Source organism: Caulobacter sp. Root343 (assembly GCF_001425745.1).
Classification (GTDB): Bacteria; Pseudomonadota; Alphaproteobacteria; order Caulobacterales; family Caulobacteraceae; genus Caulobacter.
Window position 1 is genome coordinate 778,166 of record NZ_LMDF01000006.1, and the last position, 227,418, is coordinate 1,005,583.

The following is a 227,418-nucleotide window of genomic DNA, read 5'->3' on the forward strand; positions in this document are numbered from 1 at the left end:
GCTTCATCGAGGTCTACGGCGCCTGGATCGACCAGTTCGGGATCGACGGCTTCCGGATCGACACCGCCCGCCATGTGAACCCCGAGTTCTGGCAGGCCTTCGTCCCGGCCATGCTGGCGCGCGCCAAGGCCAAGGGCGTCCCGAACTTCCACATCTTCGGCGAGGTGTTCGACCCCGACGTCGCCGCCCTGGCGCGCCACACCCGTGTCGACAAGCTGCCGGCGGTGCTGGACTTCGCCTTCCAGTCGGCGGCCACCGACGTGGCCATCGGTCGGACCGGGACCGATCGGCTGGCCACCGTCTTCGCCGGCGATGCGGTCTATGAGGGAGGCGAGGCGACCGCGCGCCAGCTGCCGACCTTCCTGAGCAATCACGACATGGGCCGGTTCGGCTGGTTCGTGCTGAAGGCCAAGCCGGGGATCGGCGATGACGAACTGCTGGCCCGCGTCACCCTGGCCAACGCCCTGATGCTGACCGCGCGCGGCGCGCCGACGATCTATTACGGCGACGAGCAGGGCTTCACCGGCGACGGCGACTATGCCGACAGCCGCGAGGACATGTTCGCGAGCCAGGTCGCCAGCTACAACGACAACCGCCTGGTCGGTTCCAGCGCCAAGGGACCGGTGTCGGCGTTCAGGACCGACAGCGTGCTCTATGGCCGCATCGCCGCGCTGGCGAAGATCCGCCGCGCGACGCCCGCCCTGCGCGACGGCCGGCAGGTGGTCCGCTACGCCGGCGACAAGCCGGGCCTGCTGGCCTTCTCGCGTCTTCTGAACCAGACCGAGGTGTTGGCCGTCTTCAATACGAGCGACAAGCCGATCAAGGCCCAGGTTCCGGTCCAGGCCGGTTCCGTCGCGTGGCGAGCCCTGCGCGGCGCCTGCGCCGCGACGGCCAGCGCGCCCGGCAGCTATACCGTCGAGCTGGCGCCGCTCGACTACATGATTTGCGTTTCCGAGGGACGATAGTGACCGTTGAAGTTCTTGTTCGCCCCGGTGCGGAGATGTCGATGAACGCCGAATGGTGGCGCGGCGCCGTGATCTACCAGGTCTATCCGCGCAGCTTCGCCGACTCGAACGGCGACGGCGTCGGCGACCTGCCGGGGGTCACGGCCCATCTCGATCACATCGCCTCGCTGGGCGTCGACGGCGTGTGGCTGTCGCCGTTCTTCACCTCGCCGATGAAGGACTTCGGCTACGACGTCTCGGACTATCGCGACGTCGATCCGATCTTCGGAACCCTGGCCGACTTCGACGCCCTGATCGCCAAGGCCCACGCCCTGGACCTCAAGATCATCATCGATCTCGTCTTCTCGCACACCTCGGACGAGCACCCGTGGTTCGCCGAGAGCCGCCAGGACCGGACCAACGCCAAGGCCGACTGGTTCGTCTGGGCCGACGCCAAGCCCGACGGCAGTCCGCCCAGCAACTGGCAGTCGGTGTTCGGCGGCCCGGCCTGGACCTGGGACGCCCGCCGCGGCCAGTACTACATGCACAACTTCCTGGCCTCGCAGCCGCAGCTGAACCTGCATAATCCGGCGGTGCAGGAAGCCCTGCTGGCGGTCACCCAGTTCTGGATCGACAAGGGCGTGGACGGCTTTCGGTTCGACGCCATCAACTTCTCGATGCACGACCCGAAGTTCACCGACAATCCGCCGCTGCCGCCGGGCGGCAAGCGCACGCGGCCGTTCGACTTCCAGGACAAGATCCACAACCAGAGCCACGCCGACATTCCGAAGTTCCTCAGCCGGCTGCGGGCGCTGACCGATGCGAACGGCGGCCGGTTCTCGGTGGCCGAGGTCGGCGGCGATCATGCCGACCGCGAGATGAAGCTGTTCACGGCGGGCGACGACCGGCTGAACAGCGCCTATGGCTTCCTCTATCTCTACGCCGACAAGCTGACCGGCGACATGATCCCCCGGGGCGCGGCCATGTGGCCGGGCGAGGACGGGGAGGGCTGGCCCTCCTGGACCTTCTCGAACCATGACGCTCCGCGCGCGGTGTCGCGCTGGGCCGAGGGGCGCGACCGCAAGGCCTTCGCCGAGATGTGCCTGCTGCTGCTGATGGGGCTGCGCGGCAATGTCTTCGTCTACCAGGGCGAGGAACTGGGCCTGCCTCAGGCCAATGTCCCGTTCGAACGTCTGCAGGATCCCGAGGCCATCGCCAACTGGCCCCAGACCCTGGGCCGCGACGGAGCCCGCACGCCGATGCCGTGGATGTCGGGCGTGCTGAACGCCGGGTTCTCGGCCGTCGAGCCGTGGCTGCCGGTCGATCCCGAGCACCTGCCGCTGGCGGTGGACGCCCAGGAGGCGGATCCGTCCTCGACCCTGCATGTCGCGCGGCGGCTGATCGGTCTGCGCCGCACCTATCCGGCGCTGCGCACCGGCGCGATCAGCTTCATCGACACCAACAGCCCGCTGCTGATCTTCCAGCGCGGCGAGGGGACGGAGGCGCTGCTGCTGGCCTTCAACCTGGGGCACGAGACGGTGACGTGGTCCCTGCCGGACGGCTGGGCGATGGTCGACGGCGTGAACCTCGCCGCCGACGGCGAGATGCCGCCGTGCGCCGGGCTGGTGGCGCGGCGGGCCTGACTTAGCTCGTCCGGGCTGTCGGATGGCGACCGCTGCGCTGGGGCAGGATGAGGATCAGCGCGATCATGGCGCCCGCCAGAACAGCCGAGGCGACCGGACGGCTCAGCGCCAGGCCGCCATGGTCTAGAGGTTTGTCGAGGAAGTCGCCGACCGCGGCGCCCAGCGGGCGGGTCAGTATGAAGGCCGCCCAGAACAGCAAGACCTTGCTGGCCTTAGTCCAGAGATGCAGCACCGCGACCAGGGCCAGCAGGCCCGCGAAGATGATGGCCGCCCCGACATAGCCGAGGTTGGCTGTGTCGGCGGTCCAGTCGCCCAGCGCCGTGCCGAGGGTTTGGGAAAAGGTGATGGTCAACCAGTAGAATAGCTCGGCCTTGCGCGAATGGATGTCGTCCGCATCGATCCTGCCTAGCGCCAGCCGCCAGCCCGCGAGCGAGGCGAGTACGCTCGCCAACAGCATCAGAGACCCGCCCGCATAGCCGATCCCGAGCGAGCGCGTGGCGAAGTCGGCCATGGTCGTGCCGGCGGTGGTCGAGGCTACGATCGTCGCCCAGTAGAGGAACGGATGAAAGCGCCGCGCCCGGACTTGCCCGCCCGCGAACGCCAGGAGGATCGCTAGGAAGATCGCGGAACTGACCAGATAGCCCAGGTTCAACGTCATGCTCAGCGTATCGCCGCCGGTCTCGCCCAGCGTCGTGGCCAGCACCTTGATGACCCAGAAGCCCAGAGTGACGGCGGGGACCTTGCTGGCCGCTGTCCGCGGTTTACCGTCGCGCATCAGGCGTTCGCGTCCTCGTTCGTTCCGAGGTTAGGCGTTGCGACGGGCGTTGGTCCAGTGGCCCTCGCGCTAGGGTCGCGGTCGGCGCAAGGCCGTCTCAGCCCCCGCAACTCTCGCGGATGATCAGGTCCGTCGGGACGCGCTCGGACCGGCTGGCGCGTTCGCCGCTGTCGAGCAGCTTGGACACCATCAGCCGGCCGGCCTTGTTGGTGTCCTGGGCGATGGTGCTGAGCGCCGGGCTGGCGTAGCGGCTGAACGGCACGTTGTCGAAGCCCATCACCGAGACGTCGCCCGGCACCGACAGGCCCGCGTGCTTCAAGGCCCGCATGGCCCCCAGCGCGATCAGGTCCGAGGCCGCGACGACGCCGTCGAACTTCACGTCGTGGTGGATCAGCGAGTCGACGGCGGCCTCGGCCGACTCGACCTCGAAGTGGGCCGGCACGATCAGCTCGGGATCGACGCCCAGCTTGGCGTGCTCGAGCGCGTCGAGGTAGCCGCGATGGCGCTGCATCGCCTCAGGCGCCTCGGTGTCGCCCAGGAACACGATACGCCGGCGGCCCAGGCGCTGCAGGTGCAGGGTGGCGCGGCGGCCGCCCATCACGTTGTCCGAGCCGACCGAGCAATAGTTCTGGTCCGGCAGCTGGGCGCCCCAGACCACGAAGCGGTTCTCGGTCTCGGCCAGGCGGTTGAAGGCCGCGTGCAGCGAGCTCTGGCCCAGGAAGATCACGCCCTCGGCCCGGCTGGTGGTCATGGCCGCCGACAGGTCCTCGAAATTGGTCGGGGCGATGTGGCTGAGGATCACGTCGCAGCCGCGTTCCCGAGCGGCCTCGCCGACCCCGGCCAGCAGCTCCAGGAAGAACGGGTCCGACATGCTGCTGCCGCGGCCTTGCGGACGGGGGGTGACGATGGCGATCGTCGCCTCGGCCCCGATCGGGCCGGCGGGCATGTAGCGGCGGAACGGGTAGTCCATCTCGCGCGCCAGCTTCCAGATCAGCTGTTTGGTGCGCTTGTTGACGGCCGGGCTGTCGTTGAGGGCCCGCGAGGCGGTCGAGATCGAAACCCCCGCCAGCTTGGCCAGGTCCTCCAGTCGCGTCGCCCCCTTGGTCACCTGACGTCCGTCCCTAATGCAAAGATTTCTGCAAACTTTTTCAGTCGCCCATAAGGCGCCGTTCGAGCGGGTTTGCAAGCGCGGTGGCGGAAATCCGGTCGTGCAAACTCTTGCAAACTATCCAGCGCTTTTGTCCAGACCGATCAGGCCGATGAGGTCGAAGGTGTTGAGTTTTCGACCAACATATCCAATCAAACATGGATTTATCGTTGCGCGTCTTGATGGCGCGTGCGCAAATGCCCGCCAAGTCAGTCTATGAAAAAACTTGCGAACCAGCTGGAGTAACCGGCGGTCGGAGCGGGGCGGAGGATCGATGGCCAGGCAGAGGCTCAAGTTCCTGCAGATCTGGAACATGTGCTTTGGCTTCTTCGGAATCCAGATCGGTTTCGGCCTGCAGAACGCCAACACCAGCCGCATCTTCCAGACCCTGGGCGTCGACGTGAACCACCTGGCGATCCTGTGGATCGCCGCGCCGGCCACGGGCCTGCTGGTCCAGCCGATCATTGGTCATCTCAGCGACAAGACCTGGGGACGCCTCGGCCGCCGCCGGCCGTACTTCTTCTGGGGCGCGATCCTGACCACCCTGGCCCTGCTGGTCATGCCCAACTCGCCCAGCCTATGGGTGGCGGCCGCGGCGCTGTGGATCATGGACGCCTCGATCAACATCACCATGGAGCCGTTCCGGGCCTTCGTCGGCGACAACCTGCCCGACGAGCAGCGCGCCACCGGCTACGCCATGCAGAGCTTCTTCATCGGCCTGGGCGCGGTGCTGGCCTCGGCCCTGCCGTGGATGCTGACCAACTGGTTCCACGTCGCCAACACCGCCCCGGCCGGCCAGATCCCCGACGCGGTGCGGATCGCCTTCTACGCCGGCGGCGCGGGCCTGCTGCTGGCGGTGCTATGGACCGTCTTCACCACGAAGGAATACAGCCCCGACCAGCTGGACGCCTTCGAGACCGCCGAGCGGGCCGAGAGCCGCTTCCAGCCGCACGAGGAGCCCGAGCCCTCGGTCAACGCCTATTTCGGCCTCGCCGCCGGCGGCCTGCTGGGCGGCGCGGCCCTGGCCCTGATCGTCTGGCGCGCGGCGCTGGAGAAGGAGCTCTACGTCCTGGCCGGCCTGCTGGCCGTGTTCGGCGCGATGGGCGTCGTCGGCGTGCGGCTCAAGCGTCGAGGCCAGACCCGCAACGGCTTCTCCGAGGTGCTGGAGGACTTCTTCCGCATGCCGCGCACCATGCGCCAGCTGGCGGTGGTGCAGTTCTTCTCGTGGTTCGGCCTGTTCGCCATGTGGATCTACACCACCCCGGCGGTGGCGGCGGTCCACTTCCACGCCGTCGACGCGACGTCCAAGGCCTACAATACCGGCGCGGACTGGGTGGGCGTGCTGTTCGCCGTCTACAACGGTGTCGCGGCCCTGGCGGCGCTGGTCATTCCGCTGATGGTCCAGGCGACGAACCGCCGGGTCAGCCACGCCGCCTGCCTCCTGCTCGGAGCGGTGGGCCTGCTGTCGTTCCTGTTGATCCGCGAGCCCGGCCTGCTGTGGATCGGCATGATCGGCGTCGGCTTCGCCTGGAGCTCGATCCTGTCGGCCCCGTACTCGATCCTGGCCGGAGCCCTGCCGGCGCGGAAGATGGGCGTCTACATGGGCATCTTCAACTTCTTCATCGTCATCCCGCAGCTGTTGGCCGCGACGGTGCTGGGTCTGCTGCTGAAGAGCTTCTTCGGCGGCCAGGCGATCTGGGCCCTGGTCCTGGGCGCGGCCTCGTTCGCGATCGCCGCCGCCGCCGCGACCTTCGTCGTCGAGGACACCGACACGCAGTCGCGCTCTGGCGAACCGACCTGAACCCTTTTCCGTTTTTCCTTCCAGCCTGACGAGTCCTCGCCATGCGCAGCCTGAAACTTCTCGCCCTGGCCTCGGCCGCCGCTCTCGCCGCGAGCACAGCCCACGCGGCGCCCGCCACGACCTGGGCCTACTCCGCCAAGACCGGCGTGGGCGCCTCGTACGAGGCCTATGTCGACGGCGCCTACAAGGCCGGCGGTAGAACTGGGCCGGTGTCCAAGGTCTGGTTCTCGATCGCCGACGGCGTGCTGACCGAGACCATGTACGGCCTGATCCACGAGGCCCAGATCAAGCAGATGCGCATCGCCGTCCAGACCGCCTTGGGCCTGGCGGTCGAGGGCGCGGACACGACCGCCAAGACCGAATATCTGCACGTCGACGCCGCTGGCCGGCCGCTGTCGCCGGCCTACAAGATCACCACCACCGACAAGCAGGGCCGCTTCGTCATCGAGAAGCGGATCTTCACCGATCCCGACCGTAACGCCCTGTTCGTGCGGGTGACCGTCAAGGCGCTGAAGGGCCCGGTGACCCCGACCCTGGTGCTGGAGCCGCACATGGCCAACACCGGCGGCGGCGATACGGGCGCGGCCTCGGCCGCGGCCCTGACCGCCTACGAGGGCAAGGCGTTCCTGAGCCTGAAGGGGACCAAGCCCTTCGCCAAGGCCGGCGCCAGCGCGCTGAAGGACGGCGACGCCCTGGCGGCGCTCAAGGCGACCACCACCTCCGCCAAGGGCGCGATCGTCCTGACCGGCCAACTGCCGGCCGTGGCCAAGGAAGCGACCTTCGACTTCGCGATCGGCTTCGGCCCCGACGCCAAGGCCGCCGACGCGACGGCCGCCGCTTCGCTGAAGACCGGCTATGCCGAGGTGCTGGCCCGCTACAACGGCGAGGGCGCGCGGGTCGGCTGGGAGGATTACCTGGCCTCGCTGTCCGAGCTGCCGCGCCTGCGCGAGGCCTCCGAGAACGGCGGCAAGCTGGTCCAGGCCAGCGCCCTGATGCTGAAGGTCCAGGAGGACCGCACCCACGCCGGCGCCCTGATCGCCTCGCTGTCGAACCCGTGGGGCGACACGGTGGACGCCACCCAGTCCTCGACCGGTTACAAGGCCGTCTGGCCGCGCGACTTCTACCAGTGCGCCATGGCCCTGGCGGCGCTGGGCGACAAGCAGACGCCGCTGGCCGCGTTCCACTACCTGCCGACGGTGCAGGTCGGAGCCAAGACACTAGGCAACAAGGGCGACGGCGGCTGGTTCTTGCAGAAGTCGCACGTGGACGGCACGCCCGAATGGGTCGGAGTCCAGCTGGACCAGACGGCGATGCCGATCATGCTGGGCTGGAAGCTATGGAAGCTGGGCTGGCTGCCCGACGCCGAGCTGAAGGCCTATTACGCCAGGATGCTGAAGCCCGCCGCCGACTTCCTGGTCAAGGGCGGCAAGGTGAACCTGGGCTGGAACACCAGCACGATCACGCCGCCGTTCACTCAGCAGGAGCGCTGGGAAGAGCAGGGCGGCTATTCGCCCTCGACGACCGCCGCCGTGATCGCCGGCCTGGTCGTCGCCGGGGACATCGCCGAGGCCGCCGGAGACAAGGTCTCGGCTGAGCTCTATCGCAAGACCGCCGACGACTATTCCGGCAAGGTCGAGGCGCGCATGGTCACGACCAAGGGATCGTTCGGCGACGGCCACTACTATCTGCGCCTCAACAGCGACCAGGACCCGGACAACAAGAGCAAGGTCGAGGAGCGCAACGGCCAGCAGGCCGCGCCGGAAGACCGGATCCTGGACGCCGGGTTCCTGGAGCTGGTCCGCTATGGCGTGCGCCGCGCCGACGACCCGGCCATCGTGGCGACCCTGCCCAAATTGGACGACGAGTCGATGGAGGACCTCTACCGCGTCCGCTACGGCTTCAAGTTCCCGGGCGTCGAGGGGACCTTCCCCGGCTGGCGGCGCTACGGCGTCGACGGCTATGGCGAGGACACCAAGACTGGGGCCAACTATGGCGAAGGCAATCAGATGCGTCCGGGCCAGCGCGGCCGGGTGTGGCCGATCTTCACCGGCGAGCGTGGCCACTACGAACTGGCGCTGGCTGGTCTGAAGGGCAAGCCGGACGCGGCGGCGCTGAAGACGATCCGCGACACCTATGTCCGGGCCATGGAGCTGTTCGCCAACGAGGGCCTGCTGATCCCCGAACAGGTCTGGGACGGCGTCGGCGCCGACAGCCCCCACGGCTACACGCGGGGCGAAGGCACCGACTCCGCCACCCCGCTAGCCTGGAGCCACGCCGAATACGTCAAGCTGCTACGCTCGGTCAGCGACGGCCTGGTCTGGGATAGCTACGCCCCGGTGAAGGCGCGGTTCGCGCGATAGGGCGGGGGCGTGGTTAGGGATCGCACCCGACCGGGAGATCCGCTCACGACCCTGAGCGGACATTGAGGTGCAGGCTAATCTGCGTCTCTGAGCCTACAGTTTCAGCCCGGATATTTGCGGTTCGCGCATCCAGAGCCGACCTGTCAATGCCACTTACTTTGTTTTAGCTCTTCGGCGAATCCGGTTTAGGCAGCAGGAAACGGTTACGTTGATCCTTAGTGTTGCCGAGGAGAGTTGCGAAGGTTTCCGCCAACTCAGTGTCAGTAAAAGCTTCTGTTTTGTCACGGGCGAAGCCCGCGAGGAGCGATTGCCAGTCAGCCGTGCTCCGGTAGAACAGCGCTTCAAATAGGCGTTCATCCATTAGGCCGAGGCGTTTTATCGATGCCAGCTCAGCGAAAATGTGCTCAACGCTGCCAATAGCCTCTTCGGTTCTGCGGTCAGAAAGTAATGCAGTCATCTGGAGTGGCTCGTCACCAATACGATTCTCGCGGGCGGCTTTGATTGCCCTGAACGCATCGACGCGGTATTCGCGATACTCTTTGCTGATCCAGATCTTCCAGATATCTAAAGTGACTGAACTGCGATTGTGATTTAGTGTCCGGTAGACGGCGAACGCCGACAGAATGCACGCCAAGCCGGCGAAGACGGCGGAGAATGTGTCGCCCAAGATGCAATTCCTTCGAACAGCGTTCGATGAGAACATTGTTAGGCAAGCGTCACAATGCAAGGCGGATTTAGATCATTCCGCCGAAACACCAGTTTCTCAACGCTCCGCTAGCTCAACGGCGGCCCTTCAGGCAAGCGCCCCCAGGGCCGCACTAAGTACTACTTTCCACCCAAAGCAGCCCATCACAGTGGCCGCTGCTTGCCAAACTCCGCCGCGGCCCTCTCGCTTCCGCCGCGCGGCGCGCTATATCCCGCTCATGGCCGAAGCGTTCAACGACATCACCCTCTCCGCCGACAAGGCGACCCGCTATGCCGAGGTCGCCGACGAGATCGCGTCCGTGCTGGACGGCGAGCCCAATGTCACGGCCCGCATGGCCACCGTGGCCTCGATGCTGGCCAACAGCTTCGACCACTATTTCTGGACCGGCTTCTACGTCGTCGATCCCGCGAAAGAGCGCGAGCTGGTGGTCGGGCCTTACCAAGGGTCGCTGGGCTGCCTGCGCATCGCCTACGGGCGCGGGGTCTGCGGCGCGGCGGCGGCGGCCGGTGAGACCCAGCTTGTCCCCGACGTGCACGCCTTCCCCGGCCACATCGCCTGCGACAGCCGCTCGGCGAGCGAGATCGTCGTGCCGGTCTTCGGGCCGGACGGGGCGCTGATCGCGGTGTTCGACGTCGATTCCGACAAGCCCGCCGCGTTCGACGCGGTCGACCAGCTGTGGCTGGAAAAGATCCTCAGCGCGACCTTCGGCTAGCCTCCAATCTGGCCTGCCGATTGCAGGTCGCGGTCCATCTTTCCCTAACCCGCCCCGGAGTAGGACAGGTGGACATGCTGGACGTCGAGACCCTTCATCCGAGCCTGCTGAGCGCCGCCGACGTGGCGCTGTGGCGGAGCCTGGCCGCGTCCCAGGTGGGGTTCGCCAACCCGCTAATGGGGCCGGACTTCGCTCAAGCCGTTGGAAAGGTTCGTGAAGACGCACGCGTCGCGGTGGTCCGTCGCGGGGGCGAGACGCTCGGCTTCCTGGCCTATCACCGCCGGCCGGGCGGTTTGGCGCGGCCGATCGGCTCGCCGCTGTCCGACTACCATGGCCTGGTCAGCCGTCCCGATGCGGGACTGAAGGCGGACGACGTCCTGCGCGCCGCCGGCGTCAGCGTGTTCCGCTACACCGGCCTGATCGACCCGCACGGCGTGTTCCCGGCCGCGCCGGAGAGCGACCGCACCGCCTATCTGATCGATCTGACGGGCACGAGCGCCGAGGCCTATCTCGAGGCGGTCCGGGTCGAGAGCCCGAAGAAGATCAAGAACTACCGCCGCCTGGATCACAAGCTGGACCGCGAGGCCGGACCGCTGCGCCTGGTGGCCGGCGACACGTCGCGCGAGGCCTTCAATCAGCTGATCGACTGGAAGCGCGAGCAGTTGGCCCGCACCGGCGGCCACGACTTCCTGCGCGCCGACTGGACCCGCGAGCTGATGGCCGACCTGTTCGTCCAGCGCGACGGCGAGCTGCGCGGCCTGATGATCAACCTCTATGCTGGCGACACCCTGGTCAGCGGTCATTTCGGGATCCGCCAGGGCGCGGTCTATCACCCGTGGATCGCCTCGACGAACCCCGCGCACGCCGCCTGGTCGCCGGGCCAGATCTTCTTCCTGCGGGCCATCGCCGCCATGCCGGAGCTGGGCCTGACCCGCTACGACCTGGGTCCCGGCCACGACCACTACAAGCGCGCGTACGGCCTCAACACCGCGACGATCGGCGAGGGGGCCGCGACGGCCGCCAGCATCGGCGGTCGCATGGCGCACTCGATGGAAAGCGTCTGGAGCCTGGCCGGCGCCCATGGCGCGGGTCCGGTCGGCCAGCTGCGCCGCCGCATGGACGCCATCGCCAGCACCGAACTGACCATGAGCGGCCGCGTGCGCGACTTCGTCGAGGCCGTGGCCTCGCGGGCGCACCGCCGCCAGGGAGACCATCCGGAGGCCTGATGGCGCGCGTGACGATCATGATCCCGACCCAACGACGTCCGCACGGCCTGGCCGTCGCGGCGCGTTCGGTGTTCGGCCAGACCGGCGTCGACTTCGCCGAACTGGAGCTGGTCATCGTCGACAACGACCAGGTCCCGTCCGCCAAGCCGGTCGCCGACGACCTGGCCAAGGCCGCGCCGTTCCCGGTGATCTATGTCAACGAGAAGCGCCCCGGCGTCGCCTTCGCGCGCAACGCCGGGATGGCCCGCGCCTCGGGCGAGCTGATCGCCTTCCTGGACGACGACGAGGAGGCGCCCGCCGGCTGGCTGGCCGCCCTGATCGCCGCCCGCGACCGCTTCGACGCCGATGTGGTGTTCGGTCCGGTGAAGGCCCGCGCCCCGGCCGACATCGTCGATCACCGCGACTATCTGGAGCGCTTCTTCTCGCGCGAAGGCCCGGCCGAGGCGACCATCCTCGACCGCCACTACGGCTGCGGCGACAGCCTGATCCGCCGGGCGGCCCTGCCGGACCCGGTCGCGCCGTTCTCGGCCGAGCGCAACCACATCGGCGGCGAGGACGACATGCTGTTCGGCCACATGGGCGCGGCCGGCGCGCGCTTCGCCTGGGACCCGGCGGCCTGGGTCTGGGAAGATCCCGTGCCCTCGCGCCTGAACCTCTCCTACACCATCGCCCGCGCCTTCGCTTACGGCCAGGGGCCGACCGCGCACTGCGCCGCCGCGGCGCCGCGCGACACGCTCGGCGTCGTCCGCTGGATGCTGATCGGCCTGGGGCAGGTCGCCGTGTTCGGCCTGGTCGCCGGCTTCAAATGGCTGACCCGGGCCGGCGACCGCGCCGAGTGGCTGGACCGCGCCGCGCGCGGCCTCGGCAAGACCTTCTGGTGGGGGCCCTTCAAGATCCAATTCTACGGGAGGACCGCGTGAGCGTGATCACCGACTGGACGGCGGACAAGGCCAAGGCCTTCGGCCGCGAGAACCTGATGTTCAAGCACGCCCTGCACGAGCGGCCGATGTTCGACGACGAGGGCCTGGCGCGGCTGCTGGACCTGTATCCCCGCGACAAGCTGGGCGTCTTCACCATGGGCGAGGATCCCAAGGCCTGGACGACCTGGCGCAAGGGCTCGGCCGGCAATCTCACGGGCGATCAGCTGCTGGAGGCGGCCAAGACCGGCCGCATCTGGCTGAACCTGCGCCAGACCAACGACCACGTGCCCGAATACGCCGCGCTCAGCGACGAGATCTTCGCCGACAAGGAGGCTCACGTCCCGGGCCTGAAGACCTTCAAGCGCGACGTCGGCATGCTGATCAGCAGCGCCAACGCCCAGGTCTTCTACCATCTCGACGTGCCGCTGGTGTCGCTGTGGCAGATCCGCGGCGAGAAGAAGGTCTGGGTCTATCCGGTGGCCGATCCCTATGTCGGCGACCTGGCCCTGGAGAAGATCGTGCTGCGCGAGACCGCCGAGCAGTTCGCCTTCGAGCCCGCGTGGGACGCCGGGGCCCAGGCCGTCGACCTGACGCCCGGGAACATGGTCACCTGGAAGCAGAACGCCCCGCACCGGATCGAGAACGGCCCGATGCTGAACGTCTCGATCTCGATCGAATTCATGACGCCGCCGGCCCTGATGCGGGCCAACGTGATCTACGCCAATGGCGTGCTGCGTCGTCGCCTGGGCGCCAAGCCGCGCATCCAGGACGGCTTCGGGCCCACGGCCCTGGGCAAGCTTGCCGTGGCGCGGGGGGCGAAGGCTCTGGGCTTGCAGACCCCGCACGTGCGCCACCTGCCGGTGACGTTCGGCCTGGACGCCAGCCGGCCCGGGGTGCTGATCGAGAGCGCCTAGTTAGAACCCCTCTCCCTTGCGGGGAGGGGCAGGGGTGGGGGTGTCTGCGTGAGCGTCGACGCACACGGAGCCGGCGCCCCCATCCCCAACCCCTTCCCCGCGAGGGGGAAGGGGCTTTCCACGCTTGCCCGCCGGCCCACTTTCCCCCACTGCTTAGGCGATGAGTAAAGCGGTCACGATCGAATTAGGGGAGGGCGCCGAGCACGACGCCCGGGCTTTGCGCGACGCGTTCGGGTGCTTCACGACCGGCGTGACGGTGATCACCACGGTCTGCGAGGACGGCCGCAAGGTCGGGCTGACCGCCAATTCCTTCACCTCGGTGTCGCTGGACCCGCCGCTGGCCCTGGTCTGCGTCGACTTGAAGTCGGCCAGCTTGCCGGCCCTGGACGCCGCCGGGCGCTTCGCCGTCAACGTCCTGCACGCCGAGCACCAGCAGCTGGCCCGCCAGTTCGTGCAGAAGGACACCGACCGCTTCGCCGGCATCGACACCGAGACCTGGCGCACCGGCGTGCCGATCCTGCCCGGCTGCATGGCCAATTTCGAGTGCGAGACCCACCACGTCTTCGACGCCGGCGACCACCGGGTCTATGTCGGGCGGGTGGTCAAGCTGCGCTACGACCCCGATCATGAGCCGCTGGTCTATCTGCAGGGCCGGTTCCGCCGGGTGCATGTCGACGCCGACTGAGCTTGGCAGAATTTCGCGCGATACGGCGTGAACCTTGGATGCTATTGACGCGCAAAACAGCGTTAGGGAGCGCATCATGCGAGACATCGCCCATTTCGTGAACGGTCAGACCCTGGCCGGATCCCCAATCGAGAAGGGCGGCCGCTTCGGCGACGTCTTCAATCCCAACACCGGCGAGATCCAGGCCCGCGTGGCGCTGGCCACCGACGCCGAGCTGGACGCCGCCGTTCAGGCCGCCGCCAAGGCCCAGATCGGCTGGGCCGCCACCAATCCGCAGCGCCGCGCCCGCGTGATATTCGAGTTCAAGCGCCTGATCGAGCGCGACATGAACGCCCTGGCCGAGATCCTGTCGTCCGAGCACGGCAAGGTCATCGCCGACAGCAAGGGCGACATCCAGCGCGGCCTGGAAGTCATCGAGTTCGCCTGCGGCATCCCTCATGTCCTCAAGGGCGAATACACCGAGGGCGCCGGTCCGGGCATCGACGTCTATTCGATGCGCCAGCCGCTGGGCGTCTGCGCGGGCATCACCCCGTTCAACTTCCCGGCCATGATCCCGATGTGGATGTTCGGCATCAGCATCGCCGTCGGCAACACCTTCATCCTCAAGCCGTCGGAGAAGGATCCAACCGTGCCGGTCAAGCTGGCCGAGCTGATGATGGAAGCCGGCGCCCCCGCCGGGGTGCTGAACGTGGTCCATGGCGACAAGAGCGCCGTCGACGCCATCCTGGCCCACCCGGACATCAAGGCGGTCAGTTTCGTCGGCAGCTCCGACATCGCCCACTACGTCTACCAGACCGGCACGGCGCACGGGAAACGCGTCCAGGCCATGGGCGGCGCCAAGAACCACGGCATCGTCCTGCCTGACGCCGACCTCGACCAGGTGGTGAAGGACCTGTCGGGCGCGGCCTTCGGCTCGGCCGGTGAGCGCTGCATGGCCCTGCCGGTGGTCGTGCCGGTCGGCAAGGCCACCGCCGATGAGTTGCGCGAGCGGATGGTCGCCGAGATCGGCAGCCTGAAGGTCGGCATCTCCACCGACGCAGACGCTCATTACGGGCCGGTAGTCAGCGCCGCCCACCGCGCCAAGATCGCCGACTACATCCGCATCGGCCAGGAAGAGGGCGCTGAACTGGTCGTCGACGGCCGCGACTTCAGCCTGCAAGGCTATGAGAAGGGCTTCTTCATCGGCCCGTCGCTGTTCGACGGCGTCAAGAAGGGCATGAGGACCTACCAGGAAGAGATCTTCGGCCCGGTGCTGCAGATGGTCCGCGCCGAGAGCTTCGAGGAGGCCATGGCCCTGCCGTCCGAGCACCAGTACGGCAACGGCGTCGCCATCTTCACCCGCAACGGCCGGGCGGCGCGCGAGTTCGCGGCGCGGGTCAATGTCGGCATGGTCGGCATCAACGTGCCGATCCCGGTGCCGGTGGCCTATCACACCTTCGGCGGCTGGAAGCGCTCGGCGTTCGGCGACACCAACCAGCACGGCGTCGAGGGCGTGAAGTTCTACACCAAGGTCAAGACGGTGACTGCCCGCTGGCCGGAAGGCGACGTGGGCGACAGCAGCTTCGTCATCCCGACGATGAAGTAGGGTCGGGGGAGGCAGTGAGGTTGTTGAGAGGCCTTATCGTCTCAAACCGCCTCCTTTCCCGTGTCATCCCGGAAGCCTCGCAGAGGCTGTCCGGGACCCAGGGGCCAAGCGCAGTGCTGTGGTCCCTGGGTCCCGGCTCTCCGCTGCGCTTCGGCCGGGATGACACGTGATGGTGAGTTTGGGTTCGTACTGATCCTGAGGAAACGGTGATGAGCGATCTGGTTCGACGATCCTTCCTGTCCATCGCCGCCGCCGGGGTCCTGGCTGGTGTCGCGCGCGCCCAGACTAGGGCCGAACTCGCCGCGGTCGGCCAGTACGGCGACAAGGCCGCGCCGCTGACGGTGTTCGAGAAGGACGGCGCCCTGTTCATCGACGGGGCCGGGCTGTCGTCCGCGCGGCTGACGCCGACCGGCGGGGGCCGCTACGCGATCGCCGGCGGCGGCGAGCTGGTCCTGGAGACGGGCGCGGTGCGCCTGAACGGCACGCCGCTGGCCTGGCGCGATTTCGGAGCCGAGACCCAGGACGCCATCCACAAGGCCGTCCGCGCCGATCCGGTCGCTCTACGCCAGCGGGCCCTGGCCGCCGCGCCGCCGATGGACACCGAGGCGCACGTGCCGGCCGACCTCGTCGACCTGACGACCATCGACCCGCGCATCAAGCTCGACATCCGCTATGCCGGATCGAACAACTTTATGGGCATCCCGCTGTACGAGCGCGCGGCCGCCTACATGCAACGGCCGGCCGCCGAAGTCGTGGGCCGGGCCCAGAAGGCGTTGGCGCAGAAGGGCTACGGCCTGCTGATCCACGACGCCTATCGGCCGTGGTTCGTGACCTGGATGTTCTGGGAGGCGACCCCGCCCGAGGACCACGCCTTCGTCGCCGACCCGGCCAAGGGCTCGCGCCACAACCGCGGCTGCGCGGTGGACCTGACGCTGTACGACCTCAAGACCGGCAAGCCCGTCGAGATGCCCAGCCGCTACGACGAGTTCTCGGGCCGCGCCTATGCCGACTTCGTCGGTGGCACGACCCAGCAGCGGGCGCTGCGGGCGATCCTGCGCCAGGCGATGGAGGCCGAAGGCTTCGCCGTCTACACCGAGGAATGGTGGCACTTCGACTACAAGGACTGGCGCCACTACGGGATCGGGACGCGGACGTTCACGGAGCTGGCTGCTCGAAGCTGATCACCGCCCAGCCGTAGGACCGGATCCGCCAGCCGCCGTCTTCGCGCACCTGGACGAAGGTCCAGCCGCCCAGTTCCCTGAACGGCCGGCCGTCGCGGACGCCGATCCAGTGGGTGGGCAGGGTGAAGTGGACGACATCGTCGGTCAGGCCGAAATCCTGTGGCGGCCCGAACGCGTGGCGCAGGTCGGCGATGGCCCGGACGTGCTGGGTCATCAGTTCGCGCCACCGGGCGAGGCCGCCCTGGCCGGTGAAGACGTGCGGCGGGAAGTTCTCGAGGATGGTGACGTCGCCGGTCGAGAACACGCCGTCGAGGCGGCGCGTGTCGGCCGTTTCGAGGAAGCGGGCCAGCGCCTCGGGCGCGGCCATCATCGCGGCGTCGGGGGCGGTCATGGGGAAGCTCCTTTGAAGCCTCCCTATCTTGTCATCCCGGAAGCGCGAAGCGCTATCCGGGACCGCCGGACGCGCAGGTGTTTGCCGCGGTCCCGGCTCTCCGTTTCGCTACAGCCGGGATGACAGCAGGGATTCGAGGGTCAGCGCATCCCGCGTCGCCGCGCCGAACTTGGTGTTGTCGAACACGCACCAGGCTTCCGCCGTCTTGGCCTCGTCTGCCAGCCGGTTCGCCAGGACCCGCAACGCCTCGGGCTCATAGCCGCTCTCGTACATCACTGGCGAACCATGCCAGCGGCGGTAGGTCAGGCCACGCCAGCCGCCAGGCTCGGCCGCCGCCGGGACGACCGCCGGATCGGCGGCGACGCGGGCGATCTGGAAGTCGGCCAGCCGCTTGTCGGGCGCGGCTTCGAACCAGCTCGCATGACGCGGCTCCAGGACGGTCGGCGTGTCGGTGCGTTCGCGCCAGGTCTTCAGAAACGCCTCCACGATCGCCGGATCGAACCGCAGGCTCGGCGGCAACTGGATCAACAGCGGTCCGCGCTTGTCGCCCAGGCCGCCGGTCTCGTCGAGAAACCGCGCCAGCAGGTCGTCGACCTCGACCAGCCGCCGCTCATGGGTGATCGCTTGTGGAACCTTCACCGCGAATCGGAAGTTCGCCGGGGTGGTCGCGGCCCAGCGTTCGTAGGTCTTGCGCTGGTGCGGACGGTAGAAGGACGAGTTGATCTCGACACAGTCGAATCGCGCCGCGTAGCGCTCCAATCCCGTGCCCTCGGTCGGGAAGTCGAGGTCTCGCGGGAAGCTCCAGCCGGCCGTGCCGATGCGGATGGTCATGCGGGATCAGCGCCTGGGCCGAGGTTCCGTTTCAAAGGGGTGTAACCCCTCACCCTCCCACGCTTCGCGCGGGCCCGCCCTCTCCCTATGGGAGAGGGGAATTGGCGCGCGGCCGCCAGGCCAGCACGTCGGCGCTGTGGCCGACGCCGGCCTTGGCGCAGATCGCCTTGACCGGGCAAGCCCCGCACTTGGGGCCCTCGTGCGGGCACAGCATCTGGCCCAGGCCGCGCTTCATCAGCCAGTGCAGCTCGAACAGGTCGTCGGCGGTCCAAGTGTCCGGCGCCAGGTCCATCAGGGTGTGGTAGGTCTGGGTCGCGTCGCCGGCCCCGACCAGTCCGATCCGTTTGGCGACGCGGTGGACGTGGGTGTCGACCACTAGGGCGCGCATCGCCAGATCGCTGAAGTTCAGCACGCAGGCGGCGACCTTGGCCCCGACGCCGGGCAGGGCCTGCAGCTCCCAGCGCGCCTGGTCGACCTCGAGGCCCTTCAGGTGGCTCAGCGACAGCCAGCCGACCTTGTCCTCGATCATCCGCAGGGCGGTGGTCAGGTGGCGGGCCTTGTCGCCGGGAAAGGTGACGTCGTCGATGATCCGGGCCACCGCCGCGACCGGGGCGCGGGCCAGGTCTTCCCAGGCCTTGAACTCGGAGCGCAGGCGCAGGAAGGCGTTCCACGAGACCGCGTCCAGGGTGCGGCCGCTGATCGACGACTTCACCAGCTGCGAGATCGGATCCATCCGCGCCACCGGCCGCTGCGGGCCGAACTCGCAGAGCAGGGCGTCGCGGACGTTCTCCAGCGGCGACCGCGCCAGGCCTAGGGACAGCTGCATGAGGACTCGCCGTGCAAGAACATAATGGGAACATTATGTGGCGCGACTGGAATTGTCCACAGTCCTAAAAGCCTGTCATCCCGGGCGTAGCGCAGCGGAGACCCGGGACCGCGGCAAGCGCCGGCGTTTCCGGCGGTCCCGGCTCGGCGCGCTTCGCGCTTGGCCGGGATGACAGTTTTATCGCCGGTAGCGTCCCCAGAGCGCCGTCACGCGGCGGCGCAGGCGCTGGAAGGCCACGCGGACCGGGGTCGGCGCGGGGTGCGGCGCGGGGCGTTCTTCCGGCAGCTCGATCCCGGCGAAGCGGGCGATCAGGTCGCGCAGGTCCGGCTCCTGGACGGCGAGGGCGGCCTCGACCGGCGTCATCCAGTCCAGGGTGCGCTGGCCCTTCTCGGGCCAGGTGGCGTGCTCGCCGGTGACCTGCATCGGGAAGACGTCGACCTTCACCAGGCGAGCCGCGCCGCTCTTCAGCTTCTTGAGATATTCGTATTCGCCGATCGGGCGTTCGGAGATCACCCCGTCCAGCCCGGCTTCCTCATAGGCTTCCTGGGCGGCGGCGGCGAAGTCGGTCTTGTCCTTCATCGGCCAGCCCTTGGGGATCACCCAGCGGCGGGTCTCGCGCGAGGAGACCAGCAGGATGCGCAAGGTCTCGCCCTCGCCCCGCCAGGGCAGGGCGGCGACCTGGCGGCGCTTGCCGCCGGACTTGCGTCCCTCCTGCTTTGCCCCCGTATCGGTCACTTCATCCAGAATCCCAGGTAGTAGAACACGGCCGCCGTCAGAGCCGCCGCCGGCAGGGTGACGATCCAGGCGATGACGATGTCCTTGGCCACGCCCCAGCGCACCGCCGAGACTCGGCGCGAGGCGCCGACGCCGACAATAGCGCCCGTGATCGTGTGAGTCGTCGAGACCGGAATGCCAAGGTGGGTGAAGAAGAACAGGGTGATGGCCCCGCCGGTCTCGGCGCAGAAGCCCTGCATCGGGGTCAGGCGGGTGATCTTGCTGCCCATCGTGTGCACAATGCGCCAACCGCCGAACAGGGTTCCCAGGCCCATGGCCGTCTGGCAGGCGATGATCACCCAGAACGGAATGTGGCCGGCCTTGTCGGTGGCGCCATGGGCGAACAGCAGGGCGGCGATGATGCCCATGGTCTTCTGGGCGTCGTTGCCGCCGTGGCCGAGGCTGTAGAGCGCCGCCGAGGCGAACTGCAGCTTGCGGAACACCCGGTCGGCGAAGAACGGCGAGCTCTTCACGAAGGTCCAGGAGACCACCAGCACCAGCAGCAGGGCGAGGAGGAAGCCCAGGGTGGGGGAGACGACGATCGCCGCGGCGGTGTTGCGCAGACCCACCCATTGAATCGCGCCGAGGCCGCCGACCTTGGCGATCGCCGCGCCGACCAGGCCGCCGATCAGGGCGTGCGAGCTGGACGAGGGGATCCCGGCCCACCAGGTCAGCAGGTTCCAGGTGATCGCTCCGCCCAGCGCGCCGAAGATCAGGCGGTCGCTGATCACGTGCGGGTCGACGATGCCCGAGCCCACCATCTTGGCCACGCTGGTGCCGAAGAACAGGAAGGCGATGAAGTTGAAGAACGCCGCCCACAGCACCGCCCAGCGGGCGGACAGCACTCTCGTGGAAACGATCGTGGCGATCGAGTTGGCGGCGTCGTGCAGGCCGTTCAGGAAGTCGAACGCCAGGGCGACGACGACCAGGAAGACCAGGATCAGGAGCGTGGCGTCCACGGGCTCAGACCTGCTCGACGACGATGCCGCTGATGCGGTTGGCCACGTCCTCGAAGCGGTCGACGACCTTTTCGAGGTGGCTGTAGATGTCGACCCCGACGATGAAGGCCATCGGATCACCGGTCCGATGGGCCATGAACAGGTCCTTGCGGCCCTGGTCGTACATCTGGTCGGCCTGCTCCTCGATCTGGGTGATCTTCACCGCGATCTCGCTGAGCTTGCCGGCGTTGACGCGCATCTTCGGCAGCAGGCCCACGGCCTCCTCGGTCAGCTTGGCCGCCTCGACGATGATGCGGGTCATCTCGCGCATGTGCGGCTCGAAGGTCTTGACCTCGAACAGGCTGACGACCTTGGCGGTCTTGCGCATCTGGTCGATGGCGTCGTCCAGCGAGGTGGTCAGGTCCTGGATGTCGCTGCGGTCGAACGGGATGATGAAGCTGCGGCGCACGGCGACCATCACCTGGCGGGTGACCTCGTCAGCCTCCTCCTCATGCTGGTAGACGCGGGCGCTGGCGGCCTCGACGGCGTCGCCGCCGGCCGTCATGTCGTGCAGGGCCTCGGCCCCGGCGACCAGGGTCCGCGCGTGGGCGCAGAACAGCTCGAAGAACGCGTCTTCCTTCGGCATGACCGCCTTGAACAAGCCCAGCATCGTGCTTCTTTCCCTCGTGCGAAGCGGTTGGTTTTCGCCTCGATACGCGAGGCGGCAAATCCGTGCGGAACGGCGTTCATCCGTGAACGGACCGCCGCGCGGCGCACCGGAACCACGGAAGGATTTGGTCGTCAAATCCTATCTGTGAAACTTGTGTGACAGTCCTCGCGTGAACGGCGGCGTTGAGGCAGGATCGCCGCAACCTAGAGGAACGGGAGTTGCGTCATGGCGTTCACGCTCACCATCAATGGAGAAACGCGGACAGCGGACGTCGAGGGCGACACGCCGCTGCTGTGGGTGCTGCGCGACACGCTGGGCCTGGTCGGCGCCAAGTACGGCTGCGGGGCGGCCCTGTGCGGCGCCTGCACGGTCCACCTGGACGGCGCGCCGGTCCGGGCTTGCGTTACGCCGGTCAGCCGCGTGGGCAAGAAGGCCGTGACCACGATCGAGGGCGTCGGCAAGACTCCGGTCGGGGCCAAGGTCCAGGAAGCCTGGAAGGCCATCGACGTGCCCCAGTGCGGCTACTGCCAGGCCGGCCAGATCATGTCGGCCACGGCTCTGCTGACCGCCACGCCCAAGCCCACCGACGCGCAGATCGACGCGGCCATGAACGGCAACCTGTGCCGCTGCGCCACCTACATCCGCATCAAGAAGGCGATCAAGGTCGCCGCCGGCGTCAAGGCGGAGGCCTGATCATGACCGATCTGCTCGACAAGCCCTCGCGCCGCCTGTTCCTGCAAGCCGGCGCGGCCGCCGGCGGCGGGCTGCTGCTGTCGTTCAACCTGCCGGGCGCGGCGCGGGCGGCGGGCGCGCCTTCGGGGCCGGCCTTGAACGCCTTCGTCCGTATCGCCCCGGACGGGATCGTCACCATCGCCGCCAAGCGGCCCGAGATCGGCCAAGGCATCAAGACCTCGTTGCCGATGATGATCGCCGAGGAGCTGGACGTCGACTGGGCCAAGGTCCGCATCGAACAGGCCCCGGTCGACGCCAAGGTCTATGGCGAGCAGTCGGCCGGCGGCTCGACCTCGACCCCCGACGAGTGGGAGCCGACCCGCCAGGTTGGCGCCGTGGGTCGCGCCATGCTGATCCAGGCCGCCGCCCAGCGCTGGAACGTCCCGGCCGCGGGCCTGATCACCGAGCCCGGCGTCGTCGTCGACCCGGCCGGCAAGCGCCGCATCGCCTATGGCGAGCTGGTCGAGGCCGCCGCCAAGCTGACGCCGCCCGATCCCCAGACCGTGCCGCTGAAGGATCCCAAGGCCTACCGCATCGTCGGCAAGCCGCACGGCCAGTTCGACAACGCCGCCATCGTGACCGGCCAGCCGCTGTTCGGCATCGACGTGCGCCTGCCGGGCATGCTGTACGCCACCTTCCTGAAGGCCCCGGTGTTCGCGGCCAAGGTGGCCAAGGTCGACCTGGCCCCGGCCAAGGCCGTCAAGGGCGTGCGCGACGCCTTCATCGTCGAGGGCGGGACGGCGCTGGAAGGCCTGCTGCCCGGCGTGGCGGTGGTGGCCGACAGCTGGTGGGCGGCGCGCAAGGGCCGCAACGCCCTGGAGGTGACCTGGGCCGAGCACCCGACCTCGGCTCAGAGCACGGCCGGCTTCGCCGCCCAGGCCGCCGAGCTCGCGAAGCAGCCGCCGCAACGCACCCTGCGCAAGGACGGCGACGTCGACGCGGCCCTGAAGGGCGCGGCCAAGCGCGTTCAAGCTTCGTACGACTACCCGTTCATTGCCCACGCCACCCTGGAGCCGCAGAACTGCACGGCGTCGTTCAAGGACGGCAAGGTCGAGATCTGGGCCCCGGCCCAGAACCCGGAGGACGGCCGCGAGCTGGTCGCCAAGACGCTGGGCATCAGCCAGGACGACATCACCATCCACTTCACCCGCAGCGGCGGCGGCTTCGGCCGGCGGCTGATGAACGACTTCATGGCCGAGGCGGCGTGGATCTCCAAGGCGGTCGGCGCGCCGATCAAGCTGGTCTGGACCCGCGAGGACGACATCCAGCACGACTTCTTCCGCCCGGCCGGCTGGCACCATTTGAGCGCCGGCCTCGACGACAAGGGCGAGCTGGTCGCCTGGCGCGACCACTTCATCAGCTTTGGCGGCGAAAAGACGTTCGTCCGGGCCGGCAACATCAGCGGCAATCAGTTCCCCGCTCGCGCCGTGGCCAACTACGCCATGGACGTCTCGACCATGCCGCTGGGCGCGCCCACGGGCTGGCTGCGCGCGCCGGGCAACAACGCCATCGGCTGGGTGATGCAGAGCTTCACCGACGAACTGGCCCTGGCGGCCGGCGAGGACCCGGTCGCCTTCCGCCGCCGCCTGCTGGGCGAGCCACGCCTGCTGGGCGAACCGGGCAAGGGCGACAGCTTCCACACCGGCCGCATGCGCGGGGTGCTGGACCGCGTCGCCGAGATGTCCGGCTGGGGCCGCCAGGTTCCGAAGGGGACCGGCCTGGGCGTGGCCTGCCACTACAGCCACCAGGGCTATGTGGCGGTGGTGGTCGAGGCCTCGGTGGGCGAGGGCGGGGCTCCCAAGGTCCACAAGGCCTGGGCCGCGGTCGACGTCGGCCGCCAGATCGTCAATCCCAGCGGGGCCGAGCAGCAGGTGCAGGGCTCGGTGCTGGACGCCATCGGCGCGACCCTGCGCCAGAAGATCACCATCGAGAACGGGGCGGTGGTCGAGAGCAATTTCGGCGACTTCCCGCTGCTGCGCATGGCCGAGGCACCGCCCGTCGAGGTGGCCTTCGTGCTGTCGGACAACAAGCCGACGGGCCTGGGCGAGCCGGCCTATCCGCCGACGCCGCCAGCGCTGTGCAACGCGCTTTTCGCCGCCACCGGCAAGCGCCTCCGCACCCTGCCGATCGGCGACCAACTGGCTTGATTTCGAGACGCCGTGCTAGGAGCGTTGCAACCGCTCCTAGCAAGGTCTTCCGATGTCCCCCGTCCCGTCGCACGTCACCGTCGTCAGCCACCCGCTCGTCCAGCACAAGCTGACCAAGATGCGGGACAAGACGACCTCGACGAAGACCTTCCGCGCCCTGATGCGCGAGGTGGCGACCCTGATCTGCTACGAGATCACCCGCGACCTGCCGATGGACCCCGTCCAGATCGAGACGCCGGTCGCCCCGACCACGGCCTACGAGATCGCCGGCAAGAAGCTGGTCTTCGCCCCGATCCTGCGCGCGGGCCTGGGCATGTGCGAGGGCATGCTGGACCTGGTGCCCTCGGCCCGCGTGGCCCACATCGGCCTCTATCGCGACCACGCCACGCTGGAAGCGGTCGAATATTACTTCAAGGCCCCGGAAGACATCGCCGGCCGCCTGGTCATCGTCGTCGACCCGATGCTGGCCACCGGCCACTCGGCCATCGCCGCCATCTCGCGCCTGAAGGCGGCCGGCGTCACCAACCTGCGCTTCGTCTGCCTGCTGGCCGCCCAACCTGGCGTCGAGGCGCTACAGGCGGCCCACCCGGACGTGCCGATCTGGACGGCGGCGGTCGACGCCGAGCTGAACGCGCACGGCTACATCGTGCCGGGCCTGGGCGACGCGGGGGATCGGACGTTCGGGACGCGGTGAGGGGGACTTGGGGGTGGAGGGCGGATCTATCGCCTGGCGATGAAGCCCGCATCGGTGACGGCAGTAGTCGCGCCAAGGGACAGCATGACCTGTGCCAATTCCTCCGTTAGCCGAACCCCGACAAAGCCGATCTCTGTCCACGAAGGGTGATGAAGGTCGACGTCTTCAAACAGAGCCAACGCATCTTCATCGCCTGGTTCGTCGAGGGGCGCATTGAACAGTGTGACCTCAGGGCCGGAACCAGCTTCAGCCCAGACGCGCGTCGCTAGAGAACGGTTTTCCGGCGACTCTACCAACCAAGCCGCGTCACCGAGATTGGGATTTTCCCGACTACCGTAGGCGGCTTCGAAGATGGTCAGAATTCGCATAACCCAAAAATCTCATCTCACGCCTTGATCTGCAACGGGTCGAGAGCCGACCTCCCGGGTCGGGTGCGATCCTTAAATCTCTTGGAGGCTGCAGCGTGCAGGGCTGATCAGGTCAGTCCGCCGACACCGCCTCCGGCGGCCGCGCGCGGCGACGCGAAGCGTCGTCCTTGAGTGACCTGATCAGCCCTGCGATCGTCTCGCCGTGAGATGTAAAGAGGGCGGCGCCAAAACCCCTCTCTCATGCAGAGAGGGAGGGGCCCGCCGCATAGCGGTGGGAGGGTGAGAGGGTAGGCGAAGCCCCTGGACGATCTTGGCGCTGTTGCGAGGGATGTGCCGGCACGCCGGCTGAGGGTGCAACCACTCACCCTCCCACGCTTCGCGTGGGCCCCTCCCTCTCTCTCAGAGAGAGGGATTCACGGGGATTGGACGCGCTGTATCCCCGGTATTCGCGAGATCGAAATCAGCGATTTCAACGCCTTCTCACTTTTACGCGCCTCTGAATGATCTGCGTTCAGAACCGCTGCACAATCAATCCCGTCCCCGTCGCAAGGGGAGGGCGCTTGGATCCGGCCCGAAGCGGCGACGGGGATAGGCTGAGCGGGGTCGCCGTTAGGTCCCCGGCTGGCTCGTCAGGCCACGTGGCTTACTCTTTAGGAGCGCACGTGGATGACGGACTTGTCGGGACAAGGCCGAGCGGCGAAACGACAGGGCGGTGATCGTACAAGCCGCCTATCGTGGATCGCCGAGCTGGAGACGGAATAGCCGATCCAGTTGGTCCACGCCCGTCCGGGGGTAGCGGAGGCCCGAGCAGATAACGCTCACGCCCGCCGTCCTCACGGCAGAGAACAGCCTGGCGGAGCGGTAAGCGAGCCGAAACGCATACAAACACTCACGGTCATCCGGGTTCGCCCGGCCGCTCCGTCGCCTCCCCACCAAACTTCAGCGGTAAACCGCGTGAAGCCGATGTCACTTGCCCCCACCTGGCCGCTTCGCGGCCGTCCGCCCCCGGAGGGGGCGGAAGGTTGGCGCGACGCCTTCTTCCCCCTCCGGGGGAGGAGCGCCGCAGGCGCGGAGGGGGCAAGTACGGGGATTGAGCACGCTGTATCCCCGGCGTTCNTGGCCGCTTCGCGGCCGTCCGCCCCCGGAGGGGGCGGAAGGTTGGCGCGACGCCTTCTTCCCCCTCCGGGGGAGGAGCGCCGCAGGCGCGGAGGGGGCAAGTGACCAAACCCCACCGCGACCCATCGTCCCAGATTCACGATTAACCGGGATTCACCACGCCTCGCGACCCCGCCTTAACCATCCCGCCTCATCCTGTATTGAAATGGGATTGGAGGGGCGGATGGCCCAGCACGTGGAAACCCTGGTGATCGGCGCCGGTCCGGCCGGCCTGACGACCGCCTATACGCTGGCCAAGGCCGGGCGCGGCGTGACCGTGCTGGAGATGGACTCCTCCTACGTCGGCGGCATCAGCCGCACGGTGGACTACAAGGGCTTCAAGTTCGACATCGGCGGCCACCGCTTCTTCTCGAAGAGCCAGGAGATCGTCGACCTCTGGAACGAGATACTGCCCGACGACTTCATCGACCGCCCGCGCCTGTCGCGGATCTATTATCGCGAGAAGTTCTACGCCTATCCGCTGAAGGCCTTCGAGGCCCTGGCCAACCTGGGCGTCCTGACGGCGGCCAAGTGCATGGCCTCGTTCGGCTGGGCCAAGTTCCGCCCGATCGCCGCGCCGACCACCTTCCACGAATGGGTCCGCAACCAGTTCGGCGAGAAGCTGTTCTCGATCTTCTTCAAGACCTACACCGAGAAGGTGTGGGGCATGAGCTGCGACGAGATCTCGGCCGACTGGGCCAGCCAGCGCATCAAGGGCCTGGACCTGGCCGCCGCCATCGTCGACGGCGTCAAGCGCTCGCTGGGCGTCAAGGCCAAGACGGGGGCCAAGGCGACAGGGGAGGGCGCGCCCAAGACCCTGATCGAGAGCTTCCGCTATCCCCGCAAGGGGCCCGGCATGATGTGGGAGGCCTGCGCCGCCAAGATCACCGCCCTGGGCGGCGAGGTCCGCCTGGGCCGCAAGGTCGACGGCCTGCACTACGACAAGCTGGCCAAGATCTGGACGGTTTCGGTCTCCGGCGCCGACGGCAAGAAAGAGATCTACACGGCCAACGACGTCGTCTCCTCGGCCCCGATCCGCGAGCTGATGCAGGCGGTTTCGCCCACCCCGATCAGCGTCTTCCACGCCGGCGAGCTGATGTATCGCGACTTCATCACCGTGGTGCTGATCGGCAAGCCGCAGAAGGAGCTGCCGGACAACTGGATCTATATCCACGACCCGTCGGTGAAGGTCGGCCGGGTGCAGAACTTCCGCTCGTGGTCGCCGGAAATGATCCCGGACGGCGTCTCGACCTGCCTGGGTCTGGAATATTTCTGCTTCGAGGGCGACGGCCTGTGGACCAGCTCGGACGAGGACCTGGTCGCCCAGGCCAAGCGCGAGATCGGCAAGATCGGCCTGATGGAGCCGGCCGACGTCTACGACGCCTGCGTGGTGCGCCAGCACAAGGCCTATCCGGTCTATGACGACGCCTATGCCGAGCACATCAAGATGATCCGCCTGGACCTGAAGATGCACTTCCCGGGCCTGCACCTGGTCGGCCGCAACGGCATGCACAAGTACAACAACCAGGACCACGCCATGATGACCGGCCTGCTGACGGCCGAGAACATCATCGCCGGCGAGACCCTCCACGACGTCTGGGAGGTCAACGAGGACGCCGAGTACGGCGAAGCCGGCGTCTCCGGGGCCCGCGAGGCCCTGCGCAGCGAACGCGCCGTGCCCAAGAAGGTCGCCGCCTAGGATGGGCCTTGGTCTCCAGCTCCGGCGGCGGCTTCCCGAAGGCTTGCGGGAACTGGCGCTCTACGGCCTGGCCAGCGCCCTGGCGCTGGGCGTCGACTGGGGCCTGCTGCTGCTGCTGACCAAGCTCGGGGTGAACTACCTGGTCGCCTCCGGCGCCGGCTTCACCAGCGGGATCGGCGTGACCTATGTCCTGTCGGTCTCGATGGTGTTCCGCCATCGCCCGGTCGCCGACCGTCGGCGCGAGTTCGTGGGCTTTCTCGGGGTCGGCCTGGCGGGCCTGATCCTGACCCAGGGCCTGATGGCGCTTTGGGTCGAGGCGCTGCATTGGACGCCCGGCCTGGCCAAGATCCCGACCGCGGGCGTCGTCTTCCTGTTCAACTTCACCGTCCGCCGAGCGCTGCTGTTCCGCGCGCCCCGCGTCGACGCCGCCCGGCCGTGAGCCTGGCCGACCGCGTCTCCTCGTGGGCCAAGGGAGCCTGGCCGGGGCTGTTGGCGGCCTTCGGCCTCTTCCTGTTGAGCCGCGCCTATCCGGGCGTCTATCACGACGGCCGCCTCTATGTGGCGGCCGCCCTGGCCAAGCTGGATCCGTCCGGCGTGGGCAAGGACCTGATGTTCGTCCACGACGGCCAGTTCGGCTTCAGTCTCTACACGCCGATGCTGGCGCAGCTGATCCGCCTGCTGGGGATATCGGGCGGGACGATGGCGATCGTGGCCCTGACCCTGGTCCTCTGGTTCGCGGCGGCGGCGCTGATGGTCGAGCGCTTCCTGGCCGATCGGCCAGCGGGCTTGCGCTGGGCGGCCCTGGTCTTCGTGGCCACGCTGCCCTCGCTGTACGGCCCGTTGAACGTCATCGGTTTCGCCGAGCCCTATGCGACGCCACGCGGTCTGGTCGAGGCCGCGGGCCTCGCGGGCATGGCGGCCTATCTGTCGGGGCGGCGCTTCCTGGGCCTCGGCGCCTGCGCCCTCGGCATGCTGTTCCACCCGATCATGGGGCTGTGTTCGGCCGCGGCGATCGCGCTGGCGCTCTGTCTCGAGGACCGGCGCTGGCTCTGGGCAGGCCTGGCCGGCGTCGGCGCCATCACCCTGGCTGGCCTCGCCCATCTGCCCGTCGCCGATCGCATCGTCACGGTCATGGACCCGGCCTGGCGCGCGGTGGTCGAGACCCGCAGCCCGATCCTGTTCACCTCCCTCTGGCCGATCGAGGCCTGGAGCCGTTTGGCGGTTCAGGCCTGCACCCTGGCGGCGGGTGCTTTCCTGCTCGAGGGCAGGGCTCGGCGTCTGGCGCTCGGGGCGCTTGTCGCCGGCCTGCTCGGCGTGGCCGTCGTCGCCGTCCTGGGTGACCGGCTGTCGCTGCTGCTGTTCCTGCAGGTTCAAAGCTGGCGGACGCTCCAGCCACTGGCGGTGTTGGCCCTGGCCTGCCTCGCTCCGCTCTGCGCCGAACTTCCCCGCCGCGGTCCTTCGGGCCTTATCGCCCTGGCCTTGCTGGGGCTCGGTTGGATGTTCCGCGACCTGGGCGCGGCGGGCCTGCTGACCGCGCCTGTCGGCCTGCTCTTCGTGGCGGTGGGCGGCGCGATGCGTTTCAGTCATCCGAAGCTGTTTTCCGGGTTGGCGGCCGGTCTCCTGGCGGTGGCGGCCGGCCTCTGCGTCCAGCTGTACGTCGCCGGCCTGGTCCACAAGCTCGGGCGAATCGACGCCTACAGCCAGACAATCGTCTGGTTCAGTGACTTGCCGGGACTGCTGATCGCCTCGGTTCTCGGCGTCTGGCTCGCCAGGGCCTGGTCTCCGCCGCCGATCGCGATCCGTCTCGCCGGGGCCGCCGTCGTCGTTTTGCTGGCGGCCGCGCTCTGGGACGATCGGAGCGCCTTCGTCCGCTTTCGCGACAGGGGGCCGGATCCGGCCCTGGTCGCCCTGACCGCGGCGCGATCGGGGCCGGTGCTTTGGCTCGGCGGCGATGTCGAACCCTGGGTGCTGATGGGCCGCTCCAGCTGGTCCGCGAAGGTGCAGGGGGCTGGCGTGGTGTTCTCGCGACCTCTCGCCCTCGAGATCCGGGATCGCGCCAGGCGTCTCACCGAGGCCGGCTTGGTGGGCCAGGACTTCGAGCGGCCGCTCACCGTCCCCGCGCGGCGCCCGCCTTCGCCGGAACGTAAGCGGGTCGAGGCGTTCTGCGCCGCGTCGGACGCGCCGGCATGGATCATCTGGCCCCGCTGGAGCGACGCGCCGCCGCCGGAGTCCGCGCTCGCGGCCCACGACTGGACGCCCGGCGCGCCGTTTGTGAATGACTTGCTTGAGCTGGACGCGAAACGCGCCCCCCGGGCTGACCGCTATGCCGTCATTCCGTGCGCGGGCGAATGATCCGGCTGGTCGGCGGTCTTGCGCGCCGTCAGGCGGTTGGCGCTCCAGCAGACGAAGTGCACGAAGGCGTCAGCCAGGCCGACCATCGCCGCCAGCACGAAGAAGCTCGAAATCATTAGGATCGCCAGAACCGACATGATGGCCTCCTGCCGTTCCATTTAGCGGCGTGACGGAATTTCGGTTCCCCTGGCAGCGCTTCCAAAAACCGAAAAGCCATCTAAATGGTTGACAACGTTGTCACGCTTCCGGTGAATGGCGCGTCCGCGCAAAGACGGATTCCACGAATATCGTCACTAGGGAGTGGTGCAGTGATTGCGGTGTTGAAGTTCAATTTCGGGGGTGTCGCCCAATGACCGACGCCGCGATCGCCAAGGCCGCGCCCAAGAGCGGGGGCGTCAAGCTCGCCATCGTCTATGTGACGTGCCTGTTCTTCATCTGGGCGCTGGTCACCAACCTGCTGGACCCGCTGCTGAAGACCATGAAGACGGTCTTCACCCTGACCCCGGTGGAAGCCAACCTGACCGGCTTCGCCTTCTTTATCGCCTACGGCGTCATGTCGATGCCCTCGGCGGCGTTCCTGTCGAAGTTCGGCTACGCCAAATCGGTGATGGTCGGCCTGGGCGGCATCGTCGTCGGCTGCTTCATCGCCATCGCCGCGGCCAAGCTGCACACCTTCGCCCTGGTGCTGACCGCCCTGTTCGTGATGGCCTCGGGCATCACCCTGCTGCAGGTGGCCGCCAACCCGCTGATCGCCTCGATGGGCCGGCCCGAGGACAGCTCGTTCCGCCTGAACCTGTCGCAGTCGTTCAACTCGCTGGGCGCGGCCTGCGGCCTGTGGTTCGGCGCCAATTTCCTGCTCAAGGGCGAGATCTTCCAGAAGGGGATCACGATCACCGAGCCGATGCGTGAGCAGGCCCTGGGCTTCGTCTCAAACGTCTATTTCGTGATCGGTCTGGGCCTGGCCCTGTTCATCCTGGCCATCTTCTTCGTGCGCCAGCGGATCACCGACGCCGCGCCGAAGACCGGCCACTTCGTCAACCCGCTGACGGCTCTGTCGTCCAAATGGGCCAATCTCGGCTCGATCGGTATCTTCCTTTACGTCGGCGCCGAGGTGGCGATCTCGCTGAACCTGCTGCTGTTCATCGAGCAGGCGCACATCCTCAACATCCCGGCCGAGCAGGCCGGTAAGATGACCACCTTCTACATGGTCTTCGCCATGATCGGCCGCTTTGGCGGCTCGGCCTTGCTGAAGTCGTTCAAGGACTACGCCCTGCTGACCTTCGTGGCCCTGGGCGCGATCGCGCTCAGCCTAGTCGTGATCCTCACCAAGGACATGGTCCCCAGCGCCCATGCCGGCGAGGTGAGCCTGCTGCTGGCCACGGTTCCGGTGACGACCGGTCTGATCCCGGCCTTCGCGGCCCTGCTGATCGGCCTATTCAACTCGATCATGTTCCCGACCATCTTCACCCTGACCCTGCAGCGCTCGTCGGCCCCGGCCTCGGCGACCTCGGGCCTGCTGTGCATGGCCATCGTCGGCGGCGCCTTCCTGCCGCTGATCTTCGGCAAGATCGAGGAGATGACCGGCTCCAAGTCGCTGGCCTTCGCCGCGCCGCTGATCTGCTACCTCTACGTCCTGTGGTTCTCGATCGCGGCCAAGAAGGCCCCGACCCACGAGATCGAGGAAGGCGTGGCCAGCGGTCACTGACCGAACACCCACTCGCACCTGCAAGCGCGCCCCGGGAAGTCCATCTTCCCGGGGTTCTTTTTTGATCTCAGTGGGCGTCGGGCGGAGGAGGGGCCGCGCCCGCCAGGGGCGGCGGCTTGCAGAACGGCGCCATGACCAGGGCCGCCAGGAACAGCACGGCCATGATGCGGAAGACGTCGTTGAAGGCCAGGGTCAGGGCCTCGCGGCCGACCACCCGGGCCAGCTCGCCCTGCATGACCAGCGCGGCCTGGGCGGCGTCGGGCGTACGCTCGGCGATGCGGGCGGCCAGGGTTCCCAGCGCGTCGGTTCCCGAGCGGCCGGCCTCGCCCAGCGCCTCGCCGAACCGGGCCACGTGGATCCGGGCGTTGTCGCCCAGCCAGGTGTTGACGACCGCGATGCCGATCGCGCCGCCCAGATTGCGCATCAGGTTGAACAGGCCCGAAGCGTAGCGCAGCTCGGCCGCCTCGAAACCGCCCAGGGCCAGGGTCACGCTGGGCACGATGCACAGCATGATCGCGAAGCCCCGCAGCGCCTGCGGGCCCAGCAGCGCCATGAAGCCCCACTCGCTGGTCATGTGCGAGGTCAGCCACAGCGCCGCGGCGAACAGGGTCAGGCCGATGCTGACGGTGATCCGGGCGTCCACCCGCGTGGACAGCCGCGCGGCGATCACGGTCGACAGGATCTGGGCGATGCCCGTGACCACAACCGTCGTGCCGATCTCCAGGCTGTCATAGCCGCGCACCCGGCCCAGGAAGATCGGGATCAGATAGGTCGAAGAATAGAGGCCGAAGCCGATCACCAGGTTGAACAGGCAGGCGAAGGCGAAGGTCGGCTTGCGGAACGGCGACAGCTTGACGATCGGTCCGCCTGATCGGAGCGAGCGCTCGATGAACAGGCCCAGCGCCACCAGGGTCACCCAGGCGGCGATGGCGATGCCGTCGTCCTCGAACCACTGCCGGCGCGGACCTTCCTCCAGCACGTATTCCAGTCCGCCCAGCAGCACGGCCATCGCGGCCAGGTGCGAATAGTCGATGGTCTTCAGCATGGAGAGCTTGGGCCGATCGACCTTGATCACGTTGATCGCCAGTAGCGTAACCAGAGCCCCTGGAACGATGTTGATGTAGAAGATCGAGCGCCAGCCGATGGCTTCGGTCAGCCAGCCGCCGACCGTCGGGCCCAGGGTCGGGGCCAGCACCGAGACCATGCCGAGGATCGCCGGGATCATCGCCCGCTGCGGGCCCGAGAACATGGCGAAGCCGGTGGCGAACACGGTCGGCACCATGGCCCCGCCGGTGAAGCCTTGCAGCACCCGGAACAGGATCATCGAGTTGATGTCCCAGGCCATGCCGCACAGGGCCGACGAGATCGTGAACAGCCCGGCCGACAGAGCGAACAGCCACCGGGTCGACAGCGCCTGGGCCAGGAAGGCGGCGAACGGGATCATCACCAGCTCGGCCATCAGATAGCCGGTCTGCACCCAGCTGATCTCGTCCGGTCCGGCCGACAGGCCCGCCTGCACGCTGTTCAGCGAGGCGGCGACGATCTGGATGTCGATCAAGGCCATGAACTGCCCGAACGCCATCACCGCGAAGATCAGGAACTTGGTCGGGGTGGGCAGGGCGCCCGGATCGATCGGCTTGGCGGCGTCGCTCATGGTCTGATCCCAGGGAGCGCCCCTTGAAAGTATGACGCCTATCATATTATATGCGTCATATAATCGAGGCCGCAAGATGCGTTACGACAACGAGCACAAGGCGCGCACCCGCCAGAAGGTGCTGGACGAGGCCGCCAAGGCCATCCGCGAGGAAGGGCCGCACCGCCTGGGCGTGGCCGGGGTCATGGCCCGCGCGGGCCTGACGCACGGGGGCTTCTACGCCCACTTTCCGTCGAAGGAGGCCTTCGTCGCCGACGCGATCGCCCACATGTTCGAAGGCGGGCCTACGGCCATGCTGGAAAAGGTGAAGGGCCAGCCGCCGCGCGAAGCCTTGACCGGCTACATCGACTTCTACCTGTCAGCTCGGCACCGGGACTCGCGGACAGGCGGATGTCCGTTGCCCTATCTGGCCGTCGACGCGCCTCGTCTCTCCGAACCGTCCCGCCAGCGCTACGCCAAGGGCGTGGCCCATCTGACGGGCATCATCGCCACGCACCTCTCGGCCCTTGGCCGCGACCACCCCGAGGACGAGGCCAGCTCGACCCTGGCCGAGCTGGTCGGGGCCGTGACCCTGGCCCGGGCCGAGCCCGATCCGGACCGTTCCAACGCCATTCTCGAACGCTCGCGCGCGCACCTGAAACGCCGCCTCGGCCTGGAGGCCGCCCAATGACCGACGCCACCTTCGAAGACGCCTCGGGCGTCGCGACCAAGCAGACCGTGAAGGCCCGCAAGGCCCCGTTCTCGCGCAAGACGGTGCTGGCCGTGGGCGGCGCGCTCGTCGTGGCGGCCGGCGGCGCGGCGCTGATCGCCATGCCCAAGGGCTCGGTCTCGACCGACGCGGCCTATGTCCAAGCCGACAGCTCCAGCGTCGCGCCCAAGGTGCGCGGCCTCGTGGCCCAGGTGCTGGTCGGACACAACCAGACGGTCAAGCGCGGCGACGCCCTGGTCCGCATCGATCCCGAGGAGTTCGACGCCCGCGTCGCTTCGGCCGAGGCCGACATCGCCAATGCCGAGGCCGCCGCCGCCAGCGCCCGCGCGGCCTTGATCTCGCTGGACGCCGAACAGCGCCTTGCGGGCTCGAACATCCGCGCCGCCCAGACCGCGATCGCCGCCGCCGACGCCGAGAACGTCCGCGCCCAGGCCGACCGCAAGCGCTATGAGGACCTCGCCGACAGCGGGGCGGTGGCGCGGCGCGATGTCGAACGCTTTCGCGCCGCCGCCGTTGGCGCCCAGTCGGCCGCCGATCGCAGCCGCGCCCAGCTGTCCGTCAGCCAGGACGAGGCCGCCGTCACGGGCGCCAAGCGCGCCACCCTGTCGGCCAACCTCGCCCAGGCCCAGGCCGCCGTGGCGCGCGCCCGCGCCGCCTTGATCCTGGCCCGCCAGGACCAGAACCATACCGTCATCGTCTCGCCGATCGATGGCGTGGTCGGCGATCGCCAGGCCGAGCCTGGCGACTACGTCCAGCCCGGCACGCGGCTGATGACCATCGTACCGATCAAGGCGCTCTACGTGACCGCCAACTTCAAGGAGACTCAGGTCGAGCGGATGCTCCCGGGGCAGGAAGCGACGATCAAGGTCGACGCCCTGGGCGGCAAGACGCTGAAGGGTCACGTCGAGAGCTTCGCTCCGGGCTCGGGTTCGCAGTTCTCGCTGCTGCCGTTCGAGCCGGGCACGGGCAACTTCACCAAGATCGTTCAGCGCGTGCCGGTCCGCATCCGCATCGATCCCGGCCAAGCCGAGGTCGCTCGGCTGCGGCCGGGACTGTCGACCACGGTGAAGGTGCGGCTGGAGGACTAGGTCTTCCGGCTCCGCGGACTGGCGCCGGTCCAGCGCTTGAAGGCCCGGGAGAAGGCGCTGGTTTCGGAGAAGCCGACCAGATAGGCGGTCTCGTTGACCGATAGGCGCTCGAGATAGGTCTCGGCCATCTTGTGACGCAGGGCGTTCAGCACGCGGTCGAAGCTGGCTCCTTCGGCGCGCAGGCGGCGATAGAGCGTCTGGCGGCTGAGGCCCAGCGCCTTGGCGATGTCGTCCATGGCCAGTTCGCCGGTGTGGAGCCGCGGGATCAGCAAGGCCTCGACCCGGCCGCGCGTGGTCTTCGTGGCTTCCAGGCTCTTGAGCAGCGCGTCGGCGTGGCCGTTGAACATGCCGAACGCGTAGCGGTTGGGACGATGGATCTCGAGCGCCAGCCACGCCTCCTCGATACGCAACGCGTTCCAGGCCGCGCCGAAGGTCACCGGCGCCCGCAGGATCCGCTCGTACTCGGCGGCGTGGGCGGGGCGCGACCGGGTCAGATGCACGGCGCGGACGAAGGCGAAGTCCGGATAGTGGCGGGCCATTTCGCAGACGAACCGGCCCAGCGCCGCCTCGACCAATTCGGGGAAGTCCTCGGCGTTCGAGCAGCGGTCCTCCAGCCACAGCTCGCCGTCACGGCGCGCCAGCTGGAAGCGCGGACCGTCGGAGACGCCGTCGACCTCGACCACCAGCCGCGAGAAGCGGTTCAACTGCTTCAGCGCCCCGCCCATGGTGTCGGCCGACTGGCAGATCAGGCCGACGATCGACATCTGTTCGAAGCGGGTGGCCTCTGGGAACTTCAGGGCCAGGGCCGGCTCGCCGGTCATCGCCTGGCCAGCTCGGTAGAGCGCCTTGTAGGCCGCCAGCGGCACACGGGCGTCCTGGTCGGCGAAGTCGACCGGGCGGACGCCGGTCCGCGCCAGCAGGGCGTCCCGATCCGCGCCCAGCGACACGGCGAACGCCAGCAGGGCGCTGAAGAACCCGCCCGATACGGTCGCCTGGGTCCGCACGCTCTCGCCGGGGCCGCTTTCGTGGGGGACGCTCGCCATGGGCCGAGCGGTAGCAGGGTGATCGCCAGGGTCAAGTTCATGGCGCTGCGCGTCATGGCTCCGGCCGGCGTTGATCCCTAGCCTGGCTCCGAGGGATGCTTGTCGGGACGGGATTTGCGTATGAAGTCGACCGCCGCCAAGGCGCTGAGCCTTTCGGCCGCCGCCTGGTTCGTCGCCCTGGTCGGAGGGCTCTGGGCTTTCGGGATCTATATCGTCGGCCTCTACGGCGTGGGCGCGGCGACCGGGAACTGGGAGCGCTGGAACGCCGTGCTGCCCAGCGGCCACGGCTATACGCGCGGCGACACGGCGGGGAACCTGGCGCTGGGCGTCCACCTGCTGATGGCGGTGTTCGTCACCTTCGCCGGCGCGATGCAGTTGGTTCCGGCGCTGCGAGCGAAAGCGCCGGCCTATCATCGCTGGAACGGGCGGATCTTCATCGCGGTGGCCTTCGCTATCGCCGGGTCAGGCCTCTACATCGCCTTGACGCGGGGTGCGGTGGCCGGGGTCTACATGGCGGTCGGCAATACGCTGAACGCCGTGCTGCTGATGACCTGCGCGGGTTTGGCGCTGAAGTTCGCCGTGAAGCGGCGGTTCGACCTTCACAGGCGCTGGGCGCTGCGGGCCTTCGTTCTGATGTTGGGCGTCTTCTTCTATCGCCTGGGCATGATGCTGTGGTTTGTCGCCAATCGAGGCCCTGTCGGCCACACCGACGCCTTCGACGGCCCGTTCGACATCTTCCTGGCCTTCGCCCACGTCCTGCTGCCCCTGGCCGTGCTGGAGCTCTATCTGCTGGCGCGAGACAAGGGCGGGGTCCTCGCCAAGTGGGCCATGGCCGGCGGGATGACGGTGGCCACCCTGGCGACGGCGGCGGGCGGGTTGCTGGCGGCGATCGGTCTGTGGTTGCCGCGTCTTTAGGCAGATCAGTTTTCCTGAAGGAGCCTGTGGAAAAACCTCGCTCGTAAATCCCACCGCGCGGCACGACATTGACGCCTTGAGTTGCCAAGGAACGAACATGGCCGCCGCCCAAGCTAAAAGCAGCCGCTTCATCAGCGGGTTCGGGATCCAGGTCCTGGCCGCCATGGTCGTGGGCCTGGGCCTCGGCTTGCTGGCGCGCAACCTGGGACCGGCGGAAGGGCAGGCGGGCTACGTCCTGGCCGAGACCCTGCACCAGGTCGGGGCGATCTTCATCCAACTGCTGCGCACCCTGGTGCCGCCGCTGGTGTTCACGGCCATCGTCGCCAGCATCGCCAATATCGCCCAGATGCAGAACGCCGCCCGCCTGGTCTGGCGGACCCTGTTCTGGTTCGCGGTCACGGCCCTGATCGCGGTGCTGATCGGCATCGCCCTGGGCTTGATCCTGCAGCCGGGCCTGCATACGTCGGTCGCCGCCGCGGCCGCCAAGGCGCCCAAGACCCATGGCTCGTGGCTGGACTTCCTGACCGGCCTGGTGCCCGGCAACATCCTGGGCCTGGCCGCCTCGACCAAGATCTCGGACGCCGGCGCGGCCACGACCTCGCTGTCGTTCAACGTCCTGCAGATCGTGGTGATCTCGCTGGTCGCCGGCGTCGCGGCCCTGAAGGTCGGCGAGGCGGGCGAGGCCTTCCTGAAGTTCAACGCCTCGGCCCTGGCCATCGTGCGCAAGGTGCTGTGGTGGGTGATCCGCCTGACGCCGATCGGCACCATCGGCCTGTTCGGCAACGCCGTGGCCCAATATGGCTGGACCACCCTAGGCCAGCTCGGGGCCTTCACCGGCGCGATCTATCTCGGCCTGGCCCTGGTGCTGCTGGTCGTCTACCCGACGATCCTGGCGCTGAACGGCCTGAATCCGGTGAAGTTCTTCCAGGGCGCCTGGCCCGCGATCCAGCTGGGCTTCGTGTCGCGCTCGTCGGTCGGCACCCTGCCGGTGACCGAGGCGGTGACCGAGACCAGCCTGGGCGTGCCGCGCGCCTATGCCGCCTTCGCCGTGCCGTTCGGTGCGACCACCAAGATGGACGGCTGCGCGGCCATCTATCCGGCGATCTCGGCGATCTTCGTGGCCCAGTTCTTCGGCGTGCACCTGGGCGTGTCGGACTATTTCCTGATCGTCTTCGTCTCGGTGATCGGTTCGGCCGCCACGGCGGGCCTGACCGGCGCGACAGTGATGTTGACCCTGACCTTGTCGACCTTGGGCCTGCCGCTGGAAGGCGCGGGGCTGCTGCTGGCCATCGACCCGATCCTGGACATGGGCCGCACGGCCGTGAACGTCGCCGGCCAGGCCCTGGTCCCGACCATCGTGTCCAAGCGCGAAGGCATACTGGACCTCGACATCTACAACGCCGCTCGCGTTCCGGCCGAGGCGACCCTGCACGCGGCCGAATAGGCGAGCGCGGTTGCGCCCCCAAGTTGGTTGCAAGAGGGCCCTTTAGCGGCGATTTTGCCCGCTTGGTGAAGCGTCCCCGGGGGATTCCATGACTTTGAAGACGGCGAACGGCGCCCCCGTGGGGGCGAGCCGGCGCGGCTTCCTGTCCGGCGCGGCGGCCTTGGCGGGCCTGGCTGTCGCGACCCCGCGCGCCTTCGCTCGAGCCTCCAATCGCGTCGAGGCCCTGCTGGCCCAGATGACGATCGAGGAGAAGGCCGGCCAGCTGTCGTGCTTCGCCGACATGATCCGGCCGCCGATCGGCGACATGAACCCGCTGGTCAACATCCGCAACGCCCAGACCCTGACCGCCGAGGTCAAGGCCGGGCGGATCGGGGTGCTGATGAACGGCGTCGGGGCCCAGGCCGCCTACGACACCCAGAAGGCCGCGGTCGAAGGCTCGCGCCTGAAAATCCCGCTGCTGTTCGCCGCCGACGTGATCCACGGCTTCCGCACCGTGTTCCCGATCCCTCTGGCCGAGGCCGCCAGTTTCGATCCGCACCTGGCCGAGCGCACCGCCCGGGCGGCGGCCGTCGAGGCCACGGCCACGGGCTTGCACTGGACCTTCGCGCCGATGGTCGACGTCGCCCGCGATCAGCGCTGGGGCCGCGTGGCCGAGGGCTCGGGCGAGGACGTCTTCCTGGGGGCGGTGATGGCCGCCGCCCGCGTGCGCGGCTTCCAGGGCAAGGACCTGAAGGCCGACGACAGCATGCTCGCCACGCCCAAGCACTTCGCCGCCTACGGCGCGGTGACGGCGGGGCTGGAATACAATTCCGTCGAGCTGTCGGAAGCGACCCTGCGCGAGGTGCACCTGCCGCCGTTCCAGGCCGCCTTTGCGGCGGGGGCCCTGACCGTGATGTCGGCCTTCAACGACGTGAACGGCGTGCCCGCCACCGCCAACAAGCGCCTGCTGACCGACCTGCTGCGCGGGGAGTGGGGTTTCAAGGGCGTGGTCATCTCGGACTACACCGCCGACCAGGAGCTGGTGGCCCACGGCTTCGCCGCCGACGACCGTGACGCCGCGCGCCTGGCCATCCTGGCCGGCGTCGACATCAGCATGCAGAGCGGCGTCTACATTCGCTATCTGCCGGAACTGGTCGCCTCGGGCGCGGTGCCGATGGCGACCGTCGACGCCGCCGTGCGGCGGGTGCTGTCGCTGAAGGAGGCGATCGGCCTGTTCGACAATCCCTATCGCTCGCTCGATCCCAAGGCCGAGGCTGCACACACCGCCACGCCGGCGATGCGGGCGCTCAGTCGGGAAGCCGGCGGTCGGTCGATCGTGCTGCTGAAGAACGACCGCGCCCTGCTGCCTTTGCCCAAGGCGGGCAAGCGCCTGGCGCTGATCGGCCCCTTCGCGGACGATCGCGAGAATGTACTGGGCGCTTGGGGCGGCTTCTTCGCCGACCGGCGGCTGAACGTCGACCTGGCCACGGGGCTGCGGGCCCAGATGGCCGACCCGAACAGCCTGATCGTCGAGCGCGGTTGCGAGGTCGAGACCACCATCGCCGGTGGCTTCGAGCGGGCCGTGGCCGCGGCGCAGGCCGCCGATATCGTCCTGCTGGCGATCGGCGAGAGCCAGGACATGACCGGCGAGGCCAAGTCGCGCACCGACATCCGCATCCCCGCCGTGCAACAGCGCCTGGCCGAGGCGATCGCCGCCACCGGCAAGTCCGTCGTCGTCCTGCTGCGCCACGGCCGCGCCATCGCCCTGGAAGGCGTGGTGCGCGACGCGCCTGCGATCCTGGCCACCTGGTTCCTGGGCAGCGAGATGGGCAACGCCGTGGCCGACGTGCTGTTCGGGGCGGTGAACCCGTCGGGCCGCCTGCCGGTCAGCTTCCCGATCGACAGCGGTCAGGAGCCGTTCTTCTACAATGGCCGCACCACGGGGCGTCCGGCGCCCGCGGATCCGAACGGCCAGGAGTACAAGGCGCGCTGGCGCTCGATCCGCAACGACGCCCTATATCCGTTCGGCTTCGGTCTGACCTACGCCAGCTTCGCGGTCTCGGACGTGAAGCTCAGCACCGCGCGTCTGGCTTGGAATGACACGCTGCACGTCACCGCCAAGGTGCGCAACGTCGGTCAGGTTCACGGCGAGCACGTGGTCCAGCTGTATATCCGCGATCGTGTGGCCAGCCGCACGCGGCCCGTGCGCGAGCTGAAGGGCTTCCAGCGGGTGTCCCTGGCTCCGGGGGCCGAGCGCGAAGTCAGGTTCGAGCTGAAGCGCGAGCACCTGATGTTCGTCGGCGACAATGACTACTGGCTCGCCGAACCGGGCGTTTTCGACGTCTGGATCGCCAATTCCTCGGTCGATGGCCTGGGCGCGAGCTTCGAGCTGCTGGCGGCGGGGCAGGGCTGAAGCCGAATCGATCCGTTAGGAAATTGGTCTTGAATGTGGCGGGCGCGGCTTTTCGTCGCACTTGGACTGGTCGTCGGAAAGCAAAATACGGCAATATCGGAACAGTGAACGGATGATCCAGGTCCAGGCCAGGCCCTTGTCTTGCAAGGCTTTGTTGCAATTCTAGGCGTCAAAATCGGCTCGACTCGGGGCTTGGTCGCTCGCAAGAGTAGCGCTGCGTCCGCATGTCTCGTTGAAAGGTCTTGGAAAGGAAATAAGGTTACGCCGATCAGGCCGTAGTGCGGCTTGTTGTCGGGACGCTTGAGTTGGGGGGCGTCTCCAGATTGCTATGTGACGCGCTCGGGGGCGTGTCCACCCAGCAAGGATGGATGCATGTCGATCTCGAGCCTTTCCGCCGCCCAGATCTCGAGCCTCACGGTCACCGCGATCCAAGGCCTGTCGACGACGGACATCCAGTCCCTCAGCGGGACCCAGGTCGCCGCGATCAGCGCAACCGGGATTGGCGCGCTCGCCGACACCCAGGTCGCCGCGCTCAGCACGACACAGGTCAAGGCGCTCACCGCCACCCAGATCCCGAAGTTCGCCACTTCGGTGACCTTCGACGTCACCCAGCTGACCCAGCTCTCGACCCAGCAGGTCTCGGCCCTGACCTCGACCCAGCTGGCCTCGCTCGACGTCTCCCACATCGCCGTCCTCAGCTCGACGCAGATCGGCGCGCTGTCGGCCACGAATTTCTCGGGCTTCGACGCCACCCAGGTCGGGCAGCTGAACGAGACCCAGATCAAGGGCCTCACCGCCAGCCAGGTGAAGGGTCTGTCGACCACCGACATCGGCGAACTGTCCGCGACCCAGGTCGGCGCCCTGTCGGGCGACCGCCTCGCGGCGCTCACCACCACGAATCTGTCGGCCCTGGACGGCACCCAGGTCAGCGCGCTCAGCACCACCCAGATCGCTGCGCTGACCCCGACGCAGCTGAAGGGCCTGACCACCACCGACATCGGCGAATTGTCCGCCGCTCAGGTCGGCGCCTTCTCGGCGGCCCAGGTCGGCGCGCTGTCGGCGACCAATTTCTCGGCCCTGAACGCCACCCAGACGGCGGCGCTGTCGGTCACCCAGATCAAGGGCGTGACCAACGACCAGATCAAGGGCCTGACGACCACCGACATCGGCGAACTGGCCGACACCCAGGTCGGCGCCCTGAACGCCTCGCAGCTGGGCGCCCTGGCTTCGACCCAGGTCCAGCAGCTGGCGACGACGCAATTGGCCGCGCTGGGCTCGACCCAAGTGGCCGCGCTCAGCGCGACGAACTTCTCGGCCCTGAACGCCACCCAGGTCGGCTCGCTGAGCGAGACCCAGATCAAGGGCCTGACGACGGCCCAGGTCGGCGCCTTGAACGCCACGGACGTGGGCGAACTGAGCACCACCCAGGTCGGGGCGCTCAGCGCCACGCAGCTGGGCGCGCTGACGGCGACCGCCTTCTCGGCGCTCGACGCCACCCAAGTCGCGACCCTGTCGACGACCCAGGTCAAGGGTCTGACGACCACCCAGCTGAAGGGCCTGTCGGTCACCGACGTCGGCGAACTGGCCGACACCCAGGTCGGGGCGCTCGCGGCCACGCAGCTGGCCGGCGTGACCGCCACCAACATCTCGGCGCTGGACGCCACCCAGGTCGCCGCGCTGTCGACGACCCAGATCAAGGGCCTGACCGCCGACCAAGTGAAGGGGCTCTCCACCACCGATATCGGTGAGCTGGCCGACACCCAGGTCGCGGCTCTGACCGCCGACCAGATCAAGAACCTCTCGGCCGCCAACATCTCGGCCCTGAACCAGACCCAGGTCACGGCGCTCACCAACAGCCAGGTCGCCGCCCTGACCACGACCCAGGTCAAGGGTCTGACGACCACGGACATCGGCGAGCTCTCGTCGACCCAGGTCGGCGCCCTGACGACCGTCCAGGTCGGCGCCCTGGCCACGACCCAGGTCCAGACGCTGACGACCACCCAGGTCGGCGGCCTGTCCTCGAGCCAGATCGGCGCGCTTTCAACGACGAACCTGACGCAGCTGGACGCTACCCAGGTCGGCACGCTCAGCACGACCCAGCTGAAGGGCCTGACGACCGCCCAGCTGGCCGGCCTCAGCACCACCAATATCGGCGATCTCGCCGACACCCAGGTCGCGGCCCTGTCCTCGACCCAACTGGGCGCCCTGACGGCGACCGGCTTCTCGACCCTGAACGCCACCCAGGTGGCGGCGATCACCGAGACCCAGATCAAGGGCCTGACGGCCACCCAGCTCAAGGGTCTGACGGCCACCGACATCGGCGAGCTGGCCGACACCCAGGTCGCGGCCCTGTCGGCCGCGCAGGTCGGCGCCCTGACGGCGACCAACGTCTCGGCCCTGAACGGCACCCAGGTCGCGGCCCTGACCACGACCCAGATCAAGGGTCTGACCGCCGACCAGCTGAAGGGCCTGTCGACCACCGACGTCGGCGAGCTTTCGACAACCCAGATCGGCGCCCTCAGCGCCGACCAGATCAAGAACCTGTCGGCGACCAACATCTCGGCCCTGGCCGGCACCCAGGTCGCGGCCCTGACGAGCACGCAGATCAAGGGTCTGACCACGACCCAGCTGGCCGGCCTTAGCACCACCGACATCGGTGAACTGGCCGACACCCAGATCGCGGCCCTGGCCACCTCGCAGATCTCCGCGCTCAGCCAGACCAATGTGAAGAGCCTGTCGACCACCCAGATCGGCGCGCTGAGCGCCTCGCAGGTGGGCGCGCTCTCGACCAGCAACTTCTCGGCGCTGGACGCCACCCAAGTCGGCGCTCTGAACGAGACCCAGGTCAAGGGCCTGACGGCCTCGCAACTGGGCGCCCTGAACGCGACCGACATCGGCGAACTGGCGACCACTCAGATCGCGGCCCTGGCCCCGACCCAGGTCGGCGCGCTGTCCGTGACCGGCCTGCAAGCCCTGGACGCCACCCAGACCGCCGCCCTGACCACGACCCAGATCAAGGGTCTGACGGCGACCCAACTGAAGGGCCTGACGGTCACCGACATCGGCGACCTCGCCGACACCCAGGTGGCCGCCCTGACGGCGAGCCAGGTGGGCGCGCTGACCGCCACGGGCTTCTCGACCCTCAACGCCACCCAGGTGGCGGCGCTGTCGACGACCCAGATCAAGGGCCTGACCGCCGACCAACTGAAGGGCCTCACCACCACCGACATCGGCGAGCTGGCCGACACCCAGGTGGCCGCCCTGACCGCCGATCAGATCAAGAACCTGACGGCAACCAGCGTCTCGGCGCTGAACCAGACCCAGGTCACGGCCCTGAGCAACAGCCAGGTCCAGGCGCTGTCGACGACCCAGCTGAAGGGCCTGTCGGTCACCGACATCGACGAGCTTTCGGCGACCCAGGTCGGCGCGCTGTCGGCCGCCCAGATCACCGCCCTGGCCTCGACCCAGGTGCAGGAGCTGTCGACCACTCAGATCGGCGGCCTGACCGCCACCCAGATCGGCGCGATCACCGCGACCAACGTCTCGCTGATGGACGCCACCCAGCTGGGCGCGCTGAGCACGACCCAGGTCAAGGGCCTGACGAGCAGCCAGCTGGCCGGCCTCAACACGACCAACATCGGCAACCTGGCCGACACCCAGTTCGCGGCCCTCTCGGCCAGCCAGCTGGGCTCCCTGAACGCCACCAACTTCTCGGCCCTGAACGCCACCCAGGTGGCGGCGCTGAGCGAAACCCAGGTCAAGGGCCTGACGGCGACGCAGCTGAAGGGTCTGACGACCACCGACATCGGCGAACTGGCGACGACCCAGGTGGCGGCCCTGTCGGCCGTGCAGATCGGCGCCCTGACCGCGACCAATGTCTCGGCTCTGAACGGCACCCAGGTCGCGGCCCTGACCACGACCCAGGTGAAGGGCCTGACCGCCGATCAGCTGAAGGGTCTGACGACCACCGACATCGGTGAGTTGGCCGACACCCAGATCGGCGCCCTGAGCGCGGACCAGATCAAGAACCTCTCGGCCACCAACCTGTCGGCGCTGGACGTCACGCAGACCGCGGCCCTGTCGGTCACCCAGATCAAGGGCCTGACCAACACCCAGATCGCCGGTCTGACGACGACCGATATCGGCGAGCTGGCCGACACCCAGATTTCCGCCCTGTCGTCCTCGCAGGTCACGGCTCTGAACGTGCAGAACCTGTCGGCGACGCAGATCTCGGGCCTCAGCTCCACGGTGATCGGCGCGATCGGCGCGACCAAGTTCTCGGCCTTCGACGCCACCCAGGTGGCGGCGCTGTCGGCGACCCAGATCAAGGGCCTGACGACCTCGCAGCTGGCCGGCCTGACGACCACCGACATCGGCGAACTGGCCGACACCCAGGTGGCCGCCCTGACGCCGACCCAACTGGGCGCGCTGACGGCGACCGGCTTCTCGGCCCTGAACGCCACCCAGGTGGCGACGCTGAGCTCCACCCAGGTCAAGGGTCTGACGGCGACGCAGCTGAAGGGCCTGACGGTCACCCTGACGGCGAGCCAGGTGGGCGCGCTGACGGCCACGGGCTTCTCGGCCCTGAACGCCACCCAGGTGGCGGCGCTGTCGACGACCCAGATCAAGGGCTTGAGCGCCGACCAGGTGAAGGGCCTGACGACCACCGACATCGGTGAGCTGGCCACGACCCAGGTCGCGGCTCTGACCACCGACCAGCTGAAGAACCTCTCCGCGGCCAATGTCTCGGCCCTGTCCGACACCCAGGTCGCGGCGCTGAGCAACACCCAGATCCAAGGCCTGACCGCGACCCAACTGAAGGGCCTGTCGGTCACTGACATCGACGAGCTTTCGTCGACCCAGGTCGGCGCGCTCTCGACCGCCCAGATCGGGGCCTTGGCCTCGACCCAGGTGCAGGAACTGTCGACCACCCAGATCGGCGGCCTCGCGGCCAGCCAGATCGCGGCGATCTCGACGACCAATGTCACGCAGCTGAACGCCACCCAGGTCGGCGCGCTGTCGACGACCCAGGTCAAGGGCCTGACCGCCGACCAGCTGAAGAACCTGACGGCCACCAACATCGGCGACCTCGCCGACACCCAGGTGGCCGCCCTGTCGGCGACCCAGCTGGGCTCGCTGACGGCGACCGGCTTCTCGACGCTGAACAGCACCCAGGTCAGCGCCATCACCGAGACCCAGATCAAGGGTCTGACGGCGTCGCAACTGAAGGGCCTGACGGTCACCGACATCGGCGAGCTGGCCACGACCCAGGTCGGCGCCCTCACCGCGTCCCAGATCGGCGCCCTGACGACCACGGGCTTCTCGGCCCTGGACGCCACCCAGGTCGGCGCGCTGTCGACGACCCAGATCAAGGGCCTGACCGTTGATCAGCTGAAGAACCTGACGACCACGGACATCGGCGAGCTGGCCGACACCCAGGTGGCCGCCCTGACCGCCGATCAGATCAAGAACCTGTCGACGACCAACCTCTCGGCGCTGTCGTCCACCCAGTCGGCGGCCTTGACGGCGACCCAGATCAAGGGCCTGACCAACACCCAGATCCAGGGTCTGTCGACGACCGACATCGGCGATCTCGCCGACACCCAGGTCGCGGCCCTGAGCACGGCCCAGGTCGGCGCCCTGACCACGACCCAGGCGCAACAGCTGTCGACGACCCAGATCACCGCGCTCAGCGCGACCCAGGTCGGCGCCCTGACGACGTCGGGCTTCTCGGCGCTGAACGCCACCCAGGTGGGCACGCTGTCGACGACCCAGGTCAAGGGTTTGACCAACAGCCAGCTGACCGCCCTGAACGCTACGGATGTCGGCGAACTGGCCGACACTCAGGTGGCGGCGCTGACGCCGACCCAGCTGGGCGCGCTGACGGCCACGGCCTTCTCGGCCCTGGACGCCACCCAGACCGCGGCCCTGACCACGACCCAGGTCAAGGGCCTGACCGCCACGCAGCTGAAGGGCCTGACGACCACGGACATCCCTGACGGCGAGCCAGGTGGGCGCGCTGACGGCCACGGGCTTCTCGGCCCTGAACGCCACCCAGGTGGCGGCGCTGTCGACGACCCAGATCAAGGGCCTCAACGCCGATCAGCTGAAGGGCCTCACCACCACCGACATCGGTGAGCTGGCGACCACCCAGATCGGCGCCCTGACCGCGGACCAACTTAAGAACATCTCGGCCGCCAACATCTCGGCCATGGCCGACACCCAGGTCGCGGCGCTGAGCAACACTCAGATCCAGGCGCTGTCGACGACCCAGCTGAAGGGCCTGTCGGTCACCGACATCGACGAGCTTTCGGCGACCCAGATCGGTTCGCTCTCGGCCGCCCAGATCGGGGCCTTGGCCTCGACCCAGGTGCAGGAACTGTCGACCACCCAGATCGGCGGCCTGACGGCCACCCAGATCGGGGCGATCGCGGCCACCAATGTCAGCCTGCTGAACGCCACCCAGGTGAGCGCGCTGTCGACGACCCAGATCAAGGGCCTGAACAGCAGCCAGCTGGCCGGCCTGAGCACCACCAACATCGGCGACCTCGCCGACACCCAGGTGGGCGCTCTGACCTCGACCCAGCTGGGCGCCCTGACCGCGACGGGCTTCTCGAACCTCAACGCCACCCAGGTGGCGGTGCTGAGCGAGACCCAGGTCAAGGGTCTGACGGCGACGCAGCTGAAGGGCCTGACGACCACCGACATCGGCGAGCTGGCCACGACCCAGCTGTCGGCCCTGTCGGCCGGCCAGATCGGCGCTCTGACGGCGACCAACGTCTCGGCCCTGAACGCGACCCAGACGGCGGCGCTGACCACCACCCAGATCAAGGGCCTGACGGTCGACCAGCTGAAGGGCCTGAACACGACGGATATCGGCGAACTCGCCGGCACCCAGATCCAGGCCCTGGCCACCAGCCAGCTGGCGGCCTTGTCGACGACCAACCTCTCGGCCTTCGACGCGACCCAGATGACCGCCCTGAGCGCGACCCAGGTCAAGGGCCTGACCGTCGACCAGGTGAAGGGCCTGACGACCACCGACATCGGCGAATTGGCCGACACCCAGGTGGCCGCCTTGACCAACGCCCAGATCGGGGCCCTGGCCACGACCCAGGCGCAACAGCTGTCGACCACCCAGATCGGCGCCCTCAACGGCTCGCAACTGGGCGCGCTGACGGCGACCGCCTTCTCGACCCTGGACAGCACCCAGGTCGGCGCTCTGACCAGCACCCAGGTGAAGGGTCTGGCCGCGACGCAGCTGTCGAGCCTGACGACGACGGACATCGGCCAGTTCGCCGACACCCAGATCGCCGCGCTCAGCATCCTGCAGTTGGCGGCCCTGTCGGCGACCAACGTCTCGGCGCTGGACTCGACCCAAACCGCCGCCCTGTCGACGACCCAGATCAAGGGTCTGACGGGAACGCAGCTGAAGGGCCTGTCGGCAACCGACGTCGGCGACCTGGCGGACACCCAACTGGCGTCGCTGACCTCGACCCAGCTGGGCGCGCTGTCGACGACGGTGATCGACACCCTGAACACCACCCAGATGGGCCAGTTGCAGGCTACGCAACTGTCCGGCCTGACCTCAACCCAGCTGGACTATCTCTCGACGACCAACATCTCGGCGATGTCCAGCACTCAGGCCAACGCCCTGACCGCCACCCAGGTGCAGAGCCTGAACGACTCGCAGATCGCCGCGTATCTGAACGTCAGCTGATCCTGGCCTACGCCGCTCGCGCCCACAGGCGCGAGCGGCGGACCGCTTCTCGGCCATTGGTCGAGCGTCCTTCCCCATGCCATGATCGTGTTCGGCTGACTCGCGCGCCATGTTCGCGCGCGGCTGTCGGCCGCCCACCGGTTTCAGGAAGACAATGGCCGACGTCGACACGCTGGATATGCTCAGCAAGCTGACCGCCGAGAATTGCCCGCTCGGCGACGTGATCACCCTGGCCGCGACCTTGGGGCAGGGGGGGCAGCCGGCCTTGGCCGACCAGGCCTACAAGGTCTGGATCCGCTTCAACCCTGACCATCCGCAGCTGTGCGTGGCGCATTTCAACCGCGCCGTCCTGCAGGCGGCCCTGGGCGATAACGCCGGGGCGGCGGCCTCTCTGGAAGCCGCTATCGCCCTGAACGCCGATTTTCTGCCGGCCTATGTGAATCTGGGTGGTCTGCAGGAGCGCGCTGGGCTGCACGAGTTGGCGATCGTCACGTGGGAGGCGGGCGCCAACCGCCCCGCCGTCATGAACGGCATGGGCGTCAGCTACGCCTTCACCTGCCTCAAGCAGATCGCGCGCCTGCTGGGCGAGATCCACCAGCCCGCCCGCGCCGAGATGGCCTTGCAGCGCGCCGCCGACCTGGATCCGCACGCGATGGACGTGATCGGACAACTGGTGGCCACGCGCCTGAGCCAATGCAAATGGCCCGCGTTGCAGCCAACCGACCGCTTGAGCCGCAAGACCCTGCTGAAGGGCGTCAACCCGCTGTCGATCGCCGCCTACACCGACGACCCCCTCCTGCAACTGGCCGCCGGCAACCGGTTCAGCGAGCGCGAGGCCAAGACCACGCCCGACCAGATTCGCGCCGACCGTCGCGACGCTCCGATCGATCTCGCGGGCCGCCGGCCACGGATCGGCTACATCTCGTCGGACCTGCGCGACCACGCCGTCGGCTATCTGATGGCCGAGCTGTTCGAGGTGCACGACAAGTCCAAGGTCGAGGTCTTCGCCTACTATTGCGGCCCCGAGTCCAGCGACGGCCTCAACACCCGCATCCGCGCCGCCGTCGAGCATTTCACCGACATTCGTCCGATGACGGACGACGAGGCCGCCCAGCGCATCGCCGAGGACGGCATCGACATCCTGGTCGACGTCAACGGCCACACCCGCGACGCCCGGACCGCCGTCTTCGCGCGCCGCCCTGCGCCGATCCTGGTCAATTGGCTGGGCTATCCCGGGACCATGGGCAGCGACTACCACCACTACATCATCGCCGATCCGTGGATCATCCCGCCGGAGATGGAGCTCTACTACTCCGAGGCCGTCCGCCGCATCCCCTGCTACCAGCCCAACGACCGCCGCCGGAAGGTGGACGAGCACGTCCCGACCCGGGCCGAAGCCGGTCTGCCCGAGGACGGCTTCGTGTTCTGCTGCTTCAACGGCACGCAAAAGATCACGCCGCACGTGTTCGACCGCTGGATGGAGATCCTCAAGCGCACGTCCGGCAGCGTTCTGTGGCTGCTGGACAGCAATCCCGAGACCAACGCCCGTCTGCGCGACGCGGCCGAGGCGCGGGGCGTCGATCGCACGCGCCTGATCTTCGCGCCGAAGATGCCGAATGCCGCTCACCTGGCGCGCTATCGCCTGGCGGACCTGTTCCTGGACACCACGCCCTACGGCGCCCACACCACGGCCTCGGACGCGCTGTGGATGGGCGTGCCGATGCTGACCTGGTCGGGCCGCTGCTTCGCCTCGCGGGTCTGCGGCAGCCTGGTGCGCAGCGCGGGCCTGCCCGAACTGGTGGTCGACAGCGCGCGGGCCTATGTCGAGAAAGCGGTCGAGCTCGGCGCCGACCGCGAAAGAACCCAGGCTCTGCGCGCGACGCTGGAGGCCAGCCGCGACGCCTGCGTGCTGTTCGACATGGACCTGCTGACCGCCAAGCTGGAGGCGCTCTACGACGAGATGATCGCCGAGCACCAGGCCGGCCAGCGGCCTCGGCCGAACCTTACCAATTTCGAGACCTATCTCGATATCGGCCTGTCGCTGGACCGCGACGACCGCGAGATGCAGGCCGAACCCGACCTGCACGGCCTCTATCGCCACGAGCTGGCCCGGCGTCACCAGGTCAAGGCCATCCCCGCCGACCACCGGCTGTGGGAAGGCGAAGCCCGGTGAATCGCCAGCAGCTGGAGGCGCTGAAACTCGACGGCTACGCCCCGCGCCACGTCCTCGATATCGGGGCCAATGTGGGGGACTTCACCCGCGACTTCCTGCAGGCGTTTCCAGACTGCGTCCCGACCCTGGTCGAGCCCAATCCATACTGTGAGGAGGCGCTCGCCCGGACGCCGTTCGAGCGGCACATGGTCGCCGCGTCCGACCAGAACGGCGAGGCCGAGCTGTTCCTGTCCAAGGACTGGCTGCAATCGACCGGGACCTCGCTGTACCGCGAGAACACCCACTATTTCCGCGACGAGATCATGGTCCGCCAGACGGCGCCCAAGGTCCGACTGGATGACCTGTTCGCCGGTCGCCGCTTCGACTTCGTCAAGATCGATACCCAAGGATCGGAGCTGGATGTCCTGCGCGGCGGGCAGGCCGTGTTGCGCCAGGCCGACTACATCCTGATCGAGATCTCGCTGGTCAATTTCAACGAGGGCGCGCCACCCGCCGAGGACGTCTTCGCCCAGCTGGCGGCCATGGGCTTCGTCCCGGCCGACGTCACCGAGTTCCATCGCCTGGAGGAGACGCACGACGGCATCCTGCAGATGGACTTTCTGTTCAAGCGCCGTGTGGCGCGCCCGTCGCAGTTCAGCCGACTGACGGCGCTGAACGACCTGGGCGGGCTGGTCGCCCATCTGCGGGCGCGCAAGGCGCAGAACGCGAGCTTCCGGGTCCTGCTGATCGGCGGCGGCCCTCCCGGCTGGCCCGAGGACCTGCGCGATGCGACCCTGGGCGGAACGGGCGCCGAGTTTCCCGGCGACCTCTCTGATCCGGACAGCTACCGCGCCGTCTTGGCGCATGTGGCGCGCGAGGGGCGGTTCGATTACGCCGTGACGCCGCACGCGCTGCAGGTTCTGGCGCGACCGTCGGTGCTGCTGGAGCGGCTGCCGCTGGTCGCCGAGGCGGGCTGGATCACCACGCCCTCGCGCTATCTGGAAGTCCTGAAGCCGGAAGGCGCGCATCGCGGCTTCGCCCATCACCGCTGGGGCGTGGACAGCGTCGACGGCGTTCTGGTCTTGGCGCCCAAGACGCCGTTGATCGAGCATCTGACCTTCCCGGGCGAAACGGTCTGGGAGCAGGCCCCGCGGCAATTCGAGTTGCAGGTCGGCTGGCGCGGCGGGCTGCGGTTCGAGGTTCTTGGCGGGGAAGGGGCTCTTCCCGGCCGCGAGCAGGCCTTGGCCCTGATGGGCCACTTCTTCGAGGGCGTCGCCCCCGGCGCCGACCTGGGGAGCGCAACGCCCGAGGCGCTGTCCGAAGAGGCCGGGATCGACGTCGCCGCCCAACTGGCCCAGGCGGTCGCCACCGCGCGCGATCCGCGCTCGGGCCTGCATCCGCTGGGGCGGATGAAATTCTACCACGACGCCGTCAGCCTGATCCTGTGCGAGCCCCTGACCCGCGAGCGTCTCGACCTGTTCGAGGCCCTGTTGGCCGAGGCGGCGGCCATGGACGTCCAGGCGCCCACGCCCGAATGGACCGACTGGGTGATCCACTATCGCGTCGTGATGGACTCCCTGACCGGCGCCAACCTCGACGGGCCCACGCCGGATGCGCCGGACGACGGTCCCCAGACCTTCCTGACCGGCGACGGCCAGACGCTCGACGGCGACGGTCTCAAGGCTCACGCCGACGCGCTGGGCGTGCAGGCGGTGTTCTTCGCCGCCGCCGACGAGCGCTATGTCGAGCTCTATGGCCGCTGGCTGGCCCTGTCGGTGCTCAAGCACAGCGACGTGCCGTTCCTGGTCGTCCTCCATGTGATCGGCGGCGGCGAGCGCCTGGCGGAGGCCGCCGCGACGGTCGGGATCGACGACCCGCGGGTGATCTTCACCGGCGACGGTTTCGACGCCTCGACCGTGAAGACCCTCTGCTACGAAGCTCCGCCCAAGGGCCTGATCGAGATCCCGGTCGCCCATTACCAGTCGGTGCGTTTCCAGCGCCTGGGCGGCCTGCTGGAGCTGCTGCAACGGCCCGTGTTCGTGTCGGACATCGACCTGCTGCTGCAGCGCGGCGTCTCGGACCTGCTGGAGCAATGGTCTCACGCCGATCTGGTGATCAACGAGAACGACCGTAACATCCAGGCCGGTTCGCGCATCACCGCCAACCTGCTGCTGGCCCGCCCGACCCCGGCGACGGCGGTCCTGCTGCGCTGGCTGCGGGCCTATCTTGATGAGCGGCTGTCGCGCGAGACCGTGACGCGGTGGATCGACCAGGTGGCCCTGAACCTGGCCCGCCATCACCTGGCGCTGCACGTTCCGGACGTCACGATCGGGGCCTTCGACACCTTCAGCGACATCAACAACGTCATGTTCAGCGAGTACGTGCCGGGTCACCCGTTCCGGTTCCTGTCGCTGTACCACGGCTTCGATACGTCGACGCTGGAGGAGTAGGGCGGCCTTCTTCCTCCCTATTAGGGGGGAGGTGGATCGATGCGAATACGCATCGAGACGGAGGGGGGGCGAAGCGGTGGTGCGTCCGCCACCTCACAGGGCCCCTCGACCGCCATTCGGCGGTCCCCTTCCCCCAGAGGGGGAGGAAAATCAGAACTCGGCGCGCGCCTTCATCAGCATCGCGCCGCCGGTCTCGGCCCAAAGCTCCGCGCCGCCATCGATCAACCGGCCTCGCGCCGTGATCGTTTCTCGGGCGAAGGCCGGCTTCAATGCCCGGAATGCGAAGCGCGTCAGCGGCCGCGCGGGCATGGCTTCCAGCAACAGCAAAGCGATCAAGGGCCCGTGGACCACGACGCCTGGATAACCCTCAACCTCCATCGCATAGGCCTGGTCGTAGTGGATGCGATGGCTGTTGGCGGTCGCCGCCGAGAAGCCGAACAACAGCACCGGATCGGTCACGGTCTCCCGGCTCCAGTCGGCGGGGGGCGAAGGCGCGGCGTCGGGCGTACGTGGCGCCGGCGGGGCGGCGGCGTAGACGATCGTCTGGTGCTCGCTGACACGAACCTCGCCCTGCTGACTGAACGTCCGGTCGACGGTGACGAAGGTCAGCGGCCCGCTGCCGCCGGCCTTCTCCGTGACGTCGGCGATGGTCTCGACCAGCTCGGTTTCGCGACCAGGGAGAAGGGGCCCGACGAAGCTCATCTCCGCCGCCGCGAACATCCGGCGCGGCGCCTCGATCGGCGGCAGAAAGAGGCCGCGCTTCGGATGGCCGTCCGGGCCGAGGTTCGACCGGGGAATGGACTCGGCCAGGCAGGCCCAATGCCAGGCGGGCGGGACCTCCGCCGGCGGCGCCGGGCGATCCAGCACCGCCGCCAGCCGCGCCAGGTCCGACGCTTCCAGCATCGCTGTCCGCCGCCGTTGGCGGCCGATCCAGTCGGCGAAGGCGCGCATCAGTACGAGCGCGGCAGGCCGAGCACGTGCTCGGCGACATAGGCCAGGATCAGGTTCGTCGAGATCGGCGCCACCTGGTAGAGCCGCGTCTCGCGGAACTTGCGCTCGATGTCGTACTCCTCGGCGAAGCCGAAGCCGCCATGGGTTTGCAGGCAGGTCTCGGCCGCGGCCCACGAGGCCTCCGAGGCCAGCATCTTGCCGATATTGGCCTGCTCGCCGCACGGCTGACCGGCGTCATAGCGGGCGGCGGCGTCATAGACGGTCAAGCGCGCGGCGTGGGCCTGGGCGTAGGCGCGGGCGATCGGGAACTGCACGCCCTGGTTCTGGCCGATCGGCCGGCCGAACACGACCCGGCTGTTGGCATAGTCTCTGGCCTTGCCGATCAGCCAGGCGGCGTCGCCCAGGCACTCGGCCCCGATCAGAATCCGCTCGGCGTTCATGCCGTCCAGGATGTAGCGGAAGCCCTTGCCTTCCTCGCCGATCAGGCTGCCCTCGGGAATGACCAGGTTGTCGAAGAACACCTCGGTGGTGGCGTGGTTCAGCATGGTGGCGATCGGCTTGATCGTCAGGCCGGCGCCTTTGGCCTCCCGCATGTCGATCAGAAACACCGACAGGCCCTCGCTCTTTCGGGCGACCTGGTCCTTGGGCGTGGTGCGGGCCAGCAGGACCATCAGGTCGGAATGCTCGGCCCGGCTGGTCCAGACCTTCTGGCCGTTGACGACATAGGCGTCGCCCTCGCGGCGGGCGAAGGTCGAGATCGCGGTGGTGTCACTTCCGGCGGTCGGCTCGGTGACCCCGAAGGCTTGCAGGCGGATCGAGCCGTCGGCGATCCTCGGCAGCCAGGTCTCCTTCTGCGCCGTCGAGCCGTGCCGCAGCACCGTGCCCATGGTGTACATCTGAGCATGCAGCGCCGCGGCGTTGCCGCCGCTGGCGTGGACCTCCTCCAGGATCGCCGCCGCGGCCGTAAGCCCCAGGCCGCCGCCACCGTATTCCTCGGGGATCAGCACGCCCAAGAGCCCCGCCTTGGTCATGGCGGCGACGAAGTCGGTGGGGTAGGCCTTTTCGCGGTCCAGGGCGCGCCAATAGGCCGGCGGAAAGTCGCGGCACAGGGCCCGCACCGTCTGGCGCAGGGCTTCGATCAGTTCGGGATCGGCGGAGGCGGACATGGCCGCCAGCTTCGGGCCTGAGGCGGGCCGCGTCCAGCCTGACCCTGGGTCACCGCCAACCGCCGCCCAAGGCCTGGACCAGAGCCACCGCCGTGGTCTGGCGCGACACCGCCGTGGTGACCAGGGCCCGCCGCGCCGTCAGCGCCGAGGCCTGGGCCGCGACGACGTCGGTATAGGCCACCTGGCCGGCGCGGTACTGGTTCAGCAGCATCTGCTCGGTCTGGTCCGCCGCCTGGGAGGCGGTCAGTTGCAGGGCGTACTGCCGCTCCAGGGTGCGGGCGGCGGTCAGCTGGTTCTCGACGTCCTCGAAGGCCTGGAGCGCCGTCTGGCGGTAGTCGGCGGCGGCGGCGTCATAGGCGGCGCGGCTTTGCGCCACGCGCGCCCGCCGCGCGCCGGCGTCGAACAGGGTCTGGGCGGCCGAGAGACCCAGCGACCAGGTGTTGGCCGAGGCCGCGAACAGGTCGCCCAGCTTGCTGGCCGTCGAGCTGCCGTCGGCGCTCAGATTGAAGGTCGGGAAAAAGGCGGCGCGGGCCACGCCGATATCGGCGTTGGCGGCGGCCACGCGACGTTCGGCGGCGGCGACGTCGGGGCGGCGCTCCAGCAGGGTCGAGGGCACGCCGATCGGGATCTCGGGCACGACCGGCTTCCAGGCCGCGTCGGCCGCCAGGCGGAAGGAACTGGCCGGCTCGCCGACCAGCACGGCGATGGCGTTCTCGAAGGTGGCGCGGTCCTGGACCAAGCCTTCCAGGGTCGATTGAGCGTTGGCCAGCTGGGCCTGGGCCTGCAGCACGTCGGACTTGGGCGCGATGGCGGCGTTGTAGCGGTTGGTCGTGATCTGGAGGCTGCGCTGATAGCCCTCCACCGTCGTTTGGACCATGGCGATCTCGGCGTCGGCGCGGCGCAGGCCCAGATAGCTTGTCGCCAGTTCGCCCTGAGCCGACAGCCGGGCGGCGGCGAGGTCGGCCTCGCTGGCTTCCGCGCTGGCCTCGGCGCCGCTGATCCCGGCGCGGATGCGACCCCAGACGTCCGGCTCCCAACTGGCCCCGATGCCGACCTGGTAGCGCTGGGTGTCGCCGGCGTTCGTGCTGCCGCCGCCCGACGGGGTGCTGCGCGTGCCGCCGCCGCCGGACTTGGTGGCCGAGGCCGACAGGTCGACGGTCGGGAACAGGCTGGCGCGCTGCTCGCGGACGATGGCGCGGGCTTGGCGATAGGCGGCCTCGGCGGCGGCGATGGTCTGGTTGTCGACCTTCACGCGCTCGGCCAGGGTGTTCAGCTGGGGATCGCCCAGCAGGGTCCACCAGTCGCCCCGGTCGAGGTGGTCGGTCGGCGTCGCGGTCTTCCAGCCCTCCAGCGCCTTGTAGGCGGCCGGAGCGGGGGTCTTCAGGACCGGCGTCTCGTAGGCGGGCGTCATCGAGCAGGCGGCCAGCAGGACGAGCAGGCAGGCGGATCCGGCGATGCGGAAAAGGTGGGTCATCGTGCGGGCTCCGGCGCGTGCGGGTGGTGGGCCAGATGCCGCTCGTCCTTGTCGCGCGCCTTGCCGCGCAGGCGATCGAGATAGACATAGACCACGGGGGTGGTGATCAGGGTCAGCAGCTGGCTGGCGATCAGGCCGCCGATGATGGCCACGCCCAGCGGCCGGCGCAGTTCGGCGCCTTCGCCGAAGCCGATGGCCAGGGGCAGGGCGCCCAAGGCGGCGGCCAAGGTGGTCATCAGGATCGGACGGAAGCGCAGCAGGCTGGCCTCGCGCGCGGCCTCCTGTGCCGTCAGCCCTCGGCTGCGCTGAGCGTCCAGGGCGAAGTCGATGATCAGGATGGCGTTCTTCTTGACGATCCCCAGCAGCAGGAAGACCCCGATCAGGGCGATGATCGAGAACTCCATCTTGAAGATCAGCAGGGCCAACACCGCCCCGACGCCGGCGGCGGGCAGGGTGGACAGCACCGTGACCGGGTGGACGTAGCTCTCGTAGAGGATGCCCAGCACGATGTAGATCGCCACGATGGCGGCCAGGATCAGCAGGGGTTGCTGTTTCATCTGGTCGTTGGCCTGACGGGCCTGGCCCTGGAAGCTGCCGCGCACGGTGGTGGGCATGCCGATCTCGGCCTCGGCCTGGGCCACGGCCGTCTGGGCGTCGGCCAGCGCCTTTCCGTCGGCCAGGTTGAACGAGATCGTCGTGGCCAGCTCGCCGTTCTGGTGGTTGACCGAGGTCGGGGTGGCGTTCTGGACGACCGTGGCGATGGCCGGCAACGGGGTCATGGCCGTGGCGGCGGTGTTCAGGGCCGAACCGGTCGAGGGATCGCGCAGCGCTGGATTGACGCTGGGCTCGGCCGAGGTGGTGGTCGCCGTCGTGCTAGCCGGCCGGGTCGGGACATAGACGTCGTTCAGCGCCTCGGGGCCTTGGGCGAACGGCTTCTGCCACTCCAGGATCACCGCGTACTGGTTGACGTCCTCGTAGATCGTCGCGACCTGGCGCTGGCCGAAGGCGTTGTAGAGCGCGTTGTCGACCGCGCGCGGCGTGACGCCCAAGCGCGCGGCGCTGTCGCGGTCGATGTTGACCAGGGTCTCGACGCCGTTCTCCTGCTGGTCGGAATCGACGTCGGTCAGCACGTCGTCGTGAGCCTTCATCGCTTCGGCCAGCTTGGCGGACCATTCCTTGAGGTCGGCGCTGTTGTCGCTGGTCAGGGTGTACTGGTAGGTCGAGTTGCTCTGTCGCCCGCCCATGCGCAGGTCCTGGACGGGGTTCAGGAACACGTTGAGGCCGGTGACGCGCTGCAGCTGGGGCCGCAGGCGGGCGATGACCACCGAGCCCTTCTCCTTGCGCTCGCCGATCGGCTTCAGGTTCACGAACAGGAACCCGCCGCCGGCCCGGTTGCCGCCGGTGAAGCCGACGACCGTGTCGACCGCCTTGTCCTTGCGGATGATATTGACCACCTGCCGCAGCTTCTTCTGCATGGCCTGGGACGAGACCGATTGGTCGGCGCGGATGCCGGCGTTCAATTGGCCGCTGTCCTGCTGCGGGAAGAAGCCCTTGGGCACGGCGATGTAGAGCCAGGCGGTCATGGCGATCACCGCGACCAGGATCAGGATCACCAGCGGCTTGGCCGCCAGGGCCCAGTCCAGGCTGTGCTCGTAGGCGCGATGAACGACGGCGAAGGCGCGCTCGAAGAAGCGGGCGATCGGGCCTTCCTTGTCCTTGCGCTCGGGCCGCAGCAGGTAGGCGCACATCATCGGCGTGGTGGTCAGCGAGATGACCAGCGAGATCAGCACCGCCGCCGACAGGGTGACGGCGAACTCGCGGAACAGCCGCCCGACCTGGCCGCCCATGAACAGCAAGGGGATGAAGACCGCGACCAGCGAGATGCTGATCGACAGCACGGTGAACCCGACCTCGCGCGCGCCCAGCAGGGCGGCCTGGAAGCGGTCCATGCCCTTCTCGATGTGGCGGGCGGTGTTCTCCAGCACCACGATGGCGTCATCGACCACGAAGCCGGTCGCGACCGTGATGGCCATCAGGCTGAGATTGTTCAGGCTGAAGCCCAGCAGGTACATCACGCCGAATGTGCCCAGCAGCGAGACGATGGTCGCCGCCGCCGGGATGAAGGTGGCGCGGGCGCTGCGCAGGAAGACGCTGACCACCACGATCACCAGGATGATCGAGATCAGCAGGGTGACCTCGATCTCGTGCAGCGAGGCGCGGATCGAGTTGGTGCGGTCGCTGGCCACCGCCACGCTGATGTCGCCCGGCAGCTGGGCGCGCAGCTCGGGCAGGGTGGCGCGGACGCTGTCGACCGTCTGGATGATGTTGGCGCCGGGCTGGGCGGTGATCAGCACGATGATGGCCGGCTTGCCGTTGAACAGGCCCAGGGTGCGGGTGTCGGCGACGCTGTCGGTGACATCCGCGACATCGGACAGCCGGATCGGGGCGTCGCCGCGCCAGGCCACCACCAGGCCGGCATAGTCGGCGGCCTTGCGGCCCGCGCCTGTCGTATAGACCTGGTAGCGCTGGCCATTGCCCTCCAGCGCGCCCTTGGGACGGTTGGCGTTGGCCGACTGGATGGCCGCCCGGATGTCCTCCATGGCCACGCCGTACTTGTTGAGCAGGAACGGGTTGGTCGAGATCCGCACCGCCGGCAGCGAGCCGCCGCCGATCTCGACGTCGCCGACGCCGCTTACCTGGGCCAGGCGCTGGGCCACCACGTTGGAGACCGCGTCGTAGATCTGGCCCGGTGTCTTGGTGTCAGAGGTCAGGGCCAGGATGATCACTGGCGCGTCCGACGGGTTCATCTTGCGGTAGGTCGGGTTGCTGCGCAGTGTCGCCGGCAGGTCGGCGCGGGCGGCGTTGATCGCGGCCTGCACCTCACGCGCGGCGCCGTCGATCTTGCGGTTCAGGTCGAACTGCAGGGTGACCCGCGCCGAGCCGTTGGAGCTCTGCGAGGTCATCTCGTTGACGCCGGAGATCACGCCCAGCCTTCGCTCCAGTGGCGTGGCGACGCTGGAGGCCATGGTCTCGGGGCTGGCGCCCGACAGGTTGGCCGACACCGAGATGGTCGGGAAGTCCACCTGCGGCAGGGGCGAGACCGGCAGCACGAAAAAGGCCGCGATACCGGCCATGGCGACGCCGAGGGTCAGCAGGATGGTGGCGACCGGCCGCCGGATGAAGGGCGCGGACAGGTTCACGACGGCGCCCCCGGGATCGGCTCGGGATCGATCCGGTCGCCGTGCGGGCCTTCATCGGTGGTCCGATGTTTGCCGGCGGGCGCCAAACGGTCAAAGGCCAGGTAGACGACCGGTGTCGTGAACATGGTCAGCAGCTGGGACAGCAGCAGGCCGCCGAAGATGGCGATGCCCAGCGGCCGCCGCAGCTCCGCGCCCTCGCCGAAGCCCAGCATCAGCGGGATGGCCGCGAACAAGGCCGCCAGGGTGGTCATCAGGATCGGCCGGAAGCGCAGCACGGCGGCCTGGAAGATGGCCTCGTGCGGCGACTTGCCTTGCTCGCGCTCGGCGTCGATCGCGAAGTCGATCATCATGATCGCGTTCTTCTTGACGATACCGATCAGCAGGATGATGCCGATGATCCCGATGACGCCAAGGTCGTTGCCGGTGATCCACAGGGCCAGCAACGCCCCGACCCCGGCCGAGGGCAGGGTCGACAGGATGGTCAGCGGGTGGATGTAGCTCTCGTAGAGTACGCCCAGTACGATGTAGACGCAGACCACGGCCGCCAGGATCAGCCACAGCTGGTTCGACAGCGAGTTCTGATAGGCCCCCGCCGCGCCCAGGAAGGTGTGGGTGACCGATACGGGCATGTCGATCGCCTTCATCGCCTGGCGGATCTCGTCGACCGCGTGGCCCAGCGAGACGCCGGGCGCGGTGTCGAAGCCGATCGTCGTGGCCGGGAACTGGGCGACATGGGTGACCTGCAGCGGCGACTGCTGGGTCTTGATGGTCGAGAAGGCGGCGAGCGGCGCGGGCAGGCCGCCGCCGGTCTTCAGGTTCAGATTGCCCAGGGTGGTGGGGTCGGTCAGGACGCCGGGCTTGGCCTCCAGGATCACCCGGTATTGGTTGGTTTCGGTGAAGATGGTCGAGACGATCCGCTGGCCGAAGGCGCTGTACAACGCGTCGTCGACATCGGACGCCGTAATGGAAAGACGAGCGGCAGTGTCGCGGTCGATGTCGACGAAGGCGGCCTGACCGGTCGCCGAGGCGTCGGAATAGACGTTGCGGACAGCCTTCACCTTGGCCAGCTGGGCGGTCAGCTTCCCGGCCCATTCCTTGATCGTGGCGGTGTCGGCGCCTTCCAGCGACAGGCGGTACTGGGTGGGCCCGGTCTCGGCGTCGATGGTCAGGTCCTGGGTGGGCTGCAGGTAGAGGGTGACGCCGGCGACATTGGCCACGCGGTCGCGCAGCCGTTGCATGATCCGTTCCTGCGAGCCCGAGCGGTCGGGCTTCAGGTTGATCTGCAATTGGCCGGTGTGAAGCATGGCGTTGTTGGCGCCGTCGACGCCGATGAACGAGGCGACGTTCTCGATGGCCGGGTCGCCCAGGATCGCCTCGGCCGCTTGCTGCTGCAGGGCCGACATGCGATCGTACGACACCGACTGGGCCATCTCGGTGCGGCCTTGGAGCTGGCCGGTGTCCTGGGTCGGGAACAGGCCTTTGGGGATGACCAGGTAGAGCACGGCGGTCAGGACGAGCGTGGCGACGGCGACGACCAGGGTCGCGGCCTGGCGCTCCAGCACCCAGGCCAGGGCCGTCTCGTAACGGGCCTCGACACGCTCGAACAGGTCCTGGGCCTTGCGGCTGATCCCCTTGGACTCCTGCTCTGGATGCGAGGCCAGCCAGCGGGCCGACAGCATCGGCGTCAGGGTCAGGGAGACGACGGCCGAGATCAGGATGGTGATGGCCAGGCTGATGGCGAACTCGCGGAACAGCCGCCCGACCACGTCGCCCATGAACAGCAGCGGGATCAGCACCGCGATCAGCGAGATGGTCAGCGAGATGATCGTGAAGCCGATCTCGCGCGCGCCCTTCAGGGCCGCCTCCATGGGCTTCTCGCCCTTCTCCAGGTGGCGCGTGATGTTCTCGATCATCACGATGGCGTCGTCGACGACGAAGCCGGTGGCGATGGTCAGGGCCATCAGGCTGAGATTGTTGAGGCTGAAGCCCAGCAGATACATCACCCCGCACGAGCCGATCAGCGAGATCGGCACGGCCAGGCTGGCGATCACCGTGGCGCGCAGGCTGTGCAGGAAGAAGAAGATCACCAGCACCACCAGCACCACGGCCAGCAGCAGCTCGATCTCGACATGGTGCACCGAGGCGCGGATGCCGGTGGTGCGGTCGGCCAGGACCTTGACGTCCAGGGTGGCGGGCAGGCCCGCTTGCAGCTCCGGCAGCTTGGCCTTGATCGCGTCGACGGTCTTGATGACATTGGCGCCGGGCTGGCGCTGGACGTTGACGATGATGGCCGGGGTCTTGTCGGCCCAGGCGCCCAGGCGGGTGTTCTCGGCGCTCTCGACGACCTGGGCGATGTCGGACAGGCGGATCGGGGCGCCGTCCTTGTAGCTGACGATCAGCGAGCGATAGTCGTCGACGCTGAGCAGCTGGTCGTTGGCGTTGATCGTGTAGCTGCGGGTGGGGCCGTCGAAGCTGCCCTTGGCGCTGTTGGCGTTGCTGTTGCTGATCGCGGTCTGCACGTCCGACAGGGTCAGGCCGTAGCTGGCCATGGCCTGGGTGTCGGCCTGAATGCGCATGGCCGGCCGCTGGCCACCCGAGAGGCTGACGAGACCCACGCCGGAAACCTGGCTGATCTTCTGAGCCAGGCGGGTGTTGACCAGGTTCTGCACCTCGGTCAGCGGCAGGGTGTCGGAGGTGATCGCCAGAGTCAGGACCGGTGCGTCGGCCGGATTGACCTTGGCGTAGACCGGCGGGGCGGGCAGGTCGGCCGGCAGCAGCGAGCCGCTGGCGTTGATGGCCGCCTGCACCTCCTGCTCGGCGACGTCCAGCGTCTCGCCCAGATTGAATTGCAGGGTGATCACCGAAGCCCCGGCGGTGCTCACCGAGCTCATCCGGGCCAGGCCCGACATCTCGCCCAGCTGGCGTTCCAGCGGCGCGGTGACCGTCTGGCTCATCACCTCGGGGCTGGCGCCCGGATACAGGGTCTGGACCTGGATGGTCGGATAATCGACCTGCGGCAAAGCCGACAGCGGCAGCAGCCGGAAGCCGACCAGGCCCGCCAGGACGATGGCGGCCATGAACAGGGCCGTGGCGACCGGCCTCTGGATGAAGGGACGCGAGGGGTTCATCGGGGCGGCGTCCGGCTATTCCGAACGCGGCTGGCGCTGGCGGCCTTCGCCGCCACCCTGGCCCTGGCCAGCCCCTTGGGCCCCGTCGCGATGGCGGCGCTGCCCCTTGCCCTGGCCTTGACCCTTGCCCTGGCCTTGCGGACGCGCGCCCGGCAGCTGGACCTTGCCGCCGTCGCGCAGGCGATCGCCGCCCTCGGTGATGACCTTGTCGCCGGCCTTGAGGCCTTCGGTGATCTGCACCTGGACGCCGGTGGCTTGGCCGGTCTTCACCGGCGTCTTGGAGACGGTCTTGTCGGCGTTCAGCAGCCAGACGAACGAGCCGTCGCTGCTCTGGCGCACGGCGGTGGCGGGGACGACGACCGCGCCCTTGATGGTGTCCAGCTCCATGCGGACGTTGACGAACTGGCTGGGGAACAGGGCGTTGCCGGTGTTCGGGAAGCGGGCCTTGGCTTTCACCGTGCCCGTGCCGGTGTCGACCAGGTTGTCGAGGGTCGAGAAGGTTCCGCGGTCCAGGGTCTGGGTTCGGGTGCGGTCCAACGCCGTGACCGGCACGTTGGCGCGGCCCTGGCGGGCGGCGATGCGCGGCACGTCGTCCTGCGGGACGGTGAACTCGACGTCGATCGGCGAGACCGTGGTGATCACCGCCACGCCATTCGCGTCGCCCGCGCCGATATAGTTGCCGACGTCCGTCACGCGCAGGCCGACGCGACCCGAGACCGGGGCGACGATGCGGGCGAAGCCGAGATTGAGCCGCGCCGTACCGACGGCGGCGCGATCCGACATCACCGTGCCTTCCAGCTGCTTGACCGTCGCGGCCTGGGTGTCGACCTCCTGGCGGGCGATCGAGTCCTGGGCCAGCAGGGTCTGGTAGCGCGACAGGGTCAGGCGAGCGGCCGCCAGCTGGGCCTCGTCGCGGGTCTGGTTTCCCTGCGCCTGCAACAGGGCCATCTGGTAGGGGCGGGGATCGATCTGGACCAAGGTCTGGCCGCGCTGGACCACCTGGCCCTCGCGGAACAGCACCTGGGTGATCACGCCCGAGACCTGCGGTCGCACGGTGACCGTCGCGGCGGGTTTCACCGTGCCCAGGGCGTCGATGATGATCGGAAGATCGGTGGTCGCCGCCGCGGCGACCGCCACGGTGCTGGCCGGCCCGCGCCGGCCGCCGCCGCTGCCAAATCCGCCGCCGGGGCCTCCCGGACCGCCGCCGCCTTCGCCCTTGTCGCCGTGCAGCAGCGTCCAGGCCAGCCAGATGACGCCGATCAGGGCGAGGATGGCGATCAGCCCGCCAAGGATCAGCGTCCGGCGGCGCGGGGGCGTGCGCGGGGTGTCAGTCATCGTCAGCCTTCGAGTCAGCCGCGAACGGGCGCGGCGTGAACGGGCGGCGACAGGCCGCCCCTAGGGAGCCGTCGATAAGCAGACGGTCTCCCGACCCGTAGAGGCCTAACGTGTGCGCCGGTTTTCAGGTCTGAAATGATCTCGCCGCGATAGGGCTCCGCTTGGCTGTCGGAAAGTCGCCATATCGTGTAGAATGCGCATGACGCACAGGGGCGCTCGGCCGCTTGCGCGGCCTCGTCAACCTACTGGTTTTCAGAGAGAATGGTGGGCGCAGTAGGATTCGAACCTACGACCCGCTGATTAAGAGTCAGCTGCTCTACCAACTGAGCTATGCGCCCGCTCGGTCCGAAGCACTTGCGTGCCTTGGCGGCGAGGCGCGGAACATACTCAAAGAATCTTGGAACGCAAGGGACTATTTTTTGGCCAGACGAGATATCAGCGGAGCCGTGGATTTCGCTTACCTGGAAGGGTTCGCGGCTGGAGATTCCAGGGTCGTCGACGAGGTGCTGGCGCTGTTTCGCGAACAGGCCGCGCTGTGGACTCCGATGCTGGATCCCGTCCATCCCGGCTGGAAGGACGCGGTCCATACGGTCAAGGGCGCGGCGCGGGGGGTCGGGGCCTTCGCGCTCGGTGAGGTCTGCGAACGGTGCGAGGCCGGCCAGGAGAGCCTGGAGGGCGTGCGGACGGCCTTGGACGTCGTCCTGATGGACATCGCCGCCTACGCCCACGAACAGGCGCTGCGGTCGCTGAAGGGCTGACGGCAAAAAAACAGGGGCCGAAGCGAACTTCGGCCCCGAGGAGGAGAGGGTGCGATGGCCCGCCTTAGAACTTGGCGCGCATCGTGACTTGGTAGGTGCGGCCGTCGTAGTCGATCCGGCGCGGCAGCATCGGGTCGTTCTCGTATTCCGAACGGGTCGCGTCGGTCAGGTTGAAGGCGTCGACCGAGACCGTCAGGCTGTCGGTGATCTTGTAAGAGGCGGAGGCGTCGAGCTGGCTGCGCGCCTTGACGGTGCGGGCGTCGCCGACGAACGAGTTGCCGGCGGCCAGGTCATACTTGTCACGCCAGTTGTAGACGAGGCGGACGCCCCAATCCTTGCCTTCGTAGTAGCCGATCAGGTTCAGGTTGTTCTTCGACACGCTGGGCAGGGTGATCTTGTTGCCCGCCGTGTCCTTGCCGTCGATCTTCGTGCGCGAGAAGTTGAACGCGCCGCCGAAACCGCTCCAGAAGCCCGGCAGGAAGTCGAGGTTCTGCTGGATGTTGAACTCGAAGCCGGTGACGGTCATCGGGCTCTGGTTGGTCTTGCCGCTGATATTGACCTGGGCGTTCTTCAGGACGCCGCCGGCGCCGACGAACTTGTTCGAGCTGACGCAACGCGGCGTGCCGGCCGAGTTGTCGATGCTGAGCGTGCCCAGGTCGACATCGAGGCCGTCGATCTTGCCGCTGGCCGGGCAGAGGATCGCCTGGTCGGTGATCGGGCCGATATAGCCCTGGATCTCCTTGCGGTAGGCCGCGATCGAGATCAGGCCGCCCGGGCGATTGTACCATTCCAGCGACGCATCATACGAGTCGGAGGTGTACGGCTTGATGTCCGTGGCGCCGAGGGTGACGGTATAGACCGGGTCGGTCGGCGGGTTCACGTCGACCGGCACCTGCACGAAGGTGGTCGGCACGTTGTCGCGCGGCTGCGGACGGACATAGGTGCGGTAGGCGGCGGCGCGGAACACCAGGTCGTCGCGCAGGTCGGCCACCACGATCGCCGACGGCAGCCAGTAGTCGTAGTTCCGCTTCGACGTCTGGGTGGATAGCGAGTGGTTGATCGGACCCGCCAGCGACGCCAGGGCGGTGGTGCAGTTCTTACAGTTCAGGGCGACGATCTTGTTGTCGGTGTACTCGTAGCGCGTGCCGACGGTGCCGCGGACTGGAACGCCGAACAGTTCGGTCTTGAACTTGGCCGCCAGATACGCCGAGAACACGTCGTTCTGGTTGCTGAAGTTGTTGTTCCAGTAGTTGCCGTCCGTGTAGTTGTTGACCACGCCATAGGGCGTCAGGAATACGCCGGGCGCGCCCAGGGCGAACTGGTCGGGCAGGCCGTTCGGATTGGTCGCCGTGCGCAGGTTGGTGTTGACCGGCGTGATCGCCTTCAGGATCCGGTCGATGTCGACGTTCATCCAGTTCGACGAGGCGCCGGCCGCCTGACCGCCGAAGAAGTCGCGCGCGTACGACAGCTGTCCGGCCATGTCGGGCGTGATGTTCTGGGTCTGGGCGCCCAGGGCGGTGTTGCGCGAGCCGCTCGAGGTGAACTTGTTGTGCTCGGCGCGGCCGCCGAACGTCAGGTTGGTGATGATCGAGCCATCCAGCGTGCGGTCGAAATCGAGCTGGAACGCGTCCAGCACGTTGTCGGCCTGACCGCTGGTGCCGGTGACGCCGAAGCGGTCGGCCGCGGTCGTCGCCGACTGGCCCGGCATCTGGGCGCCCGCTTGGGTCGGCGCGGTTGGGGTGGCCGGGATCAGGAAGCCGCCCGTCGGCAGGTGGGTGGCGTGCGGGGTGTTGAGCACCGCCGTGTAGTTCGCCAGGTCCGTTCCGCCCAGGTAGACTGAGGTGGTGATGCCGTTCAGGCCGGCGACACCTAGGTTGCGATAGGGGTTCTGGACGACGTCCAGCTCGATCTGGTTGGCCTGGGCCTTGGCGCGCGAGACGGTCAGGTTGGCGGTGGCCTTCCAGGCGTCGTTCTTGAACTCCAGGGTCGGGTTGATCGCCCAGGTCTGGTTCTTGGCGGGCTCGGAGCGCACCGAGTCGAAGGTGTTGATGTTCTCGGCCGAGAACTTGTTGACGTAGGCGCGGTCGCCGTTCGGCGTCTTGACGATATAGGGCGTGCCGACGTCGGTGATGTGGGCGACGGCCGAGGTCGCCGTCAGGGCGGTGTTGGTGTTGTTGCCCGGACCGGCGTCGATATAGAGCAGGTTGTTGGTCGCCTCATCCAGCTTGCGCTTGGTGATGAAGCCGTTGGCCCCGAACTTCCACTCGTCGTTGATCCGCCATTCGAAGCCGGTCGCGCCCGATAGGGTGGTGCCGCGGTTGAACTTGACCAGCTGGCGGGTCTGGCTGGGATAGTAGACGCCGCCCGGATACTTGGCGATCAGGGCGTCGTACATCGGGTTGTTGCCGGGCGTGGCCTGGTTGCCGACCTGGATCGAGCCCAGGCGATTGGCCCACGAGTTCACGGTGATCGAGTCGCGGCGGAACTTCTCGTCCTTCCACGCGACGACGCCGAACACGGCGAAATCGTCGGTCAGGTGCTTGTTGTAGCCGAGCGAGGCCTGTGGGCTGCCGAGGTTGCCCAGGTCGTTATACTCGTAGGACAGCTTGGCGAAGCCGCCGTCCTTGCGGGCCAGGGCCGGGTTGATCCGCAGATCGATATTGCCCGAGAGGCCGCCGGCCAGGTTCGACGCCGACGGCGACTTGATGACGTTGATCGCGGTGAAAATGTCGGAGTTGAACGCGCCGAGCGGGGTCGAGCCGTTCAGGATCGGATCGGCGAAGGCCCCGCCGTTTAGCGTGGTGCGCGCGAAGGTGCCGGGCAGGCCGCGCAAGCTGATCGTGGCGTTACGGCTGTCGGCCTCGCGGTTGATCTGTACGCCGGGAATGCGCTGGATGGCCTCGCCGACGTTCAGGTCGGGAAAGCGGCCCAGGCCATCCGACGAGATGCCGTCCGAGATCTCCAGCGTCTCGCGCTTGGTGGCGATGGCGTTAGCGTAGGCCTGGCGGAAACCGGTGACGACCACGGCTTCGACGGTCTCGGCCTCGGGTTTGGCGGGCGCGGTCTGCCGGGCCTCGGCGGCCGAGCCGACGGCCAGCGCCGCGCAGGACGCCATCAGCGCGGCGCGAAGAGCGAAGGTGTTGCGAGCATGGATCATGAGAAATGCCTCCCCCGGCGCACTGACCTGGCGCCCTTGGCGAGACTTATCCGACCAGTCCGCGCCATTGTCAAGAATTGGTAATGCCACTTGGCGCAAGCTGGCGACCACGTGGTCAGGCCAAAACCTCAGCGTGTGGGAGGGTTGGTCGTCGATGGAAGCGCGCTCAATGGTGAAAACGCACCAGGTGTTGAATTGTCGAGGAAAACCCGACCCTAAATGCCCGGGCCGACATGAGCTGGTCAGGCGAACCTTTGTCTCATTTGTCTGACTAATGGTATGACCAAATTAGCCGTCCGACTTGACCGCCCTCAAGGGCGTTTCGCGGGCCAATTTTAAAGGATGCGTAATTGGCGGGATCGGCGCGGCCTCGCTAGAACAGGGGCTCTAGACACGAGGAGTTTTCCCATGCCCCCCAGCCCCTGGAGCCACCAGCGCGCCGCCGGCGTCGCCGACGACATCGACTTCGAGATCAAGGGCGAGGAGCTGCAGTTCGTCGAGATCGAGCTCGATCCGGGCGAAAGCGCCGTGGCCGAGGCCGGCTCGTTCGTCTGGAAGGACGCCAGCGTCCAGATGACCACCGTGTTCGGCGACGGCTCGGCCGACCAGGGGGGCGGCTTCATGGGCAAGCTGCTGGGCGCGGGCAAACGGCTGGTGACCGGCGAGAGCCTGTTCACCACCGTCTTCACCCATACCGGCCAAGGCAAGGCGCGGGTGGCCTTCGCCTCGCCGACGCCGGGCTCGATCCTGCCGCTGAACCTGGGTCAGTTGGGCGGAACCCTGATCTGCCAGAAGGACAGCTTCCTGGCGGCCGCGCGCGGCGTCTCGATCGGCATCCATTTCCAGAAGCGGATGATGACCGGCCTGTTCGGCGGCGAGGGTTTCATCATGCAGCGCCTCGAGGGCGACGGCTGGGTGTTCGTCCAGATGGGCGGGGCTCTGGTCGAGCGCGAGCTGGCCCCGGGCGAGGAGCTGCACATCGATACGGGCTGCGTGGCGGCCTATACGCCTGGCGTCGATTTCGACCTGGTGATGGCCGGCGGCGTCAAGAGCGTGCTGTTCGGCGGCGAGGGCCTGTTCTTCGCCCGCCTGCGCGGCCCGGGGAAGGTCTGGATCCAGTCCCTGCCGTTCGCGCGCCTGGCCGGCCGCATGATGCAGGCCGCTCAAGGGCAGGGCGGCAACCGCGGCGAGGGCAGCATCCTCGGCCAGTTCGGGAACCTGATCGACGGGAATTAGGCCGCAAAAGGCTGTCATCCCGGCCGCAGCGAAGCGGAGAGCCGGGACCGCCACAAGCGCGGAGCTTCCGGCGGTCCCGGATCTGCGCGCTACGCGCTTGTCCGGGATGACAGCTTCTATTGTCCCTTGGTCCGATCCCAGCTGTCGTACTCATAAGCGATGCAGCGGTCGATCAGCGTGCGCCAGACCGGTTCGGCGATGGCTTCTGACAGGCCGGTTTCGCGGGCGGCCGCCTTGACCTTGGTCACCACGTCCTCGATCCGCGCGCGGTCGAACACCTTGCCGCGGTCGGCCTTGATGCGGGCGGCCGCGTCCATGTAGCCCTGGCGCTCGGTCAGGAGCTGGACCAGGGCCCGGTCCAGGGCGTCCACGCCCTGTCGCACGTCGGCCATGGTCTGGCAGTCGGCAGGCGCGAGGCGCTCGTCGACCGTGAGAGTCGTCGTTTTCATGGGCCCCTTTAAGCCGGTTCCGTCGCCTAAAACCAGAGCTGTAGAGGCTTAAATGCCCGAGCCATTGTCCATGGTCAGCAGGGCGGCTTCGTGGGCTTCGGCCTCGGCTTTCAACCAGGTCACGAAGGCCTTGACCTGGGGCAGGCGGCCCTTGGCCTTGGGGTGGACGACGTAATAGGCGAAGTCGACCGCCGTGGAGGCCTCGAATGGGATGACGAGGCGCCCCGAGTCGAGGTCGGCCTGGGCCAGGGTGCGCTTGGCCAGAGCGATGCCACGGCCGTTGGCGGCGGCCTCGATCACCAGGCTGGACTGGTTGAAGCGCGGGCCGCGCGCGCCGTCGACGCCCTTGATCCCGCGCGCCGCCAGCCACATCGCCCAGTCGGGGCAGCTGTCGTCGGCGTCGGGCGAGCCGTCGTGCAGCAGGATGTGGTGGGCCAGATCCTCGGGACGTTCCAGGGCGTTCTCGGCCAGCAGAGCGGGGCTGGCGACCGGCACCACCGTCTCGTGCAGCAGGCGGATGACCTCCAGGCCGGGATAGCGGCCCGAGCCGTAGCGGATGGCCATGTCGACCTCGCCGGTGGCGAAGTCGACGACCTCCATGCCGGCCGACAGCCAGACGTCGACCTGCGGGTGGGCCTGCTCGAACTTGCCCAGGCGCGGCACCAGCCACTTGGCGGCGAACGAGGGGGCGGCGGTCAGGGTCAGGCGCCGACCGTCGACGGCGGCGGTCAGCAGGCTGGCGGCCTCGGCCAGCCGGTCGAACGCCTCGCGCAGGGCGGGCAGGGCGGTTTGCGCCGCGTCGGTCAGCAGCAGGCCCTTGGGCGTGCGTTTGAACAGGGCGGCCCCGACATAGTCCTCGAGGTTCTGGATCTGCTGACTGACGGCGCCGGGCGTCACCGACAGCTCGTCGGCGGCGCGGCTGAAGTTCAGGTGCCGCGCGGCGGCCTCGAACGCGCGCAGGGCGTTCAGGGGCGGCAGGCGGCGGCGCTCGTTCGGTCTTTCCATGAGTTTTACTGAACGCCCCGGCAGAAGTCCTTGTTTGCGAATTGGCCTCTTCGCGCCGAGTTTGCAAGCGTTCGCTGACGGATTGGCCCTTTTCGTCAGTGGGCGCTAGCGGGGTGGTTCGTAAGAGCCGCCCCGTATTGCGTTGAAAACTCAAAGGGTCGCGCGGCGGCGAGAACGTCGCTCCGCGCTTTTAGAGGACCTGACACCCGATGGCCCCTCGCACGGCGCCGCCCAGCAAGTTTGGCCGCAAGTCCGGTCTCGTCGTCGTCGGCGGGGCGCGGGCCGCGCGCGCCCCCGGGGCGGTGTGGCTGGTGGGCGCCGGTCCCGGCGATCCGGACCTCCTGACCTTTCGCGCCTTCAACGCCCTGCGCGCGGCCGATGTCGTGGTGCATGACGGCCTGGTCTCCGACGAGATCCTCGACCTGGCGCCCTCGGCGGCGCGGCGGATCAACGTCGCCAAGCGCAAGTCGCGCCACACCCTGCCGCAGGACGACATCAACCAGCTGATCGTGGCTCTGGCCCTGGATGGCCTGACCGTGGTCCGCCTGAAGGGCGGCGACCCATTCCTGTTCGGCCGCGGCGGCGAGGAGCTGCTGGCCTGCCGCGCCGCTGGCGTCGACTGCCACGTCGTGCCCGGCGTCACCGCCGCCCTGGCCGCCAGCGCCGGGGCCGGCGCGCCCCTGACCCATCGCGGCGCGGCCCAGGCGGTCACCTTCGTCACCGGCCATGCGGCCCATGGGGAGCCCGACCTGGACTGGACCGCGCTGGCGCGGCCCAACCAGACCGTCGTCGTCTATATGGGCGTCTCGACCGCCGGCCTGATCGCCGAACGCCTGACCGCCGCCGGCCGCGCGGGTTCGACCCCGGCCCTGGTCGTCGAGAACGCCAGCCGCGCCGACGAACGCCGCATCCTGACCACCCTGGCCGACTTGGCCCAAGCCGCCGAGGGCCTGACCGGCCCGGCGCTGCTGATGGTCGGCGAGGCGATGGCCATGGCCGACGTCGCGCCGGCGGCCGATCTGGTTTCCCATTCTCTCCCGTTCGAGCGGAGCTCGCGCCCATGAAGGCCATCACCGCCAACCGCCTGCTCGACGGCGAGGTCGTGTTCTGGAAGGGCGGCCAATGGGTCGAGCGCTTCGGCGAGGCCGAGCTGTTCGATACCGACGAGCCGGTCGAGGCCGCCGTCGCCACGGGCAAGGGCCAGCCGACCGTCGTGGTCGACGTCTATCCGATCGACTTGATCGAGTCCGAAGGCCGCTGGGCGCCGCTCAGCTATCGCGAACGCATCCGGGCCCTGGGCCCCACCAACGAACCCACGCACGGCAAGCAGGCCGAGGGCGGCGACGTCGTCGAGGCCCTGCGCCACGCGGCCGGCGCGGCGCGCTCGACCGGCCGTGTCGATCTGATCCGCAGGAAGTAGGGCGGAAAGCCATGTACCAGTACGACGTCATCGACCGTGAATTCCTGATCGACCGCTCGAGCGAGTTCCGAGGTCAGGTCGGCCGCCGCCTGGCCGGCGAGATCACCGAGGACCAGTTCAAGCCGCTGCGGCTGATGAACGGCCTTTATCTGCAGCTGCACGCCTACATGCTGCGGATCGCCATTCCGTACGGTTCGCTGAACCCGACCCAGACCCGTCGTCTGGCCGAGATCGCGCGCGACTACGACAAGGGCTACGGCCACTTCACGACGCGCCAGAACATCCAGTTCAACTGGATCAAGCTGAAGGACGCGCCGGACATCCTGGACAAGCTGGCCGAGGTGGACCTGCACGCCATCCAGACCAGCGGCAACTGCATCCGCAACACCACGTCCGATCCCTATGCCGGCGCCACGGCCGAGGAGATCGACGACCCGCGCGTCTGGTCCGAAGTGATCCGCCAGTGGTCGACCCTGCACCCGGAATTCTCGTTCCTGCCGCGCAAGTTCAAGATCGCCATCACCGCCTCGGCCAAGGACCGCACCGCGGCCAAGGTGCACGATATCGGCCTGCTGCTGCGCCAGGGGCGCGACGGAACGCACGGTTTCGAGGTGATCGTCGGCGGCGGCCAGGGACGCACGCCCTATGTCGGCCCGAGCATCAAGCAGTTCCTGCCGACCGACCGTCTGCTGAGCTATCTGGAAGCCGTCCTGCGCGTCTACAATCGCCACGGCCGCCGCGACAACATCTACAAGGCCCGGATCAAGATCCTCGTCGCCGCCCTGGGCGCGGAGGAATTCGCGCGCCAGGTCGAGGAAGAGTGGAGCAAGATCGACGCCGCCCGCGCTGACCTGCCGGCCGCCGAGCTGGCCCGCATCCGCGCGTCCTTCGCCAAGACGCCGTTCGAGACTCTGCCGGCTCGATCGGAAGCCTTCGAGCTCGCCAAGGCCCATGACAGCGCCTTCGCCCGCTTCGTGCGCAACAACGTCCGCGCCCACAAGCAGCCGGGCTATGCGATCGTCGAGGTCTCGCTGAAGGCGCCCGAGCAGACCCCGGGCGACGCCTCGGCCGATCAGCTGGAGCTGGTCGCCGACCTGGCCGAACGCTACAGCTTCTCGGACCTGCGCGTCACCCACGCCCAGAACCTGGTCTTGCCGCACGTGAAGCAGGACGACCTGCCGACCGTGTTCGCGGCCCTGCAGGCGGCGGGCCTGGCCACGCCGAACATCGACCTGATCAGCGACATCATCGCCTGCCCGGGCCTGGACTACTGCGCCCTGGCCAACGCCCGCGCCATTCCGATCGCCCAGGACATCGCCCGCCAGTTCGCCGATCCCGATCGCGCCGAAGAGGTCGGCGAGCTGAAGATCAAGATCAGCGGCTGCATCAACGCCTGCGGCCACCACCACGTGGCCCACATCGGCATCCTGGGTGTCGATAAGAAGGGCGAGGAGTTCTACCAGCTGTCGCTGGGAGGCTCCGGCGCCGAGGACGCCTCGATCGGCAAGATCCTGGGTCCGGCCCTGCCGGCCGATAAGGTCGCGACGGCCGTCGACCAGCTGGTCGGAGCCTATCTGAACGTCCGCGCCGATGGCGAGCGCTTCCTCGACACCTATCGCCGCGTGGGCCTCGAGCCCTTCAAGGAGGCTGTCTATGCCCAAGCTGATTGAGCTGGCGGACGGCGAAGCCCGCTGGGCTGACGACGCCTTCGTCCACGTCGCCGACGAGGACGCCATTCCCGACGCAGGCGACGTGATCCTGTCGCTGGCCCGTTTCGAAGCCGAGGGCGACGCCCTGCTGTCGTCGAACAGCCGCCGCGTCGGCGTGCGCATCGAGTCCGACCAGGAGGTCGAGGTTCTGGCCTACGACCTGCCGCGCATCGCGGTGGTGGCCCTGGCCTTCCCGAAGTACCGCGACGGCCGCGCCTATACCTCGGCCCGCCTGCTGCGCGAGCGGTTCGGCTATCAGGGCCAGGTCCGCGCGGTGGGTGACGTCCTACAGGAGCAGGCCGGCTTCATGGTCCGTTGCGGCTTCGACGCCTTCGAGCCCGCCGACGGCGCCACGCCCGAGGCCTGGACCAAGGCCGCCCGCCGCTTCCGCCACGTGTATCAGCGCGCCGCCGACGACCGGGTGGTGGCGTTCGAGGAAAGGGCCTCCTGATGGCTTACGACCAGACCGGCGCAACGGCTCCCGGGCTGGCGGCTCGGCTGGACGCCGAGCTGCGCGACGCCCATCCGCTGACCATCCTGCGCGCCGCCCACGAGCATTTCGGCGACCGGCTGGCCCTGGTCTCGTCGTTCGGGGCGGAGTCGGCGGTGCTGCTGCACCTGGCCTCGCAGGTGTCGCCGGCCATTCCGGTGCTGTTCCTCGACACCGGCATGCTGTTCGGCCAGACGCTGGACTATCGCAAGAACGTCGCCGCCCAGTTCGGCCTGACCGATGTGCGCGACCTGCGCCCGGCCTTCGCGGACCTGGCGACCCAGGACCCGAACTCGGACCTGTGGCGCACCAGCGTCGACGCCTGCTGCAACATCCGCAAGGTGCTGCCGCTGGACCGGGCCCTGGGCGGCTTCGACGCCTGGATCACCGGCCGCAAGCGCTTCCACGGCGGCGATCGCCTGAGCCTGCCGGTGGTCGAGGAGGCCGACGGCAAGATCAAGTTCAACCCGCTGGCCAACTGGGGCAAGGCGGAGCTGGACGCCTATGTGGCCGAGCACAACCTGCCGACCCATCCGCTGGTGGCCCAGGGCTACGCCTCGATCGGCTGCTGGCCCTGCACGAAGCCGTCCGAGGATGGCCGGTCGGGCCGCTGGGCGGGCCAGGAAAAGACCGAGTGCGGCATCCACGTCGCCCGCGCTCCTGGCGTGGCCTCGAACGTCGGCGGGGATATCTAGACCGGCATTCGCGCCAGCCGGGGCAGGGCCAGGCGCTCGGCCTCGTCGCGCGCCAGGAACCGCAGCTCCACCACCGCGCCGCCGTTGCGCCGGTTGCGGATCGTGATCTCGCCGCCGTGCGCGTCGGCCAGCGCCTTGACCACCGCCAGGCCCAGCCCCGAGCCGCCCGTCGCTCGAGTACGCGACAGATCCGCGCGCCAGAAGCCCTCGAAGGCCCGATGGTCCGCCGGGAAGCCGGGGCCGCGGTCGGCGGCCTGCAGCACGCATTCGCCGTCCTGGACAAGGGTGCGGACCGACAGGCGACCGCCCTCGGCGGCGTAGCGGCGGGCGTTCTCCAGAATCGCCCGCAGCATCTGGCGCACGCGGGCAGGGTCGGCGCGAACGAGGGCGGGCTCCAGATCGGTCTCGACGACCATTCCGGCCGCCGCGAATTGCGGAGCCAGGGCGTGGAGCACCGATCGGGTTTCCTCGGCCAGGTCGCAGTCGGTGACTTCCAGAGCCAGGGCGCCGGTCGAGACCAGGCTGACCGTGCGCAGATCGTCGATGATCCGCGACAGGTCGTGCACCTGGGTCAGCAGCGCGCGCATCTGCGCGTCGTCGCGCGGAAAGACGCCGTCCAGCGCCCCTTGGATATAGCCGTTCAGCACGGTCAGGGGCGTACGCAGCTCGTGGGCGATGGCGGCGGACTGGAACCGCATCCGACGCTCCGAGTTCTCCAGCGCCTCGGCCTGGGCGTTGAAGCCGTCGACCAGACTCTGAAGTTCGCGGGTCAATTTCGGCGGTGGGACGATGCGGTGGCTGAAGTCGCCGGCGCCAATCTTCTTGGCCCCGTCGGCGACGGCGTTGACGGGCTCGGCGAAGCGATGCGCGATCCGCCCGGCCAGCCACACGCAGATGACGATAACCAGCAGCGACAAGACCGCCACGCCGGCATAGCTGAGCACGACCGCGCGGGTCTGCTCGGCCGCCATCGTTTTCAGCAAGGCCAGCATGTCGGTGTGTGAGGGGACTTCGTTGCGGTCCAGTTGCTCGATGGCGTGGACGAGGCGCGGGGGAATACGGCTCTTGATCTCCAGATTGATCAATCTGTCGATCCCGGCCGAGGCGGTGGCGATGAAGACGACCGCGCAGACCAGCATGCCGGCGATGGCCGTGCCCAGGCGGCGAGCGAGGGTGGGCGGGGCCTTCACGCCGCGCCGACCAGGCGATAGCCGACGCCGCGCACATTGACGACGAAGCCGACGGCTCCCGCCGCCTCCAGCTTGCGCCGCAGATTGCTGACGTGACTGTCGACGGTGCGCTCCAGGGCGTCGCTGTCGGGCAGGCAGGCGTCGAGGATCTCGGCCCGGCCCAACACCCGCATTGGCGCATTCAGGAACTGAACCAGGATGCGAAACTCGCTGAGCGTCAGGTTCAGGGTCCTCGCGCCGGCGTCGCGATCGACCACGCGGGCCAGGTGGGCCGAGAGGTCGGCCTCGATCGGGCCATGGCGCAGCATTCCGGCCCCGCGGCCGCCGCGCGTCCGCCGCAGCACCGCCTTGACCCGCGCCACCACCTCGGCCGGGTTGAACGGCTTGACCACATAGTCGTCGGCGCCCATCCGCAGGCCCGTGAGACGGTCGATGTCCTCGGCCATGGCCGTGGCGAAGATCACCGGGGTGTCGCCGCGCCGCCGCACCTCGGCCAGCACGGCGTAACCGTCCGTCTTGGGAATGTTGACGTCCAGCAGCAGAAGGTCGGGATTGAGGCTGCGGTGCTGCTGCAGGGCGATCTCGCCATCGGCGGCGCAGACCACGCGCAGGCGCTCGCGCTCCAGATAGGTCTGCAGGATGCGGGCGATGTCGGGGTCGTCCTCGACCACGCAGATCAGCGCGTTTTCCATCTTCGGGATCCTGAACCTGGGCCGCGCATCCTGCCGGGGGACTGTCGAGGTTTCGTGGAGGTTCGGCGAAAGCCTCGCGATCCCTACGCAAGGCCCGCGGATCGTCGTTCTGGCAAATGAATTACTCTTAAGGTCGCCCGCACGCGGTCTCCACACTTCGCGCGCAGACCCTCCATCGCCTGCCGCCACCAAGGCTCCACGTCCAGCTGGCCCCTCCGCCGGCGTCGTCAACGAGATGGAGTCTCTCCCATGCTGAAAATCACGATCATCGCCGCGGCCCTGCTGAGCACGGCCTTCGCCGCCCCCGCCATGGCCCAGGACGCCGACACCCTCAGCGGCTTCTACGCCGGGGCCGACGTCGGCTACGCCAAGCCCAAGACCAAGCTGGACTTCACGCCAAAGGCCGGCGCCGCGGCCGCCGGTTCGGCCAACAAGACGGGCTTCGACTACAGCGGCTTCGTCGGCTACGGCGCCGTGGTCGGCGAGAGCCTCTATCTGGGCGGCGAGGCGTCGCTGGGCGCCGGCGGCGGCAAGGCCTCGCGCAATCTGGCCGGCTCCAGGGTGACGATCGATCCGGGCCTGCGCTACGGCGCGGCCGCTCGCGCGGGCTTCGTCGTCACCGAGGGCGGCCTGTTGTACGGCAAGGTCGGGCTGGAGCGCCGCAAGGTCGAGGCCTCGATCATCGGCTCCAAGAAGAAGCTGACCGAGAAGGGCCTGGTGTACGGCGTCGGCTACGAACAGCTGCTGACCGGCAACCTGTCCCTTCGGGCCGAGGCGCTGCGCGTGAAGTACGACGACAAGGCGGTGACCTTCGCCGGCGGCGAGAAGCTCAAGCTGGACGGCAATGAAACCCGCTTCAACCTCGGCGCGGTTCTTCGCTTCTAGGCTCGCCTCATGCCGCCCGGGTCATTCTCCCGGGCGGTACGTCTTGACGGCGTGCTTCTTGACGTCCTCGGGATAGAAGTAGACGTCGCGCAGATTGCCCTGGCTGTACCTCAGCGCCTGGTCGTTGAAGTGCGGGGAGGCGGGATCACCGCTCTCGCCGCCCGCCGAGACGGCGCGGGCCCGGACCTTGTCGCCGAACTCGACGACCGCCACGAAGCTGTTGCCCAGGGTCCCATAGTACTTCTTCGTCCCCGGCCAGCGCTTGGCCCCGAACGAGGCCAGCGAGCCCCATTGGGCCGAAGTGAACGGCACCGGGATACTGGGCTTGGCGTCATCGAACGTCTGGACGATCGCGCCGTCGTTGCGTTGGAAGCGGTTGATCTGGCCCCACGACGTCTTCCACGATCCGAAATCGGCGGTCAGACGATCGGACGCCTCGGCCAGGGCCGCCAGCTTGTCGGCGGCGGTCAGCCTGTAGGCCATGAAGTCGTAGGGGTTCAGCCCCTGGGCCTTGGCGGCCGGCGCGGCCTTGGCCCACATCGCTTCGCCCCAGAACACGGCCAGCGATGTTTCCGTGGATCGGGCCGACCACCTGCGGTCCCAGGCCTTCAGCGCGGCCACCTGATCAGCCACCTTGGCCTTGATCGGATCGCCGTCGGGCGTGGCGGCGTAGGCCGCCTCCAGCGTCGGGATCAGCCGCGCGAACGCGGTCAGGTACGGGTCGTAGGCCTTGTCGATCAGGCCGCCCAGGGTGAGGTTCTTGGCGTCCTTCAGCACGAGGTCGGCGTGGATCCCGCGTGGGTTCTCGCCCGCGCTGTCCATGTACCTTGGATAGTCGGCCTTCTTCGGGCTGTAGGGCCCCGCGGCCGTGTAGGGCCAGTTGTTGGTGTTGAAGACCCAGCCGTTCGGCGGGTTCAGAACGTGCGGCGCGTCGTTCAGGGCGTGCAGGCCCTTCCAGTCGGTGGCCGGGTCCGAGCCATCCACGGGCTTGGTGTAATCGAAGCGGTCGTCGCGTATGGGAATGAACTGCGGGTGCAGATAGGCGATCTCGCCCTTGGCGTCGGCGAACAGGGTGTTGTTCGATGAATTGGCCTTCAGCTGCGCCACCTTCATGAAGCTGGCGTAGTCCGTGGCCTTGGTGCGCAGGAACGACTGCTCCAGCGCCGCCATCGGCTTGTTCATCAGGGCGATGGTGATCCACTTGCCGTTCTCTTCGCGGACGATCGGACCATGGTGGGTCTTGAAGACGGTGAAGCGCTTTTCCGCCATCGTTCCGTCGGCGGCGCGGTAGGGGACCGTGATCACCTCGCTCTTCAGCGGGCGCAGCGCCGCGCCGTACTTGTAGAAGCGTTTCCCGTCCTTCTCGACGATGGTCTCGGCGAACTCGTCGACCACGTCGACGCCGCTGGAGGTGTGCATCCAGCCAGCCTTGGCGTTGAAGCCCTGGTAGATGAAGAACTGGCCCCAGGTCGTGGCGCCGTAGGCGTTCAGCCCCTCGTCGCTGGCCACCTGCATCTCCGAGCGGAAGAAGAAGCTGGTGTGCGGGTTGATCAGCAGCAGGGCGTGGCCCTCCAGCGTGTTCTTCGGGGCGATGGCGAAGCCGTTCGAGCCCTTGGGCTCCTTGAACAGCAGGCCCTTCTCGTCGGCGGTCATGGCCAATTGGCGCTGGCCGTAGAAGGCCTCCAGCTGGGTCAGGGCCACCCGCTCGATGTCGCCGCCGATGCTGCCTTCCGAGAAGCTGAGCGCCATCCACGGCTCGAAGTGCTTGATGACCTTCGGCTTCACGTCCGGATGGGTCGCCAGATAGAAGTTCAGCCCGTCGGCCCAGCCGTTCATCAGGGTCTTCAGCCAGGCCGGGCTCTTGGCGTAGTCGGCCTTCAGCACGGCCGGATCGATGAACAGCTTCTGGCGCAGGTCGGCCCAGATCGCCTTCTCGCCCTCCGCCTCGGCCGTGCGGCCCAGCGAGGTCATGAAGTTGGTCTCGACGCGATTGAAGTCGTCCTCGGCCTGGGCGTAGGCCATGCCGAACACGGCGTCGGCGTCGGTCTTGCCGTGGATGTGGGCGATGCCCCAGTCGTCGCGGACGATCTGGACCTTGGCGGCGCGCGCCTTCAGGCCGGAGAGGTCATCGGCGGCGTTGGCCGGCGAGGCGGTGAGAACGGCGGCGGCCATCAAGGCCAGGACGCTGACGGACAGAACACGCATGAACGACCTCCCGAGCCCATCGAGGGCCTCGAACGGTCATCACGTGTAGGGGGAACATCGCCGAGCGCCAAGACGGCGAAGCTCGGACGAGGCGGCGGCGCCTGCTATTGCGGCGGGCAGCCCTTGAATTCGCCGACCTTGCTGACCGACAGGCTGGACAGGTCGATGCCGCGAAGCGTCTTCATCGAGGCGGCCCCGAAGCCGCTGAACAAGTCGAGCTTCAGGCCCTTGATCGCGCCGCCGATGTCGGAAGCGTACCAATAGCCGTCGTGCGCGCCGCCGTCGGGCATGGGCAGGCCGACGGTTTCCTTGATGAAAATCACGGTGCGGCGCGGGATCACCTTGGGATCGACCGCGACGGTGCGCATGGCCGCGACCTTGCAGCCCAGCGAGTCGAACGCGCGGATGCCCTTGGCGCCGGCGTGGTACATCGTGGCCTTCATCTTGAACTCGACCGAGCCGGGCAGGGCGCCGCCGCTCAGGGCCGAGGTGATCAGCTCGCCCAGCGGATCGGCGCGCGTGGTCTGGTCGGACGAAGAGTCCGGGCCGGCGGCGGCGATGGCGGGGAAGGCGAATGCGGAGATGACCGCGGTGGCCAAAATTCCGGCGAGCTTGCGTCGCATCGAGGGGGTCCTCTTATCGGCGTGTCTGTCGGGCGGCGTCTGGATATTCTGATCACAGCCCTGTGACAACCCCTGGAGCCCATACGTCGCAGGCGCCGTTCGCTTGATGAGCGAAAAAGCGGCGTCGATTCAGGGGCTTGAAACTTGGCCTTGGCGTATCGATTTTTTCGCTTTCGACGGCTTCACAGAAGGAACCCGCCATGACGCTGCGCATCTACGGCGACTCGATCTCGGGCAATTGCCTCAAGGTGAAGTGGACCGCCGAACAGCTGCACCGGCCGTTCGAGTGGATCGAGACCAGCGTCCTGGCCGCTGAAACGCGCACGCCCGAGTTCCTGGCCCTGAACCCGGCGGGGCAGGTGCCGCTGGCCATCCTGGAGGACGGCCGCCCGTTGGCTCAGTCCAACGCCATCATGCTCCACCTGGCCGAGGGCTCGGCCCTGGTCCCCGCCGACGCCTATGCGCGGGCCAAGATGTTCGAGTGGCTGTTCTGGGAGCAGTACAGCCACGAGCCCTATGTCGCCGTGGCGCGCTTTCAGGTCGTCTATCTGGGCAAGGCCCCGGAGAGCCTGGAAACGCGGCTGATCGAGCGCGGCGGCCAGGCCCTGGCGCGGCTGGAAACACAGCTGAAACAAACGCCCTTTCTGGTCGGCGAGCGGCTCACCCTGGCGGACATCGCTTTGGTGGCTTACACCCGCGTGGCGCACGAGGGCGGGTTCGACCTTTCGCTGTATCCGGCCGTGACAGCCTGGGTGGAGCGGATGGAGACCGCGCTCGGCATTATCTGATCCTTCGGAGCTCCTCCTTGCGTCTGTCGTCCAGCCTGAAAGTCCTTGTCCTCGCCGCCGCCCTGTCGGCGCCGGCCGCCTCGGCCTTGGCCTGGGGTTCTTCGGGCCACCGCGTCGTGGGCGTGGTCGGCGCCGCCAGCCTGCCGTCGGACGTGCCCGCCTTCCTGCGCACGCCCGCGGCGATCGCGGCGATCGGCGAGTACGCGCGCGAGCCGGACCGCTGGAAGGGCTCGGGCAAGGTCCACGACACCGACCGCGACGCGGCCCATTTCCTGGACATCGATGATCAAGGCCGGATGTATGGTGGGCCGATGTTCACGGTGGCGACCCTGCCGCCGACCCGCGCCGACTACGAGAAGGCCCTGCAGGCCGCCGGCGTCGACAGCTGGAAGGCCGGCTACCTGCCGTACGCGATCATCGACGGCTATCAGCAGCTGGTGAAGGACTTCACCTACTGGCGCATCCTGACCGCCGCGCTGAAGATCGAGAAGGATCCGACCCGGCTGGCCTATTACAAGGCCGACCTGAAGCGCCGGGAAGACCTGCTGGTCCGCGACCTGGGCGTCTGGGCCCACTATGTCGGCGACGGCAGCCAGCCGCTGCACCTGTCGGTGCACTACAACGGCTGGGGCGACTATCCGAACCCCAACGGCTACACCAATGCTCGCTCGACCCACTTCCAGTTCGAGGGGCCGCTGGCCAAGGCCCTGGGCGACGAGGCGTCGATCAAGGCGCTGGTGCCGGCCTACAAGGCCTGCGACTGCTCGATCGAGACCCGCGTCGTCGGCTATCTGACCGAAACCTGGAAACAGACCGAGCCGCTGTATCAGCTGGAAAAGGCCGGCGGCATGGTCGAGACCGATCCGCGCGCCAAGACCTTCGTCCAGGCCCGCGTCGCGGCCGGGGCCACGGCCCTGCGCGACCTGGTCACCGACGCCTGGACCGCTAGCGCCAAGGGCACGATCGGCTATCGTCCGGAGACCAGCGTGGCGGACGTCGAGTCCGGCAAGGTCGATCCGTGGTTCGACCTCTACGGCAAGGACTGAGGCAAGGGATGCTGGCTTTCGGCGCGCCCGTGGCGGGGCTGACCTATCTCGACCGTCCAGCCGCGTTCGGCGTCGCCGAGAACGCCTTGGGCCAGATCGCCCTGGCCCAGGTGAGCAAGCCCGGCAAGGCTCCTTACTTCGACTTGCCCGGCGGGGCCGTGGACGGTGACGAGACCGAGGCCGAGGCGGTGGTCCGCGAGTTCGGCGAAGAGACCGGCCTCGTGGTCGAGGCCGGTCTTCTGATCGATACGGTGTCGCAGCTGTTCCTGAAATCCGACGGCCAACCGGTGCGGAACTTCGGCGGGATCTATGCGGTCAAGGTGACCGGCGAGAAGCCGGGCCTAAAGGTCGAGGACGACCATGCGCTGGTCTGGCTGGACCCGCGCGACGCGGTGGTCGCCCTCCGCCACGACGCCCATGCCTGGGCGGTCGCGGCATGGATGCGCAGAGGCTAGTTCGCGGCCAAGGCCACGCCGGCTCCGGCGGCCTTCGCCACCTTCAGGTCGGCGGCTTGCTTCTCGTTCAGGGCGTCCTGCACATCGGCGCCGAAGTCCATCAGGCAGGCTTTGACCGACAGGCCCCGCAGCCCCTTGGCTTCGCAGGCGCGGTTCGCGGCGATATTCACACGGCGGGCGAACTCACGCGCATCCGTAGGGTCCGACAGGCGCAGGTCGCCGACCTTGATCCGGGCGACGGGCTCGACGCGTTGGCCGGCGTGGGCGGCGCTCAGGCCGATGATCGGGGTGGCGGCCAGGGCCAGGGCGGCGGCGACGGCGATACGGTTGACGATCTTGCTCATGGTCTCGATCCCTCTGGTTGGTCGCCCGCGGCGATCCGTTGAGCGAGGGTGTAGACCTGGTCAGCGCCGAAAACCCGTTACGAGTGCTTCATGACCTCGATTTAAGTCTATGAAACACAAGTAATATTTCCGAAAATTTAGAATTGAACGGCGGGGTCGTCACGCCGGGACGAACACCAGCCTGACGGCGTCTTCCGGGACGGTGCCGCTGGCGATCAGGCGCAGGGGCGGTCGCGATCGGGCGAAGTAGGGCTTTCCGCCGCCGAGCACGACGGGGCGGAGATAGAGGCGATACTCGTCGATCAGGCCAAGGTCGGTGAGACTGGCCGCCAGCTCCGGTCCGGCGACGTCGATGTCGCCCTCGACGTCGGCCTTCAGCCGTCGGACGAACGCTTCGACGTCACGGGAAATCAGCGTCGCGTTGGGGCCGACCGACTTCAGAGTGCGTGACACGACCCATTTGGGCTGCGCCCGCCACGCTTGCGCGAAGTCGCGTTCGATCTCGTCCCAGTCCGGACGGTCCTCGTCCCAATAGCGCATCACCTCGTAGATGCGGCGGCCGTAGAGGCAGCCGGCCAGGTCGCGGACGTGATCGTTGAAGTGGCGATGCAGGGCGGGTCCGGGGATCGGCAGCTGCGGCCCGTCGGTCACGCCGGCGACATAGCCATCCAGCGATTGCATCATTCCGAAGACGAGTTTGGCCATCGGCGAGCTCCATGTTTCAGCCGGTCCGTTCGCCGCCTCGTCCGAAGGACGCGTGAGCGCGCCGGAAGCCGACAACGGTCCGCGAACTTTTTCGGCCCGAGCACGCCGCTAGGTGCAGCCGTCCACCAGGATCAGCTTGCTGGTCGTTGTCCGATGACGAATGGCGAATAGGTCCTGGCGCTCGGGATCATTCAGAAACGCCTCGGCGTTCTCCCGGCTCGGGAATTCGATCACCACGACCCGTTCCGGCGTCCAGTCGCCTTCCATCACCAGGGGTTCGGCGCCTTGGACGATATACCGTCCCCCATGCTTCTCGATGAAGGCCGGAATGGCGGCCATGTAAGGCGCGAAGCCGCGGAAGTCGCGGATCGTCAGGTCGAGAACGAAATAGGCTGTCACGCTTCTTGCCTCGGGCTTGAAATCCTAGGCGGCGGCGAAATCCCGCGTGGCCTTATGGTCGCTCTGGCGGACGGGCAGGGTGAAGCTGACCGTGGTGCCTTCTCCGGGCATGGAGTGCATCTCCAGCACGCCGTCGTGCATGGTGATCAGCGACTTGGTCAGGGCCAGGCCAAGGCCGGTGCCTTGGGTGGTCTTGGAGAACTGGCTCTCGACCTGCTCGAACGGCCGGGCCAGGCGTTCCAGGTCTTCCTTGGCGATGCCGATGCCGGTGTCGGTGACCGAGACCTTGACCGTGTCGTTGAACGGGTCGCGGCGCACCTCGGCGCGGACGGTGACGCTGCCGGCGCGCGGCGTGAACTTGATGGCGTTGGACAGCAGGTTCAGCAGCACCTGCTTGACCGCCCGGTAGTCGGCCTCGATCTCGGGCAGGACCGGGAAGTCGATGCTCAGCTTCAGGCCGGCGGCCTCGGCGCGGTTGCGGATCAGGCGGACCGCGTCCTCGGCCACGTCCTCCAGGTGCATCGGCTCGAACTTGAGGTTCATCTTGCCGGCCTCGATCTTCGACATGTCGAGGATGTCGTTGATCAGCGCCAGCAGGTGTTGGCCCGACGAGTGGATGTCCTGGCTGTAGCCCTTGTAGCGGGCGTCCCCGAGCGCGCCGAACATCTCGTTCATCATGATCTCGGAGAAGCCGTTGATGGCGTTCAGCGGCGTCCGCAGCTCGTGGGACATGTTGGCCAGGAACTCGCTCTTGGCCTTGTTGGCGCTCTCGGCCCTGACCTTCTCGGTCTCGTACTTGCGGGCCAGCTCGGCCAGCTGCTCCTGGCTGCGCTCCAGGCCGGCGATGGCGTTCTGCAGCTGCTCCTCGTTGAGGCGGCGGGCTTCTTCCTGGGTCTTGATCGCGGTGATGTCGGCGGCGGTCATGACCAGGCCGCCTTCGGCCGTGCGGCGCTCGCTGATCTGGATCCAGCGGCCGTCCATCAGCTCGGCCTCGCGCACGCCCTTGGCGCCGTCGGGGGCGGGGTGGTCCTGCTTGATGGCCAGGGCGGCGAAGCGGTTGACCTCGGCGCGCGCGGCGCCCGGCTTCAGCAGCTTGGGCTCCAGCGAGAAGACGCTGCGATAGTTGCGGTTGCACATCAGCAGACGGCCTTGGCGGTCCCAGAGCACGAAGGCTTCGGACACGCTCTCGATGGCGTCGCGGAGGCGGTTCTCGGCGGCCTGGGCGCGGGCCTGGGCGATGCGCTCCTCGGTGACGTCCAGGGCCACGCCGATGATGCGGACATAGCCGTCGACGCCGGGCTTGCCGAACCCCTGGCCGCGGGCGTCGATCCACAGCGAGCGGCCGCCCTGCTCGGCGGCGGGGACACGGAACGACACGTCGAAGGCGCCGTACATGGCCGCGTTCGCCAGGGCCTGGCGGACCCGCTCGCGGTGGTCGATCGAGATCCGTTCCAGGAGGTCCTGGCCCGAGACGACGCCGCCGCCGCCCCAGCCGAACATCGCGCCGGTCACGTCGGACAGGAATACCTGGTCGCCGTTCAGGTCCCATTCCCAGATGCCGCAGCGAGCGGCCTCGACGGCCAGGCGGAAGCGCTGCTCGCTGTCGACGAACTCGCGGTGGGCGACTTCGGCCTTGCGGCTCTGGATCAGCAGCAGCAGCGCCAGGGCGATGCCGACGGCCAACGGGGCTAGCAGGTTGAACGCGCCGTCCATGACCTGCCGGTCCAGGTTGGCGACGGTGTGAGTGGGCGCCGCGGCCAGCACTTGCAGAGCGCCTTCGGCGGCCGGACGCACGGCGACGTCCAGCGCCGCGCCGTCGATCGCCTGGCCGCGCAGGGCGACCGCGCCGTCGCCGACATCTTCGGGCGACAAAGCGAAGGCCTCGCGGACCGTATTGGCGCCTTGGGCGCCGCGACCGCGTGCGGCGATCAGCTTACCGCTTGGCAGCGCAAGGGCCGCGCTGTCGCCCTTTTGAGGGTCTTCGATCAGGCGCGTGGCGTCGCCGCTGGCGATCACGAAGGCGCGGGCGTGGTCCAAGGTGGCGGTCGTGGCGACATAGAGACGGCCGGTGTCGCCGACCGAGCCGGTCCAGGTGGTGCGGCCCGAAGCGGCGGCGGCCTGGGCGGCGGCCTTCCAGTCGGCGCCCTCGTCGCGGCCGGCGATCGACACGACGCCGCTAGGGCCGACGACCGCGACGGCCGCGGCCTCGCCGCCGGCGGCGCGCAGGGCGGTCTCGGCGGCGTCCATGGTCGCGCCCGGATCGCGCTTGAGCAGGTCGGCGGCGGCCGAGAGGCCCGCGCGCTGGGCGGCGAGATTGACCTCGACCCGGCCGGCGATCAGCCCGGCCTTGGCCGACAGCGGGGCCCCGCCGGGCTGGACGGCGGCTTCGTTCTGCAGCCGCTTGACGCCGAAGGCGGTGTAGACGGCCAGCAGCAGCAGCGCGGCCAGGATGGCGACACGGACGAATGCTTGGGAGGGACCTTGAACGGTCTTGGCCCGCATGGCCGCGGGCGCGGTCGGTCCGGCGCGCGCCGGCCCCCCGTGTCTCGCCATGCCCCTGTCCAAACCGCCCGGCTCCGTCACATCATCATGGCGAGTCACTTCGCCAAGATGGTGAATCTAACTTACCGGCCGGGACGGCGTCACCGCCGAAGAGGCGGATTCCGGCCTTGTGGGCTTATTGGTCGCAATCCCGCCCTGGTCCGACTCGTGAAATCCTAGTCAGTCCAACGCCTTAGTGGCGAGCTCCGATACATTCTTTGACAATTCCGGCTGCGCCGCGACGCGCTCCAGTTGCTCGCGCATCAGCTTGCCCAGTTCGGGCTTGTAGCGCCGCCAGTTCCCCAGGGGTTCGACCAGGCGGGCGGCGGTCATGGGATTGAAGGAGTCCACGGCCAGGATCTGGTCGGCCAGGAAGCGGTAGCCCGCGCCGCTGGGATCGTGGAAGCGCGCCGGATTGAAGTTGGCGAAGGTCGAGATCAGGGCGCGCAGGCGGTTGGGATTGGTCGACTCGAAATCCGGGTGGGTCGTCAGGGCGATCACCCGCTCCAGCACGTCCTCGTTCGGATCGCGCCCTTGCACCGCGAACCACTTGTCCAGCACCAGGGGTTCCTCACGCCAGGCGTAGTGGAAGCGGGCCAGGGCCTTCTCGCGGGCCACGCCGCCGATGGCGACCAGCGGATAGAGGCCGCCGATCATGTCGGTCATGTTGCGGGCGGCTTCGAAATGGCCCACCAGGCGCATCAGGTTGTCGGCGTGGGGATCGGCCGACAGGGCCTCCGCGCAGGCGTTGCGCAGGGCGCGGCGACCGGCGGCCCCCGCGCTGGCCGAGAACTCGCCGTCGCTCTGGGCTTCGCCATGCAGGCGGCGCAGCAGGTCGCCCAGATGGACGGCGATGCGGGCGCGAAGGTGGTCGCGGGCCGCGTGCAGGGCCACCGGGTCGGCGGGTTCGGACATCAAGGCGAGGTCCTGTTCCGACGGCAGGGTCAGCAACAGCGCCTTGAAGGCCAGCTCGGCGGCGTCGTCGACCAGGGCCTGGCCCAGGGCGTCGGCGTAGCGTTCCTCGCCCACCTCGTCCGGCGCGCCGGCGGCGCGGGCCAGGATTAGGTCTCGCGCCAGGGTCTGGCCGGCTTCCCAGCGGTTGAAGAGGTCGGAATCCGAGGCGAACAGTACGTAGCGGTCCGACGGCCGGGCGTCGGTCGAGAGGTTCACCGGCGCCGAGAAGCCGCGCAGGGCCGACAATACGGGGGCGCTGGCGACGCCGTCCCAGCGGACGGTCAGCCGCTCCTGGTCCAGCAGCACGACCTCGGTGTCGCGCAGGAGCTCGCCCTCGGTCGACAGCAGGCCGATGGCGATCGGGATCGGCAAGGGCTTCTTGGTGGGCTGGCCGGGCGTGGGGGCGGTGGACTGGGTGAAGCTCAGGGTCACGGCCTTGGCGTCGACGTCATAGGCCGTCTCGATCGTCACCGAGGGCGTGCCGGCCTGCTCGTACCAGCCGAAGAAGTCCGAAAGGTCGCGGCCCGAGGCCTCGGCGAAACAGGCGATGAAGGCCTCGACCGTCGTGGCCTGACCGTCGTGGCGCTGGAAGTAGAGGTCGCTGCCCTTCCGGAACGCCGCCGGGCCCACGATGGTCTTGAGCATGCGGATGATCTCCGCGCCCTTCTCGTAGATGGTCGCGGTGTAGAAGTTGTCGATCTTCAAGTAGCTGGACGGCCGCACCGGGTGGGCCAGAGGGCCGGCGTCCTCGGCGAATTGCCGCGCGCGCAGGGCTCGGACATCCTTGATCCGCTGCACCGCCGCGCCACGCATGTCGGCGCTGAAGCTTTGGTCGCGGAAAACCGTGAAGCCTTCCTTCAGGCACAGCTGGAACCAGTCGCGGCAGGTGATGCGGTTGCCGGTCCAGTTGTGGAAGTATTCGTGGGCGATCACGGCCTCGATGCGCTCGTAGTCCAGATCCGTGGCGGTCTCCGGATCGGCCAGCAGCAGGGAGCTGTTGAAGATGTTCAGCCCCTTGTTTTCCATGGCCCCGAAGTTGAAGTCGCGCACGGCCACGATCATGAACAGATCGAGGTCGTATTCGCGGCCGAACGCCTCTTCGTCCCATTTCATCGCCCGCTTGAGGCTGTCCAAGGCGTAGGCGGCGCGCGAGGCCTGGCCCGGATCGACGAAGACTTTCAGCGCCACCTCGCGGCCGCTCATGGTGACGAACTTGTCCGTCAGGACGTCCAGGTCACCAGCCACCAGCGCGAACAGGTAGCAGGGCTTGGGGAAAGGGTCGGTCCACTCGGCGAAGAAGCGGTCGCTCCCGAGCGCGCCGCTGTCGACCAGATTGCCGTTGCTGAGCAGGTGCGGGAACTTGCGGTCTGCTTCGATGCGCACGCTGTAGCGGCTCAGCACGTCCGGCCGATCGGGGAAATAGGTGATGGTGCGGAAGCCCTCGGCCTCGCACTGGGTGCAGAAGCGGCCGCCGGACATGTAAAGGCCCATCAGCGCCTTGTTCGACGACGGATCGATCTCGACCTCGGTGGTCAGGACGAACTGGTCCGGGGTCTCGTGGATCGTCAGGTGCTCGGGATCGACAGCATACTGGTTGGCGCTGAGCGCCTGACCGTCGATGGCTGCCGACAGCAGCTTCAGCCGCTCGCCGTTCAGCACCAGGGGCTCGCCCTTGGCGCCGGTTCGACGCACCGAAAGCTCGGCCCGGACCCGCGTCGCTGACGGACGCAGGTCGAAGACCAGCCGGGTGGTCTCGATGGCGAACGGGAACGGGCGATAGTCCGCCAGGCGGATGGGCTGAGACGTGTCGGTGCGCATCCGTCCTACTTAGTCCCGCGAGGCGACCTCCGCGAGAGGACCTTGACGGCCAAGCCCGAATTAATGGCCAGTTCGCCTTCGAATGGGGGACGTGACGATGACGGAAGATCAGACCGGACTGGAAGTCGGCCGCAGGCGCTTCCTGCATCCGGGACCGCTGCGCTGGCTACGGGCGACGGGCTGGATGGTGCTGCTCTTCGTCATCTTCACCGTGGTCTATGCCGGGGCCCAGATGGTGGGCAATCCGCTGTTCAAGGGCGGCGGCCACCTGCTCGAAGTGCTGGAGGTCGCGGCGATCTGCGGCGCGGGCCTGGCGCTCTACGGCGGGGTCGTGTGGCTGGCCGAGGGGCGCTGGCCCGAGGAATTGAACCTGCGGAAAGCCCCCGCGGACCTGGCGATCGGCCTCCTCGTCGGGGCCGCGATGCTGAGCGTCGCCGTGGGCGGGCTCTATGCCCTGGGCGTCTACGACATCAGCGGCCCGCGTCCGGGCTCGGCCTGGGGCACGATCGCCATGGCCGTCGAGTCCGGGGTGATGGAGGAGCTGCTGATGCGCGCCATCATCCTGCGCCTGCTGATGCGGGCCTTCGGCATCTGGCCGGCCCTGGTCGCGCAGGCGGCGCTGTTCGGCGCCTTGCACCTGGCCAATCCCAACGCCACGCCGGTCGCCGCCGCGGCCATCGCCATCGAGGCGGGCCTGATGCTGGCCGGCTTCTACCTGCTGACTGGGCGCCTGTGGATGTCGATCGGCGTCCACGCCGCCTGGAACTTCACCCAGGGCTGGGTCTGGGGCGCTTCGGTCTCGGGCATTCCGGTGGTCGAGAGCTGGCTGGTCAGCAAGCCCAAGCCCGGCGCGCCCGAGTTCCTCAGTGGCGGCGCCTTCGGCCCTGAAGCCTCGCTGCCGGCCATGGTGGTCGGCACGCTGGTGGCGATCGTCGTGCTGTGGCTGGCCTGGAAGAAGGGGAACTTCAAGGTGCGAGCGGACGCGACCTGACGGTATCCGAGGCTAAGGTCGGCGCGCGCCGGGAGGCCTGGAGCGCGCCGATGAGACTATCCGGGCATGGCTTCGAACTGGGGCAGGTCGAGCGGCTTCACCCAGGCCAAGCGACGCTTGGTGAACATCTCAAGCCTGGGGGCGAAGTCCTTCTTGTCGTCCAGGCTGCCAAGCTGGACGAAGATGGTTCCTGGAAACGTGTCGAGATTGCTGGTGAACAACCGCGCGCCGCAGACGATGCAGATATTGCGGTCGAGATGGCCGCCGGAGTCGGCGATGTAATGGAATGGCCTGACCTCGCCGCTGGTCAGGGTGAAGTCATCCGCGGGAATACCGAAGAACACCGCCGCCTCGCCGCCCGACGCCTTCTTGCAGTCCAGGCAGTGGCACATGGCGATGAAGTCCGGATCGGTGTCGAACTCGAACTTGACGGCGTCGCAGGCGCAGCGCGCCGTATGCTTTTTCCCCATCCTGATCGTTCCTTTTCGCTCGCCCAGCGGGGTCGCTGCGCGCCGGCACGGTACCGGAACTTTCAAGCAGCGGCGACGCGACGCGCCGGCGGAAAGGAGGATCGGGGCGAATGAGCTTGCGAGGTATGCAGCCTTCGTCGGCTGTCCTAGTCGGAGGCCGGCCCCGCCGCCGGCGTTTCCTGTAGGTAGCGCTCGATCGCCACGATCTTCTGGGCCAGGGCGGTCAACACGGGCGGGGCGTCTTCGGGGCTGTCGGCGACCAGGGTCAGGACCTCACGGGCGATGGCGTGCAGCCGCGGAGCGCTGGCGATCAGGCGGGCCTGGTATTCCATCTTGTGCGGGTCGCGGTCGTACTCCGCGCCCGGCGTGCGCCAGCCGCCCCAGTCGTTGGGGTCGGTGACCACGACCGGATATGTGCCCGGATAGGGATGATGGGCGCAGTCGCCCTCCTGCTGCCACTTGTTGCGGGCCCGCAGCACACGCCAGTCGCCGTCGAGGCCGGCTTGCGGGTCGGTCTTGTCCTCGGCCTTCAACTCCTGGGCCTGGAATTCGCGGCCCAGGCCAAGGTCGTAGGTGACCCGCACCGGCTCGTCGAAGCCCTTGGCCCAGACGGGCACGATCTTCTCGACGGTCGCCCAACAGCCGACGCTCTCGACCCACACGCGCTGGTTTTTCTGGAAGACGGTCTTGGCCATGGCCTGCTGGTAACGTCCGAACAATCACGAAAGGCCGCATAAGAACCTGAAATCCTTGACGCCGGGTCAATCTTTCCCTTCGCGTGAACGTCGTTCAGTGTGTTCCCGAGACCGGCCATCAGAGCGGGTCCTGGGAGGATCCCGTGGATTTCGACTATTCGGACGACCAGAAGTTCCTGAAGGACGAGGCGCGCAAGTTCCTTGCCGCCCATTGCGACGTCGGCGTCGTACGGGGCGTGCTCGATGATCCGGGCCGCTCGTTCGACGACAAGCTGTGGAAAGGCGTGACCGAGCAGGGCTGGCTGGGCGCCTGCATCCCCGAGGAACACGGCGGTCTGGGCCTTGGCCGCGTCGAGCTGTGCGCCATCGCCGAGGAGCTGGGCCGCGCCGTCGCGCCGATCCCGTTCGCCTCCACCGTCTATTGCCTGGCCGAGGGGCTCATGGCCTTTGGCTCCGAGGCCCAGAAGGCCGCCGTCCTGCCGCGCATCGCCGCCGGCGAGCTGATCGGCTGCCTGGCGACCTCCGAAGGCCCCGGCGTCGTCGGTCCGGCGACCCTGACCTGCCGGGTCGAGGGCGGCAAGCTCTCGGGGACCAAGATCCCGGTCACCGATGGCGACGTCGCCGATGCCGCCCTGGTGCTGGCCAGTGAGGGCGGCCGGCCGAGCCTGTTCCTGGTCGACCTGAAGGGCGCGGGCGTGAAGCGCGAGACGCTGAAGAGCCTCGACCCCACGCGCGGCGTGGCCAGGATCGTCTTCGACGGCGCGGCCGCCGAGCGGGTGGGAGAGGCCGGCGCCGGCTTCGACCTCGTCCAGGCGATCCTGGACCGCGCCGCGGTGCTGCTGGCGTTCGAACAGCTGGGCGGCGCCGACCGCTGCCTGGAGATGGCCAAGGACTACGCCCTGGGCCGCTACGCGTTCGGCCGGGTCATCGCCGGCTATCAGGCGATCAAGCACAAGCTGGCCGACATGTACGTCAAGAACGAGGTCGCCCGCTCCAACGTCTATTACGGCGCCTGGGCCCTGAACGACGATGCGCCGGAGCTGCCGATCGCGGCCTCGGCGGCGCGGATCGCGGCGTCGGAAGCCTTCTGGTTCGCCAGCAAGGAAAGCATCCAGGTCCATGGCGGCATGGGCTTCACCTGGGACGTCGACTGCCACCTCTACTACCGCCGCTCGCGGCAACTGAGCCTGGTGGTCGGCGCGCCGAAGGTCTGGAAGGAGCGGCTGGTCGGCCAGCTCGAGCAGAAGAACGCGGCCTAAGGGAGCGCAGGATCATGGATTTCAACGACTCTCCCGAGGAAGCCGCCTATCGCGAGAAGGCTCGCGCCTGGCTCGCCGAGAACGCCGCGGCCCACCGCGCCCGGTTCGGCGACCTCAAGCCCAACACGCCCGAGCACATGGTCGCCGCCAAGGACTGGCAGGCGACCAAGGCCGCCGCCGGCTACGCCTGCATCACCTGGCCCGCGGCCATCGGCGGCGGCGGCGGCACGCCGATCCAGTCGGTGATCTTCGGCCAGGAGGAGGCCAAGGCCGGCCTCGGCTACGGCTACTTCACGATCGGCCTGGGCATGTGCGTGCCCACGGTCATGGCCTTCGCCGACAGCGAGACCAAGCAGCGCTTCGTCTCGCCCGCCGTGAAGGGCGAGGAGATCTGGTGCCAGCTGTTCTCCGAACCGGCCGGGGGTTCGGATGTCGCGGCCCTGCGCACGCGCGCCGTCCGGGATGGCGACGAGTGGGTGATCAACGGCCAGAAAGTCTGGACCACCGGCGCCCACTATTGCGACTACGGCATCCTGCTCACGCGGACGGACCCGGACGCGCCCAAGCACAAGGGCCTGACCATGTTCTGGATCGACATGAAGGATCCCGCCGTCGAGTGCCGGCCGATCCACCAGATGTCGGGCGGCCGCGAGTTCAACGAGGTCTATTTCACCGATCTGCGGGTCAAGGACAGCCAGCGCCTGGGCGAGGTCGGCGATGGCTGGAAGGTGGCCTTGGTCACCCTGATGAACGAGCGGCTGGCGGTCGGCGGCTCGGCCGGTCCGAACTATCGCGAGATCATGAAGCTGGCCCGCCAGCTGTCGGGTCCCACCGGCCCGGCCTTGAAGGACCAGGCCTTCCGCGAGAAGCTGGCCGACTGGTACGTCCAGTCCGAGGGGCTGAAGTTCACCCGCTTCCGGACCATGACCGCTCTGTCGCGGGGCCAGACGCCCGGGCCGGAAAGCTCGATCGGCAAGATCATCTCGGCCAACCAGCTGCAGGACCTGGCCAACACCGCCGTCGAGATGGAGGACCAGTACGGCATCCTCGTGGATCCCGATCAGGCCCCGGCCGAGGCGGCGTTCCAGCAGAGCCTGATGTGGGCCCCGGGTCTGCGCATCGCCGGCGGCACCGACGAGATCCTCAAGAACATCATCGCCGAGCGGGTGCTGGGGCTGCCGGGCGAGGTGCGGGTCGACAAGGACGTCCCCTTCAAGGACATGCCGACCGGCCGCTGAACTTCGTCGAATCGTCGTCTTCGGACCCGACGCCGATGGGCTTGGTCGTCGGATCGTTGCCGCCCTTTCAGGGCGTTTCCGATCCTTTGCACGTACCTAAGCCCCAAGATTTTCGACAAATTCGCCTGCCGCGCGAACCTCGTCTTTCGGGATCGAATCTTCCTCCCGGGATGGGTTGGGGCGACCTTGACAGTAACCCGTCCCGGGCACATGACAGACCGGGGATATATGGTTAACGGCGGCGGCTGAAGGGGGATTCATGCGCGAGGCCGGCGACGCATTTGCGCGCCTTAGGATGCTGCGTGAAGCGGCTGCGCGGGCTTACGCCGGCCGCGCCGCGCTGCTGCGCCGCGCCCCCGTTGGGGCGCTCGTGGCGGCCGTGGTGATCCCCCTCGTCGGTTGCGACACCGGCCCCAGCTTCTGGTTCCACAAGCGGGCCAGCGCCTGCCCGCGCCCGCAGGCGGCGCAGGGCGTGTCGGGCCAGTTCAATCAGCAGCAGCAAGAGATTCGCGCCCTGCGCCAGGGCGGCTTCCGCGGCGATTTCTTCGCCCAGCTCGAATTAGCCCGCCGCTACGAAGGTCAGCGCGCCGTCGACAAGAACCTCGAGGATCCGGTCGAGGCGGGCGTCTGGTACGCCATGGCCCTGGCCAATTCCGGGGGCTACGCGCCGATCGCGGCCTATGAGCGCCGAGGCCAGGAATCGCGGGCGGTGTCGCGCTTCGACGACTGCCGCGCCTTCGAGCGGCGCAGCGCCTATGGCGCGCTGGACCGCCTGCTGTCGCGGATGTCGACCGAGGAGCGCGAGAAGGTCCGCAACCGCGTGATCTACATCCTCTCGGCCCAGGGCGCGGACGGCTTCCGGACCCTGGCGCGCATCCACGACGGCTATTTCGGCCCCTATGGCGAGCCGTCCGACAACCTTCAGGCCATCGAGGCGTACGGCAAGCCCAGCCAGCCCGGCGCGCCGGCCGCCCTGGACCTGTTCCGCCGCAACGACGTCGACGCCTATCTCTATAACTACCTGGCGGTGCAGACAGGCGACGTGTCGGCCTATGTCATGCTCAAGGACTTCGAGCGCTCCTCGCCGCAGCGGGCCTCGTACGGCTCGTTCGTCGAGACCAAGGCCAAGCGCTGGATCCCGACCTACGAGTTCTATCCGCCGGAATCGCCGGATTCGGGCGTGCCGCACTCCGACGAGTCGGACCTGTCGGGCGAGCAGCGCGAGGCGGCGCTGGCCCGCATCAACGAGCTGCCGTTCGTGCACGTGGCCGAGGCCCTGACCTATCTGCGCGTCATCCCGACGCCGATGCTCGACGAGAAGCTGCTCGGCCTCAACGACGCCCAGACCTTGCAGAGCATGATCGGCCGTCCCACGACCGGCCGCCTGGCCCCGATCGAGAAGGTGCGGGCGATCCAGTACGCAGCGGTCAACGGCTCGTCCAAGGCCCAGCTGGTGCTGGCGGTGATGTACTCCGAGGGCGTCGGCGTGCCGCGCGACTACGCCCGGGCCTATCACTGGTACGAAGAGGCCGAACGCCAAGGGTCGGCCGAGGCCAAGTACGCCATGTCGACCTTCTTCTCCCTGGGCCTCCAGGGCGTGGCCGACCAGGACCGCGCCAAGGCGGTGGTCTACCAGCTCGACGGAGCCCTGGCGGGCTTCAAGCCGTCGGCCATGCGGCTGCAGCAACTGCTGGCCCAGGTCTCGCGTCCGCCCCGGCAGGTCGCCGATCGCGGCCGTCCGTACAGCGAAAGGGACTTCTAGATGCGCCGCCTCAGCCGCCTGATGGCGCTTTGGGCCGCCTTGGTCTTCGGCTTCGCGGTCACTACGCCCGAGCTCGCCGCCGCCTCGCCCGACGCCAAGATCGACCAGCAGATCCGGCCCTGCTTCGGCCTGCTGATCCAGCCGAACCTCTCGCAAGGCTGCAAGGTCCGCTACGCCAAGCCCAGGCCCTGCGCGCGCGGCTATTACCGTTCGCGCGGCCGGTGCGTCATCGGCAACGGCGGTGGCGGCTATGGTCCCGGCGGCGGCCGCTACGTGCAGCGCGAGATCAATTGCGACTATGCCTATCCGGGCCAGGTCTCCGACACCCTGGCGCGCCTCTATGACGGCGACACCATCACCCTGACCTCGACCAATGGCGGGGCCTGCGTCGAGTCGCTGAACATCACCCAGTCGGTGACGATCGTGGCGCGCGGCTATCAGGCCAGCCCGGGTCATCCGATCCTGGTGGCGCCGGCCGACCAGCCCTGCATCAAGATCGCCCCGGGCGTGCAGTACGTGGTGCTGGAAGGCCTGGGCATCGAGTCCCGCCGTGGCGGTTCGGCCTCGTGCATCGTCGGCCGCGCCACCGAGATCGCCCTGAAGGACGTCAGCGTCCGCTACGACGGCGACGCCTCGGCCTTCGACATTGGCGACAGCCGCATCGAGCTGTCGGGCGCGGTGTTCATCGGCCGCACCCGCTCGGCGGTGGTCAAGGCCACCGGCACGATCATGGCCTCGGACGTCGAGATCGCCGCCACGGCGATCGGCGGCGCTTTCGAGACCTCGGGCGACAGCCGCCTGCGCGACATCCGCATCGTCCGTCTGGGCGACTGGACCGGCTCGTCGCGGACCCGCAACTCGGCCGGCTTCGTGATCAGCGGCATGAACCGCCAGCAGCTGGTGACGATCGACGGCCTGTACGTCGATGGCTTCTCGCGCGGCGTCTATATCGGCGGCGGCGACGAGACCACGCTGCTGCGGCCGGTGGTGCGCGACAGCGACTGGGCTGTCTCGGTCGAGAACGCCAACCTGCGCCTCAACGACGGCGAGCTGGAGGCGGTCGATGTCGGTCTCTACGTCGCCTCGGGCATCGCCTACGCCAGCAACAACAAGGTGGTCGGCGTCATGCGCTCGGGCATCTATGCCGACGCCGGCGGCCAGGTCCGCGCGGTCGACAACCGCATCTACGCCCGCAAGGACGGCTGCAAGGCCCTGGTCAGCGGCTTCTTCGACGGCGAGCTGACCTGCCGCCCGTGGTTCGAGGCGCCGGAGCTGTACCGCACGCCGCGCGACCGGGCCCGCCTGGACTACGACACCTATTGGCCCGCCGCCTCGATCGGCCCGGCGCCGATGGCGGCCAATGTTCCGGCTGACCTGTCGGACGAAGCCGCCGCCACGGGCGTTTCGACGTCTCGCCGTTCGGCGCCCGACGTCTATCGCACTGTTCCCGGCCCGGCGGGCGCGCCGCCCGCCTACGAGAAGGTCGCGCCGCTGGCTGGCGGGCCTTCGGCTCTAGGAGCTCCCAAATGAGCAAGCTGGTTCGCGGCGGTCTGGCCGTCCTCGTCGTCGTATCGACCTTGGCCGGCGCCCAGGCCTGGGCTCAGGACCGTGGTCACGGCGGTCCGGCTGGCAAGCGTGGCGGCGGCGTCTGCGGCGCGCCCCTGACCGGCCAGGCGCCGGACATCATGACCTATGACAGCACCACGGGCACCCAGGTGTTCGTCGGCGGCGGACGCGGCGGCGGCTCTGACGTCTCGGCCTACAACGCCCAGACCGGCTCGGCCGCGGCCTTGACCGGCGACCTCAGCCGTCCGGGCCTGGTCGCCTCGTGCGCCGTCGACGGGATCACCCGCGAGTCGTACGGCGTCACCTCCGACCGTCCGGGCCAGGTCAGCTTCAGCGGCCGCGACGACCGGGGCGAGCGCTACCAGTTCACCCGCAGCGACGGCCGCACCGAGGTCTGGGACCCGCGCCTCGACAACCGCTGCTTCCGCTCCGGCGTCGGCCTGTTCGGCCCGGGCGCGGCCGACCGCCGATGCTGAAACCGGTCCTGGCGCTGGCCGTCGTCGCCCTGGCCTTGGCGGCGTGCGGCGGACGGCCCTATCCGCCTTACCGTGGGCCCTCGGCGCCGGTGGCGCCGAACCCGAACAAGGTGACGCCGCCTCCACCGCCGATCGACGTGATCCGGCCGAAGATTCCGTAGGCGCGTCCTACGGCGCGATGGTCTTCAGGAACGTCGGCGGCTTGCGATGGTGCGTCGCCTGTTCGTAGGCGTAGCCCAGGTTCAGCAGCAGCTTCTCGCTCCAGGCCGGGCCGATGAACGAGAGACCGACCGGCAGGCCCGTGACGTCGCCCATCGGCACGGTCAGGTGCGGATAGCCGGCCACGGCGGGCAGGGTGGTCGACGAGCCGCCGTAGTTATCGCCGTTCAGCGGATCGATGGTCCAGGCCGGACCTGTGGTCGGGGCGATCATCGCCACCGCGCCGGTGTCCTTGAGGATCTTGTCGATGCCCTCGGGGCCGGCCATCCGCTTCGAATCCGCCAGGGCCTTCAGGTAGTCGGGATCGGTCAGGCCCTTGGTCTTCTCGGCCTTCTCGAAGCTCTCCTGGCCGAACCACTCGAACTCCTTGGGCGTCGCCTTGTTGAAGGCGATCAGGTCGGCCAGCGTGCGGCTGGGCACCTTCTTCGGGTCGGTCGAGCCCAGATAGGCGGCCATGTCGGCCTTCAGCTCTGTATAGAGCACCACGCCCTCGGCCTTGCCGATCGGGCCTTCGTCGAAGTCCTTGACGTCGACCAGGATCGCGCCCTGGGCCCGCAGTTCCTTCAGGGCCTGTTCGAACACGGCGTCGGTCTTGGGCGAATAGCCGGTGTAGAACCGCGCCACGGCCAGCTTGACGCCCTTCAGCGCGTCCTTGGACAGGCCCGCCGCGTAGTCGGTCTTGTGAGTGTCGGCGTCCTTGGTGGCGACGTCGGCGGGGTCCGAGCCGGCGATGATGGTCAACACCTTGGCCGCGTCCTCGACCGTGGTGGTCATCGGGCCAGCGGTGTCCTGGCTGTGGCTAATCGGCACGATGTGGGTGCGCGAGACCAGGCCCACTGTCGGCTTGAGGCCCACCAGGCCGTTGATCGCCGCCGGGCAGGTGATCGAACCGTCGGTCTCGGTGCCGATGGCCAAGGGCGCCAGGCCCGCCGCCACCGCCGCGCCCGAACCGCTGGACGAGCCGCAGGCGCTGCGGTCCAGGACATAGGGGTTGCGCACCGTGCCGCCGACCGCGCTCCAGCCGCTGATCGACTTGGACGAGCGGATATTGGCCCATTCCGACAGGTTGGCCTTGCCCAGGATGACCAGGCCGGCGTCGGTCAGGCGTTTGACGATCGGGGCGTCACGGTTGGTGACATTGTCCTTCAGCGCCAGCGAGCCGGCGGTGGTGGCGGTGTCGTCGGCGCTCTCGATGTTGTCCTTCAGCAGGATCGGCGCGCCGTGCAGCAGCGAGCGGACCTTGCCGGCCTTGCGCTCGGCGTCCAGGGCGCGGGCGTCGGCCAAGGCGTGGGGATTGGTGACGATCACCGCGTGCAGGACGGGGTTCTTGTCCTTGATGACCGCAAGGTAGGCCTTGGTCGCGTCTTCCGACGTCTGGGCGGACGCGGCCCCGGCCAGCAGGGCGAGGACGGCCGCGCCAGTAAGGCAGGCGATCTTGGTCATCAGCGTTTCCCCGAACGCGGCCGCGACTCTTGGCGCGGCCCAGGCCGAGAACATGAGGTCAAAAATCCACGCCTGCCAAGGAAATCGCGGAACGTTCGTGCTCGGAATCCTGAACCGCTCTTTATTCCGACCTTCCCGGCGAAAGCCGGGATCCAGATCTCATGGCGCTTGGGCTGATTGGAGGGACGCGGCGCCTTTAGAACCCGCCCCATAGCTCTTCCATCTGGGCCCCGGCCTTCGCCGGGAGATCGGATTTTTAAAGAAGGCCCTCAGACGAAGACCGCCACGTTCTGCCGCGCCAGGATCAGCGGGCGACCATCCCGGTCCCACAGATGCATCTCCTGAGTCGAATAGCCGTCGCCGATAGTCTCGGCCCGACTGCGCAGCAGGCGCCAGCCGTCGTCGCCTTCGGAGGGCAGGCCGACCACGTCCAGCGACCAGGTCATGGTCGAGATCGGGCCGAAGCGGGTGAACAGGGCCATGGCCGGCGGCGGCGGGGCGTCGGCCAGGGCGATCAGGGCCGACAGCGAGGTCGCCGCCGGATCACGGTGGCGGATCCACAGCAGATATTCCGGCGGTCCGCCCGAGCCCGGCCGTCCGCCGCCGGCGACGCGGAAGTCGAACTGGCGGATGAAGCTGGGCGCGGCGCTGGTGTCGCCCTTGTGGAACGGCTCGCACTGGTCGGGCGGAGCCACGGCGGGGCAGGGAACGTCGATGTGAGCGACGTGCGACTCCCGCGCTGCGCCGAACGTCAGGGTCCCGTGGGTGGCCACGCCCTGTTCGCCGATCAGGTCGACGGCCGCGAACAGGGTCGACTTGCCCTGACGCAGGGCCTTGACGTCGATCGACAGCTCACCGGCCGCTGGCCCGACGAACGCGAACTGGGCCGAGCGCAGGGGCGGGGCCTCGGGGAAGGCGCGCTGGGCCGCCTCGACGCACAGGGCGGCGGACAGGCCGCCATAGGTGGTGCGGCCCTGCTTCCAGTCGTCGGTGACCGTGGCGGTGAAGCCGGCGTCGGTGGCGTGGAGCGCGGCGAGGAGGTCGGTGTAGGTGCTCATGAGAGCGAGGTTCGTTTTCTTTCGCTACGGAAGTCAAGCGGTCCGTCTGGCTGACGCTGCGCAACCTTAGGTGAAATTGTTTGTTTCCCTGGTAGCGCTCGCGCCGCACGGAAGGGGCCTCGCCGCATGAAACGTACTGGCTTCGCCGCGCTCGCCGTCGGCGTGGTCCTGACCGCGCGACCCGCGACGGCTCAGGATTTCTCCAGCATCGGCAGCCAGTACATCGACTATGGCGCCTCGATGATGGCGGTCGGCCAGCTGAACAACGTGCTGGGATCGACTGACAGGAGCGGCGGTCGCGCCGAAGCCGCTTCACCTGTGAACGGCGCCCCGGCGGACACGGGCTATCGCGCGTCGCCGGAAGTCTCGGCGCGGGTCCGAACGCGGTTCGCCGACTTCGCGGCCAAGGCCGATCCGGCCAACGCCGAGCGCCTGCGGGAGGCGATCCGCCGACAAGACCTGCTCGGCTTGTGGGAAAAACATGTCTCGATCGACGGCCTGCGCCGGGGAGACGTGGCCGACGCCATGACCGCCTACTGGGTGCAGAACTGGCAGATGGCGACCCGGACGTCCTTTGTGGACCGCGCCAGGGTGCGGGCGGTGCGCGGCCAGGTCGCGCGCGCCCTGGCGTCCAATCCGGACTTCAAGCATCTGGGCGACGCCGGCAAGCAGGAGATGGCCGAGACCTTCATGCTGAACTTCGTGGTCCAGGGATCGGCCTATTCCGACGCCATGACCCGGCGTGATGCGGGCCTGGCGGAGCGTCTCTCGGAGGCGGCGGCGGCGCGCTTTCGCCGCGAGGTGAACATCGACGCCCGCCAGCTGAAGCTGACTCCGGCGGGTTTCGCACGACCCTAGGGGTCTAGTGAACCATCTTGCTGGGGCTGATCCAGGTGGTGAATGCGCGTGTTTCCTGGTCGTCGCACTGATCTTCCAGCGCCATGTCTTCCAGGGCGATGGCCGCCAGCAACCAGTCCTGCAGATCCGACTCCGAGGCGCGCCCGTCCTCGAGCGCCTCCCTGACGGTGTCGATCAGCCATTCGACGGCTTCTTGCGTGGTCTTCGTCACGACGCGGTCCTCACAACCCATGCGGTGGAGCATAACCACTGCTTGGCCTTAGCGATCTGCGACATAAGGTCGTTAATCGCGCGCTATCCGCGACACGCTAGAGCCTCTTAACCTCACAGGGCTGCGTGTGAAGCGGCTATAGATCTAATAAATCAAGGATTTAAGCGCGGTGGCGGATACGCTCACGGTTTCGGCCGCCATGCTCCAGTTCGGACCCTATTCGCCCCTTAGCCTGCGATCGAAGAAGCTCAGATGGGTCTTTAGCACGTGCAGGCCCTTGGTTTTGCTGCCGGGCGCGCTGTGGCGCTCGCCCGGATACAGCATGGTCTCGAACGGAATCGCCTGCTTCTGCAGCGCCGACATCAGCCGGGTGCTGTTCTCGAAGATCACGTTGTCGTCGGCCATGCCATGCAGCAGCAGCAGGCTGCCGGGCGCCAGCTTGCCGATCCGGGTGTTGATGTCGGCATAGGCGTAGCCGGCCTTGTTCTCGTCCGGCTTGCCCATGTAGCGCTCGGTATAGGCCGTGTCGTACAGGCTCCACTCGGTCGGCGGCGCGCCGGCCGCGCCAGCCTTGAACGGGGTGTTGTCGGCGGTCAGCAGCATCAGGGTCATGAAGCCGCCGTACGACCAGCCCATCACGCCCAGCTTGCCGGGATCGACATAGGGCAGGCCGGCCAGGAACTTGGCGCCCAGCAGCTGGTCGTCGACCTCCACCGTGCCGAGCTTGCGGTCTAGCGCCCGCTTGAACTTGGCCGAGCGGTTGCCGCTGCCGCGGTTGTCCAGCTTGAAGATGACGTAGCCGGCCTCGAGATAGGTGCGCTCGGAGGGGCTCTGCCAGGTCCGGTTGACCTTCTGGGCGTGCGGGCCGCCATAGACCGAGACGATGGCCGGATACTTCTTGGCCGCGTCGAAGCCCTGGGGCTTGAGGATCTCGTAGTACAGAACCTCGCCGTCCACGGCCTTCAGCGTGCCGTACTCCGGGACCGGCAGGGTCGAGGCGTAGGGCCAGTAGGGGTGACCCTCGGCCAGCCGGTTTTCCTCGATCCAGCGCACGCGCTTGCCGTCTGGAGCGTACAGCGCCGTCTGGGGCGGGGTCTTGGGGTCGTTGTACGTGCCGGCGAAGGCGCCGCCGGTCTCGGCCACCTTGGCCGTCCACCAGCCGCCGGCCGCAGTCAGGGCCTTGGGCTTGCCGGGCTTGGCGTAGCTGACCTCATAGATGCGGCGCTCCAGCGGGCTGTCCATCGAGGCGGCGAAGATCGCCACCTTGCGGGCCTCGTCGACGCCCTCCAGCCCGGCCACCGGCCAGTCGCCCTTGGTGACCTGGGCGATCAGCTTGCCGTCGGCGGCGTGGCGATAGAGGTGGTTGTCGCCGTCCTTCTCCGACGACCACAAGAAGGTGCCGTCCTTCAGCGGGCGGAAGTCGTCGCCGACCTCGATGAAATGCGGATCGGTGTCGGTCAGGATGGTCTTGCCGGCGCCGGTGGCCGCGTCGAAGGCCAGCAGGTCCAGGGTCTTCTGGTCGCGCGACAGGCGCTGGACGTAGACGGTCTTGCCGTCGGCCGACCAGTCGACGCGGGCGACATAGATGTCCTTGTTAGCGCCCAGGTCCAGAGCCGTGACCTTGCCGCTGGCCAGGTCGCGGACGAACAGGTCGACCACGGCGTTGGGACGTCCGGCGCGCGGATAGCGCTGGCTGACCACGGTGGCGCCGCCAGGGCCGATGTCGGCGCGCGGCACCACGTCGACGCCGCTCTCGTCGACGCGGGTATAGACGATGCGGGCCTCGTCCGGGCTCCACCAGTAGCCGGTGAAGCGGTCCAGCTCTTCCTGGGCGATGAACTCGGCCGTACCGAACGACAGGGCGTCCTTGCCGTCGGTGGTCAGGGCGGTCTCGTCGCCGCCACTCAGGGGTTTGATGTAGAGGTTTTGGTCGCGGACGTAGCTGACGAAGCCGCCCTTGGGCGAGACCTTGGCGTCGACCTCGTCGCCGCCCGTCTGGGTCAGGCGGGTGACCTTGCCGTCGGCGACGCTGTCCAGATAGAGGTCGCCGTCCAGCGGGACCAGGATGAAGCGGCCCTGGCGGTCCCAGCTGTATTCGACGATGCCGCGGGCCGAGACCCGGGCCCGTTCGCGGCGGGCCTTCTCGGCCTCGGACAGCTCCTTGGCGCCCGACGACAGGGCGGCGGAGTCGATCAGGCGGTAGGGCTCGCCGCCCTTGACGTCGGCGGCCCACAGATCCTGGACGTTGGCGGCTTCCGGCTTGCCCTTCAGATAGGTCACCCGCTTGCCGTCCGGCGACAGCGCCACGCCCTTGGCGGTCGGGCCCGACAGACCCGGATCGGCGAAGATACGTTCCGGGGTGAGTTTTTCCGCCATAGCGGGCGAGGAGAGGGCGAGGACGGCCGCGAGCGCCGTGAGCGAGGGCTTGATCATGGCGCGGGACGCTATGCGGGAGCGTCGCCGTTGTCAGCAGGGAAGTTGTTGCGGGTCTGAAATGCAAAAAGCCGTGTCATCCCGGAAGCCTCGTAGAGGCTGTCCGGGACTCAGGGGGTGACGAAGTGCGGCGCGGCCGCCCCTGGGTCCCGGCTCTACGCTACGCTTCGGCCGGGATGACACGGCTAGTGGCTGAGGAAATTACCGACACACCCCTTCCAGCGCCTTCAGATCCACTGGAAAAGCCGGAACCGCCAACCCCTTGGCCTTCATCGCGTTCTCCAGCGTCGTCGGTTCGGGCGGCAGGCTGGGATCCACATCCGTCTTGTAGAACGGGTGGCTCTCGGCCTTGGCCAGGGTCGTGAAGCCGAAGCCCTTGTCCTGGTAGAGCTTGAGCAGGCGCGGGGCCATGCGGGCGTCGAAGGCGCCGCCGTGCATCAGCAGAACATAGGCGATGTCCTTGCCGTACAGGGCCTTGGACATCGCCCGCGAACGATCGGCGACCGCCGCCGCGCCGTCCAGGAAGCGGGTCTCCAGATCGGCGATCGCGGCCTGGTCGCCCTTGGCCACGCAGCGGGCGTAGGGTTCGTTGAAGGCATAGTCGCCGAAACTCATGGTGACGCTGGCGATCTTGTAGTGGTTGGCGGCCAGCCAGCTCCGGACGGCCAGGCGCTTTTCGGGGGTGTCGCCCTCCGACAGGAACGGATAGCGCAGCCAGCGCCAGTCCTTGGCGCCCATCAGCTCCTTCAGCATCGGCTCGTTTTGGGCGATCTCGGCCTCGAACTGCTCGGGCGTCAGGTCGGCGATGTTCGGATGCGACCAGGTGTGGTTGCCCAGGGGCTGGCCGGCCTCGCGCCACAGCTTCAGCACCGGCGTCGAGTCCGCCTCGCGCTCGGTATGGACGCCGTTGATGAAGCCGAAGCCTTCGGCCTTGGCGTCGGCGAAGGCCTTCAACAGGTCGGCGGCGACCTGGACCCGCGTCACGCCCGGCGGCAGGGCGCTGTGGGCGGGCAGGTCGTCCCAGGTCATGGCGATGACGGGCTTGTCGGCGGCTTGAGCCGAGGAGGCCATCAAAGCCACACATGCGACGCCCACCCACTTCCCGATCTCCCCGGCGAACGCCGGGGCCCAGATCGAACCCTGAGTGTTGGAGGTCTTGGCTACGGTCTTGGGCGCGAACACATCTAACTCCCCGGATGGATCTGGGCCCCGGCCTTCACCGGGGAGGTCGGAATTCTAGTGGGTCTCGAACAGGCTCAGCGGCACGGCGTCCGCCATGGCCTTGTAGCCCGACAGATTGGGATGCAGGCCGTCATTGTCGTAGGCCGGGAGCAGGTGGGTCGGCTTGGCCGGGTCGCGCAGGGCCTTGTCCCAGTCGATCACCCCGTCGAAGTTCCCCGGCGCGCGGATGAAGGCGTTGATCGCCTGGCGGTCGGCCTCGCTCTCGGGGCCGGGGTGATAATAGGCCGAGCCGGAATAGGGCAGGATGGTCGCGCCGATGACCTTGATCCCGCGAGCGTGGGCGCGGTCGATCATCTGGCGGTAGCCGGCGGTCACCTGCTCGACCAGGGCCTTGTGGGCCTCGGGCGCGGCGGGAGCCTCGCGGGTGAGGGTTCCCAGGTCGTTGACGCCTTCCAGCAGGATCACGTGGGTGACTCCCGCCTGCGAGAGGACGTCGCGCTCGAACCGCGCCAGGGCGTTGGGACCCAGGCCGTCCAGCAGCACGCGGTTGCCGCCGATGCCCAGGTTCAGCACGCCGATATTCTTGCCCTTCAGTCGCGTCATCAGGGCGTCGGTCCAGCGCAGGTTGGTGTTGGGCTGGACGCCGTAGCCATCAGTGATGCTGTCGCCGAACGCGACGACGGCGGAGGCCTTCTTGTCCGAGATCACATCGATGCTGGAGATCTGGAACCAGCGGTCGATGGTCTTGGCTCCCGGCAGGTCGGCGTCGGCCGTGTGGTCGCCGGCCAGCACGTAGGAGGTGGCGCGCGAGCCCGGGTGGCCGGTCTGGACGTTGGGCGCGGCGGGGTAGTGCAGGCTGATGGCCAGTGAGGTCAGCGGCGCGACCTTCAAGGTCAAGGGATCGGACCAGTAGTCGGCGCCGGCGGGAATAGTCACCTGGCCCCGGCCCGAGAAGGTGAGGGGACGATCGGTGGCCGGGTCGATGCGGGCGCTGTCCAGCGCCGCCGACACCGCCACATGGGCGGCCTTGATGGTCAGCGGCTGGGTCCCGAAGGCGTTGGACAGCCGGACGCGGATCGTGTCGCCGCCGAGGCTGAGACGGACCACCTGGCGCAGGGTGGCGTTCGGATAGTCTTCGGGCGCGAGGCTGTTCTTGGCGTCGGGCGCCATCTGGGCGCTGGCCCAGGCGCCGACCCACTTCAGCGGCTTGGCGGCCGTCTCGGCGTGGGCGGGCAGGGCCAGGGCGAGCGCCAGCCCCAGGGCGGCCAGGGTCGGACGCGACAGCAGCTTCATGAACGTTTCTCCCCGCTCCGCCTTGTTGGCGGTAGCGGTAACATTGGTATGACCTCTTCGCCGTGGCGTAAAGCCTTGGACAGGACAATCGTGCGTCAGGTCGCCGCGCATGTAAGGAATCGCTTGCATCCACACCCGTGTTAGCGCTACCAGGGTTCCGTGAGGCGCCGAGCGCCTCTGCCCTTCCTGGGCGTTTCCTCCCTATAAACTTTCAAGCCCGGTCTTTTGGCCGGGCTTTTCTTTTGGCCGAAAGCCAACTTGAGGGGGAGCGTCACCCCTACGCGGCCTTTGTTATTGCTAATCACTCGCAATGGCAGCTATACGCGCCGGGCTTCGCTTTCCGGATCCCGCACCATGTTCCAAGTCGCCCGCGCCCGTCGTTTCGCCGCCGTATCCCTGCTGGCCCTGGCCTGTGCGAGCGCTGCCCACGCCCAGGCGCGCGACACCGATGTGGACCAGGTGGTGGTCACCGCCGCCCGCACCATCCTGCCGGCCAGCGCGCTGCCGCTGACCGTCGACGTGGTCGACAACCGGAGCCTGACCCAGCAGGTGTCCGTCAGCGGCTCGATCGTCGACGCGGTCTCGACCCTGTCGCCGTCGTTCTCGCCCACGCGCCAGAAGCTGTCGGGGGCGGGGGAGACCCTGCGCGGCCGCTCGCCGCTGTACGCGATCAACGGCATCCCGCAGTCGACCCCGATCCGCGACGGCTCGCGCGACGGCTACACGATCGACCCGTTCTTCATCGACCGCGTCGAGCTGATCTACGGCTCCAACGCCCTGCAAGGCATCGGCGCCACCGGCGGCGTGGTCAACCAGGTGACGGTGGGACCGCCGAAGGAAGACGGCGTCTCGGGCCGGACCCTGGTCCAGACCACCCTCGCCCACAAGCTGGGCGATGCGGTCGGCGGCAAGGTCGCCGGCTTGGTCGGTTGGCGGGGCGGGGCGTTCGACGCCACCGCGGGCGTCGCCTACGACGCGCGCGGCGCCTTCTACGACGCCAACGGCCGCCGCATCGGCATGGACAACACCCAGGGCGACATCCAGGACAGCAAGACCCTGTCGATCTTCGGCCGCTTCGGCTGGCAGCTGAACGACAGCACGCGCCTCGACGTGGTCGCCAACCGCTTCGAGCTGAAGGGCGACGGCGACTATGTGACGGTCACCGGCGCGGCGGCGGCGCGGACCGACGGCAACCGCGCTGCGCGCCTGCCGACCACCGCCTATCGCGGCGTCCAGCCTGGCACACCGGCGGCGGGCCGGGTCGAGACCGTGTCGGCCTCGCTGACCGACAACGACCTCTTCGGCGGCAACCTGATCGCCCAGCTGTTCTTCAACCGCTCGCGCGACACGTTCGGCGGCGACGTCAACGCCACGTTCCAGGACGCCAGCATCGCGCCGGCCGGCACGCTGTTCGACCAGTCCTCGAACCGCTCTCGCAAGCTGGGCGCGCGGGTCAGCTACGAACGCGCCGTCCCGGGGATCCAGGGCCTGACCGCCACCGCCGGTCTCGACGCCCTGACCGACCGGACCGAGCAGCTGCTGGTCGCCACCGGCCGCGCCTGGGTGCCGCCGACCAAGTTCCAGAGCGCCGCCCCCTTCGTGCAGGGCAACTACGCCCTGTTCGACGGCAAGCTGCGCCTGGCCGGCGGGGTGCGTTTCGAGAACGTCCAGCTGAAGGTCGACGACTTCACCACCCTGGCCTTCTACGGCGCGCGCAAGGTCGGCGGCGGCGATCCTAACTTCAAGGCGACCCTGCTCAATGGCGGCGTCGTGTTCGAGCCGGCCAAGGGCGTGCGCCTCTATGGCAGCTACGCCGAGGGCTACACCGTGCCGGACGTGGGCCGCATCCTGCGCGCTATCAACGAGGCGGGGAAGGACGTCGACACCTATCTGGCCGTCGAGCCGATCGTCTCGAACAACCGCGAACTGGGCGCGGAGCTGAAGCGCGGACCGATCGACGCCAGCGTCGCCTATTTCTGGTCGTCGTCGAAGCTGGGCCAACTACTGGTCAAGAACGCCGGCAATGTCTTCGACGTCCAGCGCCAGCCGATCGCCATCGAAGGGCTCGAAGTCAATGTGAAGGCCAGGACCCCGGTCCCGGGCCTGGATCTCTCGGCCGGTTACGCCCGCTTGCGCGGCAAGACCGACACCAACAAGGATGGCAAGGTCGACACCGACTTGGACGGCGCCAACATCTCGCCTGACCGCCTGAACCTGGCGGCCGACTACCAGACCGGCAAGTGGGCCCTGCGCCTGCAGGTGCAGAAGTACATCTCGCGCAACATGCAGACCGCGCTCGTGAAGGATGACTTCGAGGGCTACATGGTCGCCGACGCGTTCGTGCGCTACGAACTGCCGGTCGGGGCGCTGTCGCTGGGCGTCCAGAACCTCTTCGACAAGCAGTTCCTGACCTACTATTCGGACACCACCTTGCCGGCCAAGGACAAGATCTACGCCGGCCGCGGCCGCACCGCGACCCTGGGCTGGGAAACCCGCTTCTGATGAAGACCCTGCGTCTGCTGCACCGCTGGACAGGCGGCCTGATCGGCCTGCTGTTGGCGATCATGGGCTTGACCGGCGCGCTGCTGGTGCACGAGGACGCCTTCCTGCGCGCCACCGTGCCCCACGCCGCCGACGTCCAGCGGCAGGACACCGCGACCCTGGCGGCGATGGCGACCAAGGTGTTCGCCGCCCACGACCGGCCGCGCTCGATCGTGCTGGCGACCCAGCGGCTGGGCCTGAACAAGCTGGCGTACAAGGGCGAGCACGCGGCCTATGCCGACCAGGACGGAACCATCGTCCAGAGCTGGGCGTCGAACTGGGCCCGGCCCGAGGTCTGGCTGTTCGACCTGCACCACCACCTGTTCAACGGCGACGCGGGCGAGATCGTCGGTGGGATCGCCGGCCTGGCGGGTCTGGGCTTCGTGATCACCGGCCTGATCCTGTGGTGGCCGACCCGGCGGATGTTCCACCTGCGCCTGTGGCCGCGGATGCTGAAGCGGGCCGCGATCGTCCACCATCACCGCGACCTGGGCGTGCTGATCGCGCCGCTGCTGATCCTGTCCTTGACCACCGGGGCGGCGATGAACCTGAAGTGGTTCTCGCAGGCTCTGCGCGCACCGTTCTCGCCGCCGGCGGCGATGGAGAAGGCCTCCGCCCCGCCCAAGATCAAGGGCGGCAAGCTGGCCAAGGATCTCGACTGGACCGAGGTGATCGGCGCGGCCCAGGCCCGCTATCCGGGCGCCGAGGTGCGGACGATCGGCCTGCCGGCCAAAGCAGGCGGCCTGATCCAGATCCGCCTGCGTCAGAGGTCCGAGTGGCTGCCCAACGGTCGAACCATGGCCTGGTTCGATCCGGCGACCGGCAAGATGGTCGCCACGCGCGACGCCCTGGCCCTGCCGCTGGGCTCGCGCATCGCCAATGCCGACTACCCGCTGCACGCGGCCAAGGTCGGCGGCCTGGCCTATCGCCTGGTGATGACGGTCTCCGGCCTGACCCTGGCTCTGCTGGGCACGCTGACGGTGGTGACCTTCTGGGGCAATCCGACGGGCGTGAAGACGCGCAAGAGGCCGAAGGTGAAAACGGCCGCCACGACCTAGGCCTGCCCGTCGCTAGTCATGGCGCTGTTGGCGAAGGACCGCTTCGCTGCTGGCCAAGGCGTGAAGAAATCTAAAGCGCTCGTCCGACCCCTTCTTGTGTTTCGCCAGCGCGGCTGCCTGGTCAGGGGTGAGGGCGAACCTGACGTAGCCCTTCTCGGACAGGCAGGTCCTCACGTGTTCTTCGAGAAAGGCCTGCAAGGATTTCACCCTTGGCTCCGGCCGGCTTTTCGCGCCGTTCAGCGCATAGTCGCGGGCGAGTTTCTGCGACGGATCTTCCTGAGACAGGGACGGCGGCAAGGACCTGCCGATATCGATGTCGGTATCTTGACGGCTCAGCCCCAGCATCACCGCATCGAACTCGCTCCGGCCTTTCATCGAGGTCGCGGCGCCACGCTTTCCACACGTGATCGAATCTTGCCTGTAGTCGTCGAACGAGACGCCAGGCTTGCCCCAAGACACGATCGGCGCACGTTCCGCGCCAGCGATGCCTGGAAGGCTGAAAAGGGCGATCGCGATCGCCAGGCGGATGGTTCCGTTACGCATAGCCACACGCTTCTGAATTGGAAGACGGCGAGCGGGAGAATACGTCGGTCCGCCGTCGCGAAGACGTTTAGCTGTAGCGCTTTAATCGTTTAGCGCGAAACCGCCGCGGCCATTCTCTGTTTCAAGGCATGAAAAAAGGCCGGGAGGCTGCCCTCCCGGCCTTCGTCTTTTCGATTTCGACGGATCCTAGAACGTCTTCTTCACGGACACATAGAACTGACGCGGTGGGGCGGTCAGCACCGTCTGGGCCGTGCCGGTCGGATCGCTGTTGACGAAGCCGCCCGAGCCAATGGTCGAGATGTAGTCCTTGTCCGTCAGGTTGGTGACGTTGGCCTGGATCTGCAGGCCCTTGCCCCAGCCCTCGTCGCCGAAGCGATAGCCCAGGGTCAGGTCGGCGATCGTGGTCGAGGGGGCCTGGCCGCCGACGTTCTCGTAGGTGTAGTAGCGCTTGTCGGTATAGGCCACGCCCAGCTTGCCGAAGAAGCCGGCCTGCTCGAACGACAGCTCGCCCTTGAAGATGTTCTTGGGCGTGTTGACGACGGTCTTGCCCTTGGTGCGGACCGTGACCTTGCCCGCGCCGTCGACCACGTCGTCCTCGTACTTGGAGTCGTTGTAGGTGTAGGCGCCGTACAGGCTCCAGGCGTCGGTCAGGCGGTAGGTCCCGGCCAGCTCCACGCCCTTGGTCTCGACCGAGCCGACGTTCGACAGCACGGCGGGCAGGCCAAGGATCGGGGCGGCGGTGTTGGCGGCCAGCAGGCGGTTGTCGAAGGCCACGTGATAGACCGCGGCCACGCCCTGGAAGCGCTCGTTGCGATAGCGCGCGCCCAGTTCGAAGGTCTTCGAGCTCTCCGGCTTCAGGGTCTTGGCGACATAGTCGACGACGGCTTGGCTCTGCGAGCCGAACGGACCGGCGGTGGCGGCCGAGACGAAGGCGCCGAGGTTCTCGGTATAACCGCCGAACGCCTCGATGTCGGGGCTGAGCTTCCAGACGAAGCCGGCCTGCGGCAGGAAGTTATCCTTGCTCTCGATCTGGCCGGCCAGTGGGTTGCCGACCACGGTCTTGACGCTGTTGGTCACCTTGATGGCCTTGAAGCCGAAATTGACCTTGAAGGCGTCGCTGATCGTCCACTCGTCTTCCAGGTGGCCGGTCGTGGTCTTGGTCTCGAACGCGTACTGCCACTGGGTGAAGAACGGGTTCTCCTGGAAGTCCAGCGGATCGCGCGACGGGGCCGCGGCGGTCTCGGCGTAGAAGCGGCGGGCCTGGTTGAAGTGATTGATCTCGTGCCAGAAGCCGCCGCTGAAGCGGTGCGAGCCCAGCTCGACGGCCAGGTCGGCGATTAGGCCGCCGCGGTCGATGTCGTATTCGGTGGTGCGGATCGACAGCGGGGCGGCGGCCGAGCCGGCCGTGCCGAAGCCGGGGCTAGCCAAGTACGGCGTGTACCACAGGCCCTGGCCCTTGTTCTTGTGCTCGTAGGCGGTGGCGTTGAACGTCACGTGCTCGGTGACGTCCAGCTTCAGCGCCGCGCCGTAAAGGTCGTCGTCCCGCACGCCGGCCCCGGCGTAGTAGGCGTCGTCCACCGTGGCGAACGGGGCGGGCAGGGCGGTCCCGGTCTGGTAGGCGCGGGCGGCGGCCACGGCCAGGCCCCAGTTCGGCTGGGTGTTGTCCCAGTCGCGGCCCAGGCGCTTGATCATCTCGAACGACAGGTCCTGGTAGTCCTGCTCGCGGCGTTCCGAGCGGTGGTAGAAGCCGGTCAGGTCGCCGCGCTCGCCTAGCGGCATCACGACCTTGGCGTCGTACTGGCGCTGCTTCTGGTCGCCGCCGCCCTTCCACTTGTCGGTCTTCTGGTCGGCGATCGAGATGTAGCCGCGCAGGCCGCCCAGTTGCTCGATGGCGCCGGTTTCGAAGCGGCCGAACACGCGGTGCATGTTGTCCGAGCCGCCGGTGACGTCGATCTCGCCGCCCATCGTCTGCTGCGGATCGCGCGAGAAGAACTGCAGCGTGCCGCCCAGGTTCGAGGTCGAGGCGGTGCCGAGGGCGCCCGCGCCCTGGGCCAGCTCGACGCGGCCGATGTTCTCGCTGGCGACGGCGCGGCTGATGTGCAGGCCGTTGTGGTTGCCGTAGCTCATGTCGCCCAACGGCACGCCGTCCAGGGTGAAGCCCAGCTGGTTCTGGTTGAAGCCCCGGATCGAGATGCGGGTCGACCACTCGTAGGCGCCGAACGCGTCGGCCGACTGGAAGGTGACGCCCGGCAGCTTGTCGATTGCCTTCAGGGCGCTGGTCCCGGCCGCTTCCAGGCCGATGGCGTCGTCCTTGACCGTCTGGACCTGGCGGCTCTGGCCCTGGCCGATGATGACGACGGCGTCGACTTCAGAGCCGACTTCGGGGGCGTTGTCGGCGGGCGCGGCGGCCGGAGCCGGAGCGGGCGCGGCGTCGGCGGCCAAGGCGTGGCCGGCGGTCATGATCAGGAGCGCGCCGGCGGCGGCGCCCAGCATCAGGTGGTTCTTCATGTTTCTTGATTCCCCATGCCGACGCGGGGAGGCGTCGGCCTGGGATGCTGGGCTAACAGCGGCCGACGACGGCGCGGCGACGGTTCCGTGTCGACTGTCCGACACTCGCGCGACGACTTGATGACGGCGTCGCGCGGCGGAACTACCGGCCACGATTGCGCAAACCGCCCCCGACCGCTATTTCAGCGCCCAATCCCCGAAACTCCGTCCCAGCGAGATCGCGAGCCTCATGGCGCAGCAATATATTTTCCAGATGCAGGGCCTGACCAAGGCCTATCCCGGCGGCAAGAAGGTCTTCGAGAACATCTGGCTGTCGTTCTATTCCGACGCCAAGATCGGCGTGGTCGGCGTCAACGGCTCGGGTAAGTCGACGCTGCTGAAGGTCATGGCCGGCCTGGACAAGGAATTTTCCGGCGAGGCCAAGGCCGCCGACGGCATCAAGCGCGGCTATCTCCCGCAGGAGCCGGTGCTGGACCCGGCCCTGGACGTCTGGGGCAACGTCATCGCCGACTGCGAAGACAAGCAGATCTTCGACAAGTACAACGCCCTCGCGGCCCAGCTCGGTGAGGAATACACCGACGAGCTGATGGAGGAGATGACCAAGCTCCAGGAGATCATCGACGCCCGCGACCTGTGGGACATCGACTCCAAGGTCGAGATGGCCATCAACGCTCTGCGCTGCCCGCCCAACGACGCCAGCATCGCCGACCTGTCGGGCGGTGAGAAGCGCCGCATCGCCCTGGCCCGCCTGCTGCTCAGCAAGCCCGACATGCTGCTGCTGGACGAACCGACCAACCACCTGGACGCCGAGTCGGTGGCCTGGCTGCAGCATCACCTGGAAGAGTTCCCGGGCTGCGTCATCCTGGTGACCCACGATCGCTACTTCCTGGATCAGGTCACCAAGTGGACCCTGGAACTCGACCGCGGCAAGGGCGTGCCCTACGAGGGCAACTACTCGGGCTGGCTGGAGCAGAAGCAGAAGCGCGTCGTCCAGGAGCAGTCGGAGTCCGAATCCCGCCAGCGCGCCCTGACCCGCGAACTGGAATGGGTCCGCAGCTCGCCCAAGGCCCGTCAGTCCAAGTCGAAGGCCCGCCTGGCGTCGTACGACGAGATGGTCGCCGCGCAGGAGAACGCCCGCGCCGCCCAGACCCATGCCCACATCCAGATCCCGCCCGGCCCGCGCCTGGGCAGCCTGGTGCTCGAGGTCAACGGCCTGGAAAAGGAATATGGCGACAAGGTGCTGTTCAAGGACCTGTCGTTCCGCCTGCCGCCGAACGGCATCGTCGGCGTCATCGGCCCGAACGGCGCCGGCAAGTCCACGCTGTTCAAGCTGATCACCGGCCGCGAGCAGCCCGACCAGGGCACGGTCAAGGTCGGCGAGACCGTCAAGCTGTCGTTCGTCGACCAGTCGCGCGACGCCCTCGACCCGAACAAGACCATCTGGGAAGAGATCAGCGGCGGCACCGACGTGATGATCGTCGGCAAGCGCGAGATCAACAGCCGCGCCTATGTCGGCAGCTTCAACTTCAAGGGCGGCGACCAGCAGAAGAAGGTCGGCCTGCTGTCGGGCGGTGAGCGCAACCGCGTCCACCTGGCCAAGACCCTGGCCACCGGCGGCAACCTGCTGCTGCTCGACGAACCGACCAACGACCTGGACATCGAAACCTTGCAGGCTCTGGAAGAGGCCCTGGAAGAGTTCGCCGGCTGCGCCGTGGTCATCAGCCACGATCGCTGGTTCCTGGACCGCCTGGCGACCCACATCCTGGCCTTCGAGGGCGACAGCCACGTCGAATGGTTCGAAGGCAACTTCGAGATGTACGAGGAAGACAAGAAGCGCCGCCTGGGCGCCGACAGCCTTATCCCCAAGCGCATCAAGTTCCAGAAGTTCGCGCGGTAAATCGGCGACGACTTCACAGCTGAGATGTTTTCGGCCCGCGCACCCTCAGGTGCGCGGTCCTTTCTTTGCTTGATCTAAGATTGCAAGGCCCGAGGCCCAATGATAGCGCGGAAAGGGGGCGCTGATTGTAGGGCGTCGGGGGATCACCAAAGTGGCCAGCATATCGGGAACCAGCGCGAGCGAGACCCTGACCGGGACGCCGGAGAACGACACGATCTACGGTAACGGGGGCAACGACACGCTCCTGGGGAACGAGGGCAACGACACGCTCATCGGCGCCGATGGGAACGATCGGCTGGAAGGCGGCGACGGCAACGACTGGCTCTCCGGCTACGGCGGCGTCGACACGCTGATCGGCGGCGCGGGAGCCGACACCCTGTACGGTGGTTCCGGGCGCGATACGCTGGACGGCGGCGCCGGCGCCGATACGATCTTTCTCGAGTTCGATCAGGCCGTCGACACCCTGACCGGCGGCGGCGGGGCTGACCTCTTCCAGAGCTCCATCTCTTCGTTCATCACCGGGAACACGATCGACACGCGCGACGTGATCACCGATTTCTCGGTCGCCGACGGGGACCGGATTTCTTTCGGGATGACCGACGGACGGTTGCCGGGCTTCAACGAATATCTTCTCTGGTATGGCGCGATCACGACGCCCGGATTCAGCCTAGTCAGAGGCGCGGAACTGCCCGACCCGCCTGAGCGCGGTTTCGTCTCGGTCTCGACCTGGACTGGCGGCGGCTCAACCTATGTGATCGTTGACACCAACAGCGACGGCCGTCTCGGCGACGGCGACGCGGTGATCGAACTCCAGGGGGCGCCGGTCTTGTCGGCCAGCGCATTCGCCCCCGGGGCCTTCACCGTGCTTGGGGGGACGACCGGAGCGGACACGTGGACCGGCGGCGCGGGGGCGGAAACCTACTACGGCTTCACCGGCGACGATCTGATCAACGGCCAGGACGGGGCGGACCAACTCCATGGCGGCGACGGCGCCGATACGATTGATGGCGGCGCTGGCGACGACGCGCTGTATGGCGGCATGGGCGCGGACACGCTCTATGGCGGCGCGGGCAACGACACGCTCTATGGCGGCCTTTCGCCCATGCAGGGCGATAGCGACACGCCCGGTGCGCTGAACAAACTCTATGGCGGTGACGGGAACGACACGCTCTATTCAAGCACCGGCAAGGACATCCTCGACGGGGGCGCCGGGAACGATCTGCTGATGTCGGGCGTGGGGCAGGACAACCCCGGGGACATGTTCTACGGCGGCGACGGAGACGACGAACTCCGTGGCTTCAACACCATGATGGATGGCGGGACCGGGGCCGACAAGATCTGGCTGAACGCCGCAAATACGATCACGGGCGGGGCCGGGGCCGACATCTTCTATGGCGGTTTCTACGATTTCTTCCAATGGAGCAAGAGCAGCTACAGCACCGTCACCGACTTCAACACCGCCGAGGGCGATCGTATTGATCTGGGCGCTTTGCCACCCTCGGAGGGTGTCAACTACGTCTTCCGGGGCGCGGTAACCGCCTCGAATTTTTCTGTCGCGCTAGGTCAGCACTATTCGGCCACCGACTCGGGCGGCAGTTTCATGCAGGCCTGGACCTGGTTCAGCGGGGGCGCGTCCTATCTGTTCATCGACTTCGACCGTGACGGGCAGGTTTCGGCCCAGGACATGGTTGTGAAGTTCGCGAACGGCGCCAACATAACGCCCGGCAGCTTCAGACTCGACTATTTCAAAGGCGCGATGGGCGGCGACGGTGCTGACCTGTTCACGGGCGGCGTAGGGGACGACGTCTACTACGGCGGCGGCGGCGACGACAAAATTCGCGGCGGCGACGGCGCCGACGTGCTGTCCGGCGATACAGGGGCCGACCAGATCTGGGGCGACGCCGGAAACGACCGGCTCTATGGCGGGGACGGCGCGGACATCCTCGACGGCGGGGCCGGCGACGACCGCATCGCGGGCGGACCGGGCGGCGACATCATCCATGGCGGCGACGGAAGCGACGCGATCTTCGCGATCGATTTTCAGGCGGCCGATAGCACCGTCGATGTCGACATCCTCTATGGCGACGCAGGCAACGACTACATCGCCGGGGGGCTGTCACCGCATGGCGAAGTCCATGGCGGCGATGGGAACGACTCGATCAGCGGCGCCGGGCAGCTGTTCGGCGATGCGGGTTCAGACTGGATAGAGAGCCTGGGCGGCGTGGTCCACGGCGGAGACGGCGACGACACGATCCAGTGCCGTGGCTGGGAAAGCGCGTCGACGCTGTACGGTGACGCCGGATACGACAAGATCTACGGTAGCGTGCAGGCCGACCTGATCTACGTCGAACTCGGAGACGCCTCCGCCAACGGCGGTGATGGAAACGACCAAATCTTCATCGACGGGCTGAGGCCCGGCGAGACGGCGCGCCTCGCCGACGTCGCGGGCGGCGAAGGCGACGACATCATCGTCATCCAGAGCGCCCTTGGAAACACCACCGCAGTCTCACTCCATGGCGACCTCGGTTATGACCTGCTGGACTTGAGTCGCGTCAAGACGGGTGTGACCGTCGACCTGAGCAAGGATACCGCCCAGGAAACAGGAGTGGGGCGCTTCGTGCTCCAGGGGTTCGAGGTCGTCCTGGGCGGCGACTACGGCGCGGTGTTGATAGGTGACGGCGCCTCCAATCGTCTGAACGGGGGCGCGGCGTTCGACCGGCTGAGCGGCGGAAAAGGCGGCGACGTCCTGACCGGCGGGGGAGGAGACGACGCTCTGGACGGCGGGGAGGGGCTCGATACGGGCGTCTATTCAGCTTCCGCCTCGTCGTACAGCCTGATCCGATCGGCCGACGGGTCCTGGACGGTCTGGGATCTCCGCGCCGACGCTCCCGACGGACAGGACACTCTGAAAAGCGTCGAAGTCCTGCGGTTTTCGGACGACGTCATTTCTCTGACCCAGATCGTGATCAACGCGCTGCTGCGAGGCGGCCAAGCCGCGAGTGCGGCCGATCTCGACGCCAAAATTGTTTCCGGCGTGTCGACATTGGACGGGGCGATTTCCGAGATCATCAAGGCCGCCGGCGGGAGCACCTCCGTAGCGACCCTGGCCTACGAGTTCTTCACGGGCAAAGTTCCAGGGCAGGGCGGCATTGACTATCTGGTCTCGCCGACCGGACCGAACGCCAACAACCTCAACAGCGCCTACTACCAAAGCTTCAACTACGAGAACCGCTACATCAACTTCGCGGTCAATCTGGGCAAGGTTGGCGAGGGCAAGGAGGCGTTCGCGGCCAAGTACGGAAGCTTGAGCCTCTTCGACGCCACGCGCGAGGCCTACAAGACAATCTTCGGCGCGGCTCCGACCGACGCCAAGATCCACGCCATGATCGACAGCCGGGCGGACTATCTCGCCGCGTACGGCGGCGACGGGACAAGCGGGATCGGGACCAAGGCGGCCATGGTCGGCTGGCTTCTGGCCGAGGCGCAGAAGGCCGACCTCGGCGTCATGGCGCGAGCCAACGACGCCTGGCTGACGGACTTGGCCGACGGCTCGGCGCCGTTCGCGATCGACATCCTCGATCCGGCCAAGGGCTACTACAAGGCCGACTTCATCTTCGGCGGCGGCTGAGCGACCGGAACGGCGGCGGCGTCGCCGTCCCGGATCGTCGGGCTTATTTGGGTTCCGTCGGCGGGGTCACCGGCGGCGTGGCCGGCGCGCCGGGCGTCGACTGGTTCGACAGGTTCGGCTCGCCGGGTTGCGGCGCGGCGTCCGTCGGCGGCGTCGTCGGCATGCTGGGCGGCGCGGCCGAGGGCGCGGGGTTCACCGAAGTGTCGGTCGACGTCGTCGAGCTCGACGACGTGTTCGACATGGTGTCGCCAGTGGTCGTTCCCGTGGTGGTTCCCATCGAGGTGGTCGCCGAGGTGTCGGTCGACGCGCCGGTCGAGGCCGAGCCGGACCACCAGTCCTTGCTGGCCCGCGCCTTGGGCGAGGCCTTCATATAGGCGTTCAGCTGCGAGTAGGGGATCGGCTCCTTGGGACCGATCGCGGCGCGGCCCTTGGATTGAGCCACGGCCGAGCCGCCCGCGAGCAGCATTGAGAGCGCCGCGCCAGCGGCGAGGGTCTTCATAAGCATCGAAAATCTCCAAGCCTGGAGCGCCGTAGTGGCGCTGTGGTTAACAACCCGCGCCGCGACCGCAGGTTCACAGCTTGACCGATAAGGAACTTCGCCGCCGCGCGGCGGTTTGTGGTCGAGGCGTTCGCCGACCGCCGTCACTAGACCGTGATGGCGTAACGGCTGGSGGCGCGCCGCTACGCTGCTTAGCTTTTGATCGGCGCTCCGAGAGGAGTAGCCTGGTCACGCAAGAGACGATTGTCCCGCCGACCAAGGTCGGCTCGCCTGGAGGACACGCATGCCGCAACAAACCGCAGTCGACAAACCGCACGTCCTGCTGTCGCACGAGATGCTCCTGCCGCTGCAGCCGCTGCTGGAGGGCGCCTACGAGGTGCATCGGCTGTGGGACTACCCGGACCGAATGGCCTTCTTCGAAGGGCCGGGCCGGCGCGTGCGAGCCATCGTCCATGCCGGCGAGATGGGCCTGTCCCGCGACATGCTCTCGGAGATGCCGCAGCTGGGTCTGATCGCCTGCGTCAGCGTCGGCTATGACGGGGTCGACGTGCCCTGGTGCAAGGCCCACGGCATCGCCGTCACCCACTCGACGGGCCTCAACGCCGCGGACGTCGCCGACCACGCGGTGGGCCTGGTCCTTTCCGCCTGGCGCGGCATCGTCGAGGGCGACAAGCGCCTGCGCACGGGTCACTGGACCCACGCCGAGCGCATGTCGCCGCGCCACGGCCTGCGGGGCCGCAAGGCGGGGATCGTCGGCCTCGGCTATATCGGCGAGGCGGTGGCCAGCCGACTGAAGGCGTTCGAGATGAAGATCGCCTGGTGGGGGCCGCGTCCCAAGGACAGCGACTATCCGCGCGCCGACAGCCTGATGGCCCTGGCCCGCGACAGCGACGTGCTGGTGGTCTGCGCCCGGCCCGACGCCGGCAACCGCCACCTGATCAGCAAGCCCGTCATCGAGGCGCTCGGGCCGCAGGGTTTGATCGTCAATGTCGCCCGCGGCTCGCTGATCGACGAGGACGCCCTGATCGAGGCGCTGAAGGCCGGGACCCTGGGCATGGCCGCCCTCGACGTCTTCGACCACGAGCCGACCTCGCCGGCGCGCTGGGCCGACGTGCCGCACACGGTGCTGACCCCGCACACGGCCGGGGCGACGCTGGACAGCATCCCGGCCATGGTCAACCTGACCCTGGAGAACCTGCGCCGCTACTTCCACGGCGAGCCGCTGGCCACGCCGGTGGCGGCCTAGGGCGGAAACGGCGCGGCGAACGGCTCCGGCGCCAGCCGCAGGCCGTTCGCCAGCAGGCTGACGGTCCGATAGAAGCCGGCCAGCATCATCAGCTCGATCCGCGCCTCTTCGGAGAAGGCCTCGGCGAGGCGCGCCCACAGGGCGTCGTCGAGGTCGGCGCGCGCATGGACCGCGTCGCAGAAGGCGATCAGCAACGCCTCGCGCGGGCCCCAGCAGGCGGCGATCCCGGGCGCGGTCGTAGCCGCCAGCTGCTCGGCGTCGAGCCCGGCGGCGTCGGCGAAGATCGCCGCGTGCACCCCCCACTCATAGCCGCAGCCGTTCAGGGCGCAGGTGCGGTGGATGACGATCTCGCGCTCGCGCAGGCTCAGGCAGCCAGGATCCAGCAGGCCGCCGCCGGTGAAGCGGGCGAACAGCCGCGCGTCGCGGGCCAGGGTGCGAAACAGCGACAGCGGCTGATCGCCGGGAGTCCTCAGCTGCTCCAGCGTGCGGGCGACGGCGGGCGGGTAGGGCGGTTGAGCGGGGGCGATCCTGGGCGACATTGGCGATCCTCTATGCTACAAATTTTGTATCATGAATGATCACGACGACGCTACAGAAATTGAAGCGCCCGTTCCGGGGCGAGCCGTGCGCGGTTCGACGAGCGGCCAGCCGATCATGGCGGCGCTGGACCTGCTGGGCCGGCGGGGCGCGCTGCGGATCGTCTGGGAGCTGCGCGAGGGGCGGGTCCTGACCTTCCGCGCCCTGCAGGCGGCGGCCGAGCTGCCGCCGGGCACGCTGAACACGCGCCTTTCCGAACTGCGCGCCGCCGACATCGTGGCGGCCGAGGGCGGCTATCGGCTGAGCCCGCGCGGAGCTCAGCTGATCCAGGCTCTATGGCCGCTGATGGCCTGGTCGCAGGCCTGGGCCGACGATCTTCAGGCCAAGGACGCGCGGTAGGCCGCCACGGCGGCGTCGTAGGGACCCAATACGCGCACCTCCAGATCGGTGTCGCAGTACTCGACCACCTCGGCGATCTTGCCGTCGCGGAAGCGGAAGATGAAGCAGTACTCGTTGTCGTACCACTGGCCGTTCTTGGTCATGACGCTGCCGCGCACCTCGGCGACGACCTGGTCGCCCTCGGCGATCAGGTTGATGGCGCGGGCGGTGTAGGTGTCGGCGAACAGGTTGAACAGCGGGGCCAGCAGGTCGCGGCGAATGCTGTCCTGGCCCTCGAAGCGGCGCGACCAGTCCGAATGGCCGGGAAAGCGCCAGACATAGTCCGGATGCACGCTCTCGCCGAAGACGCCGCGATCACCCGTCTCCAGGGCGGCGTAGATGCGGCGGATGGTTTCCTTGTTTTCGGCGGCGCTCATCGGGTTCTCCTTTGAACGTCAGCATGCCGGCGCGTACGCTATGCAGGAAATGCATAGGACTGATATTCAAGATGCGTGATGCGCATGTCCTGCGCGGCAAGCTCGACATGCTTGTCGCCGCCGACGTCATCCTGGACTGCGAGAACCTGACCCTGGCCGGCCAGCGGCTGGGGCTGTCGCAGCCCGCGGTCAGCCGGACGCTAGGGCGGCTGCGGGCGGCGTTCGACGATCCGCTGCTGGTGCGGGTGGGCGGACGGATGCGGCCGACGCCTCGGGCCGAGGCCCTGCGCGCGCCGCTGGCGGCGATGCTGCGGGCCGCCGAGGACCTCTATGCGCCGGCCGGCTTCGATCCGGCGAGGGCCAGGCGGGCGTTCCGGGCGGTGATCCCCGACGTGGTCGCGGCCGTGATCCTGCCCGAGCTGCTGGCGCGCTTGGCCAAGGCCGCCCCGGCCTGCCGATTGGAGCTGCTGCCCTGGCGGCCACAGGCCGAGCAGCCGCGCGACCTGGACCTGGTGATCACCACCGAGATCGACGCCTTCCCGGACTTCCGGATGAAGCCGCTATATCAGGACGACGACATCCTGGCCTTCGCGGGCGAGGCGCCGTCGGGCGATCCCCTGGCGCTGGAGCACGTGGCGGTGATCGCGGCCGGCGCGAGCCGCGACCCGGTCGATCGCTGGCTGGCCGAGCAGGGACGCTCGCGCCGCATCGTCGCCGTCGTGCCGCACTACCTGCTGGCTCTGCAACTGGTGGCGCGGGGCGGCCACGTCGCCGTGCTGCCGTCGCGGATGGTCGCGGCCTTGGGCGCTCCGCTGGGCGTGCGCGGCCTCGAACTGTCCGTGCCCCAGGATCCCGACCAGCAGTGGCTGATGCACCCGCCGCAGCTGGAGGCCGACGCCGGCAACGCCTGGCTGCGAGAACAGGTGGAAGCCGTCGCCCGCTGAGGGTTAGACTGCCGGGCCAAAGGGGAGACGATGATGGCCAAGGTGCTGGGTCTGGGCGGGGTGTTCTTCAAGGCCGAGGATCCGGCCGCGGTGCGCGACTGGTACGCCCGCGTGCTGGGCTTTGACATCCACGACTGGGGCGGGGCGGTGTTCAAGCCCGTGAAGGGCGGCTCGACCAACTGGTCGGCGTTCGCGGCCGACACGCGTTATTTCGAGCCGTCGACGGCGGCGTTCATGATCAATTTCATTGTCGATGATATCGACGGCTTGCTGGCCAAGGCCGCCGCCGAGGGCGTCGAGCCGGTAGGGCGCCAGGACGAGGACGGCATGGGCCGCTTCGCCTGGCTTTTGGATCCCGCAGGGGTCAAGATTGAGCTCTGGGAGCCGTCCAAGGGCGAACCTGGGGCATAGTTTCCTCTTGCCAAATCGGACATAAAGATATCTTTATGTCCTCATGAAGCTTACCGCCGAACAGGTCGTCGAGGTGCTGCGCGCCGCCGGCGAGTCGACGCGTCTGCGGCTGCTGGCCCTGCTGGCGGCCGAGGAGCTGTCGGTGCTGGAGCTGTGCCGTATCCTCGACCAGAGCCAGCCGCGCGTCTCGCGGCACCTGAAGCTGCTGGCCGAGGCGGGCCTGGTCGAGCGCTTCCCCGACGGGGCCTGGGTGTTCTATCGCCTGGCCGCCAAGTCGCCGGGCCGCTTCCTGGTCGAACAGGCCCTGGACCTGATCGACGACACCGATCCCGTCGTGCGCCTGGACGCCGACAAGCTGGCGACCGTGCGGGCCGAGCGCTCGATGGACGCCCAGGCCTATTTCGCCCGCAACGCCGCGCGCTGGAACGAGATCCGCTCGCTGTATGTCGACGAGGCCGAGGTCGAGGCCGCGATCCTGCGCGCGACCGGCGAGGGGCCGTTCGACGAGTTGGTCGACCTGGGCGCGGGCGCGGGCCGCATGCTGACCCTGCTGGGCAAGCGGGCCAGCAACGCCCTGGGCCTGGACCTGTCGCAGCAGATGCTGAACATCGCCCGCGACGAGGTGACCAAGGCCGGCCTGGCCCAGTGCGAGCTGCGCCACGGCGACATCTTCCGCACCGGCCTGCCGGGCGGCTGCGCCGACCTGGTGACCGTGCATCAGGTGCTGCACTATCTGTCCGATCCCGCCAACGCCGTGGCCGAGGCCGCGCGTCTTGTGACACCAGGCGGCCTGCTGCTGATCGCCGACTTCGCCCCGCACGACCACGAGTTCCTGCGCGAGGTGCACCAGCACCGCCGCCTGGGCTTCGACGACGTCGAGATCGTCACCTGGATCCAGGCCGCGGGCCTGGCGCTGGAAAGCAATATCGCCCTGCCGCCGGCCACGGCCGAGGGCTTGACCGTCAAGATCTGGACGGCGCGCCGTTCGGGTCAAGTCACCGCCGCGAGGAACGCCGCATGACCCTTCCGCCCACCCATCGCGTGATCGGCCCCGTCGCCCGCGCCGGCGAGCGCGGCCAGAGCCAGGCCGGCGGCCGTCCGCGCGTGTCGTTCGAGTTCTTCCCGCCCAAGACGCCGCAGATGGAAGAGAACCTCTGGCAGGCGATCACCCGCCTGGCCCCGCTGGACCCGGCCTTCGTCTCGGTGACCTACGGGGCCGGCGGCTCGACCCGCGAGCGCACCCACCGCACGGTCAAGCGCATCCTGGACGAGACGCGCCTGAAGCCCGCCGCCCACCTGACCTGTGTCGGCGCCAGCCGCGATGAGGTGGACGAGGTTATTCGCGAATACTGGGAAACCGGTGTCCGCCACATCGTCTCGCTGCGCGGCGACCCGCCTCCGGGCGAAGGCGGCATCGGCGGGGTCTATGTGCCGCGCGCCGACGGCTACGCCAACGCCACCGAGCTTACCCGCGCCGTGCGCGGCGTCGCGCCGTTCGAGGTGCTGGTCGGGGTCTATCCGGAAAAGCATCCGGAAAGCCCGTCGATCGCCCACGACATCGACGTGCTGCGGCAGAAGGTCGAGGCCGGCGCGACCCTGGGCATCAGCCAGTTCTTCTTCGATCTCGACGCCTTCCTGCGCTACGTCGACAAGGTCCGCGCGGCGGGGATCACCATCCCGATCGTGCCGGGGATCATGCCCGTGACCAACTTCAACGGTCTGAAGAAGATGGCCGCCGCCTGCGGCACGGCCATCCCCTCGTGGCTGGCCAACTTGTTCGACGGCCTGGAGGACGACGCCGAGACCCGTCGCCTCATTGCCTGCTCGGTCGCCGCCGAGATGTGCGCCAAGCTGCAGGAGCAGGGCTTCGAGGACTTCCACTTCTACACCTTGAACCGGGCCGACCTGGTCTACGCCATATGCCGCGTGCTGGGCGTGCGCGAGACCGTGCCGGCGACGGCGGAGGCGGCGGCATGAAGCGCGTCCTGATCTCCCTGGCCTTCGCCCTCGCGGCGATCGCTCCCGCCGCGGCCCACGCCGACGACAACAGCAACTGGGTCAAGCCGATCAAGCCGTATCGCGTGGTCGGCAACATCTACTATGTCGGCTCCGAGGGCCTGTCGGCCTGGCTGATCACCTCGTCGGAGGGCCACGTGCTGCTGGACAGCGGCCCGTCGGCCGACGGCGCCAAGCTGATCGAGCGGAGCATCCAGCAACTGGGCTTCCAGCTGGCCGACGTGAAGATCCTGATCAACACCCACGCCCACTTCGACCACGCCGGCGGCCTGGCCCAGCTGAAGGCCGACACCGGGGCCAAGGTCTGGGCCTCGCGCCTGGACGAGCCCGCCCTGGAGCAGGGCCACCACATCGGCGACAACAGCAACGGCCCGACGCCGTTTCCGGCCGTGAAGGTCGACAAGAGTTTCGGCGACGGCCAGAAGCTGAAGCTGGGCGAAACCGCGCTGGTCGCCCACCTGACGCCGGGCCACACCCTGGGCTGCACCACCTGGACCATGGCGGTGGTCGAGAAGAGCCGGCCGCTGAACGTCACCTTCCCGTGCTCGCTGTCGGTGGCCGGCAACGTGCTGGTCGGCAACAAGGGCCACCGGTCGATCGTCGCCGACTACCGGTCCAGCTTCGTGAAGTTGCGAGCGATCCCGACCGACGTCATGCTGCCGTCGCACGAGGAGCAGGGCGATCTGCTGGCCAAGCGCCAGAAGCTGCTGCGCGGCGATCCGAACGCCTTTATCGACCCCACCGAACTGGCCCGTTTCGTCGACGGCTACGAGACCCGTTTCAACCAGGAGCTCGCCCGCCAGCAGGCCGCGAGCCCGGGAGGCGCCAAGCGATGACCGACCTTTCCATCCGCGCCAATCGCGTCGCCGCCCTGAAGGCGGCCGCCAAGCAGCGTATCCTGATCCTCGACGGCTCCTGGGGCGTGATGTTCCAGAAGAAGGGCCTGTCGGAGGCCGACTACCGGGCCGAGCGGTTCGCCGACTACAAGGGCCAGATGAAGGGCAACAACGACATCCTGTGCCTGACCCGGCCGGACCTCGTCGCCGAACTTCACGACGCCTATTTCGCCGCCGGCGCCGACATTTCCGAAACCAACACCTTCTCGGGCACGACCATCGCCCAAGCCGACTATCACCTGGGCGCGCAGGAGGTCTGGGACATCAATTTCGAGGGCGCTCGCATCGGCCGCTCGGTGGCCGATCGCTGGAACGCCGAAAACCCGGAGCGCCCGAAGTTCATCGCCGGTTCGATCGGGCCGCTGAACGTCATGCTGTCGATGTCGTCGGACGTGAACGACCCCGGCGCGCGCAAGGTGACCTTCGACCAGGTCTACGAGGCCTATCGCCAGCAGGTGGACGCCCTGTACCAGGGCGGGGTCGACCTGTTCCTGATCGAGACGATCACCGACACCCTGAACTGCAAGGCCGCCATCAAGGCCATCCTCGACCTGCGCGACGAGGGTCACGAGGAGCTGCCGATCTGGATCAGCGGCACCATCACCGACCGCTCGGGCCGCACCCTGTCGGGTCAGACGGCCGAGGCGTTCTGGAACAGCGTCAAGCACGCCAAGCCATTCGCGGTCGGCTTCAACTGCGCCCTGGGCGCGGATCTGATGCGCCCGCACATCGCCGAGATGGCTCGCATAGCCGACACCCTGGTCGCGGCCTATCCCAACGCCGGCCTGCCCAACGCCATGGGCCAGTACGACGAGCAGCCGCACGAGACCGGCCACGCCCTGCACGAATGGGCCAAGGACGGCCTCGTCAACATCCTGGGCGGCTGCTGCGGCACCACGCCGGACCACATCCGCCACGTGGCCGACGAGGTTCGCGGCGTGGCGCCGCGCCAGATCCCCGAGCGCCCCAAGGCCATGCGCCTGGCGGGGCTCGAGCCGTTCGAGTTGGCTTAGTGTCCGCGGCGGAGCAGAGCTGGTTCTCGGATTTTGCCGACCAGCTTCAGGCCTTTGCCCAAGGTTTGAGAAGTGATCTCGTCGATTTTGATCGAGACGCTGAGAACGTATGGCTTCGCGTCAAAGCGCCGACGAAACAACATCTGATGCTGACCGTCGCGGCGAGTCCAGGTGATATCGAGTACAGCTTTGGTCCCCTCTGGACGGAAATCGCCAAACCGAACGAATCCGTGGGACGCGAGGTCTTGGCCTGTTGCGATGCGGTCAAGGCAGGTGGGGTACGGCTGGTGCGGTCGCGTTTAACTGGTCTGCGCTTTCACATCTATCGCTTGCGAACACGAGGCGTGAACCGCTTCCAACGGGATAGCGACTACTCGCTTCTTCACTACTTCCGTCAACGTCCTCGCCGCGTTTCGATCGCGCGAGTGCCGCCGCTTCCTACTCTGAATACTGGATACTGAAATGCGCCCCGTCTTCGTCAACATCGGTGAGCGCACCAACGTCACCGGCTCGGCCAAGTTCAAGAAGCTGATCGTCGAGGGGAACTATCCCGAGGCGCTGTCGGTCGCGCGCCAGCAGGTCGAGGCCGGGGCCCAAGTCATCGACGTCAACATGGACGAGGGCCTGCTCGACTCCAAGCAGGCCATGGTCACCTTCCTGAACCTGATGGCCGCCGAGCCCGACATCGCCCGGGTGCCGGTGATGATCGACAGCTCCAAGTGGGAGGTGATCGAGGCGGGCCTGAAGTGCGTCCAGGGCAAGGCGATCGTCAATTCGATCTCGATGAAGGAAGGCGAGGCCAAGTTCATCGAACAGGCCAAGCTGTGCCTGCGCTACGGCGCGGCCGTGGTGGTCATGGCCTTCGACGAGGTCGGCCAAGCCGACACCGCCGCCCGCAAGATCGAGATCTGCGAGAAGGCCTACAATATCCTGGTCGACAAGGTGGGCTTCCCGCCGGAAGACATCATCTTCGACCCCAACATCTTCGCCGTGGCGACGGGAATCGAGGAGCACGACAACTACGCCGTCGACTTCATCGAGGGCACGCGCGAGATCAAGAAGCGCTGCCCCTACGCCCGGATTTCCGGCGGCGTGTCGAACGTCTCGTTCAGCTTCCGCGGCAACGAGCCTGTGCGCCGGGCCATCCACTCGGTGTTCCTGTACCACGCCATCGCGGCGGGCATGGACATGGGCATCGTCAACGCCGGCGACCTGCCGGTCTATGACGCCTTGGACCCCGAGCTGCGCGAGGCCGTCGAGGACGTGATCCTCAACCGCCCGCAGCGGACCAATGTCTCCAACACCGAGCGCCTGGTCGACATGGCCCCGCGCTACAAGGGCGACAAGAGCCAGGTCCAAACGGCCAATCTGGAATGGCGCAAGGGCACGGTGGGCGAGCGCATCACCCACGCCCTGGTCAACGGCATTACCGAGTTCATCAACGAGGACACCGAAGCGGCGCGCCTGTCGGTCGAGCGGCCGCTGCACGTGATCGAAGGCCATCTGATGGACGGCATGAACGTGGTCGGCGACCTGTTCGGCTCGGGCAAGATGTTCCTGCCGCAGGTGGTCAAGTCGGCCCGCGTCATGAAGCAGGCCGTGGCCTGGCTGGAGCCGTTCATGGAGGCCGAGAAGGCCGGCAAGCCTCGGGAACAGGCCGGCCGCATCCTGATGGCCACGGTCAAGGGCGACGTCCACGACATCGGCAAGAACATCGTCGGCGTCGTGCTGCAGTGTAACAATTACGAGGTCATCGACCTGGGCGTCATGGTCCCGGCCGACCGCATCCTCGACGAGGCGCGGAAGCACAACGTCGACATGATCGGCCTATCGGGCCTGATCACCCCGTCGCTGGACGAGATGGTGTTCGTGGCCGCCGAGATGGAGCGCCAGGGCTTCACCATCCCGCTGCTGATCGGCGGCGCCACCACCAGCCGCACCCATACCGCGGTCAAGATCGAACCGGCCTACCACAAGGGCTCGACCACCTATGTGCTGGACGCCAGCCGGGCCGTGGGCGTGGTCTCGGGCCTGTTGTCGGCCAGCGAGCGCGACCGCCTGCAAGCCGAGACGCGGGCCGAATATGTTCGCATCCGCGAGCAGTACGCCCGCGGCCAGACGGCCAAGGCGCGCACCAGCATCGCCGATGCGCGCAAGAAGAAGTTCGCCATCGACTGGGACGGCTACGTCCCGCCCAAGCCGACCTTCATCGGCGCGCGCACCTTCGAGCCGAGCTTGGAGGAACTGGTCCCGTTCATCGACTGGTCGCCGTTCTTCGCCAGCTGGGAGCTGATCGGCCGCTTCCCGCAGATCCTGGAGGACGACGTGGTCGGTCAGGCGGCGACGGACCTCTATCGCGAAGCCCGAGAGATGCTCGACAAGGTCGTGGCCGAGAAGTGGTTCGGGGCCAAGGGCGTGATCGGCTTCTGGCCGGCCCAAGCCCAGGGCGACGACATCGTGCTCTACACGGACGAGACCCGCGCGACCGAGCTGTCGCGCCTCCACACCCTGCGCCAGCAGATGGACAAGGGCGAGGGCAAGACCAACGTCGCGCTGTCGGACTTCGTCGCGCCGGTGGGACAGGGCGCGGACTATGTCGGCGGTTTCGCGGTCACGGCCGGCCATGGCGAGGACGAGATCGTCAAGCGGTTCAAGGACGCCGGCGACGACTACAGCGCCATCATGGCCAGCGCCCTGGCCGACCGCCTGGCCGAGGCCTTTGCCGAGTGGCTGCACTACAAGGCCCGTGTCGAGCTGTGGGGCTACGCGCCCGAAGAGGCGGCCGACACCGACGTGATGATCGCCGAGAAGTACCAGGGCATCCGCCCCGCGCCGGGCTATCCCGCCCAGCCCGACCACACCGAGAAGGGCACGCTGTTCACGCTCCTGGACGCCGAGGCCGCCACCGGGCTGCAGCTGACCGAGAGCTACGCCATGACCCCCGGCGCGGCGGTTTCGGGCCTCTATTTCAGCCATCCGAAGGCGCACTATTTCGGGGTCGGCAAGATCGATACCGACCAGGTCGAGGACTACGCGGCCCGCAAGGGCTGGGACATGGCCACCGCCGAGCGCTGGCTGTCGCCGATCCTCAACTACGACCCGGCGGCGCGCACCCGCGGGGCGGCGGCGTAGATCGGCGGCCCCAAAACCCAAATCGCGGAACGCTGTGCGATAAAATGTCCTCAAGACACGCCGGATAAGGACTTCCGCAACCGTTCCCGTGAAGGATGCAGCCATCTCAGGGGAGTGGGATGGACGGCAGAAACATCGAGCTGAAGATCTTTGGCCTGATCGCCGGCATGGCGGCGGGCATGATTCTGCTCGCCGGTTTCGCCCTGACCATCGCCACCCGTCATGCCGACGCCCGCGAGCGCCAGTACGAGCAGACCCTGGTCGGCAATGGCCTGCGCCAGCGCGCCCAGGAGGTCCAGACCGCCCTCAATCCCTACGTCATCTGGGACGAGGCGATCATCAAGCTGGACAACCAGTTCGACCAGGCCTGGGCCAGCCAGAACATCGGCGCCTCGCTGGGCGGGGCGCCGGGCTACAAGGTCGTCTACGTCCTGGGCGCCGACGACACGCCGATCTACGGCCACTTGAACGGCCAGGATGTCGCTCCCGACACCTACGCCCGCTACGCCGGCCCGACCGCGCCGCTGGTGAGGGCCATCCGCGAGATCGAGGCCAACCCCAAGAAGGTCGCGGCGTTGCGGGCCGTGCACAAAAGCCGCGTCGAGCTGATCGGAAACGAGCCGGTGCTGATCACCGTCTCGCTGGTCCGTCCCGACCTGAAGGCCAAGACGCTTGGCCCGCGCGGGCCGCTGCTGGTGACCGGCATTCCGGTGGCCAACAGCGTGGTGAAGGCCTTCGCCGACCGCTTCCTGCTGCACCAGACCCATATCGCGATCGTCAAGCCGGAGCAGTTGGGGACCAAGGGCGCCCAGGCCGTGCTGGGCCGGGCCGCCGACGGCCGCCGCATCGTCCTGCGCTGGACGCCGCGCCAGCCCGGCGAGGAGCTGCTGAAGTCGGCCACGCCGCTACTGGCCGCCGCGGTGATCGCCGCGGCGCTGGGCTCGTTCCTGCTGTTCCGCATCACCCGACGCGCCGCCAAGAAGCTGCTGCTCAGCGAGGCCGAGGCCAAGCACCTGTCGCTGCACGACCCGCTGACCGGCCTGGCCAACCGCACCCTGTTCACCGACCGCCTGATCCACGCCCACGCCCTGCTGCGCCGCAAGCCCGGCTATCTCAGCGTGCTGTGCATCGACCTCGACCGCTTCAAGGAGGTCAATGACAGCTATGGCCACGACGCCGGCGACCAGCTGATCCGCGAGGTCGCGCGCCGCCTGAAGGCCATCTGCCGCGACACCGACACCATCTGCCGCCTGGGCGGCGACGAGTTCGCCATCATTCAGCCCGACACCAACCCCTCCGGCGCGGCCACCCTGGCCCAGCGCGTGGTCGACGGCCTGTCGGGCGAGGTCGACCTGTCGATCGGCCGCGCCCTGCTGTCGTGCTCGGTCGGCGTCTCCGTGGTCTCCGACGCCGAACAGGGCCAGGCCGAGCTATTGCGCCAGGCCGATGTGGCCCTCTACCGCGCCAAGGAGGCGGGCCGCGGCCGCTACTGCTTCTTCGAGCCCGAAATGGACTCGGCCCTGCGCCTACGGAAGGGCCTGGAGCGCGACCTGCGCACGGCGATCGAGGACGACGCCCTGACGGTCGCCTACCAGCCCCTGACCGACGCGCGCGGCGCCATGGTCGGGGTCGAGGCCCTGGCCCGCTGGGCCCATCCCGAGCGCGGCGACATCTCACCGGCGATCTTCATCCCGCTGGCCGAGTCCTGCGGCTTGATCGGCGCGATCGGCGCGGCCGTGTTCCGCCGCGCTTGCTACGACAGCCTGCGCTGGTCGGGGCTGGAGGTGTCGGTCAACGTCTCGGCCATCCAGCTGTCGAACCCCGGCTTCGTCGACGAGATGGTCGCCACCCTGGCCGAGACCGGCGCCCGCGCCGACGTCTTCATGCTGGAGATCACCGAGACGGCCTTGCTGAAGGACAGCGACGGCGTCCACGAGGCCCTGCGCCGCCTCAAGCGCCTGGGCTTCCGCCTGGCCCTGGACGACTTCGGCACCGGCTATGCCAGCCTGGCCTATCTGCGCCGCCATCCGATCGACAAGCTGAAGATCGACCGCTCGTTCGTCTCCAACCTGCCGAGCAACGACGAGAGCATGGCCGTGGCCAGCGCCATCGTCAGCCTGGCCAAGTCGCTGGGCCTGAAGACCACGGCCGAGGGCGTCGAGACCCAAAGCCAGCTGGACGCCTTGATCAAGCTGGGCTGCTCCGAGTTCCAGGGCTTCCTGCTGGGCCGCCCGATGCCGGCCGACGCGATCGCCGGCGCGCGCGAGCGGGTGCGGATGCGATAGAAAACCGTGCTCCCCCTCTGGGGGAGCTGTCGCGGAGCGACTGAGGGGGCTAGCTGGACATAGGCCGCGCTGTCCCCTCCGGCCCTCCGGGCCACCTCCCCCAGAGGGGGAGGATTGCTAACGATCCAACCCGCCCGCATCCTCCCCTCCAACGACATGAGGGGAGGGGAAACCATGCAACGGTCAGGCGTCAGCCGCCGCGCCTTGGGCGCGCTCGCGCTGGGCGGCGCGGCGATGGGGGTGTCGGGCTGCGAGGGCGGTCAGGACACCGACCTCCGCCCCAAGAGCCGCCAGTTTCCCAAGGACTTCGTCTGGGGGGTGGCCACCGCCGCCTTCCAGACCGAGGGTTCGCAGACCGCCGACGGGCGCGGGCCCAGCGTCTGGGACGTGTTCGAAAAGGTCCCGGGCCATGTCAAGGACAGCTCCGACGCGACCGTGGCCACCGACAGCTACCGCCGCTTCCAAGATGACGTCGACCTGATCGCCGGCGCCGGGCTGGACGCCTACCGCTTCTCGATCAGCTGGCCGCGGGTGCTGCCGAGCGGTGAAGGCGCGGTGAACCCCGCCGGCCTCGACCACTATTCGCGCCTGGTCGACGCCCTGCTGGCCAAGGGCGTGACGCCTTACGCCACCCTGTTCCATTGGGACCTGCCGCAGGGTCTGCAGGACAAGGGCGGCTGGGCCGCGCGCGACACCGCGCAGCGCCTCGCCGACTACGCCCACGCGGTGGTCGAGCGGCTGGGCGACCGGCTCAAGCACTACATCATCCTCAACGAGGCGGCGGTGCACGCCGTGTTCGGCCACGTCCTGGGTGAGCAGGCGCCGGGGCTGAAGGACATCAACCTGCTGGGCAAGGTCGTCCACCACATGAACCTGGGCCAAGGCTTGGCCATGCAGGCGCTGCGGGCAGGGCGGGACGATCTCTCCGTCGGCACGACCATGGCGCTGCAACCCTGCCGGCCGGCGGGCGGGCCGTGGGCGGTTTGGAACCGCCTGGCCTCGGACGGGCTGGACGCGCTGTGGAACCGGGCCTGGCTGGATCCTCTGTTCAAGGGGACCTATCCCAAGGACATGGACGAGCTGCTGAAGGGCGTCGTCCAGGACGGCGATCTGAAGACCGTCAAGCAGCCGGTCGATTTCCTGGGCGTGAACTACTACGCGCCGGCCTATGTGCGGCTGGACCTGAACGCGCCCAGCAAGATCGCGGCGGCCAATCCGCCCAAGGGCGCGGAGCTGGACGCCTTTGGCCGCCACATCGATCCGTCGGGCCTGTTCGAGACCCTGGAGCGCGTGCGGCGCGAGTACGGCGCGCCTAAAATGCTGGTGACCGAGAACGGCTGCTCGGATCCGTTCGGCAAGGGGCCGGCGATCCTGGACGACCAGTTCCGCATCGCCTATCTGCGTCGCCATCTCGAGGCGGTGCTGGCCGCTCGCGAGGCCGGCTGCGAGGTGGGCGGCTATTTCGAGTGGACCCTGATCGACAACTTCGAATGGGACCTGGGTTACACGTCGAAGTTCGGCTTGGTGGCGATGGACCGGGCCACGGGCGTGCGAATGCCGAAGGCGTCGTACGCGTGGTTTTCGCAATTGGCGAAGAGCGGACTGCTGTCGGTGAAGCCATAAAAAGCTGTCATCCCGGCCGTAGCGAAGCGGAGAGCCGGGACCGCAAGAAACGCTGAGCTTCCGGCGGTCCCGGATCGGCGCGCTACGCGCTTGTCCGGGATGACAGCGTTTTGAGAGCCCCTAGTCCGCCTTGCAGAGCAGCACGTCGCGGCCGCCGCGCTTGGCGGGGACCAGGCTGCCGGCGCAGGGGATGGGGTTGACCGGGTCGACGATCACCTCGTTGCCGCCGATCGGGGGCAGCGCCTTGGCGGGGGCTTTAGCGAGGGGCTTGGCCAGCGGCTTGGCGGAGGTGGTCGTCTTTACGGGCGCGGCCTTCGGGGCCGCCGGCTTCGGCGTCGCGACGGGGCGCGGCGCGGGCGTTTCGGACACTGGAATCGGGGCCGAAGACAGTGGCGCGGTCTCGACCGGCTGCGGGGCCGGCGGGGCGGGCTGCTGGGCGGGCTGCGGGGCCGGCGCCGCGGTCGTGGCCGAGACGCTGTTGTAGTTCAGCGCCTTGCCCAGGATCGTCGACTTGGTCTCCAGCGCCTTGGCGCGACGCTCGCAGTCGCCGGGCGGGCTCCAGCTCATCCACATCTGGGCCAGGCGGGCCTTGTCGACGGAATCAGCGCCCTGCCAGATGGCCGAGCCGCGCTTGACCTGGGCGCCGCCATATTCCGAAATCGGACGTGGGCTGGCCTTTTCGGCGGCGGTGATCGCCGACGCGAAGGTCTTGAGGTCCTTCTGGGCCTGGGCCTTCAGTTCGGGATAGGTCTTCAGCGAGGCGGCCACGCCGTCGGGGCCGGGGAAGGCCTTCTCGATTCGCGTCACCTCGGGCATCACGCGATCGTACAGGGAGGCGTAGCCGCCCAGCGCGCCGTAGCACCAGGCGACATAGCCGTACTCGTCGGCCGGCGGCGCATTGGGGCCTTGCGCGGTCGCTTGGGGAGCCGCCGAAGGATCCTGGGCGAGAAGGGCGAGGGCGAGGAGGAGGGCGTTCGCCATGCGGGCGGAGGTCCTTTCGAAAACAGAAGCACGGTAACTAGAGCATTTCGATGCCGATTGGGACCGTTGCGTGGCGGCTCGCCCCGCTTATCCCGATCAAGCGTGGCCATAACGAACGAGCGGCCGATCGGCTCCTTCGTCGCGAGCACGGGCGGTTTCGCCGCATTGCACTAAAGTCATGTGAACGATCATTCTCAATGTGCTAGAAGCGCATCGACGGGGTGATCCGTATCGGCCCGTCGCGCGTATCTCTTTCGTCCGTCGCTGGTATCGAGGCGCTTCATGACTTTTTGGCGCAACATCGCGAGCATCGCCGCCCGGCGTCTGGACCTGGCCGACTGCACGGAATGTCCGGGCGGCCTGCCGGGCGAGGATCCGGCGTTCTCGACCGCGGTGACGGCGCTGGGCGCCAAGCTGGCCAAGGTCGACGGCCGCGCCGACGGCGGCGAGTTCGCCGCCTTCACCGAGGTGTTCCAGCCCCACCCGGCGTCCGAGCCCAACATCCATCGCCTGTACGAACTGGCCCGCCAGACCACCCACGGCTTCGAGAGCTACGCCAAGCGGCTGGCCAAGCGCTATTCCAGCTGCCCGCAACTGCTGGAGGACGTGGTCGACGGCCTGTTCCACATCGCCAAGGCCGACGGCGTGGTGACCCAGGACGAGCTGGACTATCTGGCCCGGGTCTCGGACCTGTTCGGCATGTCGCCGCTGGCCTTCCGCCGGCTGCGCGCCACCCATCTGGGCGTCGGGGCCGATGATCCCTACGCCGTGCTGGAAGTGCTGCCCGACGCCGACGACGCCACTGTCCGCAAGGCCTGGAAGTCGGCCCTGTCCGTCGCCCACCCCGATCGCGCCCGCGCACGGGGCCTGCCGGCCGAATTCATCGAGGTGGCCGAGGCCAAGGCCGCGGCGATCAACGCCGCCTTCTCGACCGTGATGCGCGAGCGCAAGGAACTGGGCTTGGCCGTCGCGGGTTAGCCGAGACAATACGTCTCCCCGTAAGGGGCCGGAAAAGACTTTTCATCCGGGCCCGGCGGGTGTTCAGTTGCCGTTCAGCGCTTGTGAACCAACTTCATTGACCATGAGCGCGGACGAAAGGATCCCGATGAGCAGCCCCAGCGCCGCAGCTTCGCCCCTCCATAGCCTGGCCTGGATGGCCGGAGCCCTGGCGACGTCGGCGGCCGTGGTGATCGGCGCGGTGCTGGCGGTGGTGTTCGCCGCCACCGTGGTCGTGGTCGGCTTCATCGGCAGCGCCCTGTTCGGCCTGGCCGCCTTCGCCTTCCGCGGCCGCAAGGTCGGCAAGGCGCGCGACGGCGATCCCAGCCTGATCGAAGCCCGCAACGTCGGCGGCCATTCGTGGGTCGCCTACGGCTGGAACGAGCGGCCTTAGATTTACTCGACCCTCTCTCATAGAGAGAGGGAGGGGCCCGCGCGAAGCGTGGGAGGGTGAGAGGTTACACTCTCTCCGAATGAAACTCTCATTCTCCCGACCTCCCCGGGAACCCACGCGCCTTCACGCGGACGGCGCCACGCGAGGGCGCGTCATCCCCAAACTTTCCGGATGAATCTGGGCCCCGGCCTTCGCCGGGGAGGTCGGAGTTTGGTGGCTCGGAGTTTGGTGACCAGGCAGAGCGTTGGGATTCCCGGCCGACGGTGAAACCTCTCACCCTCCCACCCCTTCGCGGCGGGCCCCTCCCTCTCTCTATGAGAGAGGGGTTCCGGTTCCCCCACATGCCCCTTGCTCCCGCCGCGCCCGTACCCCATGCTTCATTCAAACAAACGTTGGGAGGCAAGCATGATCGGCGTCGTCGCGATCCTGAAGGTTCAGCCGGACAAGTCCGCGGACTTCGAAAAGGTGTTCCTGGACCTGCAGAACCGGGTGAAGGCCAACGAGCCGGGCTGCCTCGCCTACCAGCTGACCAAGTCCAGGACCGAGGCCGGGACCTACAAGGTGCTGGAGCTCTACGCCTCGGCGGACGCCCTGAAGGCCCACGGCGGTACGGACTACTTCAAGGCCGCCGGCGCGGCGATGGGGCCGTTCATGGCCGGCCGCCCCGACATCGAATATCTCGACGCGGTGGAGTAGGGCGATGGATCTGGCCTTCTCGCCCGAGGATCTGGCGTTCCAGCAGGAGGTCCGCGACTGGATCGCCACGGCCTATGACGACGACCTGAGGAAGCAGTACGCCCAGTCCAAGAACGGTTATCTCGACAAGGCCGGCCAGGTGCGCTGGCAGAAGAAGCTGTTCGAGCGCGGCTGGGTCGCGCCGGACTGGCCGGTCGAGCTGGGCGGGGCGGGTTTCACCCCTTCGCAGCGCTACATCTTCAACATGGAGATGAGCCTGGCCGGCGTGCCGACGTCCTCGCCCATGGGGCTGAAGATGGTCGCGCCGGTGATCATGGCGTTCGGCTCCGAGGAACAGAAGGCCCAGCACCTGCCGGCGATCCTGCGGTCCGACATCTGGTGGTGCCAGGGCTATTCGGAGCCGGGTTCGGGTTCGGACCTGGCCAGCCTGCAGATGAAGGCGGTGCGTGCCAAAAACGAGGATGGGACCGACGACTATGTCCTGAACGGCTCGAAGATCTGGACCACCCACGCCCAGTGGGCCGACTGGATGTTCTGTCTGGTCCGCACCTCCAGCGCGGGCAAACCGCAGGAGGGCATCTCGTTCCTGCTGCTGCGGATGGACACCCCGGGGATCCAGATCAAGCCGCTGCCCACCCTGGACGGCCCGCCGGACAACGAGCAGGAGATCAACCAGGTCTTCTTCGACAATGTCCGGGCGCCGGTCGCCAACCGCATCGGCGAGGAGAACAAGGGCTGGACCTACGCCAAGTACCTGCTGGAGTTCGAGCGCGGCAACGCCTACGCGCCCGGCCTGATGAACATGCTCAAGAAGGTCAAGCGCATCGCCGCGCTCGAGCGGGCAGACGATGGCGGGCGACTGCTCGACGACGCCGACTTCCGCCAGAAGATCGCCAATCTGGAGATCCAGGTCGCGGCCCTGAACGCCACCGAGTTGCGGATCTTCACCAGCCGCACCGCCGGCAAGGCGATCGGCCCGGCCTCGTCGATGCTGAAATGCGTCGGCTCCGAGCATCAGCAGGCGATCACCGAACTGACCCTGGAGGCGGTCGGGACCTACGCCGCGCCGTTCGTCCAGGACACCTGGGCGGCCAGCAACGACGGCCGGGCGGGACCGGACTACGCGGGCCCGGCGGCGCCGGCCTATTTCAACTACCGCAAGGCCTCGATCTACGCCGGCTCGAACGAGATCCAGCGCAACATCATGGCGAAGATGGTGCTGGGGCTTTAGCGGCGGCGCTGCACCCTCCGACCGCTTCGCGGCCACCTCCCCCATAAAGCGGGAGGAAGGGCGCGGGTCCTCCTCCCCCTTTTATGGAGGAGGTGTCGCCGGAGGCGACGGAGGGGGCGCTCTGCATCACCCCAGTATTTCTAACTAGCTTCTGGTCCGAACAAGTGTTTGGATTGCTCGCAACACCTCCTGTTCCGGAACGCCCCATGTCCCTCGACGCCCTGTTCACGCCGTTCGCGTTCAAGTCGCTGAAGCTGCCCAACCGGGTGGTGATGGCGCCGATGACGCGGTCGTTCTCGCCCGGCGGGGTGCCTACCGACGAAGTGGCCGCCTACTACCGCCGCCGCGCCAAGGGTCAGGTGGGGCTGATCGTCACCGAGGGCACGGGCGTGGCCCGGCCCGCCTCGCTGAACGACGCCAACGTGCCGCGCTTCCATGGCGAGGCCGAGCTGGCCGGCTGGAAAAAGGTGGTCGACGAGGTCCACGCCGCCGGAGGCCTGATCGCCCCGCAGCTGTGGCACGTGGGCGCGGCGCGCGGCAAGGACGTGCTGGGCAAGATCGACAGCCCCTCGGGCCTGTCCAAGAAGGGCGGCAATCCGTTCACCGAGCCGATGACCGACGAGGAGGTGGCCGACACCATCTCAGCCTTCGCCACCGCCGCCGCCGACGCCAAGCGCCTGGGCTTCGACGCGATCGAGCTGCACGGCGCCCACGGCTATCTGATCGACCAGTTCTTCTGGGAAGGCACCAACGTCCGCGACGACGTGTTCGGCGGCCCGACCATCGCCGACCGCGGCAAGTTCGCCGCCGAGATCCTGAAGGCCGTCCGCGCCGCCGTCGGCCCGGACTATCCGGTGATCATCCGCCTGTCGCAGTGGAAGCAGCAGGACTACGCGGTCAAGAACGCCGAGACCCCGCAACTGCTGGAGGCCTGGCTTCAGCCCCTGGCCGACGCCGGCGCCGACATCTTCCACTGCAGCCAGCGCCGGTTCTGGGAGCCGGAGTTCGAGGGCAGCGACCTCAACTTCGCCGGCTGGGCCAAGAAGCTGACCGGCGCTCCGACCATCACCGTTGGCTCGGTGGGCCTGTCGGGCGAGTTCATCGCCGCGTTCGGCGGGGAGGGCAGCCAGCCCGCCTCGATCGATGGCTTGCTGGAGCGCCTGGAGCGCGGCGAGTTCGACATGGTCGGCGTCGGCCGCGCCCTGCTGCAGGATCCAGAATGGGTCGTGAAGATCCGCGACGGCCGCCAGGACGAGCTGAAGAACTTCGAGCGCGAGGCGCTGGGGGTTCTGTACTAGGGGCGATGCTCCGCGACCTACGCCGCGCTGCCCCCTCCGGCCCGCTGGGCCACCTCCCCCGCATCGCGGGGGAGGAGATTCAGTTTGCCTAGGCGATCGTCGTCACCAGGCCGCCCTCGACCTTCAGCGACGCGCCGTTGGTGGCGGCCGACAGCGGGCTGGCGACATAGGCGACCAGGCTGGCGACCTCCTCGGGCTCGATCATCCGTTGCAGTAGCGAGGCTGACCGGTGCTTGGCGAAGAACTCGGCCTCGTGCTCCTTGGCCGCGCCTTCGGGGTTGCTGGACACGCTCTTGAGGAAGTCCAGAACCCCTTCCGAGCGGGTCGGGCCGGGCAGCACCGAATTGACCGTGACACCCGTGCCCTTGGTCTGCTGGGCCATGCCGCGCGCGACGGCCAGTTGGGCGCTCTTGGTCATGCCGTAGTGGACCATCTCGCCGGGGATCGCGAGACCGGACTCGCTGGAGATGAAGATCACCCGGCCCCAGTCGCGCGCCAGCATGCCGGGGAAGTAGCCGCGCGACAGGCGCACACCGCTCAGCACGTTGACCTCGAACAGGCGCAACCAGTCCTCGTCGGGGATGTCGACGAAGGCCTTCATCTCGTAGATGCCGAGGTTGTTGACCAGGATGTCGACGGCCGGGAGCGCCTTCAGGATCGCGTCGGCGCCCTCGGCCGTGCCGGGATCGGCGACGATGCCGCTCACCTTGGCCCCGCCCGAGGCGCGGATGCTGTCGATCGCCGCGTCGAGCTTGGCCTGGCTGCGGCCGGTCAAGGTCACTCGGGCGCCTTCGACGGCCAGGGCGCGGGCGATCTCCAGGCCGATGCCGGCGGTCGAGCCGGTCACCAGGGCGGTCTTGTCTTGAAGCTTGAGGTCCATCGCTGGGCTCCATTGTTTGATGGAACCTAGATAGGATGATCTTGACGTCAAACTATGCCGTGGACGGGATCAGGATCTGTGAATTGAATTCACAGATGGATGCTCCACCGCGATGCGGGGGAGCTGTCGCGGAGCGACTGAGGGGGCTAACTGGAGGTTGGCCGAGCTGGCCCCCTCCGGCCCTACGGGCCACCTCCCCCGCGATGCGGGGGAGGAGAGCCAACCTCAGGCATTGAAGTTCAGCTTCAGCCCCGGCCGCGGCCACCGCGCCTTGTAGAGCTTGCCGGTTCCGGACGCCGTGATCCACGCGTCGCGCAGGTCGGCGCCGCCGAAGCAGATGTTGGTCACGATCACGTCCGGGACGGCGTAGTGCTCGGTCGAGCCGTCCGGGTCGAAGGCGGTGATCCCACCGTTGATGATCGTGGCGACGCAGACCTTGCCGCCGGCCTCGACCGCCAGGCTGTCCAGCAGTTGGTAGCCGGGCAGGGTGCAGACCACGTCGCCCGGCATCAGCGGATGCGGGTCAGCCAGCACGCCGGGCTCGGTCATCGCGAACGACCACAGCCGCCCCAGCATGGTGTCGGCCATGTAGACGGTCTTCTCGTCCGGCGAGAGACCCACGCCGTTGGGCGACACGAAGTGGTCGCGCCAGCGGGTGATCCTCGAGCCGTCGGGCAGGGCGTAGTACAGCGCCCCGTACTTGCGGCCCTCGGGCGTCGAGCAGCCATGATCGGTGAACCAGAAGCCGCCCTGCTTGTCGAAAACCAGGTCGTTGGGGCCGATCAGGGCTTTGCCGTCGCACGCGGTGTACAGCGTGGTGACCGCGCCGGTGGCGATGTCGATCCGCTGGATGGAACCGCCCGTGTGGGTCGGCGGGGTGGGGCCGGGGATGTTCAGGCCGTTGGCCTCGAAGAACTGGAAGCTGCCGCCGTTGTTGGTGACATACAGCGCCCCGTCCAGCCCGATCGCCGCGCCGTTGGGGCCGCCGCCGGTCTCGGCGACCATCTCCTTGCGGCCGTCGGGCCAGATGCGCGTCAGGCGCTGGCCCTGGATCTCGGTGAGGATCACCGAGCCGTCGGCCATGGCCACGGGCCCTTCGGGGAATTGCAGGCCTTCGGCGACCAGCTGGATGTCCATCGCGTGTCTCCCTCGCGCTTCTGAGCGGGCGCTGCCGATGACTATAAACGCTTGTTTGAATCTGGCGAGGGCTCCGTTCGGCGAACCGTGTCGTGCGAGCCACATCAACCGGCGCGCGTGCGCGAACGACGTTCTCGGCTCTTGTGGCGAGTCGGGGATCGTGGGATCAGCACGCTTCCATCGAGCTCCAGGAGGCCGATCCGCAACATGACTCTCGCCGCGAAAACCAACGCACCGCCGAAGGCGGGTTGGCGCGCGCCGTCGATGTCGCGTTGCCGCCGATCCGCCCACCGCCCCCTGCGCACCACCCGCTAGTCGCGGCCGCTCCGGCCGCCGCCGGAGCTCTTCGATGACCGTCCAGTCTCTCGCGAGTTCGACCCTGGTCGCCTCGCCCCTGCTGCGCCTGATCGCGCCGCCCTATGCCGAGGTGCTGGCCGCCCTGTGGCCCGCCCCGCACGCCGCCTTCGTCACCGCGCCCGCCGCGCGGCGCCACCTGATCTGCCTGATGCTGGCCGCCGAGCCTTTGGGCGGTCCGCCGATCGACGTCGCCCGCCTGATGGACCTGCCGCTGCGCAAGGCCATCCGCCTGGCGCTGGAGGACGTCGCTCCGGACGGCCTGCGCCGGGCGCTGGAGCGCCTGGGCGAGATCGCCTGGGCGCCGGAGGACTATCGCGCCCTGGTCCACATGCTGGCCGACCCCGCGCCGGCCAAGACCCTGCGCCACGCCGAGGCTATCACACCCGATCTCGTTCGCGCCCTTGCGGCGCTGCCCGCTGATCTGCGCGAGGCGGGTGGCGTGGCCCTGCGCGTCACGCCCGCCCAGGCGGCGCTGCTGGCCGAGGCCCACGCGGTGCTGGCCAAGCGTCTGACGCCCGAGCTGCTGGCTCATCGCGTGGCGGCATGGGGTCACGCGCCCACCTCCAAGGCCCTGTTCACCCTGGTGGCCGAGGACTTCCGCCGCGAGCTGCCGCCGCCGCCGCACCCGGGCACAGAGCGCCTGCGCCCTCTCGAGACGGTCGCCGCCATCCGCGACGCGGCCCGCCGCTACCGCAACTGCCTGGCCAGCTATGTCGACCACGCCGTCGATCGGCAAAGCGCGATCTACGAGTGGCTGCCCGCGCCGGGGGCGGTGGTCGAGCTGACCCCCGAGACCTTCTTCGGCTGGCGCCTGGACCAGGCGCGGCTGGAGAACAACAGGTCGGTCGACGAGGCCACCCGCGAGGCCATCGTCGCCGAGCTGCGCGGCATGGGCGTCCATGTCGGCCGCAGCGCTTGGCAGATCCGCCGCGCCCTGGAGCGCGCCGCCTCGCCGAAGTTCGAGCTGGAGACCGTCGACGCGACGATCGCGGACTACTTCACCGACGACTGAGGCCTTGCGCCCGACGGTCTTCCCGGTGAGCGTGGGGCAAAGTGCGAATAAGGGATTCTGAGATGCGGGCGTCTTTGATGGCAGTCGCGGCGGTCGGGCTGATGATGACGGGCTGCGGAGCCAGATTTCCCCTGCTGACGTCGAAGCCCACGTCGATGCCGACGCGGCCGAGCTGCCCGGCGATGAAGAACGAGGCCTGGGCCCCGGTCGTCGACGGCGCCGTCCACAAGACGTTCGATCGCGATCTTCAGAAGCGGTTCGGCGACACCGGGAGCCATGTGCGGCTCGCCTGGAGCAAGACCGACAGGGGCGACACCGTGATCACAGCCCAACGGATCGGTCCGGCCAAGTTCGCGATGCCCGAGCCCGGCAAGGGCGGCGAGGTTGAGGTCGTGTTCAAGGCCTGCACGGGCAAGCTCCTGAAGACGCGCAAGCTGGCCGGCCTGGAAAAGCATCCGAAGCCGCTGCCGACGGATGGCGTGAACTAGTCAATCGACATCCATCTGGGCAGGTGCAAATCCCACTGCCTTCCTGGGCCTTGTGCCCAGGACCCTATGCCAGCGGCAGACGCCAACTTTCCAGGATCCGCGCGGCGAATAGGCCGTGAATTCAGCCCAATTCAGCTGAGCCTGAATGATGGGTCCTGGGCACAAGGCCCAGGAAGGCAGGGAAATTTGAACCCGTTCTAAAGTTGATGCGCGAACTAGCGCCGCTCCAGCACCCGGAATACGAAGGCGTGGTCGTCGCCTTCGCCGGCGGGGTGCTCCTCGCGGCGGACCTCGGTCCAGGCCGCTTCGTCGAACTCGGGGAAGGTCACGTCGCCGTCGACCGTGGCGTCCACCTCGGTCAGGTAAAGCCGCTTGGCCTTGCCCATCGCCGCCTCGAACAGGCTGCGGCCGCCGATCACGCAGACCTCTTCGGCCCCGTCGTCCTGGGCCTGCTCGCGGGCCATCTGCACGGCTTCCATGAAGCTTTCGCAGACCACGGCCTGCTCGGGCGCGAACGAGCCGTCGCGCGACAGGACGAGATTCATGCGGCCGGGCAGGGGCTTGCGAGGCAGGCTGTCCCAGGTCTTGCGGCCCATGATCACCGGCTTGCCCATCGTGGTGGCCTTGAACAGGGCCAGATCCGACTTCAGCCGCCAGGGCAGGTCGCCGTCACGACCGATCACGCCATTGGCGGCGCGGGCGACGACGAGGGCCAGAGGGATCAAACCGAGACCTCGGCCTTGATGTGCGGATGGGCCTGATAGCCCTCCAACGCAAAATCCTCGTACGTGAACCCGAACAGGTCGCGCTTGTCGGCGATCTTCAGGGTCGGGAACGGGAAGGGCTCGCGGGTCAGTTGCTCGCGGGCCTGGTCCAGGTGGTTCAGATAGAGGTGAGCGTCGCCGAAGGTGTGGACGAACTCGCCCGGCTCCAGGCCGACGACCTTGGCGACCATCAGGGTCAGCAGGGCGTAGCTGGCGATGTTGAACGGCACGCCCAGGAACACGTCGGCGCTGCGCTGGTAGAGCTGGCAGCTGAGCTTTCCATCCGCCACGAAGAACTGGAACAGGCAATGGCAGGGCGGCAGGGCCATGTCGTCGACGTCGGCCGGGTTCCAGGCCGAGACGATGTGGCGGCGGCTGTTGGGGTTGGTCTTCAGGTTCTCGACGAGATTGGCGATCTGGTCGATCACCCGTCCGTCCGGCGCGGCCCACGAACGCCACTGCTTGCCATAGACCGGGCCGAGGTCGCCGTTCTCGTCGGCCCACTCGTCCCAGATGCGCACGCCGTTGTCCTTCAGATAGGCGATGTTGGTGTCGCCCTTCAGGAACCACAGCAGCTCGATGAAGATCGAGCGCAGGTGCAGCTTCTTGGTGGTCAGGACGGGGAAGCCCTTGGCCAGATCAAAGCGGATCTGCCGGCCGAACACGCCGAGCGTGCCGGTGCCGGTGCGATCGCCGCGCTGGACGCCGTTCGCCAGGATGTCGGCGAGCAGGGCCAGGTACTGCCGCTCGGGATGGTCGGCGGCGGCTTTCGGGGGCGCGAGAACGGCGGTGGTCATGGTCCGCGATTGTGACGGCGAATCGCGCCGTTGAACACTGCGGCGCCGGGAGGAGTCCACAGGCCGGCGCCAACTATCCTCCCCCTTTGGGGGAGGGGGACCGCCGGATGGCGGTGGAGGGGCCCTGCGAGGCGGCGGACGCACCACCGCTTCGCGGACCCTCTCCGTCTCGCCGCGTATCGCGGCGATCCACCTCCCCCTAATGGGGAGGAGAGGTAGGCTTCACCCCGCGAAACCACCCTCGTCGAGAAACTCCTGTTCCGCCGGCGTCGTCTCGCGGCCCAGGCCGGCGTTGCGGTGCGGAAAGCGGCCGAACCTGGCGATGATGTCGCGGTGGATCAGGGCGTACTTCATCGACTCCTCGTCGCCGGTGTCGGCCTGGAGCGAGGCGAACAGTTGGACGCTGAACTCCTGGTCGACCAGGGATTCGGAGTGCTCGAACGGCAGATAGAAGAACGGCCGCAGGTCAACCGAGATAATCGGATCGTGGTCGTGGCCGGCGGCGATGGCGGCGCGGGCGAACATCCGGGCCAGCGGGTCGGTGGCGAAGGCGTGCGGCGTGTTGCGGTACATGTTGCGCGGAAACTGGTCGAGCAGGATCAGTAGCGCGAGCGCGCCCTCCGCCGTCTCCGCCCAGTTGTCGTAGCGGCGCATCGAGGCGCGGTAGTGGGTCTGTTCGAACTTCAGGGCGATGGCGGCGTCGAAGGCATGGTCCTTGGCGAACCATTTTCTGGGGCCGGCCTTGCGCCAGTAGCTGACGACGTCGTTAGGGTGCGCGCTCATCGAAGGCCTCGTGAAGTCCGTTCAAGCCCGGTTCATCCGGTGAGTCCGAGATTGCTATCAAGGGACAAGCCCGGGCCGCGCTTCAAGGCCCTTCGGAGCAAGAAATGAAACGTCTGATCACGACCGCCATGCTGCTTTCCCTGCTGGGCGGCGCGGCCGCTGAAGCCGGGGCCGCCGGCGCGGTGGCCGCGCAGCAGCAGCAGGCGCAGCGCGAGCAGCGCGGGGACGGTGGTCCTCGGGCCGATCGCGGCGGCGAGCGGGGCGACCGCGGTGGCGGCGACCGCGGCGACCGGGGTGGTGATCGAGGCGGCGACCGAGGCGGTGATCGCGGCGGTGGCGGCTGGAACCGTGGCGGCGGCGAGCGTCCGCAGCCTCAGCCCCAAGCGCAGCCTCAGGCCCAGCCTCAAGCTCAGCAGAACAACGGCGGCGGTGGTTGGAACCGGGGTGACCGCGGCGGCCGGCCCGACGGCGGCGGCTGGAACCGGGGCGACCGTCCTCAGCAGCAGCCTCAGCCGCAGCAACAGCAGCCGCAGCAGAACAACGGCGGCCGCGACTGGAACCGTGGCGGCGCCGACAACCGGGGCGGCTGGGACCGCGACGGCAATCGCGGCGGCTGGGACCGGAACGACCACAACGGCCGCAACGACAACCGTCCGGGCGGCTGGGATCGCAACGATCGCAACGACAACCGCGGCGGCTGGGATCGCAACGACCGCCGTCCGGGCCAGGGCCAGTATCGCGACCGCGACCGGGGTCGTCCGCAGTACGACCGCAACCACTACCGGCCGAGCTTCCGGTCCGCGCAGCGCTACCGCGCCCCGGCCTATCGCTATCCGCGCGGCTGGTACGTGCGCAGCTGGTCGTTCGGCGACTACCTGCCGGGCGGCTGGTACTCCAGCCCGTACTATCTGAACTGGTACCAGTACGACCTGCCGCAGCCGCCGATCGGTTGTGAGTGGGTCCGGGTCGGCGACGACGCCATCCTGGTCGACGTCTGGAGCGGCCAGGTCCTGAGCGTCTACTACGACCTCTTCTGGTAGGCGCCTCTTCCGGCGAGCGTTTGGCGGGCGGGCTTCCTTGCGGAGGCCCGCCCGTTTTTCGTGGTCGGCGAACTTTTTTGGTCTCCCGTGTCGGCCCGGGCCGAGCTCGGCCGTCTTGAAACGGAAGGCGGCTGTTCCGCCCCGATGGAGAGACCCGATGAAAGCTTCCCCGATGGTGTGGACCGGCCGCGTCCTGACCGGCCTGTTCGCCCTGTTCATGCTGGGCGCCTCGATCGCGCCCAAGCTGCTGGGCATGCCGGTTGCCGCCCAGACGATGATCGCGCTGGGCTGGAAGCCCGACTACGTACTGATGATCGGGCTGATGGAGGCGGCGTTCCTGGCGCTATACCTCTTCCCGCGCACGTCGCTGCTGGGTGCGGTGCTGATGACCGGCCTGCTGGGCGGGGCCATGGCCACCCAGGTGCGGATCGAAAACCCGCTGTTCAGTCACGAGCTGTTCTCGATCTATCTGGGCCTGTTCATGTGGGGCGGCCTGTGGCTGCGCGACCCGGCCCTGCGCGCCCTGTTCCCCTGGCGGAGGGCGTAGCCGCGCCTATATCGGCGGAAACGACACAGGAGCGCGCGGATGAAGCCGGTCGGAATCGATCACGTGGTGCTGAGGGTGCGCGACCGCGCCGTCGCCGAGGCTTTCTATAGGGACGTCATCGGCTGCGGGCTGGAGCGCCGACAGGACGTGATCGGCATGACCCAGCTGCGGGCCGGGTCCTCGCTGATCGACCTCGTCGAGATCGACGGCGTGCTGGGCCGCCGGGGCGGCGCGGCTCCAGGCGAGGAGGGCCGCAACCTGGACCACTTCTGCATCGCCATCGAAGGCTTCGACGTCGAGACGGTCAAGGCCGAACTGGTCGCCAAGGGCGTCGAACTGGGCGAGGAGGGCGAGCGCTACGGCGCCTCGGGCCTGTCGACCTCGATCTACCTGCGGGATCCCGACGGCAACGGGCTGGAGCTGCGGGGGTAGGGCTCTAAATCCTCACACGTTCGTCGTCGACTTCGCCGCCCGCTCGTCGTCCTGGGTCGCCACGACCCCCTTGCGCTCCACGTGCCTTATGAAGGCGCTGGCCCAGGCGTCGAAGGGTTTCAGGCCCTCGACATCGGCCATCATGTCCTGGATCTGGTCGTCGGCGTACGGAACGCCTTCGCCGAACACACCCGCCACCCATAGTTCGTCAGGGACCTCGATTCCGCTGTAGCGGCACTGCCAGACCAGGCCCTGATAGGCCAGGCGTTCGTCCTGGTAGGGCTCCTCGGACGGATCGAACCAGGCCTTGTGGCGGACCAGCTTCGGCCGGCCGTCCTCGCCCAGCTCGTTGGCCCCGCCGTCGCAATAGGTGAAGAAGCCAGCCGTGCGGCCCTCCAGGTGGTTCTTGGTCAATCGCCGCCATTCGGGCGAGCGCTCCAGGGCCTGGGCCTTCAGCGTGTCCTTCTTGTCAATCAGGTCGGGGCGGGGATTGCCGCCGGCCGCGCAGACCAGGCGGTCGAACATCAGCTTGAAGTTCGAGCTGGGCCCATACCAGTTGGTCGGCCCGACGAACGCCCAGGCGTCGGCGCGGGCCAGGCGGCCGTAGAGGTCCAGGTCCCACATCAGGTCCGGCTGGGTGGTCGAGCGCGGGCCGTAGCAGTTGCAGGGCCAGACGCAGAGCGCCATCGACGAGCTGACGCAGGCGTTGCAGGCCTGGATCTTGGGCTTGCCGTGCTGGTTGCCGAGGTCCTCGGTGTCGACCTGCCAGCCCGGCGGCATGCGCGCCGCCATTCGCAGCATCAGGGCGCGGGCCTTGGAGTCCAGGCCGGGACAGCTGTTGTGGCGGCGTTGCGAGCCGGCGACGATCAGCACCCTTAGCGGACGCTGCTCGGTGGGCTGGGGCGGGGTGATCGGGGGCTCTAGGCCGTCCAGATTCAAGGCGGACATGGCGAACGAACGCGCGAGGGCTTAAAACGTGGCCGCGAAGGCTTTTGCATTTCGGCGTTCTGTCGGCTTCACCTTGACGAAACGGCAAAAAAACGCTCAAACGCCCGGCCTTTGTCGCTCCGCCGTTGCGCCGGGCGACCCTGATTGACCAGTCCTGGAGAAAAAACATGCGCGTCTACTACGACCGCGACGCCGACATCGCCCGCATCCTGGACCGGAAGATCGCTATTGTAGGCTACGGCAGCCAAGGCCACGCCCACGCTCTCAACCTTCGTGACTCGGGCATCAAGAACGTCGCCGTCGCCCTGCGCGCCGGCTCGCCGACCGCCAAGAAGGCCGAGGGCGAGGGCCTGAAGGTCATGACGGTGGCCGAAGCCGCCGCCTGGGCCGACCTGATCATGATCCTGGCGCCCGACGAGCATCAGGCCGCGATCTACAAGAACGAGATCGCCCCCAACATCCGCGACGGCGCGGCCCTGCTGTTCGCCCACGGCCTGAACGTCCACTTCGGCCTGATCGAGCCCAAGGACACCATCGACGTGCTGATGGTCGCGCCGAAGGGCCCGGGCCACACCGTGCGCGGCGAGTACCAGAAGGGCGGCGGCGTGCCCTGCCTGATCGCGGTGCACCACAACGCCACCGGCAACGCCCTCGACCTCGGCCTGGCCTATGCCTCGGCCATCGGCGGCGGTCGCTCGGGCATCATCGAGACCAACTTCCGCGAAGAGTGCGAGACCGACCTGTTCGGCGAGCAGGCCGTCCTGTGCGGCGGCACCGTCGAGCTGGTCCGCGCCGGTTTCGAAGTGCTGGTGGAAGCCGGCTACGCGCCGGAAATGGCCTATTTCGAGTGCCTGCACGAGCTGAAGCTGATCGTCGACCTCATGTACGAAGGCGGCATCGCCAACATGAACTACTCGATCTCGAACACGGCCGAGTACGGCGAGTACGTCACCGGTCCGCGCATCATCACGCCGGAAACCAAGGCCGAGATGAAGCGCGTGCTGGAAGATATCCAGTCGGGCAAGTTCGTCCGCGACTTCATGCTGGAAAACCAGGTGGGCCAGCCCAGCTTCAAGGCGACCCGTCGCCGCGCGGCCGAGCACCAGATCGAGGAAGTCGGCGGCCGCCTGCGCGGCATGATGCCCTGGATCGCCAAGAACAAGCTCGTCGACCAGGCTAAAAACTAAAAGCGCGATAGCCGAAAGTGGTCGCCGGTTTCGGCGGCCATCGCGCGACCCGCATGAACTTCAGTACTCCCGCGTAAAATCCCACGAAGCCCTCGGCCCTCCCAAGGCCGGGGGCTTTTCGTTTGTGGGTTGCGCGGTTTGGCCGGGCTTGGAAAAGTCCGTTCCGGTCCCGCTTGGGGACGCGACGGAGACGCCCGATGAAACGCCTGCTCGCCACCCTGATCGCCGGCGCCGCCCTGACGGCGACCGCCGCGCCCGCCTTCGCCGCCGAGGTCGCCTACACTCTGGACCCGGCCCACACCGAGACCACCTTCGTCGTCGACCGCTTCGGCTTCACCTCGGTGATCGGCATCTTCGCCAAGTCGGAAGGCACGATCTGGCTGGACGAGGCCGCGCCCGAGAAGTCGCGGGTCGAGGCCACGGTGACGGTCGACAGCCTGCTGACCGCCGACCCGACCCGCGACCAGCACGTCAAGGGCGAGCGCTGGCTGAACGCGGCCAAGAACCCGACCATGACCTTCAAGTCGACCAAGGTCGAAAAGACCGGCGCCATGACGGCCAAGGTCACCGGCGACATGACGATCATGGGCGTGACCCAGCCGGCCACCCTGGACGTCAAGCTGAACAAGATCGGCACGGCGCCGAACAATCAGAAGAAGCAGGCCGGCTTCACCATCACCGGAACCGTCAGCCGCAAGGCCTTCGGCAGCGCCGGCGCGGCCGGGATCATCGGCGACGCCGTGGCGATCCGCATCGAGACCCTGGCGGTGGCGCAGTAGGGGGCGCTGCGCCTCACCCCAGCACGAACACCGGCCCCCAGGCCACCTCGTAGCGGTGCTCGCCCGACGACAGGTGCGGGCGCAGCTGCCAGGCGCCGGGGGCCAGCACGCTGGGCGGGCGGCCTTCGACATAGGTGGTGGTCAGCACCTCGCCGCCGGGCTCGGACACCGAGAACTGGCGGATCGAGGGCGTGGCGTTCGACAGCGCCCGGGCGATCTCGTCGGCCGAGCCCACCCGCAGCGGCGCCGGACCGGCCAGGCGCGCGGCGACCTCGGCATAGGCGCCGACCGCGATGACTCGCGGACCCTGGCGCAGAACGCCGTAGCCGACATGGGTGAAGCCCGGGGCCAGGAGGTTGGCGCGGTGGCCCGGGCTGGTGCGCCACTGGCCCATGATCTGGTCCGGCGTCACCGGCCCGGCGGCGTTGCGGCGCATGGCGATGTTCTCGCCCGGCGCGCCCACGAGATCGCGGGCCAGCAGGCCGACCCGGCCGGCCGGGGAATAGCCTTCGCGGGTCACGTGGTCGAAGATCTCGGTCACCGCCATGTCGGCGGCGTGGGCGCGAGCAGCCAGGGCAAGGCCCTTGTCCCAGGCCAGAGGGCGCGGCCCTTGGCGGCTTCGGAACAGATTGTTGAGGTCCAGCAGGGTCTCCTCGAAGTCCGGGTCGAAGTCGCCGCCGGGTGGGTCGGCTAACAGCCCGCGCAGGCGGCGCTCATAGGCGATCCAGGGCTGCGGGGCGGCCGACCAGGCGGACGTGGCGGCCAGGGCGAGAGGCGCCGCCAACAAGGTTCTTCGCGCGATAGGCCTCATTCGGTCTCCAAGTGGAGGACGTGACGTCCTCGAAAAGGCTTCGGTCATTGACTTCAGGCCCCAGGACCCAGACCTAAGGCGCATGCGTCCTGTCCGTTCCCTATGGCTCGCCGGCCCCGAGGCCTGGCTCCCCGATGCCGAAGCCCACGCCGCCCGGCAGCGGGCCCTATGCCTGGAGGCCGGGCTCGAGCCTCTGACCCCCGCTCGCATGCCGACGGGCGAGGGCGGCGACGAGATGGAAGCCCGGAAGTTCTATGCCGGCCGCATGGCGCAATTGCGCCAGGCCGACGCGGCGGTGATCAACCTGACCCCGTTCCGAGGACCGTCGGCCGACACCGCCGCGGTCTTCGAGGCCGGTGTGTTGGCCGGCCTGGGCAAGCCGACCTTCGCCTATCTGAACGTCACCAGCGAGATCCAGGCCGAATACGTGGCCCGCGTCGACACCATCCTCGGCGCGACCCTGGACGAGAACCGCATCTGGCGCGACGGCGACGGCTGCGTGATCGAGGACCACGGCCTGCCCGAGACCGTCATGCTGTGGGGCGAGGCGAGGCGGCTGTTCGTGATCGTCACCCAGGACCCGCTGCGCGACCTGACGGGCCTGGAGCTGTGTTTGCAGGCGCTGGCGCTGTACGCGGAGTAGGGGCTGCTGCCATGGGTGGGTTGCGCCGGGTCGCCCACCAGATCCCTCTCTCATGGAGAGAGGGATTCACGGGGATTCACGGGGATTGAAGCGCCTGTATCCCCGGTGTTCGCGAGATCGAACCCCGCGAAATCAACGCCTTCTCACTTTGACGCGCCTCTGAATGATCCGCGTTGAATCCCGCTGCACAATCATCGCTGTCCCCGTCGCAAGGGGAGGGCGCTTGGATCCGGCCCGAAGCGGCGGCGGGGATAGGCTGAGCGGGGTCGCCGTTAGGTCCCCGGCTGGCTNTCCCTCTCTCTCAGAGAGAGGGATTCACGGGGATTGAGCACGCTGTATCCCCGGCGTTCGCGAGATCGAACCCCCACGAAATCAACCGCTTCTCACTTTKACGCGCCTCTGAATGATCCGCGTTGAATCCCGCTGCACAATCATCGCTGTCCCCGTCGCAAGGGGAGGGCGCTTGGATCCGGCCCGAAGCGGCGGCGGGGATAGGCTGAGCGGGGTCGCCGTTAGGTCCCCGGCTGGCTCGTCAGGCCACGTGGTTTACTCTTTAGGAGCGCACGTGGGTGGCGGACTTGTCGGGACAAGGCCGAGCGGCGAAACGACAGGGCGGTGATCGTACAAGCCGCCTATCGTGGATCGCCGAGCTGGAGACNTCGGGACAAGGCCGAGCGGCGAAACGACAGGGCGGTGATCGTACAAGCCGCCTATCGTGGATCGCCGAGCTGGAGACGGAATAGCCGATCCAGTTGGTCCACGCCCGTCCGGGGGTAACGGAGGCCCGAGCAGACAACGCTCACGCCCGCCGTCCTCACGGCAGAGAACAGCCTGGCGGAGCGGTAAGCGAGCCGAAACATACAAACCCTCACGGTCATCCGGGTTCGCCCGGCCGCTCCGTCGCCTCCCCACTAAACTTCAGCGGCAAGCCGCGTGAAGCGGCGAAACCGTGACCCAAATCTCCCCCCAGCTGGGAGGATCAATCTGTAGCGGAGGCGGGCCTCCAGATCCTTCCAGCGGGGGAGATCTATCGGCGCCTCACCACCCAAGATCTGCTTCCCCGCGCAGGATCGCCTCGGCCGCCGCCGAGTGCTTGCCGCCTTCGCGGTCGTGCAGGACCAGCGGCGGCAGCAGGACCAGCGGGGCCTTGCCGGTCTTGATCGCCCGCACGACCACCCGCTTGGCCGGGGCGTCGGCGAACGGCGCGACGGGCCGGATCTTGAACGAGCCGGCCTTGGGGGCCAGCAGGGCGAGGATGTCGGCCAGGCGGTCGGCGCGATGGATGATCGTGATCGTCCCGCCCTCGCGCACCGCCTTCAGGCAGAAGCCGGTCCAGGCGGCCAGGCCGCCGTCGGCCATCCAGGCGCCGCTCTTGGCCGGGGCGGGGGCGCGCAGCGCGTTGGGATCGTCGAAGAACGGCGGGTTGGTGATCACCGCGTCGAAGACGGGCAGGGCCAGGGCGCGGAAGCCGGCCTCGACGTCGCCTCGCGTCACGGCGACTCGGTCGGCCAGGCCGTTCAACGCCGCGTTCTCGGCGGCCAGGGTCGCGGCGGCGGAATCACGCTCCACGCCCTGGAAGGTCACGCCGGGCCGGCGAGTCGCGGCGGCCAGCAGGGCGCCGCCGACCCCGCAGCCGGGCTCCAGCACACGCTGGCCGGGCAGGGCGTCGCAGGCGGCCGCCAGCAGGGCGGCGTCCATGCCGGCCCTGTAGCCGTCGGGCTTCTGGCGCAGCCGCACGCGGCCGCCCAGAACCCGATCCTCGGTAACGCCTGTATCGTCCAATGCTTTCTAGGCCTTGTGCTCGCCTTGACCGTGACCTATCCCGCCACCATTGTCCCTCGCAACGGTTCATCCTGAGGGGTGCCGCAAGGAGAGTATGGTTTTGGACGCAGCCGCAGCGACCCTCCCCCGTAAGTCGGGCTCGGTGGATCGTCTCGTGCGCCTCGCCGAGGCCGACATGGCGGGCGTGAACCGCCTGATCACCGATCGCATGCAGAGCGACGTGCCGATCATTCCGGCCCTGGCCGAGCACCTGATCGCGGCCGGCGGCAAGCGCCTGCGGCCGCTGCTGACCGTGGCCGCCGCGCGGCTGGCGGGCTCGGATCTGGCGAATTCGAGCAACGACCACTGCCTGAAACTGGCCGCCGCCGTCGAGTTCATCCACACCGCCACCCTGCTGCACGACGACGTCGTCGACGGCAGCGCCCTGCGCCGCGGCAAGGTCGCCGCGCACCTGATCTGGGGCGGGGCCCAGAGCGTGCTGGTCGGCGATTTCCTGTTCGCCCGCGCCTTCGAATTGATGGTCGAGACGAACTCGATGAAGGCGCTGGAGATCCTGGCCCGCGCCAGCCGCGTCATCGCCGAGGGCGAGGTGCTGCAGCTGATGCGCAGCCACGACCTCAACCTGTCGCAGGCGATCTATCTGGAGATCATCCAAGCCAAGACCGCCGAACTGTTCGCCGCCGCCTCCGAGGCCGGCGCGGTCTCGGCCGGGGTCGACGCGGCCAAGGCCGAGGCGCTGAAGGCCTATGGCCTGAACCTGGGCCTGGCCTTCCAGCTGGCCGACGACGCCCTCGACTACGGCGGCGCGACCGAGACGCTTGGCAAGAACGCCGGCGACGACTTCCGCGAAGGCAAGGCGACCCTGCCGTTGCTGCTGGCCATCGCCCGCTCGGGTCCCCGCGAGGCCGAGTTCTGGGAGCGGGCCATCGGCCGCCGCGAGCAGACCGAGGCCGACTTCCGCCGGGCCCGCGAGCTGATCATCGGCTCGGGCGCCCTGGACGCCACCCTGGACCTGGCCGCCGACTATGCCGACAAGGCCAAGACGGCGCTGGCGGTGTTCCCGGCCAACGACTGGCGCGGGGCGCTGGAGGACCTGGCCGACTTCGCGGTCAGCCGTCGCGCCTGATGGCTCGGCGGAAGTCATCCTACGGCGAGCTTTCCCCGACCAGGCCGGGCGAGCCGCTGCCTCGGCTGCGGACTGTCATCGCCACCTCGCCGGAGAACCCCAGCGGCGATCCCAACGTGCGGCCTCACGAGGCCGGCGAAGCGGCGGGCAAGGTGATTGGCGGCGGCCTGGGCGTGCTGATCGGCGCGGTGCTGGTCATCCTGATGCTGGGCCCGATCCTCTGGGCGCCGCTCTGGGCGGGCCTGCGAGCGGCGCGGGCCTTTCCCGGCCCTTGGCAGCCCTGGCTGGCGGGTCTGGCCGCCGGCGCGCTCGTGGCCCTGGTCCAGACCGTGCTGCTGATCCAGCGCAGCCCGATCCTGCGCTATCCGATCGTGGCTCTGTTCGCCCTGGCCTGGGTCGGCGGCCTGTGGCTGGAGTTCACCGCGCCGCGCCACGACTGGATCATCACGGCGCCGGCCCTGCACATGCCCGGTCCCTGGTCCTGGGCGCTGATCGGGTTCGGCGCGGTGCTGTATGCCGGCATCTACCTGCTGGCCCTGGCGCCGATCGGCAAGAGCCGCTGGGCGCGCAAGTGGCAGCTGATCAAGTAGAACCGGCCGTCGGACTTCGGCGGTGCGGTGAATTCGGCGTAATCCAGGCCTGACGGTCTTCACAGCGAGACCGGGCGGGGCCACGTACGGGGCCTGGACCTCGAAGGTCCTGATTGGGGCTAAGACATGATCCGTTTCATCCTGAACGTTCTCTGGTTCGTCTGCGGCGGTCTCGTCACGGGGCTGGGCTGGCTGCTGGCCGGGGTGCTGCTGGCCATCACCATCGTGGGCCTGCCCTATGCCGGCGCGGCGTTCCGGATCGCCGGCTTCGCCTTCTGGCCGTTCGGCAAGGAGATCGTCCATCGCGAGGTCTTGGGGCGCTCGGACATCGGGACGGGCCCGCTTGGCACGGTGCTGAACGTGATCTGGTTCGTCCTGGCCGGCTGGTGGCTGGCCCTGGGTCACGTGCTGGTCGCCGTCGCCGAGGCGGTGACGATCATCGGCATCCCGTTCGCGATCAAGGACCTGCAACTGGCCTACATCGCCCTGGCCCCGATCGGTCGCGACGTGGTGCGGCGCTAGAAGCCGGTAAACAGACGGTCGAGCGCGCGACGGATGGCGTCCTCGTGCTCGGCCAGGCTTCCTGATCGGCGATGCAGTAGGGCGATGTTGATAGCGACCAACTCCGGAATCGAGACCACCAAGGAATGACCGCGACTCTCAATCGCCACGCTTAGTCTGGTGAGGACCTCGAACGTTTCCCGGCGGTAGACAGGCGCGACAACGATGGTGGGAAGGTCGCCGGCATGATGGGACTGGAGCACGACAATATAGGGCGCTTCGTCCCGACTACGCGGCGAAGGATTGGCGAAGAGATCGAACTGGCGGATCACCACGTCCGGAGATCATCTCCGAAAGCGCCACGTCGCTCGACCCGTTCGCGATAGGCTTTCAAAGCCTCCGCATTCTCCTCGGCCCAGCGCTGGGCGCGTTCCTCGGCGCCGGCGGGGTCGACCTTCTGCAGATGCAGGCGAAGCTGGGTCTCGCTGAGACCAGCAACCGAGATCCCGAGCCGCTCGGCCTGGGCCAGCAGTTCCGGGTCGATGCCTCGGTCGAGGTCGGAAGCGTCCATGGGATGAGAAACTAGCATGGCGCGTCCCTGGCTCACAGCGGAGCGGTCAGTCTGGCTGTAGTCGTCGGAAAATCAACTATGAATTGATCTGGCCTGGCGCGTCGCATCACGTGGGTCCACGGTCCCGTCTCGTTCGCCACGAAGCCCTGCGCCTCCCAGAAGGGACCGGCGGCCGGCGAGGCGGCGGCGTTGACCGTCAGCAGCTCGACGCTGTCGAAGCCTTCGTGGATCAGGGCCGAGGCGAGGGCGGTGGCGACGCCTCGGCGGCGCATGGCGGGACGAATGTAGAACCGGCGCAGGCGGCGGGCCGGCTCTGGCGAGACGGGTTCGACGGACAGGCCGCCGATCCCCGCCAGCTCGCCGACCAGGAACGCGGCGAAGAGCGCCTCGCCGTCTTCCTGGAAGCGCGCGCCGCTCTGCCACTCCTCGGCCAGCCGGGCCATGTTGCGCACGCCTTCGCCGGAGGCCTCGGCGACCAAGTCGTCGAAGCCATCCGGCAGTTCGTCAAAGATCCTGACGAGTTGCAGCACTCAAGGTCAGCCCGGCGAGACCATCTTCTCGGGACGGACGTACTGGTCGAACTCCTCGTTCGTAAGATAGCCGCCGCCGACGGCCTCCTCGCGCAGGGTCGTGCCGTTCTTGTGCGCGGTCTTGGCGATCTTGGCGCAGGCGTCGTAGCCCAGCTTGCCGTTCAAGGCCGTGACCAGCATCAGGCTGTTCTCGACGCCCTTCTTGATGTTGTCGATCCGCGGCTCGATGCCGACCACGCAATTGTCGGTGAAGCTGACCGCGGCGTCGGCCAGCAGGCGCACCGACTGCAGGAAATTGTAGGCCATGACCGGGTTGAAGACGTTCAGCTCGAAGTGGCCCTGGCTGCCGGCGAAGGTCAGGGCGGCGTGATTGCCGAACACCTGGACGCAGACCTGGGTGAGGGCCTCGCACTGGGTCGGATTGACCTTGCCGGGCATGATCGACGAGCCGGGCTCGTTCTCCGGCAGGGCCAGTTCGCCCAGGCCGGCGCGGGGGCCCGAGCCCAGGAAGCGAATGTCGTTGGCGATCTTGAACAGGCTGGCGGCGACCGTGTTGATCGCACCGTGGCTGAACACCATGGCGTCGTGGGCGGCCAGGGCCTCGAACTTGTTCGGGGCGGTGGTGAACTCAAGACCGGTGATCTTGGCGATGGCCTCGGCCACGCCCTCGGCGAAGCCGATCGGGGCGTTGAGGCCGGTGCCGACGGCGGTGCCGCCCTGGGCCAGCTGCATCAGTTTAGGCAGGGTGCTCTCGATACGCTCGATGCCATTGGCGACCTGCTGGGTATAGCCGCCGAACTCCTGGCCCAGGGTCAAAGGCGTGGCGTCCTGCGTATGGGTGCGGCCGATCTTGATGATGTCGGTCCAGGCCTTGGTCTTGGCCTCGAGCGCCGCGTGCAGGTGCTTCAGGGCCGGCAGCAGGTCATGGACGATCTGCTCGGCGCACGCCACGTGCATGGCCGTTGGATAGGTGTCGTTCGACGACTGGCTCATATTGACGTGGTCGTTCGGGTGGACGGGCTTCTTGCTGCCCATCTCGCCGCCCAGCATCTCGATCGCGCGGTTCGAGATCACCTCGTTGGCGTTCATGTTCGACTGGGTGCCCGAACCGGTCTGCCAGACGACCAGCGGGAAGTGATCGTTCAGCTTGCCTTCGATCACCTCATTTGCGGCCGCGATGATCGTCTCGGCGATCTTGGCGTCCAGCTTGCCGAGCTTCAGATTGGTCTCGGCGGCGGCGCGCTTGACGATACCCAGGGCGCGGACGACCGGCAGGGGCTGCTTCTCCCAACCGATCTTGAAGTTGCCCAGGCTGCGCTGGGCTTGCGCGCCCCAATAGCGGTCGGCGGCGACTTCGATCGGGCCAAAGGTGTCGGTCTCGATGCGCGTGGCGGTCATGCGGCGATCTCCGGAAAAACGGTCGAGCGGGGTCTAGCCCCTGAGGCCCCGGTTCGCAACGCCGTGGCGCCCTTCAGTAGCCTTCGCTATATCGAAGACAGCAGGAGGGACCCATGCTCGTCACCACCACCAACGATCTGGCCGGCTATCGCATCGTCGAACATCTGGGCCTGGTGCGGGGCGTCACCGTCCGCTCACGCAGCGTCATCGGCAATATCGGCGGGGCCGTGCAGTCGATCTTCGGCGGCAATCTGTCGATCTACACCAAGCTGGCCGAGACGGCTCGGCAGGAGGCCTACGAGCTGCTGGTCGCCCACGCCCGCGAGGTCGGCGCCAACGCCATTCTCGCCATGCGCTACGACGCCAACGAGATCATGGAGGGCATCACCGAAGTCCTGGCCTATGGCGCGGCGGTCCGCGTCGAGGCGCTCTAGGTGGCGGTCTTCGTCGCCTTGCCGCGCTCGATCAATACCGGCAAGCGCAAGGTGCTGAAGGACGACCTGCTCGGCATCGCCCGCGATACGGGTTTCAAGGACGCCAAGACCTACCTCGCCAGCGGCAACCTGTTGCTGTGGGGCGACCACGCTGGCGGCGAGGCTCTGGAACGCGCGTTGGAGGAGGCCCTGGTGACCCGCATCGGCCTGCGCACCGACTTCATGGTCCGTTCGCCAGCCCAGATGCGGGCGATCGTCGAGGCCAATCCGTTCAAGGCCGAGGCGAACGACCATCCCAGCCACGTGATCGTCAACTTCCTGAAGACGCCGCTGCCAGACGGCGACGAAGACGTGCTGCGGGCCGCGATCACCGGGCCCGAGCGGTTCGCGGTGGGGCCGAGCGAACTCTATCTCGATTTCCCGATCAGCATGGCGGACTCGCTGCTGGATCGAGAGTGGAAGAAGACCAAGCGTAATCCGGTCGGCACGACCCGCAACTGGAACACCGTGCTGAAGCTGGCGGAGATGATGGGCGCGTGAGCCTGGACCTCGACGGCCCCGACTGGACCCACCACGGCAAGGTCCGCGCTCGCGAGGCCGATGGCGAGCTGATCATCGTGGTCGACGGCCTGACCACCCAGGGCAAGTACTACAAGCCGCTGATCTACGAGTTCTTCCGCAAGTCGTGGCGCGGCGCGCGCCCGGCCTGGGGTGAGTTCAGCGTCGAGATCGGCATGGAATATGTCGGCGAGCCGCCGTGGATGGACCTGGACAACCTGGCCAAGGCCCTGCTGGACGCCATCAAGGGCTATGCCTTCCATGACGACGCCCAGGTCGCCCGGCTGCTGGTCGAGCGCCGTCCGGGAGAGCGCGAGCGCATCGTCATCCAGGTGCGGAAGCTGGCCTCAAACCTTATGCGGCGCACGCTCGAAGATTGACGCGGCCACGGCGACGTACAGCACGGCCAGGAAGGCGCCGTAGCGTCCGATGCTGACCGGATCGCCGGATGGCATCACCTCGGCGTAGCGCGACACCACCAGGGCGCCGGCGACCAAGCCGGGGGTCGAGAACAGGATCATCGGAAACAGCCGGCGGCGGCGCGGCGTATGAGTCAGCCGCGCCACCGCCTGGAAGGCGAACGTCACCGTTGCAGCGGCCGCGAACGCGTTCAACGCGTAAAACCAGAAGGCGCTTTCCAGAAGCCCCCCACCGAAAGCGGCGTAAAACAGGGTGGCCGCCGACCAGGCCGCCAATCCCGTTCCCCCAAACGCCAAACCGTCCAGTTTTGACACGTCGCGTCTCCCTCGCTCGTCTCCCGGAACGCTGATCTGCAAGCAGGGCGCCGCGGAAGATGACGGGGGGAGGTCGCGTGGATCAGCTCCAGGGCAGCAGGTAGCCCCAGAGGCCCAGCAGCACGGCGAGGAACACGAACAGCAGGGCGGTGAAGGTGAAGGCCACCTTGCGGGCCCCGCTCCAGCTGTCGACGCGGCGCCCGCCGCGCCAGATCATCGGCAGGACGCCCAAGGTCACGATGCTCAGCACCGCCGCGACCAGCGCACAGGCCGAGCCGCTCAACAGCCAGCCGCTGGGCCAGCCGAAGAACACCGTGGTCTGGTCGGCGGCCTTGGCCGCGAACACGCCCATGCAGGCGGCCGAGATCAGCCACAGCACCGACTGCATGGTCTGCATCTGGCTGGCGCGGGCCTGGACCGGGGTCTGGCGGTCCTCGCGACGATTACGGAACAGCACGCCCAGGATCGTGGCCGCACAGGCCAGGACGGCCGCCGCGACGGTCCAGACCAGCAGGCTGGCCGAACGGAAGAAGCTGATTCGTTCATAGGTCGAGAAGCCGCGCGCGGCGTAGAAGCGCGAGGGACGGTCGCCATTGGTGTCGAACACCAGGGTCAGGGCGCCATCCAGGGCCTTGAACACGCCGGGATGGTCCGTGCCGTTGAATAAGGTGCTGACGCCGCCGTCGGTGACCGTCAGCCGGCCCTCGGGCGTGGCCCGCACCGTGGCGCGGCCGATGATGCGGTTGGTGAAGCCCTCCAGCCCGCCATAGGCCCGGCGAGTGGTCAGGTAGTCGCCCTCGTAGTTGCGGGCCTGGTCGTAGGTCAGGGCGCTGGGCGGCGGGGCGGGCGGGGCGGGCGCGTAGAAGTGCTCGACGATGGTCGAGGGCAGGGTGGCGGGCAGGTTCGCGCCGCTGTCGGTGTTGACCGAGACGAAGATCCCCAGGCCCAGGTCCGGCACAATCACCAGGTTCGAATAGAAGTACAGCGTCGCGCCCTGATGTCCGAAGCCGCGGCGACCGCCGGGCAGGGGCGTGTCCTGGAAACCGGCGTTCCAGCCGGCGGCCTCGGGGGCCGGGCGATACATCGGCGTGCGGAAGGCCAGGGACGTCTTCGGCGAGAAGATGGTCTTGCCGTCGATCGCGCCGCCGTTCAGCAGCAGGGTCATGTAGCGCGCCATATCGCCGGCGGTGCTGGAGGCCGAGGCCGCGGGGGCGACGTGGCCCATGAACTCGCGCGGCTGGGTCTTCCAGCCCATCGGCGTCCACGAGAAACCGTCCGACAGGTCGGCGGCCAGGGTCTCGGACATCGGCGCGGGCAGGCCGTCCCGCCAGGGGCGGGCTTCACGGAAGGTGGTGTGGTTCATCCCGGCCGGCAGGATGATCTCCTCGCTGACCAGTTGCTCGTAGGGCTTGCCGACCACATTGGCGACCGCCGCGCCGGCCAGGGCCGCGCCGTAGTTGGAATAGCTGGGCAGCAGGCCCGGCTCGCGCACCCGGCGCGGACGTTCCTGGCGCAGATAGTCCGCCAGCGAACGCACGCGGTTCGGGTCTCGCTCGAACAGCTGGCCCAGCGCCCGATCCTCGAACCCGCCGGTGTGGGTCATCAGGTCCTTCAGGCGCACGGGCGTCTTCTTGCCCTGGTCCTTCAGCTGCAGCGGCTCGGGCAGGTAGAGATTGACCGGGCCGTCGAGGCGCATGTGGCCCGACTCGATCTCGTTCATCAGGGCGATCCAGGTGAACGTCTTCGAGATCGAGGCGACGCGGAACAGGGTCTTGTCGGGATCGACCGGCTTGCGCTGGCCGAGATTGGCGAAGCCGTAGCCCTTCTTGAGCACCACCTGGCCGTTCTGGACCACCGAGATGGTCGCGCCGGCGATGTGGTCGCGGCTCATGGCGCGGCGGACGACGCCGTCGACGAAGGCTTCCAGCTCCGGTCCGGACATCGGCGCGACGGCGGCGATCGGCGGTGGGGCGGCGGTGGGCGTCGCCGGAGCGGGCCTCGCGGCGGCGGTCACGGGCGTGGCCGCGGGCGCGGGCCGAGGCGTGACGGCGGCCGGCCGAGGGATCCTGCGCACGCGGCGCGGACGCAGGCTGGTATAGGGGCGCGGCGCGGCGTTGAGCGCCGGCTCGCTGGCGGACGGCGGCGGCGTTGTAGCGTCCTGCGCGCGCGCCTCCGATCCGACCAAGGACCAAAGTGCCATGAAGGCCGCCGCGAAGGCGGCTGCGGGCGTAACGCGCGACGTCAACGATGTCCCCTGGGTGAAGCGATAAACTTCGTGAAGCGGAAAACTTCTAAGGTTTGTGTAGCGCGCTGGGGGCCAGGGTCAAACCCGATCACCGGTCAAGGCTGCTTTGGTTTGTTTCTGTTGAACGCGTAGAGCGGCAACATCGGCCGCAAGGCGGGACCGATCCAGACCTGGGGTTCGGAGGCCGGCTCCGCGCCGGTCTCCTTTTCCTTGCGCGCGACGCAGGCCTGGACAGCCGCGCCCAGGGCCGCGAAATCGCGTGCGTCGGGCGCGGACGACAGGAAACAGTCGTCGAAATACGGGTATTTGTCGCTCTCGCCGCAGCCAAACGAGGCGCGATCGGAGCGGGCCGCGGTCAACACCAGACGGTCGGGCTTTTGCAGCGGCGGAATGAAGACGCCCGAAAAGCAGGCGGAGATCACCACCACGCTGGGGCGATCAGGGCAGGCCTGGTCGAGCAGGGCGGCCAGGCGATGAGGGCGCAGCAAGTCCTCGCCGAGAATCGCGCCCTCGGGGCCGCCGTGCGAGCTGAGGTAGAACAGGCATCCGGCCCTGGCGGTCTGGGCCTTGATCCGCAGGGCGTCCTGAATCGTGCGCGCGTCGGCGCGACCCGGATCTTGGGCGGGATAGCGCCTGGGTCGCACCGAGAACTGCTGGATGGCGGTCTTGTCGAAGCCCAGCTCGACCAGGGTCTTGGAGACGTCGCGACGGGCGTTGTCGAAGGCCTCGGTCGGACCGCCGGAATGGGCGTGGAAGTCGCCTGCCACCACCACGGCCGCCCAGTTCGAGAACGGGCCGGCGGCGCGCGCGGCCTGGAGGGGCGAGAAGAGCAGAATCAGAAGTCCGATGACCGCCGCCGCTCTCCGCATGGCTCCATCCGCTCCTTTATCGGCCTATTTCTTGAAGTTGGCGAAGGGCGTCGGGATCGCCGTGCCGGTCGACTTGGCCAGCAGCCGGCCGTCGACGTCGTAGAGCTCGCCTTCCATGAAGCAGACGGTGCGGCCCCATTTTACGACCCGACCGACGCCGCGCAGCGATCCAGGCATGGCCGGGCGCAGGAAACTGGTCTTCATCTCGAGCGTGGGGACGACATGGGTCATGCTCGAGGTGATCAGGCCCGCCACCGACATGCACTCGTCCAGCATGGCGCAGACGAAGCCGCCCTGGATCTGGCCCATCGGGTTGCACAGCAGCTCGGCGCGCGCCGTGAAGCCGACCTCGACCTCGCGCTCGACCTGGCGCACGGCCAGCAGCTCGAAACCCAGGGTCTGGGATCCGGTCGGCGCGTTCTTGGATGCGCGGAAGCGCGCGAGGATCGCCTCGTCCGTCAGGGCTTGGGGAGCGTCGGAGGCGACGTCGCTCATTTCTTCCGGAACTGGTCCAGGGAGACGATCTTGGGACCATCCTCGCCGGCCGGGGCGGGGACCTTGTCCTCGGCCTCGGGCTCCGGCTGGGGCTCTTCCTCGATGACCTCGGGCGGAGCGAACTGCAGGGCGAACTGCACCGAGGGGTCGTAGAAGCGGGTCAGGGCCGCGTAGGGCACCGACAGGCGCTTGGGCTGGCCGCCGAACTTCAAGGTCACCGAGAAGAAGGTCTCGCCGGGCGCCAAGTCCCAGTACTGGTGCTGCAGGACGATGGTCATCTCGTCCGGATACTTGCCCAGCAGGTCCTGCGGGCCCGAGACGCCGGCGGCCTTGGTCTTGAAGGTGATGTACAGGTGATGCGGCTCGGGCAGGCCGCCGGGCGCGGCCGCCTTCTTCAGGGCCGCCTTGACCACGCCGCGCAGGGCGTCCTGGGCCATGGCCTCGTATTGCATGAGGTCTTCGGGCGGATTGGTCTGGGACATGCGCTGGAGTCGGTACTTCGAACTGGAGACGAAGCCCGGAGCCTAGCGCGTCGAAGGCCTCGCGCAAAGCGGGTCCTTTGTCATCCCGGACGAAGCGTAGCGAAGATCCGGAATCGCGGGGAGCGCAAGCGTTTGCATCCGAGCTTTCCTCGGTCCCGACTCGGCGGGTCGCAAGCGACCCTGGGCCGGGATGACAGCTTTAACGGAGGGAAAGTGGAGGGATTCTGTTGGCAGGCTCCCCCATTCCACCTCGAAAGAGAGGAGGGAGCCTCGGCAAAGCTGGAGAAAGTGGAGGGATTCTGTTGGCAGGCTCCCTCCGGGCCCCGCCTAGGGATCTGAACCCCTAGGACTTAAGAGGCGAATTCACCTGCACCGCATTACGCGGCGACGGCGAACTCTTCAGCGAAGTTATCGTTCGCATTTAGAAAAATGACCCGAAACGGTGGATCAAGCCGAGAGAAAGCATACACCTTTACACGTCTGTCGATGCTGATCGGCCCCATGCAGTCCCATGATAACTTGGGAGAGATTGGTGGAGCCGCCGGGAATCGCACCCGGGTCCAGTCCGCTTATTACGTGCGCGTTTATCCCCATAGTTCGGCCGAAGCCGGACGATCACAATATAGGGGCTTCCACCTCGGTATGGAAGGCCGGACGCTCGACTGTCCCCAGGCTTAGGCGTCCGTTGGACAACGTGCCGCAGATCACGGCCCCCTGGTCCTCGAATAGCTTCAGCGTCTCACCGACCAAAACATAGACGCCGGTGAACACGTCGGCGAAGTCGTCGCGAGTCTCGATGAAGCGGCCATCGGCGCGCAGCTCGAGGCTGACGTGGCCGTCGGGCGAGGTCCAGACGCCGGCGACGGGGATGTGGGGAACGATGGCGGACATCATCATCGGGCGATGCTCCAGGTTTGCGAGGCCGGGGCGGCGGTGACGGAGGGAAGGGCGGCGGTCATGGCGGTCAGCGCGGCCGCGCCGCCCAGCAGGACGGCGACGAACCAGCGTGGAGCCGCCACGCCGCGTCGGGGCGTGTAGCGTCTCATCACGTATCCAGATTTTGGGAGTTGCCGCGTCGGGGAGCGGAACGATGCCACTATGCGGCGCGGGCCCGTCCAGGTGGTAGACCGATGCTCCGACATCATTGCACGATCCTCCGGAACCGAACGCCGTGACGTGACGGAGGATCGTGCAAGGCTTACAAATGGTCTCGTTCCAACAAGAGAAAGCCCATGAGCACTCGCGAGGCGCTGGCCGCCCTGATTGAACGATTCACGCCGAACGAAGGGCCGCGCGAAACCTGCTGCCCCAGGGTCAACCTCTATCGCGCGACCCAGACCACCGAGCCGGTGCACGGCGTGCACGAGCCGGCGTTCTGTGTGCTGGCCCAGGGCCGCAAGCGCGTGTTCGTCGGCGACGTCATGCACGAGTACGACGAGCGGAACTATTTCTTGTCGTCGATCGACGTGCCGGCCGCGGGTCAGGTGGTCGCCGCCTCGCCGAACGAGCCTTACCTGAGCTTCCGGATTGTGCTGGATCCCAACCTGATCAGCGAGATGATGATGGAGTGCGGCCTGGCCGCCCGCCTGGACGCCGCCGCGCCACTGGTCGGCGGCATGTCGGCCGGGGCGATGACGCCCGCGCTGTTCGACGCCGTCTGCCGGATGGTCAGCCTGACCGAGAGTCCCGAGGATGTTCCGGTCCTGGCCCCGCTGATTGAGCGCGAGATCGTCTATCGCCTGCTGACCGGCGAGCAGGGCCCGCGCCTCGCCCAGATTGCCCGCCGCGATGGCCGCCTGCGGCAGGTCAATCGCGCGATTGGCTGGATCAAGCGCCACTTCGACCAGCCGTTCAGCATCGACGCGGTGGCCGAGGAAGCGCGGATGAGCCCCTCGGCCTTGCACCAGCATTTCAAGGCCGTGACCTCGCTGTCGCCGCTGCAGTACCAGAAGCAGATCCGCCTGCAGGAGGCGCGGCGGCTGATCCTGGTCCAGCGCCTGGACGCGGCCACCGCCGGCCACAGTGTCGGCTACGACAGCCCCTCGCAGTTCAGTCGCGAATATGCCCGGCTGTTCGGCGCGCCGCCGCTCAGGGACGTCACCCGCCTGCGGGAGCAGCCCGAGCAGATGGCAGGGGCGTAGACTAAGTAGCGCTATTCCAAGACTCGACGAAAAGCTGCATGATCGAGTTCGCGAGCTAGCATGAACTCGCTGAAATTCGATCGGGGAGTCGTCGAAATGTCAAAAATTGTTGCCGAATTTATCGGTACGTTTGCTCTGGTTCTATTTGGCTGCGGCGCGGCGGTGCTAGGCGGAGATCACGTGGGTCAGCTGGGCACGGCCCTGGCCTTCGGTTTCGCGATTATCGCCCTGGCCTATGGCATCGGCCCGGTGTCCGGCTGCCACGTCAATCCGGCCGTCAGCCTGGCGGCATTCGTGGCTGGTCGCATGAGCGTCAAGGAGATGGGCCTTTACTGGATCGCCCAGTTCGCCGGGGCCTTGGCGGGCGCGGCCGTGCTGGCCTGCATCGCCGGCGGCACGGCGCACGGCCTGGGTCAGAACGGCTGGGGGCCGGGCTATCTGGGCGCCTATCCGCTGCACGCCGCCTTCGTCTTCGAGGTCGTGATGACGGCGCTGTTCGTCATCGTCATCCTGGGCGCGACCGGCGCCGACGCCGCGCCGGGCTTCGCGGGCCTAGGGATCGGCATCGCCCTGGCGGTGATCCACATCGTCGGCATCCAGGTCACCGGCGTTTCGGTCAATCCGGCCCGCAGCTTCGGCCCGGCGGTCCTGGTCGGCGGCCAGGCGCTGGCTCAGCTGTGGCTGTTCTTCGCGGCCCCGGCGATCGGCGCGATCCTGGGCGCGCTGCTCTATCGGTTCAATGTGCTGAAGGCCGGGTGATTTCCAGCGTGTCGGCCCCGGCTTAGACGCCGGGGCCGATCATCCCTACTGCACCGCGCCGGTCAGGACGAACGGGCCGATTCCGCCCTGGTGCGTGCCGCTCTGCTCGCAGGTGTTGGAATATACCCATCCGATAAAGCCGCCGTACGAGCACAGCACCTGATCGTAACCACTGTAGGTCTTTCCGGCGTTGACGCTGCCTGGCGGCAACGGGCCGACCTGGTTGTAGCGGTTCGACTGGCCAGGGACCCAGCTGACGGTCCCCGAGACCAGGGTCAGGAACTGGATGTTCTTGGTCGCCAGCCGAATGCCGCCGCCGTAGCTGCCGTTGCAGGCCGAGCCGTCCCACCAGCCGGCCCAGGGACGGTCGTACTGGCCCAAGCCTCGACACACCGGCGCTTGGGCCATGTTGGCGCCCTTGACCACATTGGCCGGAGGCGACGCCGCCGCGACCCAGGCATAGACCGGGGTGCTGGTCGGCAAGTCGCTCCAGGCGATGTCGACCTTGGCGTCGCTCTGACCCCAGACGCTGACGGTCTTGGCGCCGGGATCGACGGTCATCTTGTAGACGTAGCGCGCCCCGTCGCGAGTGACGTTCTTCAGCACCTGGCCGTTGGCGTCATAGCTGACGATCCCGTACGAGACGCGATTGTCGATGAAGCTGTAGGCCCAGGTCGTGACCCCGCCGTACTGGATGACGGGGCAGGTCGGGCTAGGCGCGCCGGTGTTGGGATTCGGCGTGCAGGTGACCTTGAGGCCGGCCGGCACGGGCGGATTGCTGTTGGCGGGAACGGTGGCGATCTGCGGCGGGGTCTGGGCCTGTGACGCGGATGTCGCGCCCAAGGCGGCGCAGAGGCCGCTCGCTCCGATCAGGGCGGCTTTGAAAGCGTAGGCGACTGCTCGACGATAGGTCATGGCGTCCCTCCCAGGATCTTTGACAAGGGGAGAGTAACGCCGTTATGTGAAATTAGACTGTGAGTTGTATCACATTATAATTCTCTCATAAGTCGTCAATCAGGTTGCCCATCCTCCGGCGGCGGAGGCACGGCCGGCGGCTGGGGGCGGTTCGACTCGCCCGCCCGCAACCCACCCCCTCCGGCCAGCAAATCTTCATAGGCCCGCCGTTGGCGAGAGAAGTCCGCGCCTCGCGGCAGCACGGCGTCGAAGCGCGGGTCGCGCCCGACCACCGCGCCGAGGGCGGCCGTCAGGATGGATGCGATCGACCCTACCTCGGCATCGTCGCAGGCCCGGCGCAGATGGCGGGCCTGGCCCGGGACGAGCAGGGTGACGTCCCACGAGACGCCGTCGACGCACAGCGCCGACACCGCGCCGCCGCCATAGTCGACGATCACCGAACGCGGTTGGCTCCAGGCCGGATCTGTAGGCAAGGCCCGCAGGGGCGCGATCTGTAGGGCGGCCAGTTCGGCGTTGATATCGACCCGACGGCCGATCTCGGGCGTGCAGCAGCCCAGTCCGGCGCGGGCCTGGACGAAGGCGCGGCCGTCGCGGCGCAGGGTGACGCGGACCAAGGCCTGGCGCACGCCACGTGCGGGCCGGGCCCAGACTTCCAGGATCAGTTCGCCGCGCTTGAGCACCTGGCTCTGCAGTGGCTGTAGGCCCCAGAGGCGATAGAGCAGGGGCGGGACGCCGTTGTCGATCGGGATCGGCTGCTCGTCACGGCCGGGGCGGCGATTATACAGCGGCTCGACTTCTGGCGGCGGCCGCGGAACCTCGGGTGACCACCAGATCGTCGGGTCAGGATAGGGCGCGGGCGGTGGCGGGGCCTGCTGAGCGGAAGCGAGGGCCAGCCCCGCGATCAATCCGGTCAGGCCGCTCATCGCCCGTTTCCCTTACATGCCTTCGACGCCCCGCTCGATGGAAAGGACGCCCGTGCGGGAAAGTTCCACCAGGCCCAGCGGGCGCATCAGGTCCAGGAACTTGTCGATCTTGGACGGCGCGCCCGAGATCTCGAACACGAAGCTTTCCAGCGTGGTGTCGACCGGCTTGGCGCGGAAGATCTCGGCGATGCGCAGGGCCTCGACGCGATCGACGCCCGAGCCGCGCACCTTGACCAGGGCCAGCTCGCGTTCGACGCCGTTGGGGTCGCGGGTCACATCGTGCACGCGGCGGACGTTGACCACCTTGTTCAGCTGGGCCTCGATCTGGTCCAGCACCTGGCGGGTGCCGCGCGTCACCACGGTGATGCGGCTGGTGTGGGCCTTGCGATCGGTCTCGGCGACCGTGAGGCTCTCGATGTTGTAACCGCGCGCGGCGAACAGGCCGACGATGCGATGCAGGACGCCGGGCTCGTTGTCGACGAGCAGGGCGAAGGTCGCGGTCTGCTCGACCTGGCCCGTGGGGCTAAGGTCGTAGGCCGAGGCGGGAGCGGGTTGGACGTTGGCGGTCATGGATCGCTTCTATGCCAAAGGAAGGGGAGGGCGCGAGAGGCTTAGACCAGCCCCGCGCCATCCTCGCCGATCACGCTGCCGATGTCCTCGACCTCGCCCATGATCATCTCGTTATGGGCCTTGCCCGAGGGGATCATCGGCAGGCAGTTCTCGTGCTTCTCGACACGGCAGTCGAAGATCACCGGCTTGTCGCTGTTGATCATCTCCAGGATCTTGCCGTCCAGCTCGGCGGGGTCGTCGCAGCGGATGCCGTGGGCGCCATAGGCCTCGGCCAGCTTCACGAAGTCGGGCAGGCTGTCCGAGTACGAGTGGCTGTAGCGCTCGCCGTGCAGCAGCTGCTGCCACTGGCGGACCATGCCCATCCATTCGTTGTTCAGGATGAAGATCTTGACCGGCAGGTCGAACTGGATCGCGGTCGACAGCTCCTGGATGCACATCTGGATCGAGGCCTCGCCGGCGATGTCGACGACCAGGCTCTTGGGGTGGGCCAACTGCACGCCCAGGGCGGCGGGCAGGCCGTAGCCCATGGTGCCCAGACCGCCGGAGGTCATCCAGCGGTTCGGCTCCTCGAAGCGGAAGAACTGAGCGGCCCACATCTGGTGCTGGCCGACCTCGGTGGTGATGTAGATGTCCTTGTCCTTGGTCAGCTCGTACAGGCGCTCGATGGCGTACTGCGGCTTGATGACCGTGTCGGAGCGTCGGTAGTTCAGGCACTGGCGGGCGCGCCACTGGTCGATCTGGGCCCACCAGTCGGACAAGGCGGCCTTGTTGGGCTGGTGGCCGCCCGCTTTCCAGGCCGCGATCAGGTCTTCAAGAATGCTGCCGGCGTCGCCGACGATCGGCAGGTCGACGCGGACGTTCTTGTTGATCGACGAGGCGTCGATATCGATGTGGATCTTCTTGCTGCCAGGCGAAAAGGCGTCGAGGCGTCCGGTGACGCGATCGTCGAAGCGGGCGCCGACGCAGATCATCACGTCGCAATCGTGCATGGCGTTGTTGGCTTCGAACGTGCCGTGCATGCCCAGCATGCCCAGCCAGGCCGGATCGGCCGCCGGGAAGGCGCCCAGGCCCATCAGGGTCGAGGTGACCGGCGCCCCGGTCAGCGCCTGGAACTCGCGCAGGGCCTGGCTGGCCTTCGGGCCGGCGTTGATGACGCCGCCGCCAGTGTAGAAGATCGGCCGGCGAGCGCCCGCGATCAGCCTGGCCGCTTCGGCGATCCGACCCGCGTCGCCCTTGGTCTTGGGCGCATAGGCGTGGGTCGAGGCGACTTCCGTCGGACCGTAATATTCGCCCTTGGCGAACTGGACGTCCTTGGGGATGTCGATCAGCACCGGACCCGGACGGCCGGTGGTGGCGATCTTGAACGCCTCGTGGATGATCTGCGGCAGGTCGCGAACGTCTTTGACCAGATAATTGTGCTTGGTGCACGAGCGGGTCATGCCGACCGTGTCGGCTTCCTGGAAGGCGTCGGTGCCGATCAGATGGGTGGGGACCTGGCCGGTGATGACGACCATCGGGATCGAGTCCATCAGGGCGTCCATGATGCCGGTAATGGCGTTGGTCGCGCCCGGGCCCGAGGTGACCAGGACGACCCCAGGCTTGCCCGAGCTGCGGGCGTAGCCCTCGGCCGCGTGGGTCGCGCCCTGCTCGTGACGGACCAGAATGTGCTGCAGACGCGGCTCGTGGAACAGCGCGTCGTAGATCGGCAGGACCGCCCCGCCCGGATAGCCGAACAGAACCTCGACGCCCTGGTCCACGAGGCCGCGGACCACGATCTCGGCGCCGGTCATGGCGCGGGAGGTGTCGGCGGCGGGAGCGGTGCTCTCGATGGTTTGATGGGCGGTCATGGGACGGATCCGGTGGGAAGCTGGGGGGAAGCCAAGGAACGGGGAAGTGGAAAAGAAAAAAGGTCCCGAAGGACCTTTGCGCGCGCGACCGAGCTACGACGTGACTTCTAGGTCACCCCGCGAACGGCCGCTCCATAAGTACGATCATGGTTTTGCGCACGAGTCTTGCTCCAAAGCTACGGAATGGGTCATGACACGCGCCCGATGGAGCGTCAAGGCGCTGTTTGTCGCAAGGTTGTGCCTTTGCCGAGCGGTGTGACCTTACCGGAGTTTCACGTGACAGGGGCAGGTTTCACCCGTCACCGTCGCGCGCCTGCAATCGGGGAGCGTTTCAGTGTTTGGACGGCGAGATTTTTTGGCCGGGACGGCGGCTTTCGGCTTGGCCCAAACCGCGACGGCCAGAGTGCTGTCGGGCGGAGCCGCCGACAAGGCGGTCGATGCATTCCTCAAGACCCAACCGTTCCAGGGCGTGGTCCTGATCGGCAAGGCGGGCAAGCCGATCTATTCCCGCGCGATCGGGTTCGCCGACGTCGAGGCCAAACGACCCGCGACGCTCGGAACGCCCTATGCCGTCGCCTCGATCTCCAAATGGCTGACCTCGACCGCGCTGCTGCGGCTGGCCGAGACGGGCAAGCTCGACCTGGACGCGCCAATCGTCCGCTACCTGCCCGACTACCGCGCCGATACGGGCGCAAAGGTCACCCTGCGGCGGCTGATGACCAACACCAGCGGCATTCCGAACGGCTTCGCCACCTGGACCAAGGCCAATCCCGATCCCGACCTGTTCAAGAAGACCTTCACGACCGCCGAGGCCGTGAAGCGGTGGTGCTCGGGCGACCTGGCCTTCGAGCCCGGGACCAGATTCGACTACGTGCTGACCAACTGGATCATTGTCACGGCGATCATCGAAGCGCTGACCGGCAAAGCCTATGCCGAGGCGATGAACGAGCTGGTGATCGGGCCGCTGGGGCTTTCCCGCACGATGCCGGCCGATCCGGCGGACATCGCGATCTCATATCGCACGCTGGAGCCGCTGGTCCGGCAGTCCAATGATCGCTTTCCCTTCATGTCTGCCAGCGGGGGCTATGTCAGCACGGCCGGCGACCTGTTGAAGGCGGCCCACGCCGTGTTCGACGGGACGCTCCTCCCGCCGGCCCGCAAGAAAGAGCTGCTGACCGTGGGCTGGCCCGACCAGGATTATGCGTTGGGCGGCCGGGTTAAGAGCCTGTTCGCCGACGGCATGCCGCGGGTCTTCGCCTGGGAGACGGGCCGGGCGGCCGGCTATCGCTCGGTGCTGGGGCATCGCTTCGACGACCAGACCACCGTCGTGCTGTTGAACAATACCAGCATCACGCAGAAGGCGATGGACGAGTTCGCCTACGCGCTGTTCGGGACGGTTTAGGCTTCGAGCGGCTCTTTCTCCAGAGTCTGGGCCAGCAGCTCGAGCGCGGCCGCCGCGAAGGCCCGCATGTTGGGGGCGCGCTCGGCGCTGGCCGTCTCCAGGGTGGCGCTGGCCGAGGTTTCCTCGCCGACCACGGCCATGCAGCAGTGGCCGGGCGCGTCGCCGTAGCGGTTGCCGTCGGGCCCGGCCGCACCGGTCTCCGACAGGCCCCAGGTCGCCTTTAGGTTCTTGCGGGCCACGCGAGCCAGCATGACCGCGTAGGGCTCGCTGGCGGAGCGAAGACCGTCCATGGCCTTCTGCGGAATGTCCATCAGGGTCAGGCGAGCCCGCGCCGTGTAGACGACGGCGCCGCCGACATAGAACTTCGACGCGCCCGGCACCGCCAGCAGGGCTGCCGAGATCAGGCCGCCGGCCGAGGACTCGGCGATGGCGACGGTCTCGCCGCGAGCGATCAGACGCTCGGCGACGCGTTCGGCCATGGCGTTGAGGTCGGACATCTTGACTCTTTCGTGATGGGCGGCCCCTTCCATAGGGGCAAGACGCGAACCTGCAAACACGCGTGGTTGAAGGCTCTCGCCAAGATTGAGCGAACGTGCTCAGCATGGCCAAGCTCAACCCGGAGATCCCCGTGCTCGTTCAAGCCGCCACGCCGCCCGCCGCGGCCGCGCCCGCCGTTCCCGTGCAGCCGCCGCTGCAAAGGCTGGCGCCGATCTCGCAGAAGACCCGGCCGCTGGTGTTGACCAAGGGCGGACGGACCGAGAAGGCGCTGGTGCGTTATCAGATCTTCATCCGTACGACCGTCAGGCCGGGCGCGGTCCCGGCGACCGCCGAGGGCGTAAGCGTCAGCGCGATACCGTGCGCCTGGACGGTCGAGTCGTTTCTGCAGCGTGACATCTGCTTCTATTCGATGACCGGTCTCCTGGCCTGCACCAACGGCGACACCACCCCGCTGAAGGCGACGGACACGGGTCAGGCCGACCTGCCGGTCGGAACGGTCTGCGAGGTGTTCGCCAAGCCGGTGGAGGGCGCCGAGAGTCGGGTGATCGCATCCGTGGATCGCACCAAGGACCAACTGTACGACGACGATTACAAGCTGGTCGTCACGCCACAACTGGTCCGCGGCGGGACCACGATCACGGAACGCTGATCCGCTCCCAGTCCGGCGTCTGGTTGCGGAACCAGGTCAGCTGGCGCTTGGCGTAGCGGCGAGTCTCCTGGCGCGCGGCGTCCAGGGCCTGGTCCAGCGTGGTCTCGCCGCGCAGGTGGGCGGCGAACTCGCGATAGCCGACGGCCTTGAGGGCGGGGAGGGACGGATCCAGGCCTCGCGCCTCCATGGCCGCCACCTCGTCGAGCGCGCCTTGCTCGACCATGACCGACAGGCGCGCGTCGCAGTGGGCGTAGAGCTCGGCGCGCGGCGGATCCAGCACCACGCCCTTCCAGCTGTCGGGCGCGAGGGCCGGCTTGGTGTCGGTCTGCCAGGCGGTCAGCGACTTGCCGGTGGCGATGGCCACGGCGTGGGCGCGGACCAGGCGCTGGCGGTCGCCGACCTCGATGCGCGCCTCGGCCTGCGGATCGAGCGGCTTGAGGATCTCGCGGAAGTCTTCCTCACCCCGCGCCGCGTAGAGCAGGCCTGAGATCTCGCGCTGCGTCTCGGACACCGGCGGCACGTCGGCCAGGCCGTGGGTCAGGGCGCGGAAATAGAGGCCGGTGCCGCCGACCACGATGGCCGCATTGCCGCGCGCCTCGATCTCGGCCAGCACCTTGGTCGCCGCGTCCAGCCAGCGGCCGACCGACCAGGCGACGGCCGCGTCGACGACCTCGAACAGGTGATGGGGCGCCCTGGCGGTCTCGTCTGGCGAAGGTCCGGCGGTCAGCACGCGCAGGCCGGCGTAGATCTGCATGGAGTCGGCGTTGACGATCTCGCCGCCGATCCGCTCGGCCAATTGCAGGGCATGAGCCGACTTGCCGCTTGCGGTCGGGCCGGCAATCAGCCAGATGCGGGGCGCGATGTCCGAACTCTCCACCATCCCGACCGTCCTCACCATCGTTGGGGCGAACCCCGACGCTTACGCACAAGCCGTTTCGCGCGTCGAAGGGTTGGTGTCCAGCCGCAGCGAGCGCCTCGGTCCGCTGGCGACGGATTTCTTCCTGAATACAGACAGGGCGCATTTCGGCGCGAAGATGCTGGGGATACCTGGCGGCACCGAAATCTTTTCAGATCTGCCGGTCGACTTTGCGGTTCAGCCCGTCGAGAACCGTCGGAAGCGCCTGCTGATCGCCGACATGGACTCGACGATCATCAACGTCGAGTGCCTGGACGAACTGGCCGATTTCGCCGGCGTCAAGGAACAGGTCTCCGAGATCACCGAGCGCGCCATGCGCGGCGAACTGGCCTTCGAGGGCGCCCTACGTGAGCGCGTGGGCATGCTGAAAGGTCTGGGGGTCGAGGCGCTGCGGACCTGCTACGACCAGCGGGTTCGGCTGAACCCCGGCGCGGAGATCCTGGTCCGCACCATGGCCAGGAACGGCGCCCGCTGCGCCCTGGTCTCGGGCGGCTTCACCTTCTTCACCAGCCGGGTGGCCGAGGCCGCCGGCTTCCACCTGAACCGCGCCAACACCCTGATCGAGCTGGACGGCGTTCTGACCGGCCATGTCGGCGATCCGATCCTGGGCAAGGAAGCCAAGCTGGCCGCCCTCCAGGAAGAGACGGCCGCTCTGGGCCTGACGCCTGCCGACGCCCTGGCCGTCGGCGACGGGGCCAACGACCTGGCGATGATCGAAGCCGCTGGTCTGGGCGTGGCCTACCGCGCCAAGCCGATCGTGGCGGCCGAGGCCGACGCCAAGGTCGACCATACCGACCTGACCACTTTGCTCTACTTCCAGGGCTACAAGATCGAGGAGTTCGTACAGTGAGCTTTCCCCGTCGTGTCGAAGGTGTCGTGTTTGACATGGACGGCCTGCTGCTGGACACCGAGATCGTCTATCGCGCCGCCATGATCGAGGCGGGGAACGTCTTCGGCGTCCAGTTCACCGGCGAGACCTATGCGGCCATGGTCGGCAAGACCACGCCGGAGTGCGGGGTCATGCTGCAGGAGCTCTACGGCCAGGACTTTCCGGTCCAATCCTACTTCGAGCGGGTCTGGGCCGACGTCGAGGACCTGCTGGCCGCCGAGACCAAGCTGAAGGCGGGCGTGATCGAGATCCTCGACTATCTGGACGATCTGGGCCTGCCGCGCGGCATCGCCACGTCGAACGGCATGGTGGCCGTCGAGAAGTATCTGGGCCGTTTCGACCTGCTGCATCGTTTCAACGCGGTGATCGCCCACCACGACGTCACCCGGCATAAGCCGAACCCGGATCCCTATCTGGAAGCGGCTCGCCGGCTTGGCGTCGATCCGGCCCACTGCCTGGCGCTGGAGGACTCGCACCCCGGCGTTCGCGCCGCTCACGCAGCCGGCATGATGACCGTGATGGTGCCCGACATCCTCGATCCCAACGAGGAGATGCACGACAAGTGCGTGCACATCGCCGACAGCCTGCACCAGGTGCTGGACCTGCTGAAGGCGTCCGTCGAAGAGGCGGCCTAGCGGAAGATCGACATCATCGCCGCCGCGGCTGACGAGAGCACGGAAGTATTGGCCGCCTCGTCGGCTCGCCGGCGTTGCTCATCGCGCTTTTCGGCCCGCGTTCGGGCAGCGTCGGTGAGGATCCGATGCCAGCGCTGGTCCTTGCCATAGGCGCCGGGATCCAGGGGCGAGGGGCGTTTCGAGGCCATCGGATGTCTCCACAACCGTTACGATCGTAGCACGCGGCGGAGCCTTCTCCAACGTCACGCCGTCTTGCGCGCCTCGTCGTCGACCGGCAGGTCGATCGACCACGCCCCGAGAAATTCGACCAGCTTGTCCAGGCCCATCGGCCTGGCGATGTGATAGCCCTGGGCCAGGTCGCAGCCCATCAGTTGCAAGGCCGCCAGGGCTTCGCGAGTTTCGACGCCCTCGGCGGTGACCTTCATGCCCAGGCTGTGGGCCAGGTCGACCGTGGACTTGACCAGCAGGGCGTCCTTGCCGCCGGACTCCAGGGTCATGACGAAGGCCTTGTCGATCTTCAGTTCGTCGGCGCGGATCTGCTTGAGATAGGCCAGGGACGACAGGCCTGAACCATAATCATCGATCGAGACGGGGATGCCGGCCTCGGCGATCCGCTCGATGACGGTCAGCGCCACGTCCGGATTGCCGATCACGGCCGTTTCGGTGATCTCGAAGCACAGCCGAGCGCCGGCCGCCGTGACCTCGGCGATGGCGTATTCGGCGAACTCGGGGTCGTCGATCAGGCGGCCCGAGATGTTGACCGACATCACGACGTCGTGGCCGGCGACGCGCAGGCGGGCCTGGTCTTCGATCGCCTGGGCCAGGACGTAGTCAGTCAGGGCGCGGATATGGCCGGTCTCCTCGGCCATGCCGACGAAAAGGTCCGGACGGATATAGCCGCGGGTCGGGTGGTTCCAGCGCGCCAGGGCCTCGATCCCGGTGATCGCGCCGGTGCGCAGGTCCAGTTTCGGCTGATGGTTCAGGAAGAGCTCGCCCTTGCGCACCGCCTCCAGCATCTCGCTCATCAGGGAGAGATTGGCGGCCGGGTCGCCATAGACGACGGGGTCGAACACCATCAGCTTCTTGTGTGCGGCGCGGGCCTGATCCAGCGCGATCAAGGCGCGCTCGATCAGTCGGGCGGCGTCGAGGCCGCCGACCGAAGTCGCGGCCAGACCGTGGGTGATATGGACATCGACGGGCTCGCCGCCGATCAGGATCGGCGTTTCCAAGCCTGGCAGGAACCCGTCGGCGCGGTGCAACACGGTGTTCAGATCGTTGGTGGCCGACAGGGTGCAGAGGATCGAGGTCGTCAGGCGGCCGACGGTGACGCCGGGCACGGTGTCGGCGACCCGTTGCCCCAGCTTGGCGACCAGCTCGGTGGCCAGCTCGTAGCCGATGGCGGCGCGCACGGCTGGAAAGCGGTCGAAGCCGATGGCGCTGATCACCACCTGTTCGCCGGGCGCAAGGTGGGCCAGGCGCGCCTCGATCGCCCGTTCCAGGGCGCGGCGATTGGGCAGGCCGGTCTCGCCATCATGCAGCGCCTGGCGGGTCATCTCCGCCTCGCGCTGGCGGATCTCGCCGGCCATCAGGTTGAAGCTCTCGGCCAGGCGGCCGATCTCGTCGCGGGTGGTCACTTCGACAGTGACGTCCTCGCCGCGCTGCAGCCGGCGGGCCGCGACGTCCAAGGCGGTGATCGGCCTGGCGAGACCCCGCGACAGGGCCCAGCTGGCGGCAGCCACCAGGGCCGCGCCGATCACGCCGACGGCGATCACCGCGGCCATCAAGGGGCGATAGGGCGTCATGGCCTGGGCCATCGGGTAGCGCAGGACCAGGGCCGCGCCGCTGGCCTTGTCCAGGGCCTTGATCGGCTTGACCAGCACCAGACTGTCGGCGTCGCCGCGCAGCATGGTCGGCGCGCGCAGCTTGTCGCGCATGGCCTTGCCGACGAAGGCCGCCAAGGCGGCGTTGGCCGGGCCGCGGTCGGCCGAGATCCATTGGCCGCCGCGCTGGTCGAACACCTGGGCGTCCAGCCCGATCGCCGACAGCGTCTCCAGGGCCTGCATCTCGCGTTCGTCCAGCTTGGCCGCGAACACGACCCAGCCGGTCAGGGTGGGCGACAGGATTGGAGCCGAGATCAGCTGATAGGGCTGGCCGTCGATGGCGAACACGCCCTGCGCGCCGTCTTCGGCGTCCAAGGCGCTCCACAGTTTGGCGAGATCCAGACGGGCGGGATCGAGGCCCACGACGTCACCGTCGACGCCGATGGTGAAGGCCAGGTCCAGACCTAACCGCTGGCGCAGATTGGCGACGGCCGACGCGACGGTGGGGCCGTCGCGCGTGGCGACGGCCGCGCGGAAGCCGAAGTCGCGCGACAGCAGTTCGGCGCCGTCTTGCAGGCGCTGGGTGCGCAGGGCCCAGACCCGGTCGAACACGGTGCTCGAGGCGGCCAGCTCCTGACGCACGGCGCTGCGGGCGTTGCTGGCGATCGCCACATAGACCGTCACCGCCACGAGGCTCAGCGCCAGGGCGAAAAGCCCGGCGTAGAGGACGGTCAGCTTGGTCTGGAGGCGCTGGAACATCGGCGTGTCAGTGGTGGTCGGCGAGCGCGCGCAGCTCGACCGACACTGCTTCGTGGGCCGGACCGCCGCCCACGCTGGTGGTCGAGAGCGTCTTTTCGTTCTTTGGGGCGCGCAGATAGGGATGCCAGACCTTGGCGACGACGGCGCCAGCCGGCACGTCCTGGATCGTGACCACGCCGGCCGCGTCGGTCTTGCCGGCATAGGCGGTGTCGACCACGCGGATGAAACCGACCATCTGGTCGTGGATGTTGCAGCCGATGGCCACGGCGCCGGCCGCGTTCATCCTGGCGGTGCGGTTTTCCTCGCGGCCGTACAGCTTGATCTCGAACCTGTTGCCCGGCGAGAACGAGTAGACGTGGTGGCGAACCTTATCGAGGTTCGGAAAGGCCACCTCGGCTCCCACCGGGACCACCAGCATGAACGGGCTGAACTGGATGTTCTGCTGTGCGACGCGATAGGGCCACGGGAACTTGATCGGTCCCTTGGTCGGCTGGCCGTTCGGATAGACCATCACCACCGCGTCGGGCAGGGGTCTGCCATCGGCGCCGCGTACGGTGACGGTGAGATCACCGGCCAGCGCGCGGCTGCCCCAGAGCGCAACCATCAGCAGTAGTGCAAGGTGTCTCATCAGGTTTTTCGTACGCCGTTCCGAGTGAAGTGCGCGTTAACGTAGCGCTTGAGGCGCGGTCCGATGGTCTGCGCGAGACTTGGGTTTTCGATTTACTTGGAAGTTTTCCGCAAAAGCTTGTGGGTCATGGCGTGCGGACCCTCGCGCCACGACGCGTACCGCCGAGGTCACATCTCCCGGCGGCACGGCTAGGGGCGCTACGCACTTGTAAAACGAGACCGCCGCGCGGATATCAGGCCCCTGACGAGAGGCCTGACCGACTTGACCGCTGACAACCCCGCCACCCTCGACGACGCCCGCGCTGCGCTGGACCGCATCGCCGACCCGGTGAGCGGGCAGGGGCTGGTCGCCGCCGGCCTGGTCCAAGGCCTGGTGGTTCGCAACGGCCGCGCCGGCTTCATGCTCGAGGTTCCCGCCAGCCAGGCCGCCACCTACCCCCCGATCCGCGAGGCCGCCGAGAAGGCGCTGGCGGCCCTGCCGGGGATCGACGTCGCCCAGGTCGTGCTGACCGCCCAGGCGGCCGAGGGCGCGACCCGGGTGCGCAAGGGCGCCAAGATCTCCGAGGACCCGCAGGCCCGCATGGTCCCGCCGCCCGAGGCCGAGAAGCCCGCCCACGTCCGCCACGTGATCGCCGTGGCGTCGGGCAAGGGCGGGGTGGGCAAGTCCACCGTCTCCACCAACCTGGCCGTGGCCTTCGCCCGCATGGGTCTGCGCGTGGGCCTGCTGGACGCCGACATCTATGGCCCCTCGGCCCCCAAGATGATGGGCGTCGACGGCGACCCGCTGTTCGAAGAAAACAAGCTTCAGCCCCTGGAAGCCCACGGCGTCAAGCTGATGTCGATCGGCTTCATCGTCGACGAGGGCAAGGCGATGATCTGGCGTGGGCCGATGGCGTCATCCGCCGTCCGCCAGATGATCCACGACGTGGCCTGGGGCTCGGAGGCTGCGCCGCTGGACGTGCTGGTTGTCGACCTGCCGCCAGGTACGGGCGACGTTCAGCTGACCCTGGTCCAGAAGCTGCGCATCGATGGGGCGGTGCTGGTGACCACACCGCAGGAGATCGCCTTGATCGATGCGCGTCGCGCCGCGGCGATGTTCGAGAAGACCGCGACGCCGATCCTGGGTCTGGTCGAGAACATGGCCTTCTTCGCCGATCCTTCCACCGGCGCTCCGATTCCGATCTTCGGCGAGGGCGGCGGCGTGGCCGAGGCCGAGCGCCTGGGCGTGCCGCTGCTGGGCCGCGTGCCGCTCGAGATCGCCGTGCGGATCGGCGGCGACCAGGGCGTCCCCGCCGTGATCGGCGAGCCCGAAGGCCAGGCGGCGGCGGTGTTCGTCGCGGCGGCGCGGGCGTTGTGGGACAGCATCCAGGACTAGCAAAAAAGCCCGCCCGGAGCGATCCGGGCGGGCTTTCTGTTTCAGCGATGCGCCAGCCTTAGAAGCTGAAGCGCGCGCCGGTCGACAGCACGACGGCCGAGCCTTCCACGTCGCCGCGCAGGTTCACGGTCGAGCCGGTGGCGGTCACGTCGGTGCGGTTGATCTTGCTCTTGTCGAACACGATATAGTTGATCGCCGCGTCCAGCTTCAGATTGTCGGTCGCGGCCCAGGTGGCGCCGGTGGCGTACATCATGCGATCGCCGTCCGGCACGCGGGCGGTGCGGCCGACGTCCGGCGTCGGGGTCGGGTCGTACTGGACGCCAGTGCGCAGGGTCAGGCGCGGCGTGGCCTGATAGTCCAGGCCGACGGCATAGGTGGTGACGTTCTTGTAGTTCTGGACGCTCGCGGTCGCGCTGGTCGCGAACCTGACGCGGATGGCGTCGAACTCGCTCCAGCCGACGCGGCTGATCGAACCGTTCAGGGTCAGCTTGTCGTTGACGGCCCAGCGGGCGCCGACATTGGCGATCCAGGGCAGGGTGATCTTGGCCTCGCCATCGGTCGAGAAGTTGTTGGCGGCTGGGATGGGGGCCAGCAGACCGCCGACGGTGACCGTGCCCTTCAGTTTGTGGTCAAGCTTCGAGCGATAGCTGGCGCCGATCGTCAGGCTCTTGGACGGGTGCAGTTGGGCGCCGACCGTATAGCCGTAGGCCCAGCCGTCGCCCTTCAGCGATTGGCTGCCGTCGGGTTGCAGCGGCGAGATGTTCGGCAGGGCGTTGGTCAGCTCGGCGTCGGCGTACATGGCCGTCACGCCCACGCCCAGGTCGATCAGGTCGTTGACCTTGTAGGCCACGACGCCGTCGACATTGACCGTGCGCAGCTGCGACTTCAGGGCGTCATAGCGGGTCCAGCTGGCCTTACTGTACTCGGTGGTGAAGTTGTACGGCGCGGCGATCGACAGGCCCAGCGAGAGCTTGTCGTTGATCCGGAAGGCGCCGCCCAGGTTAGGCACCACGCCGTTGTTGATCGGCTTGGCGGCCCGGTTTTCGCCGCCGACCGGGGTCGTCAGACCGGCTGGGGGAATCGGACGGGTGATAGTCGAGCCGGTGTCGGTGACCTTGGAATCGACCAGGATGGCGTTGAGGCCCAGATAGCCTTCGCTGCGCTCGATGCCGGCGATCGAGGCGGGGTTCCACCACAGGCTGCCGACGCCCTTGTCGGCGACTTCGCCGGAATAGGCGCGACCGGTGCCGCGCACCGACTGTTCCTGCAGGTAGAAGGCCGAAGCGGCGGCCTGGGAAGCGGCGGCGAGCGCCAGCAGAGCGACGCCGGCGGCGAGGCTGGTACGCGAGAGAGACATGATGACTGCGACCTTCTTGGGGAGGAAGAGGCTCGCCGAAACACCACCACGTATTGGAGGCGCTCGAGGAGCGCCGCCTTTAACGCATCTGCTCAAATAGCGTTGCTATAAATTGACGTAAGTATGGATTTTGTCAGTTCTGTTAAAGAAACGAGGGCGCGAGGCCCTCGTATCAATCGCCGTTCTGTCAAATCTTGCTTCGGCGCGGGTATTCGCGCGGCGCCTATGCTTACGCAGCGTCAACCGCCCGACATCTTGCGGAAGAACTTCTGACCCTGTTCGCCGCCGTTGAAGTAGGCCTTCTGGCCATCCTCGGCCGTGATCTTGTCCCAGCTGTCACGGACCTCCTCGGCCGAGAGGCCGCCTTCGCCCAGATAGACGCCCTCGGTCTCGTAGATGCGGGCCAGGGCGAAGGCTCCGGCGCCGGCGGTCAGGATCGCGCCGGTCGGGGCTTCGTCCGAGGCCAGATAGACAACGCCCGGCGTGACGTATTCCGGAGCCAGCTTGGCCAGCACTTCGGGCGGCATCAGGCCCTCGGTCATGCGGGTGGCCGCGACGGGGCTGATGGCGTTGATCTTCACGTCGTTCTTGGCGCCCTCCAGCTTGAGAGTGTTCATCAGGCCCAGGATCGCCATCTTGGCCGCGCCGTAGTTGGACTGGCCGAAATTGCCGTACATGCCCGATGATGAGGTGGTCACGACGATGCGGCCGTAGTTCTGGGCCTTCATGAGGTCCCAGACCGCCTTGATCGGTTTGAAGGTGCCCCAGACGTGGACCTGCATGACGGCCTCGAAGTCCTCGAGCGCCATCTTGGTCAGGGTGCGGTCGCGCAGGATGCCGGCGTTGGCGATCAGGATGTCGATGCGACCCCATTGGTCGATGGCCTGCTGGACCATGTGGGCGACGCCGGCGTCGTCGGTGACGGACGAGCCGTTGGCGATGGCCTCGCCGCCGAGCGCCTTGATCTCCTCGACGACCTTTTGGGCCGCTTCGGATGAGCCGCCCGAGCCGTCGACACTGCCGCCCAGGTCGTTGACCACCACCTTGGCGCCGCGCCGGGCCAGCTCCAGGGCGTGCTGTCGGCCGAGCCCGCCGCCCGCGCCCGTGACGATCGCCACCTTGCCGTCGAAGCGGATGTCCGCCATGCCCAAGTCTCCCTCAAACGCGTGTTTGGTTTGCCGTGTTTGTGCGGCGCGAGGGCAGGGGCGTCAAGGGCGACGGCGCAAACGAAAACGCCGCGCGGGCGACCGCGCGGCGTTTGAAAGGCTGAAGCTGAGAAGAGGCCTTACGTCTTCTTCTTGGTCATCCCGCCCGCCACCGGCTGGGTCGGCTTGTCGCGCTTCACGCCGGCCTTCTGGCCGGGCTTCATGAACTTGACCAGGACGCGCTGGCCGACCAGCAGCGGGGCGCCGTCGGCGCTGACCACCACCTCGACGACGCGCTCGTCGCTGCGCTGGCTGGGATCGTCCGAGGCCAGCTTGCGGGCCCCGAACACGGCGGCGCGGCGCAGGACCTTGCCGAGATAGGTCAGGTCCGGATTGCTTTCCGGCTGGATCTCGACCTCCTGGCCGATCTTCACGTTCGGAATGTCGGCCTCGACGATCTCGGCGCGGACGATGCGCTGGGTGTTCGGCTCGAGGTCGAACATGGCGGTCACGTTCAGGGTCGAGGCGCCGGCGCCCGGATTGGCCTGGCGGCGAGCGATGCGGCCGTTGGCTGGCGCCCGGATGATCGTCAGTTCCTGGTTGTACTTCGCCTGGGCGACCTGGGCGGCGGCGACGCTGATCGCGGCCTGCTGGGCGCCGATGTTGGCCTGGGCCGAGGCGATCTGGTCGCGGGCGGCGTCCAGCTTCTGGGCGGCGACGTAGTTCGAGGCCGCCAGGCCCTGCAGGCGATTATACTCACGCTGGGCCGTGCGCAGCTGCACCTGGTAGAGTTGCAGCTGTGCCTTGGCGGAAGCCAGGTTGGCCGCGGAAGTCTGAGCCGCCAGGCGGACGTCGTCGTCCTCCTGCTTGGCCAGCGGCTGGCCCTGGGTGACGACGTCGCCTTCCTGCACGAAGACTTCGCGGACGATGCCCTGGCGGCGCGCGGCCACCTGGATCACGCCGCCCTCGACGTCGGCCTTGCCTTGGGCGATGGCCGCATAGGGCGACGGCTCCTCTTGAGCGGCGGCGGCCTCGAGCTTCTTCTTTTTCTCGGCGGCTTGGCCCTTCATGTAGAAGAAGCCGCCGCCGAGCAGCAGGACGATGACGAGGACGATGTAGAAGGCGGGTCGGCGCAGGAAGCCGGGCATCAGAGTTTCCCCCAGAAAATCAGTGGCTGAGCGGCGCGGGATTGGCGTCGGGCGTTCTACGCACGTCGTCCAGGATCCGGCCGTCTTCGATGTGGATGACGCGGTCGGCATAGGCCTCGAGCCGCGGGTCGTGGGTCACGCAGATCACCGCCGCGCCGCGCTCGGTGGCGGCCGCGCGCAGCAGCTTGATCACCGTCTCGCCGCTCTTGCCGTCGAGGGCCGAGGTCGGTTCGTCGGCGAAGATCAGGTTCGGGTTCTTGGCCAGGGCGCGGGCGATGGCCACGCGCTGCTTCTCGCCGCCCGACAGCTCGGACGGCCGCTGATTGACGCGCGGGCCAAGGCCCACGGATTCCAGAGCCGCTTGGGCGCGCCGCGCGGCCTCGCCCGGACCGATGCTCTGGTACTTCAACACCGTCATCACCTGCTGCTTGGCCGTCAGGGCCGGGAACAGGTTGAAGCCCTGGAAGATGAAGCCGCAGTGGTCGAGCCGGAAGCGGTCGATCCTGCTTCGCGACAAGGACCACAGGTCGTCGGTGTCCAGCGCCGTGACCTTGCCCTCGTCGGGCTTCAGCAGGCCCGACAGCGCCGCCACCAGGGTCGACTTGCCCGAGCCCGAGGGGCCCATGACCATGGTCACGTCGCCGTGCTTGGCGTCGAAGTCCACGCCCTTGAGCACTTCGATGAAGGTGCGGCCGGTCTTGAAGCGCTTGACCAGGCCGTTGGCCGAGAGCGCGCTCTCGCCGCGCTTGTGGCTGTGATCGTTGCTCATCGCAGCAGGTCCGCGGGCTGGCTGTTCTTCAGGATGCCCAGCGACAGGAAGCCGGACAGCATGGCGATGATCACCAGGAACACGGCCACGACGATCACCAGGGTCGGCGGGAAGTACATCGGCACGCCGCCGGCGCTGGCCAGCAGGGTGACCAGCCAGGTCAGCAGGCCCGCTGCCAGCACGCCGACGATGCCGACCCAGAAGCTTAGCTCCATGACGATGTTGCGCAGGTCGCCCATCGAGACGCCGAGGGCGCGCAAGCTGGCGAACTCCTTGATGTTGGCCATGATCGCGCCGCGCAGGGTCTGCCAGGTGATGGCCACGCCAATGAGCAGGCCCAGGAAGGCCGAGAAGCCCAGCATGATGCCGATGATCTGGTCGTCCAGCATGGCGCCCGAATTGGCGTCGGCCAGCTCCTGACGAGTCCAGGCGCGGAACTTGCCGTCCGCCTTCTTGTTCAGCTGGGCCGCGACGATCTCGGCGCGGGCCGGATCGCGGATCTCGACCATCAGCGGACCGACGCGCTGGCCGGTGTCGGCCTCGCCCAGCATCCGCAGGGTGTCGCGCGACATGACCAGGGTCGGCTGGATGATGTTCGGATAGCCGTGGGTGACGACGGCGATGGTGATGGTCTTGCCGTTGTAGAGGGCGCGGTCGCCCTTCTTGACGCCCAGGCGCTTGAGCGCCGTCTCGTCCACCGCCACGGCGTAGGGGCGGCGCAGGGCCTCGAGCATCGATTGGGTGTAGTCGGTCGGCACGGTCACATAGCCCGGGATCGCGTCGATCACCGTGACGTTGACGAACTCGCTCTTGCGCGACGAGCCGCCGCCCTTGCCTTTGCTCTTGCCGCCTTTTTTGGCGCGGGCCTCTTCCTTGGCCTGCTGCTCGGGTGACAGGATGTTCTGGAAACGGCCGCCGGAGCCGTCCAGCGGCGCCACCTGGACGACCTCCGGATGGCTGTAGACCAGCGGGATCATCCGCCGCGGCAGGCCCGAGGGACCGCCGAACAGCGCCTTGGCGCCGGGGCCCAGGACCATGACGTCGGCGCGGGCGCGGTCGATCTGGGCGGTGAAACCCTTGCCGATGCCGACGAACATGCCGACCTGAGCCAGGACGAGGAGGCCGGAAAAGGCGAGGGCGACCACGGCCGCCATATAACGACGCCACTCATAAAGCAGAGTGGCCAAGGCCAACGACATTCGAAACCGTGCTCCCCCAAACCGACGGTTGCAGCAATGAACGGCGATCGTCGAACGTCCAAGTTAAATCGGGGTAAGGCGGATTTCCGTAGTGAAATATTCGTCGGCGAGGCCAAGAAGACTGGTTGGACCCTATGGTCGAGGTTAAGCGACGACTTCAGTGCAGCGATCCGAAACGTCCATGACAGTCTTCCGCGCCGTTTTCGCCCTGGTCCTCGCGCTCGCCGCGACGGTCCCCGCGCGGGCGGACGAGGGCATGTGGACCTTCGACAGGATTCCGGTCGACAAGATCAAGGCCGCGACGGGCGTGACCCTGGACCAGGCCTGGCTGGACACCGTGCAGGCCTCGAGCGTGCGGCTGACCAACGGCTGCTCGGCCGGACTGGTCAGCGGCGCGGGCCTGGCGGTCACCAACAGCCACTGCGTCTCCGAATGCGCCCAGGCCCTGTCCAGCGGCGGCCATGACTACGTTCAGGACGGCTTCCTGACCGACGGGCGCGACGAGGAACGCAAGTGCGCCGGCGTTCAGGCCGAGGTGCTGCTGGCCATCATCGACGTCACCGACCAGGTGCGGGCGGCGGCCGAGGGCAAGAGCGGCCGTGACTTCGTGCGGGCCCGCGAGGGCGCCATGGCGGTGGCCGAGCTGGCGGCCTGCGGCCAGGACCAGGCCTTGCGCTGTCAGGCGATCAGCTTTTTCCGGGGCGGCCAGTACAAGGTCTACAAGTACCGCCGCTACAACGACGTGCGGCTGGTGTTCGCGCCCGAGATGGCGGCCTCCGCGTTCGGCGGCGACCCCGACAACTTCAACTTCCCGCGTTACGCGCTCGACGCGGCGTTCGTACGACTCTACGCCGACGACGCGCCGGCCATGACGCCGACCTTCCTGGCCTGGCGCGCCAAGGCGCCGGTCGAGGGCGAACCGACCTTCGTGGTCGGCAATCCGGGGGCGACCGAGCGTCAGCTGACGGTGGCCCAGCTGGAGACCCAGCGCGACCTCGTCATGCCCCTCGCGCAGCTGCAGCGGGCCGAACTGCGCGGTCGGCTGATCCAGTTCGGTCAGGAGAACGACGAGCACAGGCGCGCCGCCACCCAGGCGCTGGCGTGGGTGCAAAACAGCTACAAGCTGGGCCTGGGCCGTCAGGCCATGCTGAACGACAAGGCTTTCCTCGCCGCCAAGCGGGCCGAGGAAGACGCCCTGCGCGCCAAGGTTGCCGCCGATCCCAAGCTGGAGGTCCAGGCGGGCAAGGCCTGGGACCAGATCGCCGAGGCCCAGGCCGCCGCCGCCGAACGCTTCCTGCCCCTGCGGATGCTGGAGAGCGGGGCCGGCGGCGGTTCCGAGCTCTACTACTATGCTCGCCTGCTGGTGCGGGCCGCCAAGGAGCGGACCAAGCCCAATGCCGAGCGCCTGCCGGAGTATGCCGACACCCGTCTGCCGCTGATCGAACGCAAGCTGGCCGATGTCCCGCCGACCAACGCGGCCTTGGAGCGGATCTATCTGGAGCACTGGCTGCTGAAGGTCCGCGAGACGCTGACCGTCGACGACCCGCGGGTCCAGGCGCTGCTGGGTCGCGAAAGTCCCGAACAGGTCGCCGAAACGCTGGCCGAAAGCCGGCTGTCCGATCCCGACATGCGCATGGCGCTGTGGAAGGGCGGAGAGGCGGCGATCGAGGCTTCCGACGATCCGCTGATCCGCTTCGTGCGGCGCACCGACCCCATCGCCCGCGCCGCGCGCGCGGCCTATGAGGCCGAGGTCGCCGGACCGGTCGACATCGCCGCCGAGAAGATCGCCCGCGCTCGCTTCGCCGTGCTGGGCGACAGCGTCTATCCCGACGCGACCTTCTCGCTGCGCCTGTCCTACGGCGAGGTCGCCGGCTGGAAGGAATGGGGCGAGAAGGTCCCGGCCACGACCGCCTTCGCCGGGTTCTACGATCGGGTCACGGGCGTGGAGCCCTTCGCGGCGGCGCAGCGCTGGCTGGACGCCAAGGACCGGTTGAAGCTGATGACCGTCTTCGACTTTTCCAGCACCAACGACATCGTCGGCGGCAATTCCGGTTCGCCGGTGATCGACGCCAAGGGACGGCTGATCGGCGTGGCCTTCGACGGCAACATCCATTCGCTGGGTGGGGTCTATGGCTACGACGCGGCGCGGAACCGCACCGTGTCGGTCTCGGCCGTGGCGATCACCGAGGCGCTGGAGAAGGTCTACGAGCGAACGGCCCTGGTCCAGGAACTGACCGGGCGTTAGCGCCGCTTCATTTCACCCACGCAACGCGCGGAAATCTGGAATGTTTTTCGCTTCTTCCGTCCCGCGCCGGCTTTCGGCGCGGCAGGGCGTTCGCCTCGTGTGGCGTCCTCGACGAAAGAGGGAGAGCGAAATGAGCGTCACAAGCGTCGGATCCTCGACGAGCCCCGCCCAGCTGCGCCAGTTGCAGCAAGCGGCGGCCTTCAAGACGGCGGACGCCGATGGCGATGGGCAGCTGTCGCAGGCCGAGTTCCAGTCTGTCGGGCAAAATGTGCAGGGCTCGGGCGAGCACAAGGGCCCGCCGCCGATGCGCGGCGGTGGCGGACCCGGCGGACATTTCAGCGGCGATACGTTGTCGTCGCTGCTGTCGACCCAATCGGTCGATGACGTCACCAGCTCGCTCATGGAGAGCGGCGACGCCGACGGCGACGGCCTGCTGACCGCCAGCGAGATATCCACCGCCCTGGCCGCCAACGCGCCTGACAAGGCGAAAGGGCAGGGGTTGGAGGACAAGATGGCCTCGGACATCATGTCGGCGCTGGACAGCGACGGCGACGGTAGCCTGTCGTCGTCCGAGATCTCGTCGGCGATCTCCAGCGCGGCTTCGAACGCGTCCTCGACCCAGGCGATGCGTGGCCCGCCGCCCGGGCCGCCACCCGCTGGCGGGCTCGGCGGCGCGGGCTCGGCTGGCTCGAGCGGTGTGTTCGAGACCCTCGACACCAACCAAGACGGTACGGTCTCGGCCGAGGAACTGGCGGCGGCCAACACCGACGATGCGAGCGGGACCGACGCGGCGTCCAGCCTGATCAAGGCCGCTGATCAGGACGGCGACGGCGCGCTGAGCGGCGGGGAGTTCTACAGTTTGTTGGACCAGAGCAAGGGGACCGGGACCGGCTCGGCTTCTTCGACCTTGGCCAGCCTGATGTCGGGCTCCACGGCCGCCGCCGACCTGATGCAGAAGCTCCTGGCGCAGCTGGACACGGCCCTGACGTCGTCGTCCGCCAGCAGCACGGCCCGCAGCGGCGTCAGCGTGACGGCCTAGGCGGCCCATGCGGCTGTCATCCCGGCCAAGCGCGAAGCGCGCCGAGCCGGGACCGCCGGAAGCTCCGAGCTTGTTGCGGTCCCGGCTCTTCGCTTCGCTACGGCCGGGATGACAATTTCAATAGTAAGAAGGTTCTGACTTAGGCGCCGGACGCCTTCCTGACCGGTTCCTTACGCAAGCCGCTTGCGTGCGACGGCAGACTTGGTGTCATTCTTCGCCCTTGGTCGGCGTCGCGGGGGCGTCGCCTCATCGTAAGGTCTTCATCTTGATGTTCCGTCCCGAGAACGTGCAGGCCCTCGCGGGTCTGGCGCTCACTTTGGGCCTTTGCTGGCTCGTTTCCGAGAATCGCAAGCGATTCCCGTGGGTTCTGGCGATCGGCGCCATTGTCGTCCAGGTGATCCTGGTCCTGGTGCTGTTCGGCCTGCCACAGGCCCAGCAGATGCTGCGCGGCGTCAACAGCGCGGTCGAAGGCCTGGGTTCCTCGACTCAGGCCGGCACCGCCTTCGTCTTCGGGTTCCTGGCCGGCGGCGATCAGCCGTTCACGGTCAGCAATCCCGGCGCGGGCTTCATCTTCGCCTTCCGCGTCATGCCGGTGATCCTGGTGGTCTGCGCGCTGTCGGCGTTGCTGTGGCACTGGAAGATCCTCAAGTGGCTGGCCCAGGGCTTCGGCTTCGTGTTCCAGAAGACGCTGGGCCTGCGCGGCCCGCCGGCCCTGGCTACCGCGGCCACCATCTTCATGGGCCAGGTCGAAGGTCCGATCTTCATCCGCGCCTATCTCGACAAGCTGTCGCGCTCGGAGCTCTTCATGCTGATCGCCGTCGGCATGGCCTGCGTTTCGGGCTCGACCATGGTCGCCTACGCTACGATCCTGCACGACGTGCTGCCCAACGCCGCCGCCCACGTGCTGACCGCGTCGATCATCTCGGCCCCGGCCGGGGTGCTGCTGGCCCGGATCATCGTGCCGTCGGACCCGATGGAAAAGGGCGGGGACCTGGATCTCGCCGCCGAGGACAAGACCTACGGCAGCGCCATCGACGCGGTGATGAAGGGCACCACCGACGGTCTGCAGATCGCGCTGAACGTCGGGGCGACCCTGATCGTCTTCGTGGCCCTCGCCACCATGGTCGACAAGATCCTGGGCGCCATGCCGCCGATCGGCGGCCAGCCGCTGAGCATCTCGCGCGGCCTGGGGGTGGTCTTCGCGCCGCTGGCCTGGTCGATGGGCATCCCCTGGAAGGAGGCCGGCACGGCCGGCGGCCTGCTGGGCGTGAAGCTGATCCTCACCGAGTTCACGGCCTTCATCCAGCTGTCCAAGATCGGCGGGACCCTGCTGGACGAGCGTACGCGCATGATCATGACCTACGCCCTGTGCGGGTTCGCCAACATCGGTTCGGTCGGCATGAACGTCGCCGGCTTCTCGGTGCTGGTGCCTCAGCGCCGGCAGGAAGTGCTGGGCCTGGTCTGGAAGGCGATGATGGCCGGCTTCCTGGCCACCTGCCTGACCGGCTCGCTGGTCGGCCTGATGCCCCGGGCGCTGTTCGGGCTTTAGAGCCCCGCTTCCGTTCCGTGGCGGAATGAGATCATCCTCCCGGTCACAAGCCGGGAGGATTTTCCTTTGAAACTTTATGACAGCCGCCGCGCGCCCAATCCTCGCCGGGTCCGCTGGTTCATGGCGGAGAAGGGGATCGAGGACGTCGAGATCGTCGACGTTTCGATCTTCGGCGGCGATCACAAGACGCCCGACTATCTCTCGAAAGCCGGCCTGCCGCATGTGCCGGCGTTGGAGATCGACGACGAGACGACGATCACCGAGTCCGTCGCCATCTGCCGCTATCTCGAGAGCGTCTATCCCGAGCCCAACCTGTTCGGCCGCGATCCCAAGGAGATCGCCGTGATCGAGATGTGGATGCGTCGAACCGAGATGATGATCTGCACGCCGATGATGATGGCCGTGCGCCACACCCATCCGGCCATGGCGGGCATCGAGACCCAGATTCCCGAAGTCGCCCAGAACAACCTCGCCATGGCCGAGCGAGCTCTGAAGGTATTGGACCGACGGCTCGGCGAGAGCCCATTCATCGCCGCCGACCGCGTGACCATGGCCGACATCCTGGCGATCACCGCCATCGACTTCGCGCGGATGATCCGCTTCCGGTCGCCCAAGGAGCTGGAGCATCTGAACCGCTGGCGCGAGATGATGATGGCCCGCCCCGCGGCGGAGGCCGGGATCTAGCGCGCCCGGATCTTCTTGATCACGCCCGAGAAGTTCAGCATCGGCCCGGTTCCCGTCGAGATCAGGCCGCGCACGAACAATAGCGAGCCGCCGGCCTTGATCACTTCGCCGGTGGAGGTGACAAGGTCGCCGGGGCGGGCCGGGCCGATGAACTCGCCATTCAGGCTGACCGTCACGGCGCGGCTGTCGGCCAGGGCCTTCCAGCCAATCGCGAACAAAGAGTAGTCGGCGAAGGTCATCATGCAGCCGCCGTGCATGAAGCCGCCGCCGTTCATGTGCTTGGTCTCGGCGCGGAAGGCGGCGGTCACCCGACCGTCTTCGTCTTCCTTGAAGTAGAACGGCCCGGACTGGTCCTCGAACGGGTCCATGCCCGACCAGGTGCGCCAGCCGGCCCACTCGCCAGTCTCCACCAGCTTGGGGCCGCTCCAGATGTCGTTTCCGCCGTCCATGGCCCGATCCCCTCCGTTGTCTTTGAAGATCAGCTAGAAGGGCGGAGGGGTTAGCGCAAGCCGTCGGTCTCGCCTCTGCTGACAATCCGTGGCAAGGGAGCGTCCATGAGCTCCCCGATCCAAGACATCATCCTGTCCCAGCTGGCGGCGCTGCCCGAGGGCAAGTCGATCGACCCGATGAACGTCGCCAAGGCGATGCAGCCCGAGCGCTGGCAGCAGATCCTCGGCCATGTGCGCACCAATGCTATCGAACTGGCCCGTGACGGCAAGGTCGTGATCCTGCGCCACAACAAGCCGGTCAATCCCGAGAAGTTCCGGGGCGTCTACCGCATCCGCCTGCGCATGGAAGGCGACCCGACCAGCTTCGAGGAGACGGCTGGCGAGGACCAGATCGGCGGCGACGAGGACTGATCCTCAAGGTCGAGCTTGGAGTTCGAGGCGCCACGCCTAAATGCCGCCCATGCCGCTCGACGCGCTCCTTTCCGACATCGCCGCCTGCCGCGCCTGCGCGCCGTATCTGCCCCACACGCCTCGGCCGGTGGTGCGGGTTCGCCAGGAGACGAAGCTCCTGATCGCCGGCCAGGCGCCGGGTCGGATCGTCCATGAGACCGGCCTGCCGTTCAACGACCGCTCAGGCGACCGCTTGCGCCAGTGGATGGGGATCGACCGCGAGACCTTCTACGGCCGGCCCGAGATCGGCGTCGCGGCCATGGCCTTCTGCTTTCCGGGGACCAATCCCAAGGGTGGCGACTATCCGCCGCCGCCGCGGTGCGCGACGCTGTGGCGGCCGCGACTGCTGGCTGGGCTACCGAACGTCGAGCTGACCCTGTTGGTCGGCGGCTACGCCCAGGCCTGGGCGCTGCCGGGGCGGACGGGCCGGACCATGACCGACACCATCGCCGCCTGGCGTGACTTCGGGCCGAACGTGATTCCGCTGCCGCACCCGTCGTGGCGCAACACCGGCTGGCTGAAGCGCAATCCGTGGTTCGAGGCCGAGGTCGCCCCCTATCTTCGCCAGCGGGTCGCGGACATTCTGAAGCCATGAACCGCCGCGCCCTGATCCTGACCGCGTCCGCCGCCGTCCTCGGCGCCTGCGCGCCGTTACGGCAGAGGCCGGACCTGGCGGCCTTGGGCTTTCGCGGCCCACGCCTGCTGGACGACGCCTTCGTCAGTTTCGACGGCGCCAAGCTGGGTCTGATGCGATGGCTGCCGGCAAACGAGCCGGACTGGGTCGTGGTCGGCCTGCACGGCATGAACGACTATGCCAACGCCTATCACTTGGCGGCCGAGTGGTGGGCGGGGCGGGGTGTCGCCACCTACGCCCTGGACGTCCGGGGCTTCGGCCGCTCGCCCGAGCGCGGGGTCTGGGCGCCGAATGACCTGGTGATCGAGGACGTGCGGGTCTTGGTGCAGGCGGTGCGCGAGCGGCATCCGCGCGCCAAGATCGCCCTGGCCGGGGTCAGCATGGGCGGGGCCCTCGCGATTAGCGCCATGGCCGGACCGAACCCGCCGGCGGTCGACAAGCTGATGCTGTTCGCTCCGGCAGTCTGGGGCTGGTCGAACCAGCCGCTGCCCAACCGGATGAGCCTGTGGTTTACTGCCCACGTGGTCGGCGAGTGGGTGGTCAAGCCGCCGGACTGGCTGGTCCGCAACGTCGTGCCCAGCGACAATATCGACGAGTTGCGCCGCATGGGCCGCGATCCGCTGATGATCTGGGGGGCGCGGTCGGACACCATCTACGGCCTGGTGGGCCTGATGGAGCGCGCCTGGAAGTCGAGCGGCGGCATCGCCGCGCCGACCGCCTGGTTCTACGGCGCCAACGACCACATCATTCCGCGCGAGCCGACGGTCGAGGCGGTGAACCGTCTGAAGTCGGGAGCGAAGACGGCCTACTACGCCAAGGGCTACCACCTGCTGCTGGTCGACAGGCAGGCCGAAAAGGTCTGGGCCGACGCCGAGGCCTTCTTGCGTGACACGCCCGGACCCTGGCCGCCGTCGGGCGCGCCGCCCATTCCCACGACGGTGGCCGCCATGACAGCGTTGGACCCGCCGAAGCCCGTCAAGGCGAAGGCGTCGCAGCCTCGGCGTTCGGGCTTGTGAGGCGCGGCGCGGGGGCGTACATCCCCGCCACGTTCATCCCGGCCGAGGCGAGACCGACAGCATGACCTTGTTCGATTCCCCCGATTTCGAGGGACATGAAGGCGTCCACGCTTTCTTCGACGAAAAAACTGGTCTGAAGTCGATCATCGCGATCCACTCGACCGCGCGGGGGCCGGCCGCCGGCGGTTGCCGCATGTGGGACTATTCCAGCGCCGACGCGGCCCTGACCGATGCGCTGCGCCTGTCGCGCGGCATGTCATACAAGAATGCCATGGCCGACCTCGACTTCGGGGGCGGCAAGGCGGTGATCATCGGCGACAGCCGCAGCCAGAAGACGCCGGAACTGTTCGAAGCCTTCGGTCGCGCGGTCGACAGCCTGGGCGGTCAGTACTGGACGGCCGAGGACGTCGGCGTCTCGCCGTCGGACCTGGAAAGCACCCGCCGAACCACCCGCTTCGTCGCCGGCCTGGAAGGCCACGCGGCGGCCTCGGGGGATCCGTCGCCGGTCACGGCCGAGGGCGTGTTCCGCGGCGTGCGCCTGTGTGTCGAGCGGGCCCTGCATCGTGACCTGAAGGGCGTCCACGTCGCCATCCAGGGCGTCGGCCACGTCGGCGCCTATCTGGCCGAAAAACTGCACGCCGCCGGCGCGGTCTTGACCATCGCCGACGTCAACCAGAACGCCTTGAACGAAGTGGCCGCCAAGACCGGCGCGACGATCGTGCCGACCGACGCCATCTTCGACGTCGAGGCCGACGTCTTCGCCCCTTGCGCCCTGGGCGGCGCGATCTCGGCCGCGACCTTGCCGCGCCTGAAGGTCAAGGTGATCGCTGGCGGCGCCAACAACCAACTGGCCGACGCCATGATCGGCCAGACCGTGTTCGATCGCGGGATCCTCTACGCGCCCGACTACGTGATCAACGGCGGCGGCATCATCAATGTGGCCGCCGAGATCCGCGCCCTGGAAGCGGGCGGCGCCTTCGATGGCGGCTGGGTTTCGACCAAGTTGGACCGTCTGGCCCAGACCCTGGCCGAGGTCATCGACCAGTCGATCGCCGAAAAGCGTCCGGCCAACCTGGTCGCCGACGAGATCGCCCGCGCCCGCATCGCGGCGGCGCGCGGCTAAAGACGGCGTTCGCGCGTTCTCCATGGGAGCCGATCCCATGGAGGCGCCGATGTCGCATCTCGACGAACTGAAGGAACAGCTGGAAGAGGCTGTCGCGGCCCAGGATTTCGACACCGCCGCCAAGCTGCGCGGCGAGATCGACTCGATCCAGCACAGCGCCAAGATCCGGGCCGTCGAAGCGCCCGCCCAGGCCGCGTATTTTCACCAGAGACGGACCGAAGAAGAGGGGCCCAAGCCGCCCTCGCGCTGACCGTCGGTCAGACGCCTACTTGCCGCGCACCGAGACCGTGACGCCGACGACCGTGTCCTTGTCGGAATAGTCGATCGAGGTCAGCTTGCGCCGCGTCGCCGTCAGCGAGATCAGGCTGTTGTTCTTGCGATATCCCAAACCGACCTGGCGGCTGCCGAAGCGGGCGAGCTTTTCTTCGCTGTAGCCGGCGTTGCGCCAGCCGCCGAGGGAGTCACGGATCAGGTTCAGGCCGTAGGCCTTGCCCGAGCTGGCGGCGAACAGCATCCAGCGGCCGCGGCGCAGGTCCTCGGCGGTGGCTCGGCTCTTGGACATGATGTTCGAGGCGCTCAGGGTCAGGCGCCTGACCGCGTTGGACTGCAGGCCCATGGGCGTGAAGGCCAACGGCTGGTCGTTGACCTCGACCTTCAGCACCTTCCCATAGGGACGGATCTCATGAACCCTGGTCAGGGCCAGGATGGGACGGTGGCGAGCAGGCGCTTCGGCCAGCACCCGTACGGTGGGACGTTGCGGTTCCGTCTTGGCGGGGGCGACCGTGGCTTCGACGACGGGAGTCGGCGTCGCGCCGGCCAGGCCTGCCTCGTCGAGACCGCCCGCGAGCGCCACCGTGGCGGCGGCGGGAGCGGCGTATTGCTCGACAGCGACCGCGCGCGACCGCTCGCCGCCATAGCGGGCGGTGGCGATCGGAGCGTCGGGATCATCAACATAGCTCGGTGAAGGCGCGGGCGCCGTCTCGGGGCCGCCGGCCAGGGTCAAGGTTTGGTTGAAGGGTTCAGGCGTATGAGTCGACAACGCCGTCGCGGTTCCCATGACCGCGAGGCCAGCCGTCGCCAGCAGACATCCGAGCGCGACTCGTCGCATGCTCGTTCAGCTCCCCCAATTCCCCTGGCGTCATGATTAATGACACCTTACCCGTCTGTATAGGCGTCTCGCGTGACAACTGCGCCGCGAGTGGGGGCAACGCCCGATTGGGAGGCGTTTTAGTGGCCTGGTTTGGGTTCGAAGGTCCGCTTTTCCTTCACCTTCAAGCAGGCCTCGTCGGGCTTCTGACCGTGTTGGGCCTTGGGTTCCGACTTGGGAAAGTTGAAGTTGGTCATCGGGTTCTGATTTTGGAAGCCGCTGGTCATGGGCTTTTTCTCCCGTAAGCCATTGAGGCTATCACGCGGCGCGGTCGATTTCGTCGATCAAACGCACGTCCACGGAGACGTGAAGACGGGACGTTCCCGGGTCGCCGATGATCGCGCCCGACACCGGCAACGCCTGAGCTGGCGTCCGGGTGGCGGCGACGCGGATCAAATCCGGCGACTCGACCAGCCCGTTCGTCGGATCGAACTCTAGCCAGCCCAGGTCGGGCAGGAAGACCTCGCACCAGGCATGGGTCGCCCCCGCGCCGCGGATGTGGGCCCCGGGCGAGTGGATGTAACCGGTGGCGAACAGGGCCGCGTAGCCGAGCCGGCGCAGGCCCTCGACCATCAGCCAGGCCAGGTCGCGACAGGCGCCGCCGCGCCGCTTCAGGGTCTCGACCGGCGTCTGCACGCCTTCCTCGGTGCGTGTGCAATATTCGAATTGCTGGTGGATCAGTTCGTTGACCCGCAGCAGGAAGGCCAGGGCCGGCTCGTCGCGATGGGCGTTCAGGCCGCGCAGCCAGCGCAGCAGCACCGCGTCCGGATCGTCGGTGACCGGCGCGATGAACGGCTCCAAGGTCGTCCGATCCTCGCGGGAATAGACGATCGGCGTCAGGGTGTCGGGGTTCTCGATCCTCTGTGGGGCCAGCGGGGCGGGATAGCGGTCGATGACCAGCTCGCTGGCCACCCGCATGGCGTCGGCCTGGCCGTCGGGCTGGAAGAAACAGACGCAGTTGCCGTTGGCGTCGTAGCTCCAGCGGGTGCCGCCGGGCGGGAAGAGGCGCAGGGAGGCTTCGACGATGCGCAGGGCGTGACTGTCGCGCGGACGGATCATCAGCCGCTGCGGTCCGAACCGCACCGGCCGTTCATAATAGTACCGCGTCTCGTGAAGGATGCGCAGCCGTCCCATGCCGGAGCCTCAACGCGCCGGCATGGCGCCGGTTCCGCTAGGCCAGGAAGCCGGCCTCGGCGAAGGCCAGCATCCGGTTCAGCAGCGCCACGACGTCGGCCTCGCTGGTCTGGCCTTCCGACAGCACGTTCAGGCGGTCGAACTCGGCGAAGCGATTGTTGTGCAGCATGCCCAGGGTGAAGTGCAGTCGCCAGTAGACCTCTTCCGGCGACAGATCCGGACGCGCGCGCAGCAGGGCGTCGGAGAAGCGGCGCAGGTGCGAGACGTCGGTCTTCAGCACGGTGCGGATCTCATCGGTGCCCTCGCTGCGGGCACGGATCAGGAACTGCAAAGAGATGCGGCGCTCGTGGTCGGGGGCCAGCCAGCGCAGGGGCGGGGTCAGCAGGGCGGCCAGGATCTCGCGCAGCGGCGGGGCGCCGTCGTTGCGGTCATTGGCCTCGTGCAGCATCTTGGCCCGCTCGCGGTTGAGCTCGGCCGTGCGGCGACGGAAGATCTCGAACAGCAACGCGTCCTTGGACCCGAAGTGATAGTTCACCGAGGCCAAGTTCACGCCCGCGGCGGCGGTGATGTCGCGCACCGATACGTTCTGGAAGCCGTGCAGCGCGAACAGGCGCTCGGCGGCGACGAAGACCAGGTTCTTGGTGGCGGCTTCGGTTTCGGCGGCCTCGACAACGCCTTCATTGAGAGAAGGCGAGGCGGCGTCGGTGGTCGGACTCACTACATATTCCCCTTTACCCGTAGGGAACTCTTACGTCCGTTCGAAATTGGCGCAAGCGTCAAGTATCGCTCCTGTAGCGTGTAACGACGTTCACGTTTAGGCTTTTCCGCTAAACCAGCAGGGAGCGCGCGATGATCGGCATGCTGACGGCCATGATGCTGATGAGCGGCCAGGCCAGCGCCCCCGCGCCCGGCGCCACGGACGATCCGGCCAAGGTCGATTCCGTCACCGTGACCGCCACCGGCAAGAAGGCCGCGCCGCTGCCGCCGTGGTCGCGCAAGATCGAGGGGATCGGCTGGCCATTCCTGGGCGTGGGCGAGGACAAGACGGTCATCACCTTCGCCAAGACCGGCAAGACGCCCGCCGGCGAGCCTTGGCAGCGGGTGTGGGTGCGCCACGAGTTCCGTCTGCCGCAAAGCGAGGCGGGCGTGACCTTCCGCTCCGAGCGCATGGCTCAGGATGTCGACTGCAAGGCCAAGGCGTTTCGCAGCTTGGCCGTCTATCGCTATCCCGAGAACAACCTGGGCGGCGAGGCGACGGCCTTCGCCTTCGAGGACCGGCAGTGGACCAAGCCCGAGCCAGGCGCCTTTGATGAGACGGTGGTCGAAGCCGCCTGCATGACGCCGAACGCGGGCTAACGGCGTAAGGCTTGGCGGCGCTGGACCTCCGGATCGACGGCGATGGCCCAGAGATAGACGTGCCGCGCTCGGGTTCCGACGGGCAAGGCCTTGAGCTGTTGGTGCTGGTCCTTGGTGAGGCGGAAGCGCTGATAGCCGCGCTCGGTCAGGCACTGGGCGAGGGCGGGGCGCACCTGTCGCACGACCTCGCGCCAAGGCTTGGTCATCCTGGAGTGCGCGGAGTCGAGGCTTTTGACGGTGTCATAGGCGGAGCTGTTGAGCGCGCCGCTGGTGTCGATCACGCCGGCCGCGTCGACCGGATCGATCACCGGCATGTCCATCGAGAACACCAGATCCACCATCGGGATGCTGACCGGCGCTTCCTGTCCCACCTTGTAGGCGCATTCGACCGCGTCGGTGCGGTACTGCAGGTAGGAGACGCCAGGCTTGCCCCAGCTTTCGTCGGACGGCGGGCGTTGGGCGACGGCGGGTAAGGCGACGGCCGCCAGGATGCCGGCGAGGCCGAGGCGGACGAGGCTTTGGCGAGACATGGACGGCTTCCGGCGGGTTCGCGTCCAGTGATAGCGCTAACGCCGTTCGTCGAGAAGTCTCAACCCGGGATGGCGGCCAGGCGTTCGACGGGACGCCCCATCCGGCCACGCCGCAATTGGCGCAGCAGCGGCCGGGCCACGGCGGTCCCGAGGATCAGCGGGGCCAGGAGCAGGGCCAGGGCCTTGCGGTGCGGGCTGTCCGCGCGCTTGAGGAAGTAGCGCACGAGGCCGCGGCCCTTGTGCCATTCGACGATGAGCGGGTTCTCGCGGCTGGTCGAACCGACGTGGACGATGCGGGCGTTGGGCTGGAACAGGACGCTGCCGCCCTGTCGGCGGGCGCGCCAGCACAGGTCGATGTCCTCGACGTGCAGGAAATAGCCCTCGTCGAAGCCGCCCAGGACGTGGAAGTCGGACGCCGACATATAGAAACAGGCGCCCGAGATCGTAGGGGTGTCCACCGGGTAGGACGGGGGGGGCTCGCCCTCCCGGTGGATCTCGAAGCGGCGCAGCGGGGGCAGAATAGCGCTAAGCTTCGAGAGGGTGAGCAGGGTGGTGACGGGCGTGATTTCGCCACGTCGCGCGCCCCGCTGTTCGCTGCCGTCGGTATTGAATACCCGGGCCCCGATGATGCAGGGCGAGGGCCGGTCGCGAGCCGCGTCGGCCAGGGCCGCCACCGCGCCAGGCGTCAAAAAGGCGTCGGGATTGAGAAAAATCAGCGTCTCGCCCTTGGCCGCCGCCGCGCCCAGATTAGCGGCGCGGGCGAAGCCGATATTGCCCAGGCCCTGCAGCAGACGCACGCGCGGCTCGCGCCGGGCCAGCTCACGCAGCCAGGCCGCGTCGGCCAGGGACGAGCCGTTGTCGACGATGATGAACTCCTCGACCCGCGGCTCGGCCAGGGCGTGGCGCACGCTTTCCATCAGGGCGGGGCCCGTCATGTAGACGACCATCACCAGCGACAGGCGCGGGGTGATCGCCAGGGCGGCGGCGCGGGAGTGGGCGGGCTCGATCGAGACGTACATGCTCTCGCTTCGTTCTAAATAGTTGCGTAAAAACTGTATGTGCGTTGATGATGACCCGCAAGGCTATTTCGAATGGCCGACAACGGATTGTTGCGTTTTTACGCAATGTGTAACAACTAGGGGAGCGCCCGCTTGTGGGCGCGGAAGCGGCTTTGCGATGTCACGAACGGCGATGAATCCCGCCAAGGCGGCGTTGACCAAGACCCTCCGTCGCGAGGCGGGGCGTTGGCTGAAGACCGCGCGCGAGGCCGCGGGCCTCACCCAGGCGGAGTTGGCCGAGAAGACGGGCCTGCGCTACTACACCTTCGTCTCCCAGGTGGAGAACGGTCTCGGCCGCGTGCCGATCGAGGCCCAGGCGATCTGGGCCGAGAGCCTGGGGCTTGATCCGGGCCAGTTCGCGCGCACATTGCTACGGTATTACGAGCCCGAACTGCATCGCCTGCTGTTCGACGGCGCCGCTGACGAGGCCGATCCGGCCCTCGCCGGGCGGGCGGCTCAAGCCTGACGAGTCGCGAGATGGGTGAGATCCTAGCTTTCAGCCCCCGGCCGCCGGCCAGTGACTGGTCCCCCAACGAGCGGGGCCTGCTGATGCTGCTCACCCAGCAGCTTTCGTCCAGCTATGGCGAGGTCGACGGCGTGTTCGGCCAGACCGATTCGGGCGACCCCTGGTACGTGGTCACCGACGCCAACCAGGACGTGCTGGTCCACATCGCCCGCATCGACGGCCAGTTCGTGGTGCATGATGCAGCGATCGACATGTTCCATCAGGTCGGCAGCCTGTGGGGAGCGCTGCGCCAGGTGCTATCCTCGAGTGTCGAGGACCCGGGCGGGGTCGTGGTGGCCTTCAATCCATCCAGCCGCGAGGCCCAGTCGTTCCTGTCGCTGGTCATCGCCGTGGGCCTCTATCTGGAGCTTCGCGGCCTGGACCTCGGCGAGGCGGGCCGCCTCAATTTCGAGAACCTGCCGCGCGCCGACGATCCGGCCATCGAGGGCGTGGCGTCCAAGCTGATCGCCGCCTTGAACCTCGAAGCCGATCGCGCCTCGGACCACGCGGCCTTGCCCGCCGCCGGGGCCGGCGCGGCCCAGGATCCGGCGACGATCAAACCCGAAGGCGACAAGGCGGTGGTCGTCGAGCCGCCGGCGCAAGGACTGCCCGGACTCTTCGCCGCGAAGGCCACTCACTTGATCGCCTCGGAATCGGCGTCATCGCCTCCGAGCGGCGGACCGACGCAGCCGCCGGCCGATCAGCCGAGCACGCCCGGCCTGGAGGGGCAGGGCTTCGCCGGAACCAAGTACGCCATGATCGGCACCGCCGGAAACGATGTGATGAAGGGCGGTCCGGGCGCGGACACGATCCATGGCGGCGCCGGTGACGACTATATCGACGGCGGCGGCGTGGGAACCGTTGGGGGCGCGAGCACCGGGCTGGCTGGCGCTGGCGCGGGCGGCGGAATCGACCGTCTGGACGGCGGCGCGGGTAACGACCGGATCGTCATGAACGCCCACGTCGTGGCCACTGGCGGGACCGGGGCCGACACCTTCCTGATCTCGGCCACGCCGCCGGCCGCCAAGGCGGACACGCTGCTGGGCGTGGTGCTCGACTATTCGGCCGCCAAGGGCGACCACCTGGCGGTGCTGGGCAAGGGGCAGGTCACCGTGGTCACCACCGCCTCGGTCAGTGACGTGCTGGCCGTCCAGGGCGCGACTCTGGGCGAGGCGACCGCTACGCAGGTCGCGGACGTGACCCACGCCGTCGCCGGGGCTCGCGTCGGTTTCGATATCGACGGCGACGGGCGCGAGGACGTGTTCATCCTTCTGGGCGGCGCCTCCGCGACGACGTTCCGCGTGGGAACGACAATCGCGAACGACCATGCGGCTGCTCCACCAGACGTGCCGCTGGTCGGGCAGCCCTCGACCGACATAGGCCACTTCGCCGATCCCACGACCCCGGTCCGCTGAGGCTGGCCGGCTCTAGCCGCGCACCAGCTCCCGCATCGCCTTGTCCAGGCCCTCGATGGTCAGCGGATACATGCGATCGCCGAGGATCTGCTTCATCACCCCAATCGACTGGGTGTAGTCCCAATGGCGCTCGGGCGTCGGGTTCAGCCAGACGCAGCTCTGGTAGATATCGGCGACCCGCTGCATCCAGATCGCGCCGGGCTCCTCGTTCCAGTGTTCGACGCTGCCGCCCGGATAGGTGATCTCGTACGGGCTCATGGTGGCGTCGCCGACGAAGATCACCTTGTAGTCGGCGGGGAACTTGTGGAGCACGTCGAAGGTCGGGATCTTCTCGGCGTGACGGCGCTTGTTGTCCTTCCAGACCGCCTCGTAGAGGCAATTGTGGAAGTAGTAGAATTCCAGGTTCTTGAACTCGGTCTTGGCGGCGCTGAACAGCTCCTCGCAGAGCTTGATGTGGCCGTCCATCGAGCCGCCGATGTCGAAGAACAGCAGCACCTTGATGGCGTTGCGGCGCTCGGGGCGCAGCTGGATGTCCAAATAGCCCTTCTCGGCCGTGCCCTTGATGGTGCCAGGCAGGTCCAGTTCCTCGGCCGCGCCGGTGCGGGCGAACTTGCGCAGGCGCCGTAGGGCGACCTTGATGTTGCGGGTGCCCAGTTCGACGCTGTCGTCGAGATTCTTGTACTCGCGCTTGTCCCAGACCTTCACCGCGCGACCGTGGCGGCTCTTGTCCTGGCCGATGCGCACGCCCTCGGGATTGTAGCCATTGTTGCCGAACGGGCTGGTGCCGCCCGAGCCGATCATCTTGTTGCCGCCCTCGTGGCGCTTCTTCTGCTCGCGCAGACGCTCCTGCAGGGTCTCCATCAGCTTCTCGAAGCCGCCCAGCGCCTCGATCTGGGCCTTTTCCTCGTCGGTCAGGAACCGCTCGGTCAGGGCTTTCAGCCACTCTTCGGGGATATCGGCGGCGAGGCCCTCGTTGACCGTCTCCAGGCCCTTGAAGACGTGGCCGAACACGCGGTCGAACTTGTCGAGGTTCTTCTCGTCCTTCACCAGGCTGGCGCGCGACAGGAAATAGAAGTCCTCGACCGAGCGGTCGATGACGTCCTTGTCCAGGGCCTCCATCAGCAGGAGGTATTCGCGCAGGCTGACCGGCACCTTGGCCTGGCGGAGCTCGGAGAAGAAGCGAAGGAACATCGGCGCGGCTTTCGAACAGATGTTCGGGAGAATGGAGGGTTCTCAAACGAGACGCAACTAGGGCGGAGAGCTTGCCCCCTCCGCGCCTGCGGCGCTCCTCCCCCGGAGGGGGAAGAAGGAACCTTCCGCCCGCCTTCGGGGCGGACGACCGCGAAGCGGTCAGGTGGGGGGAGGTCACCCTCTCCTGAGAATGAACTCCAGGTCCCGCGTCTCGCCGACCTTGAAGTGGTACTCGCCGACCTTCTCGAAGCCCATGCGACCGTACAGCTTCTGGGCCCCGAAGTTCTCGGAGAAGACCCCGATCCACAGCGGGCGCGGGCCGTCCTTCTCCAGCCAGTCCAGCGCCGCGTTCAGCAGCATCGAGCCGCGGCCGCCGCCCTGGTGGCTCTTCAGCACGTAGATCCGCTTCAGCTCGCCGTCCTCGGAGCGCGCCGCTTCGTGCGGCAGCTCGCAAGGGCCGGCCAGGGCGTAGCCGATGGCCTCGCCATCCTCGTCCTCCAGCAGCCAGGTGGCCTTGTCGGGGTGGGCCAGGTCGTTGCGTGTGCGTTCCAGCCCGTACGCATAGGCCAGGAAGGTCTCGAGGTCCTCGGGCGGATAGAGGTGGGCGAAGGTCTCGGTGAAGGTGCGGGCGCCCAGGCTGGACACGACATCGGCGTCATCGGCCGTGGCTCTACGAAGCGAATGGGGGCGGATGGTCGGGTCGGCTTTCACGGTCTAAGAGTCTCCCATGGTTGTCGCGCTTTACACCCATTTGGACATGCTCGACCACCGGCCCGGCGACGGGCACGTGGAGAGCCCGGAGCGTCTGCGCGCGGTGATCGACGCCCTGAACGACGACCCCAATCTGGAGCTGGAGCCGCAAGACGCGCCGATGGTCGATGTCGAGGATCTGCTGCGGGTGCACCCCGAGGCGTTCGTCGACGCCGTGCTCCGGTCGGCCCCCAAGACCGGACGGCTGGCCCTGGACCCCGACACCGTGCTCTCGACCGGCAGCCTGGCGGCGGCGCGCCGCGCCGCGGGGGCTAGCGTGGCGGCCGTGCGGGCTGTCGCGGCGGGCGAGGCCGAGCGAGTTTTCTGCGCCGTGCGACCACCGGGCCATCACGCCGAACCCGGGACGGCGATGGGCTTCTGCGTGTTCTCCAACGTCGCGGTGGCGGCTCGAGCGGCGCAGGCGGCGGGGCTGGGGCGGGTGGCGATCGTCGATTTCGACGTCCATCACGGCAATGGCACCCAGGCGGTGTTCGAGAACGACCCGACCGTGTTCTTCGCCTCGATCCACCAGTCGCCACTGTATCCCGGCACCGGCGATCCGTCCGAGACCGGCCTGGGCAACATCGCCAACGCCACCGTCGCGCCGCACGCCGCCCGCGAGGTCTGGCGGGCGCGATTCGAGGGGCTGATGGACAAGGTCGACGCCTTCGCGCCTGAGCTGTTGATCGTCTCGGCCGGCTTCGACGCCCACGCCCGCGATCCGCTGTCGGCGCAGAGCTTGACCGAGGACGACTTCGCCTGGGCGACCCGCGCAATCGTGTCGGTGGCGAACGCGCGGGCCAAGGGCCGGGTTGTATCGTCGCTCGAGGGCGGTTACGACCTCCAGGCGCTGGGGCGGTCCGCCGCCGCGCATGTACGCGCTCTTCAGGAGGGGTGAGAGGACGGCAAGGCCCGCTGGCCGACCGGCTTCTCCACAACATGGCCGACGTCACCATCGCCGACCAAGCGTCCCCGCCCGCGAAGCCGGGCGTCATCACCCTGGCTCGCCACGGGGAGCCCGCCCTGTCGCGTCAGGTCCGACTCAATGCGCCCGAATATGGCGCGTGGTGGAGCCGGTATGAGGAGGGCGGGCTGAAGGCCGGCCAGACCCCGCCGGACACGCTGATTCAGATCGCTCGCGAGGCCGACGTGATCATCGCCTCGACCCGACGCCGGTCGATCGAGACCGCCCGGGCGGTGGTCGGTGATCGGGCCTTCGCAACCGATCCGACCTTCATCGAGGCCCCGCTGCCGCCGCCGCCGTGGCCGCTCTGGCTCCGTATGTCGCCCAAGCGCCTCGGTTTCTTCGCCCGGTTCTGGTGGTGGTTCTTCAACAATCACGGCGGCCAGGAGACACGCAAGCAGGCCGAGGTCCGCGCTGGCCAGGCCGCCGACCTGCTGATCGAGCTGTCCGACGCTGGCCAGGACGTGCTGGTGCTGGCCCACGGCTTCTTCAACTGGATGATCGCCGACGCCCTGAAGGCGCGTGGATTGACGAAGCTGGTCGACGAGGGCCACGCCTATTGGAGCATCAAGCGCTTCCGTCGCGCCTGAAGCTTTCAAACCCTCTTCCCTTAACCACGCCTAGGCTCTAGGCCGTTGCCCGCGCCGGTCTAGGCCACTAGGCTGCCGCTGTTCACCTGAGAGTTGAAATGACCGACGCCACGAGCAATCCCGCTGACATCTCCAGCCTCAGCTTCGAGGAAGCGCTGGCGCAGTTGGAACGGATCGTGGCCGAGCTGGAATCGGGCCAGGCTCCGCTGGAGCGGTCGATCGACATCTACGAACGCGGCGCGGCCTTGAAGGCCCACTGCGAGAAGAAGCTGGAAGCCGCGCGCCTGAAGGTCGAGAAGATCGTCCTGGGCCAGGGCGGAGCTGTCGCCGCCGAAGCGGCCGAGTTCAACTGATGCCGGGCGCTTGTCCGCCGACCGAGGGGAGGCGCCCTTGACCGATCTCGCCAGGCGCGTCGTCCAGGCCGCCGACATCGTCACCGTGGCGCTCGACGAGCTGCTGCCGCGCGCCGACGGTCCGGAAAGCCGACTGACCGAGGCCATGCGCTATGCGGCGCTGGGGCCGGGCAAGCGGCTGCGGCCGTTTTTCGCCCTCGAAACCGGCAAGATGTTCGACCTGGCCGAGCGGCCGGTGCTGCGCGCGGCTTGCGCGCTGGAATGCATCCATGCCTACAGCCTGGTCCACGACGATTTGCCGGCCATGGACGACGACAATGTCCGCCGCGGCCGCCCGACCGTGCACAAGCAGTATGACGAGGCGACCGCCATCCTCGCCGGCGACGCGCTGCAGACGGCCGCCTTCGAGATCATGGCCCACCCCGACACCCACGACGACGGCCACGTCCGCTCGGAGCTGGTGCGCAAGCTGGCGATCGCCTCGGGCGCCCGGGGCATGGTCGGCGGCCAGATGATCGACATCCTGGGCGTCCGCGACGACCTGGGCGCGGTGGCCCGGATGCAGCGCCTGAAGACCGGCGCCCTGATCGCCTTCGCCTTCGAGATCCCGCTGATCATCGCCCGCGCCAAGGAGGCCGAGCGCGCCGCCCTGATGGCTTTCGCCCAGGACCTGGGCCTGGCCTACCAGATCGTCGACGACATTCTGGACGCCGAGGGCGACGAAAAGACCCTGGGCAAGGCCGCCGGCGGCAAGGACGCCGCCAAGGGCAAGGCCAACTACGTCACCCTGCTGGGGCTGGACGCGGCGAAAGAGCGCGTGGCGCTTCTTGCCGACCAGACTCGCTCCCATCTCGAAATCTTTGGCGAACGAGCCGAACATCTGCGCGAAAGCGTTGATTTCGTGCTGGACCGCCGCAATTGACCGCGCTTTCTTCAAACATGCCCACCAAAACGCCTCTGCTCGACACCATCGCCTCGCCGGCCGACACGCGGGGCCTCTCTCTGGCGGAGCTGAAACAGCTGGCCGCCGAGCTGCGGGCCGAGACGATCGACGCCGTGTCGGTGACCGGCGGCCATCTGGGCGCGGGCCTGGGCGTGGTCGAGCTGACCGTGGCCCTGCACCACGTGTTCGAGACGCCCAAGGACATCGTCATCTGGGATGTCGGCCATCAGGCTTATCCGCACAAGATCCTGACCGGCCGCCGCGACCGCATCAAGACGCTGCGCCAAGGTGGTGGGCTGTCGGGCTTCACCAAGCGGGCCGAGAGCGTCTACGACCCGTTCGGCGCGGCCCACGCGGCCACCTCGATCTCGGCGGCCCTGGGTTTTTGCGCCGCGCGCGACGCCAAGGGCGAGGACAACAGCGTCATCGCCGTGATCGGCGACGGCTCGCTGGGCGCGGGCATGGCCTATGAGGCGATGAACGCGGCGACCGACGCCACCAAACGCCTGATCGTCATCCTCAACGACAACGACATGTCGATCGCGCCGCCGGTCGGCGGCATGAGCGCTTATCTGGCCAACCTGGTCTCGGGCGGCGCCTACCGCTCGGTGCGCAAGCTGGGCAAGACGGTGGTCGAGAAGCTGCCGACCCCGATGCGCGAGGCCGCGCGCAAGGCGGAAGAATATGCCCGGGGCATGGTCACCGGCGGCACCTTCTTCGAGGAACTGGGCTTCCACTATGTCGGCCCGATCGACGGCCACGACATGGACGCCCTGGTCAGCGTGCTGAAGAACGCCAAGGCCTTCGGCGACAAGCCGGTGCTGGTCCACTGCGTCACCCAGAAGGGCAAGGGCTATGCTCCGGCCGAGGGCGCAGAGGACAAGCTGCACGCCGTGGCCAAGTTCGACGTGGTCACCGGCCAGCAGCAGAAGCCGGCCGCTGGCCCGCCCAGCTACACCAAGGTCTTCGCCCAGGAACTGGTCAGGCAGGCGGAAAAGGACGACAAGATCGTCGCCATCACCGCCGCCATGCCGTCCGGCACGGGCCTGGACATCTTCCAGAAGGCGTTCCCCGAGCGCACCTTCGACGTCGGCATCGCCGAGCAGCACGCGGTGACCTTCGCCGCCGGCCTGGCCGCCGACGGCATGAAGCCGTTCGCGGCGATCTATTCGACCTTCCTGCAGCGCGGCTACGACCAGGTGGTGCACGACGTGGCCATCCAGGGCCTGCCGGTGCGCTTCGCCATGGACCGCGCCGGCCTGGTCGGCGCCGATGGGCCCACCCACGCCGGCAGTTTCGACATCGGCTTCATGGGCGCTCTGCCCGGCATGGTGCTGATGGCCGCCGCCGACGAGGTGGAGCTGGCCCGCATGGTCGCCACCGCCGCCGCCATCGACGATCGCCCCAGCGCCTTCCGCTATCCGCGCGGCGAAGGCCTGGGTCTCGAGATCCCGGCCCACGTCGACCCGCTGGAGATCGGCAAGGGCCGTATCGTCCGCGAGGGGACCAGCGTCGCGATCGTCTCGTTCGGCACCCGCCTGTCGGAAAGCCTGAAGGCCGCCGATCTGCTGGCCGCGCGCGGCCTGTCGGCCACCGTCTGCGACGCCCGCTTCGCCAAGCCGCTGGACATCGACCTCCTGCTGCGTCTGGCGCGCGAGCACGAGGCGCTGGTCACGGTGGAGGAGGGGGCCATGGGCGGCTTCGGCGGCTTCGTGCTGCAGGCCCTGGCCGAGCACGGCGCCTTCGATCGCGGCCTGAAGATCCGCACCTTGTGCCTGCCGGACATCTTCCAGGACCAGGACAAGCCCGACGTCATGTACGCCCAGGCTGGTCTCGACGCCGAGGGCATCCTGCGCGGCGCGCTGTCGGCCCTGGGCATGGACAATGTCAGCGCGGCGGGCGCCGGGCGTAGGGCCTAGGCCCCGCAAGCCTTGAAGAAGGCCCGCACGTGGCCTCGGTCGGCGGACTCCGCGGCCAGGCTATGCCGCTCGCCTTTGCTCAGCAGCGCCAGATCGCCTGACTTCCGGAAACCCACCAGCGCGGGCGCGCTGGCATTGCCGCGCGCTTCCAGCAGACCGCCTTCGCTGAGGGCGTCTTGCACCTTGGCGGCGGCGAACCGGCTCTCGGTCCGGCCAGACGTCAGCACCACCTCGCCGCCCGACAGGCCGACGACCGAGACGTTGACCTGGTCCTGACCCGGGCGGCAGCTCATCATCAACACGACGTCGTCGCTGTTGGGACGGCCGTAGGCCAGGCGCGGCGTTTCGGCGCCATCGGCCAGATAGGCCCAGCGATAGCCGTCCATCCCGACCTTCTCATGCGCGCAGCCGGCAATTGCGGCGGCCAGCAGGCCCAGAGCGGTGAAGGCGGCGATGCGGGACGCCATGGCGGGTCCTCCTCGCCCGATCAACGCGGAGGCGGCCTGAATGGCTCCTGAATACGCATCGGGCGCGGCGGCCTTGCGGCTGCCGCGCCCGACGATCCTGGATCGCGGTCTTCAGATCAGAACGGCGAGAACTTCTCGACCAGCGACTGGCCGGCCGGGGTTTTTTGGACGCGGCTGATGTCGCCGCGGCCGCCGTAGCTGATGCGGGCTTCGGCGATTTGGGTGTGCTTGATGGTGTTGGCCGAGGAGATGTCCTCGGGACGCACGATGCCGGCCACGGTCAGCTGGCGCAGTTCGGCGTTGGTGCGGACTTCCTGGGTGCCCTGGATGACCATGTTGCCGTTCGGCAGGACTTGGCTGACCACGGCGGCGATCGTCAGGCTGATCTTTTCCGAACGGCTGACGCCGCCGGCCCCGGCGTTGCTGAAGGTCGAGTTGGTGCCGATGGCCTTGGACGGGTCGAAGCCGCCCGGCAGGACCTTGCCCAGGCTCGACTCGAGGCCCAGGAAATGGTCGACGCCGGCGCCGGCGCTGGAGGTGCGCGAGCTGTTGGTGGCGTTCTTGGTGCTGGCGCTGTCGTCGATGTCGATCATGACGGTGACGATGTCGCCGACGCGGCTGGCGCGCTGGTCGTTGAAGAAGGCGCGGGCGCCGACCCGCCACAGCGAGTTGGCCGAAGCAGCCTGCGGCGAGGGCTCGCGAGCCGAGACATACTGCTGTTCCATCGGGGCCAGGGCGGCCGGATAGCCGACCGGGGCCAGCTGCGGGCCCTTCACGGCTTCGGTGACGGTGGAGCAGGCGGCCAGCGGGGCGAGCAGGACGACGGCGGCGAGGATGGCGGGGCGACGCATGGGGTGAAGACCTCTTAGCGAGCGGCGAAACGGACGGGTTGCGAACGGCCTTGCAAGGCCTGGGCCTGCGGACCGACGGCGGCGGCGCCAGGACCGGTCGCGACCGCCTGGATGATTTTCTTCGACAGCGTGTTCTGAACGGCGAAGACGTCGCCGGTGGCGGCGGCGGCCATGGCCTTGCCTTGAAGCGAAAGGGAAATTCCGCCGTCGTCATAGGTGACAGTGATCAGGTCGCCCGACTTGATGACCTGGGCGGCGCCCACGTCACGGCTCTGGACTGCGGCGCCTTCACGCAGGGGGCGCTTGGCCGCCAAGCCGATCACGGCGTCGGCGTCGCGGGGGGCGTCGGCCGGAGCGCCGGCCATCTTCGTCCAGACCAGGTCCTGTGGCTGGACGATTTCGCCGGCCGTGATGCTGCGGGCGTAGGCAAGAACTTCCACATTGGCGCGCGCGGCGGTCGCGCCGCCGCGGCCGTTGGCCGAGACGCCGCCGTTGTCGACGCCCTCGCGGACGATGATGCGGCGGATGCCGTTGGTGTTGGCCCAGTCGAAACCCGCCCGGCGTGCCGAGATCTGCACCTGGCCGGCGTCGAGCACGGCCGTCGGGCCCATGCGGGCGGCGACCACCATGTTGGCGGCCGGACCGGCGACGCCGTCGAACAGGTCGCCCAGGGTGATGCGGCCGTCGGCGTCGGTGGTGTCCATGCGCAGGCTCACCGCCGTTCCGGCGAAGGCCGGAGCGGAGAGCGCCGCGATGACGACGGTGGCGGCGGCGGCGAGCAGGAAGGTCTTCATGAGCTTACGACCGCAGTTGCGAGGTGGTTTGCAGCATCTGATCGGCCGTGGTGATGACCTTCGAGTTCATCTCGTAGGCGCGCTGGGCGGTGATCAGGGCGGTGATTTCCGAGACGGCGTCGACGTTCGACGCTTCGGTGTAGTTCTGCAGCAGGGTGCCGAAGCCCGGCTCGCCGGGGGCGGCGAGGTTGGCCGCGCCCGAGGCCGCGGTTTCCAGGTAGAGGTTGTCGCCGACGGCTTCGAGACCGCCTTCGTTCATGAAGTTGGCGAGCTGCAGCTGGCCCACGGTCTGCGGGGCCGGCTGGCCGTCGAGATTGACCTGCACCATGCCGGTCTTGCTGATCGTGATGCCGGTGGCGTTCTGCGGAATGGTGATGCCCGGCTGGACCAGATAACCGTCCTCGGTGACCACCTGGCCCTGGTCGTTGGTCGAGAAGTTGCCGGCTCGGGTATAGGCCGTCTCGCCCGAGGGCAGCAGTATCTGCAGGTAGCCCTTGCCCTGGATCGCGACGTCCAGCGGGTTGTTGGTCTGGGTCGGGGTGCCCTGCTCGGTGATGCGATAGACCGAGCCGGCCTTGACGCCGCCGCCGACCTGGACGCCGGTCGGGACGATGTTGCCGTCGCTGGACGACTGAGAGCCGGCGCGCTCGATCGTCTGGTACAGCAGGTCCTGGAACTCGGCCCGTTGGCGCTTGAAGCCAACGGTGTTCATGTTGGCGATGTTGTTCGAGATGACTTCGACGTTCAGCTGCTGAGCAGCCATACCCGAAGCGGCGGTGCGGAGAGCTTGCATCGCTGGCGTTCCTTAGTTGAGCTTGCCCAGACGCTCGACGGCGCTGCGCGAGAGTTCGGCGGTGTTGTCCATCATCTTGGCGACGCCCTCGTAGGCGCGCTGGATCTCGATCAGCTTGGTGATCTCGATCACAGGTTGGACGTTCGAGGATTCCAGCATGCCCTGGTGGATCTGAGCGTCCGTGACAGGCTGCGGGGTGGTGTTGGCGGTGTTGCGGTAGAGGTTGTCGCCATCCTTGGCGAGGCTGGCCATGTCATCCGGTCGCACCAGGCCGATCTTGCCGACCCGAATGGCGCCCTGGCTGACGATGCCGTCCTTGCCGATGGTGACCGGACCCAGTTTCGGATCGATCGTGATCTGGCCGCCGCCCTCGTCCATGAGCTGATTGCCGGCCTCGGTGACCAGAATGCCTTCAGGATTGGTCGTGAAGCGGCCGTCGCGGGTATAGCGCTCGCCGCTGGCGGTCTGAATCTTGAAGAAGGCCTGGCCCTCGATGGCGAGATCGAAGTCGCCGCCGGTCTTGGTCAGCGCGCCTTGGGTGAAGTTGCGGGCCACGCCGGAGTCCAGCACGAACTTGACCGGCGACGAACCGTCCAGGGTCTTGGCCGGCCTGGCCTGCTCGGTATGGACCATCAGGTCCTCGACCTTGAAGCCCGTGGTGTTGGCGTTGGCGATGTTATTCGCAGCGATGTCCAGCTCGCGGCGAAGCGTCATCTGGCGCGAGAGGCCGACGTAAAGCGCGTTGTCCATGGCGAGTTAACTCGGGCGGCTGGCGCGACAAATGCGCCGCATCCCTAGAAGCAACCTTCGTGCCAGAGCCAAATCGTTATATAAAACAAGGAATAGGAAGGTTAATGCGGGGGCGCGGGTCGGAGTCTGCCGGGCAGATTCAGCCTGCGACCAAATGGCCTCCAAAACACATCGTTAACCATGCCCCGGGCATGAGTACGGGTATAGATTCCAAGGAACCGCGCGCGTGGCCAAGAAACCCGAAAAGGAAGCTCCGGCTCCCGAAGGCGAAGAGGGCGCCGAGGGCGAAGCTCCCGCCAAGAAGAAACCGCCGATGCTGATCATCGCGATCGCCGGCGGCGTCCTTCTGCTGGCCGGCGTCGGCGGCGGCGCCTTCCTGCTTCTGAAGCCGAAGTCCGAGGCCGCCGCTGGCGAGCACGGCAAGGAAAAGAAGAAGGAAAAGAAGGAAGAAAAGGGCGGTCACGGCGAGAAGAAGGAAGGCGAGGGCGCAGCCGCGGCCGGCGGTCCGGCTCCCGTGATCAAGGAAGGCCCCGACGGCGTGGTCTTCTACACCCTGCCCGACATCGTCGTGAACATGCAGACGGCCGACGGCAAGTCGACCTTCCTGAAGCTGAAGTTGACCTTCGAGCTGCCCGATGAGGAGACGGCGGAGGCGCTGACGCCGAATCTGCCCAGGCTGCAGGACATGTTCCAGACGTTCCTGCGCGAGCTGCGTCCCGAAGACCTGAACGGCAGCCAGGGCACCTTCCAACTGCGGGTCGAACTGCTGCGCCGGGTGAACCTGGTCGCCGCGCCCGCCAAGGTGAATGCGGTCCTCATCGAGGAGATGCTGATCAACTAGGTCCTCGGACCGGTTGGGCGAACAATCATGGCGGACGAAATCGACGATCAGGCGGCGATGGCCCAGTGGGCCTCGCAAAATCCCCCCGGCGCCTTCGGTGAAGGCGGCGGCGATGGCGGCGGCGGCAACGAATTCGGCGACTTCTCCGGCGGCATGGGCGGCTGGGACGACGGCGGCGGCGAGGGCGGCTCCGAGCGCATCCTGAACCAGGACGAAATCGACAGCCTGCTGGGCTTCGATCTCTCCGGCGATGGCGGCGAGGATCGGACCGGCATCCGCGCCATCATCAACTCGGCTCTGGTCTCGTACGAGCGCCTGCCGATGCTGGAAATCGTCTTCGACCGCCTGGTGCGGTTGATGACGACCAGCTTGCGGAACTTCACGTCGGACAACGTCGAAGTCAGTCTCGACAACATCAGCTCGATCCGCTTCGGCGACTATCTGAACTCGATCCCGCTGCCGGCCATCCTGGCGGTGTTCCGGGCCGAGGAGCTGGACAACTACGGCCTGCTGACGGTCGACTCGAACCTGATCTACTCGATCGTCGACGTGCTGCTGGGCGGCCGTCGCGGCACGGCCGCGATGCGCATCGAAGGCCGTCCCTACACCACGATCGAACGCGTGCTGGTGCAGCGGATGATCGAGGTGGTGTTGCACGACCTGAAGAGCGCCTTCGAGCCGCTGCATCCGGTCGGCTTCTCGCTGGACCGCCTGGAGACCAACCCGCGCTTCGCCGCCATCGCCCGGCCGGCCAACGCCGCGATCCTGGTCAAGCTGCGCATCGACATGGAAGACCGTGGCGGCCGCATCGAGCTGCTGCTGCCCTACGCCACGCTGGAACCCATTCGGAAGATGCTGCTGCAGCAGTTCATGGGTGAGAAGTTCGGCCGCGACAACATCTGGGAAGGCCACTTGGCCACCGAGCTCTGGACCACCCAGATGGAGGTCCGCGCCGTTCTCGACGAGCAGCAGGTGCCGCTGTCGCGGGTGCTGAACATGCAGATCGGCGACACCCTGATGCTGAACGCCACGCCCGATAGCCTGGTCGAGCTGCGCGCCGGGGCCATCCCGCTGACGCGCGGCCGCATGGGCCGCCGCAACCATTCGATCGCCGTGCGCGCCGAGGCGCCGCTGACGCCCGCCGCCAAGAAGGCCGTGCAGAAGCTGAAATGAGCCTCGTCGCCTTCGCCATGAACGGGTTCCTCGCGGTGCTGCTGATCGCGGCGCTGGTCTTCGGTTGGCGTCTCGAGCGCCGCCTGAAGGCGCTGCGCGACAGCCACGAGGGCTTCGCCAAGGCCGTCACCGAACTGGACCAGGCCGCGGCCCGCGCCGAGCAGGGCCTCGCGGATCTGCGCGCCGCCACCGACGAGGCGGCCGAGACCCTGGCTCTGCGCATCGAACGCGCCCAGGCCCTGGCGGCTCAGCTGGATGACCGGGTCAACCGCCCGCTGCCATCGCCGACCCAGACTTCGGCGCCCCGCGCTGTCGAAAGGCTCGAACGCGAGATCCCGCCGCTGGCGCGTCCGGCGCGCGCGGCCGAGCCGACCACGCCGGCGGAGCGCCGCCTGAAGGCCGAGGATTTCGAGCGCCTGTTGGAGCGGGAAGACCGCATCCCGCCGACCGCCCGTACGCCCCTCGACGCGCCCGGCGCCCCTCGTGACCCTCCGCGCTCCCGGGCGCGGATCGATGATGACCTCTTCGACGGACCGGCCGACGGCTCGCGTCCCGGAAGCAACCCCAGAGCGCCCCGCCGATGAAGAACGTTCCGCGTATTCTGCCCCTGGTCGGCGTCGCCGTCGGCGGCGTGCTGGCGATCAACGCCATGGCCGGCGCCAAGTCGCTGCCGGACCTGCTGGGCGGGGCCAAGGCCTTCGCCGAAGGCGTCGTCAAGCCGGACGGCAAGAAGGGCGAGCAAGCCGCTTCGGCCGATGACGCGGGCCAACCGGCCGCCGCCAACGCCCCGCCGCCGCGGGTCTGCGCCCCATCCGCCGACGCCCTGGCCAAGGAAGCCGGCCTCTCGCCCGCCGAACTGCGCGTGCTGCAAAGCCTGGGCGCGCGCCGCGGTCAGCTGGACCAGCGCGAGCAGGATATCGACGTGCAGCTGCAGCTGCTGGCCGCCGCCGAAGCCAAGCTCGACGCCAAGATGCGGTCCCTGACCGGCCTGAAGGGCGACATCCAGGGCCTGCTGGGCCAGGTCGACAGCCAGAAGCAGGCCGAGGTCGACCGCCTGGTCACCGTTTATTCGGGCATGAAGCCCAAGGACGCCGCCGCCCGTATGAGCCTGCTGTCGGACGAAGTCCGCCTGCCGATCGCCGCCAAGATGAAAGAGCGCACCCTGGCCATGGTGCTCGCCAACATGTCACCGGGCGACGCCAAGGTGCTGACCGAGCGCCTGGCCTCGCGCATGGCCAATCCGGTGGTGGAGAAGGGCAAGGCCGCGATCGCCGACAACGCCGCCACGGCCCAGGGGGGCGCTTCGGGCGCCGCGCCGAACCAGCAGGCCGACGCCGCGCTGGCCGGCGGCTCGCCGACCGCTGCGCCCAAGGCCGCGAAGTCCGCTCCCAAAAAGGCCGGTTGAGGGAGGCCCATGACCCTTCGCCAGCTCCTGCGCGCCAGCGTCGCCGCCGCGTGCATCGCGGGGACGCTGGCGCCGTCCACGTACGCCGCGCCGCCGCCCGTCGCGGCGCGCGGTGCGTTGGACGTGCGCGTGGCGCAGGCGGCGGATTTCTCGCGCATCGAGTTCCACTGGGCCGGCGGCGCGAAGATGGTCTCGCACCGCGACGGCCAGACCCTGGTGATGCGGTTCAGCCGCGACGCCAATCCCGACCTTTCCAGCCTGAAGATCGCTCCGCCGCGCTGGGTGAAGGCCTCCGAGGCCCGCCACATCAACGGCGTGCTCGAGATCGTCGTCACCCTGACCGACGACGCCGACGCGCGGCTGGGCAACGCCGATGGCGTTGATTTCGTCAACATCTTCGCTCGTCCGGGCGCGCCGCCGACCAGCCAGGCTACGACCCCCGCCGCGCCCGTTGGCCGTCCCAATCCCATGCCCGCCGGCGGTGTGGTCAAGGTCGAGCTCGAGCGCCAGGACCAACAGGTCACTCTGGTCTTCAACTGGGCCGCGCCCGCCGGCGCCGCCGTCTTCCGGCGCGGCGAGGCGATCTGGATCGTGTTCGACACGCCCGCTCGCCTCGACATCGGCAAGCTGCCGACGTCTGGCGCGCGCTATTCGAAGATCCAGGCCTTCAAGGGCGCCGACTACAGCGCCCTGCGGCTGGTCGCCCAGGCCGGCACGCCCTACGTCGCCGAAGGGCAGGGCGCACTGTGGAAGATCAGCCTGGGTCCGGGGAACCAGGAGACGCCGGACGTCATCAAGGTGGCGCGCGACGAGAGCGTGCACCCGGCCACCTTGTCGGCCACCGTCTCTGGCGTGACCAAGGCCGTCTGGGTCGACGACCCGGCCGTCGGCGACAAGATGGTCGTCGCTCCCGCCCTGGCCCCCTCCAAGGGCCTGCCGTCACGCCGCGAATATGTCGAGATGGCGCTGCTGCAGTCCGTGCAGGGCCTGGCCGTCGAGACCTACGCCACCGACCTGCTGGTCCAGGCGGACGGCGATCTGTTGCGCATCGGCCGGCCCAAGGGTCTCGTCCTGTCGCCGATCTCCGCCTCGACCCCGCCGGAGGAGGCCGCCGCCGGCGCCCCCCAGCCGATGTCGATGCCGGCCCTGATAGACTTGGACAACTGGCCCAAGACCGGATCGGGCGGCTTCCTGACCCGCTACAACGCGCTACAGGGCGCGATACCCGCCGCGCCGGAAGGCGACGGCAAGGATAGCGACACCGGCGCGCGCATGGCCTTGGCCCGCTTCCTGGTCGGCTCGCAGATGTCGTTCGAGGCCATCGGCGTCCTCAACGCCGCGGGCCGCAAGCACCAGACCCTGCTGGGCGACGCCGAGTTTCGCGGCCTGCGCGGCATGGCCAAGGTGATGGCTGGACGCCTCACCGAGGCCGACGCCGACTTCTCTTCGCCGGTCTTGTCGGACGACCCATCCAGCGCCCTTTGGCGGGGCTATATCTCCGCCAAGCAAGGCCAATGGGCCGACGCACGGGCCAAGTTCGTCGGCGGCGCCCGGGCGCTCGACCTGTTTCCGCCGCTCTGGCGCGCCCGTTTCCTGCATGCCGAGGCTCAGGCGGCGCTCGGCGTCGGCGACCTGACGGGCGCCATGCAGTTCGTGACCAAGGCCTTGGCCCAGCCCAAGATCCCGATCGAGGACCAGCTCGATATCCGCCTGACCCAGGCGCGCATCTTCGAGGCCAAGGGCGAGAAGGTCCGCGCCCAGCGCATGTTCCAGGCCATCGCCCGCGCTCCGATCGACCGCCTCGCGACACCGGCCCTGCTGCACGCCACCCAGATCGGCTACGCCAAGGGCAAGATCAGCGCCGCCCAGGCCGCCACCACCCTGAACCAGCTGCGCTATCGCTGGCGCGGCGACGGGGTGGAGCTGGAAGTCATCGGGGCGCTGGGCAAGCTGTTCATCGACCAAGGTCGCTATCGCGAAGCGCTGGAGGTGCTGCGCTCGGCCGGTCGCCAACTGCCTGATCGCCCCGAAGCGGTGGCGCTGCAGAACGATCTCTCCAACACCTTCCGCCAGCTGTTCCTGCAAGGCTTGGCCGACGGCATGCAGCCAGTCCAGGCCGTGGGTCTGTTCTATGACTTCCAGGACCTGACGCCGATCGGCGCCGATGGCGACCAGATGGTCCGCAATCTGGTGCGCCGCCTGGTCGATGTCGACCTGCTGGACGACGCGGCCAAGCTCTTGAAATACCAGGTCGACAATCGCCTGAACGGCGTGCCCAAGGCCCAGGTCGCGACCGACCTGGCCTGGATCTACCTGATGAACAAGAAGCCGGAGGACGCGTTGGACACGATCAACGCGACCCGTTCGACGATCCTGCCGCCGGCCCTGAACGCCGAGCGCCGGCTGGCCACGGCCCGCGCCCTGATGAGCCTGGGCCGCTATGACGATGCTCTCGAGCTGATCGAGAAGGACAACAGCCGCGACGGCCAGGAAATCCGCGCCGAGATCGCCTGGAAGCAGCACACCTGGCCGGCGGCCGGGGCGCTGTACGAGCGTTCGCTGGGCGATCGGTTCAAGACGCCCGGCGCGCTGAGCCCCGGCGACGAGGCCCGCCTGCTGCGCGCCGCTGTGGCCTACAGCCTGGCCGACGACGACGCCGCGCTGGGCCGCCTGCGTCAGCGCTGGAGCGGCTTCATCGACCTGGCGGGCAATCCCGACGGCTTGCGCGTGGCCCTGCAGGGCTTGAACGCCGAATCGCTGTCGGCCTCGGACTTCGGCCGCGTCACCGCCGACAATGAGGCCTTCAACGGCTGGATCGGGCGGATGAAGGACAAGTTCCGCACCGGCCAGCCCGCCGGTTCGCCAGTTCGCGCGGGCAAATAAGGCAGAGAATTTCCGTACGTGCGGTCATCGGCTGTCGTTCGAGGCATGAGCGCCCTCGAAGCGCTTTCATGCGCCTGAAAAATACCCGCTTAAACCGGAATGGTCTTATGGCGGGCTCCAGACGTTTAGCCTAGTTAGGGCCCGCCGAACGTCCCATATGGCGGGAGGCGCCGGGACCGCTTGCCATTTTGTCGCAGGCATGTCATGACAACGTTGTCATAGGGTGGACGACCTTGGTTAAGAAAAACGACGACGGCGAAAATGGCCGCGAAGTTCTGGTGCTGCTGGGCGGCGCGGGCGATCTGGCCCTGCGGATGCTGCTGCCCTCGCTCTATTTCCTGGAAGTCGACCGCCTGCTGCCGCACGACCTGCGGATCGTCGGGGTCGCCCGCGCGGAACATGACGCCGCCAGCTACAAGGCGCTGGTCCGCGAGCAGCTGGCCAAGCGCGCGACGGTGGAGGAGGCGGCCTGGAACCGTCTCGCGGCCCGCCTCGACTACGTGCCGGCCAACATCACCAGCGAAGACGACACCAAGAGACTGGCCGAGCGGATCGGCGAGCACGGCGACCTGGTCATCTTCTTCTCGCTGTCGCCCAGCCTGTATGGCCCGGCCTGCCAAGCCCTGCAGGCCGCGGGCCTGACCGGTCCCGAGACGCGCCTGATCCTGGAAAAGCCGTTGGGCCGTGACTTGGAAAGCTCCAAGGCCACCAACGCCGCCGTCGCCGCCGTGGTCGACGAAAGCCAGGTCTTCCGCATCGACCACTACCTGGGCAAGGAAACGGTCCAGAACCTGACCGCCCTGCGTTTCGGCAACGTGCTGTTCGAGCCCCTGTGGGACCGCAACACGATCGACCACGTGCAGATCACCATCGCCGAGACCGAGAAGGTCGGCGACCGCTGGCCCTATTACGACGAGTACGGCGCGCTGCGGGACATGGTGCAGAACCACATGCTGCAGCTGCTGTGCCTGGTCGCCATGGAGGCCCCGTCGGGCTTCGACCCCGACGCGGTCCGCGATGAGAAGGTCAAGGTTCTGCGCAGCCTGCGCCCCTTCACCAAGGAGACGGTGGCCCACGACACCGTGCGAGGCCAGTACGTGGCCGGCGTGGTCGAGGGCGGCGCGCGCGCCGGTTATGTCGAGGAAGTCGGCAAGCCCACCAAGACCGAGACCTTCGTGGCCATGAAGGTGGCGATCGACAACTGGCGTTGGGACGGCGTGCCGTTTTTCCTGCGCACGGGCAAGAACCTGCCTGACCGCCGCACCCAGATCGTCGTCCAGTTCAAGCCGCTGCCGCACAACATCTTCGGCCCGGCCACCAACGGCGAGCTGTGCGCCAACCGGCTGGTCATCGACCTGCAGCCGGACGAAGACATCTCGCTGACGATCATGAACAAGCGGCCTGGCCTGTCGGAAGAGGGCATGCGCCTGCAGTCGCTGCCGCTGTCGCTGTCGTTCGGCCAGAGCGGCGGCCGTCGTCGGATCGCCTACGAGAAGCTGTTCCTGGACGCGTTCCGAGGCGATCGCACCTTGTTCGTGCGCCGCGACGAGGTCGAGCAGGCCTGGAAGTTCATCGACGCCGTCTCGGCCGCTTGGGCGGAGGCCGGCATCGAGCCCGCGCCCTATGCGGCGGGCACCTGGGGACCGCAGTCGGCGCAGGGCCTGATCTCGCCCGGCGGCCGGGCCTGGAAGGCCTGACGATGGCCAAGCTGGAAGCCTTCGGCTCGCGCGAAGCCCTCTATGACGCCGCCGCCTCGATCCTGGTCGGGGCGCTGACGACGGCCGTGGCGACCCACGGCCGCGCGGGCTTCGCCGCGACCGGCGGCACGACGCCGGCTCCGGTCTATGACCGCCTGGCCACGCTGACCGCGCCTTGGGACAAGATCACCGTCACCCTGACCGACGAGCGCTTCGTCCCGCCGACCGATCCCGGCAGCAACGAGGGCCTGGTCCGTCGTCACCTGCTGGTGGGCGAGGCGGCCAAGGCTCAGTTCGCGCCGTTGTTCTTCGAGGGCGTCAGCCACGAGGACAGCGCACTGAAGGCGCAAGCCGGCGTCGACGCCGCTGCGCCGTTTGGCGTGGTCCTGCTGGGTGTCGGCCCCGACGGCCACTTCGCCTCGCTGTTCCCGGGCAATCCGGTGCTGGCCCGTGGCCTGGACCTGGCGTCCGAGCGCTCGGTGCTGGCCGTGCCGCCGGGCGATCCGGCGCCGGACATTCCGCGTCTCAGCTTGACCCTGGCCGCCCTGACCCGCACCGACCTGATCGTGCTGCTGGTCACCGGCGCGGCCAAGAAAACGTTGTTGGAAGGCGACGTCGATCCGGCCCTGCCGGTCGCCGCCATCCTGAAGCAGGACCGCGCCAAGGTCCGCATCCTCTGGGCGGAGTAGATCGCCATGAGCCTGAACCCGGTCATCGCCGAAGTCACCGCCCGCATCGTGGCCCGCAGCAAGGACAGCCGCGCGGCCTATCTGGCCAACATGCAGCACGCGATCGACAGCCAGCCCGGCCGGGCCAAGCTGTCCTGCGCCAACTGGGCCCACGCCTTCGCCGCCTCGCCGGGCGTCGACAAGGTCCGCGCCCTGGACCCGAACGCGCCCAACATCGGCATCGTCTCGGCCTATAACGACATGCTGTCGGCCCACCAGCCGCTGGAGGAATACCCGGCGCTGATCAAGACCGCCGCCCGCGAGGTCGGGGCCACCGCCCAGTTCGCCGGCGGCGTGCCGGCCATGTGCGACGGCGTCACCCAGGGCCGTCCGGGCATGGAGCTGTCGCTGTTCTCGCGCGACGTCATCGCCATGGCCACGGCCGTCGCCCTGACCCACGACGCCTTCGACGCGGCGCTCTATCTGGGCGTCTGCGACAAGATCGTGCCGGGCCTGGTGATCGGGGCCCTGACCTTCAGCCACCTGCCGGCCCTGTTCGTGCCTGCCGGCCCGATGACCTCGGGCCTGCCCAACAGCGAGAAGGCCCGTATCCGCGCTCTCTACGCCGAGGGCAAGGTCGGTCGCGCCGAGCTCTTGGAAGCCGAGAGCGCCAGCTATCACGGCCCGGGCACCTGTACCTTCTACGGCACCGCCAACACCAACCAGATGCTGATGGAGCTGATGGGCTTCCATCTGCCCGGCTCGGCCTTCGTCCACCCCAACACGCCGCTACGCGAGGCCCTGGTCAAGGAAGCCGCGCGCCGCGCCGCCGCCGTCACCGCCAAGGGCAACGAATACATCCCCGTCGGCCGGATGATCGACGAGAAGTCGATCGTCAACGGCGTGGTCGGCCTGATGGCCACCGGCGGTTCGACCAACCTGGCCCTGCACATGGTCGCCATGGCCCACGCGGCCGGCATCCTGCTGACGCTGGAAGACCTGGACGACATCTCCAAGGCCACGCCGCTCTTGGCCCGCGTCTATCCGAACGGCTCGGCCGACGTGAACCACTTCCAGGCCGCCGGCGGCATGGCCTTCGTGATCCGCGAACTGCTGAAGGCCGGTCTCGTCCACGAGGATGTCCAGACCATCGCCGGCGCCGGCCTGTCGCTCTACGCCCAGGAGCCGCACCTTGAGGACGGCGTCCTGACCTGGCGCGAGGGTACGCAAGAGAGCCTGGACACCGCCATCGTGCGGCCCGTCTCCGATCCGTTCAGCAAGGAAGGCGGCCTGCGCCTGCTCTCCGGCAATCTGGGGCGCGGCGTCATGAAGATCTCGGCCGTCAAGCCCGAGCACCACGTGATCACCGCCCCTGCCGCCGTGTTCCAGGAGCAGGAAGACTTCATCGCCGCCTTCAAGCGCGGTGAGCTGGATCGCGACGTCGTGGTCGTGGTCCGCTTCCAGGGGCCGTCGGCCAACGGCATGCCCGAGCTGCACAATTTGTCGCCGTCGATCTCGGTGCTGCTGGATCGCGGCTATAAGGTCGCCCTGGTCACCGACGGGCGCATGTCAGGCGCCTCGGGCAAGACCCCCGCCGCCATCCATGTGACGCCGGAAGCCGCCAAGGGCGGACCTCTGGCCTATGTCCGGGACGGCGACGTGATCAGCGTCAACGCCGAGACCGGCGAACTGAACATCCTGGTGGACGAGGCGGCGCTGCTGGCTCGCACCCCAGCGAACGTCCCGGCGAGCAAGCCGGGCTTTGGTAGGGAACTGTTCGGATGGATGCGGGCGGGGGTCGGCGCCGCCGACGCCGGCGCGTCCGTCTTTGCTTGAGGAAGCGCTAGGTCATGGACGGCAATCACACCGGGGGGCTCGGCCTCGTCGGCGACATCGGCGGCACCAACGCCCGCTTCGCCCTGGTCGAATTCGACGGTCAGGACCCGCGCCTGATCGAGCCGACCGCCTATAAGGGCGAGGACTACGGCACGGCCGAGGACGCGATCGCGCACTACCTGCAGAAGGTCGGGGTCAGACACCCGGACCAGGCGGTGGTCGCCGTGGCGGGGCCGATCGAGCACGGCTCGGTCCACATGACCAACCTTGACTGGCGGATTTCGGAGGACAGCCTGCGTCGCGCGGGTGGCTTTCGCACCGCCAAGCTGATCAACGACTTCACCGCCCAGGCCCTGGCCGCGCCGCGCCTGAGCCCCAAGGACCTGCGCCAGATCGGTCATCTGCCGACCTCGGGCGAGGGGGACCTGGCCATCCTTGGCCCGGGCACCGGCTTCGGCGTCGCCGGCCTGGTGCGTCGCCACGGTCAGGAGATCCCGCTGGCCACCGAGGGCGGCCACGTCGCCTTCGCGCCGCTCGACGAGGTCGAGATCGAGGTGCTGCGCGCCCTGACCAAGCAGCTGGACGGCGGCCGCGTCTCGGTCGAACGCATCCTGTCGGGACCGGGCATGGAGGATCTGCACCTGGCCCTGGCTCAGGCCGAAGGCCGCAAGGTCGACGCCCTGGCCGCCAAGCAGATCACCGAACGCGCCGTCGAGGGCTGCGCCGACTGCCTGGCTACCGTGAACCGGTTTTGCGCGGTGCTCGGCTCGACAGCCGGCGACATCGCCCTGACCCTGGGCGCGCGCGGCGGCGTGTTCATCGCCGGCGGCATCGCGCCCCGGATCATCGACATCCTGGAAAAGAGCCCGTTCCGTGAACGCTTCGACGCCAAGGGCCGCCTGTCGGGCTTCACCCAGGCGATCCCGACCCACGTCATCCTGCATCCGCATACGGCGCTGATCGGCGCGGCGGTGGCTCTGACGCCGGAGGGCAGGGCGGCGGTCTCGTAGAGAGCCACGCCAAGCCGGGTTAGCGCGCCGCCTTGAGCACGGCGGCGCGGCCGGTCAGCAGTCTGGCGCACTGAGTGGCGTCGAGGTCCATATCGGACAACTTGTCCTGCTCCTTCCAGAAGTCGAAATAGGCATGAGCCTTGTCTTCGACCTTCAGAGGGAAGCGGTTGGGAGCATAGAGTTCTGCGAGATAGGCGTCCGCCTGGGCGCGTGTGAGGTGCGCCGAACAGACGGTGACCGCCTGAACCATGTCGGCCCCTGCGCGCATGTATGGAGTCTGCCAGCTTGCGTAACCTGTCGGCATAAGGATGGCGTCGGTGGCGTTGCGCACCAGGATGTCGTCGCTCAGCGGAGAGTCGGAGACGATGTCGCGAGCCGCCGGATCGTGAGCGATTTCACGGCAGGTGGCGATGATCTTCCGGGCCTGGTTGCGGACGTTTTCGGCGAGGCTGGCTTCGTCTTCGTGACCGCCTTGAGACATCGCCTTGATGTTCTCCTGGGCTTGCTGCATCGCATGGTCCATGGCGTTCTTGATGTAGGTGTAGGACAGGGTCTCCGAGAAGCCGGCGCGAGCGCCCAACGCGATGGCGTCATTCGCATAGGCCTCGATCCTGTCCTGATGGACCTCGAAACCGAATTCCTGACAGACCGTCGCTTGCCCCGCGTAGCGGCCCAGTTGGTTCAGTCTCGCGACCGGGTCCTGCTCGACCTGAGCGGTGGCCGAGGTGACGCTCAACGCGCCGAGCGCGGCCGCCATGGCCAGCGTCTTCCAATTCAACATCCGCATCCCCCAAGGCGCCCTAGACGCCGCAACTCTCGGATAGCGCGCTCCATCTGAGGATGTAAAGTCTGACCACCCTTCGTTTCGAGGGAGGGACCTCTTGGGGCTCGCCATGACAAGGTTGTCATGGCTTAGTATTCGCCAAACCGAACGAATCGGGACGGCGAGGAACGGAATTGAGCGCCAAGATCACGATCCACGACGTCGCCCGCGAGAGCGGGGTCTCGATCAAGACCGTCTCGCGGGTGCTCAACCGTGAGCCCAACGTCAAGGCCGACACCCGCGATCGGGTGCAGGCGGCCGTGGCGGCGCTGAAGTATCGGCCCAACATCTCGGCTCGCAGCCTGGCGGGCTCGAAGGCCTATCTGATCGGCGTCTTCTTCGACAACCCCAGCCCCGGCTACGTCACCGACGTGCAGCTGGGCGCGATCGCGCGGTGTCGGCAGGAGGGCTACCACCTGATCGTCGAGCCGATCGACTCGACCGGCGACGTCGAGGACCAGGTCGCGCCGATGCTGGCGACGCTGCGCATGGACGGGGTGATCCTGACCCCGCCG

The 227,418-nt window shown here is 68.1% G+C and carries 207 protein-coding genes, 1 tRNA gene, 1 other RNA gene and 2 pseudogenes (2 of these 211 only partly in view); 114 read left to right on the plus strand and 97 right to left on the minus strand.

The genetic code is table 11. The features are described 5' to 3' along the window. A protein-coding gene (locus ASC70_RS11095) for an alpha-amylase family glycosyl hydrolase (RefSeq protein ID WP_056050018.1) crosses the window boundary here: on the plus strand, positions 1-965 show its 3' portion. It extends 832 nt beyond the left edge of the window; only the last 965 of its 1,797 coding nucleotides appear in the window; the start codon falls outside the window, past its left edge; the stop codon is at positions 963-965. Then, entirely contained in the window at positions 944-2,587 is a 1,644-nt protein-coding gene (locus tag ASC70_RS11100; protein WP_162247208.1) for an alpha-amylase family glycosyl hydrolase, read from the plus strand. Before ASC70_RS11095 ends, ASC70_RS11100 begins: the two co-directional genes overlap by 22 nt. 1 nt (position 2,588) lies before the next feature. On the opposite strand, the gene ASC70_RS11105 is transcribed toward ASC70_RS11100, so the two are convergent. Together ASC70_RS11105 and ASC70_RS11110 are read right to left on the minus strand one after the other, a co-directional pair. Next, positions 2,589-3,362: a hypothetical protein gene (locus ASC70_RS11105; RefSeq protein WP_056050023.1), complete on the minus strand. Its 774-nt coding sequence runs from the start codon at positions 3,360-3,362 to the stop codon at positions 2,589-2,591. Between the two features lie 97 nt (positions 3,363-3,459). Beyond that, positions 3,460-4,548, minus strand: coding sequence for a LacI family DNA-binding transcriptional regulator (locus ASC70_RS11110; protein WP_082539596.1), 1,089 nt, complete (start codon positions 4,546-4,548; stop codon positions 3,460-3,462). A gap of 235 nt (positions 4,549-4,783) precedes the next feature. Here ASC70_RS11110 and ASC70_RS11115 point away from each other — a divergent pair, with 235 nt between their 5' ends. Continuing rightward, positions 4,784-6,310 carry an MFS transporter gene (locus ASC70_RS11115; RefSeq protein ID WP_056050024.1) on the plus strand — a complete coding sequence of 509 codons (1,527 nt, stop codon included), beginning with the start codon at positions 4,784-4,786 and terminating at the stop codon, positions 6,308-6,310. Positions 6,311-6,351: 41 nt separating this feature from the next. Next, positions 6,352-8,670, plus strand: coding sequence for a glucan 1,4-alpha-glucosidase (locus ASC70_RS11120; RefSeq protein ID WP_056050026.1), 2,319 nt, complete (start codon positions 6,352-6,354; stop codon positions 8,668-8,670). A 163-nt stretch (positions 8,671-8,833) separates the two neighbouring features. Here ASC70_RS11120 and ASC70_RS11125 read toward each other — a convergent pair whose 3' ends face one another. Further along, on the minus strand, positions 8,834-9,337 hold the full coding sequence (locus ASC70_RS11125) for a hypothetical protein (RefSeq protein ID WP_056050028.1): 504 nt from the start codon (positions 9,335-9,337) through the stop codon (positions 8,834-8,836). Between the two features lie 256 nt (positions 9,338-9,593). Between ASC70_RS11125 and ASC70_RS11130 the strand changes: the two genes are divergently transcribed. From ASC70_RS11130 to ASC70_RS11155, 6 genes are all read left to right on the plus strand, one after another. Beyond that, complete coding sequence (locus ASC70_RS11130; protein WP_056050030.1) at positions 9,594-10,088, plus strand: GAF domain-containing protein; 495 nt, start codon at positions 9,594-9,596, stop codon at positions 10,086-10,088. A 74-nt stretch (positions 10,089-10,162) separates the two neighbouring features. After that, on the plus strand, positions 10,163-11,314 hold the full coding sequence (locus ASC70_RS11135; protein ID WP_056050032.1) for a GNAT family N-acetyltransferase: 1,152 nt from the start codon (positions 10,163-10,165) through the stop codon (positions 11,312-11,314). Continuing rightward, positions 11,314-12,234: a glycosyltransferase family 2 protein gene (locus ASC70_RS11140; RefSeq protein ID WP_056050034.1), complete on the plus strand. Its 921-nt coding sequence runs from the start codon at positions 11,314-11,316 to the stop codon at positions 12,232-12,234. The genes ASC70_RS11135 and ASC70_RS11140 overlap by 1 nt, the downstream gene beginning before the upstream one ends. Beyond that, a complete protein-coding gene (locus tag ASC70_RS11145; protein ID WP_162247209.1) occupies positions 12,120-13,148 on the plus strand; it encodes a hypothetical protein in 1,029 nt (342 codons plus the stop codon). The genes ASC70_RS11140 and ASC70_RS11145 overlap by 115 nt, the downstream gene beginning before the upstream one ends. Before the next feature lie 160 nt (positions 13,149-13,308). Further along, positions 13,309-13,833, plus strand: a complete 525-nt coding sequence (locus ASC70_RS11150) for a flavin reductase family protein (protein ID WP_047408972.1) — start codon at positions 13,309-13,311, stop codon at positions 13,831-13,833. Between the two features lie 76 nt (positions 13,834-13,909). After that, positions 13,910-15,418, plus strand: coding sequence for a CoA-acylating methylmalonate-semialdehyde dehydrogenase (locus ASC70_RS11155; RefSeq protein WP_056050037.1), 1,509 nt, complete (start codon positions 13,910-13,912; stop codon positions 15,416-15,418). A gap of 41 nt (positions 15,419-15,459) precedes the next feature. On the opposite strand, the pseudogene ASC70_RS25975 reads toward ASC70_RS11155, so the two are convergent. Then, positions 15,460-15,589, minus strand: a pseudogene (locus ASC70_RS25975) (hypothetical protein). 38 nt (positions 15,590-15,627) lie between these two features. On the opposite strand from ASC70_RS25975, the gene ASC70_RS24475 reads away from it, so the two are divergent. After that, a complete protein-coding gene (locus ASC70_RS24475; protein ID WP_082539594.1) occupies positions 15,628-16,599 on the plus strand; it encodes a M15 family metallopeptidase in 972 nt (323 codons plus the stop codon). Here the strand turns inward: ASC70_RS24475 and ASC70_RS11165 are convergent. The 6 genes from ASC70_RS11165 to ASC70_RS11190 all read right to left on the minus strand — a co-directional run bounded on the left by ASC70_RS11165 (position 16,574) and on the right by ASC70_RS11190 (position 21,029). Further along, positions 16,574-16,990 carry a hypothetical protein gene (locus tag ASC70_RS11165; protein WP_056050040.1) on the minus strand — a complete coding sequence of 139 codons (417 nt, stop codon included), beginning with the start codon at positions 16,988-16,990 and terminating at the stop codon, positions 16,574-16,576. The genes ASC70_RS24475 and ASC70_RS11165 overlap by 26 nt on opposite strands. Before the next feature lie 108 nt (positions 16,991-17,098). After that, complete coding sequence (locus ASC70_RS11170; RefSeq protein ID WP_056050043.1) at positions 17,099-17,821, minus strand: DUF72 domain-containing protein; 723 nt, start codon at positions 17,819-17,821, stop codon at positions 17,099-17,101. Between the two features lie 85 nt (positions 17,822-17,906). Next, on the minus strand, positions 17,907-18,647 hold the full coding sequence (nth, locus tag ASC70_RS11175; protein ID WP_056050044.1) for an endonuclease III: 741 nt from the start codon (positions 18,645-18,647) through the stop codon (positions 17,907-17,909). Between the two features lie 177 nt (positions 18,648-18,824). Beyond that, the gene (locus ASC70_RS11180) at positions 18,825-19,382 is read right to left on the minus strand and encodes an NUDIX hydrolase (RefSeq protein WP_052196810.1); all 558 of its coding nucleotides are present in this window, start codon (positions 19,380-19,382) and stop codon (positions 18,825-18,827) included. Then, a complete protein-coding gene (locus ASC70_RS11185; protein ID WP_056050046.1) occupies positions 19,379-20,380 on the minus strand; it encodes an inorganic phosphate transporter in 1,002 nt (333 codons plus the stop codon). Before ASC70_RS11185 ends, ASC70_RS11180 begins: the two co-directional genes overlap by 4 nt. Before the next feature lie 4 nt (positions 20,381-20,384). Further along, on the minus strand, positions 20,385-21,029 hold the full coding sequence (locus ASC70_RS11190) for a DUF47 domain-containing protein (protein ID WP_056050047.1): 645 nt from the start codon (positions 21,027-21,029) through the stop codon (positions 20,385-20,387). A gap of 225 nt (positions 21,030-21,254) precedes the next feature. Here ASC70_RS11190 and ASC70_RS11195 point away from each other — a divergent pair, with 225 nt between their 5' ends. The 3 genes from ASC70_RS11195 to upp are packed head-to-tail and all read left to right on the plus strand — an operon-like array spanning position 21,255 to position 24,602. Next, the gene (locus ASC70_RS11195) at positions 21,255-21,722 is read left to right on the plus strand and encodes a (2Fe-2S)-binding protein (protein ID WP_056050049.1); all 468 of its coding nucleotides are present in this window, start codon (positions 21,255-21,257) and stop codon (positions 21,720-21,722) included. Positions 21,723-21,724: 2 nt separating this feature from the next. Continuing rightward, positions 21,725-23,908, plus strand: a complete 2,184-nt coding sequence (locus ASC70_RS11200; RefSeq protein ID WP_056050052.1) for a xanthine dehydrogenase family protein molybdopterin-binding subunit — start codon at positions 21,725-21,727, stop codon at positions 23,906-23,908. A 52-nt stretch (positions 23,909-23,960) separates the two neighbouring features. Beyond that, on the plus strand, positions 23,961-24,602 hold the full coding sequence (upp, locus tag ASC70_RS11205) for a uracil phosphoribosyltransferase (protein WP_047408948.1): 642 nt from the start codon (positions 23,961-23,963) through the stop codon (positions 24,600-24,602). A 26-nt stretch (positions 24,603-24,628) separates the two neighbouring features. On the opposite strand, the gene ASC70_RS24955 is transcribed toward upp, so the two are convergent. Further along, positions 24,629-24,970, minus strand: a complete 342-nt coding sequence (locus tag ASC70_RS24955) for a hypothetical protein (protein ID WP_156136801.1) — start codon at positions 24,968-24,970, stop codon at positions 24,629-24,631. A gap of 1,339 nt (positions 24,971-26,309) precedes the next feature. Here ASC70_RS24955 and ASC70_RS11210 point away from each other — a divergent pair. From ASC70_RS11210 to ASC70_RS11220, 3 genes are read left to right on the plus strand one after another with little or no spacing between them, the layout of a single operon-like run. Beyond that, positions 26,310-27,824, plus strand: coding sequence for an NAD(P)/FAD-dependent oxidoreductase (locus tag ASC70_RS11210; protein ID WP_056050054.1), 1,515 nt, complete (start codon positions 26,310-26,312; stop codon positions 27,822-27,824). A 1-nt stretch (position 27,825) separates the two neighbouring features. Then, positions 27,826-28,263 (plus strand): GtrA family protein, encoded by a 438-nt coding sequence (locus tag ASC70_RS11215; protein WP_056050056.1) that lies wholly within the window; start codon positions 27,826-27,828, stop codon positions 28,261-28,263. After that, on the plus strand, positions 28,260-30,176 hold the full coding sequence (locus ASC70_RS11220) for a hypothetical protein (RefSeq protein WP_056050058.1): 1,917 nt from the start codon (positions 28,260-28,262) through the stop codon (positions 30,174-30,176). The genes ASC70_RS11215 and ASC70_RS11220 overlap by 4 nt, the downstream gene beginning before the upstream one ends. Here ASC70_RS11220 and ASC70_RS11225 read toward each other — a convergent pair. Continuing rightward, positions 30,146-30,313 carry a hypothetical protein gene (locus ASC70_RS11225; protein ID WP_156396183.1) on the minus strand — a complete coding sequence of 56 codons (168 nt, stop codon included), beginning with the start codon at positions 30,311-30,313 and terminating at the stop codon, positions 30,146-30,148. The two genes, ASC70_RS11220 and ASC70_RS11225, sit on opposite strands and share 31 nt — an antisense overlap. Positions 30,314-30,525: 212 nt before the next feature. Between ASC70_RS11225 and ASC70_RS11230 the strand changes: the two genes are divergently transcribed. Beyond that, positions 30,526-31,881 (plus strand): sugar MFS transporter, encoded by a 1,356-nt coding sequence (locus tag ASC70_RS11230; protein WP_056050062.1) that lies wholly within the window; start codon positions 30,526-30,528, stop codon positions 31,879-31,881. Positions 31,882-31,948: 67 nt separating this feature from the next. Here the strand turns inward: ASC70_RS11230 and ASC70_RS11235 are convergent, their stop codons facing one another. Then, positions 31,949-33,535, minus strand: a complete 1,587-nt coding sequence (locus ASC70_RS11235; protein WP_056050065.1) for a DHA2 family efflux MFS transporter permease subunit — start codon at positions 33,533-33,535, stop codon at positions 31,949-31,951. Between the two features lie 76 nt (positions 33,536-33,611). Here ASC70_RS11235 and ASC70_RS11240 point away from each other — a divergent pair, with 76 nt between their 5' ends. Further along, positions 33,612-34,205, plus strand: coding sequence for a TetR/AcrR family transcriptional regulator (locus ASC70_RS11240; RefSeq protein ID WP_056050066.1), 594 nt, complete (start codon positions 33,612-33,614; stop codon positions 34,203-34,205). Continuing rightward, positions 34,202-35,332 carry an HlyD family secretion protein gene (locus ASC70_RS11245; RefSeq protein WP_056050068.1) on the plus strand — a complete coding sequence of 377 codons (1,131 nt, stop codon included), beginning with the start codon at positions 34,202-34,204 and terminating at the stop codon, positions 35,330-35,332. Before ASC70_RS11240 ends, ASC70_RS11245 begins: the two co-directional genes overlap by 4 nt. Here the strand turns inward: ASC70_RS11245 and ASC70_RS11250 are convergent. Then, positions 35,329-36,375 (minus strand): AraC family transcriptional regulator, encoded by a 1,047-nt coding sequence (locus ASC70_RS11250; protein WP_056050070.1) that lies wholly within the window; start codon positions 36,373-36,375, stop codon positions 35,329-35,331. The genes ASC70_RS11245 and ASC70_RS11250 overlap by 4 nt on opposite strands. Positions 36,376-36,495: 120 nt before the next feature. Between ASC70_RS11250 and ASC70_RS11255 the strand changes: the two genes are divergently transcribed. From ASC70_RS11255 to ASC70_RS11280, 6 genes and pseudogenes are all read left to right on the plus strand, one after another. Then, complete coding sequence (locus tag ASC70_RS11255; RefSeq protein ID WP_056050072.1) at positions 36,496-37,290, plus strand: DUF2306 domain-containing protein; 795 nt, start codon at positions 36,496-36,498, stop codon at positions 37,288-37,290. A 97-nt stretch (positions 37,291-37,387) separates the two neighbouring features. Continuing rightward, positions 37,388-38,734 carry a dicarboxylate/amino acid:cation symporter gene (locus ASC70_RS11260; RefSeq protein ID WP_056050074.1) on the plus strand — a complete coding sequence of 449 codons (1,347 nt, stop codon included), beginning with the start codon at positions 37,388-37,390 and terminating at the stop codon, positions 38,732-38,734. Positions 38,735-38,822: 88 nt separating this feature from the next. After that, positions 38,823-41,126, plus strand: a complete 2,304-nt coding sequence (gene bglX / locus ASC70_RS11265) for a beta-glucosidase BglX (RefSeq protein ID WP_056050076.1) — start codon at positions 38,823-38,825, stop codon at positions 41,124-41,126. A 372-nt stretch (positions 41,127-41,498) separates the two neighbouring features. Continuing rightward, positions 41,499-48,843 (plus strand): annotated as a pseudogene (locus tag ASC70_RS11270) (ice nucleation protein). Between the two features lie 154 nt (positions 48,844-48,997). Beyond that, positions 48,998-51,016, plus strand: coding sequence for an N-acetylglucosamine transferase (locus ASC70_RS11275; protein ID WP_056050078.1), 2,019 nt, complete (start codon positions 48,998-49,000; stop codon positions 51,014-51,016). Then, positions 50,995-53,445 (plus strand): FkbM family methyltransferase, encoded by a 2,451-nt coding sequence (locus tag ASC70_RS11280; RefSeq protein ID WP_056050080.1) that lies wholly within the window; start codon positions 50,995-50,997, stop codon positions 53,443-53,445. Before ASC70_RS11275 ends, ASC70_RS11280 begins: the two co-directional genes overlap by 22 nt. Positions 53,446-53,595: 150 nt before the next feature. On the opposite strand, the gene ASC70_RS11285 is transcribed toward ASC70_RS11280, so the two are convergent. The 7 genes from ASC70_RS11285 to ASC70_RS11315 form a co-directional block, all read right to left on the minus strand. After that, on the minus strand, positions 53,596-54,396 hold the full coding sequence (locus tag ASC70_RS11285; protein WP_056050082.1) for a MaoC family dehydratase N-terminal domain-containing protein: 801 nt from the start codon (positions 54,394-54,396) through the stop codon (positions 53,596-53,598). Continuing rightward, complete coding sequence (locus ASC70_RS11290; protein WP_056050085.1) at positions 54,396-55,562, minus strand: acyl-CoA dehydrogenase family protein; 1,167 nt, start codon at positions 55,560-55,562, stop codon at positions 54,396-54,398. The genes ASC70_RS11285 and ASC70_RS11290 overlap by 1 nt, the downstream gene beginning before the upstream one ends. A 49-nt stretch (positions 55,563-55,611) precedes the next feature. Then, on the minus strand, positions 55,612-57,036 hold the full coding sequence (locus ASC70_RS11295; protein ID WP_056050087.1) for an efflux transporter outer membrane subunit: 1,425 nt from the start codon (positions 57,034-57,036) through the stop codon (positions 55,612-55,614). Continuing rightward, complete coding sequence (locus tag ASC70_RS11300) at positions 57,033-60,236, minus strand: efflux RND transporter permease subunit (protein WP_056050089.1); 3,204 nt, start codon at positions 60,234-60,236, stop codon at positions 57,033-57,035. The genes ASC70_RS11295 and ASC70_RS11300 overlap by 4 nt, the downstream gene beginning before the upstream one ends. Further along, complete coding sequence (locus ASC70_RS11305) at positions 60,233-63,364, minus strand: multidrug efflux RND transporter permease subunit (protein ID WP_056050090.1); 3,132 nt, start codon at positions 63,362-63,364, stop codon at positions 60,233-60,235. Before ASC70_RS11305 ends, ASC70_RS11300 begins: the two co-directional genes overlap by 4 nt. A 15-nt stretch (positions 63,365-63,379) precedes the next feature. Beyond that, positions 63,380-64,699: an efflux RND transporter periplasmic adaptor subunit gene (locus tag ASC70_RS11310; protein WP_047404704.1), complete on the minus strand. Its 1,320-nt coding sequence runs from the start codon at positions 64,697-64,699 to the stop codon at positions 63,380-63,382. Between the two features lie 262 nt (positions 64,700-64,961). Then, positions 64,962-65,037: transfer RNA gene (locus tag ASC70_RS11315), tRNA-Lys, on the minus strand. Between the two features lie 81 nt (positions 65,038-65,118). On the opposite strand from ASC70_RS11315, the gene ASC70_RS11320 reads away from it, so the two are divergent. Further along, on the plus strand, positions 65,119-65,457 hold the full coding sequence (locus tag ASC70_RS11320; protein ID WP_056050092.1) for an Hpt domain-containing protein: 339 nt from the start codon (positions 65,119-65,121) through the stop codon (positions 65,455-65,457). A 64-nt stretch (positions 65,458-65,521) separates the two neighbouring features. On the opposite strand, the gene ASC70_RS11325 is transcribed toward ASC70_RS11320, so the two are convergent. Continuing rightward, positions 65,522-68,614 (minus strand): TonB-dependent receptor, encoded by a 3,093-nt coding sequence (locus ASC70_RS11325; RefSeq protein WP_056050093.1) that lies wholly within the window; start codon positions 68,612-68,614, stop codon positions 65,522-65,524. A gap of 342 nt (positions 68,615-68,956) precedes the next feature. Here ASC70_RS11325 and ASC70_RS11330 point away from each other — a divergent pair, with 342 nt between their 5' ends. Continuing rightward, entirely contained in the window at positions 68,957-69,850 is an 894-nt protein-coding gene (locus tag ASC70_RS11330) for a TIGR00266 family protein (protein ID WP_082539592.1), read from the plus strand. 116 nt (positions 69,851-69,966) lie between these two features. Here the strand turns inward: ASC70_RS11330 and ASC70_RS11335 are convergent, their stop codons facing one another. Together ASC70_RS11335 and gcvA are read right to left on the minus strand one after the other, a co-directional pair. Further along, positions 69,967-70,299 carry a chorismate mutase gene (locus tag ASC70_RS11335; protein WP_056050097.1) on the minus strand — a complete coding sequence of 111 codons (333 nt, stop codon included), beginning with the start codon at positions 70,297-70,299 and terminating at the stop codon, positions 69,967-69,969. Positions 70,300-70,347: 48 nt separating this feature from the next. Further along, positions 70,348-71,304, minus strand: coding sequence for a transcriptional regulator GcvA (gcvA, locus tag ASC70_RS11340; protein ID WP_047404749.1), 957 nt, complete (start codon positions 71,302-71,304; stop codon positions 70,348-70,350). Positions 71,305-71,513: 209 nt separating this feature from the next. On the opposite strand from gcvA, the gene cobA reads away from it, so the two are divergent. Genes cobA through ASC70_RS11365 form a run of 5 tightly spaced genes read left to right on the plus strand, consistent with a single transcriptional unit; the run spans position 71,514 to position 75,618 of the window. Then, entirely contained in the window at positions 71,514-72,368 is an 855-nt protein-coding gene (gene cobA / locus ASC70_RS11345; RefSeq protein WP_056050098.1) for a uroporphyrinogen-III C-methyltransferase, read from the plus strand. Beyond that, complete coding sequence (locus ASC70_RS11350; protein ID WP_056050100.1) at positions 72,365-72,724, plus strand: DUF2849 domain-containing protein; 360 nt, start codon at positions 72,365-72,367, stop codon at positions 72,722-72,724. The genes cobA and ASC70_RS11350 overlap by 4 nt, the downstream gene beginning before the upstream one ends. Before the next feature lie 11 nt (positions 72,725-72,735). Next, entirely contained in the window at positions 72,736-74,394 is a 1,659-nt protein-coding gene (locus ASC70_RS11355; protein WP_056050102.1) for a nitrite/sulfite reductase, read from the plus strand. Next, a complete protein-coding gene (locus tag ASC70_RS11360) occupies positions 74,378-74,884 on the plus strand; it encodes a DUF934 domain-containing protein (RefSeq protein WP_056050104.1) in 507 nt (168 codons plus the stop codon). The genes ASC70_RS11355 and ASC70_RS11360 overlap by 17 nt, the downstream gene beginning before the upstream one ends. After that, a complete protein-coding gene (locus ASC70_RS11365; RefSeq protein ID WP_056050106.1) occupies positions 74,884-75,618 on the plus strand; it encodes a phosphoadenylyl-sulfate reductase in 735 nt (244 codons plus the stop codon). The genes ASC70_RS11360 and ASC70_RS11365 overlap by 1 nt, the downstream gene beginning before the upstream one ends. Here ASC70_RS11365 and ASC70_RS11370 read toward each other — a convergent pair. Beyond that, entirely contained in the window at positions 75,615-76,808 is a 1,194-nt protein-coding gene (locus tag ASC70_RS11370; RefSeq protein ID WP_056050108.1) for an ATP-binding protein, read from the minus strand. The genes ASC70_RS11365 and ASC70_RS11370 overlap by 4 nt on opposite strands. Then, positions 76,805-77,500, minus strand: coding sequence for a response regulator (locus ASC70_RS11375; protein WP_056050110.1), 696 nt, complete (start codon positions 77,498-77,500; stop codon positions 76,805-76,807). The genes ASC70_RS11370 and ASC70_RS11375 overlap by 4 nt, the downstream gene beginning before the upstream one ends. A 249-nt stretch (positions 77,501-77,749) precedes the next feature. Here ASC70_RS11375 and ASC70_RS11380 point away from each other — a divergent pair, with 249 nt between their 5' ends. Then, positions 77,750-78,385, plus strand: a complete 636-nt coding sequence (locus ASC70_RS11380) for a porin family protein (RefSeq protein WP_056050111.1) — start codon at positions 77,750-77,752, stop codon at positions 78,383-78,385. A gap of 21 nt (positions 78,386-78,406) precedes the next feature. Here ASC70_RS11380 and ASC70_RS11385 read toward each other — a convergent pair whose 3' ends face one another. Continuing rightward, positions 78,407-80,590: an acylase gene (locus ASC70_RS11385; protein ID WP_056050113.1), complete on the minus strand. Its 2,184-nt coding sequence runs from the start codon at positions 80,588-80,590 to the stop codon at positions 78,407-78,409. 104 nt (positions 80,591-80,694) lie between these two features. Beyond that, a complete protein-coding gene (locus ASC70_RS11390; RefSeq protein WP_047404767.1) occupies positions 80,695-81,213 on the minus strand; it encodes a 3D domain-containing protein in 519 nt (172 codons plus the stop codon). 200 nt (positions 81,214-81,413) lie between these two features. On the opposite strand from ASC70_RS11390, the gene ASC70_RS11395 reads away from it, so the two are divergent. From ASC70_RS11395 to ASC70_RS11405, 3 genes are read left to right on the plus strand one after another with little or no spacing between them, the layout of a single operon-like run. After that, on the plus strand, positions 81,414-82,001 hold the full coding sequence (locus tag ASC70_RS11395; RefSeq protein WP_056050115.1) for a glutathione S-transferase family protein: 588 nt from the start codon (positions 81,414-81,416) through the stop codon (positions 81,999-82,001). 17 nt (positions 82,002-82,018) lie between these two features. Then, a complete protein-coding gene (locus tag ASC70_RS11400) occupies positions 82,019-83,047 on the plus strand; it encodes a hypothetical protein (protein WP_056050117.1) in 1,029 nt (342 codons plus the stop codon). An 8-nt stretch (positions 83,048-83,055) separates the two neighbouring features. Continuing rightward, positions 83,056-83,502: an NUDIX domain-containing protein gene (locus tag ASC70_RS11405; RefSeq protein ID WP_056050119.1), complete on the plus strand. Its 447-nt coding sequence runs from the start codon at positions 83,056-83,058 to the stop codon at positions 83,500-83,502. On the opposite strand, the gene ASC70_RS11410 is transcribed toward ASC70_RS11405, so the two are convergent. The 5 genes from ASC70_RS11410 to pepN all read right to left on the minus strand — a co-directional run bounded on the left by ASC70_RS11410 (position 83,499) and on the right by pepN (position 90,263). Then, positions 83,499-83,846, minus strand: a complete 348-nt coding sequence (locus tag ASC70_RS11410) for a UrcA family protein (RefSeq protein ID WP_047404775.1) — start codon at positions 83,844-83,846, stop codon at positions 83,499-83,501. The two genes, ASC70_RS11405 and ASC70_RS11410, sit on opposite strands and share 4 nt — an antisense overlap. A gap of 159 nt (positions 83,847-84,005) precedes the next feature. Beyond that, positions 84,006-84,551, minus strand: coding sequence for a dihydrofolate reductase family protein (locus ASC70_RS11415; RefSeq protein WP_056050120.1), 546 nt, complete (start codon positions 84,549-84,551; stop codon positions 84,006-84,008). Positions 84,552-84,659: 108 nt separating this feature from the next. Further along, the gene (locus ASC70_RS11420; RefSeq protein ID WP_056050122.1) at positions 84,660-84,950 is read right to left on the minus strand and encodes a DUF1330 domain-containing protein; all 291 of its coding nucleotides are present in this window, start codon (positions 84,948-84,950) and stop codon (positions 84,660-84,662) included. A 24-nt stretch (positions 84,951-84,974) separates the two neighbouring features. Beyond that, the gene (locus tag ASC70_RS11425; protein WP_056050124.1) at positions 84,975-87,503 is read right to left on the minus strand and encodes a PAS domain-containing sensor histidine kinase; all 2,529 of its coding nucleotides are present in this window, start codon (positions 87,501-87,503) and stop codon (positions 84,975-84,977) included. Positions 87,504-87,671: 168 nt separating this feature from the next. Beyond that, positions 87,672-90,263 (minus strand): aminopeptidase N, encoded by a 2,592-nt coding sequence (gene pepN / locus ASC70_RS11430; RefSeq protein WP_056050126.1) that lies wholly within the window; start codon positions 90,261-90,263, stop codon positions 87,672-87,674. Between the two features lie 97 nt (positions 90,264-90,360). Between pepN and ASC70_RS11435 the strand changes: the two genes are divergently transcribed. Then, positions 90,361-91,254 carry a CPBP family intramembrane glutamic endopeptidase gene (locus ASC70_RS11435; protein WP_056050605.1) on the plus strand — a complete coding sequence of 298 codons (894 nt, stop codon included), beginning with the start codon at positions 90,361-90,363 and terminating at the stop codon, positions 91,252-91,254. 56 nt (positions 91,255-91,310) lie between these two features. Here ASC70_RS11435 and ASC70_RS11440 read toward each other — a convergent pair whose 3' ends face one another. Continuing rightward, entirely contained in the window at positions 91,311-91,724 is a 414-nt protein-coding gene (locus tag ASC70_RS11440) for a GFA family protein (protein ID WP_056050127.1), read from the minus strand. A 146-nt stretch (positions 91,725-91,870) separates the two neighbouring features. Beyond that, on the minus strand, positions 91,871-92,419 hold the full coding sequence (locus ASC70_RS11445; protein WP_056050607.1) for a hypothetical protein: 549 nt from the start codon (positions 92,417-92,419) through the stop codon (positions 91,871-91,873). 143 nt (positions 92,420-92,562) lie between these two features. Between ASC70_RS11445 and ASC70_RS11450 the strand changes: the two genes are divergently transcribed. From ASC70_RS11450 to ASC70_RS24960, 6 genes are all read left to right on the plus strand, one after another. Further along, on the plus strand, positions 92,563-93,678 hold the full coding sequence (locus tag ASC70_RS11450) for an acyl-CoA dehydrogenase family protein (RefSeq protein ID WP_056050130.1): 1,116 nt from the start codon (positions 92,563-92,565) through the stop codon (positions 93,676-93,678). A gap of 14 nt (positions 93,679-93,692) precedes the next feature. Further along, positions 93,693-94,916, plus strand: coding sequence for an acyl-CoA dehydrogenase family protein (locus tag ASC70_RS11455; RefSeq protein WP_056050131.1), 1,224 nt, complete (start codon positions 93,693-93,695; stop codon positions 94,914-94,916). 259 nt (positions 94,917-95,175) lie between these two features. Next, positions 95,176-96,678: a tetratricopeptide repeat protein gene (locus ASC70_RS11460; protein ID WP_056050133.1), complete on the plus strand. Its 1,503-nt coding sequence runs from the start codon at positions 95,176-95,178 to the stop codon at positions 96,676-96,678. Beyond that, positions 96,679-98,208, plus strand: a complete 1,530-nt coding sequence (locus ASC70_RS11465; protein ID WP_056050135.1) for a hypothetical protein — start codon at positions 96,679-96,681, stop codon at positions 98,206-98,208. It abuts the gene before it with no gap. Then, on the plus strand, positions 98,205-98,720 hold the full coding sequence (locus tag ASC70_RS11470) for a hypothetical protein (RefSeq protein ID WP_056050137.1): 516 nt from the start codon (positions 98,205-98,207) through the stop codon (positions 98,718-98,720). The genes ASC70_RS11465 and ASC70_RS11470 overlap by 4 nt, the downstream gene beginning before the upstream one ends. Further along, on the plus strand, positions 98,714-98,881 hold the full coding sequence (locus ASC70_RS24960; protein WP_156396185.1) for a hypothetical protein: 168 nt from the start codon (positions 98,714-98,716) through the stop codon (positions 98,879-98,881). The genes ASC70_RS11470 and ASC70_RS24960 overlap by 7 nt, the downstream gene beginning before the upstream one ends. 7 nt (positions 98,882-98,888) lie before the next feature. On the opposite strand, the gene ASC70_RS11475 is transcribed toward ASC70_RS24960, so the two are convergent. Together ASC70_RS11475 and ASC70_RS11480 are read right to left on the minus strand one after the other, a co-directional pair. After that, entirely contained in the window at positions 98,889-100,436 is a 1,548-nt protein-coding gene (locus ASC70_RS11475) for an amidase (protein ID WP_082539591.1), read from the minus strand. Between the two features lie 215 nt (positions 100,437-100,651). After that, positions 100,652-101,440, minus strand: a complete 789-nt coding sequence (locus ASC70_RS11480; protein ID WP_056050141.1) for a thioesterase family protein — start codon at positions 101,438-101,440, stop codon at positions 100,652-100,654. Positions 101,441-101,566: 126 nt separating this feature from the next. Between ASC70_RS11480 and ASC70_RS11485 the strand changes: the two genes are divergently transcribed. Beyond that, positions 101,567-102,298, plus strand: a complete 732-nt coding sequence (locus tag ASC70_RS11485) for a DUF6683 family protein (protein ID WP_056050144.1) — start codon at positions 101,567-101,569, stop codon at positions 102,296-102,298. A 4-nt stretch (positions 102,299-102,302) separates the two neighbouring features. On the opposite strand, the gene ASC70_RS11490 is transcribed toward ASC70_RS11485, so the two are convergent. The 4 genes from ASC70_RS11490 to ASC70_RS11505 all read right to left on the minus strand — a co-directional run bounded on the left by ASC70_RS11490 (position 102,303) and on the right by ASC70_RS11505 (position 107,417). Next, the gene (locus ASC70_RS11490) at positions 102,303-102,509 is read right to left on the minus strand and encodes a hypothetical protein (protein WP_056050609.1); all 207 of its coding nucleotides are present in this window, start codon (positions 102,507-102,509) and stop codon (positions 102,303-102,305) included. A 216-nt stretch (positions 102,510-102,725) separates the two neighbouring features. Further along, complete coding sequence (locus ASC70_RS11495) at positions 102,726-104,942, minus strand: S9 family peptidase (RefSeq protein ID WP_056050146.1); 2,217 nt, start codon at positions 104,940-104,942, stop codon at positions 102,726-102,728. Positions 104,943-105,143: 201 nt separating this feature from the next. Further along, positions 105,144-106,013, minus strand: a complete 870-nt coding sequence (locus ASC70_RS11500) for a polysaccharide deacetylase family protein (RefSeq protein WP_056050611.1) — start codon at positions 106,011-106,013, stop codon at positions 105,144-105,146. A 165-nt stretch (positions 106,014-106,178) separates the two neighbouring features. Beyond that, positions 106,179-107,417, minus strand: a complete 1,239-nt coding sequence (locus ASC70_RS11505) for an SGNH/GDSL hydrolase family protein (protein ID WP_056050147.1) — start codon at positions 107,415-107,417, stop codon at positions 106,179-106,181. A gap of 354 nt (positions 107,418-107,771) precedes the next feature. Here ASC70_RS11505 and ASC70_RS11510 point away from each other — a divergent pair, with 354 nt between their 5' ends. Continuing rightward, a complete protein-coding gene (locus tag ASC70_RS11510) occupies positions 107,772-109,919 on the plus strand; it encodes a TonB-dependent receptor (protein ID WP_056050149.1) in 2,148 nt (715 codons plus the stop codon). Then, positions 109,919-111,016 (plus strand): PepSY domain-containing protein, encoded by a 1,098-nt coding sequence (locus tag ASC70_RS11515; RefSeq protein ID WP_056050152.1) that lies wholly within the window; start codon positions 109,919-109,921, stop codon positions 111,014-111,016. Before ASC70_RS11510 ends, ASC70_RS11515 begins: the two co-directional genes overlap by 1 nt. A gap of 12 nt (positions 111,017-111,028) precedes the next feature. On the opposite strand, the gene ASC70_RS11520 is transcribed toward ASC70_RS11515, so the two are convergent. Next, entirely contained in the window at positions 111,029-111,559 is a 531-nt protein-coding gene (locus ASC70_RS11520) for a hypothetical protein (protein ID WP_056050154.1), read from the minus strand. A 186-nt stretch (positions 111,560-111,745) separates the two neighbouring features. Further along, positions 111,746-114,067 carry a TonB-dependent receptor gene (locus ASC70_RS11525; RefSeq protein ID WP_056050157.1) on the minus strand — a complete coding sequence of 774 codons (2,322 nt, stop codon included), beginning with the start codon at positions 114,065-114,067 and terminating at the stop codon, positions 111,746-111,748. Between the two features lie 229 nt (positions 114,068-114,296). Between ASC70_RS11525 and ettA the strand changes: the two genes are divergently transcribed. Further along, positions 114,297-115,964 (plus strand): energy-dependent translational throttle protein EttA, encoded by a 1,668-nt coding sequence (ettA, locus tag ASC70_RS11530; protein WP_056050159.1) that lies wholly within the window; start codon positions 114,297-114,299, stop codon positions 115,962-115,964. 151 nt (positions 115,965-116,115) lie between these two features. Further along, positions 116,116-119,592, plus strand: coding sequence for a calcium-binding protein (locus ASC70_RS11535; RefSeq protein ID WP_056050161.1), 3,477 nt, complete (start codon positions 116,116-116,118; stop codon positions 119,590-119,592). A gap of 43 nt (positions 119,593-119,635) precedes the next feature. Here the strand turns inward: ASC70_RS11535 and ASC70_RS24480 are convergent, their stop codons facing one another. After that, complete coding sequence (locus ASC70_RS24480) at positions 119,636-120,097, minus strand: hypothetical protein (protein ID WP_082539590.1); 462 nt, start codon at positions 120,095-120,097, stop codon at positions 119,636-119,638. A 277-nt stretch (positions 120,098-120,374) separates the two neighbouring features. On the opposite strand from ASC70_RS24480, the gene ASC70_RS11545 reads away from it, so the two are divergent. Continuing rightward, positions 120,375-121,337: a 2-hydroxyacid dehydrogenase gene (locus tag ASC70_RS11545; protein WP_056050165.1), complete on the plus strand. Its 963-nt coding sequence runs from the start codon at positions 120,375-120,377 to the stop codon at positions 121,335-121,337. Here ASC70_RS11545 and ASC70_RS25980 read toward each other — a convergent pair. Next, positions 121,334-121,876 carry a carboxymuconolactone decarboxylase family protein gene (locus tag ASC70_RS25980; protein WP_056050167.1) on the minus strand — a complete coding sequence of 181 codons (543 nt, stop codon included), beginning with the start codon at positions 121,874-121,876 and terminating at the stop codon, positions 121,334-121,336. The genes ASC70_RS11545 and ASC70_RS25980 overlap by 4 nt on opposite strands. Positions 121,877-121,961: 85 nt before the next feature. Here ASC70_RS25980 and ASC70_RS11555 point away from each other — a divergent pair, with 85 nt between their 5' ends. After that, positions 121,962-122,273, plus strand: coding sequence for a helix-turn-helix domain-containing protein (locus ASC70_RS11555; RefSeq protein ID WP_235519345.1), 312 nt, complete (start codon positions 121,962-121,964; stop codon positions 122,271-122,273). On the opposite strand, the gene ASC70_RS11560 is transcribed toward ASC70_RS11555, so the two are convergent. After that, the gene (locus tag ASC70_RS11560; RefSeq protein ID WP_056050171.1) at positions 122,252-122,689 is read right to left on the minus strand and encodes a nuclear transport factor 2 family protein; all 438 of its coding nucleotides are present in this window, start codon (positions 122,687-122,689) and stop codon (positions 122,252-122,254) included. The two genes, ASC70_RS11555 and ASC70_RS11560, sit on opposite strands and share 22 nt — an antisense overlap. Before the next feature lie 71 nt (positions 122,690-122,760). Here ASC70_RS11560 and ASC70_RS11565 point away from each other — a divergent pair, with 71 nt between their 5' ends. From ASC70_RS11565 to ASC70_RS11605, 10 genes are all read left to right on the plus strand, one after another. Beyond that, positions 122,761-123,633, plus strand: coding sequence for a LysR family transcriptional regulator (locus ASC70_RS11565; RefSeq protein ID WP_056050173.1), 873 nt, complete (start codon positions 122,761-122,763; stop codon positions 123,631-123,633). A 33-nt stretch (positions 123,634-123,666) separates the two neighbouring features. After that, positions 123,667-124,044 carry a VOC family protein gene (locus ASC70_RS11570; RefSeq protein ID WP_056050175.1) on the plus strand — a complete coding sequence of 126 codons (378 nt, stop codon included), beginning with the start codon at positions 123,667-123,669 and terminating at the stop codon, positions 124,042-124,044. Positions 124,045-124,087: 43 nt separating this feature from the next. After that, positions 124,088-125,065 (plus strand): metalloregulator ArsR/SmtB family transcription factor, encoded by a 978-nt coding sequence (locus ASC70_RS11575; RefSeq protein WP_056050176.1) that lies wholly within the window; start codon positions 124,088-124,090, stop codon positions 125,063-125,065. After that, positions 125,062-126,021 carry a methylenetetrahydrofolate reductase [NAD(P)H] gene (gene metF / locus ASC70_RS11580; protein ID WP_056050178.1) on the plus strand — a complete coding sequence of 320 codons (960 nt, stop codon included), beginning with the start codon at positions 125,062-125,064 and terminating at the stop codon, positions 126,019-126,021. Before ASC70_RS11575 ends, metF begins: the two co-directional genes overlap by 4 nt. Further along, the gene (blaCAU, locus tag ASC70_RS11585; protein ID WP_056050181.1) at positions 126,018-126,896 is read left to right on the plus strand and encodes a CAU/MBL1b family subclass B3 metallo-beta-lactamase; all 879 of its coding nucleotides are present in this window, start codon (positions 126,018-126,020) and stop codon (positions 126,894-126,896) included. The genes metF and blaCAU overlap by 4 nt, the downstream gene beginning before the upstream one ends. Further along, positions 126,893-127,969 (plus strand): homocysteine S-methyltransferase family protein, encoded by a 1,077-nt coding sequence (locus ASC70_RS11590; RefSeq protein ID WP_056050183.1) that lies wholly within the window; start codon positions 126,893-126,895, stop codon positions 127,967-127,969. The genes blaCAU and ASC70_RS11590 overlap by 4 nt, the downstream gene beginning before the upstream one ends. Next, the gene (locus ASC70_RS24965; protein WP_156396186.1) at positions 127,969-128,430 is read left to right on the plus strand and encodes a hypothetical protein; all 462 of its coding nucleotides are present in this window, start codon (positions 127,969-127,971) and stop codon (positions 128,428-128,430) included. The genes ASC70_RS11590 and ASC70_RS24965 overlap by 1 nt, the downstream gene beginning before the upstream one ends. Next, the gene (metH, locus tag ASC70_RS11595; RefSeq protein ID WP_082539589.1) at positions 128,420-131,101 is read left to right on the plus strand and encodes a methionine synthase; all 2,682 of its coding nucleotides are present in this window, start codon (positions 128,420-128,422) and stop codon (positions 131,099-131,101) included. Before ASC70_RS24965 ends, metH begins: the two co-directional genes overlap by 11 nt. A 119-nt stretch (positions 131,102-131,220) precedes the next feature. Further along, complete coding sequence (locus tag ASC70_RS25840; protein ID WP_056050186.1) at positions 131,221-133,386, plus strand: bifunctional diguanylate cyclase/phosphodiesterase; 2,166 nt, start codon at positions 131,221-131,223, stop codon at positions 133,384-133,386. A gap of 174 nt (positions 133,387-133,560) precedes the next feature. Next, positions 133,561-135,009, plus strand: a complete 1,449-nt coding sequence (locus ASC70_RS11605) for a GH1 family beta-glucosidase (RefSeq protein ID WP_056050189.1) — start codon at positions 133,561-133,563, stop codon at positions 135,007-135,009. 120 nt (positions 135,010-135,129) lie between these two features. Here the strand turns inward: ASC70_RS11605 and ASC70_RS11610 are convergent, their stop codons facing one another. Beyond that, positions 135,130-135,990: a hypothetical protein gene (locus ASC70_RS11610; protein ID WP_056050190.1), complete on the minus strand. Its 861-nt coding sequence runs from the start codon at positions 135,988-135,990 to the stop codon at positions 135,130-135,132. Between the two features lie 282 nt (positions 135,991-136,272). Here ASC70_RS11610 and ASC70_RS11615 point away from each other — a divergent pair, with 282 nt between their 5' ends. The 5 genes from ASC70_RS11615 to ASC70_RS11635 all read left to right on the plus strand — a co-directional run bounded on the left by ASC70_RS11615 (position 136,273) and on the right by ASC70_RS11635 (position 140,605). Continuing rightward, positions 136,273-136,968 (plus strand): DnaJ family molecular chaperone, encoded by a 696-nt coding sequence (locus ASC70_RS11615; RefSeq protein ID WP_047404837.1) that lies wholly within the window; start codon positions 136,273-136,275, stop codon positions 136,966-136,968. Between the two features lie 97 nt (positions 136,969-137,065). After that, positions 137,066-137,380: a hypothetical protein gene (locus tag ASC70_RS11620; protein WP_156136714.1), complete on the plus strand. Its 315-nt coding sequence runs from the start codon at positions 137,066-137,068 to the stop codon at positions 137,378-137,380. A 405-nt stretch (positions 137,381-137,785) separates the two neighbouring features. Then, positions 137,786-138,076, plus strand: a complete 291-nt coding sequence (locus ASC70_RS11625) for a putative quinol monooxygenase (protein WP_056050192.1) — start codon at positions 137,786-137,788, stop codon at positions 138,074-138,076. Between the two features lie 4 nt (positions 138,077-138,080). Beyond that, entirely contained in the window at positions 138,081-139,307 is a 1,227-nt protein-coding gene (locus tag ASC70_RS11630; protein ID WP_056050194.1) for an acyl-CoA dehydrogenase family protein, read from the plus strand. A gap of 206 nt (positions 139,308-139,513) precedes the next feature. After that, the gene (locus tag ASC70_RS11635; protein WP_056050195.1) at positions 139,514-140,605 is read left to right on the plus strand and encodes an NADH:flavin oxidoreductase; all 1,092 of its coding nucleotides are present in this window, start codon (positions 139,514-139,516) and stop codon (positions 140,603-140,605) included. 88 nt (positions 140,606-140,693) lie between these two features. On the opposite strand, the gene ASC70_RS11640 is transcribed toward ASC70_RS11635, so the two are convergent. Beyond that, positions 140,694-141,485: an SDR family NAD(P)-dependent oxidoreductase gene (locus ASC70_RS11640; RefSeq protein WP_056050197.1), complete on the minus strand. Its 792-nt coding sequence runs from the start codon at positions 141,483-141,485 to the stop codon at positions 140,694-140,696. Positions 141,486-141,710: 225 nt separating this feature from the next. Then, a complete protein-coding gene (locus ASC70_RS11645; protein WP_056050199.1) occupies positions 141,711-142,622 on the minus strand; it encodes an SMP-30/gluconolactonase/LRE family protein in 912 nt (303 codons plus the stop codon). A gap of 349 nt (positions 142,623-142,971) precedes the next feature. On the opposite strand from ASC70_RS11645, the gene ASC70_RS11650 reads away from it, so the two are divergent. Continuing rightward, on the plus strand, positions 142,972-143,991 hold the full coding sequence (locus tag ASC70_RS11650; protein ID WP_056050200.1) for a hypothetical protein: 1,020 nt from the start codon (positions 142,972-142,974) through the stop codon (positions 143,989-143,991). A 155-nt stretch (positions 143,992-144,146) separates the two neighbouring features. Beyond that, complete coding sequence (locus ASC70_RS11655) at positions 144,147-144,479, plus strand: hypothetical protein (RefSeq protein WP_156396187.1); 333 nt, start codon at positions 144,147-144,149, stop codon at positions 144,477-144,479. Between the two features lie 215 nt (positions 144,480-144,694). Here the strand turns inward: ASC70_RS11655 and ASC70_RS11660 are convergent, their stop codons facing one another. The 3 genes from ASC70_RS11660 to ASC70_RS11670 all read right to left on the minus strand — a co-directional run bounded on the left by ASC70_RS11660 (position 144,695) and on the right by ASC70_RS11670 (position 146,823). Next, complete coding sequence (locus tag ASC70_RS11660) at positions 144,695-145,204, minus strand: dihydrofolate reductase (protein WP_056050204.1); 510 nt, start codon at positions 145,202-145,204, stop codon at positions 144,695-144,697. Next, complete coding sequence (locus ASC70_RS11665; RefSeq protein ID WP_056050206.1) at positions 145,201-146,040, minus strand: thymidylate synthase; 840 nt, start codon at positions 146,038-146,040, stop codon at positions 145,201-145,203. Before ASC70_RS11665 ends, ASC70_RS11660 begins: the two co-directional genes overlap by 4 nt. 222 nt (positions 146,041-146,262) lie before the next feature. Continuing rightward, a complete protein-coding gene (locus ASC70_RS11670; RefSeq protein ID WP_056050208.1) occupies positions 146,263-146,823 on the minus strand; it encodes a DUF924 family protein in 561 nt (186 codons plus the stop codon). A 104-nt stretch (positions 146,824-146,927) separates the two neighbouring features. Between ASC70_RS11670 and ASC70_RS11675 the strand changes: the two genes are divergently transcribed. From ASC70_RS11675 to ASC70_RS11685, 3 genes are all read left to right on the plus strand, one after another. Beyond that, entirely contained in the window at positions 146,928-147,863 is a 936-nt protein-coding gene (locus ASC70_RS11675; protein WP_056050210.1) for an RcnB family protein, read from the plus strand. A 157-nt stretch (positions 147,864-148,020) separates the two neighbouring features. Then, on the plus strand, positions 148,021-148,410 hold the full coding sequence (locus tag ASC70_RS11680; protein ID WP_056050211.1) for a DoxX family protein: 390 nt from the start codon (positions 148,021-148,023) through the stop codon (positions 148,408-148,410). A gap of 39 nt (positions 148,411-148,449) precedes the next feature. Beyond that, the gene (locus ASC70_RS11685; RefSeq protein ID WP_056050213.1) at positions 148,450-148,842 is read left to right on the plus strand and encodes a VOC family protein; all 393 of its coding nucleotides are present in this window, start codon (positions 148,450-148,452) and stop codon (positions 148,840-148,842) included. Positions 148,843-148,854: 12 nt separating this feature from the next. Here the strand turns inward: ASC70_RS11685 and ASC70_RS11690 are convergent, their stop codons facing one another. Further along, complete coding sequence (locus ASC70_RS11690; protein ID WP_056050215.1) at positions 148,855-149,790, minus strand: NAD(P)H-dependent oxidoreductase; 936 nt, start codon at positions 149,788-149,790, stop codon at positions 148,855-148,857. Between the two features lie 167 nt (positions 149,791-149,957). Here ASC70_RS11690 and ilvC point away from each other — a divergent pair, with 167 nt between their 5' ends. Then, positions 149,958-150,977, plus strand: a complete 1,020-nt coding sequence (ilvC, locus tag ASC70_RS11695; protein ID WP_047404864.1) for a ketol-acid reductoisomerase — start codon at positions 149,958-149,960, stop codon at positions 150,975-150,977. A gap of 197 nt (positions 150,978-151,174) precedes the next feature. Beyond that, positions 151,175-151,756 carry a YceI family protein gene (locus ASC70_RS11700; protein WP_056050217.1) on the plus strand — a complete coding sequence of 194 codons (582 nt, stop codon included), beginning with the start codon at positions 151,175-151,177 and terminating at the stop codon, positions 151,754-151,756. Positions 151,757-151,769: 13 nt separating this feature from the next. Here ASC70_RS11700 and ASC70_RS11705 read toward each other — a convergent pair whose 3' ends face one another. Beyond that, a complete protein-coding gene (locus ASC70_RS11705; RefSeq protein WP_056050219.1) occupies positions 151,770-152,567 on the minus strand; it encodes a CAP domain-containing protein in 798 nt (265 codons plus the stop codon). Positions 152,568-152,649: 82 nt separating this feature from the next. Here ASC70_RS11705 and ASC70_RS11710 point away from each other — a divergent pair, with 82 nt between their 5' ends. Continuing rightward, positions 152,650-153,210, plus strand: coding sequence for a nucleoside 2-deoxyribosyltransferase (locus ASC70_RS11710; RefSeq protein WP_056050221.1), 561 nt, complete (start codon positions 152,650-152,652; stop codon positions 153,208-153,210). A 1,038-nt stretch (positions 153,211-154,248) separates the two neighbouring features. On the opposite strand, the gene ASC70_RS11715 is transcribed toward ASC70_RS11710, so the two are convergent. Beyond that, the gene (locus ASC70_RS11715; RefSeq protein WP_056050223.1) at positions 154,249-154,992 is read right to left on the minus strand and encodes a tRNA1(Val) (adenine(37)-N6)-methyltransferase; all 744 of its coding nucleotides are present in this window, start codon (positions 154,990-154,992) and stop codon (positions 154,249-154,251) included. A gap of 100 nt (positions 154,993-155,092) precedes the next feature. Between ASC70_RS11715 and ASC70_RS11720 the strand changes: the two genes are divergently transcribed. From ASC70_RS11720 to ASC70_RS11730, 3 genes are all read left to right on the plus strand, one after another. Continuing rightward, on the plus strand, positions 155,093-156,118 hold the full coding sequence (locus ASC70_RS11720; protein WP_162247214.1) for a polyprenyl synthetase family protein: 1,026 nt from the start codon (positions 155,093-155,095) through the stop codon (positions 156,116-156,118). Next, positions 156,118-156,708 (plus strand): hypothetical protein, encoded by a 591-nt coding sequence (locus tag ASC70_RS11725; RefSeq protein ID WP_056050227.1) that lies wholly within the window; start codon positions 156,118-156,120, stop codon positions 156,706-156,708. Before ASC70_RS11720 ends, ASC70_RS11725 begins: the two co-directional genes overlap by 1 nt. Before the next feature lie 126 nt (positions 156,709-156,834). Continuing rightward, a complete protein-coding gene (locus ASC70_RS11730; RefSeq protein WP_056050229.1) occupies positions 156,835-157,230 on the plus strand; it encodes a YccF domain-containing protein in 396 nt (131 codons plus the stop codon). Here the strand turns inward: ASC70_RS11730 and ASC70_RS11735 are convergent. From ASC70_RS11735 to fumC, 4 genes are read right to left on the minus strand one after another with little or no spacing between them, the layout of a single operon-like run. Continuing rightward, positions 157,227-157,544 carry a CcdB family protein gene (locus tag ASC70_RS11735; protein ID WP_056050231.1) on the minus strand — a complete coding sequence of 106 codons (318 nt, stop codon included), beginning with the start codon at positions 157,542-157,544 and terminating at the stop codon, positions 157,227-157,229. The genes ASC70_RS11730 and ASC70_RS11735 overlap by 4 nt on opposite strands. Next, positions 157,538-157,798, minus strand: a complete 261-nt coding sequence (locus ASC70_RS11740; protein ID WP_235519348.1) for a type II toxin-antitoxin system CcdA family antitoxin — start codon at positions 157,796-157,798, stop codon at positions 157,538-157,540. Before ASC70_RS11740 ends, ASC70_RS11735 begins: the two co-directional genes overlap by 7 nt. 14 nt (positions 157,799-157,812) lie before the next feature. Next, positions 157,813-158,310: a GNAT family N-acetyltransferase gene (locus ASC70_RS11745; RefSeq protein WP_082539586.1), complete on the minus strand. Its 498-nt coding sequence runs from the start codon at positions 158,308-158,310 to the stop codon at positions 157,813-157,815. Positions 158,311-158,316: 6 nt separating this feature from the next. Continuing rightward, the gene (gene fumC, locus ASC70_RS11750) at positions 158,317-159,708 is read right to left on the minus strand and encodes a class II fumarate hydratase (protein WP_056050235.1); all 1,392 of its coding nucleotides are present in this window, start codon (positions 159,706-159,708) and stop codon (positions 158,317-158,319) included. Between the two features lie 113 nt (positions 159,709-159,821). On the opposite strand from fumC, the gene ASC70_RS11755 reads away from it, so the two are divergent. The 3 genes from ASC70_RS11755 to ASC70_RS11765 are packed head-to-tail and all read left to right on the plus strand — an operon-like array spanning position 159,822 to position 161,080. Next, positions 159,822-160,142: a YbjQ family protein gene (locus ASC70_RS11755; protein ID WP_047404154.1), complete on the plus strand. Its 321-nt coding sequence runs from the start codon at positions 159,822-159,824 to the stop codon at positions 160,140-160,142. Beyond that, on the plus strand, positions 160,143-160,682 hold the full coding sequence (locus ASC70_RS11760; RefSeq protein ID WP_056050237.1) for a DUF1697 domain-containing protein: 540 nt from the start codon (positions 160,143-160,145) through the stop codon (positions 160,680-160,682). Continuing rightward, a complete protein-coding gene (locus tag ASC70_RS11765) occupies positions 160,640-161,080 on the plus strand; it encodes a RusA family crossover junction endodeoxyribonuclease (RefSeq protein ID WP_056050239.1) in 441 nt (146 codons plus the stop codon). Before ASC70_RS11760 ends, ASC70_RS11765 begins: the two co-directional genes overlap by 43 nt. On the opposite strand, the gene ASC70_RS11770 is transcribed toward ASC70_RS11765, so the two are convergent. From ASC70_RS11770 to ASC70_RS25280, 8 genes are all read right to left on the minus strand, one after another. Beyond that, the gene (locus ASC70_RS11770; RefSeq protein ID WP_056050240.1) at positions 161,048-161,434 is read right to left on the minus strand and encodes a hypothetical protein; all 387 of its coding nucleotides are present in this window, start codon (positions 161,432-161,434) and stop codon (positions 161,048-161,050) included. The genes ASC70_RS11765 and ASC70_RS11770 overlap by 33 nt on opposite strands. An 82-nt stretch (positions 161,435-161,516) precedes the next feature. Beyond that, positions 161,517-163,679: a serine hydrolase gene (locus tag ASC70_RS11775; RefSeq protein WP_056050242.1), complete on the minus strand. Its 2,163-nt coding sequence runs from the start codon at positions 163,677-163,679 to the stop codon at positions 161,517-161,519. Positions 163,680-163,774: 95 nt separating this feature from the next. Beyond that, positions 163,775-164,548, minus strand: coding sequence for a C13 family peptidase (locus tag ASC70_RS11780; protein ID WP_056050244.1), 774 nt, complete (start codon positions 164,546-164,548; stop codon positions 163,775-163,777). 24 nt (positions 164,549-164,572) lie between these two features. Then, complete coding sequence (locus ASC70_RS11785) at positions 164,573-165,043, minus strand: PaaI family thioesterase (protein WP_056050246.1); 471 nt, start codon at positions 165,041-165,043, stop codon at positions 164,573-164,575. Then, entirely contained in the window at positions 165,040-165,525 is a 486-nt protein-coding gene (locus ASC70_RS11790) for an SspB family protein (RefSeq protein WP_047404166.1), read from the minus strand. Before ASC70_RS11790 ends, ASC70_RS11785 begins: the two co-directional genes overlap by 4 nt. Positions 165,526-165,812: 287 nt before the next feature. Beyond that, positions 165,813-166,177, minus strand: a transfer-messenger RNA (tmRNA) gene (gene ssrA / locus ASC70_RS24485). Beyond that, positions 166,141-166,422, minus strand: coding sequence for an Atu4866 domain-containing protein (locus ASC70_RS11795; protein ID WP_156136697.1), 282 nt, complete (start codon positions 166,420-166,422; stop codon positions 166,141-166,143). The genes ssrA and ASC70_RS11795 overlap by 37 nt, the downstream gene beginning before the upstream one ends. After that, positions 166,419-166,571, minus strand: a complete 153-nt coding sequence (locus ASC70_RS25280; protein ID WP_164468817.1) for a hypothetical protein — start codon at positions 166,569-166,571, stop codon at positions 166,419-166,421. The genes ASC70_RS11795 and ASC70_RS25280 overlap by 4 nt, the downstream gene beginning before the upstream one ends. A gap of 186 nt (positions 166,572-166,757) precedes the next feature. Between ASC70_RS25280 and ASC70_RS11800 the strand changes: the two genes are divergently transcribed. Then, on the plus strand, positions 166,758-167,666 hold the full coding sequence (locus ASC70_RS11800; protein ID WP_056050248.1) for an AraC family transcriptional regulator: 909 nt from the start codon (positions 166,758-166,760) through the stop codon (positions 167,664-167,666). A gap of 96 nt (positions 167,667-167,762) precedes the next feature. Next, entirely contained in the window at positions 167,763-168,425 is a 663-nt protein-coding gene (locus ASC70_RS11805; RefSeq protein WP_056050613.1) for an aquaporin, read from the plus strand. A 45-nt stretch (positions 168,426-168,470) separates the two neighbouring features. Here the strand turns inward: ASC70_RS11805 and ASC70_RS25285 are convergent, their stop codons facing one another. The 5 genes from ASC70_RS25285 to ASC70_RS25175 all read right to left on the minus strand — a co-directional run bounded on the left by ASC70_RS25285 (position 168,471) and on the right by ASC70_RS25175 (position 172,840). Beyond that, the gene (locus ASC70_RS25285) at positions 168,471-169,340 is read right to left on the minus strand and encodes a hypothetical protein (RefSeq protein WP_200939203.1); all 870 of its coding nucleotides are present in this window, start codon (positions 169,338-169,340) and stop codon (positions 168,471-168,473) included. 95 nt (positions 169,341-169,435) lie between these two features. After that, complete coding sequence (locus ASC70_RS11815; protein WP_056050250.1) at positions 169,436-170,263, minus strand: hypothetical protein; 828 nt, start codon at positions 170,261-170,263, stop codon at positions 169,436-169,438. 12 nt (positions 170,264-170,275) lie between these two features. Further along, complete coding sequence (ilvN, locus tag ASC70_RS11820; RefSeq protein ID WP_047404170.1) at positions 170,276-170,833, minus strand: acetolactate synthase small subunit; 558 nt, start codon at positions 170,831-170,833, stop codon at positions 170,276-170,278. Between the two features lie 41 nt (positions 170,834-170,874). Continuing rightward, positions 170,875-172,680 carry an acetolactate synthase 3 large subunit gene (locus ASC70_RS11825; RefSeq protein ID WP_047404171.1) on the minus strand — a complete coding sequence of 602 codons (1,806 nt, stop codon included), beginning with the start codon at positions 172,678-172,680 and terminating at the stop codon, positions 170,875-170,877. 112 nt (positions 172,681-172,792) lie between these two features. Beyond that, the gene (locus tag ASC70_RS25175; protein ID WP_024265762.1) at positions 172,793-172,840 is read right to left on the minus strand and encodes a hypothetical protein; all 48 of its coding nucleotides are present in this window, start codon (positions 172,838-172,840) and stop codon (positions 172,793-172,795) included. A 219-nt stretch (positions 172,841-173,059) separates the two neighbouring features. Between ASC70_RS25175 and ASC70_RS11830 the strand changes: the two genes are divergently transcribed. Further along, positions 173,060-174,082, plus strand: coding sequence for a serine hydrolase (locus ASC70_RS11830; RefSeq protein WP_235519351.1), 1,023 nt, complete (start codon positions 173,060-173,062; stop codon positions 174,080-174,082). On the opposite strand, the gene ASC70_RS11835 is transcribed toward ASC70_RS11830, so the two are convergent. After that, positions 174,079-174,579, minus strand: coding sequence for a CinA family protein (locus ASC70_RS11835; RefSeq protein WP_056050254.1), 501 nt, complete (start codon positions 174,577-174,579; stop codon positions 174,079-174,081). The two genes, ASC70_RS11830 and ASC70_RS11835, sit on opposite strands and share 4 nt — an antisense overlap. 104 nt (positions 174,580-174,683) lie before the next feature. Between ASC70_RS11835 and ASC70_RS11840 the strand changes: the two genes are divergently transcribed. Further along, the gene (locus ASC70_RS11840) at positions 174,684-175,229 is read left to right on the plus strand and encodes a hypothetical protein (RefSeq protein ID WP_056050255.1); all 546 of its coding nucleotides are present in this window, start codon (positions 174,684-174,686) and stop codon (positions 175,227-175,229) included. Here ASC70_RS11840 and miaA read toward each other — a convergent pair. Then, positions 175,216-176,109: a tRNA (adenosine(37)-N6)-dimethylallyltransferase MiaA gene (gene miaA, locus ASC70_RS11845; RefSeq protein ID WP_056050257.1), complete on the minus strand. Its 894-nt coding sequence runs from the start codon at positions 176,107-176,109 to the stop codon at positions 175,216-175,218. The two genes, ASC70_RS11840 and miaA, sit on opposite strands and share 14 nt — an antisense overlap. On the opposite strand from miaA, the gene serB reads away from it, so the two are divergent. Together serB and ASC70_RS11855 are read left to right on the plus strand one after the other, a co-directional pair. Continuing rightward, positions 176,090-176,995, plus strand: a complete 906-nt coding sequence (gene serB / locus ASC70_RS11850) for a phosphoserine phosphatase SerB (protein WP_162247210.1) — start codon at positions 176,090-176,092, stop codon at positions 176,993-176,995. The two genes, miaA and serB, sit on opposite strands and share 20 nt — an antisense overlap. Then, positions 176,992-177,669 (plus strand): HAD family phosphatase, encoded by a 678-nt coding sequence (locus ASC70_RS11855; protein WP_056050261.1) that lies wholly within the window; start codon positions 176,992-176,994, stop codon positions 177,667-177,669. Before serB ends, ASC70_RS11855 begins: the two co-directional genes overlap by 4 nt. On the opposite strand, the gene ASC70_RS11860 is transcribed toward ASC70_RS11855, so the two are convergent. Genes ASC70_RS11860 through ASC70_RS25180 form a run of 3 tightly spaced genes read right to left on the minus strand, consistent with a single transcriptional unit; the run spans position 177,666 to position 180,876 of the window. Beyond that, positions 177,666-177,857 carry a hypothetical protein gene (locus tag ASC70_RS11860; RefSeq protein ID WP_056050263.1) on the minus strand — a complete coding sequence of 64 codons (192 nt, stop codon included), beginning with the start codon at positions 177,855-177,857 and terminating at the stop codon, positions 177,666-177,668. The two genes, ASC70_RS11855 and ASC70_RS11860, sit on opposite strands and share 4 nt — an antisense overlap. Before the next feature lie 54 nt (positions 177,858-177,911). Beyond that, the gene (locus ASC70_RS11865) at positions 177,912-180,248 is read right to left on the minus strand and encodes a bifunctional diguanylate cyclase/phosphodiesterase (RefSeq protein WP_056050265.1); all 2,337 of its coding nucleotides are present in this window, start codon (positions 180,246-180,248) and stop codon (positions 177,912-177,914) included. 7 nt (positions 180,249-180,255) lie between these two features. Next, positions 180,256-180,876, minus strand: coding sequence for a hypothetical protein (locus ASC70_RS25180; protein WP_056050268.1), 621 nt, complete (start codon positions 180,874-180,876; stop codon positions 180,256-180,258). A 261-nt stretch (positions 180,877-181,137) separates the two neighbouring features. Here ASC70_RS25180 and ASC70_RS11875 point away from each other — a divergent pair, with 261 nt between their 5' ends. Beyond that, positions 181,138-182,250 (plus strand): Mrp/NBP35 family ATP-binding protein, encoded by a 1,113-nt coding sequence (locus tag ASC70_RS11875; protein WP_056050270.1) that lies wholly within the window; start codon positions 181,138-181,140, stop codon positions 182,248-182,250. Between the two features lie 58 nt (positions 182,251-182,308). On the opposite strand, the gene ASC70_RS11880 is transcribed toward ASC70_RS11875, so the two are convergent. The 5 genes from ASC70_RS11880 to ASC70_RS11900 form a co-directional block, all read right to left on the minus strand. Then, on the minus strand, positions 182,309-183,607 hold the full coding sequence (locus tag ASC70_RS11880) for an outer membrane protein transport protein (RefSeq protein WP_056050272.1): 1,299 nt from the start codon (positions 183,605-183,607) through the stop codon (positions 182,309-182,311). 239 nt (positions 183,608-183,846) lie between these two features. After that, positions 183,847-184,752 (minus strand): SDR family NAD(P)-dependent oxidoreductase, encoded by a 906-nt coding sequence (locus ASC70_RS11885; protein WP_056050274.1) that lies wholly within the window; start codon positions 184,750-184,752, stop codon positions 183,847-183,849. A gap of 140 nt (positions 184,753-184,892) precedes the next feature. Next, entirely contained in the window at positions 184,893-185,900 is a 1,008-nt protein-coding gene (locus tag ASC70_RS11890; protein WP_056050276.1) for an HlyD family secretion protein, read from the minus strand. Between the two features lie 19 nt (positions 185,901-185,919). Continuing rightward, positions 185,920-186,669 (minus strand): ABC transporter ATP-binding protein, encoded by a 750-nt coding sequence (locus ASC70_RS11895; RefSeq protein WP_047404208.1) that lies wholly within the window; start codon positions 186,667-186,669, stop codon positions 185,920-185,922. Further along, positions 186,666-187,868: an ABC transporter permease gene (locus tag ASC70_RS11900; RefSeq protein ID WP_056050278.1), complete on the minus strand. Its 1,203-nt coding sequence runs from the start codon at positions 187,866-187,868 to the stop codon at positions 186,666-186,668. The genes ASC70_RS11895 and ASC70_RS11900 overlap by 4 nt, the downstream gene beginning before the upstream one ends. A gap of 181 nt (positions 187,869-188,049) precedes the next feature. Between ASC70_RS11900 and ASC70_RS11905 the strand changes: the two genes are divergently transcribed. From ASC70_RS11905 to ASC70_RS11920, 4 genes are all read left to right on the plus strand, one after another. After that, complete coding sequence (locus ASC70_RS11905; RefSeq protein WP_056050280.1) at positions 188,050-190,113, plus strand: S46 family peptidase; 2,064 nt, start codon at positions 188,050-188,052, stop codon at positions 190,111-190,113. A 130-nt stretch (positions 190,114-190,243) separates the two neighbouring features. Beyond that, positions 190,244-191,152 (plus strand): EF-hand domain-containing protein, encoded by a 909-nt coding sequence (locus ASC70_RS11910; protein WP_056050282.1) that lies wholly within the window; start codon positions 190,244-190,246, stop codon positions 191,150-191,152. Between the two features lie 268 nt (positions 191,153-191,420). Then, complete coding sequence (locus ASC70_RS11915; protein WP_056050284.1) at positions 191,421-192,701, plus strand: NupC/NupG family nucleoside CNT transporter; 1,281 nt, start codon at positions 191,421-191,423, stop codon at positions 192,699-192,701. A 66-nt stretch (positions 192,702-192,767) separates the two neighbouring features. After that, a complete protein-coding gene (locus ASC70_RS11920; RefSeq protein ID WP_056050289.1) occupies positions 192,768-193,385 on the plus strand; it encodes a glutathione S-transferase family protein in 618 nt (205 codons plus the stop codon). Here the strand turns inward: ASC70_RS11920 and ASC70_RS11925 are convergent. Continuing rightward, positions 193,382-193,834, minus strand: coding sequence for a PaaI family thioesterase (locus ASC70_RS11925; RefSeq protein ID WP_047404224.1), 453 nt, complete (start codon positions 193,832-193,834; stop codon positions 193,382-193,384). The genes ASC70_RS11920 and ASC70_RS11925 overlap by 4 nt on opposite strands. A 105-nt stretch (positions 193,835-193,939) precedes the next feature. Between ASC70_RS11925 and ASC70_RS11930 the strand changes: the two genes are divergently transcribed. The 5 genes from ASC70_RS11930 to ASC70_RS11950 all read left to right on the plus strand — a co-directional run bounded on the left by ASC70_RS11930 (position 193,940) and on the right by ASC70_RS11950 (position 197,307). Then, complete coding sequence (locus tag ASC70_RS11930; protein WP_056050290.1) at positions 193,940-194,245, plus strand: DUF3253 domain-containing protein; 306 nt, start codon at positions 193,940-193,942, stop codon at positions 194,243-194,245. Between the two features lie 49 nt (positions 194,246-194,294). Beyond that, positions 194,295-194,879: a uracil-DNA glycosylase family protein gene (locus ASC70_RS11935; RefSeq protein ID WP_082539637.1), complete on the plus strand. Its 585-nt coding sequence runs from the start codon at positions 194,295-194,297 to the stop codon at positions 194,877-194,879. Then, positions 194,876-195,934 carry an alpha/beta hydrolase gene (locus ASC70_RS11940; protein ID WP_056050294.1) on the plus strand — a complete coding sequence of 353 codons (1,059 nt, stop codon included), beginning with the start codon at positions 194,876-194,878 and terminating at the stop codon, positions 195,932-195,934. The genes ASC70_RS11935 and ASC70_RS11940 overlap by 4 nt, the downstream gene beginning before the upstream one ends. A 61-nt stretch (positions 195,935-195,995) precedes the next feature. Continuing rightward, positions 195,996-197,057 (plus strand): Glu/Leu/Phe/Val dehydrogenase, encoded by a 1,062-nt coding sequence (locus tag ASC70_RS11945; RefSeq protein WP_047404236.1) that lies wholly within the window; start codon positions 195,996-195,998, stop codon positions 197,055-197,057. A gap of 49 nt (positions 197,058-197,106) precedes the next feature. Continuing rightward, the gene (locus ASC70_RS11950) at positions 197,107-197,307 is read left to right on the plus strand and encodes a UvrB/UvrC motif-containing protein (protein WP_056050615.1); all 201 of its coding nucleotides are present in this window, start codon (positions 197,107-197,109) and stop codon (positions 197,305-197,307) included. 15 nt (positions 197,308-197,322) lie between these two features. On the opposite strand, the gene ASC70_RS11955 is transcribed toward ASC70_RS11950, so the two are convergent. The 4 genes from ASC70_RS11955 to ASC70_RS11965 all read right to left on the minus strand — a co-directional run bounded on the left by ASC70_RS11955 (position 197,323) and on the right by ASC70_RS11965 (position 200,056). Further along, entirely contained in the window at positions 197,323-198,165 is an 843-nt protein-coding gene (locus tag ASC70_RS11955) for a hypothetical protein (RefSeq protein WP_056050296.1), read from the minus strand. A 119-nt stretch (positions 198,166-198,284) separates the two neighbouring features. After that, the gene (locus ASC70_RS25290) at positions 198,285-198,431 is read right to left on the minus strand and encodes a hypothetical protein (protein ID WP_164468816.1); all 147 of its coding nucleotides are present in this window, start codon (positions 198,429-198,431) and stop codon (positions 198,285-198,287) included. A 31-nt stretch (positions 198,432-198,462) separates the two neighbouring features. Next, on the minus strand, positions 198,463-199,338 hold the full coding sequence (locus tag ASC70_RS11960) for a transglutaminase family protein (protein ID WP_056050299.1): 876 nt from the start codon (positions 199,336-199,338) through the stop codon (positions 198,463-198,465). A 37-nt stretch (positions 199,339-199,375) separates the two neighbouring features. After that, positions 199,376-200,056 carry a TetR/AcrR family transcriptional regulator gene (locus ASC70_RS11965; protein ID WP_056050301.1) on the minus strand — a complete coding sequence of 227 codons (681 nt, stop codon included), beginning with the start codon at positions 200,054-200,056 and terminating at the stop codon, positions 199,376-199,378. Positions 200,057-200,187: 131 nt separating this feature from the next. Here ASC70_RS11965 and ASC70_RS11970 point away from each other — a divergent pair, with 131 nt between their 5' ends. Beyond that, complete coding sequence (locus tag ASC70_RS11970) at positions 200,188-200,694, plus strand: surface-adhesin E family protein (RefSeq protein ID WP_056050303.1); 507 nt, start codon at positions 200,188-200,190, stop codon at positions 200,692-200,694. Here ASC70_RS11970 and ASC70_RS11975 read toward each other — a convergent pair. After that, positions 200,691-201,224: a hypothetical protein gene (locus tag ASC70_RS11975; protein ID WP_052196606.1), complete on the minus strand. Its 534-nt coding sequence runs from the start codon at positions 201,222-201,224 to the stop codon at positions 200,691-200,693. The two genes, ASC70_RS11970 and ASC70_RS11975, sit on opposite strands and share 4 nt — an antisense overlap. A 59-nt stretch (positions 201,225-201,283) precedes the next feature. After that, on the minus strand, positions 201,284-202,243 hold the full coding sequence (locus ASC70_RS11980) for a glycosyltransferase family 2 protein (protein ID WP_047404249.1): 960 nt from the start codon (positions 202,241-202,243) through the stop codon (positions 201,284-201,286). A gap of 157 nt (positions 202,244-202,400) precedes the next feature. Here ASC70_RS11980 and ASC70_RS11985 point away from each other — a divergent pair, with 157 nt between their 5' ends. Both ASC70_RS11985 and ASC70_RS11990 read left to right on the plus strand, forming a co-directional pair. After that, on the plus strand, positions 202,401-202,748 hold the full coding sequence (locus ASC70_RS11985) for a helix-turn-helix domain-containing protein (RefSeq protein WP_047404252.1): 348 nt from the start codon (positions 202,401-202,403) through the stop codon (positions 202,746-202,748). Between the two features lie 11 nt (positions 202,749-202,759). Continuing rightward, complete coding sequence (locus ASC70_RS11990; RefSeq protein WP_056050304.1) at positions 202,760-204,202, plus strand: hypothetical protein; 1,443 nt, start codon at positions 202,760-202,762, stop codon at positions 204,200-204,202. A gap of 12 nt (positions 204,203-204,214) precedes the next feature. Here ASC70_RS11990 and ASC70_RS11995 read toward each other — a convergent pair whose 3' ends face one another. Both ASC70_RS11995 and ASC70_RS12000 read right to left on the minus strand, forming a co-directional pair. Next, positions 204,215-205,393: a VWA domain-containing protein gene (locus tag ASC70_RS11995; protein WP_047404257.1), complete on the minus strand. Its 1,179-nt coding sequence runs from the start codon at positions 205,391-205,393 to the stop codon at positions 204,215-204,217. A gap of 174 nt (positions 205,394-205,567) precedes the next feature. Continuing rightward, positions 205,568-206,104 carry a GNAT family N-acetyltransferase gene (locus ASC70_RS12000; protein ID WP_056050306.1) on the minus strand — a complete coding sequence of 179 codons (537 nt, stop codon included), beginning with the start codon at positions 206,102-206,104 and terminating at the stop codon, positions 205,568-205,570. Between the two features lie 16 nt (positions 206,105-206,120). Here ASC70_RS12000 and ASC70_RS12005 point away from each other — a divergent pair, with 16 nt between their 5' ends. The 5 genes from ASC70_RS12005 (at position 206,121) to dxs (ending at position 210,912) form a co-directional block, all read left to right on the plus strand. Then, positions 206,121-207,041, plus strand: a complete 921-nt coding sequence (locus ASC70_RS12005; RefSeq protein WP_056050308.1) for a histone deacetylase family protein — start codon at positions 206,121-206,123, stop codon at positions 207,039-207,041. Continuing rightward, entirely contained in the window at positions 207,038-207,697 is a 660-nt protein-coding gene (locus ASC70_RS12010; RefSeq protein WP_047404267.1) for a histidine phosphatase family protein, read from the plus strand. Before ASC70_RS12005 ends, ASC70_RS12010 begins: the two co-directional genes overlap by 4 nt. 98 nt (positions 207,698-207,795) lie before the next feature. Then, positions 207,796-208,050, plus strand: a complete 255-nt coding sequence (locus ASC70_RS12015; RefSeq protein WP_047404270.1) for an exodeoxyribonuclease VII small subunit — start codon at positions 207,796-207,798, stop codon at positions 208,048-208,050. 37 nt (positions 208,051-208,087) lie between these two features. After that, a complete protein-coding gene (locus ASC70_RS12020; RefSeq protein WP_047404271.1) occupies positions 208,088-208,972 on the plus strand; it encodes a polyprenyl synthetase family protein in 885 nt (294 codons plus the stop codon). Between the two features lie 17 nt (positions 208,973-208,989). Next, a complete protein-coding gene (gene dxs / locus ASC70_RS12025) occupies positions 208,990-210,912 on the plus strand; it encodes a 1-deoxy-D-xylulose-5-phosphate synthase (protein ID WP_047404273.1) in 1,923 nt (640 codons plus the stop codon). Here dxs and ASC70_RS12030 read toward each other — a convergent pair. The 5 genes from ASC70_RS12030 to flgF all read right to left on the minus strand — a co-directional run bounded on the left by ASC70_RS12030 (position 210,909) and on the right by flgF (position 214,567). Further along, positions 210,909-211,379 carry a hypothetical protein gene (locus ASC70_RS12030; RefSeq protein ID WP_056050310.1) on the minus strand — a complete coding sequence of 157 codons (471 nt, stop codon included), beginning with the start codon at positions 211,377-211,379 and terminating at the stop codon, positions 210,909-210,911. The genes dxs and ASC70_RS12030 overlap by 4 nt on opposite strands. 116 nt (positions 211,380-211,495) lie before the next feature. Next, complete coding sequence (flgH, locus tag ASC70_RS12035) at positions 211,496-212,230, minus strand: flagellar basal body L-ring protein FlgH (protein WP_047404276.1); 735 nt, start codon at positions 212,228-212,230, stop codon at positions 211,496-211,498. Between the two features lie 14 nt (positions 212,231-212,244). Further along, positions 212,245-213,024, minus strand: coding sequence for a flagellar basal body P-ring formation chaperone FlgA (flgA, locus tag ASC70_RS12040; RefSeq protein WP_056050312.1), 780 nt, complete (start codon positions 213,022-213,024; stop codon positions 212,245-212,247). Between the two features lie 4 nt (positions 213,025-213,028). Continuing rightward, positions 213,029-213,817, minus strand: a complete 789-nt coding sequence (gene flgG, locus ASC70_RS12045; protein WP_047404280.1) for a flagellar basal-body rod protein FlgG — start codon at positions 213,815-213,817, stop codon at positions 213,029-213,031. Between the two features lie 12 nt (positions 213,818-213,829). Further along, positions 213,830-214,567: a flagellar basal-body rod protein FlgF gene (gene flgF, locus ASC70_RS12050; protein WP_047404282.1), complete on the minus strand. Its 738-nt coding sequence runs from the start codon at positions 214,565-214,567 to the stop codon at positions 213,830-213,832. A 226-nt stretch (positions 214,568-214,793) separates the two neighbouring features. On the opposite strand from flgF, the gene fliL reads away from it, so the two are divergent. The 9 genes from fliL (at position 214,794) to glk (ending at position 226,080) form a co-directional block, all read left to right on the plus strand. Continuing rightward, the gene (gene fliL / locus ASC70_RS12055; protein WP_056050314.1) at positions 214,794-215,408 is read left to right on the plus strand and encodes a flagellar basal body-associated protein FliL; all 615 of its coding nucleotides are present in this window, start codon (positions 214,794-214,796) and stop codon (positions 215,406-215,408) included. Positions 215,409-215,435: 27 nt separating this feature from the next. Beyond that, on the plus strand, positions 215,436-216,581 hold the full coding sequence (gene fliM / locus ASC70_RS12060; RefSeq protein ID WP_047404288.1) for a flagellar motor switch protein FliM: 1,146 nt from the start codon (positions 215,436-215,438) through the stop codon (positions 216,579-216,581). Further along, positions 216,578-217,165 (plus strand): DUF6468 domain-containing protein, encoded by a 588-nt coding sequence (locus ASC70_RS12065; RefSeq protein WP_056050316.1) that lies wholly within the window; start codon positions 216,578-216,580, stop codon positions 217,163-217,165. Before fliM ends, ASC70_RS12065 begins: the two co-directional genes overlap by 4 nt. Further along, positions 217,162-217,986, plus strand: coding sequence for a MotE family protein (locus tag ASC70_RS12070; protein WP_056050317.1), 825 nt, complete (start codon positions 217,162-217,164; stop codon positions 217,984-217,986). The genes ASC70_RS12065 and ASC70_RS12070 overlap by 4 nt, the downstream gene beginning before the upstream one ends. 9 nt (positions 217,987-217,995) lie before the next feature. Then, positions 217,996-220,869: a hypothetical protein gene (locus tag ASC70_RS12075; protein ID WP_056050319.1), complete on the plus strand. Its 2,874-nt coding sequence runs from the start codon at positions 217,996-217,998 to the stop codon at positions 220,867-220,869. A gap of 233 nt (positions 220,870-221,102) precedes the next feature. Next, positions 221,103-222,566 carry a glucose-6-phosphate dehydrogenase gene (zwf, locus tag ASC70_RS12080; RefSeq protein ID WP_047404299.1) on the plus strand — a complete coding sequence of 488 codons (1,464 nt, stop codon included), beginning with the start codon at positions 221,103-221,105 and terminating at the stop codon, positions 222,564-222,566. 2 nt (positions 222,567-222,568) lie between these two features. Continuing rightward, positions 222,569-223,255: a 6-phosphogluconolactonase gene (gene pgl / locus ASC70_RS12085; RefSeq protein ID WP_056050321.1), complete on the plus strand. Its 687-nt coding sequence runs from the start codon at positions 222,569-222,571 to the stop codon at positions 223,253-223,255. A gap of 6 nt (positions 223,256-223,261) precedes the next feature. Then, on the plus strand, positions 223,262-225,070 hold the full coding sequence (edd, locus tag ASC70_RS12090; RefSeq protein WP_056050322.1) for a phosphogluconate dehydratase: 1,809 nt from the start codon (positions 223,262-223,264) through the stop codon (positions 225,068-225,070). Positions 225,071-225,084: 14 nt separating this feature from the next. Next, entirely contained in the window at positions 225,085-226,080 is a 996-nt protein-coding gene (gene glk, locus ASC70_RS12095) for a glucokinase (RefSeq protein WP_056050324.1), read from the plus strand. A gap of 19 nt (positions 226,081-226,099) precedes the next feature. On the opposite strand, the gene ASC70_RS12100 is transcribed toward glk, so the two are convergent. Continuing rightward, positions 226,100-226,837 carry a hypothetical protein gene (locus ASC70_RS12100; protein ID WP_156400863.1) on the minus strand — a complete coding sequence of 246 codons (738 nt, stop codon included), beginning with the start codon at positions 226,835-226,837 and terminating at the stop codon, positions 226,100-226,102. A gap of 200 nt (positions 226,838-227,037) precedes the next feature. On the opposite strand from ASC70_RS12100, the gene ASC70_RS12105 reads away from it, so the two are divergent. Beyond that, on the plus strand, positions 227,038-227,418 hold the 5' end (the start) of the coding sequence (locus ASC70_RS12105) for a LacI family DNA-binding transcriptional regulator (protein WP_056050328.1). It continues 639 nt past the right edge of the window; 381 of the gene's 1,020 nt are visible here — the first part of the coding sequence; its start codon is at positions 227,038-227,040; its stop codon lies beyond the right edge, outside the window.

Coding starts and splice junctions, on each gene's coding strand:
- ASC70_RS11105 (WP_056050023.1), bottom strand. CDS start 3,362: ATGCGCGACGGTAAACCGCGGACAGCGGCCAGCAAGGTCCCCGCCGTC.
- ASC70_RS11115 (WP_056050024.1), top strand. CDS start 4,784: ATGGCCAGGCAGAGGCTCAAGTTCCTGCAGATCTGGAACATGTGCTTT.
- ASC70_RS11120 (WP_056050026.1), top strand. CDS start 6,352: ATGCGCAGCCTGAAACTTCTCGCCCTGGCCTCGGCCGCCGCTCTCGCC.
- ASC70_RS11130 (WP_056050030.1), top strand. CDS start 9,594: ATGGCCGAAGCGTTCAACGACATCACCCTCTCCGCCGACAAGGCGACC.
- ASC70_RS11135 (WP_056050032.1), top strand. CDS start 10,163: ATGCTGGACGTCGAGACCCTTCATCCGAGCCTGCTGAGCGCCGCCGAC.
- ASC70_RS11140 (WP_056050034.1), top strand. CDS start 11,314: ATGGCGCGCGTGACGATCATGATCCCGACCCAACGACGTCCGCACGGC.
- ASC70_RS11145 (WP_162247209.1), top strand. CDS start 12,120: ATGGCTGACCCGGGCCGGCGACCGCGCCGAGTGGCTGGACCGCGCCGC.
- ASC70_RS11150 (WP_047408972.1), top strand. CDS start 13,309: ATGAGTAAAGCGGTCACGATCGAATTAGGGGAGGGCGCCGAGCACGAC.
- ASC70_RS11155 (WP_056050037.1), top strand. CDS start 13,910: ATGCGAGACATCGCCCATTTCGTGAACGGTCAGACCCTGGCCGGATCC.
- ASC70_RS24475 (WP_082539594.1), top strand. CDS start 15,628: ATGAGCGATCTGGTTCGACGATCCTTCCTGTCCATCGCCGCCGCCGGG.
- ASC70_RS11165 (WP_056050040.1), bottom strand. CDS start 16,990: ATGACCGCCCCCGACGCCGCGATGATGGCCGCGCCCGAGGCGCTGGCC.
- ASC70_RS11170 (WP_056050043.1), bottom strand. CDS start 17,821: ATGACCATCCGCATCGGCACGGCCGGCTGGAGCTTCCCGCGAGACCTC.
- nth (WP_056050044.1), bottom strand. CDS start 18,647: ATGCAGCTGTCCCTAGGCCTGGCGCGGTCGCCGCTGGAGAACGTCCGC.
- ASC70_RS11190 (WP_056050047.1), bottom strand. CDS start 21,029: ATGCTGGGCTTGTTCAAGGCGGTCATGCCGAAGGAAGACGCGTTCTTC.
- ASC70_RS11195 (WP_056050049.1), top strand. CDS start 21,255: ATGGCGTTCACGCTCACCATCAATGGAGAAACGCGGACAGCGGACGTC.
- ASC70_RS11200 (WP_056050052.1), top strand. CDS start 21,725: ATGACCGATCTGCTCGACAAGCCCTCGCGCCGCCTGTTCCTGCAAGCC.
- upp (WP_047408948.1), top strand. CDS start 23,961: ATGTCCCCCGTCCCGTCGCACGTCACCGTCGTCAGCCACCCGCTCGTC.
- ASC70_RS24955 (WP_156136801.1), bottom strand. CDS start 24,970: ATGCGAATTCTGACCATCTTCGAAGCCGCCTACGGTAGTCGGGAAAAT.
- ASC70_RS11210 (WP_056050054.1), top strand. CDS start 26,310: ATGGCCCAGCACGTGGAAACCCTGGTGATCGGCGCCGGTCCGGCCGGC.
- ASC70_RS11215 (WP_056050056.1), top strand. CDS start 27,826: ATGGGCCTTGGTCTCCAGCTCCGGCGGCGGCTTCCCGAAGGCTTGCGG.
- ASC70_RS11225 (WP_156396183.1), bottom strand. CDS start 30,313: ATGTCGGTTCTGGCGATCCTAATGATTTCGAGCTTCTTCGTGCTGGCG.
- ASC70_RS11230 (WP_056050062.1), top strand. CDS start 30,526: ATGACCGACGCCGCGATCGCCAAGGCCGCGCCCAAGAGCGGGGGCGTC.
- ASC70_RS11235 (WP_056050065.1), bottom strand. CDS start 33,535: ATGAGCGACGCCGCCAAGCCGATCGATCCGGGCGCCCTGCCCACCCCG.
- ASC70_RS11240 (WP_056050066.1), top strand. CDS start 33,612: ATGCGTTACGACAACGAGCACAAGGCGCGCACCCGCCAGAAGGTGCTG.
- ASC70_RS11245 (WP_056050068.1), top strand. CDS start 34,202: ATGACCGACGCCACCTTCGAAGACGCCTCGGGCGTCGCGACCAAGCAG.
- ASC70_RS11250 (WP_056050070.1), bottom strand. CDS start 36,375: ATGGCGAGCGTCCCCCACGAAAGCGGCCCCGGCGAGAGCGTGCGGACC.
- ASC70_RS11255 (WP_056050072.1), top strand. CDS start 36,496: ATGAAGTCGACCGCCGCCAAGGCGCTGAGCCTTTCGGCCGCCGCCTGG.
- ASC70_RS11260 (WP_056050074.1), top strand. CDS start 37,388: ATGGCCGCCGCCCAAGCTAAAAGCAGCCGCTTCATCAGCGGGTTCGGG.
- bglX (WP_056050076.1), top strand. CDS start 38,823: ATGACTTTGAAGACGGCGAACGGCGCCCCCGTGGGGGCGAGCCGGCGC.
- ASC70_RS11275 (WP_056050078.1), top strand. CDS start 48,998: ATGGCCGACGTCGACACGCTGGATATGCTCAGCAAGCTGACCGCCGAG.
- ASC70_RS11285 (WP_056050082.1), bottom strand. CDS start 54,396: ATGCGCGCCTTCGCCGACTGGATCGGCCGCCAACGGCGGCGGACAGCG.
- ASC70_RS11290 (WP_056050085.1), bottom strand. CDS start 55,562: ATGTCCGCCTCCGCCGATCCCGAACTGATCGAAGCCCTGCGCCAGACG.
- ASC70_RS11295 (WP_056050087.1), bottom strand. CDS start 57,036: ATGACCCACCTTTTCCGCATCGCCGGATCCGCCTGCCTGCTCGTCCTG.
- ASC70_RS11305 (WP_056050090.1), bottom strand. CDS start 63,364: ATGAACCCCTCGCGTCCCTTCATCCAGAGGCCGGTCGCCACGGCCCTG.
- ASC70_RS11310 (WP_047404704.1), bottom strand. CDS start 64,699: ATGACTGACACCCCGCGCACGCCCCCGCGCCGCCGGACGCTGATCCTT.
- ASC70_RS11325 (WP_056050093.1), bottom strand. CDS start 68,614: ATGATCCATGCTCGCAACACCTTCGCTCTTCGCGCCGCGCTGATGGCG.
- ASC70_RS11330 (WP_082539592.1), top strand. CDS start 68,957: ATGCGTAATTGGCGGGATCGGCGCGGCCTCGCTAGAACAGGGGCTCTA.
- ASC70_RS11335 (WP_056050097.1), bottom strand. CDS start 70,299: ATGAAAACGACGACTCTCACGGTCGACGAGCGCCTCGCGCCTGCCGAC.
- gcvA (WP_047404749.1), bottom strand. CDS start 71,304: ATGGAAAGACCGAACGAGCGCCGCCGCCTGCCGCCCCTGAACGCCCTG.
- cobA (WP_056050098.1), top strand. CDS start 71,514: ATGGCCCCTCGCACGGCGCCGCCCAGCAAGTTTGGCCGCAAGTCCGGT.
- ASC70_RS11350 (WP_056050100.1), top strand. CDS start 72,365: ATGAAGGCCATCACCGCCAACCGCCTGCTCGACGGCGAGGTCGTGTTC.
- ASC70_RS11355 (WP_056050102.1), top strand. CDS start 72,736: ATGTACCAGTACGACGTCATCGACCGTGAATTCCTGATCGACCGCTCG.
- ASC70_RS11360 (WP_056050104.1), top strand. CDS start 74,378: ATGCCCAAGCTGATTGAGCTGGCGGACGGCGAAGCCCGCTGGGCTGAC.
- ASC70_RS11365 (WP_056050106.1), top strand. CDS start 74,884: ATGGCTTACGACCAGACCGGCGCAACGGCTCCCGGGCTGGCGGCTCGG.
- ASC70_RS11375 (WP_056050110.1), bottom strand. CDS start 77,500: ATGGAAAACGCGCTGATCTGCGTGGTCGAGGACGACCCCGACATCGCC.
- ASC70_RS11380 (WP_056050111.1), top strand. CDS start 77,750: ATGCTGAAAATCACGATCATCGCCGCGGCCCTGCTGAGCACGGCCTTC.
- ASC70_RS11385 (WP_056050113.1), bottom strand. CDS start 80,590: ATGCGTGTTCTGTCCGTCAGCGTCCTGGCCTTGATGGCCGCCGCCGTT.
- ASC70_RS11390 (WP_047404767.1), bottom strand. CDS start 81,213: ATGCGACGCAAGCTCGCCGGAATTTTGGCCACCGCGGTCATCTCCGCA.
- ASC70_RS11395 (WP_056050115.1), top strand. CDS start 81,414: ATGACGCTGCGCATCTACGGCGACTCGATCTCGGGCAATTGCCTCAAG.
- ASC70_RS11405 (WP_056050119.1), top strand. CDS start 83,056: ATGCTGGCTTTCGGCGCGCCCGTGGCGGGGCTGACCTATCTCGACCGT.
- ASC70_RS11410 (WP_047404775.1), bottom strand. CDS start 83,846: ATGAGCAAGATCGTCAACCGTATCGCCGTCGCCGCCGCCCTGGCCCTG.
- ASC70_RS11415 (WP_056050120.1), bottom strand. CDS start 84,551: ATGGCCAAACTCGTCTTCGGAATGATGCAATCGCTGGATGGCTATGTC.
- ASC70_RS11425 (WP_056050124.1), bottom strand. CDS start 87,503: ATGGCGAGACACGGGGGGCCGGCGCGCGCCGGACCGACCGCGCCCGCG.
- pepN (WP_056050126.1), bottom strand. CDS start 90,263: ATGCGCACCGACACGTCTCAGCCCATCCGCCTGGCGGACTATCGCCCG.
- ASC70_RS11435 (WP_056050605.1), top strand. CDS start 90,361: ATGACGGAAGATCAGACCGGACTGGAAGTCGGCCGCAGGCGCTTCCTG.
- ASC70_RS11440 (WP_056050127.1), bottom strand. CDS start 91,724: ATGGGGAAAAAGCATACGGCGCGCTGCGCCTGCGACGCCGTCAAGTTC.
- ASC70_RS11445 (WP_056050607.1), bottom strand. CDS start 92,419: ATGGCCAAGACCGTCTTCCAGAAAAACCAGCGCGTGTGGGTCGAGAGC.
- ASC70_RS11455 (WP_056050131.1), top strand. CDS start 93,693: ATGGATTTCAACGACTCTCCCGAGGAAGCCGCCTATCGCGAGAAGGCT.
- ASC70_RS11460 (WP_056050133.1), top strand. CDS start 95,176: ATGCGCGAGGCCGGCGACGCATTTGCGCGCCTTAGGATGCTGCGTGAA.
- ASC70_RS11465 (WP_056050135.1), top strand. CDS start 96,679: ATGCGCCGCCTCAGCCGCCTGATGGCGCTTTGGGCCGCCTTGGTCTTC.
- ASC70_RS11470 (WP_056050137.1), top strand. CDS start 98,205: ATGAGCAAGCTGGTTCGCGGCGGTCTGGCCGTCCTCGTCGTCGTATCG.
- ASC70_RS24960 (WP_156396185.1), top strand. CDS start 98,714: ATGCTGAAACCGGTCCTGGCGCTGGCCGTCGTCGCCCTGGCCTTGGCG.
- ASC70_RS11475 (WP_082539591.1), bottom strand. CDS start 100,436: ATGTTCTCGGCCTGGGCCGCGCCAAGAGTCGCGGCCGCGTTCGGGGAA.
- ASC70_RS11480 (WP_056050141.1), bottom strand. CDS start 101,440: ATGAGCACCTACACCGACCTCCTCGCCGCGCTCCACGCCACCGACGCC.
- ASC70_RS11485 (WP_056050144.1), top strand. CDS start 101,567: ATGAAACGTACTGGCTTCGCCGCGCTCGCCGTCGGCGTGGTCCTGACC.
- ASC70_RS11495 (WP_056050146.1), bottom strand. CDS start 104,942: ATGATCAAGCCCTCGCTCACGGCGCTCGCGGCCGTCCTCGCCCTCTCC.
- ASC70_RS11500 (WP_056050611.1), bottom strand. CDS start 106,013: ATGGCCTCCTCGGCTCAAGCCGCCGACAAGCCCGTCATCGCCATGACC.
- ASC70_RS11505 (WP_056050147.1), bottom strand. CDS start 107,417: ATGAAGCTGCTGTCGCGTCCGACCCTGGCCGCCCTGGGGCTGGCGCTC.
- ASC70_RS11510 (WP_056050149.1), top strand. CDS start 107,772: ATGTTCCAAGTCGCCCGCGCCCGTCGTTTCGCCGCCGTATCCCTGCTG.
- ASC70_RS11515 (WP_056050152.1), top strand. CDS start 109,919: ATGAAGACCCTGCGTCTGCTGCACCGCTGGACAGGCGGCCTGATCGGC.
- ASC70_RS11520 (WP_056050154.1), bottom strand. CDS start 111,559: ATGCGTAACGGAACCATCCGCCTGGCGATCGCGATCGCCCTTTTCAGC.
- ASC70_RS11525 (WP_056050157.1), bottom strand. CDS start 114,067: ATGAAGAACCACCTGATGCTGGGCGCCGCCGCCGGCGCGCTCCTGATC.
- ettA (WP_056050159.1), top strand. CDS start 114,297: ATGGCGCAGCAATATATTTTCCAGATGCAGGGCCTGACCAAGGCCTAT.
- ASC70_RS24480 (WP_082539590.1), bottom strand. CDS start 120,097: ATGCTTATGAAGACCCTCGCCGCTGGCGCGGCGCTCTCAATGCTGCTC.
- ASC70_RS11545 (WP_056050165.1), top strand. CDS start 120,375: ATGCCGCAACAAACCGCAGTCGACAAACCGCACGTCCTGCTGTCGCAC.
- ASC70_RS25980 (WP_056050167.1), bottom strand. CDS start 121,876: ATGTCGCCCAGGATCGCCCCCGCTCAACCGCCCTACCCGCCCGCCGTC.
- ASC70_RS11560 (WP_056050171.1), bottom strand. CDS start 122,689: ATGAGCGCCGCCGAAAACAAGGAAACCATCCGCCGCATCTACGCCGCC.
- ASC70_RS11565 (WP_056050173.1), top strand. CDS start 122,761: ATGCGTGATGCGCATGTCCTGCGCGGCAAGCTCGACATGCTTGTCGCC.
- ASC70_RS11570 (WP_056050175.1), top strand. CDS start 123,667: ATGGCCAAGGTGCTGGGTCTGGGCGGGGTGTTCTTCAAGGCCGAGGAT.
- ASC70_RS11575 (WP_056050176.1), top strand. CDS start 124,088: ATGAAGCTTACCGCCGAACAGGTCGTCGAGGTGCTGCGCGCCGCCGGC.
- metF (WP_056050178.1), top strand. CDS start 125,062: ATGACCCTTCCGCCCACCCATCGCGTGATCGGCCCCGTCGCCCGCGCC.
- blaCAU (WP_056050181.1), top strand. CDS start 126,018: ATGAAGCGCGTCCTGATCTCCCTGGCCTTCGCCCTCGCGGCGATCGCT.
- ASC70_RS11590 (WP_056050183.1), top strand. CDS start 126,893: ATGACCGACCTTTCCATCCGCGCCAATCGCGTCGCCGCCCTGAAGGCG.
- ASC70_RS25840 (WP_056050186.1), top strand. CDS start 131,221: ATGGACGGCAGAAACATCGAGCTGAAGATCTTTGGCCTGATCGCCGGC.
- ASC70_RS11605 (WP_056050189.1), top strand. CDS start 133,561: ATGCAACGGTCAGGCGTCAGCCGCCGCGCCTTGGGCGCGCTCGCGCTG.
- ASC70_RS11610 (WP_056050190.1), bottom strand. CDS start 135,990: ATGGCGAACGCCCTCCTCCTCGCCCTCGCCCTTCTCGCCCAGGATCCT.
- ASC70_RS11615 (WP_047404837.1), top strand. CDS start 136,273: ATGACTTTTTGGCGCAACATCGCGAGCATCGCCGCCCGGCGTCTGGAC.
- ASC70_RS11625 (WP_056050192.1), top strand. CDS start 137,786: ATGATCGGCGTCGTCGCGATCCTGAAGGTTCAGCCGGACAAGTCCGCG.
- ASC70_RS11630 (WP_056050194.1), top strand. CDS start 138,081: ATGGATCTGGCCTTCTCGCCCGAGGATCTGGCGTTCCAGCAGGAGGTC.
- ASC70_RS11635 (WP_056050195.1), top strand. CDS start 139,514: ATGTCCCTCGACGCCCTGTTCACGCCGTTCGCGTTCAAGTCGCTGAAG.
- ASC70_RS11640 (WP_056050197.1), bottom strand. CDS start 141,485: ATGGACCTCAAGCTTCAAGACAAGACCGCCCTGGTGACCGGCTCGACC.
- ASC70_RS11645 (WP_056050199.1), bottom strand. CDS start 142,622: ATGGACATCCAGCTGGTCGCCGAAGGCCTGCAATTCCCCGAAGGGCCC.
- ASC70_RS11650 (WP_056050200.1), top strand. CDS start 142,972: ATGACCGTCCAGTCTCTCGCGAGTTCGACCCTGGTCGCCTCGCCCCTG.
- ASC70_RS11655 (WP_156396187.1), top strand. CDS start 144,147: ATGCCGACGCGGCCGAGCTGCCCGGCGATGAAGAACGAGGCCTGGGCC.
- ASC70_RS11665 (WP_056050206.1), bottom strand. CDS start 146,040: ATGACCACCGCCGTTCTCGCGCCCCCGAAAGCCGCCGCCGACCATCCC.
- ASC70_RS11670 (WP_056050208.1), bottom strand. CDS start 146,823: ATGAGCGCGCACCCTAACGACGTCGTCAGCTACTGGCGCAAGGCCGGC.
- ASC70_RS11675 (WP_056050210.1), top strand. CDS start 146,928: ATGAAACGTCTGATCACGACCGCCATGCTGCTTTCCCTGCTGGGCGGC.
- ASC70_RS11680 (WP_056050211.1), top strand. CDS start 148,021: ATGAAAGCTTCCCCGATGGTGTGGACCGGCCGCGTCCTGACCGGCCTG.
- ASC70_RS11685 (WP_056050213.1), top strand. CDS start 148,450: ATGAAGCCGGTCGGAATCGATCACGTGGTGCTGAGGGTGCGCGACCGC.
- ASC70_RS11690 (WP_056050215.1), bottom strand. CDS start 149,790: ATGTCCGCCTTGAATCTGGACGGCCTAGAGCCCCCGATCACCCCGCCC.
- ilvC (WP_047404864.1), top strand. CDS start 149,958: ATGCGCGTCTACTACGACCGCGACGCCGACATCGCCCGCATCCTGGAC.
- ASC70_RS11700 (WP_056050217.1), top strand. CDS start 151,175: ATGAAACGCCTGCTCGCCACCCTGATCGCCGGCGCCGCCCTGACGGCG.
- ASC70_RS11705 (WP_056050219.1), bottom strand. CDS start 152,567: ATGAGGCCTATCGCGCGAAGAACCTTGTTGGCGGCGCCTCTCGCCCTG.
- ASC70_RS11710 (WP_056050221.1), top strand. CDS start 152,650: ATGCGTCCTGTCCGTTCCCTATGGCTCGCCGGCCCCGAGGCCTGGCTC.
- ASC70_RS11725 (WP_056050227.1), top strand. CDS start 156,118: ATGGCTCGGCGGAAGTCATCCTACGGCGAGCTTTCCCCGACCAGGCCG.
- ASC70_RS11730 (WP_056050229.1), top strand. CDS start 156,835: ATGATCCGTTTCATCCTGAACGTTCTCTGGTTCGTCTGCGGCGGTCTC.
- ASC70_RS11740 (WP_235519348.1), bottom strand. CDS start 157,798: ATGCTAGTTTCTCATCCCATGGACGCTTCCGACCTCGACCGAGGCATC.
- fumC (WP_056050235.1), bottom strand. CDS start 159,708: ATGACCGCCACGCGCATCGAGACCGACACCTTTGGCCCGATCGAAGTC.
- ASC70_RS11755 (WP_047404154.1), top strand. CDS start 159,822: ATGCTCGTCACCACCACCAACGATCTGGCCGGCTATCGCATCGTCGAA.
- ASC70_RS11780 (WP_056050244.1), bottom strand. CDS start 164,548: ATGCGGAGAGCGGCGGCGGTCATCGGACTTCTGATTCTGCTCTTCTCG.
- ASC70_RS11785 (WP_056050246.1), bottom strand. CDS start 165,043: ATGAGCGACGTCGCCTCCGACGCTCCCCAAGCCCTGACGGACGAGGCG.
- ASC70_RS11790 (WP_047404166.1), bottom strand. CDS start 165,525: ATGTCCCAGACCAATCCGCCCGAAGACCTCATGCAATACGAGGCCATG.
- ASC70_RS11795 (WP_156136697.1), bottom strand. CDS start 166,422: ATGATGATGTCCGCCATCGTTCCCCACATCCCCGTCGCCGGCGTCTGG.
- ASC70_RS25280 (WP_164468817.1), bottom strand. CDS start 166,571: ATGAGACGCTACACGCCCCGACGCGGCGTGGCGGCTCCACGCTGGTTC.
- ASC70_RS11800 (WP_056050248.1), top strand. CDS start 166,758: ATGAGCACTCGCGAGGCGCTGGCCGCCCTGATTGAACGATTCACGCCG.
- ASC70_RS11805 (WP_056050613.1), top strand. CDS start 167,763: ATGTCAAAAATTGTTGCCGAATTTATCGGTACGTTTGCTCTGGTTCTA.
- ASC70_RS25285 (WP_200939203.1), bottom strand. CDS start 169,340: ATGACCTATCGTCGAGCAGTCGCCTACGCTTTCAAAGCCGCCCTGATC.
- ASC70_RS11815 (WP_056050250.1), bottom strand. CDS start 170,263: ATGAGCGGCCTGACCGGATTGATCGCGGGGCTGGCCCTCGCTTCCGCT.
- ilvN (WP_047404170.1), bottom strand. CDS start 170,833: ATGACCGCCAACGTCCAACCCGCTCCCGCCTCGGCCTACGACCTTAGC.
- ASC70_RS11825 (WP_047404171.1), bottom strand. CDS start 172,680: ATGACCGCCCATCAAACCATCGAGAGCACCGCTCCCGCCGCCGACACC.
- ASC70_RS11835 (WP_056050254.1), bottom strand. CDS start 174,579: ATGTCCGACCTCAACGCCATGGCCGAACGCGTCGCCGAGCGTCTGATC.
- ASC70_RS11840 (WP_056050255.1), top strand. CDS start 174,684: ATGGCCAAGCTCAACCCGGAGATCCCCGTGCTCGTTCAAGCCGCCACG.
- serB (WP_162247210.1), top strand. CDS start 176,090: ATGTCCGAACTCTCCACCATCCCGACCGTCCTCACCATCGTTGGGGCG.
- miaA (WP_056050257.1), bottom strand. CDS start 176,109: ATGGTGGAGAGTTCGGACATCGCGCCCCGCATCTGGCTGATTGCCGGC.
- ASC70_RS11860 (WP_056050263.1), bottom strand. CDS start 177,857: ATGGCCTCGAAACGCCCCTCGCCCCTGGATCCCGGCGCCTATGGCAAG.
- ASC70_RS11865 (WP_056050265.1), bottom strand. CDS start 180,248: ATGTTCCAGCGCCTCCAGACCAAGCTGACCGTCCTCTACGCCGGGCTT.
- ASC70_RS25180 (WP_056050268.1), bottom strand. CDS start 180,876: ATGAGACACCTTGCACTACTGCTGATGGTTGCGCTCTGGGGCAGCCGC.
- ASC70_RS11880 (WP_056050272.1), bottom strand. CDS start 183,607: ATGTCTCTCTCGCGTACCAGCCTCGCCGCCGGCGTCGCTCTGCTGGCG.
- ASC70_RS11885 (WP_056050274.1), bottom strand. CDS start 184,752: ATGGCGGACATCCGCTTCGACGGCAAGGTGGCGATCGTCACGGGCGCG.
- ASC70_RS11890 (WP_056050276.1), bottom strand. CDS start 185,900: ATGCCCGGCTTCCTGCGCCGACCCGCCTTCTACATCGTCCTCGTCATC.
- ASC70_RS11895 (WP_047404208.1), bottom strand. CDS start 186,669: ATGAGCAACGATCACAGCCACAAGCGCGGCGAGAGCGCGCTCTCGGCC.
- ASC70_RS11900 (WP_056050278.1), bottom strand. CDS start 187,868: ATGTCGTTGGCCTTGGCCACTCTGCTTTATGAGTGGCGTCGTTATATG.
- ASC70_RS11905 (WP_056050280.1), top strand. CDS start 188,050: ATGACAGTCTTCCGCGCCGTTTTCGCCCTGGTCCTCGCGCTCGCCGCG.
- ASC70_RS11910 (WP_056050282.1), top strand. CDS start 190,244: ATGAGCGTCACAAGCGTCGGATCCTCGACGAGCCCCGCCCAGCTGCGC.
- ASC70_RS11915 (WP_056050284.1), top strand. CDS start 191,421: ATGTTCCGTCCCGAGAACGTGCAGGCCCTCGCGGGTCTGGCGCTCACT.
- ASC70_RS11925 (WP_047404224.1), bottom strand. CDS start 193,834: ATGGACGGCGGAAACGACATCTGGAGCGGCCCCAAGCTGGTGGAGACT.
- ASC70_RS11930 (WP_056050290.1), top strand. CDS start 193,940: ATGAGCTCCCCGATCCAAGACATCATCCTGTCCCAGCTGGCGGCGCTG.
- ASC70_RS11935 (WP_082539637.1), top strand. CDS start 194,295: ATGCCGCTCGACGCGCTCCTTTCCGACATCGCCGCCTGCCGCGCCTGC.
- ASC70_RS11940 (WP_056050294.1), top strand. CDS start 194,876: ATGAACCGCCGCGCCCTGATCCTGACCGCGTCCGCCGCCGTCCTCGGC.
- ASC70_RS11945 (WP_047404236.1), top strand. CDS start 195,996: ATGACCTTGTTCGATTCCCCCGATTTCGAGGGACATGAAGGCGTCCAC.
- ASC70_RS11950 (WP_056050615.1), top strand. CDS start 197,107: ATGTCGCATCTCGACGAACTGAAGGAACAGCTGGAAGAGGCTGTCGCG.
- ASC70_RS11955 (WP_056050296.1), bottom strand. CDS start 198,165: ATGCGACGAGTCGCGCTCGGATGTCTGCTGGCGACGGCTGGCCTCGCG.
- ASC70_RS25290 (WP_164468816.1), bottom strand. CDS start 198,431: ATGACCAGCGGCTTCCAAAATCAGAACCCGATGACCAACTTCAACTTT.
- ASC70_RS11960 (WP_056050299.1), bottom strand. CDS start 199,338: ATGGGACGGCTGCGCATCCTTCACGAGACGCGGTACTATTATGAACGG.
- ASC70_RS11970 (WP_056050303.1), top strand. CDS start 200,188: ATGATCGGCATGCTGACGGCCATGATGCTGATGAGCGGCCAGGCCAGC.
- ASC70_RS11975 (WP_052196606.1), bottom strand. CDS start 201,224: ATGTCTCGCCAAAGCCTCGTCCGCCTCGGCCTCGCCGGCATCCTGGCG.
- ASC70_RS11980 (WP_047404249.1), bottom strand. CDS start 202,243: ATGTACGTCTCGATCGAGCCCGCCCACTCCCGCGCCGCCGCCCTGGCG.
- ASC70_RS11985 (WP_047404252.1), top strand. CDS start 202,401: ATGTCACGAACGGCGATGAATCCCGCCAAGGCGGCGTTGACCAAGACC.
- ASC70_RS11990 (WP_056050304.1), top strand. CDS start 202,760: ATGGGTGAGATCCTAGCTTTCAGCCCCCGGCCGCCGGCCAGTGACTGG.
- ASC70_RS11995 (WP_047404257.1), bottom strand. CDS start 205,393: ATGTTCCTTCGCTTCTTCTCCGAGCTCCGCCAGGCCAAGGTGCCGGTC.
- ASC70_RS12005 (WP_056050308.1), top strand. CDS start 206,121: ATGGTTGTCGCGCTTTACACCCATTTGGACATGCTCGACCACCGGCCC.
- ASC70_RS12015 (WP_047404270.1), top strand. CDS start 207,796: ATGACCGACGCCACGAGCAATCCCGCTGACATCTCCAGCCTCAGCTTC.
- dxs (WP_047404273.1), top strand. CDS start 208,990: ATGCCCACCAAAACGCCTCTGCTCGACACCATCGCCTCGCCGGCCGAC.
- ASC70_RS12030 (WP_056050310.1), bottom strand. CDS start 211,379: ATGGCGTCCCGCATCGCCGCCTTCACCGCTCTGGGCCTGCTGGCCGCC.
- flgH (WP_047404276.1), bottom strand. CDS start 212,230: ATGCGTCGCCCCGCCATCCTCGCCGCCGTCGTCCTGCTCGCCCCGCTG.
- flgA (WP_056050312.1), bottom strand. CDS start 213,024: ATGAAGACCTTCCTGCTCGCCGCCGCCGCCACCGTCGTCATCGCGGCG.
- flgG (WP_047404280.1), bottom strand. CDS start 213,817: ATGCAAGCTCTCCGCACCGCCGCTTCGGGTATGGCTGCTCAGCAGCTG.
- flgF (WP_047404282.1), bottom strand. CDS start 214,567: ATGGACAACGCGCTTTACGTCGGCCTCTCGCGCCAGATGACGCTTCGC.
- fliM (WP_047404288.1), top strand. CDS start 215,436: ATGGCGGACGAAATCGACGATCAGGCGGCGATGGCCCAGTGGGCCTCG.
- ASC70_RS12065 (WP_056050316.1), top strand. CDS start 216,578: ATGAGCCTCGTCGCCTTCGCCATGAACGGGTTCCTCGCGGTGCTGCTG.
- ASC70_RS12070 (WP_056050317.1), top strand. CDS start 217,162: ATGAAGAACGTTCCGCGTATTCTGCCCCTGGTCGGCGTCGCCGTCGGC.
- ASC70_RS12075 (WP_056050319.1), top strand. CDS start 217,996: ATGACCCTTCGCCAGCTCCTGCGCGCCAGCGTCGCCGCCGCGTGCATC.
- pgl (WP_056050321.1), top strand. CDS start 222,569: ATGGCCAAGCTGGAAGCCTTCGGCTCGCGCGAAGCCCTCTATGACGCC.
- edd (WP_056050322.1), top strand. CDS start 223,262: ATGAGCCTGAACCCGGTCATCGCCGAAGTCACCGCCCGCATCGTGGCC.
- glk (WP_056050324.1), top strand. CDS start 225,085: ATGGACGGCAATCACACCGGGGGGCTCGGCCTCGTCGGCGACATCGGC.
- ASC70_RS12100 (WP_156400863.1), bottom strand. CDS start 226,837: ATGGCGGCCGCGCTCGGCGCGTTGAGCGTCACCTCGGCCACCGCTCAG.